Consider the following 193,207-nt stretch of genomic DNA (forward strand, 5'->3'; position numbering starts at 1 on the left):
TAGCAATCATACATGGATTAGTAATTCCTTCTTGAATAGCCAAATCTTGATATGAGATTTCACTTGATAAATATAACTCTACAATATTCAGCTTCTTCTCGAAAGAATAACTTTCTTTTTTTCGAGATCGTTTCAGACCATCATCACCAAACTTATTGTAATTATTAACCCATTCGATGATATGCTGTGAACTTGCGATACCATACTTTTCTGCCAAAAAGTTCCTTCCGCCTTCACCTTTAAGGTATGCTAGGACTACCTTTTTCTTAAATTCAAAATCATATTTTGCCATAAAAATACCGACCTCCCAAAAGTTAGATTTTTGGTCTAACTTTTGGGGGTCGGTACAATCATCTCGACTGCTTTTTTATTTTGTACATTTCTTCATCAGCTGCATTGATAGCCTTATTAAGGTCCAGATTACTATCAAATTTTGTGACGTAATAACCTATGGCGGCTGATACCTTAATGCCGAGCTCCTTGGAGTCTTTCTGAAGGTCTTTATCGACACCGGCCTTTATCTTTTCAGGATCACAGGGCCCTATGATAAGAGCAACCATCTCATCACCTCCGTGCCTTAGACACAGAGTATCCTCCGGACAATTGTTTTTTAACCTGGTCGCTACAGCCTTTATTGCAGAATCACCTGCAGAGTGACCGAGGTTATCGTTTATCTTCTTAAGGCCGTTTAGATCGGCCATGATGATTGTGGCGTCTTTTCCGTAGTTTTCGGGATTTTCCTTCAAATCCTCATACTTGGAGTAGAAGGCAAGCCTTGTATAGAAGCCTGTGAGTGCATCGTTCTGATACATTCGCTGGATCTTATCACGGATAAAGAGCTGGTAGCGCATGTTGATATAGCTGCCAAGACCCATGCCGATGGTGCTGGTAAGACTGGAAGTTTTGGAGTAATCGATCATGTCATACCTAGGGAAAGAGTAGCAAATATAACCCGGAGATTTGCTCATGTATTCAAGAGCATTGAATATCAGAGGATATCCCTTTTCAATCAGCTCATCAAGATGTGGCACAACAGTGTCCGGATCAAAAGGAGTTACTCTGTCCTCATCTATATATGAGTCATAAATGAGGATTTTATCTGTGGTGTCAGTATCTTCAAGGAAATAGTTAACTTCCTCATTGAGGCAGGCAGCATCAAGAATGATACACATATTATTCGACAGAGGGCTTCGCAGGAAATCCAGGCAGTCTTCAAGAGAGTTACTGCTGATGATCCTGGATGTGAAATCCTGCATGATATGGATATCATCTTGATGATGATAAAATCTGTTGTTAAAGCTGTGGACTGCGGAGATGGCGCTTGGAGTCATGCGCGGACAGCCACAGGATTCATTGGGCAAAAACTCAGGTATAACAGACTGATGCTGCAAACCTTTGCCTGCAAAAGTGTCTTTTACAACCTGTATAACAACCTTGGCAAGATTTACACTGCTGCATTTGGCGGTGGTAACGCCGGGGGTTGCAAGGGACGCTTCGTCAAGTCCGTCAAAACCTGTAACCATAACTTCTCCGGGAACCATGATCATGTGCGTGGTAAGAACATCACAGACGTTGATGGCCATGATGTCGTTGGCGCAGATGATGGCATCCGGAAGCACATCTCTTTTAATGATCTCTTCGGCAGCAGCTCTTGCAGGAACTGACCAGAAATCTCCGTAACTTAGCATGGAGTCATCGAAAGGAATGTTGTTTTCGGCAAGAACCTGTTTGAAAACATCAATTCGTTCGTCAGAGAATTTATTGTTATGCTTGCCGGCCATGAAATGAGGGCGCCTTGCCCCGTGCTCTTCAATGACATGCCTTACAACGGTCTCAAACCCCTTCCTGTAATCGAAGTTTATTGTGGACACATCGTCATACTCACCGTCTATTACGATGGCCGGAACATTCGCCTTTTTTGCATTGTCGATGATCTTTCGAACAGTCTCTCTGCTCTTGATCTTCTCGTCCATTATGACGACAGCATCTACTTTATCAAAGGGGATAAGGTCATACACGGATGTTTCCGCAAGAAAGCCACACATGTTGCCAATCTCGGCGTTGATGGCATAGATAAAAAGACGGCAGTCGAACTTACTTAAAAGGTTACTGAACTCCGTTATAAAGGTAAAAACCTGGGAATCATGTATTCTGTATGTACATAGAGCAACAATTTTTTTACCGTTGATCATGATATTTACCTCTAGAGAAAATTATAACATAAAAACGTGGAGCAAATTAAGACTTACTCCACGTTTTACAGTTAACTTCTTAACATAAATTTCCTCACAATATTTATGCCGATCTTGTATGGAAGCGGGCGGATAACTCTGTCGGCTTCCTTTATTTTCTCTCTGATTGGAATGCTCTGTGGACAGTGCTGTTCACACTTTCCGCAGCCGATGCACTGTGTGGCGAATGCCGGATCCTTTTTAAGACCAACAGTCTGAGCATACTCAAATCTCGCCGAGGATTTGCTGTCGACAGCTGTCATGTTGTAGCTCCTGAACAGTGCCGGAATATCTACGCCCCTTGGACATGGCATGCAGTATCTGCATCCGGTGCAGCCCACAAGCTCTGACTCTGAGATTATCTGCTTTACCTTATCTATAACTTCGAAGTCTTTTTCGGTAAAAGAGTCTGCTTTGGCCGATGATGCGATCCTGCAGTTTTCTTCTACCATCTCTATGGAATTCATTCCTGAAAGAACACAGGTTACCTCTTTCTGATTCCAGAGCCAGCGAAGACCGTATTCAGCGGGAGTGTAGCCATTGTCCTGAGAAGCTATAAGGTCTTTTGCCTTCTGGGGAAGCTGATTAACAAGCTTACCGCCGCGAAGAGGCTCCATGATGACAACAGGAATATTCTTCTCTGCAGCATGTAAAAGACCTTTTCTTCCTGCCTGGGAGTGTTCGTCAACGTAGTTGTACTGGATCTGGCAGAAGTCCCAGTCGTAGGCGTCAAGGATTCCGATGAAATCTTCAGTGTTTCCGTGATAGGAAAATCCGATGTTTCTGATCTGACCGGAAGCTTTCTTTTCGGCAATCCATTCCTTGATTCCGACGTTTTCCAGCTTGTCCCACTGGTTCATGGCTGTCATGTGGTGCATGAGATAGTAGTCCACATGATCTGTGCGAAGGCGACGCAGCTCTTCGTCAAAGTATCTATCGAGAGCAGCCCTGCTTCCAACCAGGTACTGTGGAAGTTTGGTGGCGATGTTTACCTTGTCTCTGATACCGTTGCGCTCTAAGATCTCGCCCAGCGCAGCTTCGCTTCCGGAATAAACATAGGCGGTATCGAAGTAATTGACACCGGCCTTGTAGGCAGCCATGATCTCTTTTTCTGCCTTGTCGATATCAATGCCGCCACCCTTTGTGGTGAATCTCATACATCCGTAGCCAAGGATGGATATGGGTTCACCGGTTTTACTTTGCCTGTACTCCATAATTGAAATCCCCTTTTATAAAAATAAAAAAATGATCGTGTTAGCACAATATAATTGCACAAAATAGATACATTAATTTATAATGTCTATTGGCTATCTTGTCAAGATAGTAGAAAAGAAAGGACAAAATTTGAGGGGCGTATTTTTATACAAGTTGATATGATAAAATATTAGATACAATTATAAAAGGAGAATGACTATGAGTATTGATCTGAGCAAGATGCCAAAGCTTGGCTTTGGACTGATGAGACTGCCTGAGAATGACGGTGTTATTGATCATGAGCAGGTGTGCAGAATGGTAGATAAGTATCTTGAGGCAGGACTTACCTACTTCGATACAGCTTATGTTTACCACGGCGGAAAGAGCGAAGTTGAGGCAAGAGAAGCGCTGGTTAAGCGCCATCCCAGGGATAGCTTTACACTGGCAACCAAGCTTCCTGCATGGGAGATCAAGAAGGAAGAGGATGTAGAGAGAATCTTTAATGAACAGCTTGAGAGAGCAGGCGTTGACTTTTTTGACTTCTATCTTCTTCATTCCATCGAGGAAGGCAACAACTACGACACTTATGTTAAGTACAACTGCTTTGAGTGGGGCGTTAAGAAGAGAGAAGAGGGCAAGATTAAGCACTTTGGTTTCTCCTTCCACGGAAGCCCTGAGCTCCTCACTGAGATTGTTGACAATCATCCTGAGATTGAATTTGTACAGATCCAGTACAACTATCTGGACAGATCAAATCCTGTTGTAAGAAGCCAGGAGCTTTACGAGATCCTCAAGGCAAGAAATATTCCCATGGTCATCATGGAGCCTGTTAAGGGCGGAGCTCTTGCCAAGATGGTACCTGAAGCAGAGGAGATGTTTAAGGCGGTAAGACCTGAAAGCTCAATTGCTTCCTGGGCTCTTAGATTTGTAGCATCACAGCCCGGCGTTATGACAATCCTTTCAGGTATGTCCGATGAGGCACAGATGGAGGATAACCTTAACACCTTCAAGAATTTCGAGCCTCTTACAGAAGAAGAGCTCGCAGTAGTTAATAAGGTTACAGAGAAGCTCCTCGAGGTTCCGCAGATCGGCTGTACAGCCTGCAAGTACTGCTGCGACGGATGCCCGATGCAGATCAGCATTCCTGATGTATTCAGGACAATCAATACACTACGTCGTCATCCGGATGACTGGAGATCCAAGAACTTCTACTCAGGACTTATCCAGAGAAGCGGAAAAGCTTCTGATTGTATAGCCTGTGGCCAGTGCGAGGGCGTATGTCCCCAGCATCTTCCTATCATAGATCTCATGAAGGAAGCAGCAGAAATACTGGGTCAGTAATCAGTAAGTGGCATATAGTGGGAGAAGGTCTTTGTACCTTCTCCCATTTTAGTGCTTTAAAGTATAGAAATTTCACCGCAGTAGATATATAATGGTTTTCATATAGTATATAAGGGGGAGAAAGAATATGTTTATTAACAGCTTCTGGTCACTGTTGCCGGCGATCATAGCCATCGCTCTGGCACTCATCACGAAAGAGGTTTATTCATCTCTTTTCATCGGAATTGTTGTTGGCGGAATGCTCTATTCGGGCTTTTCATTCACCGGCACCATCGAGCATGTCTTTGTTGACGGCATGATCACACAGCTCTCTGACAGCTGGAATGTGGGTATCCTCATCTTCCTGGTTGTTCTAGGAAGCATGGTTATGCTCATGAACCGCGCAGGTGGTTCTGCAGCCTTCGGAAAATGGGCGGTAGAACATGTTAAGACCAAGGCCGGTGCTCAGATCGCCACAATTCTTCTTGGTGTTCTCATCTTCATCGATGATTATTTCAACTGCCTCACAGTTGGTTCTGTTATGAGGCCTCTCACAGACAAACACAAGATATCAAGAGAAAAGCTCGCGTACCTTATCGACGCAACAGCAGCACCTGTCTGCATCATCGCACCTATTTCCTCATGGGCAGCAGCTGTTACAGGTTTCGTTGACGGGGCAAACGGACTGACTCTTTTCGTAAGGGCTATCCCCTACAATTTCTACGCGATCTTAACCATCGCAATGATGCTTACACTTACTCTGGCTGACTTCGACTTTGGACCTATGAAGAAGGTTGAGAGAGATTCTTTAAAAGAGCTTAAGGAAATGGCAGCAGGAAAAGAAGAACCGGCTCCCGGTATGTCCGGTGCTACAGATCAGCCTCATCCTCCTGTTTCTACAAAGGGTAAGGTTATTCACCTGGTACTTCCCATCGTTGCACTCATCGTCTGCTGTGTCATTGGCATGATCTATACCGGAGGATTCTTTGAGGGCGAGAGCTTTATTGATGCTTTCTCAAATTCAGATGCTTCAGTCGGACTGGTTTACGGTTCTGTTGCAGCTCTTTTGATAACACAGATATTCTTCATGGCTACCAAGGTACTCAACTTCACAGAGTGCATGAACACAATTTCAGAAGGATTTAAGAGCATGGTTCCCGCCATCCTCATCCTTACATTTGCATGGACACTTAAGTCTATGACTGATTCACTCGGTGCAGCTGATTATGTTGCCGGAATGGTGCAGAACGTAGCCGGAAACGGTGCATTCATGAACTTCCTGCCTGCTATTGTATTTGCAGTGGGCGCATTCCTTGCCTTCGCTACAGGTACATCCTGGGGAACCTTCGGAATCCTTATTCCGATCGTAGTTAATGTATTTGGCGGCGATATGAATAACGAGCTCATGATCATTGCCATTTCAGCATGTATGGCAGGCGCTGTATGCGGAGATCACTGCTCACCTATTTCAGATACAACCATCATGGCAAGTGCAGGAGCTCAGTGTAATCACATCGGTCACGTTTCAACACAGCTTCCTTATGCACTTACAGCTGCCATTGTTTCAATGGTTGCCTATATCTTTGCCGGCTTTATCAGAAACTGGCTCATCTGTCTGCCTATAGGCATTGCGCTCATGGTAGTTACGCTTCTGGCAATTAAAAAGGCGGATGCATAGGAGTCTGTAAATGGTCAAGATAGATCTGATAACGGGTTTTCTCGGATCAGGAAAGACAACATTCATCAAGGAATATGCAAGATACCTCATTTCAAAAGGTGAGAAGATCTGCATAATAGAGAACGACTATGGCGCTGTGAACATAGATATGGTCATGCTTCAGGACCTTCTTTCAGAGAACTGCAACCTCGAGATGATCGTTGGAGGAGATGGCAAGGAGGCCCACAGAAGGCGATTCAGGACCAAGCTCATATCCATGGGCATGAGCGGATATGACAGAGTGCTGATCGAGCCCTCGGGCATATATGACGTTGATGAGTTCTTCGATGTTCTCTATGACGAGCCACTGGATAGGTGGTACGAGATTGGTAACGTCATTTCCCTGGTGGACGCAGGGGCTGTTTTTGATCTCGGTGATTTTGAGAGATACATCTTCATGTCTGAGATCGCCTATGCCGGGAAGCTTGTCTTTTCCAAACTGGATATGGTTTCTGACAAAAAGGCAGTGCTTGATGCTGTAAATAAGATCATGGACGAGTTTGGCGGTAAGAGCTTTGATATGTCAAAAGATATTTTGGCTAAGCCTATAGCTGAGTTTACGCCGGATGACTTTGAAAGCCTTTGCAGCTGCGGATATCGGCATGCTTCTTATGTGAAAATTCCGATAGAGGATAAGCAGTTTACACCGCTTTTTTATTTCGATGTAGCTATGCCTTTGGACAAGCTAAGGGAGATTGCGAAAGGTCTTTTAACCGATGCAAAAGCAGGGCATGTAATTAGGATCAAGGGCTTTGTCCAGATTTCAGAGGATGAGCAGACAGAGCTTAACGCCACGGAAAAGGAGATCAAGACAACTCCGATAGTAAGCAGCAGAAACGTACTTATTGTGATCGGAGAGGGTCTTGATAAAGCATACATCAACAGTATTTTTAAAGATTACTGCTCGGTTGTGTCACTATAAGATTTGTGTAAAGGAAATGGGAGCCTCTGCTTTTGCAGAGACTCCCATTTTAGAGGGTTGTATTATGTGGAGTGGTGTTGGCTAATTAAAGTGCGTCATCAAGCATCTTAGCAAGATTTGCCTGTGACATTGCTCCTGTGGAGCTGTTAAGTACTTCGCCATTCTTGAATACGATGAAACTGGGGATAGACATTACGCCATATTTAGCCGCTATAGCGTTGTTTTCATCGACGTTGAGTTTGCCGACCTTAACCTTGCCTTCGTATGTCTCTGCCATCTTCTCGACAACAGGCATCATCATCTTGCAAGGTCCGCACCAGTCAGCGTAAAAATCTACAAGAACGGGTGTATCACTACCGAGTACTTCTGCATCAAAATTTTCTTCTGTGAATCTGTATTCCATATGTTTGACCTCCAATTTGTAATTTATTTATCGTTAGTTGTTAGTGGTTTTCGTTTGCTGTGATCTTAATTTAACATATCACAATTAAATTGTCAACAATTAAATTGCAAATATTTTTGCGAATGTTATAATGGGGGTGTAACTACTGATAGAATCAGGAGGTAAGCGAAATGATAAGAATATATCACTCTGGATATGAAGAAATAAGAGAGCCTGATGTTCACAGAGGTCGTAAGAACGCAGATCTGGGCCAGGGCTTTTACACTACAGATAAAAGAGAATTTGCATGCCGATGGGCAAGAGAAAAGACCGGGGCGGATATTTACGTTAATACCTATGAACTTGAGCTTGACGGACTTAATATAAAGAAATTTGAGAGAAATGAAGAGTGGTTCAGATATGTCTTTTCCAATAGAAGATCTCTGCCTGACTATCTCTCTGAATATGATGTGATAATAGGTCCCATTGCCAATGATACGATATTTGATACTCTGGGAATCATGACCAGCGGGTATTTGTCGGATGACGAGGCTATGAAGCTTTTGTGCATCGGACCCTGCTATCAGCAGATCACTTTAAAGACTTTGAAGGCAGCAGAGCATCTAAGGTTTGTGTCTTCGGAGATTCTATCCGGAGCTGATATTGAAGCAAATAAAAGAATAGCAGAAGCTGATGGAGAACAGTATCTAAGCGAGTTTGCAAGGGTAATGGAGGAATTAAACTAGTATAATTCGCCAATTTTGTTGTTCTATTGGTACAAAAGTCCTGTATAATCATATTTGTATAAAAAATTTCTTGATTTGAAAGGGGAAATATTATGGATGAATATGCAGTATTTGCAGCACTTGGAGGATTTCTTGTAGTTCTGTTCATCATCGCCGTTGCTGTTTATCTTGTTGACGCGATCGGAAGATACAAGTACCTCAAGGTTCGCAATTATCAGAATGCATGGATGGGCTTTATTCCGTTCGCAAATATCTATGCATGTGTAGAAGCTACTTACGGACCTTGCAATTTTATCAACCTCTACGGATGGAGAGCTTCGGCTTCAATTCTCAAGCTTTGGGCAGTAGTTGTAGCGGTTCTGACATATGTAGTTAATCTTATACCTTATGTCGGAGGCGTTCTTGCCTTAGTAGTAACAGTTCTCAACATTGCTTTCCTGGTACAGCTTTTCAAGGATATGCTTGAGAGACTTGATGATCCTCAGACAACAGGATTTGCAATTTTAGCAAATATCATTACTATCATTGCTTCAATCAAGCTTCTTGCTTCATCAAGCGCTCATGCACCTGCTTCTCAGGACTGGATGACAGATGCAAGAGTTCTTACTTCACAGCAGACTCTTGACGGACCTCTCAGCTTCCTGAACGGATCAAACAACAATCAGGGTCAGCAGTAAATTGAATTTATAAGAGCGTGACACCAATCGGTGCCACGCTCTTTTTATGTGCTTCGGCCCACTGATCGCTCATTGTAGTTCGGAAATATACCTGAGCCAAGGGCTGCCCGGGCGCCAAAGGGCGGCGCCCAGCGTACTGTCCCTTGACTCAGGCATATTTCCGAACTGCTTGGTCACTAAGCGGGCGCCGAACTCAGAGGAATCCCCGTCTGCCGGCACTTTATGGCTGGGGAGGGCGTTTCGGTCTCTTTGACATGTAAAAGACTTGCTTGCAATCTAGATTCCTGGCTGAATTTATGGCAGAGAAGGCATTTTGTCCTCGTTGACATGTAAACGCTTTGCGCACAATCTAGATTCCTGTCCGATTTTATGGCAGATGAGGGCGTTTTGGCCTCATTGACATGTAAAAGGCTTGCGCGCAATCTGTATTCCGGACAGATCTGTGGCAGAAGCGCAGGATATTGGTACCGGGACATGAAAAAAGCTTGCACAAGGAGCAGTCTCCGGCCGGATTCTGTGGCAAATAGCTGCATCTTAGCAGCTGGGACATGACAAATGAGCCGATAAAGGGAAGGCCCTAGCTGAAATCTGTGGCAGAAGCGCATGATATAGGCACCGGGACATGAAAAAAGCTTGCACAAGGAGCAATCTCCAGCCAAAATCTGTGGCAAATAGCTGCATCTTAGCAGCTGGGACATGACAAATGAGCCGATAAAGGGAAGGCCCTAGCTGAAATCTGTGGCAGAAGCGCATGATATAGGCACCGGGACATGAAAAAAGCTTGCACAAGGAGCTGTCTCTGGCCGGAATCTGTGGCAAATAGCTACGTTACGGAAGCTGGGACATGAAATCGCAAGCAAGAACCCTGACTTCATAGCCCGCTTAGCTGCCCAATATGCCTTAGCGAATGAATGTCAATGGCACCGTGGAATACCGCAGCGTGCTTTTCGCGAGGATATGCCGCGAAAGGCCATTGATATTCATTCGCCAAGGCATACAATCTTTGGCTGCGGGTACTGAAGTCTCAAACGACTATGTTTCATCAATTATTTATGTATTGCCTGCCGTTAATTTTGCTATAATATAAGTGTCATCGCAGTGGGGAGGCGACCGAAATGGAACAAGACACAAAGCATGATGTAAAGAAGATTACCAACCAATTAGCCTTCGTAGGTATTTTGGGAAATGTTTTCCTGGCAGTATTTAAACTGATAGCAGGTATTGTGGGACATTCCACAGCCATGCTCTCAGACTCGATACATACGTTATCTGATGTAATCGCCACATTTATCGCATATTTAGGAGTTGTCCTATCAAGGAAAAAAGCTGATGACAAGCACCCATACGGACACGATAGGATGGAGTGTGTAGCATCACTGATATTATCGTTCATTCTTTTCGCGACCGGCGTAGAAATCGGAAAGAAGTGCATCACAGCAATAGTCGATGGAAGCTACAGGCAGTTGGCAACTCCCGGAATGCTGGCGGTTATTGCGGCTCTGGTTTCCATAATAACCAAAGAAGCCATGTTCTGGTACACGATGCGTTATGCCAAGCTTCTTAATTCAAGTGCTTTTAAAGCTGATGCATGGCACCACAGGTCAGATGCTCTTTCTTCAATAGGAGCTTTGATCGGTATTGTGGGAGCTCGTCACGGGTTTCCTGTTCTGGATCAGGTGGCAGGTATCCTGATCTGTCTGATGATCATGTGGGTAGCAATTGAGATATTCAGAGGTGCGGTTGACAAGATGCTTGATACCTCCGCAGACAGAGAGGTAGAGACCAGGATAAAAGACCTTGTGTACAACTTCTCAAGAGATGAGAACCTCGGGGTAGGAGTGGACCTTCTAAGGACAAGGACCTTCGGAGAGAGGGTATATGTGGAGATGGAGATAAATGCAGACGGAAATCTTACCCTCCAGCAGTCCCACGATATAGCTGAGAGAGTTCATGATCAGATAGAAAAAGAATTCCCAGAAGTCAAACACGTTATGATCCATGTAAATCCAACAGGTTACAAGCATCACGAGGAAGAAAAGCTTTAAAGGAGCAGAATCTATGCTAAGAAAGTACAACAATGACGATCTGTTCATATCGGATTCCGGAGTTACAACTTCCAAGAAAAAAATCCATATTACGTTCTTTGTTTTTTTGTGCAGAGCAGTGAGCATAATACTGGCAATCTTGGGATTCTTATGCTTTTGGGAAGGAACTTTTTAACCGCAACTTTGAATTTCTGATATCGGAGGCTTATGGAAAAATACAAAAGAAGAATATATGAAGTAATTGAAGTATCCAGCATAGGCGATGCATCCAGCAGAGCTTACGATGTACTGATGACAACCACAGTTATCGTCGGTCTTGTTCCGCTGACTTTAAAGACGGATAACTTCTATACATTTGTTATTGAGATAATCACTGCCTTGATCCTGTTTGTAGACTACTGTGCAAGAGTTTATACAGCTGATTACAAGATGGGATTTAAGAATATCAAGGCTTATATCGCCTATATCTTTACACCGCTGGCTATCTTTGACCTTCTGTCCATACTGCCGGTTATATATCTTTTGTTCCCGATACCATCCTTGAGACTATTAAAGCTTATCAGAATATTCCGTGTGCTTAAGCTCATAAGATATTCAAAGACAATGATCGTCATTGCCAATGTCGTAAGAAAAGTAAAAACACAGCTCATCGCTGTGCTTATACTGATAACCATCTATATTTTTGTCTCCGCAATGCTGATATTCCAGCTGGAGCCAAATCTCTTTGAGAGCTTTTTTGATGCTCTTTACTGGGCTACCATTTCCATAACCACCATTGGCTATGGAGATATCTACCCCACGACTGATATCGGCCGTTTTATAACTATGATATCAGCACTGATGGGAGTAGCCGTTATAGCCCTCCCATCAGGTATGATCACTGCTGCTTATATGAATGAAATTAGTAAAAAGAAATCTAAGTATGAGCTCTGATCTGTGTATGATCTGATTTATCAAAGAAGCTTGTTGGCTACTCTGTGCTCTGCCTTACCTGTCTGGTAGAAGTGTGTAAAGAGTGCGTCGCCGTTTGTTCCAAATGCATTCTGAAGATCAGGATAGTTCATGTAGTAGTCGTATGCATTGAACTCTGAGTTGTTGTTTGCGTACCACTTAAGAGGAGCTGCCATATCTGCTTTCTGGCCATAGGTTGGATCGATGTTCTGTACGTAAACTTCGATGCAGTCGTAAAGGTTCTTCTCAGATACGTTTTTATCATCTACGTAGAAGTAGAACATAACGTTCTTTGTCTGCTCATCGGGGCCGATGTGAAGTACTACATGCTGTGATCCGGATTTCTCTGAACACTCGATGTAAGTCTTGCTGCTGGTGTGCTCACCTACGAAAGCGTCGTAATCGTAGTTTGCTCTGATCCAGAGATCTTGTGTTGATCCTGCGTTCATTGTTACACAGCACTGTTCAAAATCGAAGTAATCAGGAATATCACTGTATGCAAATGACTTGAAGTTAAATGCTGTGATGGTAAGAGCGATAATAAATACTGTTGCGATAATCTTTTCAATCTGTTTTCTCATAATGAACACCTCCATATTTTTCATAATCTTTTTTGTTTACTAAAGTCCTTGTTTTTTGGTCTTTAGTTTTCTCTCTTGTTTGATTCTGATTACACTATACTCTCCTGTTTGTCACAGATTTATCACACACCTTTTTTGTTGCCACACAGGCCAAGATTTGTTATTATATTCGTGTTTTTGAGCAGTTTTTTCTTATAAGAAAAAAGAGGAGAAAAATGAAGGATCTAAACAGGACTGAAAGTTACAAGCACCTTGGGGAAGAGTGCGGTGTATTTGGGATGTATGACTTTGACGGAGGGGATGTTGCAGACTCCATCTATTACGGACTGGTTTCCCTTCAGCACAGAGGTCAGGAGAGCTGTGGTATCGCTGTAAGTGATACAAAGGGCCCAAAGGGCAAGATACTTAGCTATAAGGATATGGGCCTTGTAAATGAGGCTTTTACTCACGAAGATATTGATAAACTTAAAGGGGATATCGGCGTCGGACATGTGCGCTATTCTACTGCAGGAAGCAGTACAAGAGAAAATGCCCAGCCCCTTGTTCTTAATTATGTAAAGGGAGCCCTGGCGATGGCGCACAACGGCAACCTTATTAACGCACCGGAGCTTCGGCATGAACTTGCTTATACCGGTGCTATTTTTCAAACTACCATCGATTCGGAGGTCATTGCCTACCACATCGCAAGGGAGAGACTCCTTTGCCACTCCGTCGAGGAAGCGGTTGGAAGAGCAATGCTCAAGATAAAAGGCGCTTACAGCCTTGTTATAATGTCTCCCAGAAAGCTCATAGGAGCGAGAGACCCCTACGGCTTTAAGCCTCTGGTAATAGGAAGAAGAGAGAATACTTATGTCCTTGCTTCCGAGACCTGCGCCCTTGATACCATTGGCGCAACCTTCATAAGAGATGTTGAACCCGGAGAGATAGTTACCATATCTCCTGAGTACGGAATCAAATCAGATAAGAGCCTGTGCATAGAACATGGCAAGCAGGCCAGATGTATATTTGAGTTTATTTACTTTGCAAGGCCGGACAGCACCATAGACGGAATCAGCGTTTACGATGCCAGGATCGCAGCAGGAAGATTTCTTGCCAAGGATTCACCGGTGGATGCCGACATGGTCGTAGGTGTTCCGGAGTCCGGAAACGTGGCAGCCCTTGGCTATGCCCTTGAGTCGGGAATTCCTTACGGACAGGCCTTTGTAAAGAATTCTTATATCGGAAGAACCTTTATTAAACCCAAGCAAAAGAACCGTGAATCCAGCGTTCAGGTCAAGCTAAATGCCCTAAAGAGCGCAGTAAGCGGTAAGAGGATCATCATGATAGATGACTCCATTGTCCGCGGAACAACCTCAGACAGGATCGTGAGAATGCTTCGCGATGCCGGGGCAAAAGAGGTACACATGAGGGTAAGCTCTCCGCCGTTCCTCTGGCCATGCTACTTTGGAACGGACGTACCGGCAAGAGACCAGCTCATTGCCTATAACAGAAATGTTGACGATATCTGCAAGATCATCGGAGCAGATTCCCTGGCTTACCTTGAGCTTGAAAGGCTCGAGGAAATGGTCGGAGGTAAGCTCTCAATCTGCAAGGGATGCTTTACAGGTAAGTATCCAATGGATCCGCCAACAGAAGATATCAGAGGAAGCTACGAAAAGTAATCACAGAATAATAAAGGAAATGTCAGGAGGAGAATTATGAGTACAGATCGTTACACCAGTCCATTGTCAGAGCGTTATGCAAGCAGTGATATGCAGTATATCTTTTCACAGGATATGAAGTTTAAGACCTGGAGAAAGCTGTGGATCGCCCTTGCTGAGATTGAAAAAGACCTTGGTCTTAATATCACTCAGGAGCAGATCGACGAGCTCAAAGAGCACGCTGAGGATATCAACTACGATGTAGCTAAGGCCCGTGAGAAGGAAGTCCGTCACGACGTAATGAGCCATGTATATGCCTACGGCCAGCAGTGCCCAAAGGCAAAGGGAATCATCCACCTCGGCGCAACCAGCTGCTACGTTGGCGATAACACTGACATCATCATTATGACTGATGCACTTCGCCTTGTTCGTAAGAAGCTCATCAACGTTATCGATAAGCTCTCAGTATTTGCTGACAAGTACAAGGATCAGCCTACCCTTGGCTTTACTCATTTCCAGCCTGCACAGCCTACAACAGTAGGTAAAAGAGCTTGTCTCTGGCTTCAGGATTTCACCATCGACCTTGAGGACCTTGACTATGTACTCGATAACATGAAACTCCTTGGATCAAAGGGCACAACAGGAACTCAGGCATCATTCCTCGAGCTCTTTGACGGAGACCTTTCTAAGGTTGATCAGCTTGATCCCATGCTTGCCAAGAAGATGGGCTTTAAGGGATGCATGGCAGTTTCAGGACAGACCTACAGCCGTAAGATCGACATGAAGGTTATAAACGTTCTTTCCGGAATCTGCGCATCAGCTACTAAGATGGCTCAGGATATCAGACTTCTTCAGCATCTTAAAGAGGTTGAGGAGCCCTTTGAGAAGAGCCAGATCGGTTCATCAGCTATGGCTTACAAGAGAAATCCCATGAGAAGTGAGAGAATCTGCTCACTCTCAAGATACGTTATGATAGATGCTTTAAACCCTGCAATCACCGAGGTTTCACAGTGGTTTGAGAGAACCCTTGATGATTCAGCCAATAAGAGAATTTCAATTCCGGAAGGATTCCTTGCAACAGATGGAGTTCTTGACTTGTGTATTAATGTAGTAGATGGTCTTGTAGTTTATCCTAAGGTTATCGAGAAGCACATGCTCGCTGAGCTTCCATTCATGGCAACAGAGAACATCATGATGGATGCAGTTAAGGCAGGCGGTGACAGACAGGAACTCCACGAGAAGATCAGAGAGCTCTCAATGGAAGCCGGCAAGACTGTAAAGGTAGAGGGCAAGGACAATAACCTCCTTGAACTCATCGCAGCAGATCCTGCATTCCACTTAAGCCTTGAAGAACTTCAGGCTTCAATGGATCCCAAGAAGTACGTTGGCTGCAGTGCTCATCAGGTTGAGAAGTTCCTTGATGAAGTAGTTAAGCCAATCCTTAAGGCTAACGAGAAAGAGCTTGGAGTAACAGCTGAGATAAACGTTTGATAACGGGGAGTAAAGTGTATGAAGATAAGTCAGTTATTTAAGGAAAAAGATGTAACCCTCTCCTTTGAGGTTTTCCCGCCCAAGACAGATGCGGGGTTTGAGGCTGTAGAAAAAGCTGCCTCCGAGATTGCAGCTCTTTCACCTGACTTCATGAGTGTTACCTACGGAGCAGGCGGCGGAACCAGCAAGAATACAGCCAAGATTGCAGGCGACCTTCAGGATAGATTCTCAGTTCCTGTACTTGCGCACCTTACCTGCGTTTCTTCTACCAAGGACCTGGTTAAGAGCGTTGTAAACGAGTACAAAGAGAGAGGTATCGAAAATATCATGGCCCTCAGGGGCGATATCCCCAAGGAGGGAAGGATCTCTTTTGACTACGACCATGCAACCGAGCTGATCTACGACATCAAATCGATAGACGATTCCTTCTGCATCGGCGGAGCATGCTATCCCGAGGGACATGTTGAGTGTGCAAGGCAGTCAGAGGATATCCAGCATCTCAAGGAAAAGGTTGATGCCGGATGCGACTTCCTGACAACCCAGATGTTTTTTGACAACTCAACTCTTTATCAGTTCCTCTACAGAATAAGAGAGAAGGGCATAGAAGTACCGGTGGTTCCCGGAATCATGCCTATTACCAATGCTAAGCAGGTGGCCAGAAGCGTTGCGCTTTCAGGTTCAACCATTCCACAGAAGATGAAGATCATGGTGGACAGATTTGCAGACGAGCCCGACAAGATGAAGGAAGCCGGCATCATTTATGCCTGTGACCAGATCATAGATCTTATCAGCAACGGCGTTAGCCACATACATGTCTATTCAATGAATAAGCCTGATATAGCTGAAGGCATCATGAACAATTTAAGGTCTATTATCAGGTAAAAGACATTTCGTAATACTTATAGAAAACGGAGAATCAAAATGGAAGTACAAAGCAGTAACATAACAATCACAGAAGAGGAGTTTGCCTATTCTCAGGAAGCTATCAAAAAGCTTTCCGATTACTTTGATGCCAAGGTTGTAGGCCAGCAGCAGCTTAAGTTTTCGCTGATCGGTGCTATCCTTGCTGACGGACATATTCTTATTGAGTCAGTTCCGGGTCTTGCCAAGACTACAGCAGCCAAGGCGATTTCAGATGCCGTTGACGGTAAGTTTGCAAGAATCCAGTGCACACCTGACCTTTTGCCCGGCGATATCATCGGAACCCAGATATACAACCAGGCAACCGGTAAGTTTGAGAATATCTTAGGACCTGTATTTGCCAATTTCGTTCTTCTTGATGAGGTAAACCGTTCAAGCGCCAAGACTCAGTCTGCTATGCTTGAAGCCATGCAGGAGAAGCAGGTAACCATCGGCGGAAAGAGCTATCATATGCCTGAGGATATCTTCATTGTTATTGCGACTCAGAACCCCATCGAGCAGGAAGGAACCTATCCTTTGTCTGAGGCCCAGACTGACAGATTCCTGATAAAAGAGGTTATCACATACCCCACAGCTGCTGAGGAAGTTGAGATCTTAAGCCGTATGGAGACAGGTGCGATCTCACGTGTTGATCCGCCGGTACTTACCATTTCCGATATTGATAAGGTTCAGGAGATTGTAGATAAGGTTTATGTTGATAATGCTATTAAGTGGTACATCTCAAGCATAGTTGTTGCCTCAAGAAGAGCCGGACAGATCCAGGGACTTGAACTTGGAAGATATGTCCGCATCGGAGCAAGCCCACGTGCTTCCATCGCATTCCTTAAGATGGCTAAGGCAACAGCACTTATACAGGGCAGAACCTATGTTACACCTGAGGATGTAAAGCAGGTGAGCCATCAGGTTCTTCGCCACAGAATCGGACTTAATTATTCAGCAGTAGCAGATAACGTGCCTGTTGAGGCAGTTATCGACGGACTGGTTAATTCAGTAAAGGCACCGTAATGAAGATTGATTATGAGTATTTATCCAAGATAAGGAGAGCAGTAGCTCTTTATACAAAGAGAAAGACCTCCAACATTCTTGACGGTGACTTCCATTCAGTTCACAGGGGAAGAAGCCTGGAGTTCGATGATCTCAAGGAATATGCCATCGGAGATGATGTCCACGATATTGACTGGAAGTCTTCATCCCGCATGGGCTCTATTCTTGTGCGCAGATATATGACTGACAGAAGACACAATGTCATGTTCATTTGCGACAGGGGAAGTAAGCTCCTTGGTGATACCACTGGAGGCGAATCCAAAAAAGAGCTGATGCTCATGACTTTTGGAACCCTTGCCTACATCGTAGGAAGAAACGGTGCTGATTACGCTCTGGCATATCCTGAAGATAACAACGCCAGTGTCAGCTACTTCAAGTCCGGCACAGACCATTTGGAGAGTCTTATCTACGACTTTGAGAAAAAGGCTGAGACAGACTCAGTAAGATCCCTTCCCGATACCATAACTGAAATCTTAAATACGGTACACAAGAGGATGATCATATTTCTTTTGACCGATATAGAAGGCCTTGCGCAGTTAAGCGATGGACTGGTCAGGAGCATAACCAAAGAGCATGATCTTCTCGTCATAAATTTGGATGACGCATTCCTTACAGGAGATACGGTATTTGACAGTGATCTGAGCCGCTATGAGAGGTTCTTCCTCTCTCACAGCAAGGCTCTTCATGAGGAAGAATTAAGGCAGAGAGAAGAAATCTATGGTATGGCGTCCGAAATCTGCAAGCGCAACAAGGCATGCCTTACTACAATTGCGAGACAGGAGCAGATAATAGACAGCACGATCGCGCTTCTCGAAAGGTATAGAAATGGTTACTACGGTTAAATTGCAACATCCATTTGAATATAGCTGGTGGGTGACTTTGATTGCAGTGGTTTTGGGTGCGATTGCCCTTACGGCCATTGTCTTTTTCCTTATTAAGGCTTTTAGGATTCTTCGGAAAAAGAAGAATGCTCCAAGGCCTGCAGCAACGAAGATAGCTATGTCTCCCGATATGATCTACAGGGTCAAGAACCAGTATATTGGCAGGGTTCAGGCTCTTTTAAACAACTATACTCAGAATAAGGTAGATAAAAGAGAAGGTTACCAGCAGCTCAGTGCACTGATAAGGGAGTTTGTGCATGAGGTGACCGGCATCAATGTTGAGAATTTTACCATTAAGGAAGTAAAGGCTTTTGGAATCAAGAAGCTGGATGTCCTTATGGAGGAGTATTACGTGCCCGAGTTTGCCGAGGATGAGAAGGCAAAGGACAGGGACTTTGCAGAGTCCTGTAACAAGGCAGTGGGAGTGATCAAAGCATGGAGTTAATGTATCTAAACGTTGTCATCATCGGCATGATAGTCCTGGTGGCAGCGCTTCTTGTTATTTACTTAATATACAGGCGGCAAAAGACAAGCTACAGCACCGGTATCAAGGCGGCTAACACGGCAAGGATCAGAAATTCCAAGCTCTACAGAAGCCTTAACATAAGGTACAGGGTTTTGACTGTTATTATGCTTGTCGGAATGATCCTTAGTATTGTTGCATCTCTTTTCCTGGCAGCAAGGCCTTACAGGACCGATGATGTTGTGAGCGGTGTTAAGAAAAGAGATATCATCCTGTGCCTGGACGTTTCCTATTCGTTATATGACCTTAATTCGGAGATCACGGATTATCTTAAGAACGTGGTTGCCGGCCTTGAGGGTGACAGGTTTGGAATCAGTATTTTCAATACTTCCTCAGTTACTTATGTTCCGCTGACGGATGATTATGACTATGTAATTGACAGGCTGGATGCCCTTCACGAGTACTTCATGATGCAAAAAGAGTATGAGGAAGAGTATCTTCAGCTCTATGAAACCTTAGGTGAGATCCCGGATGATAAGCGTCAGAGATTTGATGAGCTTCAGGATAAGCTTGACTACTTTGAGGCGGGAACTTTATACGACAACTACTACAGAGGATCCTCTCTTATCGGAGAAGGCCTTGGCACAGCGTTATACTCTTTTCCCTACCTTGGTAATTCAGAGAGGACCAGAGTTATCATCATGTGCACGGACAATGAGCTCAATGTCTACGGCAGAGAGGTTCTTAATTTAAAAGAGGCGTCCGAGTACTGCAAGAAGAACAAGGTTACGGTGTTTGGAATCTTCCCTTCAGAGGAGAAGTTCTATATGCCTGAGGAGTACGATTATTCCTCATGCTTAAACGGCTTTAAGAGCGCTGTGGAGACCACGGGAGGTAAGTTCTACATAAGAACCAGGTCCCAATCTGTATCCGAGATTGTGCAGGATATTCAGAAACAGGAAGCAATGCTGGTCAAGATCGTAATGACCAGACAGACAGTGGACCTTCCCAGAGTTCCTTTTATCATCATGTTTATTTGCCTTGCTACCTTCTGCATGGCAGGATTGGTATTACAGAAATGAGCATACAACCTATTTTTCCGCTGGGAACAATGCTGGCAGTATTTGCTGTATTGTTCGGAGTAACAGCGTATCTTGTAATTAAAAATAAAGCGAAGACAGGGGACAGGATTGGTACTCTTGTGCGTATGACGATCATCTATGTTCTTGCGTTTATTATTGGCATGAGACCTGTCATGGTCGAGACCAAGTATGAGTTTGCCACCAAGAACCTGGATGTTTTATTCATCATTGATAACACTATCAGCATGTGGGCTCAGGACTACAACGGCAAGAAAGAGAGAATGACAGGCGTCACCAAGGATGTGAACTATATCATTGATGAGCTTGCAGGTAGTAACTTTGGCCTTGTGACCTTTGATGATACTGCGCATGTTCTTGCGCCTTTTACACAGGACCTTCAGTATATCAGGGATCTGCTGGATACCTTTGAGAGTCCTGACAGTTACTATGCCAAGGGAAGTGACCTTTCAATTGCCTATCAGGACATAGAGAGCCTTCTTTTGTCCTCCAACAGGAAAGAGAACAGGAAGACGATTGTCTTTTTCATAAGCGACGGTGAGATCACTAACGGAAAAGAGCTTAAGGACTACAGCGAACTTGCTCAGTACGTGGACGCAGGTGCTGTTCTTGGCTATGGTTCTGAGAGTGGCGGCAAGATGAAAAACAACTACGGAAATCACTATATCTATGATTACAGCACCCATAAGGATGCTGTATCAAAGATTGACGAGACTAATCTTAAAAAGATAGCAGAGGGTCTCGGCGTTGAATACATGAACATGAATAACGGCAACTCATCACTTATGGGAAGTGTTGAGCTTATCAAAGAGAGCAGCAAGACCATCATTGAAAGCGGAGATGGTGCAGAGGTCAAGAAGGATATCTACTTCATCTTTGCATATCCGTTCATGCTTATGGTGCTTATCGAGATAATACTGGTAGCAAGAAGGGGGAGGTTGTGATCATGAGAAGAATTCCTCTGAAGTATTATTTTATCGCGCTTGTTGGAATAATAATCCTTATCGTTGCTATTATGCTTGGATCAAGGCTTATCACCAATCATTTGTTTGTACAGGCCTATAACAACGAAGAATATGATACCGAAGCCGAGGAGAAGCTCCTTAAGATGAACTTCCCTGAGAGCTATGTTCCTTATTACAACCTTGGAAATGCGGCTTACAAGAAGGGTGACTACAACTCTGCAATCGCCTACTATACAAAGGCTTTGGAGAATTATCCCCCTGAGGATAAAGACTGCCTTATAAGGATCAATATGGCGCTGTCATTGTGCAATACCATCGATTTCTATAACCTTGATTCACAGGAAAAGATTGATACAGCTCTTTTCATTCTGTACAAGGCAAGAGATCTGCTTCTGGAAAATGGCTGCGCAAGCGATGATGGCGAGGGTCACAATGCCGATGCCCAGCAGCTCAAAGAAGACATCGATGCCATGATTGAGAAGCTCAAAAACCCTGACAGTGGTAACAACTCCGATCAGCCACAAGAGGACCCTCCGCAGGAGAATGATGACGGCGATTCATCAAACAGTGGCAAGAGCGGAAACGACATGGAAAAGAGAATACAGAAAGAGCTTGAGGAGAACAAGAAGGACGCCTTAGAGGACAGGAAGGACCAGCAGGATGATCTGGAAAAGTGGTCTGACTACATCGGCGGCGACGAGGACGGCTCCGGAGCCGGCGGAGATGAAGACGGTGAAGGCTCGGGCACAGGTGGACAGAATAACCCGTGGTAAAAGCACTAATAATCCAAAGCGATTGAAGAAACAGATGAGATAAAAGATTATTATGAAGGCGTGATCTCTGACTTCACAACATACCACAATATGATGTATAATTAAACTGTAAATTGGTAATATATTGTGTGTGAATGTTGTGAAGGGGGATTGTCTATGAAGAAGATAAATGCTATATATCTCAGTGTGATATTGCTTTTGTCGTGTGTGGTTTTAGGTCTTGTTCGTTTTCCTGCAAGGACAGCTGCTGCAGAGATAACCTATTCAGGAACGGTCTCCGATAAGACAACAGCTGATAAGCTTTATCTCTCAACCAGTGGAGGTACGGTAGAGATCAAGCTTGATAGCAGCACAGAGATAGTTAATGCGAGATTTCTTTTACCCGGTAATTCAGTTACAGCTAACTGCTATACAGGTAGCGATGAGTACTGGCATGCATCTAAGATAACCGGAAATTCTTCTGTTGGAAAAGTTGCAATTGACACTTCAAACAAGGCAACAGTAAAGGGTACAATTGCAAAGGGAACAACTGAAGAGCTGCTTTATCTGGTGGTTGAAAACGGAACCATGCAGATCAAGATAGATGAGAGCACAGACGTGAGCGCTGTTAAGTTCCTCATCATTGGTAAGACAATTCAGGTTGTGGTTGCTAGAGGGTCAGACGCTTATATGCATGCTCTTTCAATTTCCGATGTGGCAGGTGCTTCAGCTTCAGCAGGATCATCAACGGGAGTTGCTGCCTCGGGATCGGGTATAAGCGGAACAGTTGAAAAGGGAACCACAACTTCACTCCTTTACCTTAATACTTCCGGCGGAACAATGCAGATTGTTCTCGATCTTGCGACAGATGTGAGTGCTTCTAGAGTTCTTTTACCTGGACAGAAAGTTACCGTTAATTTCTACAGAGGGTCGGACGCATGGAACCATGCTTCAAGAATAGTTAACAACACTGCTACGGCAGCGCCTGAGGTTTCACTTGATTCAGGAGCAAGAATTACCGTATCCGGCAGGGTTACAGGTGATACAACCGAGAATACCTTATTCCTAAATACAAGCGGCGGCGTAATGCAGATCAAGCTCGATGCAGCTACCAACTTCTCAAGATGTCCTGTACTTCTTCTTGATAAGAACATTCAGGTGACCTGCGATCGCGGAAGTGATGAGTATTACCACGCTGTATCTATAATTGCAAATTAAAAGGAGAATCAGAATTAAATGGCACAGAATCCAATAGTTACAATCACAATGGAAAACGGAGATGTGATGAAGGCAGAGCTCTATCCTGAGATCGCGCCTAATACGGTTAATAACTTCATTTCTCTTATCAACAAGAAATTCTATGACGGACTTATCTTCCACAGAGTTATCAAGGGCTTTATGCTTCAGGGCGGAGATCCTGAAGGAATCGGAATCGGCGGCCCGGGATACGGAATTAAGGGCGAGTTTTCATCAAACGGATTTAAGAACGATCTTAAGCACACCGAGGGCGTTCTCTCAATGGCAAGATCCATGATGCCTGATTCAGCCGGCTCACAGTTCTTTATCATGCACAAGACATCTCCTCACTTAGATGGCGATTACGCTGCATTCGGTAAGGTGATTGAGGGCATGGATGTTGTAAACAAGATCGCTGAGACCGATACTGACTGGAACGACAAGCCTGTTAACGAGCAGAAGATGAAGAGCGTTACTGTTGAGACGTTTGGAGTAGAATACCCGGAGCCTGAAAAAGTATGATGAATCAAGACAATGAAAACCTGATCGACTTTGATTTTGAAATGCACCAGCAGGCTATTGACGAGGAAAACGAAAAGGCTAATCCATTATGCCTTATAGCTCTTGCTCTTGGAATCATGGGGCTATTGGGCGGCGTTTCCGGGAAAATTTCAGTATTTGTCATGTTCATGGTTGCCGGATGTTTGATGGCAGTTATAACGTGGGGAATATATCCTAAGAGTGATTTCGCAAAAAGGGTAGGTATTATCTATATTTGCGGAGTGATAGTCGGAATCATATGGATTGTTGCGACTATTATGGATGTGCTTAGTATCTTTAGGGATGGAATGCCTTTTTAAAAAGAAAACGGAATACTTGCAGCGACTTGTGACTAGCGAGTGGCGAGTGGTAGATAGGAGCCATGGCTTTGGAAATCTTTGGGGATTTTCGGAGGCGTGGCTTTTTTGTGGCTGGGGGGAGGATTCTGGCACCGGGACATGAGAAAAGCAAGCACAAGGGGATGCTGTTCGCTGAAATGTGTGGCAGAAGTGTAGTAATCTGACGCTGGGACATGAGAAAAGCAAGCACAAGGGGATGCTCCCAGCTGAAATCTGTGGCAGAAATGTACAGTATCGAGTTTGGGACATGAAAAATAGGAATCCTTAGAGGAAGAATTTCTTTATGATCTCTTCGGCTAGGACGTAGTCAAGGGGATGTTTACTATCTTCATAGGTTGCAATGAAATTTACGCCAGGTAGATAGCCATCTCGGATATATCGATACATTTTAAAATCTACTGTGCCCTGATACCTTGGGTCATCGCAGCGACCAAAATGCTCCCAAAGGATGATTTTTCCTGTCTTTGGATTCATGATCGTAAAGTCAGTTGCCATTGGATAACCATAGATATCATGAATTTCTTCATAGTGGTAGGGTATACCATGAGAATATAAGATTTGAGCAATCGTTGATTCTGATTTTGAGCGCATCATTTCATTTTTAGGTGCAGGAACTGTCAGCTGCTCAGGATATTCTGTGCTTTTGTTATATGGAGCGTATTCCCATTCGGTTAGTGATGGTGTTTTACCAACCAGCAGTTCTCTGTAAGGAGAATCTGTGGCCATTAGTTCTGAAGGATCATTGTCTATTCGGTTTTCTATGTAGTAATTTATACATTTCAGTTCGTTACGCATATCTTGCAGCAAACGTGAGCAATATAGCTTTTTGGCGAGCTTTTGCGTTTCGACTTTGTTTTTTCGGGCGAGATATTGGCGTTGTACTTTTCCATTTTCTTTTAACTGTTTGTAGAACAAATAATTCTTTTTTTCTCCTGTTTTTCGCTTGTAGCATACAAGCGTTTCTTTTGGCATTGAAGCTAGTTTGCTTTCTAGTTTCTTGATGGAAGCTTCCAGTTCAAGCTTTCGCTCGATATAGATTTCTGTGTGATTCAATGGTAAATTTCCTTTCTGATTTCTTTCCTGTTTAGTGATTTGAACAAGAATTGTATTTTTCAAAAATCATAAATATTGAAATGTTCCTGCGAATGCAGGCGGACATTTGGCATGTGAGGCTGAGTGCCACACAAAGATTCGCCGAAAGACAATATAGCAAATGCAGATGCGGATGTAAACAACATTAAGGAAATCTTAAGAAATTTACGGAATAGCGGAATTTATAGAAAATTTACTATGTTTTCTGACGAATTTGGGCGATAATATATGTGTGTAATTCCGACTATTATTACTTTCAAATATACTTACTGGTATGAAAGGAGAATCAGCATGGAAGGCATGAGCACTCAGGATATTCTTAATGGACAGGATCTTTCGACTGCGAATGTGGATGATCTTTTGGCAGCTATGGGAGCAAATGAGGCTACGCAGGCAGCGCCTGTTGAGGAGGCGCCTAAGCCTAAGCGCGGACGTAAGAAAGCGGCTGAGCCGGCACCAATAGAGGATATTCCTAGCCTTGATGATATTCTGGCCGGCGGCGGTGCTGATGCTCCAAGTCCTGCGGAAGCAGCAGAAGCTGATGCAATGGCAGCAGCTATGGCTGCTATGGCAGATGCTGGAATGGCGCCTGCAGAAGAGGCTCCGGCAGAGGAAGCTCCTGCAGCACCTGTTGATGTAGATGCAATGATGGCAGCAATGGCAAACGCTGAGACTGCAACCGATGTAGATGCAATGATGGCAGCAATGGCGGCAGCAGAAGCAGCGCCAGCAGAGGCCCCGGCAGAGGAAGCAGCGCCGGCAGAAGAGGCACCTGCTGATATAGATCCTGTAATGGCAGCTATGATGGCTGATGCAGCTGCAGCAGAAGCAGCCGCAGCGGCAGAGGCAGCACCGGCAGAAGAAGCACCTGTAGATATGGATGCAATGATGGCAGCGATGGCTGCAACAGAGGCAGCACCAGCAGAAGAAGCACCTGTAGATATGGATGCAATGATGGCAGCGATGGCCGCAGCAGAGGCAGCACCTGCAGCAGAGGCACCTGTAGAGATGCCAGCTGATATCCCGACTGATATTCCTGCAGAAGAAGCACCTGCAGATATGGAAGCAATGATGGCCGCAATGGCGGCAGCAGAAGCACCTACAGAGATACCTGCAGAGGCATTGGCAGAAGAAGTTCCTTCAGAGGCTGACGCAATGATGGCAGCAATGGCAGCAGCGGAAGCAGCTCCGGCAGAGCTTCCTGCAGATGCACCTACAGTTGATACATCTTCAGATATGGAAGCAATGATGGCTGCTATGACAGTAGCAACACCTGCAGCAGAAATGCCTGCAGAGGCAATGGCAGCAGATACGCCACCTATAGATGAAGCACCGGCAGCAGAGGAGGCGCCTGTAGATATGGATGCAATGATGGCAGCAATGGCAGCAGCAGAAGCACCTGTAGAGATGCCGGCAGATATCCCAGCGGCAGAAGCTCCTGTAGAGATGCCGGCTGATATACCTGCAGCAGAAGCGCCGATAGATATCCCGGCAGACATCCCTGCAGAAGAATCGCCATCAGACATGGATGCAGTAATGGCAGCGATGATGGCAGCAGAAACAGCTCCTGCAGCGGATATTCCTGCAGAGGCACTTGCAGAAGAAGTACCTTCAGAAGCAGATGCAATAATGGCAGCGATGGCTGCAGCCGAGGCAGCACCTGCAGAACTTCCGGCTGATGCTCCTACTGAGGATACATCTTCAGACATGGACGCAGTTATGGCAGCGATGGCAGCAGCAACACCCGCTACAGAAATGCCTACAGAAGCAATGGCAGCAGATACACCACCTATAGAGGAAGCACCTGCTGAGATGGATGCAGTTATGGCAGCCATGATGGCAGCAGAGGCAGCTCCAGCAGCAGAGATTCCGGCAGAGATGCCAACCGAGGAAATCCCTGCAGAAACACCCGCAGAGAACCTTGACGCGATCCTGAACGCTGAAGTAGATGCCCTCATCGAAACACCTGCAGAAGAAGCTCCTGCTGATATAGATCCTGTAATGGCAGCGATGATGGCTGATACAGCTGCAGCAGCCGCAACAGAAGCGCCTGCACCTGAAACAGCAGACCTCGATCCCGTAGCAGCAGCTATGCTCGCAGCAGAACAGGCAGCAGCCGAGTCAGCACCAGACGAAGGCACCATTGCACCAGAAGAAGCCCCTGTGCCTGAAGCAATTCCTGCACCGGAAGAAGCTCCTGCACCTACCATCGACATAGATACCGAAGAAATCCCCCAGACTCCTGTTCCCATGGATATGGATGCAGCATCTGATGCTATGGATGGCGCAGTAGAAGATATTGAGAGCTTCCTGGATTCTGAAGACTATGAATACTTAACAGTTAAGAGTGATGGTAACACACTCTTCCTGATGAAGACAGCAGACAACAATGCAATGGCTATAGCTTACGAAGGCAATGACTTTGATAGCCTTGAAACCGCTTATAACAAAGATGGCAAGACTACTTACAAAGATATCATGAACGCATTTGTAAAAGAGACCATAAAGAACGGCGGAAACAGTGCAATCGTAAGGCACAAAGGAACAAAAGTCGTAGCCAGATAATTACACCTGAAAAATGAGAAAAACGACACAGATAATAAGGTATTTAATAACCTCATTTTTAATTCTGATTCTTGCTTTATCCTGCGTACAGACATCCTGTGCGCAGGATAATTTAGAGCGTCAATTTAGAATTCTCTTTATTTCCTCTTACAGCTATTCTAACGCCACAGTTCCCGACCAGCTCGATGGTTTCGAGAAGGGACTTGAAGGCATCGATGCAGAGATCACCTACGAATTCATGGACTCCGATGTGTATTACGGAGCCATAGATATTATGAACTTCGACAAATACCTTAAGTATAAGGTCTTTTCGGCGCGCAACTTCGACCTTGTGGTTGTGGCGGATGATCTTGCTCTCAGATATGCCATCAATAACAGAAACGTCATGTTCCCTGATCTTCCGATCGTATTCATGGGAATCAACAACAAAACCGAGGCTGTCACAGCCGCTGCAATGAAGAATTCCACCGGAATCGCCGAGAGTCCGGATTTTGAGGGAAACTATGCCCTTATGAAAGCTCTTTTCCCGGAGAGAGATCATCTTGTAGTTGTGGTGGATTCCTCCGTTGCCGGACAGGGCGATTATGTGGAGTTCATGAAGTTTAGTGAGAATCACCCCGAACTTAAGTACAATATCGTGAACACTTCTTACTACACGGCAAACGGTCTTGAAGATGTTTTTCATGATCTTGGGGCAAAAGATATTATTCTTTTCCTGGACTTCTCTACAGATGGTGAGAGAAAGAGCTATTCCCTCAAAAACGCAGCTGATTTCATAAGCGAAAGAGCTCCAAGTATCCCGATTTTCAGGCTTGCCTCTGCGGACATTGGACATGGTGTTCTTGGCGGAATATCCTATTCGTTTTACGAGGCAGGCAGAATAGCAGGAGAGTCTGCTGCCAAAATACTTAGCGGTGAACCGGCAGATAACATACCTCTGCAGTCAAATACCATAACTGCCACATTCTTTGAACAGAAGGCCATGGATAGGTTTGGCCTGAAAAACTCTCAGTTGCCGGCAGGGTCTGTGATAATAAACGAGAGATGGAACTTTGCCAAGTTCTACCGCGACAACAAGATAATCAGTAATCTCGCACTGGTTATAGCACTGCTGCTCATAGTCCTTATCACAATTCTCTATTCAACCAACAATCGCAGAAAGAAGATGCTAAGGACAGACTTCCTTACAAAGATGCCGAACAGGATGAAGATCATTGAGGATATGAATCAGGCAATAAGCCAGTCGGAGTCCTTTGGCATTATCATGCTGGATGTTGACCACTTTAAGAACATCAATGACACCTACGGCCACAACGTAGGCGACGAGGTAATTGTGGGAGTTGGTCAAAGACTCAAGAAGCTTGCGGACAAGAACCTGACCTTTGCAAGGCTCGGCGGAGACGAATTCTGCGGACTATTTAAAGACCCCAGTCATGACAGAGCAGGGAAGATCTGCGAGGATATATTAAAGGCAACAAAAACGCCCTTCAAAACATCGAAGGGCGATCTTGAGCTGACCGTAAGTATCGGATGTGCAATGTATCCGCTGGATACCAAGGATTCCGGTACGCTTATGGAATGCGCTGATAAAGCTCTTTATGTGACAAAAGAGAAAGGTCGAAACGGCTACACGTTATTCAACGGCGTAAATTAGGCCTGAGGCATTTCGTGCGTAGTACCCGGTATCAAAAAGTTCATCTTCAAGATTATCTTTTGTGATGGTAATGGGGCTGAGCAGGAATGAAGTAACGACCTTACTTCCGTTGTCATAATCCGTGGTGTTATAGGAACAGTCAAAATCCCAACCTGAGGACATTATCAGCTTGCCGTCAGGCGCTTCATCTGAGAGTATGGAAAGACCCAGGGCAACGGCTACAACCGATTCATCCCTGAGGGCTTTGAATACTGTCATGCTCTGCTTTCCCTCGATAATACTATAAATGTTTGCAACATCGGCATCCTGACCGGTGACTACTACGCTGTTTGTACCGACATAATCGGATTCAAGGGCTCTGGTGGCACCAAGCGCAGTTGAGTCATTGGCACAAAGAACAGCATCCAGCTTAACACCCTCCGGATAGTAGGAGTTTAAGATAATCTGGAGCCTTTGCTGGGCAATATCAGTGGACCACTGAGCTGTAGAGGTTTCATAGAACCCCTGCTGGTTGGATGGCACTGTAAGCGTACCGTTTTCAATGTAAGGCTTAAGAGTATCAACAGCACCTCTGTAAAAGAACCTTGCGTTATTATCTACGGGGTCTCCCGTTACAAACTCTATATTCCTGCTATCTTTTGAATTCTTAAGGCCAAGGGCTGCAATGATATATTCGGCCTGCAAAACCCCGACTTTGTAGTTGTCATAGGAAACATAATAATCAACCGCATCTGAATTCATCAAAAGCCTGTCATAGGCTATTATTTTGATGCCCTGAGACTTGGCTTTATCAAGGATTGATGAAAGGGCAGCGCCATCAACAGCGGTTATTACCAAAAGATCGGCTCCTCCGTCTATCATGGAGCGGATGTCGCTGATCTGGGTATCTATCAGGTTGTTTGCATATTTTAATATAACTTCGCAGCCTTTATCTTCAAAATGCTCTTTTAAAAAGGTTCCGTCATGATTCCAGCGCTCAAGGAGCCTGTCGGGCATGGAAATGCCGACAACTGTTCTGCCGTCGTCCGGGCGAACATTTGCCGCGCTGCCATCATAGTCCGCACTCCCTGTAGGTGATTCTCCGGCAGCAGGTTTCTGAACTGCCGGTTCGGTACCTATTTCTCCTGCAACAGGTGTAGAGCTGCAGGCTGAGAGTATCAGAGCAGATATAATTGTAATTATGATAAGTTTTGTCTTTTTCATAGTAATAATTATACCATCATACATATTCAGTTTCCTTAATTTATAGATATTTAATGGACAAAAGCTTCCCAAAGCCATATAGTAGAACTATGCATGGAAAACGCTTTCCAGGCCTAAATAAATACAATCCGTCAGGTGGGGGATACTATGGTATCAATTAAAGACGTGGCTAAGGAGGCAGGCGTTGCCATATCAACAGTCTCCAAGGTCTTAAACAATTATCCGAATGTCAGTGAGAACACCAGAAGCAAAGTAATGGAAGTGGTGGACAGACTGGGCTTTGTGCCAAATGCAGTGGCTGCCAGCCTCTCTTCCAAGAAAATGGGACGAGTAGCTCTCCTTATCAAATTAAATCTTGAAACAGAGGCCAGCGACGAGATCAGCATGCAGTATATCTCAGGTGCCGTGCACAGGGCAAAAGAGCTGCAGCTGGATATCATCACTGTCTTTGCCTCCATGATCGAGGACATGACGGTGGAAGAAGTCACAAACTACTTTGAGTCTCAGGGCATTAAGGGCATCATAGTATATGGCCTTACCACCAAGGACAAAGTGGTCCACAAGCTGATCAAGAGTGAGCACTTTAAAATGGTTGTCATCGACGCACCCATGACAGGGAACAGCACCTCCTGTGTCAGCGTTGATAACGTGCAGGCCCAGTACGACGTGGCCAAGAAGACCATTACCGAGAACAAGTGTAAGAAGGTCCTTTACATCTCCGGAGATGAGAACGGTTATGTTACAGCCCAGAGACTTGAGGGTATCAAGAAACTCTGTGCGGAAAAGAAACTTAAGCTGACGGTACGCAGCGGCAAATTCTCAGAGCTTAAAGCCCGCGAGATCACAATGAAATACGCTAAGAACCACCACTGCGTGGTCTGCGCATCAGACCTTATGGCCATCGGCGCCATGAAGGCACTTATCGATATGGATATATTCCGCCCTGTATGCGGATTTGACGGCATAATATTGATGGGGTATGTGGGGAAACAAATGAATACGGTCAAACAGGACTTTGTAAAGATTTCCGAAGAAGCCCTGGATGAACTTAATCGCCTGATGCAGGGCGAGCCGGGAAGAGAAGTTATTCTCCCTCATACGCTGGTAAGAATGAAATATGAGGACATAATTAAATGAAACTGATAAAGAAATTCATCCCTTACTATAAGCCGTACATCGGCGTGTTTTTAATGGATCTTTTATGTGCATCCATTTTATCTGTGATAGACCTGACTTTTCCGCAGTTTCTCAGGATCCTGCGGAGCACTCTTTTCCTTGAAGAGAGCAGTGTGATCTTAAGCCGGCTCGGATTTATAGCATTTCTCCTTATTGCTATGTATGTTGTCAGGTTCCTGTGCAGATATTATGTAACCTACCAGGGTCACATGATGGGAGCAAAGATTGAGTCGGGCATGAGAGGCGAGCTTTTTGAGAGGTTTGAAGCCTTCTCTTTTTCCTACTATGACACTCATAACACCGGCGAGATGATGAGTAAACTGGTTTCCGACCTCTTCGATATTTCGGAGCTTGCGCACCACGGTCCGGAGAACATCTTCATCTCCATAATCAAGATAATCGGCTCGTTTATACTGCTGATGCGCATAAATGTGCCAATGACTCTGTGCCTTGTTTTTGTTGTGGTCTGCATGGCCGTATTTGCCGTGAGCCAGAACAAGCGCATGAGAGCGACGTTTTCCGACAACCGCAAGAAGATAGCGGGGATCAATTCATCCCTTCAGGACACCCTAGGAGGCATAAGGGTCGTTAAGTCCTTTACTGGTGAGGATATTGAGAAAAAGAAATTTGACAGATCTAATATGGCATTCCTTGATTCAAAGAAGGCCAACTACAGGCAGATGGCGCTGTTTTTCTCCGGCAACAATTTTTTTGAAGGACTGATGTTTGTAACGGTCCTGGTGGCCGGCGGATTCTTTATCGCCAAGGGCAGCATGACCGGCGAGGACCTTGCTATCTACGCCCTCTACATCAACATTTTCATAAATCCGGTAAATGTTCTTGTAGAATTTACGGAGCAGCTTCAGAAGGGTATGGCCGGCTTTGAGAGATTCTGCGAGGTAATGGATACCATGCCCACAATAGTTGATAAACCTGATGCAAAAGAGCTTTCGGATGTCATGGGAGTTATTGACTACTGCGATGTGTCTTTTTCTTATGAAAAAGAAGAAACGGTGCTTAACCACATAGACCTGCATGTGGATGCCGGCAAAAATGTTGCCATCGTTGGCCCCTCCGGCGGAGGAAAGACTACGCTGTGCTCGCTCCTTCCGAGGTTCTATGAGGTTACCGGCGGAAGTGTTAAGATCGACGGCACCGACATAAGAGATGTCACTCAGAAGTCACTTAGATCCTACATCGGTATTGTTCAGCAGGATGTATATCTTTTCAATGGCACGGTAAAAGAAAATATCGCCTACGGAAAAGAGAATGCGACCATGGAAGAAATAGTTGAGGCGGCAAAAAATGCCGATCTTCTGGAATTTATCGAAACTCTTCCAAACGGCTTTGACACCGAGGTGGGTGAGAGAGGAGCAAGGCTTTCCGGAGGTCAGAAGCAAAGGATCGCCATAGCCAGAGTTTTCCTTAAGAACCCGCCGATACTGATCCTCGATGAGGCGACCAGTGCGCTTGATAACGAGAGCGAGAGATATATTCAGGAAAGTCTTGAGAAACTTTCTGTGGGAAGAACCACAATTACCATAGCCCACAGGCTTTCAACCATCCTTGGAGCCGATGAGATCATTGTTCTCGACGGCGACGGAATAAAGGAGAGAGGTAAGCACAAAGAGCTCATCAAACAGGGAGGGCTCTACGAGAAGTACTATCGTATGCAGCTGGGCGCTGTATAAGTTTGTTTTAAATAGTACTTGCGGAAAACGTTTTCCTGTGGTAACCTAATAACATGAATTAAAGAAAACGTTTTCCAGAGTAATATTTAATATAGTATCACGATGGATTAGCAATGAGAGGAGATACACAATGGCTAAGCACACAAATATGCAAAGGGATGTACTTGTTACTAACCTGGAGGGACAGCTTGAGGAGATCGCCGATGAGAAGTTCGGCAAGAAACTTAAAGAGCTCTCTGACCAGGAGACCTACTATGTACTACTTGAGATGACAACACGCCTTATGGACGTGGCAGAGGTTTCCAACGGAGAGAAGAAGGTTTACTACATTTCAATGGAGTTCCTTATCGGTAAGCTTCTTTCCAACAACCTTATCAATTTAAGAGTTTATGACAGGGTTAAGGAGATCCTTGAGAAGAACGGCAAGAGCCTTGCAGCTGTTGAGGAGTGCGAGCCTGAGCCATCTCTTGGTAACGGCGGACTTGGAAGACTTGCAGCATGCTTCCTTGACTCAATTGCAACTCTCGGCCTTGCAGGCGAGGGAATCGGACTTAACTATCACTTCGGACTCTTTAAGCAGGTGTTCAAGGATCACCTTCAGTACGCAGAGAAGAACGACTGGATCGAGGATCAGTCCTGGCTTGAGAAGACCGACACTACCTTCGAAGTGTCTTTTGGCAAAGAGAAGGTAACATCACGCCTCTACAACATGAACGTTGTTGGCTATGATACAGGAGTTAACAAGCTCCGTCTCTTCGATATCGAGACAATTGACGAGAGTCTTGTTAAGAAGGGCATCGACTTTGACAAGACCAAGACTGACAAGAACCTTACTCTGTTCCTGTATCCCGATGATTCAGACGAGAACGGAAATCTTCTTCGTATCTACCAGGAGTATTTCCTTGTATCAAACGCAGCTCAGCTCATCTTAAGAGAGCAGAAGGAGCGCCAGTACGACCTTCACGAGCTTCATAACCACGCAGTGATCCAGATCAACGACACTCACCCTACAATGATCATTCCTGAGCTCATCAGGATCCTCGTAGAGGAGAAGGCATTCTCAATGGATGAAGCCATCAATGTGGTAAGCAAGACCTGCGCATATACAAACCACACAATTCTTGCTGAGGCTCTTGAGACATGGCCTCTTGAGTACCTTGAGAAGGTTGTTCCTCAGCTTGTACCTTACATCAAGGAGCTTGATAAGAGAATCCGCGAGAAATATAAGAGAAGACCTAAGATCCAGATCATCGACAAGGACAAGAGAGTACACATGGCCTTCATCGATATCCACTACGGCTTCTCAATCAACGGTGTAGCAGCTATCCACACCGATATCCTTAAGGACTCTGAGCTTCATGAGTTCTACAAGATCTATCCTGAGAAGTTCAACAATAAGACCAACGGAATCACCTTCAGAAGATGGCTCCTTTCCTGCAACCATCCTCTGGCTGATTTCCTTTCACAGACCATCGGCGATGGCTTCAAGAAGGATGCAAACAAGCTCGAGAAGCTCCTTGATCATATAGATGATCCGGCTGTTCTTGATAAGCTTGAAGAGATCAAGATGGACAAGAAGAAAGAACTTGTTGCTTACCTTAAGGAGCACGAGGGAGTTGAGGTTGATCCTGATTCCATCTTTGATATTCAGGTAAAGAGACTTCATGAGTACAAGAGACAGCAGATGAATGCCCTCTACATCATTCACAAGTACCTTGAGATCAAAGGGGGCAAGAAGCCTTCAAGACCTATCACCTTTATCTTCGGTGCCAAGGCAGCTCCTGCGTATGTTATTGCCAGAGACATTATCCATCTGATCCTTGTTCTTCAGGAGATCATCAACAACGATCCTGATGTCAACAAGTACATGAAGGTTGTCATGGTTGAGAACTACAACGTAAGCTACGCAGAGAAACTTATTCCTGCCTGCGACGTATCAGAGCAGATTTCTCTTGCTTCCAAGGAGGCATCCGGAACAGGTAACATGAAGTTCATGCTTAACGGTGCTGTAACTCTCGGAACAGATGACGGCGCTAACGTAGAGATTCACGAGCTTGTAGGTGATGACAACATCTACATCTTCGGCGCAAGTGCAGACGAAGTTATCGAGCACTACAAGAAGGCTGACTATGTTTCCAAGGATTACTACAAGAAGAGCAAGGTAGTAAAACAGGCTGTAGACTTCATCACAAGCAAGGAAGTCCTCAAGGTTGGTCACAAGGAGAACTTAAAGAGACTCCACGATGAGCTCCTTAATAAGGACTGGTTCATGACACTTCTCGACCTGGAGAGCTATATTGCCAAGAAAGATGAGATCTTCGCAGATTACGAGAATCGCGATAAGTGGAAGAAGATGATGCTTACCAATATCGCTAAGGCCGGATACTTCTCATCTGACAGAACTATAAAAGAGTATAACAGGGATATCTGGCATCTTAACTAATACGGAACTTTATCTTGTCTCATAAAGAAACCCCACTTAATGACATTAAGTGGGGTTTTATATTTTTTCTTTAGTCGCCCATCCGGCGACACATTCCTTTCCCAAACCAAGTAATATAAGCTTGTCAATCACCAATGCAAGGACACTTAAAACGGTAGAGTACGCTGTTTATCAGATCAATGTCATAAATTCTCTTTGTCAAAAAGTATGCCATGATCATGTCGCTCCTACTATTTGAAGCAAAAGAATAGCTCGCAAGTCCAAGCAGCTCCAAGCTCTCAGCATAGTTAAGTTCAAAAGCTATACAAAGAGCAAACACTGTTTTCTTTAAGGGATGATACCTTCTATTCTTCACTATCTTATGAAAAAGCCTTCTGTCTATATAGGCTCTTTCATATAGATCCTTAGTACATAGATGCTTGCTTCTCATATAGTAGATGACCATGGATGAGAAAGTACATACCTCATCCAGTTCAGGAAGCATGGCATTTATATCCGAGACTATTTTCTCTTCGGATATTAGATCTCTTATTTTAATTGTTTTGTCATTATCCGGAGTATTCAGATCAAAAATATAAAAAGTACGTTCATTCTTCATAGTAAAGGAGACCTTATGAAAGCAATAGTAGTTGATGTGAGTCGAAAGTCCTCGTATAAAAAAGTCATATCATTTCTAAGCCACCACAATGATGCTGAGATAATATACACATTCGATTATCTCTATAACAGATATGCTTCTATAGAAGACTTGCTGTCGGATCTGGACGAGCTATCCGATACATTCTTTGTGAGCTCCTGCGCATATTATGACATGGTAATATCTATTCTTGGAATTCTGAGAAAGACATCCGTCGATTCCATAATTATCTACTCACCGCAGATTGATGAGTCCAGTCGGTTATCCAGTGAATGGCTGTATGATAACTATATTCTTCATTTTACTACATATTCAGATATGAAGCTTGAAATCAATTTTGCAAAAATGCTAAATAAAATTAAACCTAGAACCATTTCACTCAAAGCGATATTAGATAGATTCTCACTAAAAAAAGCCATCAGCATGACTTCTGCCAATGATGATTATTATGACAACGATGATGACGATGATTTTTTGGATATTTTCAAATTGTCTTCGTTTATGTAGATAGAGGCTTCAATACTCACTAATGCATATGGCTGAAGAGATTGATACAATAGGGGGGTAACTATGTTAATAACAATTAAGCCGTATATGGGGAAAAGTGATGATCAGATTTAAGGCAGTATTAGGACTTGTTATGGTGACAATTATTCTTGGCGCCTGTGGAAGAAGTGAAGAAACAGAGAGTTTGTCAGGAGTAGTGTTCGAAGAAATTACAGATGAAAACTCTTATTTAGGAACGCCTGCTGTTATTCGATATGATGAGTTTTTAAAGGATAAGAATAATTGGCCGGATAGTGATTACAAGTCTATCCATGTTGCATTGGGATTTATTGATGATGATGACATACCTGAGCTGTTTGTGACGCTAGATACAGTTAGTATTTTTGGAGTACACATCTATAAATATGATCCGGATAGTGACTCAGTTATATATCTTGGAGAGTTTTCCCAATACGGCTTTTGTAAATACTCAGAGAAAAAGAATAGAATCTGGGGGCAATATGGCAATAATGGGTATTTTGAAAACTACTATTATGAAATAGTTGGAAATGAAGTAAAGGTTGTAGGAAGACTTTTATCTGATGGTGCATTTGAAGAAATTAAATATTATGCTGACTATGCAGATATGGATGAGAGCGGAGGGGTAATTACGCATGTAGACCCGGTTTCGAGACCGGATGATAGCTTTTGTATATCTGAGCAGGAATTTGAGCAAAGAGATGAAGAGTATATGCAGACTAAAGAACCTATAATGATTGGATACAACAATATGGCTGAGATGATCATTAAAGGTGAGTAATCCAAATAGAAGGAGGTAGAGTTTATGGGGAATTCAAAGGGAAGAATAGATAAGGTTTATGATGTTGTAGAAAGAATATTATTTGAGAATAATGTAAAGCATTTATCAAAAGACGAAGAATTTAAGCGCTTTAGTTTTGAAGAAGATAGAGAGAATAAACATTTAGATGTAATAATAAAAGCGTATGAGGATGCAATAGTAGTTACCTGCACATATCCATTTAAGGTTCAAAGTAATGCTATAGCACTGGTTTCTATGTACTTGTCAACGGTAAATTACTATTCCATCAACAGCTCTTTGAAACTGAATCAGAGTAATGGTGATTTAGAATATGAATCTTTAATTCCTTTATGCGATGAAAAAATAGATGATACTGCATATATGTGGAAAGATATAAAAGATACCATTGATTTTGCTTTGGATCATTATCTTATATTAAGCAATTATTCCGTAGGCAAACTTTCGTCTGAAGAAAAAGAAAAGTATACCTGGCTTTTACTTTCCTCATTTGATGCAATTAACGGAGAACACATCAACTATTCGCAGCTGGTTTATGGTACAGCGGGTTTCAAGGAAGATTTCTTTTGGAAAAAAGATGCAATTGAAAGTTTTGATAGATGGGTCAATGCCACCAAAGAATGGTACGACAATAATCTGCCATTTTGCTGAAAGACCGTTAGTTCATTGGATAAAAGCATTAAATATTTTAGAAGAATAAAAACGTTTTAATAAATATTTCACCGATAAAACATAAATTAATTGTGCAATACATACAAAATGTTATCAATATATTGAAAATCGAATAACGCTATGGTAATATCCTATTACTAAATCATAAAAACGTTTTTATATTGTTTCGACGGCAACAAATTATGAGGGAATTAAGATGAGAAAGATTTTATTAAACGCATGCAAGACCGTAGCTTTGGTGAGCCTTACAGCATGCATGTCAATGACACAGCTTACAACAGTTTCTTTTGCAGCAGAAAATGTTGACATAACTGAGAATGTAGAAAATGAGAAGCAGGACACTGTACCGGCGCAGGATGTACAGATCACTTCAGTGCCAAATGATCAAAATAACATAGAGCCACAGAATCAGGAGCCTGAATACACTCTTGTAAGTAACGAAGATGAACTTCGTGCTGCTCTTGAAAAGGGTGGTGCTATCAAACTTAATCAGGATATTACCGTTGAGAAAGGCTATGTTATAGTCGGCAGCGCAGCAGAGGATGCTGATACAATTCTTGACCTTGATGGCAAGACAATTACTGTAACGCATGACACAGCTACTTTTGCAGTAAATAATGGCAAGAATCTTACAGTTAAGAATGGTACTGTAACAGGAAATCAGAATAAAGAAGAAACAGGAGCTGCTTTTGAGTGCAACTCAGGTTCAAATGTATCTCTTCAGGGCGTGACGGTTTCAAACCTTCACAACGCTGTTAGCGCAGTTGATGCAACACTTAGCATAGATAATTGCACATTTAAGGACAACAAAAATGTAAATGATGGTGGTGCGATCTTCGCCAGAAACACAGTCTTTTCCGCAACAGGAAACAACCTTTTTGAAGGTAATACAGCCGGCAGAAACGGCGGAGCCATCAGCTTATATGAAGCTAATAAGGATCTTGTTCTTGAGAACATGACTTTCGTAAACAACGCTTCTTACCAGGGCGATTGGGGAAACGGCGGCGGAGCTATCTTTATGCACGGCAACGGCAATCTGGATGTAAAAGAGTCTAATGTATTCGAGAACAACTATACAAAGGCCAGTGGCGGAGCAATTCTTTTCGCAGGAAAAGACATGAAGATAAACGGCACATACACCGGAAACACTGCAGAGACTCATGAGGGCGGAGCAATTGCCATTATCGGAAATTTCAGAGGCGACAGTGAAGCCAATTCAGCTTCTCTTCAGAGTGGAATATTTACAAATAACAAAACAGGCTATACCAGAGATGGACAGGCCAATGAAAGCTATCAGGACTGGGGCGGCGGAGCAATCTTTGTATCCGACATGTCAAGCATTGTAGTACCTGAGAAAACTCTTGTGACAGGAAACTCAGCAGGTGGCTTTGGCGGCGGACTTGCCGGTTGTTCAACAGGACGTGTATTTATCCTTGGTGATGAAAACAGCCTCGCAATGGTATTTAACAACAACGGCGGAAATAAAGATGATCTCCATATGTCAGGTGAGGGATCAATGAAACATGATGACCACACCTACGCTGCAACAAATCCTGTTTTCATGGAGAACGGATACGACGATTACTTCTGTGCATTAAACAGTATCGTTGATAAGTCTGTATTTGGAGAGGCAAATGTAAGAGGAAGTGTTGACCAGTCAGCAATTTCCGATGCAGATTCTCTTTATGTTGCAAGTTATGTAATGGGAATCACAGCAGAGCTGGTAGATAATGATGCCATCGAAAGAGCAAGAAAGGAAGCTGTTGTTCAGATCATCGACAACTATTCCTATACACATGGTGGTGGAATCCTCAGCAACGGATACATGATAGTTGGTAATCCTCGCGCAGAAGCTGCTATTTCAGTTGGTAAGTCACTTGAGCTCAAGGCTTCCAAGGCACTCTTTAATCCTGAGGGCGAGCAGATCGATCTCGAGAACAGAGTGTATAACTTTACAGTTACTGACCTTGAGGGCAACAAAGTACTCAGCGGAATGAATGATTCAACCGGAAATATCGGCTTTACAGGAAAAATCTCTTTTAACCAGAATAACTTTGAAGGTAGCGAGGATAACACAGCAACTTACACATATCTTCTCTCAGAAGATGAGGTTTCCGATATCAATGTTATCAGAGACGAAACTCAGTATAAGCTCAAGATTCAGGTGCTTAAAAATGCAACAACACAGAAAGTCGGCGGAGAAACAATTAACCTTGATAAGTATGAAATAAAAGGTGTTGAAATCTCAAAGATCATAAATGGTGCTGAGACTATTCTTGATTCAAGCAGCTTTAACTTCACAGCAAATGATGAGATGCATGCAGCACTGATTGAGTTCCTTGGAACAAACGGCGCAACCTTCAACAATGTGCTTAAGCCTGAAGAGCCTGAAGTTCCCGAAGATCCCGAAGATCCAACAGACCCATCAGACCCATCAGATCCAAGTGATCCAACAGATCCACAGGACCCTGAGACTTTTGAAATCCCGGGCGAGCCTGTAGCTCTTTCAAGCACACCTGAAGTTCTCGGCGAGAACAGACTTATTGATCTTCCCGAAGTACTTGGCGCAAGAAGAGGTCAGACTTCTGACGATAATAAGGGAAATCTCAGGATAATGCTGATCATCATGGCAGCTGCACTGGCCATGGTAATGCTGATTCAGAAAAAGAAAGATTGATACGAATAAACGACTTAAAAGGCCGGAGCAGAATAGTGCTTCGGCCTTAATATTTACTTGCATCTACGCATATTTAATCATAAAATTTTAGTGTACCGTTTTATTGATCTCCTGTTTCTTTTTTGTCCTTTTTAGTGAGGTGCGTGTATGGGAAAAAAGTTTCATGATGCAGGTATTAGTGGTATTATTCCGACAGGTCTTCCGGGAGGCTTCTTTATCTATGAGGCCAATGACGTTGAGAGCGTCCTGTACGCCGGGCCCAATGTACTTGAGATGTACGGGTGCGAGAACATGGGCGAATTTATTGAGCACACCGGCGGAACCTTTAAGGGTATGGTTCATCCCGATGACTACAAGCGGATTGAGAATCAGATTCAGGCTCAGACTATTTTTGGTGAAAAGAAACATGACTATGTCCGCTACCGTATCGTGACCAAGGACGGAATTGAGCGCTATGTGGAGGATTTCGGACATCTTCTTCACAGGGATGATGGCAAGAGCTATTACTATGTCTATATCGTCGATGTAGATCAGAACGAGTACTTTAATAAGAATCGTAATTCCTTCGCCGAGGCAGAAATCCTCTCCGCCAATCAGGAGACGGATGATCTTACGGGACTTCTTAACATGTCCTTCTTCTATCAGAGGGCTCAGATGTTCCTCGGCTCCTATGAGAGCTGGCGAGAGGATATTTCTTTTATTCATTTCGATATCCCGAATTTCAAACTTTTTAATGAGAGAAACGGCTTTAAGCTTGGCGACGAGCTCTTGTGCGACCTTGCCAAGGCTATAAGAGAGACCTTCCATATCGGCGGAATCTGCGCAAGATTTTCCGACGATCACTTTGTTGTATGCACAACAGGTTCAAGAGAGAGCGTTGTTGAGAAGGTTGAGAAGGTCTACAAGACCATGCTTTTAACCGATGATGTCAACAAGAAGGTCAGGATCAAGGCAGGTATCTACTACCTCGATGACAGGCGCGCAGAGATAGGTCTTGCCTGCGATCATGCCCGCCTTGCCTGCAACAGCATCAAGCACAGACATGACGTCAATTACTGTATCTATGATGAGATGCTAAGAGAGAATCTGCGCAAGCAGCAGTACGTCATTGACCATATTGATGAGGCAATCGAACATGAATACATAAAGGTCTTTTACCAGCCTGTTATCCGTGTTAAGACCGGAGAAATCTGCGGCTACGAAGCACTTGTTCGCTGGATTGATCCCAAGATGGGAATGCTCTCGCCGGGCGATTTTATATCCACTCTTGAGCAGTTCCATCTGATCCATCTGGTTGATACCTTTGTGGTCAAGCGCGTTTGCAAGGACTACGTGCAGATGAGAGATGAGGGAAAAGAGCTTGTTCCTATCTCTGTAAACATCTCCAGGCTTGACTTTGAGCTGTGCGACATCTTCGGAGTTGTGGAAGAGACAAGGGCTGAATATGATGTCCCGAGGGATATGCTCGATCTCGAGATCACAGAGAGTTCCCTTAATGAAAACGAGGGCTACATAAGGTCTTCTTGCGACAAGATGAGAGAGATGGGCTATCACGTTTGGATCGATGATTTCGGAAGCGGATATTCATCCCTTAACACAATAGCCAATTACAACTTCGATGTCCTTAAACTGGACATGGTATTCTTAAGAAGCTACGACAATAATCCCAAGACCGGCAAGATCATGGGATATATCATAAAGGGAGCCAAGGCAATGGGAGTCAGCCCGCTCTGCGAGGGTGTTGAGACTGAAGTGCACTTTAACTTCCTTAAGGAAATCGGCTGTGAAAGGGCACAGGGCTACTACTTCGGAAAGCCAATGCCTATGGAAGAGAGCAGGAAGTTCACTTCCGAAAAAGGACTTGTATGGGAAAAGGTGGAGTAAATGCTTGGAGGAATTGAAGCCGGCGGAACCAAAATGGTTGTTGCTATAGGCGATGACGACTGCAATATCATTAAGAGAAAAGAGATACCGACGAAGGCCCCTGAAGAGACCATTCCTTCAATCCTGGAATTCTTTGAAGAAAATAATGTCACTGCCATAGGAATCGGAGCGTTCGGACCTGTCTGCCTTGACAGAGATTCAGAGGACTACGGAAGGATTGGCAGGACACCGAAGCTTTCATGGGTAAATTTCTCCTGGAGTGAAGCCTTTAAATCCGGTGGCATTCCGGTTGCCATTGATACTGATGTAAACGCAGCTGTCCTTGGCGAAGTTATCTTTGGCAATGGAAAAGACCTTTCGGACGTGATTTACATTACCATCGGCACAGGCATCGGAGCCGGAGTATATTGCCGTGGTCAGCTCCTTCACGGAATGCTCCATCCGGAAGCAGGGCACATTCTTCTTATGCTTAATGAGAATGATAAGTTTGAAGGCGCATGTCCCTACCATAAAAACTGCTTTGAGGGACTGGCATCCGGGCCTGCCATAAAAAAGCGCTATGGCACGGAAGCCTTTAATCTTATTGACAGAGAGGATGTTTGGGAGCTGGAAGCTGAGTATGTGGCAAAGGCGCTGATGCAGTATATATGCTGCTACAGCCCAAAGAAGATCATTCTCGGCGGAGGCGTTATGCATGTGGAAAAGCTCTTTCCACTTATCCGAAAGAAGACTCTTGAGTATATGAACGGTTACATAGATACTGCGGAACTTAAGGATATCGATAATTATATTGTTCCGGCAGGACTTGGCGGCGAGCAGGGAATAAAGGGCGCTTTATACCTTGCAAAGCAAAGCTCTGTATTGACAAAGAGCTGAAAGCGGATAATACTGTCAAGTGTATGAAACGCGTAGATTTTGAGAACGGGAAAACTTTTAATAATATTCTGGCCACAGCGATCCCAATGCTTGTGGCTCAGATCATAAATCTTTTGTACAACATTGTTGACAGGATATACATCGCACGTATTCCTGAGATAGGAACAGTGGCTTTGGGAGCAGTGGGACTTTGCTTTCCGCTGGTTATACTTATCACCGCTTTTACCAATATGTATGGAAGCGGTGGAGCACCCCTGTTTTCTATTGCAAGAGGGCAAAAGAATGAGCAGAGGGCGGGGGAGATTCAAAACACCTCGTTCTTTTTACTGCTTGTAACTGCGGTGGTTTTGATGATCGTTGGCGAGGTCTTTGGAAGACCCATTCTGTCAACTTTTGGTACGTCTGAAGCTGCCATGGTATATGCGCTTCCGTATCTTCGCATCTACCTTCTCGGCACAATCTTTTCAATGATCGCAACGGGACTTAATCCCTTTATCACAGCCCAGGGTTATTCAATAGTTGGAATGACCACCATTTTGGTCGGTGCTCTTGCAAATATTATCCTTGACCCGATATTTATCTTTGTGTTTGGTCTGGGTCCTGAGGGAGCGGCTATAGCAACCGTGATATCGCAGGCTCTTTCAGCCTTCTATGTTCTCAGATTTTTCTTTGGAAAAAAGTGTGCTTACAACCTTAAGATAATGTCTTTTGACGAGATAAAGAAGTGCGGAAGGACAGCCGGTTCCATTGCGGGTCTTGGAAGTGCGGCGTTTATCATGCAGTTCACAAATGCCATGGTATCCGTATCCTGCAACAGTGTACTTGCTGATGTGGGAGGAGATCTATACGTCTCCATAATGACCATGGTTAACTCTGCAAGACAGATGATGGAGACTCCTATCCTTGCCATATCCGAAGGTACATCGCCGATCATCAGCTATAACTACGGTGCGAAGAGGTATGACAGGATAAAGCGCTCTATAGCTATAATGGTTGCCATGGACTTTGGCTACACCCTGATAGTATGGCTCTTTATAAGACTCTTCCCGGCAGCAGTCATCGGGGTATTCAGTAACGACAAGACCATTCTTGCAGATGCAATACCTGCGTTTAACCTGTATTTCTCAACCTTCATATTTATGACGTTCCAGCATTCGGGACAGGTTGTGTTTAAATCTCTTGGAAAAAAGAACCACGCCATTTTCTTTTCTTTATTCAGAAAAGCATTTATCGTGGTGCCTTTAACATATCTGCTTCCTTATATGTTTAATATGGGAACAAACGGCGTCTTTGCAGCCGAGCCGATCAGTAACGTAATCGGTGGCAGCGCCTGTTTCATAACCATGTTATTTACTGTAAGGGGCATAATCAGAGCCGGTAAGGCTAACGACTAAATAAAAAGTGGCGAAGATGATCTTTTATTCATCCCGCCACTTTTATATTAAGCTTACTGTTATATTCGCGTTTTTTCTCAGCCACAAAGAGTGTGAGGTCGCTGTTTATGCCACTTAAGACGCATCCTGCAGCATTGTACTCGCCGACTTTAAAGAGCCTTACAACCTTGCACTTAACGGTGATTCTCTTCATGACTCCGGTCTTGAAAAAGCTAAGCTCAAGTTCATCGCCTGTGTTTATGGTCTGATCCTTACCAATAAGAAGAGATATTCCTCTCATGGAAATGTCATTGACGATGACGTTTATGGTCTTTCTGCTGTTGACCACTGCCTGTCCCATGACCTGAACCATATATCTTTCGGCTTTTCTCATTCTGGAGGAAAGTAAAAGCTCTTTTCCCCTGATAACATGGAAATCGGTGCCGTTAAAATCGGTTCTTGCAATTGAGTCTGACTCGAAGATGTGTACATGGCCTGTTGAAGGGCTCTTGTACTCAATCTTTGCATGGGAGCAGTAATCCAGTATCTGATCTCCGAAGGTTATCGGTGTAACCAGGATTCCGTCGCCATAGGCAGTCAGCACTCTTGTTTTTACCGAGCACTCAGCGTCATTATGAACCATTTTTATGGTTATTTCTGCCATTTGTGGTATGTTTGCGATTCTCATGGGGCTTATATTAATACATCGCAAAACAAAAGTCATTAAATTTTTATAAAAATTTTGCCAAAATTCGCTAAATTTGAAACCGAATTTCATTGCCTGTTTGGGAACTGAAACTTTGTTATCAGTATCACCTTGATTTTGCGGCTAAAAGACTCATAATTAGAGTGTTGGAAAGGCGGTAATATATGAATACAGATTATTCCATTAGAACTGCTACGCCGGAGGATGCACAAGCTCTCGTAGCTATATATGATTATTATGTAAAAGAGACTGCGATCACCTTTGAGTATGAGACTCCTTCAGTGGAGGAGTTCAGAGGCAGGATCGAGAAGGTGCTCACGAAGTATCCTTATATTGTAGTAGAAAGGACTATCTCTGAAAACGGGGCAAAAGAGATTGTAGGATACGCCTACGCAAGTACCTTTAAGGACAGAGACGCATACCAGTGGAGCGTGGAACTCAGCATTTATATTCAGAAGGATGCAAGAAGAGAAGGCCTTGGAAGGCTTCTTTATGAAGAGCTTGAAAGAAGGCTCAAGGATCAGGGAATTTTGAATCTCTACGCCTGCATCGGATATCCCGATACGGAAGATGAACATCTAAACCTTGACAGTGTCAGATTCCACGAGAAACTGGGCTTTTCAATGATCGGCAAGTTCAACAAATGCGGCTATAAATTCGACACATGGTACAGCATGGTCTGGATGGAGAAGATGATCGGTGAACACAAATGATTGCGTGCGATTTATTGCATTAAAGTGTTTGAATTGATATTATACAACTAACGTTTTTTATTGGAGGGAAATAATGAGCACAATACCTTATAAGATTTACCTTGAAGAATCAGAGATGCCAAAGGCATGGTACAACGTAAGGGGCGATATGAAAAAGAAGCCTGCTCCGATTCTCAATCCGGCTACACTTAAGCCTGTAACAATCGACGAACTTTCGGGAATTTTCTGCCGCGAGCTTGCAGAGCAGGAACTCGATGATACATCAACATATATTGAAATACCTGAGGAGATCAGAAACTTCTACAGAATGTATCGTCCATCACCTCTTGTACGTGCTTACTGTCTCGAAGAGAAGCTTCAGACACCTGCACATATCTACTACAAATTTGAGGGAAACAATACATCAGGAAGCCACAAGCTCAATTCAGCAATAGCTCAGGCTTACTACGCTAAAAAGCAGGGCCTTAAGGGCGTTACAACAGAGACCGGTGCAGGTCAGTGGGGAACAGCTCTTTCAATGGCATGTTCATACTTTGATCTTGACTGCCAGGTATACATGGTTAAGGTTTCTTACGAGCAGAAGCCTTTCAGACGTGAAGTAATGCGTACCTACGGCGCTAAGGTAACACCTTCTCCATCAATGGAGACAGAGGTTGGAAGAAGGATCAACGCAGAGTTCCCGGGAACAACAGGTTCACTTGGCTGCGCTATTTCAGAGGCCGTTGAGGCTGCTACAAGCCAGGAAGGCTATCGCTATGTTCTTGGATCAGTACTTTCTCAGGTACTGCTTCATCAGTCAGTGATCGGTCTTGAAACCAAGGCAGCTCTTGATAAATACGGAATAAAGGCAGATATGATCATCGGCTGCGCAGGCGGCGGATCAAACCTCGGAGGACTTATTTCTCCATTTGCAGGAGAGATGCTCAGGGGTGAAGCTGACTACGAGATCATCGCAGTTGAGCCTGCTTCATGTCCTTCACTTACAAGAGGAAAATATGCTTACGACTTCTGCGATACAGGTAAGGTTTGTCCTCTTGCCAAGATGTACACATTGGGAAGCGGATTCATTCCATCAGCAAACCACGCCGGCGGACTTAGATATCACGGCATGAGCAGCGTTGTTTCAGAGCTCTATGATCAGGGTCTGTTAAAGGCAAGAAGTGTTGAGCAGACCAGCGTATTTGAGGCAGCTGAGATGTTCGCAAGAGTTGAGGGTATCTTACCTGCTCCTGAGAGCAGCCATGCAATCCGCGTTGCCATTGATGAGGCACTTAAGTGCAAGGAGACAGGCGAAGAGAAGAACATCGTATTCGGACTTACAGGAACCGGATACTTTGATATGGTCGCTTATCAGAAATACAACGACGGTGAAATGTCAGATTACGTTCCTACCGATGAAGAGCTTGCAAAGTCTTTGGCTAAGCTTCCGAAGGTAGACTAAAACAGATTTAGGAAGGAGAATGTTATGTCAAAGATAGCAAATCCTGAGCAGTATGCACAGTCAACGGAGTCCAAGGGAGAGCTCAAATACAGAGAGCGCAGCAGATGGCTTTTATTCGGCCTTCCGTGGACCTTTACCAAATATGAGATCAGAGAGAATGACTTTACCATCATCAAAGGCTTTTTTACCGTGAGGGAAAATGACTGCTACATGTACAAAATCAGTGATGTAGAGATAACAGCAAGTCTCCTTCAGAGGATGGCAGGTCTTTCTACCATCGTTCTCTATACTTCAGATGTTACGGACAGAACCATCGTCATGAAGAACATCAAGCACGGCCGTGAGATCAAGGACTTCATCCTTCAGGCTTCAGAGGCTGCGCGCATCAAACGACGCACCATGAACATGCAGAATATTGGCTTTGGTGCCAGTGATATTCATGATGTGGACGAAATGGATGATATGGTTTAAAAGCAAAGAGCTCAACGTGCTTGCATGTTGAGCTCTTTTTATTCTGAAAAAATATTTTTTCAAAATCCCTCTTGCATTTTTTATTTGATTGTGTATAATCTAATTTCGTCAGCGTTCTGCTGATACAAGTCACAGGTTTTCGCCTGATGATTTTCCACTGTTTATTTTTTTACTATTAACATGTAGCAGGGAAGTCATGTCTTTCTTTGAGTCCCTTGCTGCCACAAACAAAGAGGGAGAAGTTATGAGTTTTAAAGAAAGAATGTCAAAACAGAACAATTCAATCAAGGTGCTTTTGCGCAAACTGAAAAGGCATGACACTATTGTTGTTGCCATTGCGGTTGTAATAGCACTTGCACTGAGCGGAGGTCTTATTTATCTCACAACCCCGGCTGTTACTGCATCTGCCAAGCAGGAGTTTGAGCAGACGGAAAAAGAGAACAATGAAAAGACCATTGAAAAGCTTGATGAGCTTAGCAATTACCTGGACGGACTTGATAAATCTCTGATAGAGAGTCAGAAGAGCATCAGTTCATTTAGTGAGCTGAGCAGTGCAGAAAAAGACGCTGCAAAAGAGTACAGTGAGAAGAATACGGAAAGAATCACAAACACAGTCACTGATAAGGTTACAGGTCTTGGCCGCGACCTTACAACTCTTCACAACACCATTACCAATACACAGACTAATATTGAAAAGCTCAAGGAGACAATCGAGAAAGAGTCAGGAGAGATGACCAGAGAGCAGAGTGAGAGCCTTTCAAAGATAAACTCCGACCTCGACAATATCAAATCTGAATATGGTAAGGCACAGGAGAATGCAAAGAGTCTTATCGAGGAACTTGAAAAGCAGATAAAGTCAGGGGATGAGAGTCTTTCCAAGGATATGGCCGGAAGATACCAGGAACTTCTTGATAAGCTCAACGGTATGAATACACAGTTTGAAAAAGACAATACGGCAGCCATCGACAGCTTCAAGAGTGAGCTTGGAAGCCTTGAAACAAAGATAAACGGTCTGTTTGAAAAGATCGATGCTCAGATGAGCCAGTCAAATGAGAACCTGTCAAATAAGTTTGATACCAGTTTTACCGAGGTAAACACCAATATCGACAACAAGTTTGAGACCATGAACGGCTCTGTTCAGGGTAATTTTGAGGAACTTAAGAATTTAATAAACACTCAGATGCAGGATGTTAACGATAAGTTTAACCAGGTTTTTACATCTGTGGGTAACGGAAAAAGGCTTTTGGCATCCGCGTTGCTCACAAAGAACATCGTTGTAGATGAGGATGCCACATTTGCAGAGATTGCGAAGGCAATCGAAGAAGTCCCTGTAGAGATTGTTCTTGATAACGGTGACGTTGCCGGAGAAATTGAATATGATTATCATTTTCACACAGACGGTCAGGGCAATGAGTGTGATGAGAGCCTTATATCTGAAGACAGACAGGGCAGTTGTTATACGGAAGCTGTGTATCATGAGCATACAGATGCTTGCTATAAAATAAGAAACAAGTACAATTACTGGACCTACTGGGGTGTTGAGGATCTTGGTCATGCCTACGATGGTGCACCGGGCGTAGCCTTCCATAAGTATCATTGTCCTTATTGCGGTCATACTACGTTTGCAACGGATCCTTCACATCCGGAGAGCAGCTATGATCCGGACTATGTTGCGTACAGACACGGTGAGATCAGGAGCGTAGTGCAGGAAAAAGAGCTGATCTGTGGAGTAGAGGAAGGTGCCCTTGAAGGATTTAAGACATCCTGTGGTCTTGTTCACGGACAGGTTGTATCCGCCAGGATTGTTTTTGCTGATGAGTATGCTTCCTATAACACAACACAGCCAAATGCGTCATCATCAGATGCCGGTAGCGAGGAAAGCGGCGAGGAAAGTAGCGAGGAAGGCACAGAGGAGCTTCCTTGACATTCCCACCCCATCTGCATAGAATAAATGTGTTGTAGTGGTTATAGCACAAAAAATGTGCAGATTGGAGAAAACATGACAAAGATTGATATTATTTCAGGCTTTTTGGGAGCCGGAAAAACCACACTTATAAAGAAGCTTCTTAAGGAAGCTCTTGCAGGAACTAAGGTAGTTCTTATAGAGAATGAATTTGGTGAGATCGGAATCGACGGAGGCTTTCTTAAGGAGTCAGGAATCGAGATAACAGAGATGAACTCAGGTTGTATCTGCTGTTCACTGGTAGGAGACTTCGAGACATCTCTTAAACAGGTAATGGATCAGTATGCACCTGAGAGAATCCTTATCGAACCATCAGGCGTAGGCAAGCTTTCAGATGTTATGAGAGCTATCCAGAACATCGCCGATGCTGATGATAACATGGAACTTAACAGTGCTGTTACAGTAGTTGATGCAACCAAGGCCAAGGTATACATCAAGAACTTTGGTGAGTTCTTCATCAACCAGATTGAGAATGCCGGAACAATAATTCTTACAAGAACAGACAAAGCTGATCAGGCTAAGATTGAGACAGCAGTAGAGCTTATTCGTGAGCACAACAAGAAGGCAACTATCATCACAACACCTCTTGCTGAGATCACAGGAAAAGAGATCCTGGATACTTTCGAGGGTAACAATGACCTTGAGGCAGAACTCTTAAAGCTCGTTATGGAGCAGGAGCATCATCATCACCATCATCACCATGATCACGGTAGCCACAAGACTGTTGCAGAGGACGGCTCTGTAATCTACAGTGCACATCCCGACGGAGAGTGCGATGATGAGGAGTGTGAGTGCCATCATCACCACCATGATCATGACCATGATGAGCATGATCACGAGCATGAACATGAGCACCACCATGAGCACGACCATGATGAGCATGAGCATCATCATCACGATCATGATGATCACGACCACGAGCATGAGCATCATCATGACCACGACCATGACGAGCATGATCACGACCACGAGCATGAACATGAGCACCATCACCACCACGATGCTGATGATATCTTCATGAGCTGGGGTATGGAGACTCCTCTTAAGTACACTAAGGAAGAAATCGAGGCAATGCTCTCAAAGCTTGAGGACGAGGAGACTTACGGTATCGTTCTTCGTACAAAGGGTGTTGTTCCCGCTACTGACGGATCATGGATCGAGTTTGACTATGTTCCAGGTGAGTCAGATGTAAGAACAGGAGCAGCTGATGTTACAGGTAAGTTCTGCGTAATCGGATCAGAGCTTAACGAAGATAATCTTCAGAAACTCTTTAGAAGACTTGCATAAGGTCTTTTGCCAATGATTAGGAGAACGGAATTTATGAAACCTGTATATATTATTAATGGATTTTTGGATGCGGGAAAGACTGACTTTTTCCGCTATACAATAGCTCAGCCTTACTTCAGGACAAAAGGCAAGACCCTTCTTATTGTCTGCGAAGAGGGTGAGAATGATTATGATGAGAAGCTCCTTAAGAGCACCAACACTGTGATCGAGTACATCGAAGAGGAAGAGGACTTTAACGCCAATTCACTCATCGCACTTGATGCCAAGTACAATCCCGAGCGTGTTCTTATCGAGTACAACGGAATGTGGAACTTCAAGGAGATGAAGCTTCCTGTAATGTGGAATCTTGAGCAGCAGATCACAGTTATTGATTGTTCAAGCTTTGAACTCTATTTTAGCAATATGAAGTCACTTCTTGCTGAACAGATAAGAAATTCAGATCTGATCCTGTTTAACAGATGTGACGGACTTGCGGATAAGCTTCCCACATACAAGAGAAATGTAAAGGCCATCAATCAGAAGGCAGATATTATCTTTGAGGATCAGGACGGAGAAGTGGATGTAACTCTTGATGAGGACCTTCCTTTCGACCTTAACCAGGATCCTATCGAGCTTAACAACTACGGATACGGAATGTTCTATCTGGATGCTCTTGATCACGTTGAGAGATATGAGGGCAAGAACGTTAAGTTCAAAGGTCTTGTACTTAAGCCTGAAGAGTTCCCGGATAACAGATTCGTGCCGGGCAGAATGGCTATGACATGCTGCGCTCAGGATATGCAGTTCCTTGGATTTGCCTGCGAGTATGACAAGACAGCTGAACTCAATGAGAAAGACTGGGTCACAGTAACTGCCAAGGTAGTTAAGCAGTTTGTTCCCGAATATAAGGGAGAAGGCCCCGTACTTCAGGCTATTTCTGTTGAGAAGACAACAGAGCCTGAGAATCCTGTAATAGATTTTTCAAATCCACAGCAGTGACTCTAGGAGATAGTAATGTTTAATTATCAGCCAATGCAGTGGCTTTTCCTGTTCTTTTTCTACAGCCTTTTCGGCTGGATATTTGAGACAATTTATGTGTCGGTACATGAAGGGCATTTTGTAAACAGAGGGTTCGTTCGCGGACCCTTTTTGCCGTTGTATGGATGCGGCGGAATAATGATGCTCCTTGCATCCAAGCCTTTCTATGAAAATGTGGTCCTGGTCTTTGTATCGGGATGCATAGGGGCAACGGCTCTTGAGTATGTAACTGCGGTTGTGATGGAAGCTCTTTTTAAGGTCAGGTACTGGGACTATTCACACAAGAAATTCCATTTTCAGGGACGAATCTCTCTGGAATCAACAATCGCCTGGGGCGTGTGCACGGTAGTCTTTACGCACTATCTGCAGATACCTATTGAGAGACTTCTTTTATCCATTCCGTATAACTTTGTCACCGTGGTGACGACAGTTGTTGTAGTGGTGTTCACCTGCGATTTCATGCTGGCATTTAAGACGGCGCTTGACCTTAAGGATGTTCTTATCTACATGGAGAAGGCCAAGGGCGAAATGGCAAGGATGCAGAAGAGGCTTGATGTTATCATCGCCTTTAAGGGCGAGGATATGCGTGAGAGCATCGGTGATAAGATCGATGGAATCGGCGATAAGATCGGCGATATCGGAAACACGGTAGGAAGTACGGTAGGAGCCATCGGATCCGGTATCTCAGACAGACTCGACAGTATCAGTGATTCTCTTGAGAATTCCTTTAAGGTAGTGAAAGACAAGATAAATCTTGATCCTACAGCGTATGTAGGAAATGTAAGAGAAGAAGTACTAGAACTCTATGCCAAGTACAAAGTCATTATGGCGAGATTCACACCCGGACCTGTTAAGAACTTCTTTGTGTGGTACAGAGAGAGGACCATCGAGGGAAACCCTACTATGTCATCTGATTCCTATAAGGGAAATCTTGAAGAAGTAAAAGAGAAGATAAAAAATATCAGAAAGAAATAAAAAATAAGACCTTAAGCAGCAGCCGTGCTTAAGGTCTTTTCTTTATCGTTATGATTATGAAAGCTTGTTAACAGCAAGAGCGAGTCTTGAAACTTTTCTTGAAGCTGTGTTCTTCTTGATAACGCCCTTTGACTCAGCCTTGTCGATTGCTGATGTAGCAGCAAGAAGTGCCTTAGCAGCCTCTTCCTTGTTACCAGCCTCAACAGCAGCTCTAACCTTCTTGATCTCTGTCTTAACTGCAGACTTGATCATCTGGTTCTGTGCAGCCTTCTTCTCGTTTACTAAAACTCTCTTCTTGGCAGATTTGATATTAGCCATAATTACCTCCGATAATAATCAATGTAATAGTTTTTATAATAATGTTCGTGTGTGCATTAAGCCGGACACGGACAGTTAATGCCACATACGTAGAAATATTTTAGATGAAAATGATGGCGATGTCAATAGAATTAATGTTATAATTCAGCGTACAATATTTATAAAAGAACATACAGAGGAATTAATTGTGGATCAGAGTAAGATAAGAAATTTTTGTATAGTTGCCCATATTGACCATGGCAAGTCTACACTTGCAGACCGTATGATCGAGAAGACAGGTGTTCTTACACTTAGAGAGATGCAGGCGCAGGTTCTGGACAATATGGATATAGAGAGGGAGAGAGGCATCACCATCAAGTCCCAGGCTGTAAGAATGATCTATAAGGCAAAGGACGGACAGGAATATACCTTTAACATGATCGATACTCCCGGACATGTGGACTTTGGATATGAGGTTTCAAGGTCTCTTGCAGCATGTGATGGAGCTATCCTTGTAGTTGATGCAACTCAGGGGGTTGAGGCTCAGACCCTTGCTAACGTATATATGGCACTGGATCATGACCTTGATGTATTTCCCGTTATCAACAAGATTGACCTTCCCAGCGCAATGCCTCAGGAAGCCAAGGATGAGATTGAGGATGTCATCGGAATTGAGGCCCAGGATGCACCACTTATTTCTGCCAAGAACGGCATAGGAATTGAGGAAGTATTAGAGGCTGTAGTTCACAAGATCCCTGCACCACAGGGCGATGCATCGGCTCCTCTTAAGGCTCTTATCTTTGACAGTATCTATGACTCCTACAGAGGAGTTATCGTATTTGTAAGAATCAAAGACGGCGTTGTCAGAAAGGGAATGAAGGTCCGCTTTATGGCAACAGGAGCAGAGGCAGAGGTTGTTGAGGTCGGATATTTTGCGCCCGGAAGCTTTGTTCCAAGTGATGAGCTGACAGCCGGAGAGGTTGGATACTTTACTGCATCCATCAAGAATATTCAGGATACCCGTGTGGGTGATACCGTTACAGATTCTGCAAAGCCATGCTCAGAGGCACTTCCCGGATACAAGAAGGTTATGCCAATGGTTTACTGCGGACTTTACCCTGCAGACTCCGCTCACTATTCAGATCTTCGTGACGCGCTTGAGAAACTGCAGCTTAATGATGCATCTCTTTTCTATGAACCTGAGACATCACAGGCCCTCGGATTTGGATTCAGAGCAGGCTTCCTTGGACTTCTTCATCTTGAGGTTGTTCAGGAGAGACTTGAGAGAGAGTATGACCTCAACCTGGTAACAACAGCTCCTTCCGTTGTTTACAAGGTTCACAAGACAGACGGAGAGGTCTTTGACCTGACTAATCCCACAAACCTTCCCGATCCGTCAGAGATCGATTACATGGAAGAACCTATCGTTAACGGCGAGATCATGGTCACAACAGATTATGTCGGTGCCATCATGCAGCTTTGTCAGGAGAGAAGAGGCAAGTACCTGAGCACCGATTACATAGAGCAGACAAGAGCAATCCTTAAGTATGAGCTTCCTCTTAACGAGATCATCTACGATTTCTTCGATGCGCTTAAGTCAAGGTCCAGAGGTTATGCGTCCTTTGACTATGAGCTCAAAGGCTATGAGAAGTCAGACCTTGTTAAGCTTGACATCCTCATCAACAGGGAAGAGGTTGATGCCCTGTCCTTTATCGTTCACAAGGACGGAGCGTATGAGCGCGGACGTAAGATGTGCGAGAAGTTAAAAGAGGAGATCCCAAGGCACCTGTTTGAGATTCCTATCCAGGCTTCAGTCGGTGGCAAGGTCATTGCCCGCGAGACAGTAAAGGCCTACAGGAAGGACGTCCTTGCCAAGTGCTACGGAGGTGATATAACCCGTAAGAAGAAACTTCTTGAGAAGCAGAAGGAAGGTAAGAAAAAGATGCGTCAGATCGGTAACGTAGAAGTTCCACAGTCCGCATTCCTTAGCGTCCTTAAGCTGGATAATGTGGACTGATACCGGTGAATAGTATGCTGCAAAAGACTTTGTCTTTATATGTACACATACCGTTTTGTGCGAGGAAGTGCAATTATTGCGACTTCCTCTCTTTTAATGCAGAAAAAGAGCTGATGGATGAATACTTTGATGCTCTTAAAAAAGAGATATTGAAATCGGCCAAGGACTACAGGGACAGGGCCGTTTCAACCATATTCTTCGGAGGTGGAACACCTTCTTTTGCTGATGAAAAAAGAGTCTGCGGATTACTGCAAAAAATCAGAGATGAGTTTAATGTCAGTACTGATGCGGAGATCAGCATTGAGGTCAATCCTGCATCTGCCATGAGGGACAAGCTCTTTTCCTATCGAGAAGCAGGCTTTAACAGGCTGAGTATCGGATGTCAGTCGCTAAATGATGATGAGCTTAAAGTTCTAGGCAGACTTCATAATAGCAGTTTGTTTTATGAGACTTACCAAAATGCCAGGGCAGCAGGCTTTAACAATATCAATGTCGATGTTATGAGTGCGCTACCCGGTCAGAGTCTTGGTTCTTATGTGGACACGCTGAATAAAGTACTGGAGCTTAGACCTGAGCACATCTCAGCCTACAGTCTTATCATCGAGGAAGGTACACCGTTTTATGACATGGACCTGGATATTCCCGATGAGGACACTGACAGAGCAATGTACCACGAGACCAAGAGAATACTGAAAGAACACGGCTTCCACAGATACGAGATTTCCAATTATGCCCTTGGTGCTGAGGATGATGATACTTATGAGTGCCGTCACAACAAGGTTTACTGGCAGCGCGGTGATTACCTTGGGCTTGGCCTTGGCGCTGCTTCGATGGTTGATAATGTCAGATGGAGCAATACCAGGGACATTGGCACTTATGTAAAAGAACCTGCGGACGCCGAAAGCTCTTTTGACAAAATAAGAGAGAACGTTGAGGAGCTAAATACCAAGGCTCAGATGGAAGAGTTTATGTTCCTAGGACTTCGTCTTGTGCAGGGCGTAAGTACAGAGCAATTTAAGGAAAACTTTGGAAAAGACATCGCAGAAGTTTACGGAGAGGTTATTGATAAGTACCAAAAGATGGGGCTTTTGGAGTACGCGGGAGAAGGCGGAAAATATCTTCGTCTCACAGACAAAGGACTTGATGTCAGCAATACTGTCATGGCGGAATTTTTGCTATAATGGAAACTAGCATTTGATTATAAATGGGGTTAAGGGGGATTACAATGAACTACAACTTTTTTGCACTTATATCAAGAATGAAATACATCGAGCGCTGGGCTCTTATGCGCAATACCAGGCAGGAGAATCTGTGTGAGCACTCCATGGAGGTTGCCATGATCGCACACGCTCTGTGCACTATCGGAAATGTCAGATACGGCAAGAATCTGGATGCTAACAAGGCTGCTCTTATCGGGCTTTATCATGATGCATCCGAGATCATAACCGGCGATATGCCAACTCCCGTCAAGTATTTCAATGCTGATCTCAAGCACGCTTACAAAGAGGTTGAGGCTATTGCTGATGAGAAGCTTCTTGAGAAACTTCCTGATGATCTTCGCCCTTCCTTTGAGGAGATCTTTAGGCCTGCTGATACAGACGAAGAGCGATATATGAGAAAACTTGTCAAAGCAGCAGATAAGCTCTCTGCGCTTATTAAGTGTATAGGCGAGACCAATGCCGGTAACTCTGAGTTCAGGACTGCCAAGGAGAGCACGGGAAAGGCCATTAGAAGCCTTTATCAGGAGCTTCCGGAGGTCCTTGATTTTGTGAATGAATTTCTTGCTTCCTATGGCAGTACCCTAGACGAGCTGACCTGACTTTATATTTTTTCTGTTTAATCGTAATATGATTGATTTTTTGCCGATTTAGCATGATAATTAATATGAACTAGTTTATGCGGCTAAAAATCCTACTTCAATGACTGGAGCAAACAGGATGAAATTCATAAAGTGTGACGAGCTTAAGCCGGGTATGCGCCTTGCGAAACCCATATACAGTAAGAAGGGAGTTCTTTTGTATGATCGTGCCTCTGTCCTTAGGGACATGCAGAGCATTGAGAATATTAAGAGCTTCGGACTTATTGGTCTTTTTATCTTAGAGCCTGCAGAGCCGGTTCCGCCAATGACTCAGGAAGATCTGGAGTTTGAACGATTTCAGACCGTCATGTACAACGAGATCATGGAGGAACTTGAGCGTATCGTCAAAAAGCACAAGCAGGAAAAGTTCCCAAATATCTGTGCACAGATAATTAAAAACTACGGAAATCTCCGTAAAAAGATTTCCTTCCAGCAGTCGCTGCGAAGTGCGGATGACTATATTTATAAGCACTCTCTTAATGTGGCTATACTGTCAGCGATGATAACCCATAGCATGAATGTCCCGCTTTCGGAACAGAATGAGGCGGTCATGGCTTCGGTAATACATGACATCGGAAAGCTTACGCTTCCGGTGGAACTTCAGTCCAAACAGCAGACCACGGAAGAAGAGCGAAATATCATCGACGGACATGAGATCCAGGGGTATCCGATAATCGATGAAGCTTTCTCTTCCCAGCCCAATATAAAGAGGGCATGTAATCAGGCAAGAAAGATACTCTTTGATTACTGGAACGGTAACCCTATCCAGAATCAGAAAACGCTGGTGGCGGCAAAAGTACTGGTGGTTGCCGGAATCTTTGACAAAGAAACCGCCGTGCGAATTGATGATTCACCGGTTTCAGAGGTTAATGTCATCAGAAAGATGATGAGCAGACCGGATGTCTTTGATCCAAAGGTTGTTAAGGGTCTTACCGATTCCCTGAACATCCTGGTGCCCGGTGTGAGTGTAGAGCTTAATACCGGAGAAAAGGCGCTGGTCATCAGAACTAACGATGATGATTTCCTGAGGCCGACAATACTCAGCTTTAGGGATAATTCCATAATTGATTTGTCAAACAGAGGAGCCTACGGCAATCTTGAGATCGTAGATATCATGAAGACTCTTGATAACAGATGCGTAATGGATACATCCAAGATGAAGGCTCTTGGCATAAGTGTAGAGGAACCTGAGTACGTTTAAGGAGAGGCTATGTCACAGATCACAGAAATACTTCAGAAGGCAAAAGAAGAGGGAGCATCAGACGTTCACATTACCGTTGGTATTCCTCCCAAAATGAGAGTAAACGGAAAGCTTATTACCCTTGATGAGTATGGTAAGATGCTTCCTAAGGATACATCAGCGATAGCAGAAGAGATCATGTCAGAAAAGCAGCTCGCGGCTCTTGAAGATAAGGGCCAGCTTGATATGTCTTTCTCCATACCTCAAGTCGGAAGATACAGACTTAATGTATTTAAGCAGAGGGGATCAACTGCCATGGCCTTCAGAGTTGTGGCAACCCAGATACCTTCTTCTGAGAGCCTGGGAATTCCTGATTCCGTAATAGATCTTTATCAGAAAAAGAGAGGACTGGTTCTTGTTACGGGACCGACCGGAAGCGGAAAGTCTACAACTCTGGCGTCAATTATTGATACTATAAATTCCAACAGGGAAGCCCATGTTATCACGCTTGAAGACCCTATTGAGTTTACCTATCAGCACAACAAGTCCATTGTTAACCAGCGTGAGATCGGCACCGACTCCAACAATTACGCCAGTGCCTTAAGAGCAGCTCTTCGTGAGGATCCCGATGTTATCCTCGTTGGTGAGATGAGAGACCTTGAGACCATCAGTACAGCAATAACCGCAGCTGAGACAGGACACCTGGTGCTCTCCACCGTTCATACCATCGGAGCTTCCAATACCGTTGACAGACTTATCGATGTATTTCCGTCGCACCAGCAGCAACAGGTAAGAATACAGCTGGCAGGCGTACTTGAAGCCATTGTTTCTCAGCAGCTTCTTCCTATGACTGACGGTGTTTCAAGAATTGCAGCCTTTGAGGTTCTTCACATCAACTCAGCTGTAAGAAACCTTATTCGTGAGGGAAAGAGCCATCAGCTCATCACCTACATGCAGACCTACAGAAAACAGGGCATGATCACCATGGACGATGCGATCCTTGAACTCTACAGAGCTCAGAAAATCGGAAGAGAAGCAGCTCTTACATTCGCTCAGGATCCTGAGACCATGCAGAACAAGATGCTCAGATAATTTAAAAAAATTTTCAATCTTAAGAAAATCTTAAAGATTTTTCATATCGACCTGTTGTATAATCAGCAGGTCGATTTTGTTTTGTCTAAGAAAATTCTTGTAATTTCTATTGTTTGTCTACAAGGGAATCCCATCATTTTTGTAGAAAAGAGGAAATTATATGTTTAGTTCGGTTACTTCGGGAGCCGTGGGAGGCATTGCTTCTTACCTGATGCAGGTGGAGGTTGATGTTTCCGACGGACTGCCCAGTTTTAACATGGTTGGATTTATGAGCGGAGAAGTAAGAGAGGCGGGAGAGCGCGTGAAAGTTGCGCTTAAGAACGCCGGGACCAAAATTCCGCCCTCAAAGATAACCATCAATCTATCGCCGGCAGATATAAGAAAGACCGGCGTTGTAGTTGATCTTCCTATCGCTGTGGGCATCATGGCTGCTATGGGTGAGATAGAAATGGAGTCACTAGAAGATGCTGTTGTGCTTGGCGAGCTGGGACTTGACGGAGAGGTCAAGGCTGTCAAAGGCATACTGCCCATTGTCACCAGGGCAAAAGAAATGGGCTATAAACTTGTTATCCTTCCTGAGGAAAACGCAAGGGAAGGCGCTGTTGTAGATGGCATAAAGATAATCGGTGTGAGCTCCCTTCAGGAGGTGGTTCAGTATCTGAACGCACCGGGAGTGGAGAGAGATCAACTGATTCCACCGACTCATGTGGATGTAAAAAAGCTTTTTGAGGATGCTGAGTATCTGGATGAAACTCTGGATTTTGCAGATATAAACGGCCAGGCAGCAGTTAAAAGAGCTACTGAAATAGCTGCGGCGGGATTCCACCACATTATGCTCATCGGCCCTCCCGGTGCAGGAAAGAGCATGGTGGCAAAGAGGATTCCAACGATACTTCCGCCTCTGTCTCTTGAAGAGAGTCTTGAGGTTTCAACCATTTATTCTGTTGCGGGAATGCTGTCCGACAAAGAGGCTCTCATAACAAGAAGACCCTTTATGAGCACTCATCATCTGGTTACGGAGACTGCCCTTGTGGGAGGCGGAACAACTCCACGTCCCGGCATAATATCCCTGGCTCACAGAGGAGTTCTTTTTCTGGATGAAATGCCTGAGTTTCCGAGGGCCAAGCTTGATCTTCTGCGCCAGCCCCTTGAAGACAGAAAGATCCACATTGTTAGAAACAGAGGAACCTATACCTACCCTGCGGATTTTCAGCTGGTGGGAGCGCTGAATCCATGTCCCTGCGGCTATTATCCCGACAGAAATAAGTGCAAATGTACTCCTGCAGATATCAAGAGGTATCTTGGCCATATCTCGGGGCCTATCCTTGATAGAGTAGACATCTGTGTAGAGGCACCAAGGGTAGATATAGCAGATCTTGCGGTCAAGAATAAGAATGCCAACGAGAGCAGCAGGGCTATAAGAGAAAGAGTACTTGAGGCAAGGAAGATCCAGGAAAAGAGATTTGAAGGCACCGGAATACAGTTTAATTCGGAGATGACACCCGGTGACATCGAAAAGTACTGCAAGCTTGGAGCAAAGGAACAGGCTTATCTGGAAAATGCCTTTTGCACCATGGAGCTCAGTGCCAGGGCGTATCACAAGATACTGCGCGTTGCGAGGACCATTGCTGACATCGACGGATCTGAGGAGATCAGGCAGATCCACCTTATGGAGGCGGTCAGCTACAGAATTACAGACGGAAAATATTGGCATCAGATGGAGGAATGAGAATGGAATTAAATGAAAAAGATTATGCTTACTGGCTTTTTAACGTAGAAGGCGTTGGGAATGCCAGCACAGATAAGCTGCTTTGCAGTGGACTTAGCTGCAAGGATGTTTATCAGATGAGCTCAAAGGAACTGACAAAGCTCCTTTCAAGAAAGAAGGCGGAGAGCATTGAAAAATCAAGGTACAGCTGGGACTTTGAGGCGGAGAAGAAAAAGCTTGAGGCAAAAGGAGTCCGCTTTGTATCAAGAATAGATCCGGAGTTTCCGGAGAAACTAAAGAATATCCCGGGAGCACCCTTTGCAATATACGTAAAGGGTGCACTTCCCGACCCGGCAATCCCTTCCGTATCAATTGTCGGGGCAAGGATGTGCTCTGAGTATGGCAGATATATGGCAAGGCAGTTTGGAAGAGGACTGGCACTGGCGGGGGTACAGGTGATAAGCGGAATGGCCAGAGGCATTGATGGAATAGCCCAGGGAGCTGCCATTGAAGCCGGAGGAAAGTCCTTTGGCATCATGGGCTGCGGAGTTGACATCTGCTATCCGCCGGAAAACAAGGTGATCTATGATGCGCTTCTTAGGAATGGAGGCGCGATCTCGGAATATCCGCCGGGAATGGAGCCACAGGCCAGATTCTTTCCCATGAGAAACAGGATCATCAGTGCTCTTTCCGATGTGCTTCTTGTGGTGGAGGCAAGGCAGAAGTCAGGGACGTCCATCACTGTTGATACTGCTTTGGAACAGGGGAGAGAAGTGCTTGCTGTTCCGGGAAGAGTCACCGACAGACTAAGTGATGGCTGCAACTATCTCATAAGCCAGGGTGCAGGAGTTGCCATCAGCGTAGAAGACGTACTGGACCGCCTTTGGAGCATAAAAGGAGAGGGAAAGCCGACACAGCCCACAGAGTCTGTTTTGGAAAATCCGGAAAAAGACACTGATGACGAGATGGAAGTTAATAAAGAGTTAACGCTGGAAGAGAAAATTTTGGAAATAGTTGACATCATTCCGGTATCGACTTCTTACATTGCAGAAGAGCTTTTTAAAAAGGGTGAAAACCTGTCAATGCCTGCGCTTATGACCACTTTGATGGACATGACCGGTTGCGGAAAAATTGCGCAAAATGGTGCATATTATCGCAGAATAGCGTAGCGTAACCGAGTGCGCAAAACGTTACCGACAACGTTTCCGGAAACGTTCCCACTAAAATAGTCAATGTGCAATTTGTATAATTTTTTAGCAAAAATATGTGACATAATTCTTAATTGACAAAATATTGCACAAAGCATAGACTCATTAATAGAGCAACCGATTGCGCAAAGTTGCGCAGTCATTTTTAAACAAACGGAGGGATTAAAATGAAAAAGAAATTGGTATCTGTTTTAATGACAGCTGCTATGGGTGCAACACTCCTTGTTGGATGTGGAAGCGCACAGGAAGCAGCACAGACAGCTCAGGACACAGCAGAGACTGTTGCAGAGACTGCTACAGAGGCAGCTGAGGTTGTTGAAGAGGCAGCTGAGGCAGCTGAGGAGATCACAGATTACGGCACAGGTGACATCAAGATCTGGGTTGCTGATAACGTAGTTGATTTCACAAACGAGCAGATCAAGGCATTCCAGGATGCACACCCTGAGTTCTCAGGATACACATTCACAGTTGAGGCTGTTGGTGAAGGTGATGCAGCCGGCAACATGATCACAGACGTTGAGGCAGGTGCAGACATCTATGCATTCGCTCAGGACCAGATCGCAAGACTTGTTACAGCAGGTGCTCTTGAGGTTGTTGAGGATTCAAACGCCGAGGCAGTTAAGGCTGAGAACGATGCCGGTGCAGTTGGCGCAGCTACAGTAGGTGGCACACTTTACGCTTATCCTCTCACATCAGATAACGGATATTTCCTTTACTACGATAAGAGCGTAGTAACAGATCCTTCAACTCTTGAAGGCATCATCGCTGATTGCGAAGCAGCAGGCAAGAACTTCTACTTCGAGATCAACTCAGGTTGGTATCAGACAGCATTCTTCTTCGGAGCAGGTGCTGAGCTTACATACGAGACAGATGATTCAGGTAACTTCACAAAGTGCAATTCTACATACGCATCTGATGCAGGTGTAGTTGCTCTTAAGAAGATCGCAGAAGTTGCTTCTTCAAAGGCTTTCCAGAACGGTTCAGCTATTTCTAACGCAACAAACGTTGGTGCTATCGTTGATGGTACATGGGATGCACAGGCAGCTAAGGACCTCTTTGGTGACAACTATGCATGTGCTAAGCTTCCTACATTCGAAGGCGCTGATGGCAAGACATACCAGATGAGCGGCTTTGGTGGATTCAAGCTCCTTGGTGTTAAGCCTCAGGAAGATGATCTTAAGCTTGCAGTATGTGATGCTCTTGCAGCATACCTTTCAAGCGAAGAAGTTCAGCTTGCAAGATACAACGCAGTAGGTTGGGGCCCTTCAAACCTCAATGCTCAGAAGTCAGACGCAGTTCAGGCTGACGAGGCTCTTTCAGCTCTTGCAGATCAGCTTCAGTACACAATCCCTCAGGGACAGTATCCTGGAGACTACTGGTCACTTGCAACATCACTTGGTGATTCAGTCATCTCGGGTGAGATCAAGGCTGATGCATCAGATGATGACTTCATGAAGGCTCTTACAGACTTCCAGACAACTTGCGAAAGCTACGCAAAATAATTTCGGTAGCTAAATTAAAATAACGCATTAAATATCAGGCCCGGATTCAGTAGGTTTCCGGGCCTGTATTAAACTAAAAACCTATGCGCATTGTTAAAAGGAGGCTTGTGGTATGGCGAAGGGCGCGAACAATAAGAAAAAGAATGCTGCGTCTTTGTTCTTTGAAGCTGTTTCAAACGGTTTTAAGGAAATAGGGGTGACATTTGCAGAGGGTGATATTAAGACAAAGCTCTCATTTTTGATCTTCGGACTTGGTCCGATACTTAGAGGACAGATACTCATAGGAGTAGCACTGCTTCTTTGTGAAGTGCTGTTCTTCTATTTTATGGCCGGCTTTGGATGGCAGTATTTATCCAAGTTCTCAACACTTGGAACTGTAGCTACCAAGAAAGTCGGACGTAAGACTGTTTATGGCGATAACAGCTTTTTGATTCTGCTCTTTGGTGTTTTATGCATCTTTGCCATTATTGCATTTATTGCGATCTGGTACATCAATGTAAAAGAGAATCGCAAGGAAGAGCTTCTTTTAAAAGCAGGTAAAAAGCTTCCTTCCAACAAAGACGTATTTATGTCTCTCTTTGACAAGAACTTCCATAAGACACTTTTAGCACTTCCCGTAACCGGTATTTTCGTGTTCACGGTTCTGCCAATTGTGTTCATGATCCTGGTGGCTTTCACCAACTATGACAAGAACCATCAGTCCCCGTCAAACCTCTTTACCTGGGTGGGACTTGATAACTTTAAGAATCTTGTTTCTTTCTCGGGAGCAGGCATTGGACCGACCTTCATACAGGTCCTTCTCTGGACTTTGGTCTGGGCTTTGTTTGCTACATTTACAAACTATTTCCTTGGTCTTGCTGTTGCTATGCTGATCAACAAAAAGGGAATAAAGTTCAAAAAACTCTGGAGAACAATCCTGGTTCTTACCATCGCTGTTCCTCAGTTCGTTTCACTTCTTTATGTTATGAAAATGTTCGCCAATGACGGACTTATCAACGGATACCTGATCAAGTGGGGAATAATCAAGTCATACATTCCTTTCTGGACAGATCCGATGCTGGCAAGGATCACCATTATCGTTGTCAATATCTGGATCGGTATTCCGTACATGATGCTGATTGCAACGGGACTTCTCATGAACATCCCCGAGGATCTTTACGAGAGCGCAAGGATCGACGGTGCGAACCCCTGGCAGATGTTCAGAAGCATTACCCTTCCATATATGCTGTTTGTAACAGGACCTTTCCTGCTCACACAGTTTACAGGAAACCTCAACAACTTTAACGTTATTTACCTTCTTACACAGGGTAAGCCACAGTCTGTAAATCTTGCAGAAAAAGCCGGTAATACAGACCTTCTTATCACCTGGCTCTACAAGATGACTGTAAATGACACAAACTACAGGATGGCAGCAGTAATAGGAATCATGGTATTCGTAGTTACAGCGGTTATTTCACTGGTTGTTTACAACATGCTTCCGTCAGTAAAAGATGAGGAGGGCTTCCAATAATGAAATCTTACAAGACAAAAAGAGCCATTGGAAACATCATTGGCTATATCATATTGATACTTATAAGCATTATCTGGCTGTTCCCGTTTGTGGGACTTGTACTGCAGAGCTTTAGATCATACGCCACAGAGTATGGCGGAATGGTTGACTATCTTGTGCCCAAGCAGTTTTCGCTGGACAATTACAAGTTCCTGTTTGATACAAGCCAGAACAACTACCTGTTATGGTACAAGAATACTATTGTTATTGCTGTATTTGTCTCTATTTTCCAGACTATCATACAGCTCTGTGTCAGCTATGCACTTTCAAGAATGAGATTTGCAGGAAGAACCTTCCTTATGAGATTCTGGCTGATCCTTGGTATGTTCCCGGGATTCCTTACAATGATCTGTCTGTACTTCCTTTTGAAGCAGTTTGGACTTACTCAGGCAGGTGCTATCCCAGGCCTCATCCTTGTGACCGTTGCCAGCTGCGGAATGGGTTACTACGTATGTAAGGGCTACTTTGATACCATTCCCAAGGCTCTTGATGAAGCTGCTATGATCGATGGCGCAACAAGGGCAAGGATATTCTTTACAATGATTATTCCTATGTCAAAGCCTATCATTATCTACACAGCGCTGGTTGCTTTCATGGCGCCTTGGTGTGATTACGTATTTGCTTCCTATGTAGCCTTCGGACATGATACCAGCTACAACGTGGCAGTAGGTATGACAAGATGGGTATGGACCAACGACTATCAGGGATACTTCACCAGATTCTGTGCAGGTGGCGTGCTCGTAGCAATCCCTGTAACGCTTCTGTTCATGTTCCTTCAGAAATACTATGTTGAAGGTGTAACGGGTGGTGCAGTAAAAGGTTAAGAAGGTTATAAATATGGCGGATGGCAAAATTACTATCGATGACGTTGCTAGGGCCCTGGGCATCTCCAAGACCACTGTTTCCCGTGCTATTTCGGGAAAGGGAAGGGTTGGAGATGACACCAGACTAAAGGTCCTTGAGTACATCGAAGAACATAATTACAGGCCCAATCTTATGGCCAGAGCACTGGCACAGCAAAAGACCTATAACATCGGCGTAATATGGCCGGATGATTATAACGCTGTGGACCTGCCCTTTTTCCAGCGCTGCATGATCGGAATGAGCGAGGTTACATCGGGATATGGGTACGATATCATGGTATCGCTGGTTAGCGGCGATGACTTTACGGGGCTCAGAAGAATAATAGACAACCACAAGGTTGATGGTATCATCCTCACAAGAACTCTTGTGCATGACAGACCGGCAAGGTTTCTTAAGGAGAGCGGAATTCCTTTTGTTGCTGTAGGAAGCACAGATGACAAGGACATAATCTATGTAGACAACGACAATTATTCCGCCTGCAAGGAACTTACTTCAATCCTCATTGCCAAGGGGCTTAAGAGACTTGCACTTATCGGAGGTTCAACCGAACATATCATAACAAGGACCAGATACAAGGGCTTTGCTGATGCTTTTGAGGAGGCAGGAGTGAACATCGATAGCGGACTCATTTATCTTGACGTTGAGTCTATGTCCAAGATAGGCAATATCCTTAAGGATCTTCGCAAGAAGAACATAGACGGTGTGATCTGCATGGATGACAATATCGCCGGCGAAGTTATTTCAAGGTGCAGGGACGATCATGTCAAGATCCCTGATGATTTAAGAGTTGCGTCCTTCTACAACAGTTCAATACTTGAGAGTGCTATACCATCAGTGACATCACTTAATTTTAACGACAGAAATCTTGGGGCTGTGGCTGCCAAGACACTTTTGGATATTATCGACAATGTACCTGTTACAAGCAAAATGCTGGGAGGATATGAGGTAATACTGAAAGAGAGTACGAAATAAGAGGAGTTTTTATGAAAATCACATCTAAATCGAATATTACCTTCGATCCAATCAGCCTGATCGTCGACGGTAAGCGTGTTTTTCCCATGATGGGAGAGATGCATTTTTCCAGATACCCACGTAAATACTGGGAGGAAGAGCTGCTCAAGATGAAGGCAGGAGGAATCGATATTGTATCTCTCTATGTCATATGGATCCATCACGAGGAGATACAGGGAGAGTACGATTTTACCGGAGACAGAGACCTTAGAGCTTTCCTTGAAACAGTGAAAAAATGCGGACTATACAGCATTTTGAGAATTGGTCCCTGGGCTCACGGAGAGGCAAGAAACGGAGGTTTCCCCGACTGGCTCTTAAAGGATGCAAAGGATAAAGGGTATGAACCCAGAACCGATGCGCCTTTGTATCTTGAGCACGTAAGACGATTTTATGAAAAGACCTATGAACAGTCCAAAGGTTTTATGCTTAAGGACGGCGGACCTGTAATAGGTATCCAGATTGAAAATGAATACGGCCACTGCGGTGGAAAGAACGGAGAAGAAGGCGAGCAGCACATGAGAACCCTTCTTGCCATGGCAAAAGAGATCGGGTTTGAAGCTCCTATCTATACCGCAACAGGCTGGGGCGGCGCTGTTACAGGTGGAATGATCCCTGTAATGGGCGGATACTGCGAGGCTCCCTGGGATCAGAGAACCACAGAGATTGAACCAAGTGGAAACTATGTATTTACAAGAGAGAGAAATGATCACAATATTGGATCCGACCATGGACTTGGCGCAGGGATCACCTTTGATATGGACAAGTTCCCGTATCTTACAGCTGAGCTTGGCGGAGGCCTTCAGGTTACTAAGCACAGAAGACCTATCGCCACAGGCACCGATACTGCAGCAATGACTATGGTTAAGCTTGGAAGCGGAGCTAACCTTCTTGGCTACTATATGTATCATGGCGGAACCAATCCTAAGGGCAAACTCACAACTCTTCAGGAGACCAGAGAGACAGGCTATCCCAACGATCTTCCGCAGTGTTCTTATGATTTTAACGCACCTCTTCGTGAATATGGACAGATGGAGGATACCTACAGACATGTAAGACTTCTGTCAACCTTCATCCACGATTTTGGTGATGAGCTCGCTGATATGCCCTATACTGAGCAGCCGGGAAATCCCGAAAAGCCTGATGACTTCACCTCCTTAAGGAGCGCTGTCAGATTTAAAAGAGCTATCGGCCCTGATGGCAATTCTTACCCAAGCGGATATTTCTTTGTAAATAATTATCAGCGCAGATATGAGATGGCACTTCACAAAGATGCCTCTCTTAAAGCTTACGCGGAGGATGGAAAAGAGGTCCTTGCAAGCTTCCAAAACAGAAATGTTGCGGACGGTGACTATTTCTTTTATCCTTTCGGAATGCCCGTTGGAGAGAAAGCTCTTTTAACCATTGATGCAACACCTGTATGCATCCTGAAAGGCGCAGGCGAGGGCGGAAAAGATGCCTACGTATTCTATACTGACGCTGACAGACAGGCAGCTGCCGATATCAAGGGAGAGCTTGACGGAAACAGCATAATCGTCCTTACAGCAAACGAAGCTCTGCATTCATCTAAGGTATCCATTGATGGAAGAGAGCATCTTATCATCTCGGAGGGCGAAGCAGTAACTGATGCAGAAGGACATGTTCAGCTCTATTATGAAGTGTCCGGCAAGGAAAAGTATAAGACTCCTGAGTTCAGGATCTATCCCGACATTGAAAATGCGCCTCTCGGATTTGAAAGAGAAAAGAGCGCAGGTGATATAAAGGACTTTGCAAGCGGAGATGCCTTTGCACTCTACCGCGGCAATAACAGGATCGGATGCGACCTTACTGCTGAGTTTAAGAAAAAAGATGAGACTACCTATGAGATAAAGCTTCCGGGTAAGCTTGACGGTTTTAATGAGATCTTTGCCTGCCTGGAATATGAGGCGAACACGGCAAGGCTCATTAAGGATGGAGAGGTTGTTGATGACAACTTTTATACCGGACAGGACTTTGAGGTTGGTCTTAAGAGGTACTTCGACAGATTCGGAGAAAGCGATGAGCTCACCTTTGACCTTGAGCTTGAACCTCTCTATGAGAATGACAGGATATATCTTCAGAACTGGCCAACCATGCGGGATGGCAAGGCTTGTCAATTAGTTAATATACTTTTAATAGTTCAATATTGTATCAAAATATCATAACTTGACGTATAATAGTGTTATCGGGTGCTATGCCCTCCGATAACACTATTTTTATGGGATCATTAAGGCAAGAATATGCAGTATAATTTCTACTTTGATGTTTGCGCTTTATGCATATTGGGAACAGTTGCTGCAACCTCTCTGTCAAGACGCTGGGTACCGGCTTACAGGCAGAGAGCTTATGTCATGCTCTTTATTGCCACAGCCATGGCTACGTTTTCTGAGAGAGTTGAGACATACCTTCAGATGAATCCGTCTTCCGCCTTTTGGTATCACCCTCTGGAGATGCTTTGTGGCTCTTTGTATTTCATTGCCCACCTTGGCACGGGCTTTTGTTATCTCAGATATATCCTCGCGGTTTTAGATATCTATGTTGACAGAAAGAGAATTACCGATCTGATCGGGGTCCTCCTTGGCTACTATATCGGTATAGGACTGGTTGTCATAAATCTCTTTGTGCCTATCCTCTTTAGCTACAGGGAAGATGGTCTTTATCAGAGGGGAAGCCTGATCGGACTATATTATGTCCTTGCAATGTACTACATAGCCTACGGCGTTTCGCTTCTCTTTAGATATAAGATTTTGATGCGCTTAAGGACTAAGGCAGTTGTCATATCTTATGTTGTTCTTGCCATGATGGGAATGGCAATCCAGTTTGTATGGCCTACTATACTTATTGAGAATTTCCTCAGCACCATAGGCGTTACACTTGTATATATTTCTCTTCAGAACCCTACCGAAATGGTTGATGAGCGCCTGAATATCCTGAACAGAAAGGCTTTTCTTGAGGGTCTTGATCTTAAGACCAATAGAAATGCTTCTCAGAGCACCATTTTCGTGACTATAGATAATGTCAGGGCGCTGAGTGAAGAGATTGGTTATTCACAGGCTCAGGCAGTTCTTAAGAAGATTGCGAAGTATCTTAAATATGTGGGAAGGCTTGAGCAGAATCTGCCTTGTTACGCATACAGATATGCTGAGTATGTCTTTGCCATTAACGTACACACTGTTGACAAGAACAGGGTTCTGGCTCTGCTTCATCGTATTTCAAAGAGACTGCGTCAGTCCTGGAGCTTTTCAAACATGGCCATCAAGGTAGAGGCGCATTGCTTCCTTATGGAATATCCAGAGCATTACAAGACTGCAGCAGACCTTGTTTCAAGGGTTGATCTTATCGTTGAGCATGCGGCAAAAGACATGGATCATATAATCGATGTTAATAAGCCTGAGTACAATGAGCTCAAGAGGATAATAGACTATGACATACTTGCCAGGGAAAATCTGGATGCTAAGAGTTTTGTCATCAGATACCAGCCTATTTTGTCAAAGGTATACAAGATAAATTACAGCGCTGATGTTTTGTGCTTTTTAAAGGATGGATACGGAAACGAGGTCGACATGCGAGGCAATATACCGGATGTTAATGCCACACAGGCTCTTATGGATACCGATGAAATGGTATACAGAAGGGCATGCAGAGCTCTGGCCTTTTGGAATGGCGGAGATAAGAACGGCAAGTACAGAGCAGTGGTCGGAATGTCTCAGGGAGAGATCTCAAAAAGCGATTTTATCCGAAGAATCAAAAAGATTGCCAGGGAAGAGCATGCAGAGTGTTCCTGGGTCACACTTAAGCTTACCGAGACCACGATAACAACCATGAACACCGTGGCAGAGAATAATTTAAAGCTCCTTGGTGACCAGAAGTGTTCAATCATCGTTGATGAGTTCGGAAGCGGATATGGCGATATGGACAAGATACTGGCACTTCCTGTTTCTCAGGTCAATATTGCGCATTCAATCCTGGCTAAGGCAGTAGAGTCGGATAAGATGAAGATTGTTGCCAAAGGTATAGTCAGTCTTTTCCATGACATCAGTATTTTTGTCGGGGCCAAAGATATCGAAAACGAGACTGAAAAACTCGTGGCGGAAGAACTTGGCTGCGATTTCCTTATCGGTGATTATATGGGCTATCCAATGAAGGACAGCTCCTTTGTGAAATATATTGATGCATATTTTGAAGAGGGATAAAGGTGGAACTTATCTTAAATCCTGAACATAATAATGTTTGCTTCTGCATCGCATCCCTGCTTTTGATTGTTGTTATTCTGATCATTCATGTATCGGAAGAGAACCACAACAATAAGCAAAGGCGGATATTTGGGATGATTATTTTTGATGCCCTTTTGCTTAATTCTGCAGGTCTTTTGCACAACATCTGGCTCTACAGTGATCTCTTTAAACAGCTCATATCCCCTACGGGAAATGACTGTCTTGTTCTGCTGGAAAAGATATGCTCATATATACTGGCTTATCTTTCAATGATCTATGTCATGACCATTTTCAGAATTGAACTTGATTCTTCCTTCAGGAAGATACTTCTTTTCGTGCCGACTATATTCTCCGTGCTGTTTTTTTTAAGCGGACTTATCAGTGACTTCTTCTTTACGTTTTCATCTGATGGTGAGCTTGTCTACAACTATCCTCAGGGAGCGCTGGTCAACTTCTCGTTGTATGTATACTTTGTTTATGCTGCGTATCTGTATGTGAGATACGCAAGGTCACTGAGCTCTGAAAAGTTCATCTCTCTTGTTATCTATTATCTGCTGATGCTTGCAGCTGTTCCAATCAGGATCCTGACCAAATCCAGTGCGATATTTGAGTTCGGCGTATCGCTGGCTCTTTTGCTCTGCGTATATACATTCCAGAATCCGGGTGAGTTCAGGGATGGCGTCAGTGGAGCAGGAACCAAGAATGCTCTCAACTTTGATATTTCAAGTTCTCTTCTTCAGAAAAAGATCTTTACCGTGTATGGAATTGCTATTGAGAGGTTGGATGCTATCGTCAGCGGAGAGCCACTTGAAACAGTAGCGGATTTCCTCTCTCAGATAACCTCTTATCTCAGACAGTTCAGCCCAACAGGTGAAGTGTATTTTACGGATGACGGCAACTACCTTATGATCTTCCCTGACGTTGATCCGGATGATGACGTCATTGAGAAGGCTTATGAACAGATAAGAAAGAGATTCAGAGACCCATGGATCATGAAGGGCAAGGAGATCAAAGCCTTCCAGAGCCCTTATGTCATCGGATTCCCTGATGAAGTGGATTCTCTTGAGAAGTTTAATGAGGTAAGAGATGTCATTAAGAAGACCCTGCGCCATCACAACAGAGATATCCTCAGGGTTTCAGACCTAAATCTCAAGCATATTGAGCATGATAAAAAAATCGATGTCATAGTTAAGCATGCTCTGGATGATGATCTTTTAGAGGTTTATTATCAGCCTATCTATGATCCGAAAACGAACCGGTTCTCATCCTGTGAAGCGCTTCTTAGGCTTCGCAATCCCCAGATGGGATTTATTTCACCTGCCGTATTTATGCCGGTTGCGGAGAGAAACGGTATGGTTGTATCAATCGACAGCTTTGTACTTGATGAAGTGTGCGACATGATCGCAAGTAGTGATGCCACGCAAAACGGCCTTGATTATGTGGAAGTAAACCTTTCTGTTGTTGACTGTATTCAGGCCAACCTTGCCGACAACATTATAAAGACCATTGAAAAGCACGGTGTTAAGCCGGGTCAGCTAAACTTTGAGATAACGGAGACCTTTGAAGAGGGTATAACTTCAGCTATGGATGAAAATATCGGAAGTCTTATCAGCTACGGAATACCATTCTCAATGGATGATTTCGGAACGGGTTACTCGAACATTGCAAGAATTTCAACGCTTCCCGTGGAAATCTTTAAGCTTGATAAGAGCATAGTGCAGTCTGCTTTTGAGTCCGAGACTTCCTATATGGTAATGCTTAATCTGGTCAAGATCATCAAGAACCTGGGAAAAGAGATTGTGGCTGAGGGAGTTGAGACTAAGGAACAGGCTGAGCAGATCATAAAGCTTGGCTGCGATCACATACAGGGATTTTACTATGCAAGGCCCATGCCCAAGGATCAGTTCCTTCAGTTCCTAAAAGAGAATAATAAGCATTAAAACGCTTGTGCTAACTTCTAAATAATAGTAAAATCTAGCAGTATATAGTATTTTGGAGGTTTTTAAGAGATGGCACTGGTAAAAAAGCCCGTTACGGGCATGAAGGATATACTTCCTGCTGAGATGCAGCTCAGAGACTACTGCATTGGAGTTATTAAAAAGACCTACGGTGAGTTTGGATTTACATCCATAGAGACACCTGCGGTTGAATCCCTTGCAAACCTTAACAGTAAGCAGGGCGGAGAAAACGAGAAGCTTATTTTCAAGGTTATGAAAAGAGGCGAGAAATTAAACCTGGCAGAAGCTAAGGAAGAGAACGACCTGACAGATTCAGGACTTCGCTATGACCTTACGGTTCCGCTGGTTCGTTTTTATGCAAATCACGCAGGAGAGCTCCCATCACCTTTTAAGGCGCTTCAGATGGGCAATGTATGGAGAGCTGACAGACCTCAGAAGGGCAGATATCGTCAGTTCATGCAGTGTGATATTGATATTTTGGGAGAGGCTTCAAATCTCGCTGAGATCGAGCTTATCCTTGCTACTACAACAACACTTGGAAGACTCGGCTTTAAGGACTTCAAGATCAGAATAAATGACAGAAGGATCTTAAAGGCTATGGCTGCCTACAGCTCTTTTCCTGAAGAAGAGTACGACAACGTATTCATAACCCTTGATAAGATGGACAAGATTGGAATAGAGGGCGTTGCAGAAGAGCTTGTTAAGGCAGGTTTTGCACAGGAGAGCGTAGATAAGTACCTGGATCTCTTCAAGGCAGCAGAGGGAAAAGACTCTCTTGAGGGCCTTAAGGTCATCGCAGATAAGATAGGTGACTTCCTTGATGCGGATACCAAAGAGGGACTTTCAGAGATCATCAGCTCTGTAGAGAGCACCAAGACTGCTCAGTTTGAGATGGTCTTTGACCCAACTCTTGTTCGTGGCATGAGCTACTACACAGGAACAATCTTTGAGGTAGCAATGCCACAGTACGGCGGAAGCTGCGGTGGTGGCGGAAGGTACGACAAGATGGTCGGCAAATTCCTTGGACAGGATACACCTGCCTGCGGATTTTCCATCGGCTTTGAGAGAATCATCATGATCATGATGGATGAGGGCTTTAAGATTCCGGGAGCTGATCAGAAGAAAGCTTTCCTTATAGAAAAAGGAATCGCAGGAGATAGACTTGCAGAGATCATTAAGGAGGCTCAGGATGAGAGAGCAAAGGGCTCTCAGGTTCTGGTTGTCCGCATGAACAAAAATAAGAAGTTCCAGAAGCAGCAGCTTACTGAACAAGGATACGAGGACTTCAAGGAGTTCTACTTAAATCCGCTTAGTTGATTTGTGAGGTGAGTGTTTTGGACGTTCATTTGGTTAGAATAATCATACTAATTTTGCTGGTCTTGTTGTCCGCTTTTTTTTCATCGGCAGAAACAGCGCTTATGACCTGTAATAAGGTTAAGATGAAGGCACTTGCTGATGAGGGTAGTAAGGGTGCTGCGAGAGTATTAAGAATCTGCGAAGATACGCAGAAGATGCTCTCTGCGATACTTATTGGAAATAACATTGTAAACCTTAGTGCTTCGGCACTTATGACGGTGCTTGTGACCGAAATGTTTGGAAGCTTTGCCATAGGAATCGGAACCGGAGTGCTTACCCTCGTTGTTCTGATCTTTGGTGAGATCATTCCCAAGACCATAGCAACAGCTTATGCGGAGAATATTTCTCTCTGGTACTCGGGGATTATTGTGGCGCTCATGGCCATCATGGTGCCATTTAGCTTTATCATCAACGGTATCGCCACAATCATATTGAAGATTCTTCATGTGGATACTGATAATCGTCAGGCTATGACCGAGAACGAACTCAAGACTTATGTTGACGTAAGTCATGAGGACGGTGTCATCGAGAGCGGAGAGAAAGAGATCATCTACAACGTATTTGATTTCTCCGATGCCGTTGCCAAAGACATCATGATACCCAGGATTGATATGAGCTGTGTGAGCACACAGGCTACCTTCGATGAGGTTATGAAGGTCTTTAAGGAAAACATGTACACCAGAATTCCTGTTTACGAGGGAAATGAACAGGATAATATCATAGGACTGATAAATGTTAAGGACCTTATTCTTCTTCAGGATAAGGAGAATTTCAAGATTTCTGATCACCTGAGAAAAGCTTATTATACCTACGAGTTTAAAAAGACTGCGGACCTTCTTGTTGAGATGAGAGAAAAGTCCCAGAATGTTGCTTTTGTCCTGTCTGAGTACGGAGCAACGGTAGGTATGATAACACTTGAGGATCTTCTTGAGGAGATCGTCGGAGAGATCCGTGACGAGTATGATTCTGATGAGATCAATCTCATTAAGAATATGGGCGGAAGGCGTTACCTGGTAGAGGGTAACATGAAGCTTGATGATATAAACGATGAACTTGGTACAGATCTTGATTCCGAGGACTATGACTCCATTGGTGGTCTTATGATCGAAGCTCTGGACAGACTTCCGGGGTACGGAGAAACAGTCACACTGGATAACGGAATCACCCTTACAGCAAGGGGAATCAAGGGAAATCGTATCACTAAAGTTTTAATAAAAATGCTTTAACTATTCCGGAATCTATGATATACTGAATCGACATAAAAAAACTTAAGGTGCATTAATTGGCATTTCAAGTAGGAGGCAATATTATGAAGCATGTAAAGTCATTAGTAACAAGAAATCTTAAGGAATCAATGAAGAAGGGCGGATGCGGCGAGTGCCAGACATCATGCCAGTCAGCTTGCAAGACTTCCTGCACAGTAGGTAACCAGAGCTGTGAGCAGCTTAGCAAGTAATCTTTACCGATAAGTTAAGCAAAAATGCCGGGCAGCGACCCAATAATCGGTCGCTGCCTATTCTTGCGTTATATGATTTTATTTAGTTAGGAGTTTTTATTTTTATGGTTCACGCGTACACGAACAACGGCTACAACATAGTCCTGGACGTGAATTCAGGCTCTGTTCATGTTGTGGATGACGTTGTTTTAGACCTTGTACCCATCGTTGAGGAGAAGCTGATAAGCTACTACGGCACAGCAGCTGCTCAGGAAGGTGATGACAAGGAAGGAGATGAGGATTTCCAGAAGCTCTTTAATGAGATAATCCTCATGCCTGAGATATCCGGCAAGTATTCACCTGAGGATATCGGAGAGGCGATTTCTGAGCTCTTGGAGCTCAGGGCATCGGAAGTTCTTTATACCGATGATGTATATGAAAATTATGTCGAGGACTTCCAGGAGAGAGATACCGTTGTTAAGGCACTGTGCCTTAATATCGCTCACGACTGTAACCTCAGATGTAAGTACTGCTTTGCGGATGAGGGTGAGTATCACGGAAGACGTGCTCTTATGAGCGAGGAAGTCGGCAAGGCAGCCCTTGATTTCCTGGTTAAGAATTCCGGAAACAGAAGAAATCTTGAAGTGGATTTCTTTGGCGGAGAGCCTCTCATGAACTGGGAGGTAGTCAAGAAAATAGTAGAATACGGTCGCAGCATTGAGAAGGAGCACGACAAGAACTTCAGGTTCACAATTACCACCAACGGAACCCTTCTTACTGATGAGATCCTGGATTATGTAAACAAAGAGATGGGAAACATCGTTCTTTCCATCGACGGCCGCAAGGAAGTAAACGACTTCATGCGTCCCAGAAAAGGCGGACAGGGATGTTACGATGACATAGTTCCCAAGTTCAAGAAGGTTGCAGAATCCCGTCATCAGCTGCGTTACTTCGTAAGAGGTACCTTTACTCACAACAACCTCGATTTCTCAGAGGATGTTAAGCATCTGGCAGATCTTGGATTTAAGCAGATTTCTGTAGAGCCTGTTGTTGCTAAGCCTGAGGACTGGTACGCACTTAAGGACGAGGATATTCCCAAGCTCTGTGAAGAGTATGATAAGCTTGCAAAGTTCTATTTAGAGAGACGTAAAGAGGGAAGAGGCTTTAACTTCTTCCACTTCAATATAGATCTTGAGGGCGGCCCTTGCGTAGCCAAGAGACTTTCAGGCTGCGGATCGGGATGCGAATATTTGGGTGTTACTCCCTGGGGAGATCTCTACCCATGCCATCAGTTTGTAGGCAATGAAGACTTCATTATGGGAAATGTCTTCGAGGGCATTAAGAGAGACGACATCCGCGAGATGTTCAAAAAGAGTAACGTATACTCAAGACCCGAGTGTGAGAAATGTTTTGCAAGATATTATTGCAGCGGCGGTTGTGCTGCCAATGCTTATAATTTCAACGGTGACATCAATACGACATATAAGCACGGATGTGAGCTTCAGAGAAAGCGCATCGAGTGTGCGATTATGATAAAAGCAGCATTAGCTGAAGAAGGTTAAATGGAGGAATAATTAGTCATGAAAAGGTTAAAGTATGTATTGGCGCTTATCCTTGCCCTGGGACTTCTTGGGGGACTCGGATACTCAGCAGTTTACGGACTTGGCGCCGACAAGTCAGGATCACTTGACAGTATTGATCTCGGACTTGATCTCGCAGGTGGTGTCAGCATCACTTACGAAGTAGTTGGTGAGGAAAATCCTTCCAAAGAGGATATGTCAGATACCATCTACAAGCTGCAGCAGCGTGTGCAGCAGTACAGCACAGAATCTCAGGTTTACCAGGAAGGTGCAAACCGTATCAACATTGAGATTCCCGGTGTATCAGATGCAAACAAGATCCTTGAGGAACTCGGACAGCCCGGTAATCTGTACTTCATAGCACAGACAGATAAGGACGGTAACGAGAACTACACATACAGCTCAGGTTTTTCATATGATGCTGACGGAAACATCGTAATGGATGAGAACCCTGTGTTTGGTTATGTCCTCAACAAGACAATAGATGAGCTCAAGGCAGACGGTTCAATCGTTCTCGCAGGTGAGGATGTTGCAGCTGCTCAGGCAGGATATCAGCAGGACTCATATGGCGCACAGGAGCCTGTCGTATCTCTTGAGTTTACAGAAAACGGAACAAAGGCATTTGCTGATGCAACAACCAAGGCTTTTGCAAACGGTGAGAGCATCGGTATCTACTATGACGGACAGTTCATCAGTGTTCCTAATGTTCAGGCAGCTATTACAGACGGTAAGGCTGTTATCACAGGAATGAGTTCATTTGAGGCAGCAGATAACCTTGCTTCAATGATCCGAATCGGTGGACTTAAGCTTCAGCTCAACGAACTTCGTTCAAATGTTGTAGGCGCTCAGCTCGGTAGCAACGCTATCAGAACCAGCCTTATTGCAGCAGCTGTAGGATTTGCACTTATTGCAATCTTCATGATCGTATTTTTCAGACTGCTCGGTGTATCAGCAACACTTGCACTTGCTTTCTATTCAGGACTTATGGTGTTCCTGTTATCTGCATTTGAGATGACACTTACACTTCCCGGAATTGCAGGTATCATCCTTTCAATCGGTATGGCGGTTGACGCAAACGTTCTTGTATTCTCCAGAATCAAGGAGGAGATCGCATCCGGTAAGGCTGTTGATGAGGCAAGAAAGAACGGATATAACAAGGCTCTTTCATCAATCCTTGACGGTAACATTACAACACTTATCATTGCTGCCGTATTGTTATGGAAGGGTACAGGAAGCATCAAGGGATTTGCTGAGACACTTATTCTTGGTATCATCCTTTCAATGTTTACAGCTCTTGTAATTACAAGACTTATCACTTCAATCCTTTACGGAATCGGACTTCAGAGCCCTGTTCTTTACGGTAAGGCCAAGAAGGTTAAGAAATTCGACTTCATTGCAAAGAGAAAGATCTTCTACGGAATTTCCTGCGCAATCATCGTTGCCGGAATTATTGTTATGGCAATCAACGCATCAGCAGGAAAGGGTGCATTCAACTACAGTCTTGACTTTGTAGGTGGAACATCAACAACCGTTACATTTGACAAGGAATACTCTCTTGCAGAACTTGAGTCAGGAGTTAAGGAAGACATCAAGAATGCAGCAGGAATCAATGAGGTTCTTATCCAGACTGTAACAGGAACAAACCAGGTTATCTTTAAGACATCAACTCTTACAGTTGCTCAGAGAGAGGCTGTAGACCAGGCACTTGAGACTAATTACGGAGTATCACCTGAGAACATCGCAGCTGAGACCATCAGTGGTGTTATCAGTTCAGAGATGAGAACAGATGCTGTTGTTGCTCTTGCTATCGCTTTAGTTGCAATGCTTATCTACATCTGGATCAGATTCAAGGATATCAAGTTTGGTGCAGCAGCTATCATTGCGCTTGCACATGATGCCCTGATCGTAATCGTATCTTATGCATTTACAAGACTTGCTGTTGGTAACACATTCATCGCAGTAGTACTTACAATCATCGGTTACTCCATCAACGATACAATCGTTACCTTCGACCGTATTCGTGAGAACCTGCATCTTGCTACCGGCAGGAAGGAGCTTGAGGACCTGGTTAACACCAGTGTTTCCCAGACTGTTACTCGAAGCCTCTTCACATCAGCAACTACATTCTTCACAGTATTTGCTCTTTACATCTTCGGTGTAGCTGATATCAAGGCATTTGCTCTTCCTCTTATGGTTGGCGTAATCTGTGGTACATACTCATCAATCTTTGTTGCATCACCTATGTGGTATGACCTCAAGACAAGCTTTAAGAACTTTATTGGAAGCAAAAAAGCTGAATAAGGTATAAAAATAGGACACCGTTCATGTTTATAATAATATGAACGGTGTTTTTTTACCCTTTTGAGCATTTATTGCAAGGGTATAGACATCTTTTAGTATGGATTTGGGGAGTATTTATATGTCAAAATGGATGGTGAAGATGAAGAAGGCAGATTTTGATGCCATTGCAGAGAAATTCGGCATCAGCAGAATAACTGCCAGACTTCTGACCAATAGGGGACTTACTACAGACGAAGAGATAAAGAGCTACCTTTCAGGGGATGCGTCAATGCTTCATGACCCGGAAGAACTCGTTGACATTGACAGAGGCGCTAAGGTTATGCTGGATCGTATCTCAGAAGGTGCCAGGATCAGGGTTATCGGAGACTATGATGTAGACGGAATATGCTCTTCATATATTCTGGTCAAGGGCCTTGAGCTCTTCGGGGCGGACGTGGACTATGTTCTTCCCGACAGGGTCAAGGACGGGTACGGCCTTAGCATCAAGCTGGTGGACCTTGCCATAGCCGATGACAGAGATACCATTATTACCTGCGATAACGGAATTGCAGCTTACGATCAGATAAGACATGCCAAGGACGAGGGACTGACAGTTGTAGTAACAGACCACCATGAGGTGCCGTTTGAAGATGGATCTGATGGGGAAAAAGAGATCCTTCCTCCCGCAGACGCAGTTATAGATCCCAAGAGAAAGGACGGCAGCTGCTCATTTAAGGAAATCTGCGGAGCTGTAGTAGCATACAAGTTCCTTCAGATGATGGCAAGATTATCAGGCCGGGCAGAGGATCCGAAGGTTAAGGCTTTCTTTGACGAGATGCTCATCTTTGCCGGAATAGCCACAGTCTGTGATGTTATGGAGCTTCGTGATGAGAACAGGATCATTGTCAAGGAGTCTCTTAGGAGAATTTCAAATACAGAGAATGCTGGCCTTAAGGCACTGATAAATGTTAACGGCCTCGATGCCAGAAATATGTCGGCATTTCATTACGGCTTTGTAATAGGACCATGTCTTAATGCTACAGGAAGGCTTGATCTTGCATCCCGTGCACTTTCTCTTTTCCTTGAAAGAGATGTAAATGAAGCTGCCAAAATGGCGCAGGATCTGAAGGATATGAACGACTCCCGCAAGACTCTGACAGTTCAGGGTGTGGAAGAGGCAGTTTCAGAAATAGAGAAGGAGGCTGCCAAGGGAGAACTTCCCAAGGTACTAGTGGTATATCTTCCTGAAGTTCAGGAATCCATTGCCGGCATCATAGCAGGAAGGATCAAGGAGAAATATTACAGACCAACCATCATTCTTACCAATGGAGCAGAAGGCGCCAAGGGTTCAGGAAGGTCAATTGAGAGCTACGATATGTTTAAGGCTCTGTCTACCTGCAAGGAGCTCTTTACCAAGTTTGGCGGACACAAGATGGCAGCAGGACTTTCACTTCCTGTCGAGAACATAGATGAGCTGAGAACAAGACTTAATAATGAGTGCACACTCTCTGAGGAGGATTTTGTGCCGGTTCTTAAGGTTGATATGGTTCTGCCCTTTAGATATGCAGACATGGATTTTGTAAAAGAGCTTGAGATGCTTGAGCCCTTTGGCAACGGCAATGAGAAACCCATATTTGTCCAGAAGGATATAAGGCTCTTATCCGGAAGGATTTTGGGCAAGAATAAAAACTGCGGAAAGTACAGGGTCTGTGACGAAACAGGTACAGCCTGTGATATGATGTATTTTGGGGATTTGGAAAACTTTAACCGGTTCCTTGAGGATGAATATGGAGCCGGAAAAGTAGAAGCTCTCTATGCCGGAGAGGCAGGGCAGGCTATGACCATTAAGGCAGCTTTCTATCCCAATATCAACAGCTATATGGGAAGAGAGAGCGTTCAGCTGGTCATGAGTGATTATTCAAAAAATACCCCATAAACCACAAAAACACACGCAGGGGCGTGTGTTTGCGGTTTCTTATGAGGGGGAGATGTGAGCTAGTTCACATCTATAAGTATAATATAATACACATTTGTGTCGAAAATGTGACAAAAAAATTAAATATTGGAGGTCGACAAATGAAGCTTAGTAAACTGCTGGAAGGGCTTGAATACAGGATTACTGCGGGTAACAGCGATGTGGAATTAAACGCAGAGAGTATTGAGGTCAAGAATGTAATAAATGATAACAGGAAGATAGAAGAGGGTTCTCTTTTTATCTGTATTAAGGGTGCAAACTTCGATGGACACTCCTGTGCAGCAGACGCAGCAGAGAAAAATGCCGCTGCGATCGTAGCAGAAGCAGAGGTTGAGCTTCCTGAAGATTCCAAGCTTCCTGTAATAAGGGTTGCTGATACCAGATATGCAATGGCATTTATTTCAGCAGCATATTTTGATCATCCGGCTTCCAAGCTTAAGACCATCGGTATAACCGGAACAAAGGGTAAGACCACAACCACCTATCTTATCAGGAGCATGCTTGAGAATGCGGGCTACAAGGTAGGCCTTATCGGAACAATTGAAGTAATAATCGGCGATGAGCACATTCATGCTGAGAATACAACTCCTGAATCCTATACTCTTCAGGAGTATATGGCTAAGATGGTAGAGGCCGGCTGTGATGCGGTAGTAATGGAGGTTTCTTCTCAGGGACTTATGCTTCACAGAAGTCAGGGATTTATCTTTGATATCGGAATCTTTACCAACATCGAGCCCGATCATATCGGACCTAACGAGCACAAGGACTTCGAGGACTACATGCACTGCAAGGGACTTTTGTTTAAGCAGTGCAAGGTTGGTATCTGCAACGGAGATGATATCCACACAGATGACATCTTAAAGGGACATACCTGCGAGGTCGAGACTTACGGCTTCAACAAGGATGTTGATATTCGTGCCATCAATCTTGCATATATCAGAAAGCCCGGTAATCTCGGTGTATTCTTTGACACTGAGGGACTTATCGAAATGCATGCCGAGATAACAAATCCCGGTAAGTTCAGTGTATATAACGCACTCTGCGCTATAGCTGTTGCAAGACACTTTGGCTGCAGCCCTGAGCAGATTGCTCCGGCACTTAAGGGGGCCAAGGTTAAGGGCAGGATTGAGATGGTGAAGGTTTCAGATGAATTCACTCTGATGATCGACTATGCACACAATGCAATGGCTCTTAAGAGTCTTTTGACCACACTTCGCGACTATCGTCCCAACAGGCTTATCTGCCTCTTTGGTTGTGGCGGTAACAGGAGTAAGCTCCGCCGCTTTGAGATGGGCGAGGTTTCCGGACGATATGCGGACTTTACTATTATCACATCTGACAACCCACGTTTTGAGGAGCCTTTGGATATCATTGCCGATATCGAGACAGGTATCAAGAAGACAGACGGTAAGTATATTAAGATCACAGACCGCAAGGAAGCTATAGCCTATGCCATCGATCATGGCGAGCAGGGCGACATCATAGTACTTGCCGGCAAGGGCCACGAAGACTACCAGGAGATCAAGGGCGTCAAATACCACATGGACGAACGCGAACTCATCCAGGAAATCCTTGACGAGCGCAAATAAGAAGAATGTACGTAAAGGAGTTACGGTGGGGAAGGAAGCAACACTTTACGCGAATATAATAATAGACATTTCTCATGAGAAGGTGGATAGGCTTTTTCAGTATAGAGTGCCGGACAGGTTAAGAGAGAAGATAGCTGTCGGGGATTGTGTTGTTGTGCCCTTTGGAAGGGGAGACACACAGAGGAAGGGCTATGTTATTGAGCTGACTGACAAGGCTAATTGGGATCCGGACAAGATCAAGGAGATACTTGGCAGATCCAGTGAAATGACTTCTGCTGATGATATTTCAATAAAGCTCGCAGCGTGGATGAAGAGGAACTACGGCGGAACCATGAATGCGGCTCTTAAGACTGTGCTTCCATCCGGCAAGAAGATGAAGAGGCAGGTGCACAGGTTCGTGTCGCTTCGCACGTCTTTGGAAGATGCGAAAGAGACGTATTATGAGTGCATGAGCAAGAAGCAGAAGGCCAGAGAGAGGATATTAAAAGAACTTATAGAAAATGCCGGAGAGAGAATTCCTTATGAGCTGATAACGGATAAGCTCGGCGTCAGCTCCCAGACTCTTAAGAGTATGAGCGAAGCCGGAATCATCAGGATCGATAGTGAGGAGTATTTCAGAAATCCAATCGCCGGCACTACCACAAGATATGAGGACAAGGTGCTTAGCCCAGAGCAGCAGAGCATCGTAGATACTGTCAGCAGAGACTACGATGAGGGCAAGAGAGATACCTATCTGATCCATGGAATAACAGGCAGTGGCAAGACTGAAGTCTACATTGCTCTTATAGATAACATGATCAAGCGTGGGAAGCAGGCTATTGTTCTGATTCCTGAGATAGCACTGACTTACCAGACGCTGATGCGTTTTTACAGGCACTTCGAAGAGAGAGTCTCCGTTATGAATTCATCCCTTTCCCCAGGAGAGAAGTTCGACCAGATGGAGAGAGCAAGGCAGAATGATATCGATATTATCATAGGGCCGAGGTCAGCTCTTTTCACACCGTTTCCGAATACGGGGATAATCATAATAGACGAGGAGCATGAGCAGACCTACAAGAGCGACAATGCTCCCAAATACCATGCAAGGGAGACGGCCATAGAGCTTTCTAAGCTCCTTCCTGACGGAGCCTGTGTTGTGCTGGGATCGGCAACGCCTTCCCTTGAGTCCTATTACAGAGCAACAACAGGTGAGTACCATCTCTTTGAGCTAAAGAGAAGACTTACGGGAGGAACACTTCCGGAGGTTGAGATAGCTGACCTTAGAGAGGAACTAAGAGCCGGTAACAGATCAATTTTCTCATTAAGGCTTCAGGAACTTATGGCCGACAGACTCTCAAAGGGCGAGCAGGCGATGCTCTTTATCAACAGAAGAGGCTTGGCGGGCTTTGTTTCCTGCAGAGCCTGTGGACATGTCTTTAAGTGCCCTCACTGTGACGTGTCTTTATCAGAGCACAGAGGCGGAAGGCTTGTGTGCCACTACTGCGGACATGAGGAAGTAAGGCCGAAGATATGTCCCAAGTGTGGCTCGAAATACGTCTCCTCCTTCAGGGCTGGAACCCAGCAGATTGAGGATGAGGTTAAGAAGTTCTGGCCACAGGCCCGTGTCCTTAGAATGGATGCCGACACTACCAGAACAAAGGGAAGCTATGACAAGATCCTTTCGTCATTTGCCAATAAGGAGGCAGATGTCCTTGTCGGAACCCAGATGATCGTGAAGGGCCACGATTTCCCGGATGTTACGCTGGTGGGAATTTTGGCTGCGGATATGTCTCTTTATGCCAGCGACTTCAGAGCCAGTGAGAGGACCTTCCAGCTCCTTACCCAGGCGGCGGGAAGAGCGGGAAGAGGTACAAGGCCCGGTAATGTGGTCATTCAGAGCTATCAGCCCGAGCACTACAGCATTCAGACAGCATCAAGGCAGGATTATGATTCTTTTTACGAAGAGGAGATATCCTACAGGAAGATGCTGCGCTATCCACCGGTATCACATATGCTCTGCGTTCAGCTCTTTAGTAAGGATGAAGAGGAAGGAATGCAGTTTGCTACGAGGCTTCGTGCAGTCATGGAACAGCAGAAGGTCCCGGGAGCAGTCTTTATCGGACCTGCCTTTGGTTCCATTGGCAAAGTGAATGATGTATATAGAATAGTCATATATGTGAAGCTCGCTGACTACGACGTTTTAGTTGGTCTCAAGGACATGCTTGAGGGCTATATAAAAGAGCTTGAGGCAATGGGTAAGTTAAAGACCATAACCGTTCAATTTGACTTTGACCCCATGCATACCGTATGATTAGGTTACGTACAATCAAATTAAAATATCAGTTTTTATATAGGAGTAAGAAATGGCTTTAAGACAAATCAGAGAATATGGAGACGACGTCCTTGCCAAGGAGTGCAGGGAGGTAAAAGAGATAACACCCAGAGTTCGCGAGCTGGTAGAGGATATGCTCGATACCATGTATGAAGCAAACGGCGTGGGACTTGCAGCACCACAGGTTGGTGTGCTTAAGAGAATAGTTGTAATTGATGTATCACCTGAAGCTGATCAGCCACTTGTAATGATCAATCCGGTTATCATTGAGAAGGACGGAGAGCAGACAGGATACGAGGGATGTCTTTCACTTCCCGGCAAGTCAGGTATCGTAACCAGACCCAATCATGTAATAGCCAGGGCTATGGACCTTGATGGCAATGAGTATGAGATAGAGGGCGAGGAACTCCTTGCAAGAGCCATCTGTCATGAGCTCGATCATCTCGACGGTCATATGTATGTTGAGAAGGTAGAGGGAGACCTTGTAGATAACGAGGATCTCGTGGCTCAGCAGGAACAGGAGTATGAGGACAATGCGGAGTAATATGTCGCAATAAAAAAGAGACCAAAAGGTCTCTTTTTTTATTGCTCATTTTCTATGGAGCCTGTCGATTGTCTGTAGATGACATCTGTTTCGATATAGGTCTTTTTGTAAGGCATACTTGGATTTGCGATTCTGGCAAGTAAGAGATCGGCAGCAGTATAACCCATGGAGCTGCTGTGGATCTTCACTGTGGTAAGGTTTGGTTCAATGATCGTAGCTTCCGGTGAATTATCAAAACCGCATACAAGAACATCTCCCGGTATACTCTTTCCCATCTGCTTAAGAGCCTTCATGGTGGAGGTTGCAAGGAAATCATTGGCACAGAAGAAAACCTCCGGAAGAGCTTTAAAGGAGCGTATTTTTTCTGCTATGAAATCCGGATCAAAATATGGACTTGAGTCGTCATCAAGTATGCACAGATCTGTTCTTACTGCGATACCATTGTCGGCAAGTGCCAGTACGTAAGCCTGCCATCTCTCATTAAATGACTGGCAGTGGAATCTGTCTCCCACAAAGGAGATATTTCTTTTACCTGCATGGATCAGAGAGTTTATCAGGCGATAAACACTCGAGAGGTTTTCCATATAGAGTGTATCGGCCATGAGTGAGCTCTTTTGCATAATAGGAGTATCGACGAACAGGATAGGGATATTCTGCGAACACAGGAATCTGCTGTATTCCATGGAAAAGAGCTCGATGCATAGAATTCCTGCGATGTTATCGAGATTTATGTTGGCCGGAAAACACAGATTTTCTATCTCGTAGTCCTTTATTATATTTATTGAAAGCTTGTAGCCAAGAGAATCGATCTTGTTCTGAAAGGCTTCAAGGAGCTTGGTTCCGGAGTGAGATGCTCCGGGGAAGGAGTGCGTAAAGAGCGCAATCTCCATTTTGTCTTTACTTGCAAAAGAAGCGCTTCCCGTCTGGACCGGAGCGGATTCAATCGTTGTGAACTGCTTATAGCCCATGGCAGTAGCCATCTGGCATATCTTATTTCTGGTATCGGCTGATACACTTCCTGAGTTGTTCAGTGCTCTTGATACTGTGTTTCTTGACATCCCTAGGGCGTCAGCTATTTCCTGCAGTGTTACTCTGTTTCCCATAATTCCCCCAATATCTTTCTTTACTGTTTTATATGATACCTTGAATCGGTGCAATGTGTCAAATGTAACATCGCATGGATTACAAGATGTGCAAAATGCACAAATTAGACCTGCATAAAAAGTGGTATTACACGAAAATGTGCGACAAATGCACTTTTTAATTGATACAAATAAAACATAATGATATTATAATGCTGTCAAAAGATGGTGCAAAAGCACCAAAGGAGGAACCATGAAAAAGATAAAGACATTTATTATAGCGGGGATTGTTGCAACTTGCCTATTGGGATGCGGAACTGAAGAAGTAGCAAATGCAGCAGAGGAGAGTGCATCTGATGAGAGGTATCTTGGGGAGAGCATAGAAGATCATGTGCTTTTTCCTACATCAAGCGAAGGGCTTATCGGCGATACGATGCCATTTTATGACGACGGGAACTTTAATGTTTTCTTTCTGGCGGATCAAAGAGACGGAAAGCAGGGCTACCACCCATGGGGGCTTTTAAGGACAACAGATTTTACATCCTATGAAGATAAGGGAGTTGTCATAAACTACGCGGATGATGTAGAGGCTCAGGACATAGCCCTCGGAACAGGAAGTGTGATAAAGGGAAACGATGGCAAGTATCACGCTTTTTACACAGGCCACAACGATATGTTTGAACCCAAGGAAGCAGTTATGCATGCTGTCAGTACGGACCTTGAGAACTGGGAGAAGATACCTGAGGATACACTCTATGCAAACGAGAATTATTCTCAAAATGATTTCAGGGATCCTTACGTATTCTATACAGATTCAGAAAACTGCTATTCAATGCTGGTTGCGACAAGGAAAGACAACATTGGTGTAATAGCAAGGTATACATCAACTGATCTAAAGAGCTGGGAAGATGCCGGAGTCTTTTTTGAAAATGATATGGGCACGGACTCAAACCTGGAGTGTCCGTCGGTTCTTTCGTATAAGGGGAAATGGTACCTGTCTTTTTCTGATCAGTGGCCAAACAGGCTGGTGCATTACAGAATTGCAGATAATTTTGACGGACCTTTTACGATTCCCGAGAGGGACATATTTGACTGTAACGGCTTTTATGCCGGAAGGATGGAGACGGATGGTGAGAAGCTCTATATAGTCGGCTGGAACGGAACCAAAAAGAGCCACACAGACTCAGAGGATTATGACTGGGGCGGAAATATGGTAACTCATCTTCTGATGCAGCACGAAGACGGAACCTTGAGTCCGGTGCTTAATCCGGAGGTGGAAGCTCTTTTATCAAATGAGCTTGAGATTCAGCCGGTTAAGATGGCAGAGTCGGGTGAATTTGAGGATGGAAGCATCTCTTTTGCCGGAGATAAGTATGAGATGGCTGGATTTAAAGAGCTATCGGGAAGTTATTTATTTAAGACCACGATCAGGGACTTTGATAAAGACGGGATGTTCGGATTTTGCTTTAACACCAATGAGGAGAGTGTGGGACGTCTAAACATTGTCTTTGACGGAGCAAATGACAGGATAGATTTTTACAACGGCAGCAACATCATGGAGAGAACGGCTCAGTCCTATGTGCCATACGACATCAGTGATAAGGATGAGCTGGATGTAGAAATGCTGATAGCTGACGGAGTTGTGAGCATGTATGTAAATGATGAGATCGCATTTACTGCAAGAATGTATCTGTCGCAAGCTTCTGACTTTGGAGTGTTTGGTGTCGGTTCAAAGGTGCGCTTTGAGGATATAAAGATTTTTAAATAAACGCTCAGTCTTTTAGGGAGGTAATCATGGGGGACTTTTTTAAAAAGATATTTGGTATGATCGCAGGTCATAAAACAGTATCCGGAGTTGCTTTTGCATGCGTGGTGGCTTTTACTGCAACTGCATGTGCGATGTTTTCAAAAGAAGAAAGCAGAGTGATCGTTAACATTGAAGATGAAATAATGGCACTTGCAAATGCATGGCCTGCATCTTTTAACACGGATAATTATGTTGAGCCGGAGTTTACGGACAATCCCGAAAGAACCAACAATGCATTCAATGTAGCAGACTTCGGAGAGCAGGGACAGAACGGGTGGTTTTACAGATATGGGTCTTCTCTGGATCCCGTTAAGTCAAAGAGAGTTGAAAACTTCGACGGTGATAGATACTTTCAGCCCGGTAAAACAGGACTTGAGATAAAATCAAACTTCATTCATACAGCGGAAGGAACTTCACCGATTCTTGAATGGAGGGCTGCAAAGAGCGGCGATATCAACATTGAACTTGCCTATGTAAAAAATGTAAACAATGACAAGAATCCGAATTACCCTGACGGAGTTACGCTTTATGTTTACAAGGGGGAAGAGGCTATTGCGAGATACTCCGTTGATGCCAGGACAGACAGGGAAGAAGTTGTTGAAGAGGCGCTGAAGGACATCCATGTAGAGGATTTAGAGAGCCTTTACTTTGTTGTTGATCCTAACATGAATAACGCTTATGATGGCGGATCTTTGTATGTGGCAATCTCGGATGTTGACGCAAAGGGCCCGGAAGCTGTAAGAGACGGAAAGAGAATTGATAACAACGCATACTTCGCAGATGACTTCGGTGTTCAGGGAAGCAATGGCTGGACCTATATGTGTGGCAAGAGCGTAGCAGATGCAAAGCTTGTATCTACAGAGAAAAACGGTGAATACATGAACTGCACTTCGCCAAATCTCACCATAAGTCAGTTCTTTATTCATCCGGCCATAAATGATGCAGCGATGCTCTGCTGGCAGCCGTATTCGGACGGAGCTGTGGAGATAAGGGGAACTTACACCAAGTTTGAGCAAAACGATGGAAACCCCGACTGGCCCGATGGCGTTGTGGTTTCAGTATATAAGAACACTCAAAAGCTCTTTTCCAGGAAAGTTGCAGCTCCTGCCAAGGGAACAAATGAGATCTCTTTCAGAGAAAAGAACGTTACTCTTAGTACGAAGGACAGGCTGTACTTCGTGGTGGAAGCCGGCGGTAATGCTTCCTATGACGGCGGAAGTTTTGATATTTCTATTTTTGACAGGTCAGATGTTAAGACTGAAAACGATGTGATCATCGAGGGGAATGATACAAGAGAAAATTACGCTGATGTAAAGTATGACTTTGGAAAGCAGGGTGAGAACGGCTGGTTTTATCAGGAAGGTTTTGAGGACGAGCCGGTTGGTGCCATTAACATGACCAGGTTCGAGGAAGCGGATTACAGATATTTTGACAGCACTTATCTGGAGATCAAAAACGACTTTGTCAATCCCGGAAGAGGCAAGTCTGCGGTTATCAAGTGGAAGGTTGCCAGGGACGGAAACATTAAGATAGATGCTTCCTACACCAAGTTTAAAAATGAGGACAAGAATCCGGGCTACCCGGATGGAACAAGGGTTACGCTCTATCATAATGATACCGTTCTGGTGCGCGAGGAGTTTGCTGCCGACAGAAAGCAGGAAGTAACAAAGCGCCTTGATGTGGCTGCACTTCCTGTCAAAAAAGACGACTGCATCACCATGGTGATCAACGGAAAGACCAATAATGCCTATGATGCCGGAAACTATGAGTTTTCGATCTTTGACCTTTCAGGCGCTGTCACAGAGGCAGATGTGCAGATCGATGAGAGCGAGACAAGGCAGAACTTTGCTGATGTGAAGTTTGATTTTGGGCAGCAGGGCGATAACGGATGGTTCTATCAGGAGTCTAAGGGTGATGCACCGTTTGTCGCCTACAATATGAGAAATTATGACCCGGGTGAGGAACGCTATAAGGATAAAAGAGATCTCGAGATCAAAAGAGATTTCGTAAATCCAGGGAAGGGCAAGTCCGCCGTTATCAAGTGGAAGGTGGCCCAGGACGGAACCATAAAGATTGATGCTTCTTACACCAAGTTTAAGAACGAAGATAAGAATCCCAGCTGGCCCGATGGAACAAGGGTTACTCTGTATCACAACGAGGAAGTGCTGCGTCAGGAGGAGTTTCCCGCTGATACGGAAAAAGAGATAACGAAGAGGCTGGACGTGCCGGCCATTGATGTGTCAAAGGATGACTACATCACCATGGTTGTTAACGGCAAAGAAAACAATGCCTACGATGCCGGTAAATTTGAGTTTTCGATAAAAGGTCTTTCACCTCTTACAGGACAGACTGAAAGCGATGTAATAGATTGGGGCAGAGCTCGCACTAACAACGCATCCGCAGTAGATGACTTTGGCTCTCAGGGAAATAACGGCTGGTGTTTCCAGTCGGGATATTATCTGGATCCTGACTTTGCAGTTAATGTGGAGAGGTTTGTGGATGGCGATAAGTACACCACAAAGGATGGAATAGAGATAAAGCGTGACTACATCATGCCTGCGAATAAGGGAAGATCAGCCAACGTGAAATGGGTTGCAGCTCAGGATGGAAAAATCGATATTATGGCATCCTATACCAAGCTCAAGAATGAAGATGCAAATCCCGACTGGCCGGACGGCGTTACGGTATATCTTTTCAAAAACGGCGATGTCCTGCAGCGCGAGGATTTTGATCCTCTTACGGACAGAACGGTTACAAAGGACTTTAATGTTGAGGGGCTTGATGTACGAAAAGGAGATAAGATCACTCTTTTAGTGGATGGAAGATCCAATACTGCTTACGACGGAGGCAATTACACCTTTGTGATTGAGGACGCTGAGTTAAAGACCATGAAGATGGTCAATGAGAGCGGAGAAAACCGTGCAAACCTGGCCTTTGACTTTGGTGAGCAGGGTAGCAACGGCTGGTATTACCTTGAGGGACGAAGCATAGATCGCGCCGAGGTCCTCTCAGTTAAGACCACAGATAACTCCGGTTTCGTGTCAAGAAAACAAAAGGGACTTGAGGTTAAAAAAGACTTTGTTCAGCCAAGGTTAAATGCCGATGCAATGTACAAATGGGTGGTAGCTGCCGACGGAAATATTGATGTGACAGGGCAGTATGTAAAGTTTGGGCATAATGATCCAAATGACTCATGGCCTGATGGAGTGACTGTAAATATCTACAAGAACAAAACTAATATCTATAATGCAGTTGCCGGCTGCTACAAGGGCGAAGGTAACGACAATGTTAAAACCATAGATATTAAAAATCTCCAGGTGAAGAAAGGAGACATCTTAACCTTTGATGTAGGATGCAACAAGAACAACGCCTGGGACGGCGGAAGACTGGAAATCGACATTGCCGATTGCGAGGCTAAAAAGGTTGTGGTTGGTGATGAAGTAAGGTCAAACAGGACTGCACTTGGAAAGCTTGAGAACTTTGAGCAGGGGTCAGACGGCTGGTGGTTCCTGGAGGGAACAGATTTAAGGAGTGCAAGAGTTCTTTCATATATGAACGATGATAAGACTGCGTTTGTATCTCCGACAAATAACGGCCTTGAGATGAAAAAAGACTTTGTTCATCCGGGTGAAAAGAAAGCGGCCATTTACCAGTGGGTTGTATATGAGGACGGACAGATCGATGTGCTGGGGGATTACACTAAGTTCGGACATAATGATGAGAATCCGGATTATCCTGATGGAGTAAAGTTTAGTGTTTTCCTGGGTGACGAGGAGCTTGAGGCTACAGACGTCGCTGCATTTGCAGGTGATGGCAATGACAACAAGGTAAGCTTTATGCTGAATAAGCTTGATGTTAAAAGAGGAGATAAGCTCTCATTCGTTATCGATGCGGGAAGCAATATTTCTTTTGACGCAGGAAGACTCTCTGTCAGCATTTATGAGACAAAGCAGAAGCCGGAGGGAGAAGAAGCAAGGACCAACTACACTAATCTGTATGATGCCTTCGGTGAGCAGGGGTCAGATGGCTGGTACTACGGAATGTGCGACTGGAACGGTGCAAATTTCGAAGAGCTTGAATACGACAGTGAAGCAGGCAGGTACTACAATGACGGAAAGCCTGAGCTTAAGGCTGATTTTGTAGAACCCGGAAACGGCAGGAATGCTGCTTATCAGTGGGAAGTGGCACAGACAGGCACTATCAGGGTGATGGGCGAGTACACCAAGTTTGCCAACGATGAGGACCCTGAAGCTAACGGCGTCTGCATGAGGATATTCATCAACGGCGAAGAGAAGAAGTGGCTCGGCGGCGAAATTCAGGGGAACTTCAGTGGCGTAGCTGTTAAGGGCTTTGATGAGCAGTACACGGTTCACGAGGGAGATATTGTTATGTTTGCGATTGATCCCGACGGAAATGATTCCTACGATGGCGGAAGGCTATCTGTCACCATTGAAGACGCTGATGGAAGCACAGGAAATGATCCTGAAAAAGATCCTGATGAAGAGCCTGATGATTCGGAAGATGATGGCAGGAGCAATAACACAAATCTCCGGGATGTTTTTGGCGAGCAGGGGTCAGATGGCTGGTACTACGGAATGTGTGACTGGAACGGAAGCGGATTTGAGGAGCTTAACTTTGACAGCGAAGCCGGAAGATATTTCAATGACGGAAAGCCTGAACTTAAGGCTGATTTTGTAGAACCGGGAAATGGAAGGAACGCAGCTTACAGATGGGTTGCAGCAAGGAACGGAGCTGTTAAGGTTTATGGAAGCTACACCAAGTACGCCAACAGTGATGATGCTGACGCCAACGGAGTTTGCATGCGAATATTCTTAAACGGCGAAGAAAAGAGATGGATCGGCGGTGATATTCAGGGCAACTTTGATCATGAGGTGGTAAAAGAATTCTATGAAGAATTCACAGTATCAAAGGGCGATGTTATCATGTTCGCCATAGATCCAGACGGAAATGATGCCTATGATGGCGGAACATTATCTGTGACAATTGAAGCGGTTCAATAATAAGGAGTCTTGGTCTCGTATCAGAAATGGGACCAAGGCTTTCTTTTTGTGATATAATTGAGACCGACGTAAAGGAGAATTTTGCATATGAAAATTGTATTTATGGGAACACCTGATTTTGCCAGGTCAGCCCTTGAAAAAATAATTGAAGCAGGACATGAGGTGGCTTTAGTTGTAACACAGCCCGATAAGCCAAAGGGCAGAAGCGGAGAACTGCAGCCCTGCGATGTCAAGGTATGTGCCCTTGAGCACAACATTCCGGTTTATCAGCCGGTTAAGATCAAACAGCCGGAACACGTTGAGTATCTTAAGACAATTGATGCGGATATATTTGTAGTTGCGGCCTTTGGCCAGATCCTCTCACAGGAGATCCTTGATATTCCAAGGTTTGGCTGCGTTAACATTCACGCATCCATTCTTCCTGAGTACAGAGGCGCAGCGCCTATCCAGCAGGCAATCATTGATGGCAAGAAGACTACCGGAGTTACCATCATGCAGATGGCAGCCGGAATGGATACAGGTGACATCCTTCTTCAGAGAACAATCAAGATAGATGAAGAGGAGACGGGAGGAAGTCTTTTTGACAAGTTATCAAAGCTTGGCGGAGAGCTCATTGTAGAGGCACTTCCCAAGATTGAAAGAGGCGAGATCACCCCTGTTCCACAGGATGAAGCTCTTGCAACCAAGTGTGGCAAGCTTTCCAAGGATATGGGAAGGATCGATTTCTCAGAGGATGCTGAGAGTATCAGAAATCTTATACGTGGCCTTAATCCATGGCCTTCAGCTTTTACTAGTCTGGGCGGCAAGATGCTTAAGATCTGGCATGCAAAGGCTCTTTCTCCTGTTGATTTCGGAGCACTTTGCAATAGCCTAAGCCCCGAGGATGGAGCCAAGGCAAAAGAGATTGCGAATACCAAAGCGTATGGCAGCATCATTGCAGTTTTAAAAGATTCGTTTGTTGTCCTTACAGGCGATGGATATCTTAGGATTACAGAAGTTCAGCTTGAAGGCAAAAAGAGAATGGATGTTAAGTCTTTCCTGTTGGGGAATAAGCTTGAGATAGGAACTGTTCTCAAGTAATCAGATTCTATAAATTGAAAAGAGGTGATTTATCACTATGTATTACGGAATGGGAAGAATGGGATATGGATTTGGTATTGACCCTATGTATATCCTGACAATTATAATGGCTATCGTCTGCATGATAGCCAGTGCAAGAGTTTCATCAGTTTATAAGAAATATAACAGAATACGCAGCATGAGTGGAATGACCGGCGCTATGGCAGCCATGGAGATCCTTAGGCGAAACGGAATCACAGATGTTGCAGTACAGCATGTTCCGGGGAATCTTACAGACCACTATGATCCAAGAACCAAAACGGTGAATCTCTCCGATGCTACTTATGGTTCAAATTCGGTTGCTGCAGTAGGTGTAGCGGCTCATGAATGCGGCCATGTACTTCAGCACCACACGGGATATGTTCCGTTGCAGATAAGGTCGACCATATTACCTGCGGCAAACATTGGCTCTAAGGCCGGAATACCGATCATACTTCTTGGATTGTTCCTGAGCTTTTCGCCTCTTATCACCATCGGGATCTGGGTGTTCTCACTGGCAGTTCTGTTCCAGGTTGTAACGCTTCCTGTGGAGTTTAATGCTTCACACAGAGCACTGGTGATGCTTGAAGATTACGGAATACTTGGACCGGAAGAAGTGGATTCTTCAAGGAAGGTCTTAAGCGCAGCAGCCATGACCTATGTGGCAAGCGCTGCATCTGCAGTAGTACAGCTCTTAAGGCTCGTGCTCCTTAACAACAGAAGAAGATGAATAATTTGTGAAGCCTGCGGAATAACCGCCGCGGGCTTCTTTTTTTATGCTAGTATAAATTGAGTGTAAAATCCGCTCAAATTAGTGTATGGGGACACAATTTATGGCTTGAGTGGTAAATTGTATATTCAAGGAGGAATAAAAAGATGAGTGTTAATGAAAGAAAAAAGTTGTATGTCTTTTTTGCTGTAGCCTTTGGCATGACAGCGCTGATGAGCATATTTATGTTCCTGGGACTTAAGGGGGAAAAAGACCTGACGGCCTTCGTCAATGCGATGATGACTTACCCTGCTTGCGGAGTAATAATCGGTATGCTGCTGTTTGACAGGAAAGAAAAGAAACTCCCTATGGTTGGATTCATCACGTTTCTTGTTACATCAGCGATCATGGTTATAATGGCAGTAATATCTGCTTTTGCACCACAGCAGATGATTGACAGTGGCGCCGGAATGGTCTCCAACTGGAATCTGTACAGTCAGTATATTCTTATGATTGGAAGTGTTGTTGCCTATATAGCATTCTGGGCTTGCGGAAGAGAAAAGAGGGAGAATACGGGACTTTGCAGAAAGAATGTTTTGCTTAGCATAGTGATGATCCTTGTGTTTGTTGTACTTTTCTTTTGCAGATTCTATATTGCACAGCTTTCGGCCAACATAGCAGCAGGAGAGGGAATCGGTGATTTTTCTGAATTAAATGCAATGACCTTCAATCCCATGAACTGGTTTAGTGCAGCAATGATCATGCTGAATTTCCCAATAACCATGATTGCTTTTCTTGGTGAAGAGTATGGCTGGCGCTATTACCTGCAGCCAATCATGCAAAAGAAGTTTGGCCTTAGACTTGGTGTTATTCTCGTGGGTGTTGTATGGGGAATCTGGCATACAGCTGCTGATTTCATGTTCTATTCAACTACTTCAGGTCCGCAGCTTCTTGTCACACAGATTATAACCTGTGTAACAATGGGAATTTTCTTTGGCTATGCATATATGAAGACTCAGAATATCTGGGCTATAGCAATAATGCATTTCATCAATAATAATTACGTTGTTATATTCACGGGCGGAGATGTTAACGTGCTTCAGAACCAGAGCCTGACCTGGTCTCAGATTCCGATAATGCTGATCAGAAGTCTGATCTTTGCTCTGTTCATCTTCGCACCAATCTTCAATAAGAAAAAAGTGACTGAGGATATCAATACTCTGGACACTGCAGTTTAAAATGAGACACCGGGGACGTTTCATATTGACTCAAAAGCTGACAATGTTGCGGGACTTTAGCTTATCAGCCCGCCGCCAATAGATAGTTGCTCATAAAGATACCGGAGCCAAGGGCTACCTGGGCGCCAAAGAGCGGCGCCCAGCGTACTGTCCCTTGACTCCGGTATTTTTATGAGCGATTGGTCACTAAGGCGGGCAGGATAAGGGGGCTTATAACTACATAATTACAATTAGTTTATCCGGAGGAGATTTCGCTATTACAGTGCATCACAACAGGCTGATAATTTTAACCATGGTTGGAAACGTAATTTCGACCACCCCACAATTTTCTTCTATACGAAAAATAGTTGGAAATTGCAAAAAGGATTTTTGAGTGGCCATATTAAACTACATCACATGGCATCCGTAGGCCAAGTGTTGTGATGTAGGATGAGCGTTAGGAATCAAATTATTCTGATCTGTGGCTTGGAAAGAGCTTGTAATTTCCAACTATTTTTTCATATATCAATTTTTGTGATGCATTTCAAAAACAAGCTCCAACCAACATAACTTTATAGAAGGTCTTGTGATGCACTTTCCGTCCCATAATTCACCGCACATAAAAATAAGTCAAAGAGAACCGTCCCCATTGACTCAAAATGAGTCAAAGTGAAACGTCCCCGGTGTCTCATTTTGAGTCAAAGTGAAACGTCCCCATTGACTCGTGTTTGACAAAATTCCATAATACATCAGATAATTGAATATATATATAAGTACTTGGAGAAAATCATGGCAAATATCAGAGAAATAGTTCTGGGTATCCTAATTGAATATGACAGGGATGGCGTTAGAAAGCCATCCCTTTTAAAAGACAGCCTGAATAAATATGATTACCTTGAGAGCAGGGATAAGGCCTTCATGAAGAGGGTGGTGGACGGATGCATCGAGAGACAGATTCAGATCGATTACGTCTTAAACTCTTTTTCCAAGACCAAAGTGGACAGGATGCAGCCACTTATCAGAAGCCTTCTTCGTATGAGTGTTTATCAGATCATGTTTATGGACAGTGTTCCTGATTCTGCTGCCTGTAACGAGGCGGTAAAGCTTGCACAGAAGCATAAGTTTGCGGGGCTGAAAGGCTTTGTTAACGGAGTCCTTCGCAACATATCAAGAAATAAGGACAAGATCGAATATCCTTCCAAGGATGAAAATAACGGTATAGATTACCTCAATGCGCTTTATTCCATGCCTAAGTGGCTGTGCGAAATGTGGGTTTCTACCTATGGCTTTGATAAGACAGAAGAAATCCTTAAGTTTTTCTTAGAAGCGCGTCCTACAACCATCAGGCTTGTAGCAGGGTGCGACAAAGAGAAATTTGTAAAAGAGTTGACGCAGGCCGGAGTTATCGTAACAGAAAGCGATATTCTTCCCTATGCCTTAAATCTTGAAAAGACCGACAACATCAGATTCCTTCCGGGATATGATGAGGGTATGTTCTTTGTGCAGGATGTGAGCTCCATGATGGTCACGGAGATTGCTGATCCAAAGCCCTCTCAGGTTGTTATCGATGTCTGTGCAGCTCCCGGTGGAAAGAGTCTTCACGCTGCCGAGAGAGTAAAGGAAACAGAAGAAACTGACCACACTGATGATGCAGGAGTTGTTATTTCCAGAGATGTGTCAGATAGGAAATGTGAACTCATCAGGGAAAATGCTGAGCGTATGGGCATGACAAATGTGAAAGTAGAAGTTCACGATGCCAGGATACACGACAGCAGCCTCGAGAATAAAGCAGATATATTATATTTAGATTTACCCTGTTCAGGTCTTGGGATAATCGGAAGAAAGAACGATATAAAATATAACGTAACAAAACAAAGCCTTACGGATGTTTCAAAGCTTCAGTGGGAAATCATTAAGACTGCCTGGGACTATGTTAAGCCCGGAGGAATCCTGATGTATTCCACCTGTACTGTAAACAGGGAAGAGAACGAAGAGATGTTTAGCAGGATCTGCAGTGAACTTCCTTTTGAGCCCATAAGCTTTAAGGACAAGCTTCCTCCTAAAATGCAGGAGAAAGCTCTTTTGCAGACCGCTGAAAGCGGCTATATTCAGCTGCTTCCAGGCGAATTTGGAACTGACGGATTCTTTATCTCAAAGCTCAGAAGAAAAGCAGAGTAACAAGACAAGAGGAGTAAAGACATGCTTTTTATGATCTTAAAAATGTCAGGTATAACCTTGGCTATCACAATACTTACGGTGCTCCTGTGGATATATCTTCGTGACAAGAAGATAACCTGGCCCATAAGGATCCTTTTGGCTGCGGTTTATGCCGGATGTGCAATACTCTCTACTCATTATGGCGTTGACTACAGCCATATGCTGATAAATGTCAGGGATATGGGCCCTCTTTGCGCAGGACTTTTCTTTGATCCTCTGGCCGGAATAATCGCAGGAGTTATAGGCGGTATAGAGAGATATATTGCAGGTGCTTACTGGGGTATCGGCTCTTATACCAAGGTTGCCTGCAGCGTTTCAACCGGACTCTCGGGCTTTGTTGCAGCCTTCATGAGCATATTTATTTTTAAGAGAAAAAAGCCTTCCGCAACCTATGCGTTTTTCATGGGCGCGGTAATGGAAGTTTTCATATGTATGTTGTGTTCGTTACACACAGAGATGACCTGAAGATGGCCTTTTATGTTGTAAAGGTCTGCGCACCTCCTATGATCATATTCACCGGAATAGGACTTGCGCTTTGTGCCAATGCACTTAAGATTTATGTAGGAGAATGGAAGAACCCGTTTAAGAGACGCAAGGATTCAGAGATTCAGGTAGCTCAGAAATTCCAGCGCTGGCTGTTTCTGGTAAGCGCCATCATCATTGTTGTCAGCTTTGCCTTTTCTTTTGCTGTTCAGACTGCATCAGCCGTTCAGAATACGACTGAGAGGCTTGCAACGGCTTCAGCGGATATTATTGAGACATACAACGAAGTCCGTGAAAAGAACTATAACATTAATGTTCTGCACTCCCATGTCGGAGAGACCGGAGATTTTAATATCATAAGGGAATCGGGTCTTAGTATTACCGGCGGACATAAGGGAGATCATTTGTCAGATCCGGAGCTGGCTGCTTTGCAGACAAACGTTGATAAGGGAATGTACAGAGCAACGGCGTATGGGGTGGATTCGTTCTGCAGAGCGGATACACTTGCAAACGGCGAGATACTTCTGGTCAGCCTTCCTTCTGAAGAGGTATACGACGACAGAGATGCAGCATCTTATGAGACAGCTCTTGCTGACATCATTTTGTTTACGGTCATATATGTCCTTATATCAATGCTTGTTCAGGAAATAGTTGTTAATAACCTGGATCTTGTCAATGAGTCACTCAACAAGATCACCAACGGAGATCTCAATGAGACAGTAGATGTCTATAACTCATCAGAGTTTGCATCACTTTCAGATGACATCAACCAGACCGTTAATGTTTTGAAGGGCTATATTGATGCTGCGGAAAAGCGCATAGCCCAGGAGCTGGAATTTGCGAAATCCATTCAGGAATCAGCTCTTCCTCAGAATTTCCATATTCCGAGAAAAGATGTTGAGATATTTGCCACCATGGATCCGGCAAAAGAGGTCGGTGGAGACTTCTACGATTTCTTCTTTATTGATGCTGATAACATGGCACTGGTCATTGCCGATGTATCAGGAAAAGGTATTCCTGCATCCCTGTTCATGATGAGGAGTAAGGCTGCCATCAGAAGTACTGCAGTTCAGGGTTCAAACCCTTCCGATATCCTCGAGAAGGTTAATGAGGTTCTTTGTGAAGGTAATGATGCGGATATGTTCGTTACGGTCTGGATCGGAATCATGAATCTTAAGACCGGAGTCATGAGATGTTCAAATGCCGGACATGAGTATCCTATAATCAGGCATAAGGACGGGGACTATGAGCTGCTTAAGGATAAGCACTTCCTGGCGCTTGCAACCATAGAGGGAATTAAGTTCAAGGATTATGAGATTGATCTTAAGTACGGAGATGAGATCTTTGTTTACACCGATGGTATTCCTGAGGCTATAGATAAAGACATTAAGCAGTATGGCACAGAAAGACTTCTGTCTGCCCTTAATGCAAACAAGGATATTCCTCTGGACAGACTTCTTCCGAGAGTAAGAAATGATCTTGCTCAGTTTGTCGGAGAGGCCGATCAGTTTGATGATGTCACCATGCTTGGCTTTAAGTATAAAGACCCGGTGGCGTAAATTTAGTTTACAGGAGATATAGATGTACGATTTAAAAAGAGATATTAAGTCTCTGAATCTTGATGAGCTTACAGCGGTTATCAAGGATTTGGGAGAGCCGGCTTTTAGGGCTAAGCAGCTCTATCAGTGGATGCATGTGAAGATGGCAAGAAGCTATGACGAGATGACCAACATTCCGGCAGCGCTAAAAAACAAGCTTCTTGAAAACTTCGATTATACATCACTTAAGCAGGTTGATCTCCAGGAGTCTAAACTCGACGACACTAAGAAGTTCTTATTTGCACTCTCCGATGGCAATGTCATCGAGAGTGTTTTCATGAAGTATAAATTCGGAGTCAGCGTATGTATCTCATCTCAGGTTGGATGCAGGATGGGATGCAAGTTCTGCGCCTCGACAATTGACGGAGTAGTGAGAGGTCTTTTACCATCGGAGATGCTGGACCAGATATATGCTATATCCAGGATTACAGGGGAGAAGGTTGCCAGAGTAGTAGTCATGGGTAGCGGAGAGCCACTTGATAACTACGACAACGTAGTGAAATTCGTAAGGCTCCTAAGTGATCCTGACGGTCACAACCTGGGACAGAGGAACCTTACCATATCCACCTGCGGAATCGTCCCCAACATATATAAGCTTGCAGACGAAGATTTTGCTATTAACCTGGCTCTCTCCCTTCATGCATCTAACGATGAGAAGAGAAAAGAGCTTATGCCCATAGCCAACAAGTACACAATCAAGGAAGTACTTGATGCCTGCAAGGCATACTTTGACAAGACGGGAAGACAGCTCACCTTTGAGTATTCCCTTGTAAGTGGCGTAAATGATACAGACAAAGACGCAGCAGAATTATCTGATTTGCTCAAAGGTCTTAACGCTGTTGTGAACCTGATTCCTGTTAACCCCATCAAGGAGAGAACCTTTAAACCCACTGACCGCAAGGGCGCTGAGCAGTTCAAAAATAAGCTTGAAAAAAACCATATAAATGCTACTATTAGAAGAGAAATGGGCAGGGACATAGACGGAGCCTGTGGACAGTTGCGCAGGCGCCATTTGGAAGAGAAATAGTACCACCTGCTTTTTTTCCATGAATAAATGTACTCTTAGGAGGCAGTTTTGCTTAAGACTTTTTCCATTACGGATATAGGAAAAAAGAGAAAACTAAATCAGGATTATGTCTTTTCCTCAGACACCAGGATAGGTAATCTCTCCAACGTCTTTATTGTTGCTGACGGAATGGGAGGTCACAATGCAGGTGACTATGCATCGAGATTTACCGTTGATACCATGGTGGAGGAAATCGAGAGGTCTTTTGAACAGAGCCCTGTGAAGATATTGGAGAATGCTATCAAGATAGCCAACAGGAAGCTTCGAGAGAAGGCAGCAGAGGATCCCAGCCTCTTTGGAATGGGTACAACAGTTGTTGCAGCCACTGTGCTGGGAAGATTTTTGCAGGTAGCAAATGTCGGAGACTCAAGGCTCTATGTCATCAATGACAAGATCACACAGATTACCAGAGACCATTCTCTTGTGGAAGAGATGGTTCGCATGGGCGGAATTGACAGAGAAACTGCAAGGACTCACCTTGATAAGAATATAATTACCAGGGCTATCGGTGCCACTGAAACAGTAGACATCGACTTTTTTAATGTGGAATTAAATCGTGGGGACATTGTGCTCATGTGCTCTGACGGACTTACAAACATGCTTGAGGATGAAGAAATCCGCATGATAGTAAGCGGGCAGAGAGATATTATTGAAAAGGCGCAAAAATTAGTTGAACAGGCCAACAACAACGGAGGCAAGGACAACATAGCTGTTATTTTGATTGAGCCTTACGCAGATGAGCATGGGCACACCGGAGGAATAGATGGTTAAGATTGGAATGGTGATCGGGGATCGCTATGAGGTGCTTGAAAAGATCGGCACCGGCGGAATGTCCGACGTTTACAAAGCAAAAGATCATAAGCTTAATAGACTTGTAGCTGTTAAAGTGCTCAAGCAGGAGTTTTCAGAGAATGAGAACTTCGTATCCAAGTTCAGGGTAGAAGCGCAGTCAACAGCAGGTCTCTTACACCCAAATACTGTTAATGTATATGACGTAGGAGACGAGGACGGCATCAACTACATAGTAATGGAGCTTGTTGATGGTATCACTCTCAAGAAATACATTGAGAAGAAGTCAAGGCTCTCCGTCAAGGAGGCAGTCAGCATAGCAATCCAGGTGGCTATGGGACTTGAGGCTGCTCACAACAACGGTATCATACACAGAGATATTAAGCCGCAGAATATCATGATCTCAAGGGACGGTAAGGTTAAGGTAACAGACTTTGGTATCGCCAAGGCTGCCACCAGTAACACCATTACCTCCAATGTTATGGGATCGGTTCACTATACATCTCCTGAGCAGGCAAGAGGCGGATACAGCGATGCCAAGAGTGATATCTACTCACTTGGTATCACGCTCTTTGAGATGCTCACAGGAAGAGTTCCTTTCAACGGTGACACAACCGTTGCAATTGCGATCAAGCATATTCAGGAGGAGCTTCCAAGCCCTGCTGAGTTCAATGATGAGATACCTATAAGTGTAGAGAAGATTGTTCTTAAGTGTTGCCAGAAGAGCCCTGACAGACGTTATCAGAATGCTCAGGAGCTTATAGCTGACCTTAAGAGATCACTTATCACTCCCGACAAGGACTTCGTTTCACTTGTGGATCCCGATGAAGAGGGCGCTACAAGGGTTGCTTCCGAGGAAGAGGAAGAGATACTTCACAGCGGAACTGGTAAGCTCTCTGATACAGAGCAGATGAGGCTTAAGTCCGATGTGATGGGTGATTACGACAGAGACGATCACTACGACGATTACGATAAAAAGAGACCTAAGAGAAGAACTTATGACGATGATGACGATTTCTACGGCTATCCAAAGTCATCAAACAGACGAAGAACGGGTTCAGGCTCCGGCTCTAATTCCACACAGTCCAAGGTTGAGAAGATGACCATTGTAATGGCGATCATTTCAGCTGCTCTTGTAGGATTTATAGTACTTCTCCTTCTTGGAAGAAGCCTTGGAATATTCGGTGGATCGCAGGAGCCTACAGAAGGCGCAAGCACAGAGCTTTCAAGCACTGAATCAGCTTCTGATGCATCGGACGGGATTGAGGTTCCGGACGTTGTAGGTAAGACAATGGCTGAGGCAGTTTCGATCCTTCACGACGACAAGGGGTTTGATGTTGAGAAGGCAGCAGATTCAGCAAATACTGCAGCCAAGGACACAGTTGTTTCCATGAATCCTTCATCAGGAAGCAAGGTAAAGAGCGGATCCAAGGTTACGATCTACATAAGTGACGGATCAAATTACAACTCTCAGGCAGCAGCTGCTACAACTGAGGTTTCAACTGCCAAGTCAGAGGGACAGGTTACAGTGCCCAACATCATCGGCATGACATCTGAAGATGCTGTTATCACTTTGGTAGAAGCAGGCCTTGAAGCGGGTAAGGTTGTAGAGACCACCAATGAGGATTCCAACCTTACAGGTCTTATCTGCGCTCAGAGCATCGCACCTCAGACATCTGTTTCACAGGGCACGGTTATCAACATGGAGCTTTCAACAGGTCCTGCCAAGGTAACTTACAGCTACAATGCAGAGATATCAGCTCCCACTGAGGGAGAGAATTTTACATACGGAATTCCTGTAAAGGTGACACTGGTCACATCAGACGGAACAACGCTGCTTAGCACCACAACCACTGATTTCCCGGTACAGGGTACTTACAAGGGAATTACAGCTCCTACAGGTACCATCACCTTTGTTTACACAGCAACTACTCCAACCTCCACCAATCCTGAGACAGGTGAGACCACAGGTGGACAGAGCCAGGAGTACACGGTAACCAGAGCGGTTACTTTCACGCAGGAGAACTAACCCTTATGCGAGGTAGAATTCTTAAGGGCATCGCCGGGTTTTACTATGTGGAGACAACAGATCTTAAGGTCTATGAATGCAAGGCCAAGGGAATCTTTAGAAAGTCCGGAATAAAACCCATAGTCGGCGATAATGTAGAGATCGAAATAATTGATGAAGATAACAGGCAGGGGAATCTAACCGATATCCTGCCTAGAAAAAACTGTCTATACAGACCGCCTGTTGCAAATGTTGACCAGGCGGTTATTTTGTTCGCTATTGTCAAGCCTGATCCCAATTACAATCTGTTAGACCGCTTTCTTATCATGATGAGGCAGCAGAATCTCCCTGTTATCATCTGCTTTAACAAGCAGGATATAGCAACTGCTGAGGAGCAGAAAGAGCTCCATGATGCCTATGAGAAATGCGGCTATAAGGTCTTGTTTGTCAGTGTTAAAGAAGAGCGCGGCCTTGATGAACTAAAGGCACTTCTTAAGGGTAAGACCTCCACTCTTGCAGGCCCCAGCGGCGTTGGCAAGTCATCTCTTTTAAACAAGCTGGTTCCCGATGCGGATATGCAGATCGGCGAGCTGAGCAGAAAGATTGACAGAGGCAAGAACACTACAAGGCATTCAGAGCTCTTTTACGTAAAAGAGCTTTCTGAGGGCGACGAGGATACCTTCATAATCGACACTCCCGGCTTTACATCATTAGAGCTGCGTGATGTCACTGCGGATGAACTTATGGGATATTACCCTGAGTTTGAGGAGTTTGAGCCTTCCTGCAGGTTTGGTGGCTGCTCTCACATAGCAGAGCCCGACTGCGGCGTAAAGGCTGCACTGGAAGCCGGTGAACTCTCAAACGTCAGATATGACAATTACAGGATAATCTACAAGGACTTAAAGAACGCCCGTCCTGACTATTCAAAAAAGAAGAACTCGGAGAAATGATTTTAGAATGAAGATTTATGTAACAAGACACGGCCAGACAGACTACAACAAAAAGAGAATGATGCAGGGAAGAAGCGACATTCCCTTAAATGAAGTCGGCATTGCTCAGGCAACGGCAAGAAGAAAGACGCTGGGAGATATAAAGTTTGATGCAGTATATTCAAGCCCTCTTATAAGGGCGGTCAAGACTGCGCAGATCATCGGAAATGTTTCGGAAGAAGAGATCATAAAGGATGAGCGTATCATCGAGGCAAACTTTGGTAAGTATGAGCTGATGAACTATTACGGAACAGGAATTCCGATGATGCTGTACTGGAGCTTCCCGGAACTGTTTAAGGCTCCGAAGGGCGTTGAGACCATTCAGGAGATGATAGACAGGACAAGCTCTTTTCTTAAGGAGCTGGAACAGAAGGATTACGAGAACGTACTGGTTGCCTGCCACGGAGGAATAATAAGACCCATAAGAGGGTATCTTGAAAATAAAAAGAGCGGAATCATCTGGAGACCAAGGCCCAAGAACTGCGAGATTTTTGTCTATGAATGCATAGACGGCAAACACAGACTGGTAGAGGATATTCAGTAAAGACAAGGAGACTAAAGCATGAACGTATCTGAACTTGTTTCAAAAATGACATTGCAGGAAAAGGCATCACTTCTTTCGGGAGGAGATTTCTGGCATACTCAGGCCATCGACAGGCTTGGCATCAAGGGATATATGATGTGTGACGGACCTAACGGCCTAAGAAAACAGGAAGGTGATCCGGACCATCTTGGCAAGAAAGAGAGTATCAAGACGGTTTGCTATCCTTCTGCAAACACTCTTGCATCAAGCTTTGATGTGGATATGGAGAAAAAGCTCGGAGAAAGACTCGGTGAAGAGTGCATCCGCGAGCACATCAGCATGCTTCTTGGCCCCGGCCTTAACATGAAAAGGAGCCCTGTCTGCGGAAGAAACTTTGAGTATTTCTCAGAGGATCCATACCTTGCAGGTAAGCTCGCTGCTGCATTTGTAAGTGGCGTTCAGTCAAAGGGTGTAGCTGCCTGCCCCAAGCATTTTGCGACGAACAATCAGGAATACAGGAGAATGTCCGGCAATTCAATCGTTGATGAGAGGACACTTCACGAGATATATCTTCAGGCGTTTGAAATCCTGGTAAAAGAGGCTCATCCAAAGTCCATCATGTGTGCCTACAACCAGTTAAACGGAACCTATCTTTCCGAGAACAAATATATGCTCACCGATGTCCTCAGGGATAAATGGGGATTTGACGGCTTTGTTGTAACCGACTGGGGTGCAGGAAAGGGACCGGCCAAAGGTGTACAGGCAGGACTTGACCTTGTTATGCCCGGTGGACACGAGGATCACGAGAAGGCCATAATCGCTGCAGTAGAAGATGGAGACCTGGATGAAGCTCTGGTTGATAAAGCTGTTACTCGCATCCTTAATGTATTTTTCTGGAATGAGGAGAGCGTTCCTGCTGATCCTAAGCCTTCAGATGAGGCTACAAGAGCAGCTGACTACGCTCTGGCAAAAGAGCTTGCGGAGAATAGTGCGGTTCTTTTGAAGAATAACAAGGTACTTCCCCTTAAGGGCGACAAGAAAGTCCTGTTCGTGGGAGAGTTTGCTACAAAGCCCAGATACCAGGGCTCAGGCTCATCACACATAAACAGCATCTGTGTATCAAGTGCTTTGGATGCGGCTAAGAACAAGGGAGTTTCTTTTGCCCGCGGATATGATACAGCAGATGCAAAGAACGATTATGTCCTCAGGGAAGAGGCCATGAAGGCAGCAGAGAATGCTGATGTTATCGTGGTATTTGCAGGACTTCCGGCTTCGTATGAGTCAGAAGGTTTTGACAGAGACGATATCAATCTTCCGCAGGATCAGAACAAGCTCATTGCGGATCTTTCAAACCTTGGCAAGAAGGTAGTGGTTGTTCTTCACAACGGCGGAGCAGTTGCAATGCCTTGGATTGACAGCGTGGATGCTGTGCTTGATATGATGCTGGCCGGTGATGCAGTGGGAGAGGCTACGGTAAGACTGCTCTGGGGAGACGTAAATCCTTCAGGTAAGCTTGCAGAGACATATCCCATCAAGCTTTCAGATAACCCAAGCTTTTTGAACTTCCCGGGAGATCATGGAAATCCTGTATATGCAGAAGGAATCTACATCGGTTACAGATACTATGAGAAGAAGAGAATGTCTGTGCTGTTCCCGTTCGGACACGGCCTTACATACACTGAGTTTGAATACTCAAATATGAAGATAGATAAAGACAGCATAACAGACAATGACACTGTTAATGTCAGCATCGATGTATGGAATGTTGGCAGATACGCCGGCAAGGAAGTAGTTCAGCTCTATGTTTCAGAGAATGATCCAAGGGTATCAAGACCTCACAAGGAGCTTAAGGGCTTTAAGAAGATTGAGCTTAAACCAGGTGAGAGTCAGACGGTAACCTTTGCGCTGGACAAGAGGTCTTTTTCCTACTACAATGACAAGCTCCATGACTTCTATGTTGAGAGCGGAGATTACAGCGTGATGATTGGAGCTTCCTCCAATGACATCAGACACACAGTAAATGTACATGTTGAGGGAACAGTCGAGCTCCCTCACAACTTCACGACCTTTACTCCTATCGAGGATATCCTTGAGAGCAGGAAGGGAAAAGAGGTCCTTGGACCTATGATCGACAAGGTTCTTGCCGAGAACGATAAAGAGGGCGGAAGCGATGAATCCCTTGGTGAAGCAGGCGCCAAGATGTTTGAGAAGATGATCAAAGAGATGCCTGTTCTCAGCCTTGCAAGCTTCGGCATGATGACCGTGGATGATGTTCAGAAATTGCTTGATGAAATAAACCTATGATAAAATCTATATTAGGTTAATATGCGCTGATAATGGAGACATTCTATGGATGAGAGAAGTGTAAAAGACCTTTTGAATCTGGTAAAGAGCGGTGATATATCAGTTGATGATGCACTGCTTAGCCTAAAGGAAGAGCCTTTTGAAGATATGGGGTTTGCAAGGCCTGATTTCCACAGGGGAATTAGGCAGGGTAAGCCTGAGGTCATATATGGCGCGGGCAAGACACCGGAGCAGATCCTTGAAATCTCAAGAGCACTTCTTTCCCACAGCCAGGACAGAGTGCTGATAACCAGAATGTCCGCCGAAGCAGCGAACTACTATCAGAGTAATATAAAAGAGGATGAAGGAAACTTCTTTCTCTATGATGAGATCAGCAAGGTGGGTATAGCCTATAAAGAATCCGGAAAGCCTGAATTCTCAGTTCCGCATGAAGGAAAATCGGAGAGCTATGAAGGCGAGGGCAAGATTGTCATTGCCACCGGAGGAACCAGTGATATTCCCATTGCTGAGGAGGCGGCTCTTACAGCTGAGTTTTTTGGCAATAAAGTCGTAAGGCTCTATGATGTCGGAGTTTCCGGAATACACAGGCTCCTGGCCAAGGAACCCATGGAAGAGATCATGACTGCCCGTGTCATCATAGCCATTGCGGGAATGGAAGGCGCACTGCCAAGCGTGATCGGAGGTTTATCTTCCGTGCCTGTTATTGCAGTTCCCACAAGTGTCGGATACGGAGCTTCTTTCGGAGGTATAGCAGCTCTTTTGTCCATGCTTAATTCATGCGCAAGCGGAGTCAGCGTGGTCAACATAGATAATGGTTTTGGCGCCGGGTATCTCGCAGGCATGATAAACCAAAAATAAATAAGACTGGAGTATTAGACAAAAATGCAAACAACTAAATCAAAGAGAGTACTGTCAATCATTGCACTGGTACTTATCCTTGCAATCATCCTCGGAACAGTGGCAAGCGCGCTTATGGGCTGTGGAGCTGTCGAGAAAAAGGATGATACAACAATCCGCATAGGAGCCATGAAGGGGGCAACCACCATCGGACTTGTTAATCTGGTTGACAAGATCAATAAAGGTGAAGCAGAAGGTAATTATACTTTTGAGATGTATACAGCAGGCTCCGATGTAATGGCAGCCATGGTTGCCGGAGAAGTTGACATTGCCCTGGTACCTGCCAATGTGGCATGCGTAATGAATACCAAGGTAGAGGGCGGCGTATCCGTTATCGATATCAACACATTAGGAGTTTTAAACTGCATATCTGCAGGTGATGAGATCAAATCTGTTTCTGACCTTTCAGGCAAGACTGTATATGCAACAGGTCAGGGAGCAGTTCCCGAATATACAATAAGATATTTGCTTGAGGCAAACGGCGTAACGGACTGCAATCTTGAGTTCAAGTCTGAGCCGACTGAAATTGTTTCAATATTTGCAGAGAATGCCGATGCAGTAGCTATTCTTCCACAGCCTTTTGTAACTGCAGCTCTTGCTCAGAACGAGGCTCTTAAGATCTCTTTTGACCTTAATGATGAGTGGGCTAAGGTTAATTCAGACTGCAAGATTGTAACAGGTGTAACCGTTGCAGCCAACTCCTTCATAAAGGAGCACGGTAGTCTCGTTGAGGCTTTCCTTGCAGCTCACAAAGAGAGTGCTGACAAGGCTCTTTCAGACGTTGATACAACTGCAGCACTTGTAGTTGAGCAGGGCATCATAGCCAAGGAGCCACTTGCCAAGAAGGCTATTCCAAACTGCAACATTACCTGTATTACGGGAAAAGAGATGAAGCAAGCCCTCGAAGGGTATCTCAAGGTTTTATTTGAACAGGATCCCAAGTCTGTAGGTGGAAGTCTTCCCGGCGATGAGTTTTATTACGGGGTATGATTGGGAGAAAAAACCTGGTGAAAAAAGTTTTGCGTAAGGTCATTCCGGTGATTGCCTGGCTTTTAATCTGGCAGCTGGTGGCTTTTATAATCCACAATAAAATACTTTTGGCAGGACCTTTGGAGACGCTAAAAGTGCTGATAAGCCTGTCACAGACTTCTGACTTCTGGGAGTCGATAGCAGAGAGCAGCACAAGGATCCTTCTTGGATTTTTCATCGGCTCAGTTTTGGGAATAGCAGCAGCTTATCTGGCGTATACAAACGAAGTGGCAAGGGACTTTTTAAAGCCCTTTGTTGTAACGCTTAAGTCAGTTCCTGTAGCCAGCTTTGTAATCCTTCTTCTGATATGGTTTGGAAGCAGGAATATCTCAGTGATAATATGTGCAATGGTGGTCTTTCCAATCCTGTATCTGAGCACTCTCGAAGGGTTCCTGAGCACTGACGTCAAAATGCTGGAGATGGCACAGGTTTTCAGAATGCCGAGACTAAGGACAGTGAGATATATCTTTTTGCCGCAGCTAAAGCCATTTTTCCAGAGTGCCTTTAAACTGGCGATCGGAATGAGCTTTAAGAGCGGAATTGCAGCGGAGGTAATCGGACAGCCCCTTCACACCATGGGGAACGGTCTGTATCTCGCCAAGGTATATCTTGAGACCGGAGAACTTTTTGCCTGGACAATAGTGATCGTCCTGATCTCTTTTATCTGTGAAAAGATACTTGCCCTGGCTATCGGGAGAGCAAAATGACAATTGAAGTAAAGGATGTAAAGAAGTCATACGACGGCAGGACCGTACTTGATAACTTTAATCTGAATATAGAAGAAGAACACAGCTACATAATAACCGGGCCTTCGGGCTGCGGAAAGACAACGCTCCTTAGGCTGATCCTGGGACTGGAGAAACCTGATGAGGGGACGGTCAAGCTCCTTGGCGATTACAAATACCCCTATATAAATTCGGGAACGGTATTTCAGGAGGATCGCCTGTGCGAGGACGCAGACGCAGTCACCAACGTGACCATGGTCAGCAGAAAGGTCTTTAAGGAGACGGTGACGCAGGAGCTACTGCAGCTCCTTCCGGAGGAAGCAATCCATAAACCGGTAAAAGAGCTGTCGGGAGGCCAGAGAAGACGAGTGGCAATCGTCAGAGCCTGCGCTATTCCCAGTGATATTTTAATAATGGATGAACCTTTTACGGGACTTGATGATGAGTCCAGAGAAAAGTGCATCGAATATATAAGGCATAAACAGGGGTCCGGGGCACTGGTACTTACAACACATGACACCAGAGGACTTGAATTTGGCAGAGTAATTCAAATGGTATGAAAAGGAGATTTTTATGGTAACAAATGATGCGAGTATGAACAGCTTCAAGCACAAGATCATGGAGGAAGTGTGCAGACTTGAGTGGAATGGTGAAAACGATCAGGAGCACATTGAGCAGCTTGTTCTTAAGATGATACCGGGACCTAAGCCCGAGTATCGCTGCTGCGTTTATAAGGAGAGGGAGATCGTAAGGCAGAGGATCAATCTGGCAAATGCCAAGGCTCCCAGCTACAATCCTGATTCCGAGAACATAGTACAGGTTATTGATCCTGCTTGTGACGAGTGTCCGATTGCTGCTTATTCGGTAACTGATAACTGCAGATTCTGTATGGGTAAGGCATGTATCAGTTCCTGTAAGTTCGGGGCAATAACACCCGGTGATACTCACATGCATATTGATCCTGCAAAATGTAAAGAGTGCGGAATGTGCGCAAATGCGTGTCCTTATAATGCCATCGTACATCTTGAAAGACCTTGTAAGAAGGCTTGTCCTGTTGGCGCTATCACCTACGACGAGTATGGCTACTGCAAGATCGATGAGGATAAGTGCATACAGTGTGGACATTGTATCCACAGCTGTCCTTTCGCAGCTATCGGAAGTAAGACCTTCCTGGTTGATATCATAAAAGAGATCAAGGCAGGCAAGGAAGTTATCGCTATGTGCGCACCTGCAACCGAGGGACAGTTTGGTGAGGAGATCACCATGGGCTCCATCAGAGAAGGCCTTAAGAAGATCGGATTTGCTGATATGGTAGAGGTAGGTCTTGGCGGTGATATGACTGCTGCTTACGAGTCAGCCGAGTGGTCAGAGGCATACAAAGAGGGCAGAAAGATGACAACTTCCTGCTGTCCTGCTTTCATCAACATGTTAAAGAAGCATTTCCCTGAGCAGTACAAGGAGAACATGTCATCAACAGTATCTCCCATGTGCGCTATTTCAAGATACTTAAAGGCTACAAGACCCGGATGTGTTACCGTATTTATCGGACCATGCATTGCCAAGAAGTCTGAGGCTCAGGATAAGTCAGTTCCGGATAATGCAGATTACGTTGTAACCTACGGCGAACTCAGAGCGTTAATGAGATCAAAGGATACCAAGTTTGAGCCCGTTCCCGAGAACTATCAGGAGTCTTCAATCTGGGGTAAGAGATTTGCAGCCAGCGGCGGAGTTGCAAACGCAGTTATCGAGTGTATGCACGAGAGAGGCGAAGATACTGAAGGTATCAAGCTTCACAGAGCAGCCGGCGGAGCTGAGTGTAAAAAGGCACTTACTCTGCTTAAGGTTGGCAAGCTCCCTGAGGACTTCATCGAGGGTATGGTTTGTCCCGGAGGCTGCGTAGGCGGTCCTTCAAGACACAAGAATATCAGCGATATCAATAAGCCAAGAGAAGCACTTCTTGCGAAGGCGGATGACAGAAAAGTTCTTGAGAACCTTAAGAATTATCCAATGGACAAGTTTTCAATGCACAGAGATGGTCATATGTAATACACAAGAGGGCGCCATATATGGAAATTGATGGATTGTTCAAACGACCCAAAAATCCGAGACAGGTCAAGAAATGGATCATAACTGCGCTGATGGTTTTGGTCACTGCGTTCTACATCATTAAGTACAATGAGAAGGTATTTTATGTTGAGAATTCAGGCTTCTTAACTGCGGGGCTTTCGTATGCCATCAGATACATCCCACTGGTTATTATTACCGCCGTTGGCGGTAATATACCGGGGGTCATATGCGTCCTTTTAGTTTTCCTTCACAGATCTTATGCCAGCAGTTCTTTTTCCTATATGACATTTATTTACCTTCTTGTTGTTTGTGTAGTTGATATACTGGCGAGAAAAAGATTCTTTGGTAAGTGGCAAAAAGTTCTTTTAGCATCGGTGTTCCTGCAGATTTTGGCAGGCAATTTCTGGGGCATTATCCTCATATTTTTGAGCAATGAGGGAGTGGCTGCCTTAAGTCTTAAGCAGCAACTGTTTTTCTTTCTTAATGAGATGCCCGGAAGTCTTTTGGCATGCTTTATTGTCTTTTTTATCTTTAAAAAACTTCCGGACAGAATCAAAATTCTTTTTGGTAACGGTAAGTACTATGTGGATCCTTCTGTTTTATCCGAGGATGACAGATATACCGTTGAGGGCAGATCCAGGATCGGTCTTATCGTTATGAATATCATTATATTTGAAGCTTTGCTCATCGGCATTGCGGCAGAGCTGGCTTCAAACACAATTCTTCCCATAATAAAATACGAGGACGATGCGCATCCTTTTGTCAGTGAGGTTTCGCTTGCGGAGTTAGGCAGTGCCAACAGAATAGAGGCAGTTGTCAGCAGGCAGATGGAAAGAGAGTTCAGATCGGAGAGAGATGTCTTTGCAGAGCAGGTCAGCGGACAGCGAAAGTTCGATTACAGATTCAGTGTTCAGCTGGCTATGCTTATTTCCGTTGTTGTAATTCCCCTGGCTACCTTTTTAAACAGATATGCCCAGTGGAGAATTGCAAAACCCATAAGAAGGCTGTCCAAGGCCATGTCAAATATCTACAATTCAAATGATAGCGATCTGAATGAGGCCGTTGCCGGAATCCATAATCTTGAAGTTACAACCAAGGACGAAATAGAGGATCTTTATCACACCGCCGACCTTACGGTGTACAGGCTTGTGGAATACATTGAACTTGTAAAGACAAGGCAGAATATCGAGGATCAGCTTCAGATAGCAAAGTCTGCAAGCGAAGCCAAATCAAGGTTCTTATCAAGTGTATCCCATGAGATCAGAACCCCTATCAATGCTGTTCTTGGCTTTGATGAGATGATCCTTCGTGAATCGACGGATGAGAATATACTGGGCTATGCCAGGGATATCCAGGGGTCCGGCAAAACTCTTTTGGCACTTATCAATGATATCCTTGACTTTTCCAAGATCGAGGCCGGCAAGATGGAGATCATACCTGTGGAGTATGAGCTTTCATCCTTACTAAATGACGTTTATAACATGTCGGATGTAAGGGCCAAGGAAAAGAATCTTGAGCTGAATATCCACGTAAATGAGAATATTCCTCATATTCTTTTTGGCGACGAGATAAGGATAAAACAATGTATCATCAACATTGTCACAAATGCTGTTAAATACACTGAAGTCGGATCGGTACTGATAGATGTTGACTATGAGGAGGTCGAGCCGGAGAATCCTGAATTTAATGACGTAGAAGATATCCTCCTTAAGGTCAGAGTTCGCGATACCGGAATTGGCATAAAAGATGAGGATATGGGTAAACTCACTTCTGCATTTGAGAGAATTGATACCAGAAAGAACAGGACAATTGAGGGCAGCGGCCTTGGAATAAACATTGTCGTGAGCCTTCTGGAAATGATGAATTCAAAGCTTGAAGTTGCCAGTAAATACGGTGAGGGCAGCGAATTCTCTTTTGCAATAAAACAGCGCGTAGTGGAATGGGAACCTGTAGGTGACTTTGCAAAGAGAGCCGGAGATGCTTCAAAAGAGGCAGGACGATATCAGGAGAGCTTCCATGCTGAAAATGCAAGGATACTTGTGGTTGATGATACCAGAACGAACCTTACGGTAATAAAAGGTCTTTTGAAGCAGACGCTGATGCAGGTAGATACGGCAACCAGTGGAATGGAGGCGTTGGAACTCGTTCGGCAGAATAAATACAATGTTATTTTCCTTGATCACAGAATGCCTGAAATGGACGGAATTCAGACCTTCCATGCAATGGGCGAGATGGAGGACAATCTGAACAAGGATACACCTGTGGTGGCGCTTACGGCCAATGCTATTTCGGGATCAAGAGAAATGTACTTGAGCGAAGGCTTTGCAAATTATATGTCTAAGCCTGTCGATCCTGCCAAGCTCGAGGAGATGATCTTAAATTATCTGCCAAAAGACCTGGTTACAATGTCTACGGATAAGGAATTTGAGGCAGCAGATGCAGAGATAGATGAAGAAGATAAAGGCGCTTTCCAGGATCTTTTAAAGATCACCGGTATTGATATCAATGCAGCCATTGAAAGGTGCGGTTCTGCGGCTCTTGCCAAAGATGTAATGAAGGATTTCTGGCTGGCCATCGACGAGAGAGCAGGTGCTATTGAGAGGTACTTTACGGAAAAAGACATAAAGAACTATACCATTTATGTTCATGGATTAAAGAGTTCTGCAAGAGCCATCGGTGCGCTTGACCTTTCAGAGAAAGCTGAATATCTGGAGAGTTGCGGAAACAGTGAGAATCTTGATGAAATAAATGCTCTGACGCCGGAACTTCTTTCTTTGTACAGAAGCTATATAAAAAGATTTGAACCTCTTTTTGTGGAGGATGATGAGCAAAAGCCGGAAATTGGCATAGAAGACCTTGAGGGAGCCTTTGCTTCAATAAAAGAATTTGTATCGGCTTCATATTTCGACAGTGCGGACGATATCATGCAAATGCTTGATGGATACGCTATTCCGGAGGATTATAAGGACAAGTATCACGATGTAAAAAGACTTCTGGCAGCAGTTGACAGAGATGGACTTTTAAATATATTGTAGAGTAAATATAAGTGAGAGGCACTTGATGATGGATAAGAGAGTACTGCTTATAGGAACAGTAAAGAGCTTCATGGTTAATGCTATCATGGTTGGACTTGAGAAAGAGGACTTCCAGGTAGACTTTGTATTGCCTGATGACAAGGTTATTGCGGCAATGGAAGATAAACCTAAGGTATATATTCTCTATCTGGGCGACTTTAGAGTTGAGAAGGCCGAGTTTTTAAATTACCTCAATGTGGCAATAGATTCCGACCGTTTCATGCTCTATCTCATTGGCAATCAGGAGGAGCTTCAGTTTGCATCATCCATCATTCCAAAGGAGAAGATTCAGGAGACTTACCAAAGGCCTCTTGACGTCAAGCTTCTTGCTCAGAATCTGAATGTAGTATTTGACTACAGCGCTCTTGATGAGAGCCAGAGGAAAAAAGTCCTCATCGTCGATGACGACGGCGCTATGCTTAGAATGATGAAGACATGGCTCTCTGTTAAGTATCACGTTTATATGGCAACTTCAGGTAAGATTGCACTTTCCTTCCTTGCGCAGACTCCGGTGGATCTGGTCCTTTTAGACTATGAGATGCCCGTCATGAACGGCCCGGAGGTTTTAAAGTCGATAAGAGAGATGCCCGCTATCAAGGATACCCCGGTTATCTTCCTTACAGCCAAGGATGACAAGGAAAGCGTAATGAAAGTTATAAGCCTTAAGCCTGCCAAATATCTTTTAAAATCCATGCCGAAAGATAAGCTCATCAGCTCAATCGATGACTTCTTTACAGTCCTGGAAAACAGGCAAAAATATAATTAAGGGAAAAGGTAAATTTTCATGGTCTCCAAACTTATTGACAAGATTCAAAAGACAAACGCCCCGATTGTGGTGGGGCTGGATCCAAAACTCGATTTTATCCCCGACAGGATAAAGGACAAATGCTTTGAAGAAAAAGGGAAAAATCTTGAAGGCGCAGCAGAAGCCTTCTGGCAGTATAATAAGGAGATCGTAGACAATATTTATGATATTGTTCCGGCAGTCAAGCCCCAGATAGCCATGTACGAGGAACTGGGAATTCCGGGACTTATAACCTACAAGAAAACCGTTGATTACTGCAAGGAAAAGGGACTTGTGGTAATTGCGGATGTAAAGAGAGGAGACATCGGTTCAACCTCACTTTCATACGCACAGGCACATCTGGGAGGAGTAAAAATCGGGGATTCTACCTTCAGTGGCTTTGATGCAGATTTCGCCACAGTAAACCCCTATCTTGGAACAGACGGCGTTAAGCCTTTTATAGATGTATGCAACACTGCGGACAAGGGAATCTTTGTGCTGGTCAAGACTTCCAATCCATCCAGCGGAGAATTCCAGGACAGACTTATAGATGGAAGACCACTCTATGAGATAGTCGGCGAACAGGTTGAGAAGTGGGGCCTTGAGTCCATGGACGGCTCCTACAGCAACGTCGGCGCAGTGGTTGGTGCTACATACCCCGAAATGGGCAAGATACTAAGAGACATTATGCCACATGCCTATATTCTGGTTCCCGGCTATGGTGCACAGGGCGGTAAGGGAAAAGACCTTGTTCATTTCTTTAACAAGGACGGACTTGGAGCAATCGTTAACTCCTCAAGAGGTATAATCGCCGCTTGGAAGAGCGATTCTTACAAAGAGTTCTCTGACGGAAGAGTTGGAGAAGCTGCAAGAGCAGCTGCTCTTGATATGAAAAAAGACATTGAAGACGCATTACAAAGGAGAGTATAGTTATGGAGAGGTACAAGGAAGAATTTATCGAGTTTATGGTGGACAGCAATGTCCTTAAGTTTGGGGATTTTACACTTAAGAGCGGAAGAAAGTCACCATTTTTCATGAATGCCGGAGCATATGTAACAGGCGCTCAGCTTCGTAAGCTTGGCGAGTACTATGCAAGAGCAATCCATGACACCTATGGTCTTGAGTTTGATGTACTGTTCGGACCTGCATATAAGGGAATTCCTCTTGCTGTAGCTACAAGTGTTGCTATCAGCGAGCTCTACGGAAGAGAGATCAGATACTGTTCTAACAGAAAAGAGATCAAGGACCACGGCGATAAGGGTATCCTTCTTGGATCAAAACTTCGTGACGGCGACAGAGTCCTGATCATCGAGGATGTTACAACATCAGGTAAGTCCATCGAAGAGACAGTTCCCATCATCCAGGCTCAGGCTGACTGTGATATAGTTGGTCTTATGGTTTCCTTAAACAGACAGGAAAAGGGACAGGACTCAGACATGAGTGCTCTTGATGAGATCAAGGAAAGATATGGTTTTGGCGCTCATGCCATTGTTAACATGTCCGATGTTGTTGAATATCTCTACAACAGACCGATTGATGGAGAAGTTCTTTTAACAAAAGACATTAAGAAACAGATTGATGAATACTACGCTGAATACGGCGCTAAATAATCAGGAGGCTTTTTATGGACGAGCATGTATACAAGGTTTTGGGAGGATCAGGGGCTCTTAATATTGCCTTTGGAATTATCTCAATCACAGTAGGACTTGCAACAGGAGTTCTTCTTATCATCAGTGGAGCCAAGCTCCTTGGATCAAGAAAGAAGATCATTTTCTGATATGAAAAAGTTTAAGTTTCGCATCAAAAAATTTGAACCGGTCAGAGACCGTTATATGTTTACCGATAACAGACATCCCGAGAAGGGCGTAATGTCCGCAATCTTGGGATGTATATCGGTTACAGCGCTGGCTTTTGCCGTTGTATTTACATACAGGGACGGAGGCCAGGCGCAGATCAGATACGCCGCAGCGGCTTTAGTTGCGGCCATTTTTTCTGTTGTGGGAATTGTACTCGGAATAATGTCAAGATTTGAACGAGATATCTTTAAACTGTTTCCCAATCTGGGAATCATACTGAATCTGATATCAATCATATTTGTTGTTTTTTTGTTAATTTTGAGCTTTTTGTAGTGCACAATATTTAGTATTATGGTATGATACGTGTGACTAGATATAGGAGGATACAATGCCAAAAGTAGGAATTGTAATGGGCAGTGATTCAGATATGCCCGTAATGAGTAAGGCAGCAGAGGTTCTTGATAAACTTGGTGTTTCTTATGAGATGCGCATTATTTCAGCGCACAGAGAGCCTGATGAGTTCTTTGAGTATGCAAAGACCGCTGAGGAAAAGGGCTTTAAAGTTATCATTGCAGGAGCAGGCATGGCAGCTCATCTGCCGGGTATGTGCGCTGCAATTTTTCCGATGCCTGTTATCGGAATACCTATGCACACCACTTCCCTTGGAGGAAGAGATTCTTTGTACAGCATAGTTCAGATGCCTTCGGGTATTCCTGTTGCAACCGTTGCCATTAACGGCGGAGCAAATGCAGGACTGCTTGCTGCTAAGATTCTGGCAACATCTGATGATGAGCTTTTGGGCAGGCTTAAAGACTACTCAGCTTCCTTAAAGGATGCGGTAGTTGAGAAGGACAAGAGACTGCAGGAAGTCGGATACAAAAATTATTAATTTGAATATGAGGAGTGAATGATGGCACTGGATTACAAATCAGCTGGAGTAGACATTGAAGCGGGCTACAAGTCCGTTGAACTTATCAAGGATTATGTTAAACAGACAAACAGGCCCGAGGTTTTAGGCGGACTTGGAGGATTTTCAGGAGCCTTTTCCATGGCTGCTATAAAGGACATGGAGGATCCGGTTCTTTTATCCGGAACAGACGGTGTCGGCACCAAGATCAAGCTGGCATTTCTTTTGGACAAACATGACACTATCGGAATTGATGCCGTAGCAATGTGTGTAAACGATGTTGCCTGCGCCGGCGGCGAGCCATTATTCTTCCTTGACTATATTGCCTGCGGAAGAAACATTCCGGAGAAGATAGCTGCGATCGTTAAGGGCGTTGCTGAGGGCTGCAAGCAGTCTGAGTGTGCACTTATCGGTGGCGAGACAGCTGAGCATCCGGGACTTATGCCGGAGGATGAGTACGACGTAGCAGGATTTACTGTAGGCGTTGTAGACAGAAAAGACATGATCGACGGCAGCACCATCAAGGCCGGAGATGTACTTATCGGCGTTGCAAGCAGCGGCGTTCACTCAAACGGATTTTCACTGGTCCGCAAGGTCTTTGACATGACAAAAGAAAACCTTGAGACCTACGTGGATGAACTTGGACAGACACTTGGCGAGTGCCTTCTTACACCCACAAGAATATATGTAAAGATGATGAAGTCCCTTAAGACTTCAGGCATTAAGGTTAAGGGCTGCTCACATATCACAGGCGGCGGATTCTATGAGAATATTCCGAGAATGCTTCCCGATGGTATCAAGGCAGTTGTTAAAAAGGACAGTTACGATATCCCGCCTATCTTCTCACTTATGCAGAAGAAGGGCGGAATCGATGAGAAGATGATGTACAACACTTTCAACATGGGACTTGGAATGGTCCTTGCTGTTGATAAGAATGACGCAGAGGCTGCTCTGAAGGCTATTGAAGCTTCCGGAGAGAAGGCATGGATCGTAGGCTCCTGTGAGAGCGGCGATAAGTGCGCAGAGCTGGTTTAAGAGGAAGAAGCTGATGAAAATTGCAGTTCTGGTGTCTGGGGGCGGTACTAATCTTCAGGCTATTATCGATGCTATAGAGAATAAAACCATAACCAATACTGAGATTTGTCTTGTATACAGCAACAACCCAAATGCTTATGCCCTTGAGAGAGCTAAGAAGGCAGGGATAAAAAGTGTATGCAAGAGCCCTAAGGAATTCGAAAACAGAGAGGACTTTAACAAAGCTCTTTTACAGATTCTGAAAGATGCTTCTCCTGACCTGATAGTACTGGCAGGATGCCTTGTTGTAATTCCGGATATTGTTGTCAAGGAATTTGAGGGAAGGATCATAAACATTCATCCTTCACTGATACCATCCTTCTGCGGAACAGGCTACTATGGCCTTAAGGTTCATGAGAAGGCTTTGGAGAGAGGCGTAAGAGTATCGGGAGCAACGGTTCACTTTGTGGATGAAGGTACAGATACAGGACCAATCATTTTGCAGAAGCCTGTCATGATCAGACAGGACGATACGCCGGAGGTTCTTCAGAAGCGCATCATGGAACAGGCTGAGTGGAAGATACTTCCCATGGCGATTGATCTGATCGCCAATAACAAAGTTCAGATCAGGGGAAACAAAGTATTTATTGAAGGGTATGAAGAGGAGACAGTTTTCTGATGAAAGTTTTGATTGTTGGCGGAGGTGGACGTGAACATGCAATTGCCGAGGCGGTTTCAAGATCGGCCAAGGTGGACAAGATCTACTGCGCACCGGGTAACGGCGGAATAGCAGAGCTTGCAGAGTGTGTGCCCATCACTCCAATGGAATTTGATAAGCTCACTTCTTTTGCTAAGGAAAAAGAGATCGATCTCACCATTGTCGGAATGGATGATCCGCTGGTTGGCGGTATTGTAGATGCATTTGAGGCAGAGGGACTCAGAGTATTCGGACCTCGAAAGAATGCAGCTATCCTTGAAGGAAGCAAAGCTTTTTCCAAGGACCTTATGAAGAAATATAACATTCCTACCGCAGCTTATGAGACCTTTGATAATGCGGAGGATGCTCTTAAATATCTTGAGAGTGCCAAGTTCCCGATTGTTCTTAAGGCCGATGGTCTTGCTCTTGGAAAAGGCGTTCTCATCTGCCAGGATCTTGAGGAAGCAAAGGCCGGCGTTAAAGAGATAATGCAGGATAAGAAATTCGGAGATGCAGGAAATCACATGGTCATCGAAGAATTCATGACAGGCAGAGAGGTTTCTGTACTGTCTTTTGTGGATGGTAAGACCTATAAACTCATGAGCAGCGCTCAGGATCACAAGAGAGCCGGCGATGGAGATACAGGACTTAACACAGGTGGAATGGGTAACTTCTCACCAAGTCCCTTCTACACAGATGAAATTGACAAGTTCTGCCGCGAGAATATCTATGGCAGGACAGTTGAAGCCATGGCCAAAGAGGGCAGAGAGTTCAAGGGAGTTATCTTCTTCGGACTTATGCTGACAGAGGATGGACCTAAGGTTTTAGAGTATAACGCAAGATTTGGAGATCCTGAAGCACAGGTAGTGCTTCCGAGACTTAAAACTGATATAATAGATGTTTGTAATGCCTGCATAGACGGAACACTGGAAAACCTTGACCTTGAGTTTGAGGACAAGGCAGCAGTATGTGTTGTACTTGCAAGTGACGGATATCCACTTAGCTACGAGAAGGGCAAGCTCATCAAGGGACTTGAGAACTTTAAGGGCAAGGATGGATATTACTGCTTCCATGCAGGAACCAAAAAGACAGCCGAAGGCATTGTTACAAATGGCGGTAGAGTACTTGGCATAACAGCTAAAGGGGACACTCTCTCAGAAGCCCGTAAGAAGGCGTATGAGGCTACAGAGTGGGTAGACTTTGAGAATAAATACATGCGTCATGACATTGGTAAGGCGATTGATGAGATAGTGTAAAGCAAGTTATGAAATCAACAGACCGTCCTAAGGGATCCACCGCAAGCGGTACCCCTTAGGACCAAGAATGGAGGAGTAAAAAATGAAAAGACTAGGAAAGAGACTTATGTCGCTTGGGCTTTCAGCCATATTATCAGCGACAATGTTCGTATCAATGGGTGTTCAGGCACTTGCCTACACAGAGACTACAGGAACAGTTGCAACCTCAAATGTTAAGGTAAGATCTGAGGCAAGCACAACTGCTTCCCAGATTTCAAGCCTTAGAGAGGGCGACACAGTTGAGATCATCGATGAGGCTACGGATGCTTCCGGATATGTTTGGTACAAGATCCGTGTAAACAAGACTGATAAGGGCTATGTAAGAAGCGACCTTATCAAGAAGTCCGGTGATTCATCTGCTAAGGCTACAACCACCACTACAACAAATACTACACAGAACAATGCTGCTGCAGCTTCACTTCCTGCAACAACAGTAACTGCAACAGATACAAAGACTGCAACCATCACACAGGACAGTGTAAATGTCCGTGAGGGCGCTGGAACAGCTTACAACTCAGTTGGTAAGGTTACAAAAGGCGATACAGTAACAATTACCGGTGAGGCAACAGGCTCAGATAACAAGACCTGGTATCAGGTAACCTTCGGAAGCAGCAACAAGACAGGCTTTATCAGAAGCGATCTCTTAGAGGTAAATGCTGATGCTCCTGCAGAGAACCCGGAAGGTGCTGAGGGCGAAACTCCTGAAGCTGTAGAGGGTGAGAACCCTGAAGGAACTGAGGAAGGCCAGTCAGAAGAGAGCTCACAGCCTGCAGCATCAAATGATGCAGGTGACGGACATTACTCACTTGTATATCTTGAGGACGGCGAGAACGGTTCAGTTTGGTACCTCTATGACAACGTTGAAGGTTACAGAGTTAAGGTAAATGAACTCATCGATGCAGCTAAGAGCAGTGATGAGGTTAACAAGCTCGTTAAGACAAACAACAACTACAAGACAATCCTTATCATCCTTGCAGTTGTTATCGCAGCACTTGTAGTAGGACTTATCCTTCTTGCACTTAAGCTTCGTGATTCTCTCTACTATGAGGATGAAGAAGAGGAAGAGTACGATCGTTATTCACAGTCTTCCAGAAGAAGAGCTCGTGAGGAAGATGACGAGGAAGAGCGCAGACCTGCAAGAAGAGCTACAGCTGAAGAGAGAACAGTAAGACCAAACAGAGAAGAAGCTGCATCAAGACCTGTAAGAAGACCTGCAAGAGAAGAGGATGTTGAGGAGCGTCCTGTAAGACCTAGAAGACAGGCAGCTGAGTATGACGAGGAGCGCCCGGTTAGAAGAACTGCTGAGGAGAGACCTGTAAGAAGACCTGCAAGAGAAGAGGCTGAGGAGCGTCCCGTAAGAAGACCTTCAAGACCTGAAGCAGAAGAGCCAAGAAGAGAAGAAGCTCCAAGACGTAAGACAAAGAACTTCATCGGCGATGATGACGACTTCGAGTTTGAGTTCCTTGATCTTGATGATGATAAGTAAATATTGCGACAGATGATCTGTCTGATAAATGAAAGACCCTCCGCTGGTGCGGAGGGTCTTTTTGCGCCTTGCGGTTGAGGCGGAAGACGGTGATATAGCTGATATCCTGATAGCCCCGCTGTGTGTGCATTGTAGTTTATATATACGCCAAAGTCCAGAGCTGCCCGGGCGCTTGAGGGGCAGCGCCCAGCGTACTGTCTCTGGACTTCGGCGCATATATAAACATTACGGTCTGTAAGCGGGGCTTGGGATATGGGGATTGAGGAGAAGCGTGATTTATGGCAGGGAGGAGGCTTGTTGGCTGATTGACAGGTAAAAAGCTTGCACAAAACCTTTTTTCAAGCTTTATTTTATGGCAGGGAGGAAGGGCGTTGGCTGATTGACAGGTAAAAAGCTTGCACAAGGGGGTATCTTTAGCCGAAGTATGTGGCAGATAGCCACATATCCATGTCCGGGACATGAGAAATAGGCAGCTGGAGATAGGTACTTAGCTGAAATCTGTGGCAGAAGCGTAGGATATTGCCACCGGGACATGAAAAAAGCTTGCACAAGAGGCTATTGTTAGCCGAAGTATGTGGCAAATAGCCACATATCTATGTTTGGGACATGAGAAATGTGCAGATGAAGGCGAGGACTTAGCTGAAATCTGTGGCAGAAGTGCAGGATATTGCCACCGGGACATGAAAAACTTAGAGATCTTCGATAACCTAACATGCTGCCCCGGCTTAGTGACCAAGATGCATAAAATATTAGGACTGCAAGGGACAGTACGCTGAGCCTACAAGCTCGGGCAGCCCTTGCAGTCCTAATATTTTGTGCTACAATGCCCACGCAGCCGGGGCGGGATGTGAGGCTGGCACATGGGCTGGCGACGCCAGCAAAACAGCAAAGCGTCGCCAACAAAGGACTCTTTCCAAGCAGTAGGAAAATTCTGTAATATGTGTTATACTAAACATATCACAGAAAGGAGGCGCGATTTATGATCATAGAAATTGATTTTAACAGTGATGAGGCGATATACGTTCAGCTCTGTAATCAGATCATATTGGGAATTGCCACGTCTCAGTTCAGGGAGGGAGAACAGCTTCCAAGTGTGAGGCAGTTGGCAGAGACCATAGGCATCAATATGCATACGGTCAACAAGGCATACTCTATCCTCCAGCAGGAAGGATTTGTGAAGATTGACAGGAGGAGAGGCGCGATAATTGCCCTTGATATCAACAAGCTCAAGGCTCTTAAGGAAGCAAGGAGCGAACTTGCGGTAGTTCTTGCCAGAGCTATCTGTAAGGGAATTGGCAGGGATGATATACATTCACTGGTAGATGAACTCTATGACAATTACGAGGCTTACACAAACCTTTAACAGAAAGGATTAATATATGGAATCTAAATTCACGGCGATGGCCAATGACGTCCTTAAGCTTGCCAAGAAGACAGCAAGGACACTTAAACTTAATTATGTGGGAACAGAGCACATCCTCATGGGACTTATTTTAGAGGATGGATGTGTGGCATCCAGGATCCTTATCGACAACGGTATCGATGAGAACAGGATGATGGACATGATAAGAGACCTTATCGTTCCCGATAGCAATGTCAGGACCCTTGACAGGGACGGCTTCTCACCAAGAGCTGAGAAGGTCCTTGAGGAGGCTCACAGGCTGGCAGAGCGTTTCCATGCAGACAAGACGGGAACAGAGCATATTCTTCTTGCGCTTATCAAAGAGGGAGAGAATGTAGCTGTAAGACTTATCAGCACTCTCAACGTACCTGCTCAGAAGATTTATGCTGAGACCCTTGCTGCCATGGGCGAGGATCCCAATATTGTAAAAGAGGATCTTGGTAAGAAAGCAATTGCACAGAAGACCGGCAAGAAGGCATCAATCCTGGCTCAGTACAGCAGAGACATGACAGCACTTGCCACCGAGGGTAAGCTCGATCCCGTCATCGGAAGAGAGAGGGAAATCAAGAGAGTGATCCAGATCCTCTCAAGAAGAACCAAGAACAATCCATGCCTTATCGGTGAACCCGGTGTAGGTAAGACTGCTGTTGTAGAGGGACTTGCCCAGAGAATAGCTTCAGGTGATGTTCCGCTTACAGTACAGAACAAGAGACTTGTAACCCTGGATCTTTCAGGTATGATCGCAGGCTCCAAGTACAGAGGTGAGTTCGAGGAGAGGATCAAGAAGGTCATCAAGGAAGTTGCAGATGATGGCAATATCATCCTCTTTGTAGATGAGATGCACACTCTTATCGGTGCCGGTGGCGCAGAGGGCGCTATCGATGCTTCCAATATCTTAAAGCCGTCTCTTGCAAGAGGCGAGATCCAGATGATTGGTGCAACTACCATCACTGAGTACCGCAAGTATGTTGAGAAGGATGCAGCCTTAGAGCGTAGATTCCAGCCGGTAAACGTGGATGAGCCCACCAAGGAAGAAGCTACTGCAATTCTTAACGGAATTGTCAGCAAATATGAGGAGCATCACAGAGTAACCATTACTCCGGAGGCTATCAAAGCCGCCGTTGAGCTCTCTGAGAGATATATCAATGACAGAAACCTTCCTGATAAGGCAATTGACCTTATCGACGAAGCAGCTTCAGCCGTAAGACTGCGCACCATGGGCGTTTCCTCCAAGGTAAAAGACCTAGAGCAGGAAATCAGGGATCTCGACATCAGCATAGAAAATGCCTTAAAGGCAGGCGACTTTGCCAATGCCGGATTATACAACAAGCAGCAGAACCAGCTCCTTAATAAACTTCAGAAGGTGAGAGCTGCAGAGAAGAGAAAGAATCTCACATCAGGATTTATCGTTAATGAGAACGACATTGCAGAGGTTGTAGCTGAATGGACCAGAATCCCTGTTAAGAAGATCGCAGAAAAAGAGTCTGAGAAGCTTCTTAAGCTTGAGTCTGTACTCCACAAGAGGGTTATCGGACAGGAGGATGCTGTAAAGGCAGTATCCAAGGCCATAAGAAGAGGAAGAGTCGGACTTCAGGATCCAAACAGACCTATTGGATCATTTCTTTTCCTGGGCCCTACAGGTGTAGGTAAGACAGAGCTTTCAAAGGCGCTTGCAGAAGCAATGTTTGGCGATGAGAATGCTCTTATAAGAGTTGATATGTCTGAGTACATGGAAGGCCATTCGGTATCCAAGATGATCGGATCACCGCCCGGATATGTAGGATTTGATGACGGAGGCCAGCTCTCTGAGAAGGTACGTCGCCATCCGTATTCTGTAATCCTGTTTGATGAGATTGAGAAAGCCCATCCGGATATCTTCAATATCCTTCTTCAGGTGCTTGATGACGGACATATCACGGATTCCAAGGGCAGAAAGGTAAGCTTTAAGAATACAATCCTTATCATGACTTCCAATGTGGGAGCTCAGAAGATCGTAGATCCCAAGAAGCTCGGCTTTGGCGCAGGACCTGATGCCAAGAGAGACTACGAAGACATGAAAAACGGCGTCATGGAAGAGGTGAAAAAGCTCTTTAAACCCGAGTTCATCAACCGTATTGATGAGATCATGGTATTCCATACCCTTACAGAGAAAGAGATGATGGATATCGTAACACTCCTTTCTCAGAATCTCTCCAAGAGATGCAAGGCTCAGATGGATATCAATCTTACCATCTCACCTGCAGTTAAGAAGTATCTGGTTACCAAGCATTCCGACGCCAAGATGGGTGCAAGACCTCTTAAAAGAGCTATCCAGTCCACCATTGAGGATGCAATGGCCGAAGAACTTCTTAAGGGCAACATCAAGGCAGGCATGGACGTTACGGTAACTCTTAAGGATGACAAGGTTGTCTTTGTGGGAAAAGACGGAAAGAGTTCCTCTGTTAAGAAGGTGTCCGTCAAGACCACCAAGAGCAAGGGAGCATCCAAGACAAAGAGCGCTGTGACCACGAAAAAGCCGGCCAAAAAGACGACAAAAAAGACGGTCAAAAAATAAGAAAAATTTAATTTAATAATGTGTCGGAGTAGGATATACTTTATATATGGGTTACTTATTAAAAGTGCAACATGCTTAGGAGGACTACTATGGCTGTCGTAGAACAGTTGATCAAAGCTGAAAGTGATGGCACTGTAAGCTTTGGCAATTACAAGCTTCCGGAAAAGAAGAAGCTGGAGAATTTTGAGCACAACGGTAATATCCTCAAGGTAAAGACCTACAAGGATATCACAAAGCTCGAGAGTAATGAGAACTTTGTTTATGAGTCAGTTCCCGGAACTGCTGTCACAGGTTTCAAGGAGACAGATAACGGGGTGGAGTTCAGTGTAGAGGGTGACAGTGATGCGCAGATCACACTTGGACTCTTGGAGAACACTGAGTACAGTGTATCTGTTGGCGGAAACAGCATCGGCAAGATGACTACAAATCTTGGTGGCAAGCTGAACATCAGCGTGGAACTGTCAGGCGAAGGCCCTGTAGAGGTCAAGGTCTGTAAATAACAAAATATTATCAAAGAGCTTTCCCTGAAAACGGAAAGCTCTTTTTAATTGTAGGGGTATAAGGGAGGTTAAATGGCAACAAAGATTAAATCAGTTTTTTTCTGTCAGAGCTGCGGGTATGAGTCATCCAAATGGATGGGACAGTGCCCGGGGTGTAAGGAATGGAATACATTTGTTGAGGAGACGGTTAAGCCTGCTGCAAAGCCGGCTAAGGGGATAAGTGCTGCACCGGGCTCTGCCGGAGCGTACGAGGCTCCAAAGGCTCTTTCGGACATCGAGATGAATGACGAGGAGAGGTACGACACACACATAGGGGAACTGAACAGAGTCCTCGGAGGTGGCCTTGTTAAGGGGTCACTTATCCTTGTGGGAGGCGATCCGGGAATCGGTAAGTCAACTATCCTTTTGCAGGTGGCAGGCAATATTTCATCTGATGACAAAGACGTTTTGTATATTTCGGGTGAGGAATCTCTTCGCCAGATTAAGCTAAGAGCAAACAGAATAGGGGAGTTCTCAGATAAGCTCAAGTTCATGTGCGAGACCAACCTTGGAAATATTGAGGAAGCTATTACAAGGGCTAAACCCAAGGTGGTTATCATCGATTCAATCCAGACCATGTACAATGAGGCTGTTTCATCAGCTCCGGGAAGTGTCTCCCAGGTCAGGGAGTCTACCTCGGTGCTGCTTCGCATCGCCAAGAGCATGAATATTTCAATATTCATCGTGGGACATGTGACCAAGGAAGGTCAGGTTGCAGGACCAAGAGTTCTTGAGCACATGGTTGATACTGTTCTTTACTTTGAGGGCGACAGGCATGCATCCTACAGGATTCTCAGGGCAGTTAAAAACCGTTTTGGCTCCACCAACGAGATCGGAGTCTTTGAAATGCAGGAGAAGGGCCTTGTGGAGGTTGCCAATCCTTCAGAGTTCATGCTGGATGGAAGACCTGAAAATGCCAGTGGATCAATCGTAACCTGCTCCGTAGAAGGAACAAGACCGATACTCATTGAGATTCAGGCCCTTGTCTGCAGGAGTAATTTCGGATTTCCAAAGAGGCAGGCAAACGGAACAGACTACAACAGAGTTAATCTCTTAATGGCAGTTCTTGAAAAGAGAGTAGGCCTTCAGATGGGCGAATCAGACGCCTATGTTAATCTCGCAGGAGGTATGAGGATCGCAGAGCCTTCACTTGACCTTGGAATCTGTCTTGCGCTTATTTCAAGCTTTAAGAACAAGCCCATAAGCGGAGATGTGATCGCTTTCGGTGAAGTCGGACTCTCGGGAGAGGTGCGCTCGGTGAATATGGCGGAGCCCAGAGTGTCGGAAGCAAGGAAACTTGGTTTTAAGACCTGTATTGTGCCCAGAGCTCTTGAATCCAAACTAAAAAGCACCTTCAAAGATGTAGAGATAATCGGTGTTTCATCTATATCCGATGCCATGAAGATATTTTGATATCATACAAAAAAACACGCAGATATGATAGCTGATATGATAGAATATTTGTTATGATATTTCAGTATGTTTATATAGATCAATTTTGGGAGTTGAATTCGTTATGAAAATCCGGGTCAGGAATGCACTTTGCATTCTAATGACGCTGATGATCTTTTGTGCTGTGCTGGGGAGCAGTAGCATGTCAATCAGTGTCAGAGCTGAAGAACTAAATAACGATCAGGACCTGATCCAGCCAGATATCATGGAGGATACTAAGGAGGCTCTTGATGTGTGCTTCTTTATAAGAGGTGCAGCAGTCGGGGCTGATATACCGGAAGAACCCGGTAATTATTCTGCAGCCCAGTATTCATCTGCTATCAGAGTTGACGGAGCAGTTTTGGCTTCTTCTTATTCTGAGAGTACTCATGCAGTTGATGGCTCTGAAGAGTCTCTTTTGTCTGATGGATTTACAGCATCCAATGAGGTTTCACAGATGCTGAACAGCCTCCCACAGGCGGCAGACATAAGGAGTGCGGTTGGAGAATTTGATGAGACTAAACACTACGTTGTTTGGTATGTCATCAAAAGTGCTACAACCGGCTATCCTAATGCCGACGTCACAATTCATGTAGACGGTGTAATAAGAGAAAGAACTATTGAAGAACATACAGATCTTGAGGATCCGAAAGATCCGCAGGAATTAGAAGACCCACAGGATCCGAAAGACCCGCAGGAGACAGAAGATCCACAGGATCCGAAAGACCCGCAGGAAACAGAAGCTCCAAAGGACCCTGAGAAGCCCATAGAAGTAGCCGATCCGATTCCTGATGTTACGCTTGAGATCAGAGCGCTGTTTCTTGAAAATGGGGAAGAGTGCAAGGAAATCATCTTTGACGGCAAAGAGCATATCGTAGGTGGTTTTGAGATTGTGGTAAAAGACAAAGAGAGCGACAATCCCATTATCGGATACCTCTACGAGTGTTATGGTCAGTTTATAGGAACCAAATCCTATGCAGATGAGGGACAGGGTACAGAGTTTACGTACTGTGGTCAGGACTTTTGGGTTAATGTTGTTAAGGCCTTTGCCAAGGTCACAAATATCGGAGATTCACAGGAAGTTGTTTTCTATGACGCTGATGATCACCCATTAAGGAGTGCTGCTGATTTTATCATCAAGGATTCAGCCGGCAATATTCTTCCCGCCAAGTTTAATGTCCTTCCGGTTACCGGAACGGTAAATGTAAAAGCCAGGGATATTACAGTTGAGGCAGGTACCACAGTTAAGAATAACCAGGGGCAGACCCTTACGGATGACAGCTTTACCATTACCTCGGGATCACTCCTTGAAGGGCACAGAATAGAAAAAGTAGTTATTAACGGAAGCCAGACCGGTGTAGGCAGATCAGTTAACGAGATAACCACCGTCATAATAGTTGACGAAAACGGCAAACCTGTTAATGACCTCTACAATATTAAAAAGGTAAACGGTGAGCTGATACTGGTGGATCCGGGAACCGGAGAAACTGCAACGGTTAGTGGAAGCGGGAATACATCAGGTTCTGAGACGGCATCGATCATTTCAGTCATAAGAACGAATTCGGGACTCACAGCCACCACAGGAAACGTGGTGATGGACTCCCTTCAGGCAGCAGGTAGCAGCACTGTTTCGCAAAGAGTTCTGGGAGCAAGAAGAGCGGATACTTCAGATCCTGCCGATGACTATCAGATCAGATTATTGGTACTGATAGCAGGTTTTGCTTTTGCAACGTTAACTTTAATTAACGGAAAACATTCGAATTAGTATAAATATTTTATAAAATAAGCCGATAAGATTAATGTATGAAAATCTTGTTGGCTTTTTTTATGCTCTTTTTTACCCAAAGTTCAGTCGAAAGTGAGGTGTTTTTCATGAAGTTGTCATTGAAGAGAGTGGTCTGCGCAGTGTTTGGAATTACCATGATCTGTGGACTGATTCTTTTCCCTGTAAATGCAATAAAAGCTCAGGCAGCCGGATATACTCAGGGAGATGGCGTAAAGCTCTCGGAGGATACAAGGAAAACACTTGAAAAGGGCACAACAAAGTACAACGGCGTGGATTATTCAGGGGCTCCTTATTACTATAATCCACTTTACTATTACTTAAACTACTCTGACCTGCGTGATGCTTTTGGTCCAAATCCGGAGCTACTCATCAAGCACTATGTCGAGTTTGGAATAAAGGAAAAGCGTGTAGCTGATAAGCAGATAGTTTTAGGAGCTTATCCTCAGAGCAGCAGCTACGAGTATGTTGTTCCTTCTTATCAGAAGACCAGCAAAAAACAGGACGGAATGGTTGTGATCTCCGGAAACCTTCACAGCAATGGCGGAATGACAAGAGCTCAGGAAGTTGCTGCAAGAGATATTGCTTATCAGATTGCACAGCATGTGTATGATCACGTTAAACCAAAACATGACGCCTATAAAGATGGCGATCAGATAAAGATGATCGTATATGCGACAGGAATTGTCAGAGCATACTGCGATCTTGGAGTGGAACTGACACAGGACCAGGTTAAGAGCTCCAACAGCAAGATGTACAGAACAGCTTACGGAGTTTTCATCGGACAGGAATATACCTGTGCCGGAACCACAAGAGCGCTGGGACTTGTCCTGGATTATCTGGACGCTGTAATGGATGATGATCCTCCTCTTAAGTGGGTACATGTAAATGCCAATAAATGGGATGACCAGTGGTGTCAGATCGTATGCGACAACCACGAGGCCTATGCGGATCCGATAAACTCCTGGGCAGGTTACGGAAAGCACCCAAACCAGGGCGGAGCCAAGAAGGATATAAAGAACTATTACAACTATGCTAATGAAAGTGACGTTATAACCATTAAGAAGCCGAAGGTTGATTGATGAAAATCTTTTCCGAAATGTCTTTTAAAAGAATAAGGATATGGTGTGGCATTCTGATACTTGCACTTGCATTTAGCATTGTGCCTTCTGTAAGTGCCAGAGCAGGGACCATAACAAGGATTGACTATACGACCTTCAGAGGCAATACATCGATTTCCACCATTCATATAGGAAGTGATGTAGTCGATATCTCATCAAATGCCTTTAAGGGACTCAATAACTTAAGGTCCATTACGGTAAGCACAAACAATCCATACTATACCTCCTACAGTGACTGCCTCTACAACAAGGATCTGACAGAACTTATATGTTTCCCGGCGGCGCTTAAGGGAGCCATTATTCCGGATACGGTGGTAAGGATAGGATCAAATGCACTCTACGGTCTGGATAAAGACCTGACGACCCAGATAAGGGGACTGGTTAACAGCCAGGCATCCGAGAACATGATGGAATGGGAGATAACAGGTCCGCACTTTATCCATACAGAATACGGCATCAAGTGGAAGGACAGCGACGGAACACTTAAAAATCCCGAGACGGATATCATGAAGCTGGTAGCCTCTGTGGTGGAAATGAGTACCACCGGCGATATGTCGCAGAAGAAGCAGCTTGAGAGATGTTTTGACTACTTCGTAAAGGCATCTGTCTATGAGAGAAAAATGGGAGTACCTGAGGGCGACTGGACTGAGAGCTATGCGACAGACATTCTGCTCAACTCTAAAGGTAACTGCTACAACTTCGCATCAGCTTTTGCGTACATAGCTCTGGGACTTGGATATGAGGCAAGGGTCTGCACAGGAAGTGTTACATCAGCTCTTGGGGGCAGAACACCTCATGCCTGGACTGAGGTTAAGGTTGGAAATAACTGGTATATCTTCGATGCGGAGATGCAAAGAGCAAAGGGAAGCGGATATTATAAGCAGACCTATGAGAGCTATCCTGCCGGACCAATCATCAGGGAAGCAAGCTACAAAGTAAATTTTTAAAGAGGAAAAGATATGAGAAGGATTCTTACATTTTTGAGCATATTCGCAGGAACAGTATTATGTGTGTTTGTTTTCAATATAGTACTGTACTCTGCAGTACCGGCATACAGGTACCTGCTTGAAGGTCTTGTTGCAGATGACAACATACCTACAGTCACTGTAACTGACGTGCCCAAGGTGCAAGAGGACATAAATCTTGACAATGCGCTTATAGAACCGGAAGTAAAACCCGACTCATATTATAAGATTACTTATATAAACAATGATTCCATACCTTTAGAGGACCAGCCTTCAGAAGCAGAGCACGTGATAGTTGACAAGGAGTATCATGAGGACTGCGGAACAGGCAAGGGATACTGGGTTATAACTTACGATGATGGAACTACAGAAATTGAATGAAGTAAACTGATAAAATCATAAAATGATACAACATGACGGCACTCCATTTTTAGAAAACGTTTCCGAAAGGTAAAAGTTACTAAATTGGAGTGCTTTTTATTGTCTAAAATTCACAGTATAGAACAAAAAACAAAAGGATTTCTAAGATAAAAAGAAGAATTCTCTATGTTTTTGCACAAAAGCTTTTGTTAACATATCCATTGTAAACAAACGTTGGGGCTCTACTTATGGTGCGCCTCAATAACTTACTTTAAGGAGGATGTTACAAATGAAAAAGAAATTGGTAAGTCTTTTAACAGTTTCTGCAATGACAATGGCTATGCTCGTTGGTTGCGGAGAGGCAGCAGCAGATACAGCTACACAGGCTCCTGCAGCAGAGACAGCTACAGAGGCACCTGCAGCAGAGACTGCAGAGACAGCTGCTGAGGCAGTTGCAGAGACAGCAGGAAATGCTGATCTTGCTGACAAGAAGGTTGGTGTTTGTATCTATCAGTTCGCTGACAACTTCATGACACTCTTCAGAACAGAGCTTGAGAACTATCTCATTTCACAGGGATTCTCAAAGGACAACATCACAATCGTTGATGGTGCTAACGACCAGGCAACACAGACAAACCAGATTCAGAACTTTATCACACAGGGTGTTGATGTTCTTATCATCAATCCTGTTAACTCATCTTCAGCTGCAACAATTACAGACCTTGTAGTTGGCGCTGATATCCCTCTTGTATACATCAACCGTGAGCCTGATGCTGACGAGGAAGCAAGATGGTCAGCTAACAGCTGGAACGTAACTTATGTTGGATGTGACGCTCGTCAGTCAGGAACAATGCAGGGCGAGATCATCGTTGACCTTGGCCAGGATAAGGTTGACCTCAACGGCGATGGCAAGATCCAGTACATCATGATCGAGGGTGACCCTGAGAACGTTGATGCTCAGTACAGAACAGAGTTCTCAGTTAAGGCTCTTGAGGATGCAGGTTGGACAGTTGATTGTCTTGATGACCAGGTAGGTAACTGGGATCAGGCTACAGCTCAGCAGCTCGTTGCTAACTCACTTTCAGCTCATCCTGAGACAGAAGTTGTATTCTGCAACAACGATGCTATGGCACTTGGTGCTCTTCAGTCAATCGAGGCAGCTGGACGTAAGGTTGGTGAGGACATCTACCTTGTAGGTGTTGACGCTCTTACAGAGGCTCTTGAGGACGTACTTGCAGGAACAATGACAGGTACAGTATTCAACGATCACATCGCTCAGTCACACGGTGCAGCTGATGCAGCTATCAACTACATCACAGGTGCTGGCAACGATTACTACATTGGATGTGACTATGTAAAGGTTACAACAGACAACGCACAGTCAGTTCTTGATTCACTTAAGTAATTAAGCAGTAATCGGTTTTAGAGTTTTAAAGTAAAACGGTGGCGCGGATGCTTGCATCCGCACCACTTTTTAAAGGGAACGCAAGTTAGATAGTGGAGTAGAGAGGGACACGATATGGCATCAGAGTACAAATTGGAACTACGGGGCGTATCCAAGTCCTTTCCCGGTGTAAAGGCACTGGATAACGTACAATTGGCAGTAAAGCCCGGTACCGTCCATGCACTTATGGGAGAGAACGGAGCCGGTAAATCAACACTTATGAAGTGTCTTTTCGGTATTTACAAGATGGATGCCGGAGAGATATATATCGACGGAGAAAAGACAACAATCGAAAATCCTGATGAGGCTATGAAAAAAGGTATAGCCATGGTGCATCAGGAACTGCAGCCGGTACTTGCAAGAAGCGTTGGAGAGAACATGTTTCTTGGAAGATTCCCGGTAAAGAAATATGGTCCACTTCAGATCATCGACCATAAAAAGATGTACGAAGAAACAGAGAAGTGGCTGAAAGAAGTTAATATGGATTTCGATCCAAAGGCACAGCTTGATACACTGTCCATCGGACAGATGCAGTCAGTTGAGATTGCAAAGGCAGTATCACACGATGCCAAGGTTATTATCTTCGACGAGCCAACATCTTCTCTTTCAGATAGTGAAGTTGAAGCGCTTTTCAGGATCATGGAAATGCTCAGAGAAAAAGGAGTTGCCATGATCTACATCTCACACAAGATGGATGAGATCAAGCGCATCGCTGATGATGTTACCATCATGCGAGATGGTACATATATCGGAACATGGCCTGCAAAGGAACTTACAATCGACGATATCATCGCCAAGATGGTAGGCCGTGAGCTCACAAATATTTATCCTGTAAAAGACAGAACACCGGGCGAAGTGGTTATGGAAGTAAACGGACTTTCATCAATCCACGAGAAGTCCTTCCAGGATGTATCCTTCAACTTAAGGAAGGGTGAGATCCTCGGATTCGGAGGACTTGTCGGAGCCCAGAGAACAGAGCTTATGGAAGGTCTGTTCGGTATAAGAAACCTTTCAGCCGGCACAATTAAGATCCACGGCAAAGAGGTTAAGATCAAGAGCCCAAGAGATGCAATGAACGCCGGAATCGGTATGATCACAGAGGACAGAAGAGGAAACGGTATCTTCGGATGTCTTTCAATCAAGGATAACGTAGGTGTTTCAGTTTACAACAAGTATCTCACAGCCGGTTTTGTTCTTGATCACCCTAAGATCAACAAAGTAGTTGATGACAGCATTGAGAAGCTCAGTATCAAGACACCGAGCATGCAGGAGCACATCGCTAACCTTTCCGGTGGTAATCAGCAGAAGGTTATTGTATCAAGATGGCTTGCTAATGATCCTGACATTCTTATAATGGACGAACCTACAAGAGGTATTGACGTAGGTGCCAAGCATGAGATTTATGAGATTATGACTGATCTTGCCAAGCAGGGTAAGGCTATCATAATGATATCCTCCGAGATGGCAGAACTTCTTGGTATGTCAGATCGAATTTATGTAATGTGTAACGGTAAACTACGAGGCGAGATAACTGAAGAAGCAGACATGACCCAGGAGAAGGTTATGAGCTATGCAACTCAGTTTTGATTCTTGCAGCTATTATAAGAGAGGAAAAAGAAATGGTTAAGACAAAACAGCAAAAAGCAATTGATTTTCTTATAAATAACGGTGTTATCATCGTTATGTTCATCCTGGTTATTTACACAGGTATTACAAACGACAGGTTCCTTACATCAAACAACCTGTTCAACATTCTTATGAATATGAGTTCAAGACTTGTTATTGCCCTTGGTATCGCAGGCTGTGTTATCACTGCAGGTTGTGATCTGTCAGCCGGACGTATGATCGGTTTTGCAGCTTGTATCGCAGGTACTCTTCTTCAGAAGATGGACTACTCAGGTAAGTTCTTCCCTGATATGCAGCCACTTAACATCTTCGTTGCACTTCTTATCGTACTTGCAATCACAGGATGCTTCGGTGCAATCACAGGATTTTTCATCGCATTCCTTCACGTTCCTCCATTCATCGCAACCCTTGCTATGATGGAAATCGTATACGGACTTGCTCTTATCTACACAGGTGCTACACCTCTTGGTGGATACACAACACAGTACACAAACATCGCAACAGGTAAGTTCCTTGGTATAAGCTACCTTATCTGGATCGCACTTATTGTTGCAGCTATTACATGGTTCATCTTTAACATGACCCGTCACGGTAAGTACATGTATGCAATCGGTGGAAACCCACAGGCTGCAGAAGTTGCCGGTGTTCCTGTTCGTCTTACAATGGTACTTATCTACATGAAGGCCGCTATGATGTATGGTCTTGCAGGATTCATGCTTGGTGCTAAGGCCGGTGGTGCATCAGTAAACCTTGGTCTTGGTTATGAGATGGAAGCTATCGCAGCATGTACAATCGGTGGTGTATCAGTTACAGGTGGACGTGGTAAGGTTTCAAGTGCCATCATCGGTGTTGCCGTATTCGAGCTCTTAAAGGCAGCTCTTCAGTACCTTGGTGTTGATGCTAACGCACAGTACATCTTCATCGGTCTGGTTATCTTCGTAGCTATCTCACTTGATATCCGTAAGTACGTTGCTAAGAAGTAATTTTAGTAAAATTTAATGTATATTTATTAACGAAATTACCTCAATAATAAATACGTCATGTTATAATAGGGATGTAGTCTATATGGGCTGCATCCCTTTTTATTGTGCTTTTTGTTTCCTTTTTTAGAGGACTTTGTTTTGAACGAAAAAGCGAATCGTAAATTAAGGGCCCACAACGTCGTTATAGTTATTATTACAGTTACCTGTATCGGCGCAATATTAGAGAGTATTTCCCAAGGATGGGAGCTTTGGACAATACCTCTTATTGCGGGTGGAATAATAGCTTGCTGGGCTATTCATATTAACGGGTATGGTGAGACCAGGTTCAGAGAAAACTTCTTTATGATCTTTTCGATGATAGTGGCTTTTTTTCATGGTGTTCACATAACCAGTTTCTACGATATCATCATTGTTTCGGTTCTTCTTATGATCACAGCATCTGTCATGGGCAGAAAAAAGTTCCTGCCTTTTATTTTGCTGGAATACATTGTCATAACCTTCAGCCAGCTGATCGTTGGCGTTTCTACAGGCAGTCTCACACTTGATCCCTTAAGCGTTTCCAGAATACTTCTTCATGTTGTGGTTGAGCTTAGTATTTACAGAGCACTTCACGAGATCCTTCGCAACATGAACAGGATTGAAAATGATATTGAATCCATTCAGGATACCGAGGAGAGTGCCAGAAAAGGTATGGAGGACTTCCTAGCGAATATTTCCCATGAGCTAAGGACTCCTGTAAATGTAATAAGAGGAATGTCCACACTGATTCTGAAAAAGGAAACAAGAGATGATGTGATTGCTATAAGAGACGCGGGAATCCGTCTTTCCAATCAGATTGAGGATATTCAGGACTACAGTGAGATTGAGAGAGGCGACGCCGTCCTTGAGGAAGAGAAATACATGATCACCTCGATCCTTGGAGATATTGCAAGTGATTATGAGACCATGTATCAGGCTCAGGGGCTTGAGTTCACCATCGATCTTGACCCATCGCTGCCTGCTGTTTTAAAGGGCGATTCCAAGAAAATTAAAAAGATAATCACCCACCTTATAGACAATGGATTCAAATTCACAAAAAAGGGCGGAGTGCTGCTAAGAGTCTTTGGTATAAAGCACGGCTACGGCATCAATCTCATCATTGAGGTCATGGATACCGGAATAGGTATGACCGAGAAAGTCCGCAATAAGGTTGCTACAGGAAGCTATCAGGCGGATAAAAAGAGAAACAGGAGTACCGGAGGTATTGGACTTGGTCTTTCTATAGTATACGGCTTTACAAGGCTTATGAAGGGCTTTGTTTCCCTTGAGAGTAATCCGGGTGCAGGTACCATTGTAAGGGTAAGTATTGTTCAGGAGGTTGTAGATCCAAATCCTTGCATTGCAGTGGATTCCGGCAGGTTCCTTGGTGTTGCTTTCCATGTGCTGGCAGAAAAGCTTGATGACTTCAGAGTAGCTGGAGCATACGAGATGATGGCCACCAATCTGGCAGCAGGTCTTAGACTAAACCTGTATTCTGCACCGTCTTTGGATGATCTTAAGAGGCTCCTTAAGACCGGCAAGATAACCCATGTATTCATGGGAGTAGATGAGTATGAACAGGCACCGGATTTCTTTGAAGAGCTGGCAATGGGAAATGTTACGGTGGCAGTGTATGCTGGCCGTGACTTTAAACTGAGTAAAAAGAGCAGGATAATTGTAATTCCGAAGCCGGTATATGGCTATACGGTTGCCAAGGTTCTAAACGGAGATAACGATTTTGCATCCTTACGAGTGGGTGCTGAAAATAATGCCCTTAATCTTGAGGGAGTAAAGGCTCTTATAGTTGACGATGAGCCTATGAATCTGGTGGTGGCTACAGGTCTTTTTAAGGACTATAAGATGGAGGTTGATACGGCAGGCAGCGGAAAAGAGGCGCTGGCTAAGTATGACCTTAGTGAGTATGATGTCGTGTTTATGGATCATATGATGCCGGAGATGGACGGCGTTGAGGCGATGAAAAAGCTTAAGGCCATCGCTGATCAGAGGGAGAGAAAAGTCATTGTCATCGCTCTTACGGCCAATGCTGTCAGCGGTGCAAGAGAGATGTTCCTGAAAGAGGGATTTGACGGATTTATCAGTAAGCCCATCATTATAAGCGATTTTGAGAGAGTCATGAACCGTGTTATGTCAGGCAAAAAAGGCCGGAACGGAGGTGACTCATGATCATAAAGATTGCACAGAAAATAAAAGATCTTTTAAAAGATCCTTCAAGAAGCTTTAAAGAGAGAGTCTTTATACTCCTTACACTGGTTACGGATTTATTTATACTGCTTGCACTTATCGGCGATATAATCCTTGGCGAAAACATCGTAGAAATTGTAGCGCTGATCATCATTGTGGTAGGAATCCCCATTGTAACCTTGCTTGCCGTTAAAAGAAACCATATGTCTATCGCAGTAAGACTTATCGTTCTAGGTATGGTATTTGTTGCGCTGCCGATAGTTTATTTTTCCGGCGGAGGAATCTACGGCGGCGGAATTCAGTGGATGATATTTACGTTCCTTTATACCGGACTTGTACTTTCGGGATTCTGGAAGCCCCTTATGTTGGTAGTACTGACTGTTGAGTCGGTTATTCTTTATGCCGTTGGTTATTTTTATCCTGAGCGCGTAGTAGAACACACCAGAGAAGCTTTCTTTGCAGATTCCCTTATTTCAATGGTACTTGTGGGTATTATCTGCTGCTTTATGGTTTGGTTCGAGGAATGGCTTTTTAACGAGGAGAACAAAAGAGCTAAGGAAGAGACCAGGAAGGTTGAAGAGCTCAACAGGTCTCAGAACAGATTCTTTTCCAATATGAGCCATGAGATCAGGACACCTATAAATTCAATTCTTGGTCTTAATGAGATCATCTTAAGGCAGGAAGATGCATCGGAAGAGATAATAAACGATGCACAAAATATCCAGGGCGCAGGTAAGATGCTGCTCTCACTTATCAATGACATCTTAGATATGTCCAAGATTGAAGCGGGCAAGATGGATATCGTACCCGTAAACTATAACCTTGGCGATACGATTTCGGAGATCGTAAGCATGATAAGTCTTAGGGCGCAGCAAAAGAGCCTTAAGCTTAATCTTGAGGTTGATCCCACAATTCCGGCAGAGCTCTTCGGAGATGAAGTCCGTATAAAGCAGATACTGGTAAACCTTCTTAACAATGCAGTGAAATACACCCAGGAAGGTTCTGTTACTCTGCGCATAGAAAAGGGAGAGGATACATCACAGGATGAAGTCCTTCTTTTGTTCTCCGTTATCGATACAGGCATGGGAATAAAGCAGGATGTTATTCCTTATCTTTTTGATGCCTTTGCCAGAATGGATGAGGAGAAAAACGCCAAGATCGAGGGAACCGGTCTTGGTCTGTCCATTGTTAAGCAGCTGGTAGAGCTGATGGATGGCAAGATCACTGTAAACAGTACCTACACTGAAGGTTCAACCTTTATCGTTGCCCTCAAGCAGAAGGTAACCAGAAGAGATCCTATTGGCGATATCAATATTCAGAGCTTTGGCAGGCGGGATGCAGGCGGAAGGTATATGCCCGGCTTTAAGGCGCCTGAGGCAAGAGTCCTTATCGTTGATGACAATGAAATGAATCTGGAGGTCGAGAAGAAACTTCTTGATGGCACGGATATAGTTGTTGATACTGTCATGAGCGGTCTTGAAGCAATAACCCTGACGATGAAAGAGGCATACGACATCATATTCATGGACCACCTCATGCCTGAGATGGACGGAATAGAGTGTCTGCAGAATATAAGAAAGCAGCTTGGAGGACGAAATAACCATACCCCTGTCATTGCACTTACGGCAAATGCCGACAGCGAGAGCAAAGAACTCTATGACAGAAGCGGATTTGACGGGTACCTTGTAAAGCCTATATCCGGAGATCAGCTGGAGAGGATGATCTTAAATCACCTTCCTGAGGCGAAGATAATAAGGACTGAAGACCCTGATATTGCGAATGCCAAGATGTATTCCTCCAGAGATTATTCAAGGAAGATGCCGATCATTATTGCTACCAGCAGTATGTGTGATCTTCCAAGAAAAATTCTTTGGGGCTATCAGATTGATGTTATTCCGTTCTCCATCATGTCGGACGGAATGGCATTCTATGACTATGATGAAGCCAGTGCTGACGAGGTAATGCGTTATGTGGCGGAAGGAGCAACATTTACTTCCTCGCCGCCTACAGTAGAGGAGTTCGAGAGGTTTTTTGCAAAGGAAGTTAAAAAAGCGCATCAGATCATTTATATAACGGTTTCCACAGGTATCAGTGAGGAGTATAACAACGCCAGGGAAGCAGCAAGAGCATACGGAAACGTATCGGTTATAGACTCCGGAGTAAACTCCAGCGCTATTGGTATGCTTGTGCTCATAGCTTACAAGATGACTCTCCAGGGCAGACAGGTTGACAGGATAATCAGTGATCTTGAAAAGATCAAAAAAGACCTTAGGTGCAGCTTTGTCACAGGTGATGCTGAATTTCTCATGAGACGCGGAGGAATGAAGAAGTCGACATTTGGCTTTGTCAACACCTTTGGACTTAGGCCTGTTATCAATATCAAGGGCGGAAAGGTGACCATAGCAAGGATATTTACCGGGGAACTTGATGAGTGTTATATGAAGTATCTTGATTATGCGCTTCCAAGAAATGCCAATCCTGACCTTGATGTTGCAATCGTCGATTATATATCCCTGACCGAAGAGGAGAGGGATACTATAGAAAAAGCCATCAGGAATAAATTTAACTTCGAGCATATTCTGTTCCAGAAGGTTTCTTCCGTTATGTCTTTTAACTGCGGAAGAGGTGCTATGGGTATCATGTACCTGAAAAAGGGTGATCAGCCTTATGGCCTTAGTCAGGTGCTCTCGAACGTTCTTTCAGGCGTTCCTGAAGGCATGGCTGAATCTGAGCTTAACGAGGAGAATGGGGAAAAAGAGACTGAAGAGATGAGCAGGGAGTGGTATGAGGAAATACCCGGAATAGACCCTGTAAAGGCTATAGAAAACAGTGGCTCCGAGGATGCGTTCAGGTCTGTGCTTAAGATATTCTATGAGTCACTTGAACTTAAGTCGGAGGAAATCAAAGGCCTGTATTTGGAAGAGAATTGGAAGGATTATACCATCAAGGTCCATGCCCTTAAGAGCTCTGCAAGGCTGGTTGGAGCCATGATCCTCGGAGATGCTGCCGAGAAGCTTGAGATGGCAGGTAAAGAGGACAATATCGAATATATAAGGCAGCACAATGACGAGCTTTTAAAGGATCTTGATAAGTATAAGGAGAGGCTTGCGCCTTACTTTGCTGAAGAAATAAAAGACGAGCCCAGTTATGACGACATCCTTTTGCAGAGCGCCTATGACACACTGCGCAAGGCAGCAAAAGAGAAGGACGATAGAATGATCGGCATGACTTTAAATGAGCTTGCGGAGTTTGACATTCCCAAAAAGCATTTAGACCGAGTAAGCCGGATAAAAGAATGCTTTGAGAGACAGGACTACGACGGGATAAAGAAGGAATGCAATGAAGAGTAAGCAGCCTGTGATAAACCTGATATACACCATCATTTTTGGATTGATGATACTGTCAATCCTTGTTGGTGTGCCCTTGTCCACTGACAGACAGATCACGGTCCATGAGAAGATTGACGGCTTTTCTGAAGGCTGGACTCTTCCCGGCGGTGAGAAAGTCTGCGCCGATGACCTTGATATAGGTGATTACGACGGAAGGGTTACCATCGAAAAAAAGCTCTCCAATGGCATCACCGATAAGGATGCACTGTGCTTTAAATCTGAAAACACCAACATAAGAGTGTTTATCGGCGGAAGACAGGTTTACAGGTTTTACAGTAAGCCAAATCTTACCGGTATGGGGTATGGTCTCACATACCATGAAGTGGGCATAGGCAAAGACGATGCCGGAAAGAACATAAGACTTGAGTTTGAAGAGATCTATGAGGGCCAGAAAACCGGTCGCCTCTATGACATATATCTTTGTTCCGTTACCGACTTTGTGCAGATGATCATTAGGAACAATCTGCTTTCTATTATATTGTGCGTTCTCGAAATTTTCCTGGGAGTTATATTTATCATTGCTTATACAGGTGCATCAAGTAAGGCTCAATTCCCCTATGATATTCTTGCAGGGGGATGTTGCGCAATACTGATAGGCATCTGGCTCCTTATCGATACCAATATTTTCCAGCTCATCACAGGGCACATCTATGTCTGCAGGGATATAAACAAAACACTTCCCTTTATGCTTACTTATCCCAGCATTTGCCTGATCAATTCTCTGACGGAGAAAAAGCGCCGGATCTATAAGCACCTGGGATTCTTTATCACCCTGGTGCCGATTTTGGGAATCACCAATCTGCGTTATACACTTAAGATAGATATGCTGGATTCCTATCTTTGGTTCATTATTGCTTATCTTGTGGCCGGAATGACGGTCGCTGTCATCATGGCTGTCGAAAATGCACTCTACTGCAACAGGACAGGTAAGAAGAATAAGCTCAGGTACCTCTATATCGCAGGAGGTGTCTTTGTAGTATGCGGAGCAATGGATCTGATACAATTCCTTATGGCCGGAAGGATCACGGATAATCACGGAATCTTTATCAGGTTTGGTGCTGTTATTTTTGCAGCCCTGATGCTGCTTGCGCTTTTGCGCTGGTGGATGAAGGACAACGCTGCCGTGGAGAGAGACCGTTTTATCAACAGAGCTCTCCAGTATGCACTCTCATCCGACTCCCCGGATGACAACATCCGGTCAATTCTTGCTTTTTTGGGAAAAGAGCTTGAGGCAAAGCGCCTGTTTATCTTCGAGGATCAGAAAAACGGAAAGTACAGAGGCACTTATGAATGGTACAGGGAAGGAGCAGAGTCTTTTGACCTTACAATGATGTATCTTTCGTCGGAAGACATCATTGATAAGATCTATGATGAGTTCAACAAAAACGATCACAGACTGATAGTAAGAGATCCGGAGGCTTTCAGAAACTCAATACCGGGGTTCTACAATATGCTAAAGACCAATAAGGTTGAGAATATGATAATCGGTCCTTTGGAAGCCGGTGGCCACCTGTTTGGAGTACTGGGTGTTGTGGAGGCTCCTCAGAAGAAGCTTGAATCCATATCTGAGATCATAAATCTTATTTCATATTTCCTGGCACAGCTCGTTTTAGAGAGAGAAGAGCAGAGCAGGGCTCAGCATTATACCTTCAAAGATAATCTGTCCGGAACAGGCAATTACACTGCTTTTAAGAAGTATCTTGAGCAGGAGCTGGACTTATCCTCATCCTTTGGATGCATCCGCTGCGATCTGTCAAAGCTCAATGAGATCAACATTGCAGAAGGGTATGAAGTCGGAGACCAGATAATAGTGCTTACAGCCAGGTCTTTGATGGAGATTTTCGGAGAACCAAATGTCTTTAGGGTAAGCGGAACACAGTTTGTCGCCTTTGGATTTGAGAGCGAAGAGAGCTTCTTTGAGAATGATGTGGAGAGAATAAAGAAGATATATAAAGAAAATGCTATTGAAGCAAATGTTTCTTTTGTGTATTGTTTGTATGGGACAAAAGATATTAATATAGTATTAAACAGGTTAGAAGACCTGATGAGAGAAAAAATGCAGGAGAGTAATTATGGACATACAGACAATAGTTAATCAGATGGGAATTGAAATTCTGGCATTTGCAGTATGCATGTTCTTTGGCATCAGACTTATAATAACCAGAGATGTTAAGATTCTTAAAAAGGAGAATCCCGAGAGCATCAAGCATCCCAATGAATATACCTTTTACGCAGGACTGATCATCATATTCCTTGGCATATCAGCCATTGCAATGGGAATTGTGTCTTTCTTCAATCAGATAGCTGCGCTTATAGTTATTGTGGCAGCTGTAGTGATCATGGGATTTATGTGGAAGATTGTATACGAGAAATATGCTGAGTGATCAGTCGGAGAGCTATGAACAAATATAAAGTTATGCTTGTGGACGATGAAGAAGATGTTGCACAGGCGATCATGAGAAAATTAAGCTGGGAGGAAATGGGTTTTGATACTCCCAGATACGCACATAACGGCCTTGAAGCTCTTGAGTTTGCAGAGGAGCTAAGGCCGGATATTGTTATGTCCGATATTAAGATGCCTTATATGGATGGAATGGAGCTGGCAAGGAATTTAAAGCGCCTCTATCCCAATATAAGGATCATTTTCTTTTCGGGCTTTGATGAGTTTGAGTATGCCAAGGAAGCCATCAGGCTTGAGGCTGAGGAGTATATCTTAAAGCCTATTGATGCCGATGAGCTTAAGGCAGTCTTTAAGAGGGTTCACGAGGCACTTGACCGAGACATCGACGAGAAACTGAACGTTGCTAAGCTTGAGAATTATTACATGGATTCACTTCCTCTTTTGCAGGAGGATTTCTTTGCTTCTCTCGTGGAGGGCAGAATAGAGGATGACAGGATTGAGAAGTTTATGTCCGATTACAGGATTGAGTTGACAGGCCCTGTCTATGTGGCTGCTATCGTCCACGTCAGCAAGTCCAATATACCTGAGGGCATGAATCCCGTGCTGCTGTCCGTATCGGTGAGAAAGCTCCTTGAGGAGAGGATGGACGAAAAGTGGGGCTGTAAGTTCTTTTCCTATCAGGGCTCTACTGTTATGATAGCCCAGCTCCCGTCGCAGAAGGATGCATCTGCATTTACCGATGACTGCGACAGGCTCTGCAGACTGGCGGAGAGTATCTGCAAGGCGAATGTCACCATTGGTGTCGGAAGCACTACAGAGAGCCTCTCGGAAATCGATACTTCTTATCATGGAGCAAGAGATGCTGTCTCCTACAGGGTTTTGTACGGACACACCAAGGCAATCAATATTTCCGAGATTTCGCCCATGGAAAAAGATGATTCGGCTTCGGTAGAAGAAAATACTCTTCTGGACGTCTTTAAGAAGATGAAGATGGCTGATGCTGAGGACGTAAAAGAGGCAGCAGAGAAATATATAGAGAACAACACAAAAGCTCAGGCCACTATCCAGAACTACAGGTTCTTTGTAATGGAACTGGTGAGTGAGCTCTACAAGTTTGCAAGGACCAATCAGCTTGAGCTGGGTGATGTTTTTGACCTTAGTAGTGATGTATATTCTGTGGCTTCTCAGATGGAGCCCGGGGAGCTCTCCGGCTGGTTTACCGGAGTGTGCCTTAAGATGCACGAGCTCATCGACTATAAGAGAAATGACACCACAAGGTCTTTTGTCACAAAGGCACAGGAATATGTGGCAGACCACTATGCGGATCAGGACCTGTCCGTGGACTTTATCTGCAACTATCTCGGAGTCAGCAGCGCTTATTTCTCCACGGTTTTCAAGAAAGAGACAGGTAAGACTTTTGTCGGGTATCTGACGGACTACCGCATGGAGAAGGCAGAGAGAATGCTTCTTGAGACCGATGAAAAGACCTATATAATAGCCCAGGAAGTTGGATATTCCGATCCTAACTATTTCAGTTATGTATTCAAAAAACAGTTTGGCGTTTCGCCATCAAAGTATAAAAACGGCAAGGAATAAACAGGAGCTGGTTTGAAAAAGTTTTTGAAGGGGAAGTTTGATAACTTAAAAATGCAGTGGCTTATCTCGAGATACATGAGACCTATAGCCACGAGAAGCATTCAGGTTACAATTGCGGTTTCATTCACAATTGTAGCCTTAGTTTGTATGCTTGCCATGGGAGTAGCTCTTTATCAGAGGTTTGCCGTAAGGTCTGAGAAGATGCTCAGGGACGCAGCGGAGCTTACTCTTGATCAGAGTGTTATTACGCTTGAGGACTACCTTCGAAGCATGCGCAGAATGTCTGATGCCATCTACTATAACGTAGTCAAGGATCAGGACATCAGCAAAGAAACTCCAATAACTCAGATGAACCTTCTTTATGAAGCTCACAAGGACTATCTTATAAGTCTCGCTCTTTTCTCGGAGGACGGAACTCTTATCGCTGCATCTCCTGTAGGTGTTGAGAAGGACGGTGTGGATGTAACGGGTCAGACGTGGTTTCAGGCAGCCCTTTCTAAGCCTGAGAACCTTCATTTTTCACTTCCCCATGTTCAGAACATATTTGTAGACGATCCCACTTTTAAGTATTACTGGGTCACATCCCTTAGCAGAAATGTTGAGCTTAATAACGGTGGCGTTCCCGAGCAGGGAGTGCTTTTGGTTGACATGAACTATGCCGTCATCGAGGATATGATGGAGTCTGTCAACAATAACCCTTCAGAGCAGTACGTGTACCTTATGGATAATAAAGGATCTATTATCTACCATCCAATGCTTATGCAGATCAGTGCAGGCCTTTTTAAAGAAAATAATATGAGGGCAGCAGGGTATGATGATGGAAGCTACAAGGAAATCTTTGAGGGTAATGAGAGAATCGTTACCGTTGATACCATGAGCTATACGGGCTGGAAGCTGGTAAGTGTCATTCCGACAAGTAATTCCTACATGGGAATGAAGGATATCAGATACTTCGTTATGATGGTAGTCTCAATAACGCTTCTTGCTATGCTGATACTTAACAGGTTTGTTGCAAGACGTGTTACAAGACCGCTTATCAAGCTCAATGATTCCATCAGAGAAATTGAGATGGGAAAGGCCAATCCGGATGTCTATATCGGTGGACCATCTGAAGTAGAGCATCTCGGAAGGACACTAAGGGCCAGTTACGATCAGATAAATGAGCTGATGCGCGACATGGTTGCCTCTCAGGAGGAGAAGAGAAAAGCTGAGCTTGATGCACTTCAGTCACAGATAAATCCTCACTTTTTGTACAACACACTTGATTCCATTGTGTGGATGATCGAGGGCGAGAAATATAATGACGCGGTCTTTATGATAACGCAGCTGGCGTCTTTATTCAGAGTCAGCTTATCCAGCGGAAAGACCATCATTCCCATCGGGGATGAAATACGTCATGCCAGCAACTATATGAACATCCAGAAGGTAAGATTTAAGGATGCCTTCTCCATCGAATTTGATATAGATGAAGAGATAAAGAATTACTGTACCGTCAAGCTTATCGTGCAGCCTATTTTGGAGAACGCTGTCTATTATGGTGTAAAAGACATGGAGGATGGCGAGATAGTTGTGAAAGGCTTCATGGGTGATGACGGAGATATTTACATCACTGTATCAGACAACGGTTTTGGTATGAGCAGCAGCCAGACAGAGCTTCTTTTGACAGATGATACCAGGGTCAGAAAGAAGGGATCAGGCGTTGGCCTTATAAATGTACAGAGAAGAATTCAGCTCAGATTCGGAGAGCAGTACGGACTTAAGATCGAGAGTGAGCCGGATGAGGGCACGACTGTGACCATTCATCTGCCTGCGATTTTGTACAATGAGGAGAACCGGAAGATGCTGGAAACAGGAAAGGAGAAGGCGGATGAAGAATAGAAATCTGTTTATCCTTGTGGTGGCAATCCTCCTGTTTATTACATTTGCAGCTTCAACCTCTGCTCTTATCCTCAGCGGAATGAGAGAGGACTCACCCGAGGTGTCTGTGGTCATAGATGATTCGGGTTCCGGAAGATGGACAACATTTATAGCCGGACTTGAACAGGCTGCCAAGGATAATAATATAAAACTTAATGTAGTATCTACCGGTAAGAACTTAAGCCTTAGTCAGCAGTACAAGCTGATAAACGAGGAGATATCAGGTGGGGCCGACGGTATTGTATATCAGGTAAACAGCAGCAGAGGAACTGAAAACATGATATCTGATATCAGTAACAAGGCAGTACTTCTTCTGGTTGACACCAGTGCGGATACAGACGTTGATGTTGAGGGCAGATCTGCCTGCATACAGGTGGACAACGTAGAGCTGGGAAGAGCACTGGCCAATGAAGTCAGGATAGCCTTTGATAATAAGCTTGACGGCAAGAAGATTGGAATCATCACCGGCAATTTGAGGCAAAATGCCCTTGCAGAGAGGCTTAAGGGCTTTACTGAAAACATAGAAACATCGGGTGCTGAGATTACATGGTCTGACTATGATCCTGTCAGCATGGCCGACAGAGTAGTAAGAAGACAGAATGAATCACCTGCAGATATCATTGTCGCTCTTGATAACAACGGGCTTGAATGTGCAGCTGAATATGCGCTGAAGCAGGAGAGCGCTCCGGCAATCTTCGGCGTTGGAATTTCAATTAAGAATGTCAGCTATTTAGATGACGGACTGATCACAAGCATGGTGGTTCCAAATGAGTATTACATGGGCTATCAGTCAGTGGCGGCCATTGCACGGCGCTTTGACAACAGGCTGACTCCCATGGAGGATGAGAAGATACCTTTCAGGGTCGTAAACAGGGACAATCTGTTTGATGAGAGCAATCAGAGAATCCTTTTCCCTGTGGTTCACTAAAGTATCTTAGGAGAGTATCGGGGATCATGAACATGAAAAAAGTTATGGTAACGCTGCTTACAGTGTTATGTCTTTTGACAACAATATTGTCCGGCTGTGGCAAGCAGAATGTAAATAAAAGTGAATCAAAGATAAAGATCGGTGTCTCAGCTTATGATATGTACGACACTTTTCTGGGGCAGCTTGTGGAGCAGTTTCAGAGTTTTCAGAATGAGGATGTGGAGATTGTTGTCTACAATGCAGCGCAGAGTCAGCAGACTCAGAATTCTCAGGTCAAGAAGATGATCGAGGACGGGATGGATGTGATTTGTGTAAACCTTGTGGACAGGACGGATCCTACAGCTGTAATCGATGCGGCCAGAAAAGCCGATGTGCCTGTTATATTCTTTAACAGAGAGCTGGTTGAAGGAGACATCGGAAGGTGGGACAAGCTCTTTTATGTAGGTGCTGATGCTGAGCAGTCGGGAGTCATGGAGGGCGAGTTGGCAGCCTGGGCGTGCATTACGAACAAAGAGCTCGACAGGAATGGAGATGGCGTGATCCAGTTCGTGGTATTAGAGGGAGAGGCCGGGCATCAGGACGCTATTGTCAGGACTGAGGCTTCCATAAATACCATGAAAAAGCAGGGGATCGAAATCGATAAGCTTGGCTACGCCATAGCAAACTGGAACAGAGCACAGGCGCAGACCAAGACAACGCAATTTATCGAGGACTACGGCGATGATATTGAGCTGGTCCTTTCAAATAATGATGACATGGCCCTGGGGGCAATTGATGCATACGAAGCCATGGCTATACCCAGAAACAAGTGGCCGGCAATTCTTGGAATAGACGGAACGGATGTAGGACTGGAAGCCGTTAGGGATGACAAGATGGTAGGAACCGTCTACAACGACAAGGAAGGACAGGCGACTGCCATGTTTGAGCTTGCCTGTGTGCTGGCAAAGGGCGGCAGTATTGAGGAACTTTCGGATAAATACTCTATTGAAAACGGAAGGTATATAAGACTTCCTTATGCCAAGGTTACTTCCTCGAATATCATTCAGTTTATTGGAAGGTGATTTGTGGTTGGATATTTGATGAAGAAATGTACGGCAGTCCGATTATCTGAATGAATTTCAAATTTTCTGTTGCTTTTATGGCGAGGACGTTATATAATAGCTTTTGTCGCTGGTCGAGATACTTGCGACAACCCAAATCGGGGTGTGGCTCAGTTGGTAGAGCACTATCTTAGGGAGGTAGGGGCCGCGTGTTCGAATCACGTCACTCCGATTCATGAAGCTACAAGCTTGAAATGGCTTGTGGCTTTTTTGTTGCCTGCATATACTTTTGCTATTTACTTTGGTTGGCAGGTAGGGTATTATAATCAGCGTCGGTGTTCCGACAACAGGAAATTTACTTCTATATTTCTAATTTATTCAAATGAGACGAAGCCTAAATCTTGGACTACGTCTATATTTCCAATAAGAATGTGCAAGCAGTAATAAATTGATGCGTGTTGATAGTTGGTGCTATTGAATTACGTCTGCTAATCTGATTTTACAAACACAGACGTAAAATTTCGGTGGGGTACAATAGTAGCTATCTGTAATGTTAGTACTTGTTACTGCTTATAAAATGAAAAGAGAAGTCCAGTAGTAGTGGGAAATTTTTCGTACGTTTTGATTTAGAAAAACTAGAACTAAGACGTAATTTTTCGGGTATCAATCATCAAAAAGGAGTAATAACAATAATTTGATCAATTATACAAACGAGCTTAACAATCAGCTAAATGAACTGAATAGACTTGAAAAGAAAACTTCGAATAGGCTAAAGAGCTATAAAAGCTTGGATAAAGGGAGAATTAGAGTATCTTCCAGTAACGGAGTGGTACAATATCATTTCAAGAAAGAAGGAGAAGAAAAAGAACATTATATTCCCAAAATTGAAATCGGCAAAATAAGACTACTGGTTCAGAGGGAGTATGATGAGAAAGTTCATAAAGAACTGACAGAAATGATAAAGAGGCTTGAAAAGTTTAATTCAAGGTATGATGCCGATAGGATTAGTATGCTCTATGACAAGCTTCCTAAAGGAAAACGAGAACTGATTGCTCCGATATTGCCTACACGACAGATGATCATTGATGAGTGGTATAGGACGCATCCCGGAGGAAAGAATTCCTATGAATTCAAGCATGAGTTTATAACATTAAATGGGGAGTCTGTAAGATCAAAGTCAGAAAAAATCATAGCTGATTATCTAAAAGCTAATGGGATTCCTTATGTCTGTGAGCCTGAGGTAATACTTAAGGATGGCAGTAAGGCATGCCCTGATTTTGCTGCATTAAATGTAAGAACTAACAAAACGTATTATATTGAACATCTCGGATTGGTTGATCAAGAGAGATATGCGACCAGAAACTTCAATAAGCTTATTGACTATGAAGAGGTGGGAATTGTGTTAGGTATAAATCTTATAATAACCATGGAAACAGAAGATCGACCTTTGGATATGAAAGTGCTGGAAAAGAAGATAAAGGAGTATATTCTATAGCATTCCAACAGGAATAATGTATTCAAAAAATGTATTGCAGCATAACTTTGCTATTCTCAATAACAGATATTATGATAGTATACCTAGTATCTGATAAAATTATCAGAGGAGGATTCCAGCATTGAATTACTGAAGGGGAGAAGTGTATGAATTTACTGATTCATGATCTTGATGAAAAGGAGTGGGGACAGATTTCACAGGATTATCAGGGATGGGAAGTAATAGCTCCGTCAAAAGAGATTAAGCCCTGCGCAGGGTGTTTTGGCTGCTGGTTAAAGACACCGGGAGAATGCGTTATCAAAGATGGCTATAACAGGATGGGGTATCTCATACATAAAGCTGATGAGCTTGTGGTAATGACCAGATATACCTATGGCGGATTTAGCAGCTTTGTTAAGAATGTATTCGACAGGAGTATCGGATGGGTCCTACCATATTTCCGCATCGTTGATAATGAGATGCATCATAAGATGCGTTATCCTGAGACAAAAGAGATAACGGTGATCTTCAGGGGACATGACCTGACAAAAGAAGATAAGGCCGATGCAAAGCGTTATGTAGAGGCGGTTTGCAGGAATTTTAATGGGATAATCAAAGAAATCAGATTTGATGAAACACAAGAAGTATCAGGCAATACAGAACATGCCGAAATAGTCGCTTCTGATCAGACTTCCGGTAAACCTATCCTCCTGAACGGAAGCCTTAGAGGCGAAAATTCCAACACATCGAAGTTCCTTAATAAGCTTGCAGAATGCATTGGAGAAGAGGCAGAAATACTTAGCCTAAATCAATTTCTCAATAAGCCCGAAGAACTTGTTCAGAAGTTACTTGGCGCAGACAAGATTGTCCTTGGATTCCCGATGTACGTTGACGGAATCCCATCAGAAGTTCTAAAGGTCATGGAGCTTATGGAAAAGACATGTCCGCCCGGTGATAAAAAGATTTACACCGTAGTAAACATGGGCTTCTATGAGAGCTGTCAGATAAAGAACGTTCTGAGACAGGTGAGAAAGTGGAGTCAGAAATGCGGATTTACCTATGGCGGAGGAGTTGCCATAGGAGGCGGCGAAATGATGGGCGCGCTCATTCAGACCATTAATGCTCCGGCCGGTCCTGTGAAATATGTAGTTGAAGCTCTGCAGACACTGGGCGCTGTGATTGGAAATTCATCAGTTATAGACGACATTTACGCTGATGCATATAAATTCCCAAGAGCAGCTTATATGTTTATGGCCGGCAGAGGTTGGCCCAAGGCAGCAAAGCAAAACGGTCTTAAGAAGAAAGACCTGCTCCGAAGAATAGAAGATTGATAATACTAGTGAGGATGATATGAATATTTACGTTGATTTTGATGACTGCTTATGTGAAACTGCCAAGGGCTTTTCGACTTTGGTTAAAGATTTATTTGATATAGATGTTCCCTACGAAGATATACATTCCTTTAATCTTCAGAAGTCTTTTGATCTTACTGATGAGCAGTATGAACAGATGATGATAGAAGCGCATACTCCAAAGAGTCTTTTGGCGTATGAAGAGACGCCCGGGGCATCTGAAACCATAAATGGCTGGATAGATGAGGGACACAGAGTCTTTATCATAACAGGACGTCCGGATAGTGCCTATCAGGCTTCAAGACAGTGGCTCGATGAGCATAATCTTAAGAGAGTTAAGCTCTATTGCCTTAACAAGTATGGGCGTGACAGCTTTATCAAGGACAGTGAGTTTGGTCTTGAACTTGAAGACTACTATAAGATGCACTTTGATGTTGCTGTAGAAGATTCTCCGGCTGCATTCAGATTCTTTGACCATTTGCCGAATTTGCAGGTCAAGGTCTTTGACCGTCCGTGGAACAAGGACTGTGAGCTGCCGGGAGCTAATTACACAAGAGTCTGTAACTGGGATTCCATAAAGGATTCAGTGAAAGCATAAAAACAAAAAGCACAAAATAAAATGGATATAAAGCTCACAAGGCTTTATATCCATTTTTTACATTAAGTCAAAATCTTTACATGGTGGAATCTCTGTAGATCAGATCCGTCTCTGTATAAGTGATCCTGTAGTTTAGATCGGGCTGCTCAATCCTGGAAATAATAAGGTTTGCTGCTGAGTAACCGATGATCTGGCTGTGGATGTGGCTTGTGGAGAGCGACGGAGTTACAATCTTGGACTCCGGTGAATCATCAAAGCCAAAGAGCTTGATGTCACGAGGGCATTCAACACCCATCTTCTTAAGACCGTATAACAGGTCAAGGGCCACGAAGTCATTGGCGCAGATAAACATCTCAGGAAAGCTCTTCATGTTCTCAAGGGCTTTGTATAGATAGTCTTTGTAATCGTCACCGTGAGGGTGAACCTCTGTGAGGCAGTAGTCATCATTAACAGTAAGGTTATTGATGTACATCGCCTCTCTAAAGGCCATGAATCTCTCATAGAAAGAGCGGCAGTGAGTGACCTGTCCGACAAAGCCGATGGAGGTTATACCTCTTTTACTCATATCATTGACAACAGTATATATACTTGAGAAATTGTCCATTAGCAGAATGTCTGCATCCAAAGGCTTCCAGTAGCTGGCAACAGGAGCATCGATCATAAGAACCGGGATCCCGAGACTGCAGAGCATCTCGCAGTACGGATGATTGAACATCTCAATACAGGCAATGGCCTTAGTGTTTTCCTGTCTGAAGGAAAGTGGGAGAGAGAGCTCTGCAACATTGTGCTCATCTACTCTGTGCATTGTCAGACTGTATCCCAATAAAGAAACCTCGTGCTGAAACTTATCCAGCATGGTAGATGCAAAGTGCGAATTGTTAAGGAAGCTTCCGGTGAAAAGAGCTATCTCTCCGGAGGCTTTTGTTTTTGCCACGGAAGGATTTCTTATCTCTGAAACAGAGTTTGCATATGAAAACTGTTTATACCCCATTTCTATAGCTTTTTCCAGAACCTTCTGTCTTGTTGATTCAGCTAGAACTCCGGTATTATTTATAGCCTTTGATACGGTATTGCGAGACACTCCCAGAGCATCCGCGATATCCTGAAGCGTAACTTTAGTTGCCATGTAAAATCTCCGATATATTAGTATAGACTGGGCTCTTGCGCAGTAGAGCGTGCAATCACCTTATTCATTATAAAATGTAAAATTCTATGTGTCAAATGTAAATTAAAAATGTTACAAATGTAAAAATTCTATATTGACACATTGTTTATGCCGTGTTATATTTTACATACGCAAACGAAATGTTACAAATGTAAAAGTGAGAAGGGGAGTTATATGAATGCGAAAGCAAAGGACAACAATCTACATAACACGCTGGTGTATATAAGACAACACTGGCAGCTTTATGTATTCTTTTTGGGGCCGGCACTTATTCTTACCATTGTATTTAAGTATTTGCCCATGGGAGGTATTCTGATTGCGTTCCAGAAATACAATCCTTTTAAAGGAATCCTGGGAAGCGAATGGGTAGGACTTAAGTACTTCCAGCAGTTCCTGTCATCGCCGGATTTCCTGCAATACCTTATGAACACATTGAAGCTGAGTATCTTCGGACTCCTTTGGGGATTCCCGATGCCGATCATACTTGCACTGCTTCTTAACAGAATAGCTAGCAGCAAGATCAAGCAGAAGATCCAGCTTGTACTGTACATGCCAAACTTCATTTCAGTCATCGTCCTCTGTGGTATGGTTAGAATCCTTCTTTCCGTAACAGGACCTCTGAACATGATGATGGGAAGTAACATCAACTTCCTTACAATCCCGGCAGCCTTCAGACCGATCTACATCATAAGCGGAATCTGGCAGGGAGCAGGATGGGCATCGATCATGTACACCGCAGCTCTCTCAAATGCCAGCAAAGAGCTCAAGGAAGCAGCACAGATCGACGGAGCAAATATCTGGCAGCAGATAAAGGCCGTTGAATGGCCGGCTATCAAGGATATGGTAGTTATCCAGTTCATCCTTCAGGCCGGAAACATCATGAGCATCGGATTTGAGAAGGCATACGCACTTCAGTCAGACATGAATCTGTCATCATCTGAGATCATAGCAACTTACGTTTATAAGAAAGGTCTTTTGAACGGTGACTACAGTTACTCAACAGCCGTTGGACTTTTTAACACCATCATCAATGTAATACTTCTTGTTGTAGTCAATAAGATAGTAGAGAAGATGAATGATGGACAGGGACTATAAGGAGGAACTCAGATGGAAAAGACACTTAGCATGAAAAAGAGTGAATTCGCGAGAGCTTCCATTGGGGATAAGATATTTCTTTTAACAGGATACGTACTATTGGGGCTTTTCGTAGCAGCTATTATCGGACCGGTAGTTTACATTATCATCGCATCCTTCATGGATCCGATAACACTGCAGAACAAGGGTATAGTTTTTGATACAAGTAAATGGACTTTAACAGCTTACGAGAGAGTTATGTCAAACTCACAGATCTGGACCGGATTCTTTAATGCAGTCCTGTACTCGGTTCTGTTTGCAGCAATCTCCGTATTTATAACACTGCTGTGTGCATACCCCATGTCCAGGGATGATTTTAAGGGAAAAAAGATCTTCAACACAATCTTCATTATCACAATGTTTTTTGGTGGCGGACTTATCCCTACATACCTTCTTATCAGTAACATGGGACTTTTGGACAGTATGTGGGCTGTAATCCTTCCCGGTTCCTTTAGTGTATGGAACATGATAATTGCAAGAACTTATTACAAAGGTATTCCCACTGAGCTCAGAGAAGCAGCGGATGTTGACGGTGCGAATGAGCTGGTGTTCTTCTTCAGAATTCTGCTTCCGGTGTGTACACCCCTTATCGCCGTACTTACACTGTGGCAGTTTGTAGGAATGTGGAACAGCTACTTTGACGCAATGATCTATTTGAACTCAGCCAGCAAGCAGCCACTTCAGCTGGTGCTCAGGGCAATACTTATCCAGAACGAGCCTGATCCCGGAATGATCGCGGACATGCAGAGTACAGCTCAGAGAGCACAGCTTGCAGAGCTACTTAAATATGCAACGATCATCGTTTCCAGCCTTCCGCTGGTTGTGATGTATCCGTTCTTCCAGAAGTATTTCGATTCAGGAATCATGGTTGGTTCAGTAAAAGGCTAACGTAGTGGGAGAACATCCCGGTTATACAGGGATGATCTAATAAAAAAGAAGGTTTAAAAGGAGAGGAAAATGAAAAAGAAAACATCAAGGTTACTCAGTGCAGCCCTTGTAGCAGCTATGTCAGTCAGCATGCTCGCAGGCTGTGGCAAAGGGGCAGCATCAAGCAGCACAGCTGAAGTGTCAGCAGATGGCATCAGCTTCCCGCTGGCAGATCAGGTTACCATAACAGGTACCATCAGTTATCCATCAGGAACAGAGTCAGATCCCAATAAGAGAACCATCTTCAAGAGACTTGAAGAGGCAACAAACGTACATGTTGAGTGGACAGCAATTTCAAATGATCAGTGGGGAGACAAGATCCAGCTTAACATGGCCAACAAGGGCACTCTTACTGATATGGTCTTCAATGCAAGCTTCAGCAATTCAGATCTTATCAGATATGCAGATCAGGGAGTTATTCTTCCTTTAGAGGATTACATCGACAACAACATGCCTAACCTTAAGGCAGTATTTGACAAGTATCCTGAGTACCGCACAATGTGTGAGGATTCAGAGGGACATATCTGGGCTCTTCCATGGATCGAGCAGCTCGGATCAAACAAGACAGCTATCCAGACAGTAGGTAACAACTTCACATACATCAACACAAAGTGGCTTAACTTCCTTGGACTTGAGAAGCCCACAACAGTTGATGAGTTCGAAGAAGTTCTTAAGGCATTTAAGGATCACGCTTCAGAGCTCCAGGCAGAGTTCGGTATCGAGGGTGACATCATCCCTATGAGCTGCATTATGAACGATCAGGATCCAAGCCTTCTTATCAACGGCTTTGGCGAGGGATATGGTGACAACGATATAGGACAGCACATTGCAGTTACAGACGACAAGAAGGTTATCTGCACAGCTACACAGGACGGATTTAAGTCAGGTATGCAGTGGCTTCACAAGCTCTATGAAGAAGGACTTATTGACCCTGAGTGCTTCACACAGGATTGGTCAACATATGTAGCAAAGGGTAAGTCACACAGATACGGCGTATGCTTCACATGGGATGTTGCTAACATCGACAACCTTGAAGACTTCGAGCCACTTGCTGCACTTAAGGCAGATACAACAAACGTAACACCTATGAACGGTTCATTCACTTCAGGATTTGACAGAGGAAGATGTGTTATCACAGCTAAGTGCGACAACCCTGCATTTGTTTGTGCATGGCTTGACCTTATGTATGATCCATTCCAGTCACCTCAGAACAACTGGGGAACTTACGGCGAGGATGATGAGTTCGATATCTTCGAGCTTTCAGAGAATGCAAACGGTGGAAAGATGCTTAAGCACGCACCTCTTGGCGATGCTTCACCTGTTGAAGTTCGTGAGGCTGAGGCTGTAGGCGGACCTCTTGCGATCCTTGACGAGTACTACGGTGTATACGTTACATGCCCTGATGATGCTCAGTATCGTCTCGACTGGATCAAGGAGTACTACACAGATGACATGAACTGCAAGTATGTATATCCTAACGTATTCATGACAGCTGATGACACAGAGAAGCTTACAACAATCCAGCAGGATCTTATCAGCTACATAAACACAAGCAGAAGTAACTTCGTTATGAACGGACTTTCTGACAGCGATTGGGATGAGTACCTTAAGCAGGTAGATGCTTACGGGCTTGAGAATTATCTCTCAATCTATCAGAAATATCTCGATGAGTTCTATAAATAAGAATCATTACCCGGGGAGGAGAAATCTCCTCCCCGATTTTTAAGCTCTAAATTAAGTAATTGGCAAAAAGGATTAAGGATTAATATGAGTGGCAAATTAGATAAGGCAAGGGAATACGAAGCAAAAAAGGAGATGTCTATCCCTGAGGAGCAAAGACCTAAGTTTCATTTGACTCCCAGATGCGGATGGATGAATGATCCCAACGGTTTTAGCAGCTATAAGGGAGAGTATCATCTCTTTTACCAGTATTACCCTTACGATACGGTTTGGGGACCGATGCATTGGGGGCATGCAAAGAGCTTAGACCTTATAACCTGGGAATATCTTCCGGCAGCAATGGCACCGGATGAAGAGTACGACAAGGACGGATGCTTTTCCGGAAGCGCCATCGAGATGGAAGATGGAAAACAGCTCCTTGTCTACACCGGAGTTAACAAGGTGCAGGGAGAAAACGGGGAAATATCAGAGTATCAGACACAGTGTGTTGCAGTCGGTGATGGCACAGATTACAAGAAATATGAAGGAAATCCTGTTATCACATCGGACTCCCTTCCTGAAGGTGCAGGCAAATTCGACTTCAGAGATCCTAAGGTATGGAGAGAAAACGGCAAGTACTACATGGTAGTCGGCAACAAGACTGTGGACAAGGACGGTCAGATACTTCAGTATGTCAGCGATGACGGCTTTAAGTGGACCTATGATAAGCTGGTCATCAAGAACAACCACAGATTCGGCGTTATGTGGGAGTGCCCTGATTACTTCTCTCTTGATGGTAAGCAGCTCCTTCTCACAAGCCCGCAGGACATGCTTCCTGAGGAACTTGAGTTTCACAACGGAAACGGAACCTTATGTGTGATCGGTGCCTTCAATGAAAAAGGCGATTTTTGTGAGGAGAATTGCCAGGCAGTTGATTACGGCATTGATTTCTATGCACCTCAGACAATCCTTACAGATGACGGCAGAAGAGTTATGATCGGATGGATGCAGAATTGGGATACCTGTGGCATAAGGCGCGATGATTTCCCTTGGTTTGGTCAGATGAGTTTCCCGAGGGAGATCAGCCTTAGAGGTGGCAAACTGATCCAGAAACCCGTCAGAGAAATTGAGAATTATTACGGCAAAAGAATCAGCAGACAGAATGTACTTGTATCTGACAGCGTATCACTTTCAAGCATTGAGGGCAGATGCATAGACATGACAATAAATGTCAGCAGCCTTTCTGATGAGCTTTCTTACAAGAAGTTTGAAGTTCGCTTTGCAGATAACGGTAAGGCATACTCAACAGTTGAGTATGATCCGGAGCTTAATATCGTAAAGATAGACAGAAAGCATTCCGGCAGCAGAAGAGCCATCGTGCACCAGAGAAGATGCAGAGTGGCAAATAACAAAGGAAACATAAAGCTCAGACTCATCCTTGACCGTTACTCCATGGAGCTGTTCATAAACGACGGAGAGCAGGTTATGTCAATGGTCGTTCTCACTGACGTAAAGGCCGAAGGCATCAGCTTTAAAGCAGTCGGAGAGCTGAATATGGATGTTGAGATGTACGAGCTTGAAAGGAAAGACAGATGAGTAAATTTGACGTAGTTGCCCTTGGTGAACTGCTTATAGATTTTACAAACAATGGTGGTAGCGAGCAGGGAAATCCCATGTTCGAAGCCAACCCCGGTGGAGCACCATGCAATGTGTTATCCATGCTGGAGAATCTCGGGAACAGGACAGCGTTCATCGGTAAAGTCGGCGATGACTTCTTCGGAAGGTTGCTCAAGGAGAGAGTTGAGAAGCAGGGAATTGATACGACAGGTCTTTTCCTGGATGGCGAAGTACACACAACTCTTGCCTTTGTAAATAAGCTTGCAAACGGTGATCGTGACTTTTCTTTCTACAGAAAGCCCGGAGCGGATATGATGCTGAGCGAAGGTGATGTGGACAGGGTAAAAGGGCTTTTGGAGGAAACAAAAGTCTTCCATTTCGGAACGCTCTCCATGACAGATGAACCGGCAGCTGCAGCGACAAAGCTGGCAATTTCTCATGCAAAGAAAAGCGGAGCCATGATCTCTTTTGACCCCAATTACAGAGCACCTCTGTGGGAGTCGGAAGAAAAGGCACTAAAGGCAATGAGATACGGGTTTGAGAACTGCGATATTCTAAAGATATCCGACAATGAAGTTGAGCTCTTTACGGGGATGAGTGACGTCCTATCCGGCGCTCAAAAGATTAAAGAGGAATTTGATATACCACTAGTTTTTGCTACTCTTGGCCCTGATGGAAGCATGGCTCTTTATAAGGACATGGTGGTTAAAAAAGACGGCTACAGAAATCCTGACACAATTGAGACAACAGGAGCCGGAGATACATTCTGCGCCTGCGCGATCGATTATGTCTGCAAAAACGGCCTTGAGGACTTAAGTGAGGATAAGCTCCTTTCGTGCCTTGATTTTGCAAATGCTGCAGCTTCTATCATCACCACCAGAAGAGGAGCGCTTTCAGTAATGCCAAAGAAAGAGGAAGTTCAAAATTTCCTGTCAAAATAACAGATAGTACAGGCCCGCTTTTTAGCGGGCTTTTTCTGTTGTATAATCAAATTAAGACAAATTTGTCCGGAGGGATAGATGCAGGAAACAACTCAGCTTACATACGGAGAAGGATCCGTAACGATAATGGAGAGCTCTCAGAGCGAAATCGAAGTAGCTGCGCCCGAGATCAGGTTTGGTGACTATTACAAAGCTGTAGAGGCTTGCTTTACTGCCAGAGAACTTGAAGAGATCAGTGAGGGAAGCAATGCTGCTTTGGAATTCAGGTATTCCATGACCGATAAACTTGATGACGAAGATGAGGTTCAGCGCTTTGAGAAAGGAATAGAAAAGGCAGAGATGCTGACAGGCTCTTTAAACAGCGGAGTATATTTTGAAGTTGAGGCGGAAAAGAGTGTCAGTGGTGGAGAAAAAAGCGAAATAGACACTCTCTATGATGAAGTGGAGTTTCAGTATGAGATTCCCAGATATCTTGTAGCAGAAAAACGAGCCTACTATGCCATGACCAATGTCATGGGTGTATGTGAGCTTGAAAAAGATGTGGATGAGGAGGCTGACACGCTCTCAATCAGCACACGTGATATCGGAACAACGCTTATCCTTTATCAGGATGGCAAGGAAAATGGCAATCGTGAGCATTCGGGATTTGCGATAAAGACGCAGTATCTTTTTTTACTTGCGATTGTAGCTCTTGCCCTTGTCTGGTGGGCACTTGAGAGACGTAACAGAAGAAGCTGAATTAACAGTATTTGCAAAATAAAATCAAAATTTGATAGATTTTATTTCGAAAAAACAGTAAAATTACATTATGGATGCAGATAAGACTTTTGGGGAAAATGCATACTATGTAGATGATACTGTGGAGCCGGCTACTATTGCCAGACTTCTTAACTTTGGCGTGCAACAGATGGGACTGGGCATAATCTTTCTTGATGTCAACAGAAAGTGTGTCTATGCCAATCGGCACGCCTTTAGTTTGCTCCATGCGGAGTTCAGTTTAGAGAGCGTATATAAAGCTTTTAAGGACTGGATGAACAGCCTTGGTATTGAGCAGAGCACAGCTGCCTGGACAAGGCTTTTTGAGAGTCAGGAGAGGGAGCGCCTGTACAGGGTTCGTTACAGATATCTTCTGGATTCTAACAATAAGCCCATCGGTTATATGTACACGATCCAAAACCTGTCGGATATTGTTGAGAACGGAACAGGAGAGCAGTACAGGCTTACACATGATGAGCTGACAACACTCTATAACAGGGAAGGTTTTAAAGAGGCTGCCCAGAACAGGCTCAGAGAAACAGATAAAAGATATATTCTATTGTATTCAAATATCAAGGATTTCAAGCTCTTTAACCAGCTCTTTGGTCTGGAGAAGGGTAATGATATCCTTATCAATATCGCCGATCTGATGATCCAACATGTCAAAGAGGATGATATCTACGGAAGGATAAACGGCGATCACTTTGCTATTTGCATGCCGAAGGAAAGGTTCGTTGAGAAGGACTTTAAGAAGCTTGTAAGAGAGGTTACCAGTAAGGTTACCAGCAAGTCATATTCCCTTCACATGCAGATTGGAATCTACGAGATCACAGACCCTACAATGGACATAACCCTTATGTGTGACAGGGCTTATATGGCTTGCAAGTCCATCAAGAAGGATGGCGTATGCGAGATAGCCTGGTACAGCGATGAGATGATGGTCAATGCTCTTTTGGAAAAAGAGATCTTATCAAGCTTTGACTTTGCCATCATCAACAGGCAGTTTGGAATCTATCTGCAGCCACAGGTTTATTCTGACGGAAGAATATTCGGAGCAGAAGCTCTTGCCAGGTGGATGCATCCGGATAACGGTCTGATCCAGCCCGGAGTATTCATTGATGTACTTGAGAGGGCTGATCTTATCTACAAGCTTGACAGGTATATATGGGAACTGGCGGCTCTTCAGCTTGCAAAGTGGAAGGACACTGAGAGAGATCGGATTCAGATCTCTGTAAATGTATCACCAAAAGATCTGTATTATCTCGATATCAAGAAGGAATTCACTGAGCTGATAAACAGATACCAGATTGACCCGGCGCTTCTCAATATTGAGATTACGGAGACGGCGGTAACTTCCGATGTAACCAAGTGCGCAAAGCTCATACTTGAACTGCAAAAGGCAGGCTTTAAGGTTGAGATTGATGATTTTGGGTCTGGATATTCTTCTCTTAATATGTTAAAAGATATTAATGCCGATGTGCTCAAGATTGATATGGGGTTCCTCAGGAAAACAGAAAATCAGAACAGAGCACGGGTTATACTTAACTATACCATCGACATGGCGCATGAGCTTGGTATGAGTGTTGTCACCGAGGGCGTTGAGACCTTGGAACAGCTGGAATACCTGCAGGATATGGGTTGTAGGATGTTCCAGGGATACTATTTCGATAAGCCGATGCCGGTGGAAGAATTTGAGAAGAAATACGAGAGTCCGGAATGAAATATTACTATGCACCTATGGAGGGGATAACTCTTTATCCCCTCCGCAATATACACAAAGAGATAATGGGCGATGGAGTAGACAAGTACTTCACGCCTTTTTTAACTGCAACAAGCGTTCATCACTTTAAGAACAGGGAAAAGAAAGATGTGCTTCCCGACAAGAACTACGCATTTGATGATTATGGAAATCAGGTGGTTCCTCAGATTATGGCAGGAAATGCCGGGGACTTTCTCTGGGCAGCGGGAGAGATGAAAAAGCTTGGATATGAAGAGGTCAATTTAAACCTTGGTTGTCCTGCCCCGACAGTTGTAAACAGGCATAAGGGAGCAGGTCTTTTACAGGACCCTGAGTACCTGGATGAGATGCTGTATGAGATATTTGAAGGGATAGAAAAAGACTCTTTTCCTAAGGTATCATTAAAGACGAGGCTTGGATTTAAGGATGAGGACGAGGTAGACACCCTCATGAATATTTATGCGAAATATCCGGTAAAAGAGCTGACGATACACGCAAGGGTAAGGGAAGACTTCTACAGCGGAAGCCCGAGATACGAAGCATTTGAAAGAGCTGTTTCAGCCTATAAGTCAAATGGTGGAAATGCTGATATTTGCTATAATGGAAACGTTTCTACTATTAATATAGAAGAAACAAAAAAACTTACCTTTGATAACGTGATGATTGGAAGAGGCCTTTTGACAGATCCATCCCTTGTAAGGCAGCTACGAGGCGGAGAAGGACTAAAACCCGGTGAGCTTAAGGAGTACCTTGATAAACTTTATGCTGCTTATGCCGAGTATATCCCGGAAGATAGGAATGTCATCTTCAAGATGCTTGAGCACTGGGCATTTCTGCACGTTCATTTCAAAGACTGCGATAAGTACCTGAAGACTATAAGAAAAAGCCGCAGCAAGGGTGAATACCATGCTGCGGTCAACAATATCTTTGCAAGTTGTGAGTTTATTTAAGTTATCTGTTCTGCATGCTGATCTTGCTGCCTGCTGGAACGGATGAAGTGATGAAGGCGTTAGCTCCGATGATCGAGCCCTCGCCGATGACGGTTTCGCCACCCAGGATTGAAGCTCCTGCATAGATGGTAACGTTGCTCTCAATGGTGGGGTGACGCTTGGTGCCCTTGAGCTGCTGGCCTCCTCTTGTGGAGAGACCACCGATGGTTACGCCCTGATAGATCTTGACGTTGTCACCGATTATGGAGGTCTCGCCGATAACTATTCCGGTTCCGTGATCGATCATCAGATATTTGCCGATGGTGGCTCCGGGATGAATATCTATACCGGTTTTGGAATGAGCATACTCAGTCATCATTCTGGGGATGAGAGGCACTTTGAGAAGATAGAGCTCGTGGGCGATCCTGTTAATAGTAGATGCCGTAAGCCCCGGATAGGAGAGGATGATCTCTCCCTTGCTGTATGCTGCCGGATCTCCGTCATAGCAGGCCTGAAGGTCTGTGTCCACGTACTCTCTGATCTTGGGGAGCTGTTTGAAAAACTCATGAGTTATGCATCTTGCTCCGCAGTCGAGAGTGCTGTCGGTTGCGTTTAAATATTCAGGACTGTGGTGGAAGGCGATGGCAATCTGCTTCTGCAGGTTGTAGATAACGTCCTCGATTACAACGGCGATTCTGTTGTTGTCGTTGTAGCTCTTGTAAACCTTGTCCCTGTAATAGCCCGGGAAAATAATACGAATGAGCTTGATCACAATGTCTTTTACCGCGTCGCGATCGGGCTGATTGTAAACGTCCATCTTATCGACGTCGCGTCCCTTCTCATAGTCGGAGAGAATAAGATCAACGATGTCTTTTATCTCATTCTTAAGTTCAGGTGAATTGTTATTCTGTTTGAAATCCATAGATTATCATCTCCCATAATACATGGTCTTTTCACCAATTATACACTAAGTGAATAAAAATAATATCAAAAAGTTTGATTTAGCTCTAAAGTTATCTGTTTAATCATTCGATAAAAAATATGACGGAATATCTCCGCCTGTCTTTTGATATGTAAAAATCTTCGGAAAATGGATTTCACTTAGGTACACGGATGTACAAAGGAAGAGCCTTATAATAGTTTTGGAGGTACGTGTACTATGATGAGATCAATGTGGTCGGCTGTCGCCGGACTTAAAACCCATCAGCTTGAAATGGATGTCATTGGTAATAACATTGCCAATGTTAATACAACTGCATATAAATCACAGGCTACCGGCTTCCAGGATGTTCTTTATCAGACAGTAAAAGAGGGAACAGGAGCAGGCCAGAGAGTTGCAGCTACCAATATAGCTCAGGTTGGTCTTGGATCAAAGCTCGGTTCTGTATATACAAATATTGCAGCACAGGGTTCAGCCATCACAACCAACAATGTAATGGATCTGATGATCACAGGACCATCATTCTTTATCATCAGCCCTGACAGCCAGATCCTCAACTACGGCAGAGACGGTTCATTCTCAATCGATGCTGAGGGTGATCTTGTAACCCAGAACAACGGATACTACGTAATGGGTGTAATGGGAGATGGCGGAGTTGCTGACGGAGCGACTGTAAGCAAATTAAGGCTCATCGACAGGCAGGCTGTTACTGAAGTGGATGCAGATGGAAACATTACAACCAGAATGGCAGATATTATGCCGGGAAGCGCAACGTCCGAGGCATACTTTAAGGGGAATTTCGACGAGTTCGATCCTTCTCTTGAAGAGGGTAAAATTCAGAGCCTTGAGGTATATGGAAATGATGGACAAACATATACACTGAAGTTTCGTGTAACAGATAATGCTGATACAGATAATAGTACGTACAAACTTACGATAGATCAGATACTTGATAGTAATGGTAATAAAGTAGAGAATACAAGTAAGGATAACTCGGTATTATTAACGTACAACAAAAATGATGGAAAGCTTCAAGGGGTTTCTGCATCGAGTATCAATTATGTTGTAGGTGAAAATGAATTACATTATGGTGAAGAGGGAAATTTCGAGTCTGTCTATTTTGGAATAAGTGGAAACATAGGTGATTCGACATTTGATAAGACTGTTCCAGGTATGGATGGAAAAGATTATACTCTGCACTTTTCTATCAAGTATGACAGCTATGAAAAGAGTAATCCTGAGGATCGCATAATTTATAGTTTTACGTTAGAGGAAATTACAGATGAGAATGGTAACAAATATCCTATTGATCCATTAGTAGATTATGGAATTTATGGTGCTGAGACTGGAAACTTTTCTTCCGGTGGACATGGTGAAGGTGGACTTATATATTACGAAATAGATAATCCACATATTAGGTTGTTTTATAGTTTGTTAGAAACCACATTGGGTGTCTCCAATGAAACAAGTAAAGACCACACATTTACATTCGCAGGTGATGCAGCTAAGATTGGACCGTTGCATATAGACTTTTCTAATACAACGAATTATGGAAGTGAGATGAATAATCATTCATCAACAATCTATGCATACAAGGGTGATACCAAGGGCTTAAATAAGGGGTATGCTAATGGAGAGCTCACAGGTCTTTCCTTCGGAACCGACGGATCAGTTTACGGAACTTACTCAAACGGACAGACCATCAAGAAGGCTCAGATAGCAGTAGCTGAGTTCTCAAATGCCATGGGTCTTGAGAAGGTCGGAGATAATCTCTACCAGGCATCTCTTAACTCAGGTGCAGCCATGATCCAGGATATCACCAAGGACGGTGGCTACATGAACAGCGGAGTACTGGAGGGAAGTAACATTGATCTAGCAAAAGAGTTCACTGACATGATCACAACACAGCGTGGATTCCAGGCAAACAGCAGAGTTATCACAACTTCTGACGAGATGCTTCAGATACTTAAAGGACTAAAACGATAAAACGATAAAAGGTCAACGAGCGGAAACCAAAATTAATTTTAATTTTTTTGTAATTTTAAATCACAGAGCCGGAGCATCTTCCGGCTCTTTTATTTTGGAAACTGTGAAAATTCTGTGAAAAAACTTATTGTCAAAATATAAATTATGTTATATATTGAATTCACGCGATAAGGGGAAACGTGATTAGAAGTTATTGTGTGTAGGGTAGTTCTATTTTCTTGAGTTAAGTTTTATCTTAGCAGAATAAAGGCAAAGCCATCGTGAGATGGTGACGCAAAGCTAAAGGGTCTTGACACGTTTAATTAAAAATGTGAGAAGACAGCCAGTTGCTGGTGCTGGATTAAACGGCACCATAGAAAATGACCATGGCTGTTTAGGGGTAAACAGTTGGTCTATTTTTTTGGGATTTTAGTACTAGTAATTGTTCTACGTACGATTGGACTATTTTGCGTATGCCTTATTTTTGTGCAAATTTTGCAATTCGAGGTATCATGCGGATTAGTCCGGACATGATACCTTTTTTGTGCAGAGCACAAAGAGTAAATATCAAGATCTGGAAGGCCAAGATGGCAGAAGTTAATCTTAAGAAACTTAGCAGAGCAGATCTCCTTGAGATGATGATCAACTTCTCGGAGGAAGCAGAGGCAGCTAAGAGACACGAACAGGAATACAAGGAAGAACTCGAGCGTGAGAAGCTCGCAATGCAACAGCAGATGGCCGAAGAAAGAGCCGCACTGTTAAAGAGCTTCGATGAAGAAAAAGCGGAGATGAGAGCCAAATTTAATGAACAGAAGGCTCAGATGCAGGAGAAGTTCGACAAAGATATTGCAGGACTCAAGGCCAGACTTCAAAGAGAAAAAAATGAGCTTCAACTTCAGGTTGATGATTCATTGACCAAAATAGAAAAATCCGGAAACCTCGCTGAGGCTTCGCTTTTGATCGGTGGAATACTGGAGTCGGCGCAGAAGGCAGCAGACACCTATGTCAAAGCACTACAAGATAAAGCCAAAGCGGAATATATGGACTTCCAGAAGGATCTTGCAGCTGCAAGGTCGCAACTGGTTCTGGTACAGACTGATGAGAAACCTATAGAGGAGCCTAAGGAGGAAAAGCCTAAGGCAAAAGCTACTAAGGCCAAGACAACAACTAAGGCCAAGACAACTACTAAGGCTAAGGTGGCTACAAGGACACGCAAGAAGAAGGAAGAAACAAGCAAAGCTGATGAGTGATACACAGAGCCTTAAGCCCTCGGTTGATGAGCTGAGAAAAGAGCTTAAGAGGGAGAACAACAAAAAAGAATATCGAAGGGTTCTTCGAAACACTCTGATCGTTGTTGTAACGGTCGCAGCTCTGGCAGTTCTGGTTTCAAGTTTCTTTGTAACGGTACTTAAAGTTACCGGAGATTCGATGACACCGACACTTGATACCGGAGAGATAGTAATAGCGCAGAACCAAAGCTCTTTTGAACCCGGTGATCTACTGGCGTTCTACTATAACAACAAGGTACTGGTCAAAAGAGTTTTAGGATCCCCGGGAGACTGGATCAACATTGATGCTGACGGAGTGGTATCAGTCAACGGAGTTGAGCTTACTGAGGAATATGTTTCAGACAGAAGCCTGGAACCAACGGATATCGAGTTTCCTTATCAGGTTCCGGAAAACAGGTATTTCGTTCTGGGAGATCACCGAAGCGCATCCATCGATTCAAGATCGAGTGTTGTAGGATGTGTGACCAAGGAACAGCTTATTGGAAAGATCATTTACAGAGTTTATCCGTTTGGGAGCTTCGGAGGACTGTAATTTTCAGTATTTTTTTTTGCGACCTTTTTCCGAAAACGATTTCGAAAGTCTTAAGTGAAGATATTTTTTGTATATTGCAGTACGTTTTATGATTACTCTTGGGGAGTTTATATAAAGTTTATAAAGTTTAAGTAAAGTTTAGGGTTTTAGAAGGTAGGAGCTTAAGTAAATGCGCAAGATAGATGAGAATCGCGCCAAAAACTACATAAAGAAACACGAGAGATACGAGAAGTGGCTTGTATTCGCTCTTTGTGTTTCTCTTCTGACAGGTACGGCAACGCTCTATGGGCTTAACAAACCTGCAACAGCCATGACAGAGGAAGCGCTGGATCAGGTGGGCATTGTTATTCCGACTGCTGATGCAGAATTTGAGCAGGAGCTCATCGAACTGACTCAGGAAAACAAAGAAATCAAGGCTGAGGAAGAAAAGAGTGGGGATGCTGAGGCAGAAACTGTAGAGGAGAATGCTTCAGAAGAGAAGGTTTCAGAGGATGCAGACGGGGATGCAGAAGCAAAAGAGCCTGACGAGGAGTTAGAGGAGCAGGAAGAAGCAGAGGAAGAGCTTAAGGAAGAGGAAGAAGTTCAGGCCGATGCTAAGTCAGTAAAGCTCACAGTAAGGTTCGTTGACATGGACGGAGCTGAAATAAAGGAAGAGGCTGAGCTTAACGCAGCAAAAGAGCTTGAGTTTGGCGAGGGCTTTGAAGAGCTTGTTGACGGATACTTCTATAACGGAGCTTTCTTCGGGGATAAAGAGATTGCGAAGATAACTCCTGTGTTTGAAGAGAAAGAAGACGAAGATACTGCAGAAGTAACAGTTGCAGGACTTGATATAGAAGCTAAGGACGGCGAGGTGATCACAGTTAATGAGGATGCAGAGATTACCTACAGATACCTCAAAGCCTGCGAAGATACAGAGTTTGCATACTCTGACAACAAAGTAAATGTAAAGATAGTTACAACAAGAAGCAGCGTGTTCCCTGAGGGCATCGAGCTCAAGGTCAACGAGGTAACACCTGAAACTTCAAACTATAACTACGATGCATATATGGAAGCACTCAATGAGAATGCAGACTCCATCGCAAGCAATGCAGGACAGAAAGCAGCAACTCAGTACACCGAGAACAACACTCTTCTGTATGACATAGCATTTATCTATGAGGGAAAAGAGATCCAGCCTAAGGAAGGATCGGTTGTTGTAACCATGGAGTTCATGGAGCAGCAGCTCACATCTGACTTATCAGCTCAGAGCGAATCAGATGTTGCAGTTGTGCACCTTCCAATCAGGGAAGAGGTAAAAGAGACAGCTGAGATTGCTACAACTGAGGAAGCAACAGATATTACCTCAGGCGATATAAAGGTTGAGACTTTAGCAGATGCTACTGCTGAGGTTGGCGGAACTGAGAAGGTTGAGTTCACATCGGATAGCTTCTCCGTGTTTGCGGTTGTTTCTTATCAGAAGCATGAGGCCGGAACGGATACATTTGAAACTGTTCTTGGAGACGCCATCAACTTTGGTATTGTTACAAATTCAATTACAGTTAAAGAGTCTGAGACAAACTTTGCTGCTGTTACTGTTGAAGCTACGGCACAATTTGGTAATGACCTTACAAACCCTGTTGAGCAGACCTTTATCGCTTCAAAAGTAAACGGGGAATTCCAGGTAAAGGGTGAAGATGCTTACTTCATAGTCCCTAAAGAGTATACAAGCCAAATCACTCATGCTAATGAGACAGGTGGCGATCACATAAAGTTTGATACTGCATATACTCAGCTTGAGCTTGAGGAAGTAGTAAAAGACATGATGCAGTACGTCAAGGATGCATCCAAGGACCTTGCTGCAAGGCCGCAGAATGCATGGTTTGCTCCAAGAAATCCAGGTGATAAATACTATCTGGATATATCCGGTCAAGATCCGGGAACCTATTATGTGACGATAAACGATGAGGATATGAAGGGCATTTCTCAGGCTGAATGGCTCAATATTACCAAGAGAGATGACCAGACCATTGTATTTAATGTTACAGCTGCAGGAAACATCAACTTATTCAAGTTCAATGTTAATGGTGTTGGAACTGATAAAGATGAAATGCTCAAGCAAGCTAATAATGCTTCCAAGACAGTTATATGGAACTTTATTAATTCAAAGAGTGTAACAACCTCCGGATCTGTTGTGGGAGTATTCATCTCGGGGCAGGATAATGCAAAGTTTTTGAATGACGGTACATCCGCAGGATGGGTGGTTTTCCCTGAGGTTGAGATAGGTTCCGGTGAGTGGCATAACACTTATGACCAGATCAAGCAGATAAGCGGAGCTGCTCAGTTCCAGGCTTATAAGACGATTGACCACAAGGATGCCACTGCATCAGGATTCAAGTTTGCTCTGTATAAGAAGGAAACAGACGGAAGCTGGACACATGTAGAGACAGTAGAGAATGATTCAGCTTCACCCAAAAACATTTTCTTCGATTCAGTGACATTTGGTGGAAACAAAGATAAGACAGAGCCAAATTACCAATATGTTTCTGCAAGTGATGTCGGAGCTAGTCAGGACTTCACGTTTATGATTGCTGAGACCAATGGTGCTACTGATGCTAACGGAAATGCTTATTACCCTGATGAGACCCGTTATTATGCTAAGGTTACAGTTACTCTTCAGTATATGAATGAGACAAGCAAAAAGGGCATTTACTACAGAGTAAGCACACCGACTTATTACACTGATGAGGAATGCACTAAAAAGATTGATGGAAATATCCCAACCTTTAACAACACAACTGTTAAGGGGCATGTAGGAATACTTCTTAAGAAGTACCTTAATAATGCAGATCCGGGAGAGCTTAAGTTTAGCTTTACAGTCAGAGCTCTTACCAGTGATGGTTATAACTTTAAGACTCTTACAGAGTATCTGGTAAATGATGGGGACAGAATTTCATATGCATTCAATTTTGGATCGGATATTGTTTACAACGGATGTATATATCTTGTAATAACAGAGAATAATATTGATAATACCGGCTCAGGCGTGATTCTGACTAAGGATACGGGATACATTATTGCAAGGGTTAATAATCCGGGCAAGAGTAATCAGAGTGTAGATTACTTTAAATATAGTGCTGATAATCCGAACGTTGATGGAATAAATCGGAATATTGGTAATGAAAGCTTAAACAATCATGGTATTCCATGGCTTGCCGGTTACGTTACTGCTATTACCAAAGATGATGCCAACAAGCTCACCGAAGACAAAGCGGCCTTCTACAACACAGGAAGTGCAATGCTTCGTATCCACAAGATGGTAGTCAATGATTGGGGAGCTGATTTTGTAAGAGATGGTGAAGAGTATGCAATGCTCAACCACTGCACTTTCAGAATTACCAATAATTCAACAAAGAACTACATTGTATTTACCAGCTTTGTTGGAGGTTCGGGAGAAACCAGAGAAGGTAGGGCAGTAGAGTATGATGCTGCTTCACACCAGCCAACAGACAATACATATCCTGTAACTTACAACAGAAGCGCTCAGTGGACTATAGCAGGAATTCCTGCAGGCACATACACAGTAGAAGAGGTTGGAGATGATATCACCTTTACCTATGATCCATCTTCCAACACAATATCTTACCTGTATGATTCCAATCTTTCTCGAGTTACCAAGTATGATGTCACGGAAGATAAGGAAGGTGCTTCAAAAATAGGAACCGGCGGAGATAATTACAGAGTTGTTTACTCCATAGACCTCAAGAACCATTACGACCAGGGACCTACGAATGTAAAGGTAGGAGATGCATCTGTAGACAATACTTCTCATACCCAAACTGTTCAGGTATGTAACTACTACAGTCTTCCAATCGGTCCTATCAAGGTTGCCAAGAACTTTACCAGCGGTCAGTGGAAAGATGATATGGAGTTCAAATTTACTATAGAACCCATAAGCTATTCCGCTAAGGATTCGGCAGGAAACGGGGTAAACATTCCAACCGGTCAGCCAATGCCAATTGATGGAAACACAATCACGCTTACAGGCAAGGATGCTCATAAGAACGAAGATGGTTCTTACTCAGCTATAGGGATGTTTTCTTCAATCCCATATAGATTTGAAGGATTTTATTATTACAAAATTACTGAGGAGAATACAGGCCTTGGTGGCGTAATCTATGACAAGACTGAGTACTTTGTTGAAATTAAGGTTTCCAAGAAACACACTGAATTCAACAAGACCTATAACGGTGAGAACATGGCTAATCAGGGCAATTACAGTACGGTTGGCCAGACTACTGTTAGAGAGGACTTCTTCTATCTTGGAGCGGATATAAGATATGCTACCGACATTGGGTTCGACAGTGTGGTTGCACAGTGTGAACTGTACCTTGGTACCGATCCAAAAACCGGAGAACCCCAAAAGAATGTGTTCCAGGTTAATTACACTTACGGTAATGAAGACGGATCTTCAGTAGTATTTAACAACTCACTTTCAGGAGAGGTTACAGTAACCAAGAAATGGTTTGATAAGCTTGGTAATCCTGATACTTCAGAACACTCGCCTCTGACACTTTACATCTGGCAGAGAAAAGTTGGAACTACAAACTGGACTTCCTATACAGCAATACCTTCGGTTGTATTGTCTGCAGAGAATAATTGGACACAGACAGTGACCGGTCTTCTTATAGAAGATGCTGACGGAAACAGATATGAATACTGCATCAAGGAACCTGATAGTTACCTTGCAACATATGCAGTGGCATATAATATCACCTCTGCACAAGGAAATGCACAGTTCTTTGCTAATGACGCAGGAACAATAACAGTAGACGGAGCTACTTACAAGGATCCGGGATTTAGTCTAACCGTAGATTCAAATGGAGATTACGGAGCAGTAGAAGTAACTAACACTGAAGTGGTAACAAATACCATTCCTTCAACCGGAGGAATAGGAACAAGTCAATTTGTAGCAATCGGCGTATTGCTTATGTCAATCGCCTTTGCGGGAATGATGCTCTTTAAAAAGAGAAGAGTATTCTAAGAAAAGGTTTAAAGCTTAAAGCTTAAACATAAAAGAAAAACAAAAGCAAAAAACAAGATTCAAAGGAGAGGAAAAGAAATGAAAGGATTTAAGAAACTATTAACAGGAATTCTTGCTGCAACCATGATCATGGGCGCCAGCCTTACAGCATTTGCGGCAGAAGACACATCAGCAGACACAACTGCTACAGCTACACTTACCATCAACAACAACCTTGAAGAGGGCCAGAACGGTGAAGTTAAGAAGATCAAGTACACATACTACCAGTTCCTTAAGGCAGAGATCCTCAGCCTTGAAGGCAATGGCGAAGTAGTTTATTACGTTGAGTCAGAAGACCTTGCTGAGAAACTCGCGGCTACAGGATGTTTTGCTTATACAAAGGCTACAGCAGCTGATCGTTGGTACATCACAGCAGTTTCAGGAAAGACAGGCGACGATATCGTTACAGCGCTCAGCGGAATGACCGATGATGCAATTGCTACAGATAACTTTGAGACAACCGATGGACAGAAATATGCTACAGTTGATCTTCCTGCAGGTTACTACCTGATCCTCTCAAGTCTTGGTACTAAGGCTGCTGTTCAGACAGTAGGTGATGTAACAATCGATGAGAAGAACGAAGAGACAACAGTTGAGAAAACAAGAAACAAACCGGTTGATTCAATGTATGACAACCTTGATCCCGTAGTTTACACTGTTACTATCCACGTTCCTGAAGCTCCTGCTAATGACAAGATTGTAGTAGTTGATACAGCTACAAAGGGACTTACATTTGTAGGAACAGCTACAAGCAACAAGGGAAAAACATATAATTGGTCAGCAGCTACAGAAGTAGATGGCAAGAACCAGTACACAATTGACATCCCTGCAGAGGATGTTCTTGCTGCCGCCAATAGCGATCTTATTCTTACATATTCAGCAGTTATTAACAAGGACGCAGTAGTTTTTGTACCTGAGACAAACAGTGTTCACATTATTTACGACAACAATGCTTCAGCAGAGACAACTCCTGTAGAAGTTAAGACTCTTGGTATCGAGATCATTAAGTACACAGTTAAGAACGGCAAAGAAGAAAGACTTACAGGTGCTGAGTTTAAGCTCTATGCAGATGTTAACGGCGCAAAGGGCGACGAGATCAAGGTTGTTAAGGTTTCAGACGGTGTTTACCGTGTAGCTGATTCTAAGAACTCTAACGAAGTTATTGCAGATACTATTGTAGTTGACGAAAACGGCAAGGCTGATGTTCTTGGTCTCAATGCACTTAACTATAAGCTTGAAGAGGTAAAGGCTCCTGAAGGATATCAGATGCTTGATTATCTTGAAGATGTAACTGTTGACAGAAATATTACTAAGCTTGTAGAGGTTAAGGTTCTTAACAATACAGGTGTTACACTTCCTTCAACCGGTGGAATCGGTACAACAATCTTCTACATTGTTGGTGGTATACTTATCGTAGCAGGTGTTGCATACTTCATCGTCCGCAGAAAGGCTAACGCACAGTAATAAATCTTTAGATTTGTATTTTGGGGTATGAAAAAGTTCTATATAAATTGAATCTTGTTTCAAATATGAAACATACTGTATTCTCTGGGCAGAGTTACTGCCCGGGGAGTACAGAAATGATTCAAAAGATCAGGCGAAAGACATTTAATGAGTAAGAAATTAAAGAAACAAATTCCTAATATAATATTTGGACTCATCTTCATCGTAGGAATATGTGTTTTTTTATACCCGTCAGTAAGTAATTATATTAACAGCAAGCACCAAAGCCGTGTTATTACCAATTATCAGGAGGCTTTGGACAATATTTCTGAGAAAGATTACTCTAAGTACTGGAATGACGCTATAGCTTACAACGAGGCATTGGCGCAAAAGTCTATGAACTTCACATTAAGTGATGAGGAGCTTGCAGAATATCGTAGTATTCTTGATGCTACGGGAACCGGAGTAATTGGATACATTGAAATCGAGAACATTGGTGTAAACCTGCCAATCTATCATGGAACAGAGGAGTCTGTCTTACAGGTTGGCATAGGACATTTGGAGGGAACTTCTTTTCCCACCGGAACTGCAGGTACTCATGCAGTACTTTCAGGACACAGAGGACTTCCGTCCTCCAAGCTTTTTTCCGATCTTGATCAAATGATCGTCGGAGATACATTTTTACTACATATATTGAACCAGACCTTTGCTTATCAAGTGGATCAGATCAATATCGTTCTTCCGGAAGAAACACAGGATCTGGCAATACAACCTGACAAAGAATATGTCACGCTGGTTACCTGCACACCCTATGGTGTTAATACACACAGATTATTGGTAAGGGCTAAGCGTGTTGATTATAATGAAGAGACAAAACTGATCGTACCGGCGGATGCGGTCAGATATGGAAGTTTAGTGGTCGCTCCATTTATAGGAGCTCCGATACTACTTATTGCATTTATAGTATTTATGGTGCTTACTTCAAATCGTGGCAAAAAAAAGAAAAAGGCATCAAAGAGTTAAGAGGATAGTTATGAAAATGCTAGGAAAGAATATTTATATTCGAATAGCTGCAGTGATCATGACTTTGTTTATGGTACTGATACTGCCCGGTGAGACTGTGTTTGCTGCGCCTGTGTCAACAGCTAATATAGACATGGCGAAAAAAGGAAGTCTTACAGTCACACACTTATCGGTAGATGAAGAACTGATGGCAAGTGTTCCGTCACATCTTTATCTGGTTGCTACAATTGATGAAAAGGGACAATACACTGTTACAGAACAGTTTGCCGGATTTTTTACAGATTCTGATTGCTTTAACAATGGTTTTGATTATGATGCATGGAAACACTTTGTTTCATATGAAGAAGCAAGTGATTCAGATAACCTTCTTGCCTACATAAAGGAGAATAACATTTCTCCTGTGGCAGAGAAATTATCAGATGGAGATGGTAAGACATATTATACGGATCTTGATCTTGGTGTATATTATGTTTTAAGTGATAAGGTAGAGGCAGGAGGTTATACTCACTCCTTTGTGAATTTCCTTTATCCGGTGCCTATTCTTGAAATGACAGAGACAGGAAATGTCAGAGTTAACTATAACCCATCAGCATCGCCCAAAAAATCTAAGATAGCAAGCGTACACTGCAGCCTTCGCAAGAGATGGAACGACAGTGGAAATACAGCTAACCGTCCACAGACAGTAACCTTCAGGATTTACTGCGACGGAGAGTTCATGGAGGAAGTAACTCTTTCTTCAGAAAATGACTGGTACTATGAGTGGGGCGTTTCAGGTGATCACCAATTCTCTGTTGAAGAGGTAAATGTGGCATCAGGCTACAGCAGTGGAATTCAGGTTATTCAGAACGGACATCATTTTGAGTACATCTGTACCAACAGTTTTAATCCACCACCGCCACCACCACCGGATACACCGGACACACCACCTGATAACCCGGGACTTCCTGATCTTCCGGAAGTTCTTGGAGCAATAAGGGATCTTCCACAGGTTCTCGGAGCCAGAAGACTTCCTCAGACAGGCCAGCTTTGGTGGCCGCTTCCTATTCTTGTTATCGCCGGCGTATTTTTGATCGTCAAAGGTATCAGGAAGAACAGTAAGAACGCATGAAGAAAATTCAAGGATATATCTACATCGCCATTGGCGTAATTCTAATATGTATTGCTGCTTACATCGTCAAACATAACTTTGACGAGAACGCCCAGGCAGGAGCCTCATCTGACAATCTCCTGCTTGGCGTTATACAGCAGATGCCTGACACGGTGCTTCCAAGTGATTTTAACGGGCCAATGCCCATTGTGGATGTGGAAGGCAGAAGTTTTATCGGAACAGTGCAGATTCCGTCTTTAGGTCTTTTACTACCTATTCAGGATGAGTGGAGTAAGGACAATGCCAAGGTTTCTGTGTGCAGATACAAGGGTTCTGCTTACGATAACGACCTGATCGTCTGTGGTCACAATTACGTGGAGCACTTCGGCACACTTCCCGAGCTAAAGACCGGTGAAGAGGTTATCGTGACGGATATGAACGGGATCAGCTTCCACTATAAGGTTGCCAACATCGAGACTTTAGGCGCTTATGATGTGGAGGAGATGGAAGCAGGAGAGTGGGATTTTACCATGTTTACCTGTACCGTGGGAGGTTCGAACCGTGTGACTGTAAGGTGCGAAGCAACCGGAGAAGTCAGCGAAACCGGAACTGAGCCCGACGTTATAAAAGCAGCAGAAGAGAGCAAGCACATCAGAAAACAGAATTAAAACATAATAAAAAACCACAATCCCTTTTTGAGAGATTGTGGTTTTTCTTATATCTTACTTACTGTTTCTTACTGAATATTGTCCTCTTTTTCTTTCATCTTCTCCTGATGCTTTTTGTACATTTCTCTGCCTGCTTCACCAAGTAACAGGATGATGAGGAGCCACCAGAGATTTGGCTTCTTTGTCATATCATCAATATCCTTCAGGGTTGAATACTTGGCATCAGCTTTTAATTCACCTTCAGGTGCCTTATCAGCAAGGGCAACTTCTTCATCAGTGATATCTACTACAGCTCCTGTATATTCCTGGTTCTGAACGCTTCCTTCATTGAGGCTTGCAGGTGCGTCAGCTGTAGGAGCCATTTCATCGGTGATGTCTACAACAGGTGCTTCTGCTGCAGGTGTATTAACCTGAGCCTGTGCCTGTGCTTCCTGTGCTACAGCTGCCTGAGCAGGTGCATTATCCTGAACCTGAGCTGCTGCAGGGGTTGTAGCGGCAACAGGTGTGGCAGTTGCAACGGCTACTGCACGTGTTGCTTCACCAGGAGCTGCTGCCTCTCCATCTGAAGCAGGAGCAGCGGGAGTATCAGGTGTAACAGCTGTAGGAGTTACAAATGTTGGCTTATTGACATTATTTGCAGCTTCTTCAATCTGTGTCATGACAGCTTCTGCTGCAACAACTTTATCCTCAGCATCTTTGAGCTTCTGGTTAAGATGTGCTATTGCCTGAGCGATGCTCATATTCTGAAGACCAAGATCAGCAACGATCTGGCTATCACCAAGGATCTTAGCAACGCTGGTTGTCTTGCGTGAAGCTCTTCCTTCCTTCAGAGTATTGATGGCATCTTCCAGATTCTGTGTTTCCTGCTTAGCAGTATTTACAGCCTGCTCAGCTTTCTCAAGGGATATGTCATAGCTGTTATCATAGATATCTTTGTCAGCAGCAATGGCAGCGATATTAGCGTCACTGTAGAATGCATTAAATGCTGCATTGTCCTTTTCAATCTTTTCAATCTTTTTAGCTATAGCCTGAGCGTCTCCCTGGCTGTTCTTAAGAGCGTTCTTGATGATCTTGGATTTACCTGCATCGGTGTACAGATACTTGCTGGCATCAGCTGTGGAGGCAATCATAAGTACGTTTGCGTCATGATACAGGTTGTTCTTATTCTGGATGACCTGATGGATTGCAAGTCCATCTATCGTCATTGTACCGTTTATCTCTTTGATGGTTCCGTCTGCAATGCCTGCTGTATACTGAGCTCTTGTCATATATTCTGTTTTTCCGTCCTTCTCATAGGCGAAGACATCTAAATCTCCGTTAAGTTCCATATCCCTAAGCTGTGCATCAGTCTTACTTCCAAACTGCTTACGGAGGAAACTATCTGCACCGATTTCCTCAGCAGACTTCTCAAACATGAAGAATCCGTATGAGCCTCCCGTGCCGTCATATCTGCTGGCACCTATCGTCTTATTCATGCGGTCGAAGTTGTAATACTTTTCGACTTTATTGCCGGATTCATCTATGTAACTCAGTACGCAATAGTTATAATCCTGATGGTCAAATCCGGGTACTCGCTCCCAGTGGTAGTCACCGGGGTTAACAAGTTTTTTAGCAGATTCAAGCTCTTTATAGAGCTTAACGCCGTTGAGCTCCGGCATTACATAGCCTACAACTGCATTCTTCATAACATCACGCTGAATATCCCAGGTAGGCTTAGTGTTGGGACCGATAGTATCCATGGCATCCTTAACAGCATTTGCATTATCATGCTTATCCTGAACAGCTTCCTGAACAGCATCCAGAGCTTCAGCGAGTTTGTCAACGTTAGCCTTTGCGGTTTCAAGCTCAAGCTGTGCTTCCTGTGCATACTGTATAGCACCCTTTGCTTCATCAGTTCCGTCCAGAGCATCGTCGAGATCGTTCTCTGCCTGATCAAGATTTGCCTGTGCGGCATCAAGTGCCTTAAGTGCATCGTCGTAACTGGACTTAAGCCTGTCATATACCTGTCTCTTCATAGCAAGGTCTGTATTGCTATCAGTGATGAGCTTTGCAAGCTCAGTTTCATATCCTGCAAGAGCATCAGGATTCTCGGCGTTCTCAATCTTTTGAACCAGCTCATCAGCTTTCTTCTGAGCATCCATAGCTGTTCCGTCAGCAAGAGCGGCGATGGCTTCTGCTGACTTAACGCTGTCAGCTGCTTCTGCAAGCTCGTCCTTTACTTTTGCTGCTTCGTTCTGTGCAACTACATCTGCCGCCTCAGCATCTGAAAGCTTATCATCGGCATTAGCAATTGCTTCAGCAGCAGCATCATAGCTGGTGTCGTCTTTTGCAACCGTTGCTGCGTCAACAAGGTCTTTTTCTGCAGAGTCTACTACGCTGGGGGTAGGAGCTGCCTGTGCTTCAGGAGCTGCCTGAGCTTCGGGCGCAGGAGGAGTAACAGCTACTTCTTCGATGATCTGATCAGCTACAGTATCAACTGCAGTCTCTGCACTTTCAACTGATTCAGAAGCTGTTTCAGCTACTTCCTGAACACTGTCAGCCATATGGCTTTCTGTAACTTCAGGTGTAACTGCATGGTCTTCTGTGTTTCCATCGTCAAAAGGATGAATATCACCTTCGCTTGCATAAGCTGTCATCGGCGTAGAAAGTGCCATCATTGCTGAAATTCCTACTAAAACTGCTGATACAACTTTCTGGTTCTTTAATCCTTTTCTCATTTTTTTGTACTCCTTCTCTGATTTTTTATTCTGATAAAAGTCATATTTGATTCATTTGATCATGGTTTTAGTTATTCTTATGATTTAATTATAAAAATCCGCAATCATAAAAATCATCATAAAGTGCACTAAAATTCTGTTTTATGATATTTTTACGACTGCTTTATTTTCTCTTTATTATTCGTCATTTCCCGGGGAAAAATTATAAGTTGTATAAAATCTTAATAGAAATTTTACCCCTCTATTGTGGACTGCACCTGGGCGTAGTAATATAATTAACTTGAGGAAGAAGCCTTATTTCAGAAAGGAGATGATGCAAAGTGATCATAGTAAAAATGAATGAAACAACAGTAGAATGCAGTATCGCAGCATCAGAACTCCATGAGATCGGCCTGACTCCCGAAGCGGTTGTAAGTGGTGCAGAGAACACCACATCCTTCTTTGCACAGCTCAACAAGGAAGTTGGGGCGCAGCTTGATTATGACCCAGAGACAGAGGTCATGATGATGAGCAAGAACATGATGATGGACGGAAGCGTCCGCATATTTGCAGTTAAGATGAGTAACGACGACATTCAGAAGGCAGCTGACAGAATCCGCGGAGCAGCTGAGACCATCCTTAAGACTCTGACTCAGGAGAGGGTGGACGAGGTCAAGAAGAAGACCGGAAGAGACAAGGGCGTTGCTCTCAACGAGGTCATCACCAACGTTACCGATACCATAAACAGGATTTATGCAAAAGATTTTGAAGGCGCACTGCCGAAAGAGCCAGAGGAGAGCGATTACAGCTACCAGCCTCTTTCCGAGTACGCTAAATATATGATGGAGTTTAAGAACCTTGAGGATATCGAGAGATTCTCCAAGGTGGTTCAGAAGCTTCCAATTGTTGATTCTACTCTTTACAAGCACAAAGATACGTTCTATCTCATTGCGGGACTTATGTCCTCTGAGGAGAGCGTGATCTACGATATGAGAAGAGCAGGAGTTGAGTACTCTGAGATGCTGACGGTGAATTCACCTGAGGCAATGTTCATCGAGGAGCACGGTGAATGCATCATGAAGGAAGATGCCATTATCCATCTGGCAGATCTGGCAAAGTGATATGAACAAAAATGTTACGATACTAAATTTTTCAGGAATCTATGATCATGAGAGCTTTTATCTTCAGGATAAAAGCTCTCGTTTTGTTGATATGAAGGACATTTCGGGGACAAATGCCTACTGCGATGATAGTGCGAGGGAGGAGATCCTGGGGCGCATTTCCGGTGACCTTGAGGAAGATGGCAGGTCTTTTGCCCGGGGCATACATTTCATAGATAATGGCAACTATCATTACATCTCAGCGCTGTATACGAGCTTGGTAAAAGAGCCTTTCTCGCTGGTTGTGCTGGATCATCACCCTGACATGCAAAGGCCCATGTTTGACATTCTCTCCTGCGGCGGATGGGTGCTGGATGTTATCCAAAATAATCCGTTTGTGAGGGATATTCACATCATTGGTGCCGACAGGGGACTGATAGATGAGCTCGATGAAAAGGACAGAGAAAAGGCCAAATTTTACGATTTGGAAGATGTCTTTTTGGGGGATGCAGGGATAAGCCTTCCTAAGACTGAACATCCGGTTTATCTCTCAATTGACAAGGATGTTCTTAAGAGGGGCGAGGTCGTGACCAACTGGGATCAGGGAGAGCTTGCGGTGGATGAGCTGTTTGGGTTTGTGAGAGCTCTTTTTATTACTGAGAAGAAATGCTTTGGCCGGGATATCATCGGGGTTGATATCTGCGGAGAGTGCACGCCTGACCAGGAGGACTGCGATATTTCGAAGGCGATTGCGGGAAATGATGAGTTTAATTTGAAGATAATACAGTATTTGGGCGATTTGGTGACGGAATTGCGATGAATGTGATATCATAGAAGTGTCTTTTACTATAAAATATGCGTTTGGAGGGGATATGGAAAAGAGATTCAGAGATTATTTAAGGCATCTTGATAAGCTTGATTTTGATGTTATCTCAGAGGAAGAAATATGGGAAGAGCGCGAGGGGCTTGAGCTTAAGCTCACGGAGATCCATCAGGAGATGATGAGGCTTCTGATCCCTATGATGGCGCTTATTGTTTGTGCGTGCATTTTCCTGGCTGCGGCCTTTGGGAATTTCTTTATAGGAAGCTTTATTGCTGCGGCGGTTATGGCTCTGGCAGCAGCGTACATCGGGCTTAAATACAGGACGCTGGTCAATGTTGTAAAGCAGCTTTGCATCTATATCGACAAGCTGACTGTGAAGTGATATGAACGGTTTAAATCTTGTTCTTTCTTTAATTGCATCTATTGCTATTGTATCCGGCGTTTCGGCGCCGGATCAGGTTTCTGTTGTGATGGTCGGAGATATACTCCTTCACACTCCGGTGGAGGAAAGCGCTGCGGATGTAGATGGAAACTACAACTTCGATTTTATCTTTTCCCAAACTAAGGATTATATAGGGGCTGCCGATCTGGCCATGGTCAATCAGGAGGTCATAATCGGCGGTAAGGAGCTGGGCGTCTCGGGGTACCCGGCTTTTAATGCGCCTTACGAGATAGGTGATGCTTTGTCAAAGGCGGGATTTGATGTGGTTTGTCACGCTACGAACCATGCTCTTGATAAGGGGAAACGAGGTGTGGTTAATACGCTGGGGTATTGGCAGAGCGCTCATCCGGAGATGACTGTGGTGGGGATAAACGGATCGCAGGAGCAGAAGGATGCGGTTGACATTGTTGAGAAGAACGGCATCAGGATTGCGATTTTGAATTACACCTACGGGACCAACGGGATTTCGGCGCCGTCTGATATGTCTTTTGCAGTGGATATGCTGGACGAAGCTAAGGTGAAAAGAGATCTCGATTATGCTGAGGCTAACGCGGATTTCACCATTGTCTGCCCTCACTGGGGGACGGAGTATCTGCACGGTATTGATGGAAGCCAGAAGAAGTGGACGGAAGTTTTCAGGGCCGGCGGAGCTGACCTTGTGATAGGAACTCATCCGCATGTGATAGAGCCTGTGGAGTTTATTGAAGATGATATTCCGGGGCATGGTAACAACCATGGCGGCGGAGATATGCTTGTTTACTATTCTCTTGGGAATTTCGTGAACTGGACTTCCGGGACGGGAGCTGGGACTTGTGATCGCATGGTTGGCGGAATGGCGCAGGTCACTCTGGCAAAAGATGTATCGGGTGAAGTCAGGATTGTTGATGGTAGCGTTAAAGCGCTTGTCTGCCATGTGACCCACGAACATAACGGAGTTGCAGTTTATCCGCTATCGGACTATACTGATGAACTGGCGGCTTTGAATGCCATAAGGGAGCAAGATAGCTCTTTTACCAGACAGCAGTGCGTAGATATATGTAACAGCGTCTGGGGAAGTAATTGGAATTAGAGGTTAGGAAGATGAAGTACAAGGCAGTTATATTTGATATGGACGGAACCGTGCTCAATACCATCGAGGACATCACGGATTCGGTCAATTATATATTGGGGAAGTATGAGATTCCGCTGCGCTCGGTTGATGAGGTTAAGCACTTTGTCGGGAACGGCGCAAGGGTTCTGATGGACAAGGCGATTCCGGAGGGTGAGGCGCATCCGTTGTTTGAGCATATTCTGGCAGAGTACGAGGCTTATTATGAGCAGCACTGCAACATCAAGACCGGGCCTTATAAGCATATTCCTGAATTGCTAAAAGAACTTTCGGCGCGCGGCCATAAGCTGGCAATTGTTTCGAATAAGCCTATGGGAGCGGTTCGTGAGCTCAATAAGATTTATTTCGGCGAGTACGTGCCTGTTGCCATCGGAGTAACGGATAAGCTGCGCAGAAAGCCATACCCGGATGAATGTCTTTTTGCCATGGATGAGCTTGGCGTTACAAAAGAAGAGTGCATCTATGTGGGCGATTCCGATGTTGATTTCAAGACGGCTGTGAATACAGGGCTGAAAAGTATTTCCTGTTTGTGGGGATTTAGAACAAAAGATGAATTAATTTCTTCCGGGGTTAAGGATAATTTTTTTGTAAATGATCCGTTGGAGATTCTGAATCTGGTGTGATGTGCGCATAAATACTGAGGTTGCGGTGCTGGCAATAATCGTAAAAAAGTTTATAAATTTTTGTTGACGTTTTGGCCAGAACTTGTTATTATATAAAAGTCGTCGCGAGCGGTTAACGCTTCAGACGAACGGTTCGCGGAAGTGTCGGAATTGGCAGACGAGCAAGACTAAGGATCTTGTGATGCTTACATCGTGTGGGTTCAAGTCCCATCTTCCGCACGCGAGTTGAAGGCTCAGAAAGCTTGAGAAATCAAGTGTTCTGAGCTTTCTTTTTTGGAAAAAGGAACAATATTGTGGGGTTCCCTAAGGGTTCCCTTTACGTTTTCATCCTGCGAGTCCAGTAAATCTCTTACATTCTCCAAATAATCCTTCTGTGCAAAACTGTAAAACGCAAGATTAGTCTGTATGGAATGACCAAGCATTGCAGCCCTGTCTGCAACAGAAACATTCATTGGGATCAGTACGTTTGAATTTAGGGACATCCTGAGGGCATGGTTGTTGGTTACTTTAAAGCCTTTGGACTGGCAGAGCCTTCTGAGGAACGTCTCATAGGCATCTGTCTTGATCCATTCGCCATCCTCATGGCAGAAGATGAATTCTGAGGATATGCTTAGTCTGGCCTGAAGCTCCTTTATCTCTCCGAGTAGACCAGCAATCTTCCTTGTCAGAGGAAATTCTCTTCCGTCTTCGGATATTCCCTTTTCATTTTTGGTGCATGTGTCATAGTAATAAACTTTTTTGCCTGATTCTCTTTTTGTGAGCTGCTGGGCGTGGATATGGATAGAGTTTTCCGTAATATCCGCCCATTTAAGAGCACACAGTTCACCGGCACGGACACCAGTTTCAATGGCAAACAGTACGGCATAGCCATTGATATAATATTCGCCCCATTTCTTTTTGGTCATACGATATCTGACTTCCTGTCTGATGCTGTCGATTTCCTCAGGGGAAAGAATCTTATCCTCCGGTTTTGCCTTTCTTGTGTCGCAGGACTTCATATAAGGCTTGTTTTTCATCATAGCTGCAGGATTGGTGGAAATAATCCTGTGGGCGAATGCATAGCCGAATATGAGGTTCAGAACGCCTTTATAGCTAAAGAACGTCTTTTGCTTTGGATGATCTCTGTTCACCCATTCCTGGGTGTAGCTCTTTAATGCTGTGTCTGTGATATTGCGGATATCCTTTTTAGCCATATCCTTGGAGATAAAGCGGCTAAAATCAGCCTTGTAGTGATAAAGTGTCTGCTGATTTGGATTCTCCGTAATCTCTTTTTCATAGAGCGCAGCCTTAAAGACAGATTCCAGAGAGTAATCCTTCATTCCATTGCTGTAGAAGTTAAAGAGCTTATCCATTAACCCTTCATAGGTGGTAGCCTTTATCTTCTTGCCATCAGGCATCTTTGTGCTGTAGTAATCCTTGGGATTACCGGGAGTTGGTTCGTGATGGCTGATAGCCCTTGGCTCGCCATCTGCGGTGACATGGCTCATGAAAACAAGCCTGTCACGAAGCACTTTTTCTTTTTGTGATATCAAGTGTAGTTCATTTCTGACACCGTCTGAATCTATGATACCCAACTCAAGCTGGACGTTCAAGGACTCTTTCTGGGATTCGAGAAGCTTTATTGTTTTGTAGATATCTGCTTTGTTCTGCATATTTCCTCCGTTCTGTGCATAGAAAAAGGCACCTGATACGGAATGAATCCGCACCAAGTGCCTTGTGAATAGTTGTTGTTTAGTTGTGATAACTGCCTGATGGCAATAAAAAACAGCCCGGTAAGGACTGATTTGTAAACTGATAAACTCTGTTTTTTCAAGAGTTGTTTTCTTTTATATGCTTTTTATAAATATATTTTTATATTTTCCGGTTTATGGGTTTATCGGTTTACAACATTCAAGTTCTTCCTGAAGAAAAGGAACTTCAGATTCCATCCCTTCAGGGATATCCTTGAATTCAGGCTCTTTTACGAGTACCCATGCCTTCTGGGTGCCATAAACAGGAAATCTATGAGTTGAAATCTTCTTATAATCTGTCATCTTCTGATCCATGATGTCAGCTATAGCATTGGACTCCCACTGTGCAGGATTCTCGTAGCTCATATGATCAAGAGCTTCTTTGTAGAGCATCTTTACACATACATACTGCGGAACATGATCATCAAGGAAATTTCTGATTGCTGTTTCCATAGGATCTTCGGGAGAGTGTTTATCCTGCACTCTAAGAAGATCACCATATAATTCTTTGGGAAGAGTGAGGCTATAGTCACCGGATTTATAAATCTCCATGATTTCAGCCCATAACTGCTCGATATATGCTCTTGAGGCTGCTTCATTGTCAAGGATGTGGCACTCAGCATCTTCCATGTGAACCTCTATAGGGAGGAAACGTCTATTGCCGGACTTATCCATTGGAAGGAACTGAGTCTTATTTGATGTGCCTGCAAAAACGCACTGTCTGGGATGATCTACTGCTACTGTATCGTAGGGAGTTCGATAATTATCGCTCTGTCTGCTGATAAAAGACTTGGTTTCCTCAACTACCTTGGCATTTAGGATTGCCAGCATCTCAGGCATCTCCACAATCCAATGTCCCTGCAAGCGCTGGAAAACTCTGTCATCATCGAGTTTTTTGAGATCATCAGTAAAATATCTGTCTTCCATAGCAAGGAAGCGTAGGAAGGTTGATTTACCAGCTCCCTGACCTCCTACAAGGCAAAGCATAAGCTCGAATTTACATCCCGGATTAAATACTCTTGCAACTGCTCCTAACATGAAAACTTTAAGTGATGCTGTAGATAATTCAGTTTTCTCTACCCCTAGAAAGTGATGAAGTGCATCCGGAAGTCTGGACTGTCCATCCCAGGAAAGAGATAACAGCTTTTCTCTTATCGGGTGATAGCTGTTATCGCTGGCAACAACGCTCACTGCTCTTGAGATATGCTTATCCACCTTTAGTCCGTAGATGGATTCGATATAAGTTATGATATGATTGAGGTCATTGTCACAGTAAGCAGTTCCATAGCGTTTCCATCCCAGAGGGCGGCAGATATCAATCTTGTCACTGAACTCGTTGTAACGTATCGCTCCAGCAAAGAGAGGGTCATGCTTTAGGACAAGCTGACAGTTATAATTGCTCTGTTTGATATTTCCTTTAGCATCACGTTCAAAGAGTTCATCAAGAGTATTGTTATTGTTATCATCGGCTTCACTGTTTATGGCTTCTTCGGAAACTGCTTTGGTATTTTCAGCATTAAGAATTGCTTTTATCTGAGCTATCTGCTCATCAGTTAATTTCTGTAAGTCTAAATTTGACATGTTCTATTTCTCCTTTGTAATTGTTAATAAATTCAATCTGTTCAGGCCTGGATCCGAAGGTCAGCTCATCTATCATCCAGTCAATCTTGTTCAGATTCTTGATTGCTTCTTCAAAGAGAGGACTACAGGAATCAAGTCCATCAATGGACTTGGGAGCATAATCCTGCCTGAAGGTTCGGAGTTTTTCTCTGTACTGATGCAGAATGAAAAGGGCGTCGCGAACGTAAAGGTCGATTTCTTTTCTGAGCAGATATTCATTGTTTCTCTGAACAATTGTGTTGTTTTCCTTCTTGGAATATGCGGGTAAGCATCCGTGTGGTGAGTCATCAGTGATCACATTGAAATCTGATGCTATCTTTTTTGCTGCTTCAAGTGGTGACAGCCCAAATAACTTACCCACGAAATCAATGACATCCCCGGTTGCCCCACATCCAAAACAGTAGAAGCGGATATCGACTTTCATGCTTGGGGTTTTGTCATTGTGAAACGGGCAATTACATAGCCCGCTCCGATTGACTTTGATTCCATAAAAAGAAGCTGCGTCCATAACAGACACAGCCCCCTTGACTGACTTAAAGATATTCATTTTGTTATAACCTCCTTATCGTTCCATGTCGTGGGAACGCTTTTTGCCAGGAGTATGTTCCTGTACTTTCTGATGTCCCTTGACCTGGACTTCTTCAAGAGACGCCTCAGTGATGCATCTGATCTTATAGGCTTTTGAAGCTATTGCTTCGAGATCCTTGCATGTGAGCTTCATGGTATCGAGCTCAGTGCTAAGCTGTTTCTGCTCCTCACGCAATCCTTTCCAGTCATGTTCTGCATCGCCCCAAAACTCAGCAATCTTTCTTTTGGAGAGATGATACTGATTGATCTCTTTGGAGTG

153 protein-coding genes, 2 tRNA genes and 1 riboswitch are annotated in these 193,207 nt (G+C 44.2%); of the genes, 137 read left to right on the forward strand and 18 right to left on the reverse strand.

Annotated elements, in window-relative coordinates; translation table 11 throughout:
- The 3 genes from G589_RS0108880 to G589_RS0108890 form a co-directional block, all read right to left on the reverse strand.
- Positions 1–292, reverse strand: a 292-nt coding sequence (locus G589_RS0108880) for a helix-turn-helix domain-containing protein (RefSeq protein ID WP_026521874.1), incomplete at its 3' end; no start/stop codon positions are given.
- 58 nt (positions 293–350) lie between these two features.
- A complete protein-coding gene (locus G589_RS0108885; RefSeq protein ID WP_026521875.1) occupies positions 351–2,192 on the reverse strand; it encodes a diguanylate cyclase in 1,842 nt (613 codons plus the stop codon).
- A 71-nt stretch (positions 2,193–2,263) separates the two neighbouring features.
- Positions 2,264–3,445, reverse strand: a complete 1,182-nt coding sequence (locus G589_RS0108890) for an aldo/keto reductase (protein WP_026521876.1) — start codon at positions 3,443–3,445, stop codon at positions 2,264–2,266.
- Positions 3,446–3,644: 199 nt separating this feature from the next.
- On the opposite strand from G589_RS0108890, the gene G589_RS0108895 reads away from it, so the two are divergent.
- The 3 genes from G589_RS0108895 to G589_RS19385 all read left to right on the forward strand — a co-directional run bounded on the left by G589_RS0108895 (position 3,645) and on the right by G589_RS19385 (position 7,384).
- Entirely contained in the window at positions 3,645–4,766 is a 1,122-nt protein-coding gene (locus tag G589_RS0108895) for an aldo/keto reductase (RefSeq protein ID WP_026521877.1), read from the forward strand.
- 127 nt (positions 4,767–4,893) lie between these two features.
- Positions 4,894–6,423, forward strand: a complete 1,530-nt coding sequence (locus G589_RS19380) for a Na+/H+ antiporter NhaC family protein (RefSeq protein WP_035771682.1) — start codon at positions 4,894–4,896, stop codon at positions 6,421–6,423.
- 10 nt (positions 6,424–6,433) lie between these two features.
- Positions 6,434–7,384, forward strand: coding sequence for a GTP-binding protein (locus G589_RS19385; RefSeq protein WP_051192278.1), 951 nt, complete (start codon positions 6,434–6,436; stop codon positions 7,382–7,384).
- A gap of 85 nt (positions 7,385–7,469) precedes the next feature.
- Here the strand turns inward: G589_RS19385 and trxA are convergent, their stop codons facing one another.
- Positions 7,470–7,787: a thioredoxin gene (trxA, locus tag G589_RS0108910; protein ID WP_022768528.1), complete on the reverse strand. Its 318-nt coding sequence runs from the start codon at positions 7,785–7,787 to the stop codon at positions 7,470–7,472.
- Between the two features lie 170 nt (positions 7,788–7,957).
- On the opposite strand from trxA, the gene G589_RS0108915 reads away from it, so the two are divergent.
- From G589_RS0108915 to G589_RS0108935, 5 genes are all read left to right on the forward strand, one after another.
- Entirely contained in the window at positions 7,958–8,512 is a 555-nt protein-coding gene (locus G589_RS0108915; protein ID WP_026521878.1) for a DUF3990 domain-containing protein, read from the forward strand.
- A gap of 92 nt (positions 8,513–8,604) precedes the next feature.
- A complete protein-coding gene (locus tag G589_RS0108920; RefSeq protein ID WP_026521879.1) occupies positions 8,605–9,189 on the forward strand; it encodes a hypothetical protein in 585 nt (194 codons plus the stop codon).
- Positions 9,190–10,304: 1,115 nt separating this feature from the next.
- Positions 10,305–11,234, forward strand: a complete 930-nt coding sequence (locus G589_RS0108925; RefSeq protein ID WP_026521880.1) for a cation diffusion facilitator family transporter — start codon at positions 10,305–10,307, stop codon at positions 11,232–11,234.
- 13 nt (positions 11,235–11,247) lie between these two features.
- Positions 11,248–11,409, forward strand: a complete 162-nt coding sequence (locus G589_RS21870; protein WP_155832521.1) for a hypothetical protein — start codon at positions 11,248–11,250, stop codon at positions 11,407–11,409.
- Between the two features lie 32 nt (positions 11,410–11,441).
- Positions 11,442–12,167, forward strand: coding sequence for an ion transporter (locus G589_RS0108935; protein ID WP_026521881.1), 726 nt, complete (start codon positions 11,442–11,444; stop codon positions 12,165–12,167).
- Between the two features lie 20 nt (positions 12,168–12,187).
- On the opposite strand, the gene G589_RS0108940 is transcribed toward G589_RS0108935, so the two are convergent.
- On the reverse strand, positions 12,188–12,766 hold the full coding sequence (locus G589_RS0108940) for a hypothetical protein (RefSeq protein WP_026521882.1): 579 nt from the start codon (positions 12,764–12,766) through the stop codon (positions 12,188–12,190).
- A 215-nt stretch (positions 12,767–12,981) separates the two neighbouring features.
- On the opposite strand from G589_RS0108940, the gene purF reads away from it, so the two are divergent.
- The 12 genes from purF (at position 12,982) to G589_RS0109000 (ending at position 24,119) form a co-directional block, all read left to right on the forward strand.
- Positions 12,982–14,427 (forward strand): amidophosphoribosyltransferase, encoded by a 1,446-nt coding sequence (gene purF / locus G589_RS0108945; RefSeq protein WP_026521883.1) that lies wholly within the window; start codon positions 12,982–12,984, stop codon positions 14,425–14,427.
- Positions 14,428–14,463: 36 nt separating this feature from the next.
- Positions 14,464–15,897, forward strand: a complete 1,434-nt coding sequence (gene purB / locus G589_RS0108950; RefSeq protein ID WP_026520502.1) for an adenylosuccinate lyase — start codon at positions 14,464–14,466, stop codon at positions 15,895–15,897.
- A gap of 18 nt (positions 15,898–15,915) precedes the next feature.
- Positions 15,916–16,779: a methylenetetrahydrofolate reductase [NAD(P)H] gene (gene metF / locus G589_RS0108955; protein WP_026521884.1), complete on the forward strand. Its 864-nt coding sequence runs from the start codon at positions 15,916–15,918 to the stop codon at positions 16,777–16,779.
- Positions 16,780–16,818: 39 nt separating this feature from the next.
- Positions 16,819–17,823, forward strand: coding sequence for an AAA family ATPase (locus G589_RS0108960; protein ID WP_026521885.1), 1,005 nt, complete (start codon positions 16,819–16,821; stop codon positions 17,821–17,823).
- Complete coding sequence (locus tag G589_RS0108965; protein ID WP_026521886.1) at positions 17,823–18,704, forward strand: DUF58 domain-containing protein; 882 nt, start codon at positions 17,823–17,825, stop codon at positions 18,702–18,704. The genes G589_RS0108960 and G589_RS0108965 overlap by 1 nt, the downstream gene beginning before the upstream one ends.
- On the forward strand, positions 18,688–19,188 hold the full coding sequence (locus G589_RS0108970; RefSeq protein ID WP_196811864.1) for a hypothetical protein: 501 nt from the start codon (positions 18,688–18,690) through the stop codon (positions 19,186–19,188). The genes G589_RS0108965 and G589_RS0108970 overlap by 17 nt, the downstream gene beginning before the upstream one ends.
- A complete protein-coding gene (locus G589_RS0108975) occupies positions 19,179–20,288 on the forward strand; it encodes a vWA domain-containing protein (protein WP_026521888.1) in 1,110 nt (369 codons plus the stop codon). Before G589_RS0108970 ends, G589_RS0108975 begins: the two co-directional genes overlap by 10 nt.
- The gene (locus G589_RS0108980; protein ID WP_026521889.1) at positions 20,285–21,250 is read left to right on the forward strand and encodes a vWA domain-containing protein; all 966 of its coding nucleotides are present in this window, start codon (positions 20,285–20,287) and stop codon (positions 21,248–21,250) included. The genes G589_RS0108975 and G589_RS0108980 overlap by 4 nt, the downstream gene beginning before the upstream one ends.
- 2 nt (positions 21,251–21,252) lie before the next feature.
- Positions 21,253–22,044 (forward strand): tetratricopeptide repeat protein, encoded by a 792-nt coding sequence (locus G589_RS0108985; RefSeq protein ID WP_026521890.1) that lies wholly within the window; start codon positions 21,253–21,255, stop codon positions 22,042–22,044.
- A gap of 156 nt (positions 22,045–22,200) precedes the next feature.
- Positions 22,201–23,241, forward strand: coding sequence for a hypothetical protein (locus G589_RS0108990; protein ID WP_026521891.1), 1,041 nt, complete (start codon positions 22,201–22,203; stop codon positions 23,239–23,241).
- A gap of 18 nt (positions 23,242–23,259) precedes the next feature.
- Complete coding sequence (locus G589_RS0108995) at positions 23,260–23,781, forward strand: peptidylprolyl isomerase (protein WP_026521892.1); 522 nt, start codon at positions 23,260–23,262, stop codon at positions 23,779–23,781.
- The gene (locus tag G589_RS0109000; RefSeq protein ID WP_026521893.1) at positions 23,778–24,119 is read left to right on the forward strand and encodes a hypothetical protein; all 342 of its coding nucleotides are present in this window, start codon (positions 23,778–23,780) and stop codon (positions 24,117–24,119) included. Before G589_RS0108995 ends, G589_RS0109000 begins: the two co-directional genes overlap by 4 nt.
- A 303-nt stretch (positions 24,120–24,422) precedes the next feature.
- Here the strand turns inward: G589_RS0109000 and G589_RS21090 are convergent, their stop codons facing one another.
- The gene (locus G589_RS21090; RefSeq protein ID WP_026521894.1) at positions 24,423–25,211 is read right to left on the reverse strand and encodes a hypothetical protein; all 789 of its coding nucleotides are present in this window, start codon (positions 25,209–25,211) and stop codon (positions 24,423–24,425) included.
- A 330-nt stretch (positions 25,212–25,541) separates the two neighbouring features.
- On the opposite strand from G589_RS21090, the gene G589_RS21095 reads away from it, so the two are divergent.
- On the forward strand, positions 25,542–27,815 hold the full coding sequence (locus G589_RS21095) for a hypothetical protein (protein WP_026521895.1): 2,274 nt from the start codon (positions 25,542–25,544) through the stop codon (positions 27,813–27,815).
- Between the two features lie 13 nt (positions 27,816–27,828).
- Positions 27,829–29,469, forward strand: coding sequence for an ABC transporter substrate binding protein (locus G589_RS0109020; protein WP_026521896.1), 1,641 nt, complete (start codon positions 27,829–27,831; stop codon positions 29,467–29,469).
- Here the strand turns inward: G589_RS0109020 and G589_RS19400 are convergent.
- On the reverse strand, positions 29,449–30,696 hold the full coding sequence (locus tag G589_RS19400; protein ID WP_242826437.1) for a substrate-binding domain-containing protein: 1,248 nt from the start codon (positions 30,694–30,696) through the stop codon (positions 29,449–29,451). The two genes, G589_RS0109020 and G589_RS19400, sit on opposite strands and share 21 nt — an antisense overlap.
- A gap of 123 nt (positions 30,697–30,819) precedes the next feature.
- On the opposite strand from G589_RS19400, the gene G589_RS0109030 reads away from it, so the two are divergent.
- From G589_RS0109030 to G589_RS0109040, 3 genes are all read left to right on the forward strand, one after another.
- A complete protein-coding gene (locus G589_RS0109030) occupies positions 30,820–31,809 on the forward strand; it encodes a LacI family DNA-binding transcriptional regulator (protein ID WP_026521897.1) in 990 nt (329 codons plus the stop codon).
- Entirely contained in the window at positions 31,806–33,539 is a 1,734-nt protein-coding gene (locus G589_RS0109035) for an ABC transporter ATP-binding protein (protein ID WP_026521898.1), read from the forward strand. Before G589_RS0109030 ends, G589_RS0109035 begins: the two co-directional genes overlap by 4 nt.
- A 130-nt stretch (positions 33,540–33,669) precedes the next feature.
- Positions 33,670–35,982, forward strand: a complete 2,313-nt coding sequence (locus G589_RS0109040) for a glycogen/starch/alpha-glucan phosphorylase (protein ID WP_196811865.1) — start codon at positions 33,670–33,672, stop codon at positions 35,980–35,982.
- 124 nt (positions 35,983–36,106) lie between these two features.
- Here the strand turns inward: G589_RS0109040 and G589_RS19405 are convergent, their stop codons facing one another.
- The gene (locus tag G589_RS19405) at positions 36,107–36,580 is read right to left on the reverse strand and encodes a hypothetical protein (protein ID WP_026521900.1); all 474 of its coding nucleotides are present in this window, start codon (positions 36,578–36,580) and stop codon (positions 36,107–36,109) included.
- Positions 36,581–36,595: 15 nt separating this feature from the next.
- Between G589_RS19405 and G589_RS0109050 the strand changes: the two genes are divergently transcribed.
- The 7 genes from G589_RS0109050 to G589_RS0109080 all read left to right on the forward strand — a co-directional run bounded on the left by G589_RS0109050 (position 36,596) and on the right by G589_RS0109080 (position 45,446).
- Complete coding sequence (locus G589_RS0109050; protein ID WP_026521901.1) at positions 36,596–37,126, forward strand: hypothetical protein; 531 nt, start codon at positions 36,596–36,598, stop codon at positions 37,124–37,126.
- A 100-nt stretch (positions 37,127–37,226) separates the two neighbouring features.
- On the forward strand, positions 37,227–37,925 hold the full coding sequence (locus tag G589_RS0109055; RefSeq protein WP_026521902.1) for a hypothetical protein: 699 nt from the start codon (positions 37,227–37,229) through the stop codon (positions 37,923–37,925).
- A 24-nt stretch (positions 37,926–37,949) separates the two neighbouring features.
- The gene (locus tag G589_RS0109060; protein WP_026521903.1) at positions 37,950–38,594 is read left to right on the forward strand and encodes a hypothetical protein; all 645 of its coding nucleotides are present in this window, start codon (positions 37,950–37,952) and stop codon (positions 38,592–38,594) included.
- Between the two features lie 217 nt (positions 38,595–38,811).
- On the forward strand, positions 38,812–41,292 hold the full coding sequence (locus G589_RS0109065; protein ID WP_026521904.1) for a hypothetical protein: 2,481 nt from the start codon (positions 38,812–38,814) through the stop codon (positions 41,290–41,292).
- 147 nt (positions 41,293–41,439) lie between these two features.
- Positions 41,440–43,176 (forward strand): bifunctional diguanylate cyclase/phosphodiesterase, encoded by a 1,737-nt coding sequence (locus tag G589_RS19410; RefSeq protein ID WP_051192279.1) that lies wholly within the window; start codon positions 41,440–41,442, stop codon positions 43,174–43,176.
- Positions 43,177–44,052: an ROK family protein gene (locus tag G589_RS0109075; protein ID WP_026521905.1), complete on the forward strand. Its 876-nt coding sequence runs from the start codon at positions 43,177–43,179 to the stop codon at positions 44,050–44,052. It abuts the gene before it with no gap.
- A gap of 23 nt (positions 44,053–44,075) precedes the next feature.
- A complete protein-coding gene (locus G589_RS0109080) occupies positions 44,076–45,446 on the forward strand; it encodes an MATE family efflux transporter (protein ID WP_026521906.1) in 1,371 nt (456 codons plus the stop codon).
- A gap of 28 nt (positions 45,447–45,474) precedes the next feature.
- Here G589_RS0109080 and G589_RS0109085 read toward each other — a convergent pair whose 3' ends face one another.
- Complete coding sequence (locus G589_RS0109085) at positions 45,475–46,089, reverse strand: PilZ domain-containing protein (RefSeq protein ID WP_026521907.1); 615 nt, start codon at positions 46,087–46,089, stop codon at positions 45,475–45,477.
- A gap of 206 nt (positions 46,090–46,295) precedes the next feature.
- Here G589_RS0109085 and G589_RS0109090 point away from each other — a divergent pair, with 206 nt between their 5' ends.
- The 7 genes from G589_RS0109090 (at position 46,296) to G589_RS0109120 (ending at position 53,998) form a co-directional block, all read left to right on the forward strand.
- Positions 46,296–46,844, forward strand: a complete 549-nt coding sequence (locus G589_RS0109090) for a GNAT family N-acetyltransferase (RefSeq protein WP_026521908.1) — start codon at positions 46,296–46,298, stop codon at positions 46,842–46,844.
- 73 nt (positions 46,845–46,917) lie between these two features.
- Positions 46,918–48,285, forward strand: a complete 1,368-nt coding sequence (locus tag G589_RS0109095; RefSeq protein ID WP_026521909.1) for a TrpB-like pyridoxal phosphate-dependent enzyme — start codon at positions 46,918–46,920, stop codon at positions 48,283–48,285.
- Between the two features lie 24 nt (positions 48,286–48,309).
- Positions 48,310–48,756 (forward strand): PH domain-containing protein, encoded by a 447-nt coding sequence (locus G589_RS0109100; protein WP_022768496.1) that lies wholly within the window; start codon positions 48,310–48,312, stop codon positions 48,754–48,756.
- 244 nt (positions 48,757–49,000) lie between these two features.
- Positions 49,001–50,680 carry a putative alpha/beta hydrolase gene (locus G589_RS0109105; RefSeq protein WP_155832522.1) on the forward strand — a complete coding sequence of 560 codons (1,680 nt, stop codon included), beginning with the start codon at positions 49,001–49,003 and terminating at the stop codon, positions 50,678–50,680.
- A gap of 75 nt (positions 50,681–50,755) precedes the next feature.
- A complete protein-coding gene (locus tag G589_RS0109110) occupies positions 50,756–52,006 on the forward strand; it encodes a GTP-binding protein (protein ID WP_026521911.1) in 1,251 nt (416 codons plus the stop codon).
- 33 nt (positions 52,007–52,039) lie between these two features.
- Positions 52,040–52,984, forward strand: coding sequence for a TIGR03943 family putative permease subunit (locus tag G589_RS0109115; RefSeq protein WP_026521912.1), 945 nt, complete (start codon positions 52,040–52,042; stop codon positions 52,982–52,984).
- Positions 52,985–52,999: 15 nt separating this feature from the next.
- Entirely contained in the window at positions 53,000–53,998 is a 999-nt protein-coding gene (locus tag G589_RS0109120; protein ID WP_026521913.1) for a putative ABC transporter permease, read from the forward strand.
- 54 nt (positions 53,999–54,052) lie between these two features.
- On the opposite strand, the gene rpsT is transcribed toward G589_RS0109120, so the two are convergent.
- The gene (gene rpsT, locus G589_RS0109125; RefSeq protein WP_022764139.1) at positions 54,053–54,316 is read right to left on the reverse strand and encodes a 30S ribosomal protein S20; all 264 of its coding nucleotides are present in this window, start codon (positions 54,314–54,316) and stop codon (positions 54,053–54,055) included.
- A 184-nt stretch (positions 54,317–54,500) separates the two neighbouring features.
- Here rpsT and lepA point away from each other — a divergent pair, with 184 nt between their 5' ends.
- The 23 genes from lepA to def all read left to right on the forward strand — a co-directional run bounded on the left by lepA (position 54,501) and on the right by def (position 87,541).
- Complete coding sequence (gene lepA, locus G589_RS0109130) at positions 54,501–56,312, forward strand: translation elongation factor 4 (RefSeq protein ID WP_026521914.1); 1,812 nt, start codon at positions 54,501–54,503, stop codon at positions 56,310–56,312.
- A gap of 14 nt (positions 56,313–56,326) precedes the next feature.
- Positions 56,327–57,493 carry a radical SAM family heme chaperone HemW gene (hemW, locus tag G589_RS0109135; protein WP_026521915.1) on the forward strand — a complete coding sequence of 389 codons (1,167 nt, stop codon included), beginning with the start codon at positions 56,327–56,329 and terminating at the stop codon, positions 57,491–57,493.
- Between the two features lie 44 nt (positions 57,494–57,537).
- On the forward strand, positions 57,538–58,131 hold the full coding sequence (gene yfbR, locus G589_RS0109140) for a 5'-deoxynucleotidase (RefSeq protein ID WP_022768489.1): 594 nt from the start codon (positions 57,538–57,540) through the stop codon (positions 58,129–58,131).
- A 118-nt stretch (positions 58,132–58,249) separates the two neighbouring features.
- Positions 58,250–59,371, forward strand: a complete 1,122-nt coding sequence (locus G589_RS0109145) for an HD-GYP domain-containing protein (RefSeq protein WP_026521916.1) — start codon at positions 58,250–58,252, stop codon at positions 59,369–59,371.
- A 9-nt stretch (positions 59,372–59,380) separates the two neighbouring features.
- Positions 59,381–60,442 (forward strand): type IV pilus twitching motility protein PilT, encoded by a 1,062-nt coding sequence (locus tag G589_RS0109150; protein WP_026521917.1) that lies wholly within the window; start codon positions 59,381–59,383, stop codon positions 60,440–60,442.
- A gap of 160 nt (positions 60,443–60,602) precedes the next feature.
- A complete protein-coding gene (locus G589_RS0109155; RefSeq protein WP_026521918.1) occupies positions 60,603–62,171 on the forward strand; it encodes a YifB family Mg chelatase-like AAA ATPase in 1,569 nt (522 codons plus the stop codon).
- Positions 62,172–62,173: 2 nt separating this feature from the next.
- The gene (gene dprA / locus G589_RS19415; RefSeq protein WP_051192280.1) at positions 62,174–63,319 is read left to right on the forward strand and encodes a DNA-processing protein DprA; all 1,146 of its coding nucleotides are present in this window, start codon (positions 62,174–62,176) and stop codon (positions 63,317–63,319) included.
- A 206-nt stretch (positions 63,320–63,525) separates the two neighbouring features.
- On the forward strand, positions 63,526–64,860 hold the full coding sequence (locus tag G589_RS0109165) for an extracellular solute-binding protein (RefSeq protein ID WP_026521919.1): 1,335 nt from the start codon (positions 63,526–63,528) through the stop codon (positions 64,858–64,860).
- A gap of 112 nt (positions 64,861–64,972) precedes the next feature.
- Positions 64,973–66,370 (forward strand): carbohydrate ABC transporter permease, encoded by a 1,398-nt coding sequence (locus G589_RS0109170; protein ID WP_026521920.1) that lies wholly within the window; start codon positions 64,973–64,975, stop codon positions 66,368–66,370.
- Positions 66,370–67,233: a sugar ABC transporter permease gene (locus G589_RS0109175; protein ID WP_022768482.1), complete on the forward strand. Its 864-nt coding sequence runs from the start codon at positions 66,370–66,372 to the stop codon at positions 67,231–67,233. Before G589_RS0109170 ends, G589_RS0109175 begins: the two co-directional genes overlap by 1 nt.
- Positions 67,234–67,246: 13 nt before the next feature.
- Positions 67,247–68,245, forward strand: coding sequence for a LacI family DNA-binding transcriptional regulator (locus G589_RS0109180; RefSeq protein WP_026521921.1), 999 nt, complete (start codon positions 67,247–67,249; stop codon positions 68,243–68,245).
- 11 nt (positions 68,246–68,256) lie between these two features.
- Positions 68,257–70,464 carry a beta-galactosidase gene (locus G589_RS0109185; protein ID WP_035775762.1) on the forward strand — a complete coding sequence of 736 codons (2,208 nt, stop codon included), beginning with the start codon at positions 68,257–68,259 and terminating at the stop codon, positions 70,462–70,464.
- 75 nt (positions 70,465–70,539) lie between these two features.
- The gene (locus G589_RS0109190; RefSeq protein WP_026521923.1) at positions 70,540–72,492 is read left to right on the forward strand and encodes an EAL domain-containing protein; all 1,953 of its coding nucleotides are present in this window, start codon (positions 70,540–70,542) and stop codon (positions 72,490–72,492) included.
- 2 nt (positions 72,493–72,494) lie between these two features.
- Positions 72,495–74,453 carry an EAL domain-containing protein gene (locus G589_RS0109195; RefSeq protein ID WP_026521924.1) on the forward strand — a complete coding sequence of 653 codons (1,959 nt, stop codon included), beginning with the start codon at positions 72,495–72,497 and terminating at the stop codon, positions 74,451–74,453.
- A 69-nt stretch (positions 74,454–74,522) separates the two neighbouring features.
- Positions 74,523–75,788, forward strand: coding sequence for a histidine--tRNA ligase (gene hisS, locus G589_RS0109200; protein ID WP_026521925.1), 1,266 nt, complete (start codon positions 74,523–74,525; stop codon positions 75,786–75,788).
- Positions 75,789–75,805: 17 nt separating this feature from the next.
- Entirely contained in the window at positions 75,806–77,053 is a 1,248-nt protein-coding gene (locus G589_RS0109205) for a hemolysin family protein (RefSeq protein WP_026521926.1), read from the forward strand.
- Between the two features lie 83 nt (positions 77,054–77,136).
- Entirely contained in the window at positions 77,137–77,283 is a 147-nt protein-coding gene (gene scfA / locus G589_RS19420; protein WP_013281386.1) for a six-cysteine ranthipeptide SCIFF, read from the forward strand.
- Positions 77,284–77,387: 104 nt separating this feature from the next.
- Positions 77,388–78,824 carry a thioether cross-link-forming SCIFF peptide maturase gene (gene scfB, locus G589_RS0109215; RefSeq protein ID WP_026521927.1) on the forward strand — a complete coding sequence of 479 codons (1,437 nt, stop codon included), beginning with the start codon at positions 77,388–77,390 and terminating at the stop codon, positions 78,822–78,824.
- Positions 78,825–78,842: 18 nt separating this feature from the next.
- Positions 78,843–81,143, forward strand: coding sequence for a protein translocase subunit SecD (secD, locus tag G589_RS0109220; RefSeq protein WP_026521928.1), 2,301 nt, complete (start codon positions 78,843–78,845; stop codon positions 81,141–81,143).
- 118 nt (positions 81,144–81,261) lie between these two features.
- Complete coding sequence (gene recJ, locus G589_RS0109225) at positions 81,262–83,058, forward strand: single-stranded-DNA-specific exonuclease RecJ (RefSeq protein WP_035775765.1); 1,797 nt, start codon at positions 81,262–81,264, stop codon at positions 83,056–83,058.
- A gap of 140 nt (positions 83,059–83,198) precedes the next feature.
- Entirely contained in the window at positions 83,199–84,686 is a 1,488-nt protein-coding gene (locus G589_RS0109230) for a UDP-N-acetylmuramoyl-L-alanyl-D-glutamate--2,6-diaminopimelate ligase (RefSeq protein WP_026521930.1), read from the forward strand.
- Between the two features lie 25 nt (positions 84,687–84,711).
- Complete coding sequence (gene priA / locus G589_RS0109235) at positions 84,712–86,976, forward strand: replication restart helicase PriA (protein WP_026521931.1); 2,265 nt, start codon at positions 84,712–84,714, stop codon at positions 86,974–86,976.
- Between the two features lie 52 nt (positions 86,977–87,028).
- A complete protein-coding gene (gene def / locus G589_RS0109240) occupies positions 87,029–87,541 on the forward strand; it encodes a peptide deformylase (RefSeq protein WP_026521932.1) in 513 nt (170 codons plus the stop codon).
- A 38-nt stretch (positions 87,542–87,579) separates the two neighbouring features.
- Here the strand turns inward: def and G589_RS0109245 are convergent, their stop codons facing one another.
- The gene (locus tag G589_RS0109245; protein ID WP_026521933.1) at positions 87,580–88,644 is read right to left on the reverse strand and encodes a LacI family DNA-binding transcriptional regulator; all 1,065 of its coding nucleotides are present in this window, start codon (positions 88,642–88,644) and stop codon (positions 87,580–87,582) included.
- A 232-nt stretch (positions 88,645–88,876) separates the two neighbouring features.
- Here G589_RS0109245 and G589_RS0109250 point away from each other — a divergent pair, with 232 nt between their 5' ends.
- From G589_RS0109250 to G589_RS0109510, 53 genes are all read left to right on the forward strand, one after another.
- On the forward strand, positions 88,877–90,391 hold the full coding sequence (locus G589_RS0109250) for a glycoside hydrolase family 32 protein (RefSeq protein WP_026521934.1): 1,515 nt from the start codon (positions 88,877–88,879) through the stop codon (positions 90,389–90,391).
- 26 nt (positions 90,392–90,417) lie between these two features.
- The gene (locus G589_RS0109255) at positions 90,418–95,451 is read left to right on the forward strand and encodes a hypothetical protein (protein WP_026521935.1); all 5,034 of its coding nucleotides are present in this window, start codon (positions 90,418–90,420) and stop codon (positions 95,449–95,451) included.
- A gap of 87 nt (positions 95,452–95,538) precedes the next feature.
- Positions 95,539–96,531, forward strand: coding sequence for a methionyl-tRNA formyltransferase (fmt, locus tag G589_RS0109260; RefSeq protein ID WP_026521936.1), 993 nt, complete (start codon positions 95,539–95,541; stop codon positions 96,529–96,531).
- Between the two features lie 37 nt (positions 96,532–96,568).
- Entirely contained in the window at positions 96,569–97,279 is a 711-nt protein-coding gene (locus G589_RS0109265; protein ID WP_051192281.1) for a zinc metallopeptidase, read from the forward strand.
- A 146-nt stretch (positions 97,280–97,425) separates the two neighbouring features.
- On the forward strand, positions 97,426–98,496 hold the full coding sequence (locus tag G589_RS0109270; RefSeq protein WP_026521938.1) for a CPBP family intramembrane glutamic endopeptidase: 1,071 nt from the start codon (positions 97,426–97,428) through the stop codon (positions 98,494–98,496).
- A 768-nt stretch (positions 98,497–99,264) separates the two neighbouring features.
- Entirely contained in the window at positions 99,265–100,653 is a 1,389-nt protein-coding gene (gene rsmB / locus G589_RS0109275) for a 16S rRNA (cytosine(967)-C(5))-methyltransferase RsmB (protein WP_026521939.1), read from the forward strand.
- Positions 100,654–100,674: 21 nt separating this feature from the next.
- Positions 100,675–101,157, forward strand: coding sequence for a LytS/YhcK type 5TM receptor domain-containing protein (locus tag G589_RS0109280; RefSeq protein ID WP_026521940.1), 483 nt, complete (start codon positions 100,675–100,677; stop codon positions 101,155–101,157).
- A complete protein-coding gene (locus G589_RS21100) occupies positions 101,121–102,734 on the forward strand; it encodes a PP2C family protein-serine/threonine phosphatase (protein ID WP_051192282.1) in 1,614 nt (537 codons plus the stop codon). The genes G589_RS0109280 and G589_RS21100 overlap by 37 nt, the downstream gene beginning before the upstream one ends.
- A gap of 22 nt (positions 102,735–102,756) precedes the next feature.
- A complete protein-coding gene (rlmN, locus tag G589_RS0109290; RefSeq protein WP_026521941.1) occupies positions 102,757–103,800 on the forward strand; it encodes a 23S rRNA (adenine(2503)-C(2))-methyltransferase RlmN in 1,044 nt (347 codons plus the stop codon).
- Between the two features lie 48 nt (positions 103,801–103,848).
- On the forward strand, positions 103,849–104,610 hold the full coding sequence (locus G589_RS0109295) for a Stp1/IreP family PP2C-type Ser/Thr phosphatase (protein WP_026521942.1): 762 nt from the start codon (positions 103,849–103,851) through the stop codon (positions 104,608–104,610).
- Positions 104,603–106,657: a Stk1 family PASTA domain-containing Ser/Thr kinase gene (gene pknB, locus G589_RS0109300; protein ID WP_026521943.1), complete on the forward strand. Its 2,055-nt coding sequence runs from the start codon at positions 104,603–104,605 to the stop codon at positions 106,655–106,657. The genes G589_RS0109295 and pknB overlap by 8 nt, the downstream gene beginning before the upstream one ends.
- Before the next feature lie 5 nt (positions 106,658–106,662).
- Positions 106,663–107,586, forward strand: coding sequence for a ribosome small subunit-dependent GTPase A (gene rsgA, locus G589_RS0109305; RefSeq protein WP_026521944.1), 924 nt, complete (start codon positions 106,663–106,665; stop codon positions 107,584–107,586).
- A gap of 7 nt (positions 107,587–107,593) precedes the next feature.
- Positions 107,594–108,169, forward strand: coding sequence for a histidine phosphatase family protein (locus G589_RS0109310; RefSeq protein WP_026520464.1), 576 nt, complete (start codon positions 107,594–107,596; stop codon positions 108,167–108,169).
- An 18-nt stretch (positions 108,170–108,187) separates the two neighbouring features.
- Entirely contained in the window at positions 108,188–110,452 is a 2,265-nt protein-coding gene (locus tag G589_RS0109315) for a glycoside hydrolase family 3 C-terminal domain-containing protein (RefSeq protein ID WP_026521945.1), read from the forward strand.
- A 45-nt stretch (positions 110,453–110,497) separates the two neighbouring features.
- A complete protein-coding gene (gene larB / locus G589_RS0109320; protein WP_026521946.1) occupies positions 110,498–111,310 on the forward strand; it encodes a nickel pincer cofactor biosynthesis protein LarB in 813 nt (270 codons plus the stop codon).
- Between the two features lie 24 nt (positions 111,311–111,334).
- Positions 111,335–112,339 carry an ABC transporter substrate-binding protein gene (locus G589_RS19430; RefSeq protein WP_051192283.1) on the forward strand — a complete coding sequence of 335 codons (1,005 nt, stop codon included), beginning with the start codon at positions 111,335–111,337 and terminating at the stop codon, positions 112,337–112,339.
- A gap of 17 nt (positions 112,340–112,356) precedes the next feature.
- Positions 112,357–113,085: an ABC transporter permease gene (locus tag G589_RS0109330; RefSeq protein WP_051192297.1), complete on the forward strand. Its 729-nt coding sequence runs from the start codon at positions 112,357–112,359 to the stop codon at positions 113,083–113,085.
- Positions 113,082–113,663: an ABC transporter ATP-binding protein gene (locus tag G589_RS0109335; protein WP_026521948.1), complete on the forward strand. Its 582-nt coding sequence runs from the start codon at positions 113,082–113,084 to the stop codon at positions 113,661–113,663. The genes G589_RS0109330 and G589_RS0109335 overlap by 4 nt, the downstream gene beginning before the upstream one ends.
- 13 nt (positions 113,664–113,676) lie before the next feature.
- On the forward strand, positions 113,677–115,149 hold the full coding sequence (locus G589_RS0109340) for a 4Fe-4S dicluster domain-containing protein (protein ID WP_026521949.1): 1,473 nt from the start codon (positions 113,677–113,679) through the stop codon (positions 115,147–115,149).
- A 20-nt stretch (positions 115,150–115,169) separates the two neighbouring features.
- A complete protein-coding gene (locus tag G589_RS19435; protein ID WP_051192284.1) occupies positions 115,170–118,205 on the forward strand; it encodes a hybrid sensor histidine kinase/response regulator in 3,036 nt (1,011 codons plus the stop codon).
- A 25-nt stretch (positions 118,206–118,230) separates the two neighbouring features.
- Positions 118,231–119,010, forward strand: a complete 780-nt coding sequence (locus G589_RS0109350; protein ID WP_051192285.1) for a response regulator — start codon at positions 118,231–118,233, stop codon at positions 119,008–119,010.
- An 18-nt stretch (positions 119,011–119,028) separates the two neighbouring features.
- Positions 119,029–119,958 (forward strand): orotidine-5'-phosphate decarboxylase, encoded by a 930-nt coding sequence (gene pyrF / locus G589_RS0109355; protein ID WP_026521951.1) that lies wholly within the window; start codon positions 119,029–119,031, stop codon positions 119,956–119,958.
- Positions 119,959–119,960: 2 nt separating this feature from the next.
- Positions 119,961–120,638 (forward strand): orotate phosphoribosyltransferase, encoded by a 678-nt coding sequence (gene pyrE, locus G589_RS0109360; RefSeq protein WP_022770769.1) that lies wholly within the window; start codon positions 119,961–119,963, stop codon positions 120,636–120,638.
- 14 nt (positions 120,639–120,652) lie between these two features.
- Entirely contained in the window at positions 120,653–120,805 is a 153-nt protein-coding gene (locus G589_RS22105; protein ID WP_022770770.1) for a hypothetical protein, read from the forward strand.
- Between the two features lies 1 nt (position 120,806).
- Positions 120,807–121,157, forward strand: coding sequence for a DUF6142 family protein (locus G589_RS0109370; protein ID WP_035771670.1), 351 nt, complete (start codon positions 120,807–120,809; stop codon positions 121,155–121,157).
- A 55-nt stretch (positions 121,158–121,212) separates the two neighbouring features.
- Positions 121,213–121,713: a 5-(carboxyamino)imidazole ribonucleotide mutase gene (purE, locus tag G589_RS0109375; RefSeq protein ID WP_022770772.1), complete on the forward strand. Its 501-nt coding sequence runs from the start codon at positions 121,213–121,215 to the stop codon at positions 121,711–121,713.
- Between the two features lie 27 nt (positions 121,714–121,740).
- Positions 121,741–122,766: a phosphoribosylformylglycinamidine cyclo-ligase gene (gene purM, locus G589_RS0109380; protein WP_026521952.1), complete on the forward strand. Its 1,026-nt coding sequence runs from the start codon at positions 121,741–121,743 to the stop codon at positions 122,764–122,766.
- Positions 122,767–122,776: 10 nt separating this feature from the next.
- Positions 122,777–123,424 carry a phosphoribosylglycinamide formyltransferase gene (gene purN, locus G589_RS0109385; protein ID WP_026521953.1) on the forward strand — a complete coding sequence of 216 codons (648 nt, stop codon included), beginning with the start codon at positions 122,777–122,779 and terminating at the stop codon, positions 123,422–123,424.
- Positions 123,424–124,698: a phosphoribosylamine--glycine ligase gene (gene purD, locus G589_RS0109390; protein ID WP_026521954.1), complete on the forward strand. Its 1,275-nt coding sequence runs from the start codon at positions 123,424–123,426 to the stop codon at positions 124,696–124,698. The genes purN and purD overlap by 1 nt, the downstream gene beginning before the upstream one ends.
- A gap of 82 nt (positions 124,699–124,780) precedes the next feature.
- Positions 124,781–126,223 carry an SH3 domain-containing protein gene (locus tag G589_RS21105; protein WP_026521955.1) on the forward strand — a complete coding sequence of 481 codons (1,443 nt, stop codon included), beginning with the start codon at positions 124,781–124,783 and terminating at the stop codon, positions 126,221–126,223.
- A 979-nt stretch (positions 126,224–127,202) separates the two neighbouring features.
- Positions 127,203–127,586 carry a GntR family transcriptional regulator gene (locus G589_RS0109400; protein ID WP_022767523.1) on the forward strand — a complete coding sequence of 128 codons (384 nt, stop codon included), beginning with the start codon at positions 127,203–127,205 and terminating at the stop codon, positions 127,584–127,586.
- A gap of 16 nt (positions 127,587–127,602) precedes the next feature.
- Positions 127,603–130,179 carry an ATP-dependent Clp protease ATP-binding subunit gene (locus G589_RS0109405; protein ID WP_026521956.1) on the forward strand — a complete coding sequence of 859 codons (2,577 nt, stop codon included), beginning with the start codon at positions 127,603–127,605 and terminating at the stop codon, positions 130,177–130,179.
- 89 nt (positions 130,180–130,268) lie between these two features.
- Positions 130,269–130,679 (forward strand): hypothetical protein, encoded by a 411-nt coding sequence (locus G589_RS0109410; RefSeq protein ID WP_022767521.1) that lies wholly within the window; start codon positions 130,269–130,271, stop codon positions 130,677–130,679.
- Between the two features lie 72 nt (positions 130,680–130,751).
- The gene (gene radA / locus G589_RS0109415) at positions 130,752–132,131 is read left to right on the forward strand and encodes a DNA repair protein RadA (protein ID WP_026521957.1); all 1,380 of its coding nucleotides are present in this window, start codon (positions 130,752–130,754) and stop codon (positions 132,129–132,131) included.
- Positions 132,132–132,312: 181 nt separating this feature from the next.
- The gene (locus G589_RS0109420) at positions 132,313–133,914 is read left to right on the forward strand and encodes a hypothetical protein (RefSeq protein ID WP_026521958.1); all 1,602 of its coding nucleotides are present in this window, start codon (positions 132,313–132,315) and stop codon (positions 133,912–133,914) included.
- Positions 133,915–134,021: 107 nt separating this feature from the next.
- Positions 134,022–135,014, forward strand: coding sequence for a hypothetical protein (locus G589_RS0109425; RefSeq protein WP_026521959.1), 993 nt, complete (start codon positions 134,022–134,024; stop codon positions 135,012–135,014).
- Positions 135,014–136,000, forward strand: a complete 987-nt coding sequence (locus G589_RS0109430) for a transglutaminase domain-containing protein (protein ID WP_026521960.1) — start codon at positions 135,014–135,016, stop codon at positions 135,998–136,000. Before G589_RS0109425 ends, G589_RS0109430 begins: the two co-directional genes overlap by 1 nt.
- A 12-nt stretch (positions 136,001–136,012) precedes the next feature.
- A complete protein-coding gene (locus tag G589_RS0109435) occupies positions 136,013–136,399 on the forward strand; it encodes a hypothetical protein (RefSeq protein ID WP_026521961.1) in 387 nt (128 codons plus the stop codon).
- Between the two features lie 268 nt (positions 136,400–136,667).
- Positions 136,668–137,783, forward strand: a complete 1,116-nt coding sequence (locus tag G589_RS0109440) for a galactose ABC transporter substrate-binding protein (protein WP_022767515.1) — start codon at positions 136,668–136,670, stop codon at positions 137,781–137,783.
- Positions 137,784–137,897: 114 nt separating this feature from the next.
- On the forward strand, positions 137,898–139,409 hold the full coding sequence (locus tag G589_RS0109445) for a sugar ABC transporter ATP-binding protein (RefSeq protein ID WP_022767514.1): 1,512 nt from the start codon (positions 137,898–137,900) through the stop codon (positions 139,407–139,409).
- A gap of 32 nt (positions 139,410–139,441) precedes the next feature.
- Complete coding sequence (locus G589_RS0109450) at positions 139,442–140,431, forward strand: galactose/methyl galactoside ABC transporter permease MglC (protein ID WP_026521962.1); 990 nt, start codon at positions 139,442–139,444, stop codon at positions 140,429–140,431.
- Positions 140,432–140,569: 138 nt separating this feature from the next.
- Positions 140,570–142,633, forward strand: coding sequence for a hybrid sensor histidine kinase/response regulator (locus G589_RS0109455; protein ID WP_026521963.1), 2,064 nt, complete (start codon positions 140,570–140,572; stop codon positions 142,631–142,633).
- On the forward strand, positions 142,630–146,001 hold the full coding sequence (locus tag G589_RS19445) for a DegV family protein (RefSeq protein WP_051192287.1): 3,372 nt from the start codon (positions 142,630–142,632) through the stop codon (positions 145,999–146,001). Before G589_RS0109455 ends, G589_RS19445 begins: the two co-directional genes overlap by 4 nt.
- Entirely contained in the window at positions 145,991–148,135 is a 2,145-nt protein-coding gene (locus G589_RS0109465; RefSeq protein ID WP_026521964.1) for a sensor domain-containing diguanylate cyclase, read from the forward strand. The genes G589_RS19445 and G589_RS0109465 overlap by 11 nt, the downstream gene beginning before the upstream one ends.
- Positions 148,113–148,424, forward strand: a complete 312-nt coding sequence (locus G589_RS0109470) for a hypothetical protein (RefSeq protein WP_022767509.1) — start codon at positions 148,113–148,115, stop codon at positions 148,422–148,424. Before G589_RS0109465 ends, G589_RS0109470 begins: the two co-directional genes overlap by 23 nt.
- A 14-nt stretch (positions 148,425–148,438) precedes the next feature.
- Positions 148,439–150,037 (forward strand): response regulator, encoded by a 1,599-nt coding sequence (locus G589_RS0109475; RefSeq protein WP_026521965.1) that lies wholly within the window; start codon positions 148,439–148,441, stop codon positions 150,035–150,037.
- Positions 150,038–150,049: 12 nt separating this feature from the next.
- On the forward strand, positions 150,050–151,915 hold the full coding sequence (locus G589_RS0109480) for a cache domain-containing sensor histidine kinase (RefSeq protein ID WP_330366672.1): 1,866 nt from the start codon (positions 150,050–150,052) through the stop codon (positions 151,913–151,915).
- Positions 151,905–152,882 carry a substrate-binding domain-containing protein gene (locus G589_RS0109485; RefSeq protein WP_051192288.1) on the forward strand — a complete coding sequence of 326 codons (978 nt, stop codon included), beginning with the start codon at positions 151,905–151,907 and terminating at the stop codon, positions 152,880–152,882. Before G589_RS0109480 ends, G589_RS0109485 begins: the two co-directional genes overlap by 11 nt.
- A 32-nt stretch (positions 152,883–152,914) precedes the next feature.
- A complete protein-coding gene (locus tag G589_RS0109490; protein WP_330366673.1) occupies positions 152,915–153,943 on the forward strand; it encodes a galactose ABC transporter substrate-binding protein in 1,029 nt (342 codons plus the stop codon).
- Positions 153,944–154,081: 138 nt separating this feature from the next.
- Positions 154,082–154,154 (forward strand) — tRNA-Pro (locus G589_RS0109495).
- A gap of 462 nt (positions 154,155–154,616) precedes the next feature.
- On the forward strand, positions 154,617–155,417 hold the full coding sequence (locus G589_RS0109500) for a hypothetical protein (RefSeq protein ID WP_026521969.1): 801 nt from the start codon (positions 154,617–154,619) through the stop codon (positions 155,415–155,417).
- A 146-nt stretch (positions 155,418–155,563) separates the two neighbouring features.
- A complete protein-coding gene (locus tag G589_RS21110; RefSeq protein WP_051192289.1) occupies positions 155,564–156,727 on the forward strand; it encodes an NAD(P)H-dependent oxidoreductase in 1,164 nt (387 codons plus the stop codon).
- A gap of 19 nt (positions 156,728–156,746) precedes the next feature.
- Positions 156,747–157,346 (forward strand): 5' nucleotidase, NT5C type, encoded by a 600-nt coding sequence (locus G589_RS0109510; RefSeq protein ID WP_026521970.1) that lies wholly within the window; start codon positions 156,747–156,749, stop codon positions 157,344–157,346.
- Between the two features lie 76 nt (positions 157,347–157,422).
- On the opposite strand, the gene G589_RS0109515 is transcribed toward G589_RS0109510, so the two are convergent.
- Positions 157,423–158,472, reverse strand: a complete 1,050-nt coding sequence (locus tag G589_RS0109515; protein ID WP_026521971.1) for a LacI family DNA-binding transcriptional regulator — start codon at positions 158,470–158,472, stop codon at positions 157,423–157,425.
- A gap of 213 nt (positions 158,473–158,685) precedes the next feature.
- Between G589_RS0109515 and G589_RS0109520 the strand changes: the two genes are divergently transcribed.
- From G589_RS0109520 to G589_RS0109555, 8 genes are all read left to right on the forward strand, one after another.
- Complete coding sequence (locus G589_RS0109520) at positions 158,686–159,606, forward strand: ABC transporter permease (protein ID WP_026521972.1); 921 nt, start codon at positions 158,686–158,688, stop codon at positions 159,604–159,606.
- Positions 159,607–159,636: 30 nt separating this feature from the next.
- Positions 159,637–160,533, forward strand: coding sequence for a carbohydrate ABC transporter permease (locus G589_RS0109525; RefSeq protein WP_026512345.1), 897 nt, complete (start codon positions 159,637–159,639; stop codon positions 160,531–160,533).
- A 69-nt stretch (positions 160,534–160,602) separates the two neighbouring features.
- Positions 160,603–162,255, forward strand: coding sequence for an ABC transporter substrate-binding protein (locus tag G589_RS0109530; protein WP_022767498.1), 1,653 nt, complete (start codon positions 160,603–160,605; stop codon positions 162,253–162,255).
- 84 nt (positions 162,256–162,339) lie between these two features.
- Positions 162,340–163,827: a glycoside hydrolase family 32 protein gene (locus tag G589_RS0109535; RefSeq protein ID WP_026521973.1), complete on the forward strand. Its 1,488-nt coding sequence runs from the start codon at positions 162,340–162,342 to the stop codon at positions 163,825–163,827.
- On the forward strand, positions 163,824–164,789 hold the full coding sequence (locus G589_RS0109540) for a carbohydrate kinase family protein (RefSeq protein ID WP_026521974.1): 966 nt from the start codon (positions 163,824–163,826) through the stop codon (positions 164,787–164,789). Before G589_RS0109535 ends, G589_RS0109540 begins: the two co-directional genes overlap by 4 nt.
- A gap of 78 nt (positions 164,790–164,867) precedes the next feature.
- Positions 164,868–165,527, forward strand: coding sequence for a hypothetical protein (locus G589_RS0109545; RefSeq protein ID WP_026521975.1), 660 nt, complete (start codon positions 164,868–164,870; stop codon positions 165,525–165,527).
- Positions 165,528–165,597: 70 nt separating this feature from the next.
- Entirely contained in the window at positions 165,598–167,265 is a 1,668-nt protein-coding gene (locus tag G589_RS19455) for a putative bifunctional diguanylate cyclase/phosphodiesterase (RefSeq protein ID WP_051192290.1), read from the forward strand.
- Positions 167,262–168,233 carry a tRNA dihydrouridine synthase gene (locus G589_RS0109555; RefSeq protein ID WP_026521976.1) on the forward strand — a complete coding sequence of 324 codons (972 nt, stop codon included), beginning with the start codon at positions 167,262–167,264 and terminating at the stop codon, positions 168,231–168,233. Before G589_RS19455 ends, G589_RS0109555 begins: the two co-directional genes overlap by 4 nt.
- 1 nt (position 168,234) lies before the next feature.
- On the opposite strand, the gene epsC is transcribed toward G589_RS0109555, so the two are convergent.
- A complete protein-coding gene (gene epsC, locus G589_RS0109560) occupies positions 168,235–169,134 on the reverse strand; it encodes a serine O-acetyltransferase EpsC (RefSeq protein ID WP_026521977.1) in 900 nt (299 codons plus the stop codon).
- 237 nt (positions 169,135–169,371) lie between these two features.
- Between epsC and G589_RS0109565 the strand changes: the two genes are divergently transcribed.
- The 8 genes from G589_RS0109565 (at position 169,372) to G589_RS21120 (ending at position 182,218) form a co-directional block, all read left to right on the forward strand.
- Positions 169,372–171,138, forward strand: coding sequence for a flagellar hook protein FlgE (locus tag G589_RS0109565; protein ID WP_026521978.1), 1,767 nt, complete (start codon positions 169,372–169,374; stop codon positions 171,136–171,138).
- A gap of 238 nt (positions 171,139–171,376) precedes the next feature.
- Positions 171,377–171,472, forward strand: a riboswitch (cyclic di-GMP riboswitch).
- Between the two features lie 232 nt (positions 171,473–171,704).
- Complete coding sequence (locus G589_RS21115; protein WP_155832523.1) at positions 171,705–172,367, forward strand: hypothetical protein; 663 nt, start codon at positions 171,705–171,707, stop codon at positions 172,365–172,367.
- Positions 172,360–172,938, forward strand: coding sequence for a signal peptidase I (gene lepB / locus G589_RS0109575; RefSeq protein ID WP_026521979.1), 579 nt, complete (start codon positions 172,360–172,362; stop codon positions 172,936–172,938). Before G589_RS21115 ends, lepB begins: the two co-directional genes overlap by 8 nt.
- Positions 172,939–173,107: 169 nt before the next feature.
- Positions 173,108–177,958 carry a Spy0128 family protein gene (locus G589_RS0109580; protein ID WP_026521980.1) on the forward strand — a complete coding sequence of 1,617 codons (4,851 nt, stop codon included), beginning with the start codon at positions 173,108–173,110 and terminating at the stop codon, positions 177,956–177,958.
- A 78-nt stretch (positions 177,959–178,036) separates the two neighbouring features.
- Positions 178,037–179,461, forward strand: coding sequence for an isopeptide-forming domain-containing fimbrial protein (locus G589_RS0109585; protein ID WP_026521981.1), 1,425 nt, complete (start codon positions 178,037–178,039; stop codon positions 179,459–179,461).
- A gap of 147 nt (positions 179,462–179,608) precedes the next feature.
- A complete protein-coding gene (locus tag G589_RS0109590; protein ID WP_026521982.1) occupies positions 179,609–180,463 on the forward strand; it encodes a class C sortase in 855 nt (284 codons plus the stop codon).
- 10 nt (positions 180,464–180,473) lie between these two features.
- On the forward strand, positions 180,474–181,571 hold the full coding sequence (locus G589_RS0109595) for a Cna B-type domain-containing protein (RefSeq protein WP_026521983.1): 1,098 nt from the start codon (positions 180,474–180,476) through the stop codon (positions 181,569–181,571).
- Positions 181,568–182,218, forward strand: a complete 651-nt coding sequence (locus G589_RS21120; RefSeq protein WP_022767484.1) for a sortase — start codon at positions 181,568–181,570, stop codon at positions 182,216–182,218. Before G589_RS0109595 ends, G589_RS21120 begins: the two co-directional genes overlap by 4 nt.
- Before the next feature lie 68 nt (positions 182,219–182,286).
- On the opposite strand, the gene G589_RS0109605 is transcribed toward G589_RS21120, so the two are convergent.
- Entirely contained in the window at positions 182,287–184,935 is a 2,649-nt protein-coding gene (locus G589_RS0109605; protein ID WP_026521984.1) for a hypothetical protein, read from the reverse strand.
- A gap of 320 nt (positions 184,936–185,255) precedes the next feature.
- On the opposite strand from G589_RS0109605, the gene G589_RS0109610 reads away from it, so the two are divergent.
- The 6 genes from G589_RS0109610 to G589_RS0109635 all read left to right on the forward strand — a co-directional run bounded on the left by G589_RS0109610 (position 185,256) and on the right by G589_RS0109635 (position 189,229).
- The gene (locus G589_RS0109610; RefSeq protein WP_026521985.1) at positions 185,256–186,035 is read left to right on the forward strand and encodes an adaptor protein MecA; all 780 of its coding nucleotides are present in this window, start codon (positions 185,256–185,258) and stop codon (positions 186,033–186,035) included.
- 1 nt (position 186,036) lies between these two features.
- Positions 186,037–186,834, forward strand: coding sequence for a hypothetical protein (locus G589_RS19470; protein ID WP_051192292.1), 798 nt, complete (start codon positions 186,037–186,039; stop codon positions 186,832–186,834).
- Between the two features lie 52 nt (positions 186,835–186,886).
- Complete coding sequence (locus G589_RS0109620; RefSeq protein WP_026521986.1) at positions 186,887–187,219, forward strand: hypothetical protein; 333 nt, start codon at positions 186,887–186,889, stop codon at positions 187,217–187,219.
- A 1-nt stretch (position 187,220) separates the two neighbouring features.
- Positions 187,221–188,348, forward strand: coding sequence for a CapA family protein (locus tag G589_RS19475; protein ID WP_051192293.1), 1,128 nt, complete (start codon positions 187,221–187,223; stop codon positions 188,346–188,348).
- The gene (locus tag G589_RS0109630; protein WP_242826439.1) at positions 188,339–189,010 is read left to right on the forward strand and encodes an HAD family hydrolase; all 672 of its coding nucleotides are present in this window, start codon (positions 188,339–188,341) and stop codon (positions 189,008–189,010) included. The genes G589_RS19475 and G589_RS0109630 overlap by 10 nt, the downstream gene beginning before the upstream one ends.
- 135 nt (positions 189,011–189,145) lie before the next feature.
- Positions 189,146–189,229, forward strand: a tRNA-Leu gene (locus tag G589_RS0109635).
- 14 nt (positions 189,230–189,243) lie between these two features.
- Here the strand turns inward: G589_RS0109635 and G589_RS0109640 are convergent.
- The 4 genes from G589_RS0109640 to G589_RS22110 form a co-directional block, all read right to left on the reverse strand.
- Entirely contained in the window at positions 189,244–190,662 is a 1,419-nt protein-coding gene (locus G589_RS0109640) for a tyrosine-type recombinase/integrase (protein ID WP_026521988.1), read from the reverse strand.
- Positions 190,663–190,875: 213 nt separating this feature from the next.
- Positions 190,876–192,321: a virulence-associated E family protein gene (locus tag G589_RS19480; RefSeq protein WP_051192294.1), complete on the reverse strand. Its 1,446-nt coding sequence runs from the start codon at positions 192,319–192,321 to the stop codon at positions 190,876–190,878.
- The gene (locus G589_RS19485; protein ID WP_051192295.1) at positions 192,290–192,907 is read right to left on the reverse strand and encodes a CHC2 zinc finger domain-containing protein; all 618 of its coding nucleotides are present in this window, start codon (positions 192,905–192,907) and stop codon (positions 192,290–192,292) included. The genes G589_RS19480 and G589_RS19485 overlap by 32 nt, the downstream gene beginning before the upstream one ends.
- 15 nt (positions 192,908–192,922) lie before the next feature.
- Positions 192,923–193,207 (reverse strand): hypothetical protein (locus tag G589_RS22110; protein WP_026521989.1); only part of this gene is annotated, 285 nt, incomplete at its 5' end.

Source organism: Butyrivibrio sp. VCB2001, assembly GCF_000423965.1.
Taxonomy (GTDB): Bacteria; Bacillota; Clostridia; order Lachnospirales; family Lachnospiraceae; genus Butyrivibrio.

Excerpts from the sequence above, each read along its gene's own strand:
- G589_RS0109420 (WP_026521958.1), top strand. The coding sequence starts at position 132,313 with ATGTCAATCAGTGTCAGAGCTGAAGAACTAAATAACGATCAGGACCTG.
- G589_RS0108990 (WP_026521891.1), top strand. The coding sequence starts at position 22,201 with ATGAAGAAGATAAATGCTATATATCTCAGTGTGATATTGCTTTTGTCG.
- G589_RS0108885 (WP_026521875.1), bottom strand. The coding sequence starts at position 2,192 with ATGATCAACGGTAAAAAAATTGTTGCTCTATGTACATACAGAATACAT.
- G589_RS0108960 (WP_026521885.1), top strand. The coding sequence starts at position 16,819 with ATGGAAGTACAAAGCAGTAACATAACAATCACAGAAGAGGAGTTTGCC.
- G589_RS0109445 (WP_022767514.1), top strand. The coding sequence starts at position 137,898 with ATGGCATCAGAGTACAAATTGGAACTACGGGGCGTATCCAAGTCCTTT.
- G589_RS19385 (WP_051192278.1), top strand. The coding sequence starts at position 6,434 with ATGGTCAAGATAGATCTGATAACGGGTTTTCTCGGATCAGGAAAGACA.
- G589_RS0108935 (WP_026521881.1), top strand. The coding sequence starts at position 11,442 with ATGGAAAAATACAAAAGAAGAATATATGAAGTAATTGAAGTATCCAGC.
- G589_RS0109185 (WP_035775762.1), top strand. The coding sequence starts at position 68,257 with ATGAAAATCACATCTAAATCGAATATTACCTTCGATCCAATCAGCCTG.
- trxA (WP_022768528.1), bottom strand. The coding sequence starts at position 7,787 with ATGGAATACAGATTCACAGAAGAAAATTTTGATGCAGAAGTACTCGGT.
- G589_RS0109165 (WP_026521919.1), top strand. The coding sequence starts at position 63,526 with ATGAAAAAGAAATTGGTATCTGTTTTAATGACAGCTGCTATGGGTGCA.
- G589_RS0109175 (WP_022768482.1), top strand. The coding sequence starts at position 66,370 with ATGAAATCTTACAAGACAAAAAGAGCCATTGGAAACATCATTGGCTAT.
- G589_RS0109535 (WP_026521973.1), top strand. The coding sequence starts at position 162,340 with ATGAGTGGCAAATTAGATAAGGCAAGGGAATACGAAGCAAAAAAGGAG.
- G589_RS0108915 (WP_026521878.1), top strand. The coding sequence starts at position 7,958 with ATGATAAGAATATATCACTCTGGATATGAAGAAATAAGAGAGCCTGAT.
- G589_RS0109440 (WP_022767515.1), top strand. The coding sequence starts at position 136,668 with ATGAAAAAGAAATTGGTAAGTCTTTTAACAGTTTCTGCAATGACAATG.
- G589_RS19400 (WP_242826437.1), bottom strand. The coding sequence starts at position 30,696 with ATGTATGATGGTATAATTATTACTATGAAAAAGACAAAACTTATCATA.
- G589_RS0109565 (WP_026521978.1), top strand. The coding sequence starts at position 169,372 with ATGATGAGATCAATGTGGTCGGCTGTCGCCGGACTTAAAACCCATCAG.
- G589_RS0109280 (WP_026521940.1), top strand. The coding sequence starts at position 100,675 with ATGCTTTTTATGATCTTAAAAATGTCAGGTATAACCTTGGCTATCACA.
- G589_RS0109340 (WP_026521949.1), top strand. The coding sequence starts at position 113,677 with ATGGTAACAAATGATGCGAGTATGAACAGCTTCAAGCACAAGATCATG.
- G589_RS0109490 (WP_330366673.1), top strand. The coding sequence starts at position 152,915 with ATGAAAAAAGTTATGGTAACGCTGCTTACAGTGTTATGTCTTTTGACA.
- hemW (WP_026521915.1), top strand. The coding sequence starts at position 56,327 with ATGCTGCAAAAGACTTTGTCTTTATATGTACACATACCGTTTTGTGCG.
- G589_RS0109620 (WP_026521986.1), top strand. The coding sequence starts at position 186,887 with ATGGAAAAGAGATTCAGAGATTATTTAAGGCATCTTGATAAGCTTGAT.
- G589_RS0109110 (WP_026521911.1), top strand. The coding sequence starts at position 50,756 with ATGACAAAGATTGATATTATTTCAGGCTTTTTGGGAGCCGGAAAAACC.
- G589_RS0109090 (WP_026521908.1), top strand. The coding sequence starts at position 46,296 with ATGAATACAGATTATTCCATTAGAACTGCTACGCCGGAGGATGCACAA.
- G589_RS0109030 (WP_026521897.1), top strand. The coding sequence starts at position 30,820 with ATGGTATCAATTAAAGACGTGGCTAAGGAGGCAGGCGTTGCCATATCA.
- G589_RS0108970 (WP_196811864.1), top strand. The coding sequence starts at position 18,688 with ATGGTTACTACGGTTAAATTGCAACATCCATTTGAATATAGCTGGTGG.
- G589_RS0109060 (WP_026521903.1), top strand. The coding sequence starts at position 37,950 with ATGGGGAATTCAAAGGGAAGAATAGATAAGGTTTATGATGTTGTAGAA.
- G589_RS0109100 (WP_022768496.1), top strand. The coding sequence starts at position 48,310 with ATGTCAAAGATAGCAAATCCTGAGCAGTATGCACAGTCAACGGAGTCC.
- G589_RS0108985 (WP_026521890.1), top strand. The coding sequence starts at position 21,253 with ATGAGAAGAATTCCTCTGAAGTATTATTTTATCGCGCTTGTTGGAATA.
- pyrF (WP_026521951.1), top strand. The coding sequence starts at position 119,029 with ATGGTCTCCAAACTTATTGACAAGATTCAAAAGACAAACGCCCCGATT.
- metF (WP_026521884.1), top strand. The coding sequence starts at position 15,916 with ATGAAGATAAGTCAGTTATTTAAGGAAAAAGATGTAACCCTCTCCTTT.
- yfbR (WP_022768489.1), top strand. The coding sequence starts at position 57,538 with ATGAACTACAACTTTTTTGCACTTATATCAAGAATGAAATACATCGAG.
- G589_RS0109095 (WP_026521909.1), top strand. The coding sequence starts at position 46,918 with ATGAGCACAATACCTTATAAGATTTACCTTGAAGAATCAGAGATGCCA.
- G589_RS0109000 (WP_026521893.1), top strand. The coding sequence starts at position 23,778 with ATGATGAATCAAGACAATGAAAACCTGATCGACTTTGATTTTGAAATG.
- G589_RS19435 (WP_051192284.1), top strand. The coding sequence starts at position 115,170 with ATGGAAATTGATGGATTGTTCAAACGACCCAAAAATCCGAGACAGGTC.
- G589_RS0109120 (WP_026521913.1), top strand. The coding sequence starts at position 53,000 with ATGTTTAATTATCAGCCAATGCAGTGGCTTTTCCTGTTCTTTTTCTAC.
- G589_RS0108925 (WP_026521880.1), top strand. The coding sequence starts at position 10,305 with ATGGAACAAGACACAAAGCATGATGTAAAGAAGATTACCAACCAATTA.
- recJ (WP_035775765.1), top strand. The coding sequence starts at position 81,262 with ATGTCAAAATGGATGGTGAAGATGAAGAAGGCAGATTTTGATGCCATT.
- G589_RS0109545 (WP_026521975.1), top strand. The coding sequence starts at position 164,868 with ATGCAGGAAACAACTCAGCTTACATACGGAGAAGGATCCGTAACGATA.
- G589_RS0109595 (WP_026521983.1), top strand. The coding sequence starts at position 180,474 with ATGAAAATGCTAGGAAAGAATATTTATATTCGAATAGCTGCAGTGATC.
- G589_RS0109510 (WP_026521970.1), top strand. The coding sequence starts at position 156,747 with ATGAATATTTACGTTGATTTTGATGACTGCTTATGTGAAACTGCCAAG.
- purF (WP_026521883.1), top strand. The coding sequence starts at position 12,982 with ATGAAGGATCTAAACAGGACTGAAAGTTACAAGCACCTTGGGGAAGAG.
- G589_RS19405 (WP_026521900.1), bottom strand. The coding sequence starts at position 36,580 with ATGAAGAATGAACGTACTTTTTATATTTTTGATCTGAATACTCCGGAT.
- rsgA (WP_026521944.1), top strand. The coding sequence starts at position 106,663 with ATGCGAGGTAGAATTCTTAAGGGCATCGCCGGGTTTTACTATGTGGAG.
- G589_RS19445 (WP_051192287.1), top strand. The coding sequence starts at position 142,630 with ATGATCATAAAGATTGCACAGAAAATAAAAGATCTTTTAAAAGATCCT.
- G589_RS0109335 (WP_026521948.1), top strand. The coding sequence starts at position 113,082 with ATGACAATTGAAGTAAAGGATGTAAAGAAGTCATACGACGGCAGGACC.
- G589_RS0109265 (WP_051192281.1), top strand. The coding sequence starts at position 96,569 with ATGTATTACGGAATGGGAAGAATGGGATATGGATTTGGTATTGACCCT.
- G589_RS0109485 (WP_051192288.1), top strand. The coding sequence starts at position 151,905 with ATGAAGAATAGAAATCTGTTTATCCTTGTGGTGGCAATCCTCCTGTTT.
- G589_RS0109315 (WP_026521945.1), top strand. The coding sequence starts at position 108,188 with ATGAACGTATCTGAACTTGTTTCAAAAATGACATTGCAGGAAAAGGCA.
- G589_RS22105 (WP_022770770.1), top strand. The coding sequence starts at position 120,653 with ATGGACGAGCATGTATACAAGGTTTTGGGAGGATCAGGGGCTCTTAAT.
- G589_RS0108965 (WP_026521886.1), top strand. The coding sequence starts at position 17,823 with ATGAAGATTGATTATGAGTATTTATCCAAGATAAGGAGAGCAGTAGCT.
- G589_RS0108975 (WP_026521888.1), top strand. The coding sequence starts at position 19,179 with ATGGAGTTAATGTATCTAAACGTTGTCATCATCGGCATGATAGTCCTG.
- G589_RS0109050 (WP_026521901.1), top strand. The coding sequence starts at position 36,596 with ATGAAAGCAATAGTAGTTGATGTGAGTCGAAAGTCCTCGTATAAAAAA.
- G589_RS19410 (WP_051192279.1), top strand. The coding sequence starts at position 41,440 with ATGGGAAAAAAGTTTCATGATGCAGGTATTAGTGGTATTATTCCGACA.
- dprA (WP_051192280.1), top strand. The coding sequence starts at position 62,174 with ATGGAATTAAATGAAAAAGATTATGCTTACTGGCTTTTTAACGTAGAA.
- G589_RS0109400 (WP_022767523.1), top strand. The coding sequence starts at position 127,203 with ATGATCATAGAAATTGATTTTAACAGTGATGAGGCGATATACGTTCAG.
- G589_RS0109435 (WP_026521961.1), top strand. The coding sequence starts at position 136,013 with ATGAGAAGGATTCTTACATTTTTGAGCATATTCGCAGGAACAGTATTA.
- G589_RS0109065 (WP_026521904.1), top strand. The coding sequence starts at position 38,812 with ATGAGAAAGATTTTATTAAACGCATGCAAGACCGTAGCTTTGGTGAGC.
- G589_RS0109410 (WP_022767521.1), top strand. The coding sequence starts at position 130,269 with ATGGCTGTCGTAGAACAGTTGATCAAAGCTGAAAGTGATGGCACTGTA.
- G589_RS0109230 (WP_026521930.1), top strand. The coding sequence starts at position 83,199 with ATGAAGCTTAGTAAACTGCTGGAAGGGCTTGAATACAGGATTACTGCG.
- G589_RS0109370 (WP_035771670.1), top strand. The coding sequence starts at position 120,807 with ATGAAAAAGTTTAAGTTTCGCATCAAAAAATTTGAACCGGTCAGAGAC.
- purB (WP_026520502.1), top strand. The coding sequence starts at position 14,464 with ATGAGTACAGATCGTTACACCAGTCCATTGTCAGAGCGTTATGCAAGC.
- hisS (WP_026521925.1), top strand. The coding sequence starts at position 74,523 with ATGGCACTGGTAAAAAAGCCCGTTACGGGCATGAAGGATATACTTCCT.
- scfA (WP_013281386.1), top strand. The coding sequence starts at position 77,137 with ATGAAGCATGTAAAGTCATTAGTAACAAGAAATCTTAAGGAATCAATG.
- G589_RS0109350 (WP_051192285.1), top strand. The coding sequence starts at position 118,231 with ATGATGGATAAGAGAGTACTGCTTATAGGAACAGTAAAGAGCTTCATG.
- purD (WP_026521954.1), top strand. The coding sequence starts at position 123,424 with ATGAAAGTTTTGATTGTTGGCGGAGGTGGACGTGAACATGCAATTGCC.
- G589_RS0109105 (WP_155832522.1), top strand. The coding sequence starts at position 49,001 with ATGAGTTTTAAAGAAAGAATGTCAAAACAGAACAATTCAATCAAGGTG.
- lepB (WP_026521979.1), top strand. The coding sequence starts at position 172,360 with ATGAGTGATACACAGAGCCTTAAGCCCTCGGTTGATGAGCTGAGAAAA.
- G589_RS0108980 (WP_026521889.1), top strand. The coding sequence starts at position 20,285 with ATGAGCATACAACCTATTTTTCCGCTGGGAACAATGCTGGCAGTATTT.
- scfB (WP_026521927.1), top strand. The coding sequence starts at position 77,388 with ATGGTTCACGCGTACACGAACAACGGCTACAACATAGTCCTGGACGTG.
- G589_RS0108940 (WP_026521882.1), bottom strand. The coding sequence starts at position 12,766 with ATGAGAAAACAGATTGAAAAGATTATCGCAACAGTATTTATTATCGCT.
- rpsT (WP_022764139.1), bottom strand. The coding sequence starts at position 54,316 with ATGGCTAATATCAAATCTGCCAAGAAGAGAGTTTTAGTAAACGAGAAG.
- G589_RS0109150 (WP_026521917.1), top strand. The coding sequence starts at position 59,381 with ATGTCACAGATCACAGAAATACTTCAGAAGGCAAAAGAAGAGGGAGCA.
- G589_RS0108895 (WP_026521877.1), top strand. The coding sequence starts at position 3,645 with ATGAGTATTGATCTGAGCAAGATGCCAAAGCTTGGCTTTGGACTGATG.
- secD (WP_026521928.1), top strand. The coding sequence starts at position 78,843 with ATGAAAAGGTTAAAGTATGTATTGGCGCTTATCCTTGCCCTGGGACTT.
- G589_RS0108995 (WP_026521892.1), top strand. The coding sequence starts at position 23,260 with ATGGCACAGAATCCAATAGTTACAATCACAATGGAAAACGGAGATGTG.
- G589_RS0109080 (WP_026521906.1), top strand. The coding sequence starts at position 44,076 with ATGAAACGCGTAGATTTTGAGAACGGGAAAACTTTTAATAATATTCTG.
- rlmN (WP_026521941.1), top strand. The coding sequence starts at position 102,757 with ATGTACGATTTAAAAAGAGATATTAAGTCTCTGAATCTTGATGAGCTT.
- G589_RS19430 (WP_051192283.1), top strand. The coding sequence starts at position 111,335 with ATGCAAACAACTAAATCAAAGAGAGTACTGTCAATCATTGCACTGGTA.
- G589_RS0109250 (WP_026521934.1), top strand. The coding sequence starts at position 88,877 with ATGAAAAAGATAAAGACATTTATTATAGCGGGGATTGTTGCAACTTGC.
- G589_RS0109525 (WP_026512345.1), top strand. The coding sequence starts at position 159,637 with ATGAAAAAGAGTGAATTCGCGAGAGCTTCCATTGGGGATAAGATATTT.
- G589_RS21105 (WP_026521955.1), top strand. The coding sequence starts at position 124,781 with ATGAAAAGACTAGGAAAGAGACTTATGTCGCTTGGGCTTTCAGCCATA.
- G589_RS0109430 (WP_026521960.1), top strand. The coding sequence starts at position 135,014 with ATGAAAATCTTTTCCGAAATGTCTTTTAAAAGAATAAGGATATGGTGT.
- G589_RS19475 (WP_051192293.1), top strand. The coding sequence starts at position 187,221 with ATGAACGGTTTAAATCTTGTTCTTTCTTTAATTGCATCTATTGCTATT.
- G589_RS0109555 (WP_026521976.1), top strand. The coding sequence starts at position 167,262 with ATGAAATATTACTATGCACCTATGGAGGGGATAACTCTTTATCCCCTC.
- rsmB (WP_026521939.1), top strand. The coding sequence starts at position 99,265 with ATGGCAAATATCAGAGAAATAGTTCTGGGTATCCTAATTGAATATGAC.
- G589_RS0109245 (WP_026521933.1), bottom strand. The coding sequence starts at position 88,644 with ATGGGAAACAGAGTAACACTGCAGGAAATAGCTGACGCCCTAGGGATG.
- G589_RS21095 (WP_026521895.1), top strand. The coding sequence starts at position 25,542 with ATGGAAGGCATGAGCACTCAGGATATTCTTAATGGACAGGATCTTTCG.
- G589_RS0109310 (WP_026520464.1), top strand. The coding sequence starts at position 107,594 with ATGAAGATTTATGTAACAAGACACGGCCAGACAGACTACAACAAAAAG.
- G589_RS0109085 (WP_026521907.1), bottom strand. The coding sequence starts at position 46,089 with ATGGCAGAAATAACCATAAAAATGGTTCATAATGACGCTGAGTGCTCG.
- epsC (WP_026521977.1), bottom strand. The coding sequence starts at position 169,134 with ATGGATTTCAAACAGAATAACAATTCACCTGAACTTAAGAATGAGATA.
- pknB (WP_026521943.1), top strand. The coding sequence starts at position 104,603 with ATGGTTAAGATTGGAATGGTGATCGGGGATCGCTATGAGGTGCTTGAA.
- G589_RS0109590 (WP_026521982.1), top strand. The coding sequence starts at position 179,609 with ATGAGTAAGAAATTAAAGAAACAAATTCCTAATATAATATTTGGACTC.
- radA (WP_026521957.1), top strand. The coding sequence starts at position 130,752 with ATGGCAACAAAGATTAAATCAGTTTTTTTCTGTCAGAGCTGCGGGTAT.
- G589_RS19455 (WP_051192290.1), top strand. The coding sequence starts at position 165,598 with ATGGATGCAGATAAGACTTTTGGGGAAAATGCATACTATGTAGATGAT.
- G589_RS0109190 (WP_026521923.1), top strand. The coding sequence starts at position 70,540 with ATGCAGTATAATTTCTACTTTGATGTTTGCGCTTTATGCATATTGGGA.
- G589_RS0109605 (WP_026521984.1), bottom strand. The coding sequence starts at position 184,935 with ATGAGAAAAGGATTAAAGAACCAGAAAGTTGTATCAGCAGTTTTAGTA.
- G589_RS21115 (WP_155832523.1), top strand. The coding sequence starts at position 171,705 with ATGGCAGAAGTTAATCTTAAGAAACTTAGCAGAGCAGATCTCCTTGAG.
- G589_RS0109520 (WP_026521972.1), top strand. The coding sequence starts at position 158,686 with ATGAATGCGAAAGCAAAGGACAACAATCTACATAACACGCTGGTGTAT.
- fmt (WP_026521936.1), top strand. The coding sequence starts at position 95,539 with ATGAAAATTGTATTTATGGGAACACCTGATTTTGCCAGGTCAGCCCTT.
- G589_RS0109155 (WP_026521918.1), top strand. The coding sequence starts at position 60,603 with ATGTTTAGTTCGGTTACTTCGGGAGCCGTGGGAGGCATTGCTTCTTAC.
- G589_RS21110 (WP_051192289.1), top strand. The coding sequence starts at position 155,564 with ATGAATTTACTGATTCATGATCTTGATGAAAAGGAGTGGGGACAGATT.
- G589_RS0109055 (WP_026521902.1), top strand. The coding sequence starts at position 37,227 with ATGATCAGATTTAAGGCAGTATTAGGACTTGTTATGGTGACAATTATT.
- G589_RS0109255 (WP_026521935.1), top strand. The coding sequence starts at position 90,418 with ATGGGGGACTTTTTTAAAAAGATATTTGGTATGATCGCAGGTCATAAA.
- G589_RS0109035 (WP_026521898.1), top strand. The coding sequence starts at position 31,806 with ATGAAACTGATAAAGAAATTCATCCCTTACTATAAGCCGTACATCGGC.
- G589_RS19485 (WP_051192295.1), bottom strand. The coding sequence starts at position 192,907 with ATGAATATCTTTAAGTCAGTCAAGGGGGCTGTGTCTGTTATGGACGCA.
- G589_RS0109270 (WP_026521938.1), top strand. The coding sequence starts at position 97,426 with ATGAGTGTTAATGAAAGAAAAAAGTTGTATGTCTTTTTTGCTGTAGCC.
- G589_RS0109040 (WP_196811865.1), top strand. The coding sequence starts at position 33,670 with ATGGCTAAGCACACAAATATGCAAAGGGATGTACTTGTTACTAACCTG.
- G589_RS0109580 (WP_026521980.1), top strand. The coding sequence starts at position 173,108 with ATGCGCAAGATAGATGAGAATCGCGCCAAAAACTACATAAAGAAACAC.
- pyrE (WP_022770769.1), top strand. The coding sequence starts at position 119,961 with ATGGAGAGGTACAAGGAAGAATTTATCGAGTTTATGGTGGACAGCAAT.
- G589_RS0109020 (WP_026521896.1), top strand. The coding sequence starts at position 27,829 with ATGAGAAAAACGACACAGATAATAAGGTATTTAATAACCTCATTTTTA.
- G589_RS0109170 (WP_026521920.1), top strand. The coding sequence starts at position 64,973 with ATGGCGAAGGGCGCGAACAATAAGAAAAAGAATGCTGCGTCTTTGTTC.
- G589_RS21870 (WP_155832521.1), top strand. The coding sequence starts at position 11,248 with ATGCTAAGAAAGTACAACAATGACGATCTGTTCATATCGGATTCCGGA.
- G589_RS0109075 (WP_026521905.1), top strand. The coding sequence starts at position 43,177 with ATGCTTGGAGGAATTGAAGCCGGCGGAACCAAAATGGTTGTTGCTATA.
- G589_RS0109530 (WP_022767498.1), top strand. The coding sequence starts at position 160,603 with ATGAAAAAGAAAACATCAAGGTTACTCAGTGCAGCCCTTGTAGCAGCT.
- larB (WP_026521946.1), top strand. The coding sequence starts at position 110,498 with ATGGATGAGAGAAGTGTAAAAGACCTTTTGAATCTGGTAAAGAGCGGT.
- G589_RS0109465 (WP_026521964.1), top strand. The coding sequence starts at position 145,991 with ATGAAGAGTAAGCAGCCTGTGATAAACCTGATATACACCATCATTTTT.
- def (WP_026521932.1), top strand. The coding sequence starts at position 87,029 with ATGGCTTTAAGACAAATCAGAGAATATGGAGACGACGTCCTTGCCAAG.
- G589_RS0109450 (WP_026521962.1), top strand. The coding sequence starts at position 139,442 with ATGGTTAAGACAAAACAGCAAAAAGCAATTGATTTTCTTATAAATAAC.
- purE (WP_022770772.1), top strand. The coding sequence starts at position 121,213 with ATGCCAAAAGTAGGAATTGTAATGGGCAGTGATTCAGATATGCCCGTA.
- G589_RS21100 (WP_051192282.1), top strand. The coding sequence starts at position 101,121 with ATGTATGTTGTGTTCGTTACACACAGAGATGACCTGAAGATGGCCTTT.
- G589_RS21120 (WP_022767484.1), top strand. The coding sequence starts at position 181,568 with ATGAAGAAAATTCAAGGATATATCTACATCGCCATTGGCGTAATTCTA.
- G589_RS0109640 (WP_026521988.1), bottom strand. The coding sequence starts at position 190,662 with ATGCAGAACAAAGCAGATATCTACAAAACAATAAAGCTTCTCGAATCC.
- G589_RS0109145 (WP_026521916.1), top strand. The coding sequence starts at position 58,250 with ATGAAATTCATAAAGTGTGACGAGCTTAAGCCGGGTATGCGCCTTGCG.
- G589_RS19470 (WP_051192292.1), top strand. The coding sequence starts at position 186,037 with ATGAACAAAAATGTTACGATACTAAATTTTTCAGGAATCTATGATCAT.
- G589_RS0108890 (WP_026521876.1), bottom strand. The coding sequence starts at position 3,445 with ATGGAGTACAGGCAAAGTAAAACCGGTGAACCCATATCCATCCTTGGC.
- G589_RS19380 (WP_035771682.1), top strand. The coding sequence starts at position 4,894 with ATGTTTATTAACAGCTTCTGGTCACTGTTGCCGGCGATCATAGCCATC.
- G589_RS0109115 (WP_026521912.1), top strand. The coding sequence starts at position 52,040 with ATGAAACCTGTATATATTATTAATGGATTTTTGGATGCGGGAAAGACT.
- G589_RS0109515 (WP_026521971.1), bottom strand. The coding sequence starts at position 158,472 with ATGGCAACTAAAGTTACGCTTCAGGATATCGCGGATGCTCTGGGAGTG.
- G589_RS0109585 (WP_026521981.1), top strand. The coding sequence starts at position 178,037 with ATGAAAGGATTTAAGAAACTATTAACAGGAATTCTTGCTGCAACCATG.
- G589_RS0109475 (WP_026521965.1), top strand. The coding sequence starts at position 148,439 with ATGAACAAATATAAAGTTATGCTTGTGGACGATGAAGAAGATGTTGCA.
- G589_RS0109180 (WP_026521921.1), top strand. The coding sequence starts at position 67,247 with ATGGCGGATGGCAAAATTACTATCGATGACGTTGCTAGGGCCCTGGGC.
- G589_RS0109540 (WP_026521974.1), top strand. The coding sequence starts at position 163,824 with ATGAGTAAATTTGACGTAGTTGCCCTTGGTGAACTGCTTATAGATTTT.
- G589_RS0109425 (WP_026521959.1), top strand. The coding sequence starts at position 134,022 with ATGAAGTTGTCATTGAAGAGAGTGGTCTGCGCAGTGTTTGGAATTACC.
- G589_RS19480 (WP_051192294.1), bottom strand. The coding sequence starts at position 192,321 with ATGTCAAATTTAGACTTACAGAAATTAACTGATGAGCAGATAGCTCAG.
- G589_RS0108920 (WP_026521879.1), top strand. The coding sequence starts at position 8,605 with ATGGATGAATATGCAGTATTTGCAGCACTTGGAGGATTTCTTGTAGTT.
- G589_RS0109405 (WP_026521956.1), top strand. The coding sequence starts at position 127,603 with ATGGAATCTAAATTCACGGCGATGGCCAATGACGTCCTTAAGCTTGCC.
- G589_RS0109470 (WP_022767509.1), top strand. The coding sequence starts at position 148,113 with ATGGACATACAGACAATAGTTAATCAGATGGGAATTGAAATTCTGGCA.